The following is a 189829-nucleotide window of genomic DNA, read 5'->3' as shown; positions in this document are numbered from 1 at the left end:
GATTATCCTCTGCCCCGCCCTGACGCACAAACATGCAGCGTAACGACAGCTTGGTGGCGGTATCGCACGAGTAGCCGCGGAAGGCGACCAGATTCTTCTCTTTCGCCAGCTCTGGCGTGGTGTTGCGGCTATAGCCGAGGATGCCCATATGATCCCAGCGGGTGGTTTCGCCAATGATAAACACCACGTAGGTGTCATCGAGCCCTTCCGGGGCGACGTAGGTAAATTTCTTCGCCGGGTTAATCAGCGATTTGTTGTCTGAGGATTCATCCACCTGCGCCCAGGCGTACAGCCCCAGCGCCGACAGCCAGTTCGATGGCAGGTAGGAGTTGGCGATCACCCCGCCGTAGCTCGGCATATCCACTTCAGAATGGCGCTCTACATCGTGTTGGCGCAGCTCAAGCAGGCGGATGGGGCCCCAGACGATGAGGCCGGCCAGCACCACGATCAGCACGTTTTTAACCCGCTGACCCGGGGTACGCAGTTGGCGCAGCAGCGTATGACGGCAACGGTTGCTCCAGATAAACAGCAGCGGCGGCGCGCTCACCGCCGCCAGCCAGAGGATCAGATGCCAGCCGATGACCTCTTTCGACAGGTCGATATCGGTGGTCATCACCGAGGCGATAATCCCGTAGCCAATCACCACGTTGAGGAACGTCATGTAATAACTGGCGGCGGCGGAAAACAGAACAATCAGCGTCGCCAGAATGCGCCAGATACGGCGGCCGAACAGCGACAGAAGACGTAACAGGAAGAAGGTGACAAAGACCGTGGCCACCAGTTCAACGACACCGGAAAGCCCTTTCCAGAAAGTGAACTCTTGAGCATAACCATCGAAACGCCGAAAAAAAACGGCGACGTTCATAAACCAGCCGATGTACAGCGCCAGCCAAAAACTAAGCTTCTGCTGCGTCATCGTTCTAATATATTTCATGCAAGCAAACCTGGAAAAAGAAGAATAAAACACCGCCTGACGCTGTGGCATGAGTCAGTAGGCTAATAGGGTGCGTTAGGGTTGGTTATCAGAAACCTCTACAAAGCGCGATAAGTAGACCACAGGGAACGGGAAAAGTATCAGGAGGGAATGTGATCCAGCCAAACATTTACAAAACATTTGGCTGGATTGGCACTATTTGCTTAGGGTATTAATCAGGGGCACGTTTCACGCTGCAGGTTTCAGGCGTGCGCCTCGCTATAGACACTGCCTTTTGGCTGACGAATGGTAGTGGAAAGCGCCAGCGAAATAATCAGCAGAGCGAAGATCACGCAGAAGGTGACGTAGAAGCCCCCGAACAGCGAAGCGATGAGGGAGCCGCAGATGCTGCCGATACCAAAGCCCAGATAAATGACGCCATAGTTTTTCGCCAGGTTGTTCAGACCGAAGAATTCACTGACCAGCGACGGGAAGACGGTGATGGTTCCGCCGAAGTTAAAGGCGACGCAGGCAATCGCGGCGAAAAAGGTCATGGCATTCAGCGGAGCGAACAGCAGCGCGGCCATCCCCACCAGCGACACCACCTGACCGAGGGTGATCACGCGAATGCGGGAGATTTTATCGGACAGGATACCTAACACCAGGCGACCGCTAAGGTTAGCGATTGAGATAACCGTTACCGCATTGGCCGCCGTGGCGACATCCAGATGGACCATCCCCTGCGCGATATCTTTCGCCACGCCAATCACATACAGACCGCTCATGCAGGCCGTCAGGAACATCACCGCCAGCATCCAGTACTGCGGTTTACGCATCGATTCGGCGAGAGTAAAGTCATTTTCCACGACGCCGTTGGCCGCGGTGGTCGCCGTATGATTTGGCGCATCTTTCATCAGGGTCGCGCCAAAGACGATCATCACCAGCACGATAGCGCCCCAGATGACGAAGGTTTTTTCCAGACCGACGGTGGCCAGCAGATGAGTATCAATGAATTTGAACCCCAGGCTGCCGAGGCCATAGGAACCGATGGAGAAGGCGGAAATCAGCCCTTTGCGTTCCGGGAACCACTTCACGCAGTTCGACAGGGTCAGCAGATAACCGGCGCCGTCCGCCAGCCCCACCAGCACGCCCGCGCTCAGCCACAGCATCATCAGGCTGTTGGAGTGCGCGGTCAGGAAGAAGCCCAGTCCGAGCAGGATCCCGGAGGCCATGGTGACGCGCTTCACGCCGAAACGCTCCTGCAGCTTGCCGGCGACCGACGAGGAGAGCGCCAGCCCGAGGCTCAGCAGGCCAAAGGAGAACGCGACCTGGCTGACCGGTTCGCCCAGTTTGTCAGACAGTGAACTGTTAAACAGGCTCCAGGTATAAACCGAACCGAGAGCGAATTGGGTGATGATGGTGCCGATAAGCGTAAGCCAGCGGGTCGATTGACGGTTTGCAGCGTTCATAGCAGTTGTCCTGATAAATTAACTGCCGCCACAATAGCGAAGGCCCCTCATCCAGTGGGGGAAAAAGGCATGAACTGCCATCAGCAGGGAATGAAATGCATTAATGGCGGAATGAATGGCATTGCATGACATTCATTCCGCGAATATCAGCAAAAAAGTTAGTGTGCGCTATCTCACAGAAATGCGCCATTACTGAGATTTAACAATAACCGCATCGTTTCAAACGCGTAACAATCCCCGCTCAAAAGTTGGCGCTGACCCCCATCAGATAGAGCGTATTTTCCCCCGACGGGACATTATCCGCCTGCGACAGCGTGGCCCATGCCGCCACATGCGATCCCAGCGGCATATCGGCGCCCAGGGTGACATCACTCCAGCCGCCCTCTCTGGCGCGAGTGGTCGGCGACCAGGCATCGCTGGCGAGCGACTGGTTATAGCTCACCTGAGCCCAGGGGTGCACGCCCCACAGCGACTGATAATCCATACGCCAGCCGAGCGTGTTGACATATCCCGTCTCGCCAACGCTTTTCGTCGCCGGCGCGCTGTAGTCGCTGCGCAGGCTGGCCACCGGCCCGGAGGTCATGCCGTTTGCCAGCAGATAATTCCAGCCGACGCTTATCCCCCGGCTGCTGTCCGGCGGCGCCAGCCCCTGGTTTAACGCCAGTCCGCCCGGCGTTTCAGACGACTTCATCCGCTCGGCGAGGATATCTTCATAGCGTGGTTGGTGATCGCTATCCCATGTATAACGTTCCGACGTATTACTTTTTGTATCGATAGCGATATATTCCTGTTGCCAGGCATTCGCTCCAGAGACACACGATACCCAGACGGATACGCACACCGGGAACAAGAACCCCCGGAGGCCATTGCATTTCTTTATTATCATTAATGCGACTCCAGAAAAGAGCCGAATCGGCATTATTGCTGTGTTTTTTTGGGGATACGATTTCCCTGTATTAACTATTATCTTTATCTTTCAGTCGTCAAGCCGGGGCGTCCACTTTTTTAGCGCAGAGGGAGAAATAGCTATGCAGCGTTGCGGATGGGTGAGTCAGGATCCGTTATACATCGAGTATCACGATACCGAATGGGGTGTCGCGCAAAAAGCGTCCCAGCGGCTGTTTGAAATGATCTGCCTTGAAGGCCAGCAGGCCGGGTTGTCGTGGATCACGGTGTTAAAAAAACGGCAGAACTATCGCCAGGCTTTTCACCAGTTCGATCCGGTGCGCGTGGCGGCGATGGGGGACGATGATGTCGAGCGGCTGCTGCAGGATGCCGGGATTATCCGCCATCGGGGAAAAATCCAGGCCATTATCGGCAACGCCCGGGCGTATCTGGCGATGGAGGAAAATGGCGAGTCGTTCACTGATTTTGTCTGGTCTTTCGTCGACAATGCGCCGCAGGTCACCCGCGCGGCGACACTGGCGGAGATCCCGACCACGACGCCGGCCTCTGATGCGCTTTCTAAAGCGTTGAAAAAACGCGGCTTTAAGTTTGTCGGTTCGACAATCTGTTACTCTTTTATGCAGGCCTGCGGGCTGGTCAACGACCATGTCACCGGCTGCTTCTGTCACCCGGGAGGTCAGGATGATCCGCAAGTGGGTCGCTAAAGATAATACACCGCTGCTGGCCCTGTGGCTGGATAGTACGATCCATGCCCATCCCTTTATCAGCGAAAGCTACTGGCGCGACAGCGTCGCGGTGGTACGGGACGTCTATCTTCCCGCCGCCAGCACCTGGGTCTGGGAGCGCGACGGAGAGCTAAAAGGCTTTGTCAGCGTGCTGGAGTCCCGCTTCGTCGGCGCGCTGTTCGTCGCGCCGGACGCCATCCGCCAAGGCATTGGCCAGGCGCTGCTGGATGAAGTCAAGCAGCACTACGCCTGGCTTAGCCTTGAGGTTTACCAGAAAAACGAATCAGCGGTCAGTTTCTACCATGCGCAAGGCTTCCGCATTGAAGATTGCGCATGGCAGGATGATACTCAGCACCCCACCTGGATTATGCGCTGGCCGGCGGATCAAATGCCGTAAGCGGCAGCGCCGGGCCGGTATATTTCTCCAGCCACGCCAGGGCGGTGTTCCCGGCACAGCCGTTGCCCAAGCGGGATGTTGGGATATCTTTAGTTAAGACGTTCACCGCCCCGTTTTTGCAGATGCCCGCCACCGGATCCAGGTCGGGCCACGCCCCTTCATGCAGGCATATCACCCCCGGGCGGATCCCCTCCGTTACCACCGCGCCGGCCAGCACCTGACCGCGGGCGTTCCACACCCGCACCAGATCGCCATCGGCAATCCCCCGCGCCCGGGCATCCTGCGGATGAATAGTCAACGGTTCGCGTCCGGCGACGGCATAACGTTCGCGCAGCGCGGAATAGTTCAGTTGACTGTGCAGACGGTGTGCCGGATGGGCCGACAGCAGCTGCAGCTGCCCCGCCTCGGCGTTGCCATGCCACTCGTCGGGCTCCAGCCACATCGGGTGCGGCGGGCAGTCGGCGTAGCCAAAGGCGGCGATGGTCGGCGAGTGGATCTCAATTTTACCGCTCGCCGTTTTCAGCGGGTTGGCCAGGGGATCGTCGCGGAAGGCGGCGAAGCGGATGAAACGGGCATTCTCCGGCGCTTCCGGCATCTCAATCAGCTGGTTAGCCTGCCAGAATTCGGCAAACGGCGGCAGCGTCACCTGCTGCTGGGCGCCGCGCCGGGCGGCCATCTGATAGAAGGTCTCCAGCCACTGCAGATCGCTCTTCCCTTCGGTAAAGCGCTCGCGGCCGCCCGCCTCCCAACGTTCGCTGAGGTCGGCAAAGACCGCGAAATCATCGCGCGCTTCACCCCGCGGGGCGACCACCTGCTTCATCGGCACCAGATGCTGATTGCTGTAGTCCCCGGTCATCGTCAGATCGTTGCGCTCAAACGAGGTGGTCGCCGGCAGAACGATATCGGCATGACGCGCGGCGGCGGTCCAGAAGCATTCGGAGATGACGATAAGCTCTGGCTTCTGCCAGGCCTGAATCAGGCGGTTGGTATCCTGGTGATGGGTAAAGTTGGCGCCGCCGGCCCACCAGATAAAGCGAATATCGGGGAAGCGCCGCGCCATGCCGTTGTGCTGATACTCCGCCCCCGGATGCTCCAGCGCCTCGACAATCCGCGCGACCGGGATCTTCTCCACGGCGTCCACGCCTCCGGCTACGCTCCCCTGCATCGAGCCCAGCACCGCCGCGCGGCGGGTCGGGTTGCCGCCGTTGGCGAAATGGTAGGAAAGTCCAAACCCGCCCCCTGGGGTGCCAATCTGCCCCAGCATCGCGGCCAGGGTGACCAACATCCAGTGTTTCTGCTCGCCATACTGCTGGCGCTGCATGCCCCAGCCAGACATCAACATGGTGGTGTTTTCGTGGAAAAGTTTCGCCAGTTCGCGGATCTTATCCGCTGAGACGCCGCAAATAGCCGCCGCCCAGTCGGCGGTTTTCGCCACGCCGTCGCTTTCGCCGATCAGGTAGCGGGCAAAAATCTCGTAGCCGCTGGCGCAGCGGGCAAGAAACTCGTCGTCCTGCCAGCCATTCTCCACCAGCGTATGGGCGATACCCAGCATCAACGCGACGTCGGTGCCCATATGCGGCGCGATCCACTCCATCGAATCGCCAAAGAAATCGACCGTTTCCGATCGCATCGGATCGATGCAGATCAAGCGCTTTCCGCTCTGGCGCAGCCGGTCGAACCACGGTATACCCTGCTCGTCGGAGGCGTTCCAGGCAATTTTCAGCGTGTTCAGCGGGTTGGCGCTCCACAGCACCACTACCTCGCTGTGCTCCAGCACCAGCGGCCAGCTGGTCTGCTGCTGATACACCTCATTGCCGCCCACGACGTAAGGCATGATCGCCTGCGCCGCGCCGGTGGAGTAATCCCCGAGATGGCCGGTGTAGCCGCCCGCCAGGCTCATATAGCGCTGCAGCAGGGTGGCCGCCTTATGCAGGACGCCGTTAGAACGCCAGCCGTAGGAGCCGGCAAAAATGGAGGCCGGTCCATAGCTTTCGCGGATCCGACGATGCTGGGCATCGATCAGATCCAGCGCCTGCTCCCAGCTCACCCGCACAAATTCATCCTGACCGCGGACCCCCTGGGGCTTGTCCGGAGAGGCGAGAAAGCCTTTGCGCACCATCGGGTAGCGCACGCGGGTTTTGCTGTGCACCTGGTCGCGCACCGCCGTTTGCAGCGAATTGGCAAACGGCGTCGCCAGCGCGCCGCGGGAGGAGAGGACGTTTTCCCCGTCCGTTTCCACCAGCATCGGTCCCCAGTGGGCGGCGGTTAAAATGGTTTTGGTTGCAGATGAGGTTGGCAAAGGCGGCTCCTGGTCAGCGAAGGCAGGTGTGGTGACGGCGCGAATCGGCGCCGTTCAATGTTATTTACAAAATGAGATGGTATGCGGGGAATTTTCTACGTATTCGCGCGTCATAATCAACCGTCACGTTCGCTGTGGCAAAGAATAAAAAGGATTAAGGACATTAAATGAAAAAACGCGTACTTATGATTGCGGCTCTGGTCAGCGGCACCCTGGCCGTTTCCGGCTGCACCACCAACCCCTATACCGGTGAGCGTGAAGCTGGCAAATCCGGTATTGGCGCAGGTATTGGCTCCTTAGTGGGCGCTGGCGTCGGCGCGCTTTCCTCCTCCAAACACGACCGCGGCAAAGGCGCGCTGATTGGCGCAGCGGCAGGCGCGGCGCTGGGCGGCGGCATTGGCTACTACATGGACGTGCAGGAAGCGAAGCTGCGCGAAAAAATGCAGGGAACCGGGGTCAGCGTGACGCGAAATGGTGACAACATCGTGCTGAACATGCCGAATAACGTCACTTTCGACAGCAACAGCGCCAACCTGAAACCGGCCGGCGCCAACACCCTGACCGGCGTGGCCATGGTGCTGAAAGAGTATGAGAAAACCGCCGTTAACGTCGTCGGCTACACCGACAGCACCGGCAGTAAGGACCTGAATATGCGTCTGTCGCAGCAGCGTGCTGACAGCGTCGCCAGCGCGCTGATCACCCAGGGCGTGGCGGCCAACCGCATTCGCACCACCGGCATGGGCCCGGCGAACCCCATCGCCAGCAACAGCACGGCGGAAGGCAAGGCGCAGAACCGTCGCGTGGAAATCACCCTCAGCCCGCTGCAATAAGCGCATCCTCATGTTGCCCGGCCGCGCCTCTGCCGGGCAAAATGCTTGATATCGCTATTTTTCGCGCTAAGGTGTTGGCAGATTTTCAGCAAAGGAAGCCACCATGGCGAAAGCGGCGCGTGCAACCATTAGCGATGTGGCGAAAGCCGCAAAGACCGGCAAAACCAGTATTTCACGGTATCTTAACGGCGAGAAGCATCTGCTTTCCGACGATCTGTTATCACGTATTGAACAAGCCATTGCCGAACTCGACTACCGCCCTAGCCTGATGGCCCGCGGCCTCAAGCACGGCCGAACCCGCCTCATCGGCCTGATCATCGCCGATATCACCAATCCCTATTCGGTCAACGTCATGAGCGGCATTGAAGCAGCCTGCCGGGAAAAGGGCTTCACTCTGCTGGTGTGTAACACCAATAACGAGCTGGATCAGGAGCTGCACTACCTCGACCTGCTGCGCAGCTACCAGGTGGAAGGCATCGTCGTCAACGCGGTCGGCATGCGGGAGGATGGCCTGAACCGCCTGCAGCAGTCGGCCCTTCCGATGGTGCTGATTGACCGTAAAATCCCCGATTTCGCCTGCGATGTGGTCGGGCTTGATAACGCCCAGGCCGCCACCACCGCCACCGAACACCTGGTGGAGAAAGGCTTTGAGGCCATCCTGTTTCTTAGCGAACCGCTGGGGTCGGTTAATACCCGCCGCGAGCGCCTGAGCGCCTTCCGCGCCACGCTCACCCGCCACCACGGCGTGGTGGCCGAAAACGCCGAAGTGCAGCTCAACGACGGCGCGATGATGGACAACGTCCTGCGCCAGTTCCACGCCCGCCATCGCGGGATGCGCAAAGCGGTGATCTCCGCCAACGGCGCGCTGACGCTGCAGGTAGCCCGCGCCCTGAAGCGCGTCGGCCTGATCTGGGGCAGCGATATCGGCCTGCTGGGCTTCGACGAACTGGAGTGGGCGGAGCTGGCTGGCGTCGGCATCACCACCCTCAAACAGCCAACGTGGCAGATCGGCTACGCGGCGGTGGAACAGGTGATTCGGCGCATTGCTGGCAGTAACGACCCCATCTGCGAGCGGGTCTTCTCCGGCGAGCTTATCGTCCGCGGATCAACTTCCCGTTAACGATCCTTCGTGATGCCGATCATAAATTAAACATCTCGCCCTTTCTTATGGAACCGATACCATCTAGCGTAATAAGGAGATTAAGCAACAAACGCCGGGAGTAAGAGCGCGATGGCCAGAAAAATTATTGTCGTTACCGCTGCGTATGGTAATGACCATGTTAAATCCTTAGGCGGCCAGGCCGCCGTCCTGCCGTTTATCGCCGACGCCGGCGCGGACGGCGTCGAAATCCGCCGCGAGCTGTTCAGCGCCGAAGAGCTCAACGCCCTGCCGACGCTGGCCGCCACCATTGAGCGCCACGGCCTGCTGGCCTGCTACTCCGCGCCCCAGGCGCTGTTCGCCGACAACGGCGAGCTTAACCCGCATCTCCCGACGCTGCTCGCGGAAGCGCAGACCCTTAACGCCCTGTGGCTGAAGCTCTCCCTTGGCCATTTCCGCCACAACCAGCAGCTCGACGAACTGCGCGATATCCTCAGCGACAGCGGCATGGCGCTGGTGGTGGAGAATGACCAGACCGACTGCGGCCAGTTGGCGCCGATGCAACGCTTCAAAGCCGCCTGTCGGGTCCATCAGCTGCCGATCACCTTAACGTTTGATATGGGCAACTGGCTGTGGGTCGGCGATTCGCCGGAAGAGGCCGCCCGCCATCTTGCGCCGGCGGTCAGCTATATTCATGTAAAAGCGGCGGAGCCTCATCAGGAGAAATTCCGCGCTGTGCCGCCGGATCAGGCCGCCGACCGCTGGCTGGCCCTGCTCGATAATCTTCCCGCCGACGCGCCGCGTGGAATCGAGTTTCCGCTGACTGGCCATGACCTGACGGCCGTGACCCGCCGCTACGTCAACCTGTTACGCGAGGAATAAGCCGTGGAAAATTTAGATGTCATCACCATCGGCGAAGCTATGGCCATGTTTGTCGCCACCGAAACCGGCGATCTGGCCGAGGTGGAGCATTTTATGAAACGTGTCGCCGGCGCTGAGCTGAACGTCGCCACCGGCCTGGCGCGCCTGGGTCTGAAGGTCGGCTGGGTCAGCCGCGTCGGCAACGACAGCTTTGGCCGCTTCGTACTGCAATCGCTGGCGAAAGAGGGGATCGATAGCCACGCAGTCGCCATCGACAACCGCTTCGCTACCGGTTTCCAGATGAAATCGAAAGTCGAAAATGGAACCGATCCCATTGTGGAATATTTCCGCAAAGGTTCTGCCGCCAGCCATCTGTCGCCGGACGATTTTCGCGCCGACTACTTCACCAGCGCCCGTCATCTGCACCTGAGCGGCGTGGCCGCCGCGCTCTCTGAAAGCTCATATGCGCTGCTGGAGCATGCGGCGAAGGTCATGAAAGCCGAGGGCAAAACCCTCTCTTTCGACCCCAATCTGCGACCGGTGCTATGGAAAAGCGAAGCCGAGATGGTGGAGAAACTCAACCGTCTCGCCTTCCAGGCTGACTGGGTTTTGCCAGGCTTAAAAGAGGGCGTCATCCTCACCGGCCAGCAGACCCCGGAGGGGATCGCCGATTTCTATCTCTCGCGCGGCGTCAAGGCGGTGGTCATTAAAACCGGCTGCGACGGCGCCTGGTTCAAGAGCGCCAGCGGCGAACAGGGAACGGTTGATGCCATCAAAGTCGAAAACGTCGTCGATACCGTCGGCGCCGGCGACGGCTTTGCCGTCGGGGTGATTAGCGCCCTGCTGGAAGGCAAAACCCTGCTTCAGGCGGTGAACCGCGGCAATAAAATCGGTTCGCTGGCCATTCAGGTCCAGGGCGACAGCGAGGGGCTGCCCACCCGCGACGCGCTGGGCGAATAACATTTATACGCAACCATAACAGCCGTCCTGTACCCTACCTGCAGCGCGGCACAGCAGCGTCCGTTTCGACGGACGTATGTCACCTCATTGACAGAGGCAAGCCTATGAATAGCTCAACAAATGCAACGAAACGCTGGTGGTACATCATGCCTATCGTGTTTATCACGTATAGCCTGGCGTACCTCGACCGCGCCAACTTCAGCTTCGCCTCCGCGGCAGGCATTACCGAAGACCTGGGCATCACCAAGGGGATCTCCTCCCTGCTGGGGGCCCTGTTCTTCCTCGGCTACTTCTTCTTCCAGATCCCCGGCGCTATCTATGCGGAGCGCCGCAGCGTTCGAAAACTGATCTTTATCTGCCTGATCCTGTGGGGCGGCTGCGCCTCCCTGACCGGGATTGTGCATAATATCCCGGCGCTGGCGGCCATTCGCTTTATCCTCGGCGTCGTCGAAGCGGCGGTGATGCCGGCGATGCTGATCTATATCAGCAACTGGTTCACCAAATCCGAGCGCTCGCGGGCCAATACCTTCCTGATCCTCGGCAACCCGGTGACGGTCCTGTGGATGTCGGTGGTCTCCGGCTACCTGATTCAGGCCTTCGGCTGGCGGGAAATGTTCATCATCGAAGGGGTGCCGGCGGTGATCTGGGCCTTCTGCTGGTGGGTGCTGGTGAAAGATAAACCGTCGCAGGTATCCTGGCTGGCGGAGAGTGAAAAAGCCGCGCTGCAGGAACAACTGGATCGTGAACAGCAGGGCATCAAAGCGGTGCGTAACTATGGCGAGGCCTTCCGCTCCCGCAACGTGATCCTGCTCTGCGCTCAGTACTTTGCCTGGAGCATCGGCGTGTACGGTTTTGTACTGTGGCTGCCGTCGATTATCCGCAGCGGCGGCGAAAATATGGGGATGGTGGAAGTGGGCTGGCTCTCTTCGGTTCCGTACCTGGCGGCGACTATCGCCATGATCGTGGTCTCCTGGGCCTCCGATAAAATGCAGAACCGTAAACTGTTCGTCTGGCCGCTGCTGCTGATTGGCGGACTGGCCTTCATCGGCTCCTGGGCGGTCGGCGCCAACCACTTCTGGGTCTCTTACACCCTGCTGGTGGTGGCTGGTGCGGCAATGTATGCGCCTTACGGCCCCTTCTTCGCCATTATTCCGGAAATGCTGCCACGCAACGTCGCCGGCGGCGCGATGGCGCTGATCAACAGCATGGGCGCCCTGGGCTCCTTCTGCGGCTCGTGGTTTGTCGGCTACCTGAACGGCGCCACCGGCAGCCCCGCAGCTTCCTATATTTTTATGGGGGTGGCGCTTTTCGCCTCAGTATGGCTGACTTTGATTGTTAAGCCTGCTAATAATCAAAACCTTCCACTTGGCGCTCATCACGCCTGAACGACTCACACTACGGAGATTCGCATGAAGCCGTCTGTCATTCTCTATAAAACGCTTCCCGACGACCTGCTACAGCGTCTGGAGGAGCACTTTTCCGTCACTCAGGTGAAAAACCTGCGGCCGGAGACCGTTTCGCAGCACGCTGAGGCCTTCGCCCAGGCTGAGGGCCTGCTGGGCTCCAGCGAAAAGGTTGACGCCGCGCTGCTGGAGAAAATGCCGAAGCTGCGTGCGACCTCCACCGTGTCCGTTGGCTATGACAACTTCGACGTCGAGGCGCTGAACGCCCGCCGGGTGCTGCTGATGCATACCCCGACCGTGCTGACCGAGACCGTCGCCGACACGATCATGGCGCTGGTGCTGAGCACCGCCCGCCGGGTGGTGGAAGTGGCGGAGCGCGTCAAAGCGGGCGAGTGGACGAAGAGCATTGGGCCAGACTGGTTCGGCACCGACGTACACCATAAAACCTTAGGTATCGTCGGCATGGGCCGCATCGGCATGGCGCTGGCGCAGCGCGCCCACTTCGGGTTCGGCATGCCGATCCTGTACAACGCGCGCCGCCAGCATCCGCAGGCAGAAGAGCGCTTCAACGCCCGCTATTGCGATCTCGATACCCTGCTGCAGGAAGCCGATTTTGTCTGCCTGATCCTGCCCCTGAGCGAAGAGACCCACCATCTGTTCGGTCAGGCGCAGTTCGCCAAAATGAAATCTTCCGCCATCTTTATTAACGCCGGGCGCGGCCCGGTGGTCGATGAGCAGGCGCTGATCGCCGCCCTGCAGGCGGGGGAGATTCACGCTGCCGGCCTTGATGTCTTCGAGCACGAGCCGCTGGCTAAAGATTCGCCGCTGCTGAGCCTGCCGAACGTCGTCGCGCTGCCGCATATCGGCTCCGCCACCCATGAGACGCGCTACAACATGGCGGCCTGCGCGGTGGATAACCTGATCGATGCCCTGAACGGCAAGGTCGAGAAAAACTGCGTCAATCCGCAGGTAAAATAAGCCATAAAAAAACCCGGGTAGCGGCGGCCATCGCCCTCCCCGGGTTCTTTTTGCATTCTGTCCGTCATCCAGCCCGTTCGCCGCAGCTCACGTCAGCCAGACGGGGCATTAGCGGGTGGCGTTCACCGCCGCCGTCCATGCCTGATTAAACGCCTGATGCTGCGCCGCCAGCGGCCCAATCAGCACATTATACTGGCTGGCCTGCTGCGAGGTCGGGAACTGAATGCCGTTGGCCACAAAGCTCACCTGGGTCCCCTGCTGAGCGACAAAATCCCCCACCTGAACCAGCTGCTGGGTAAAGATCTGCGCGGCCGGGATCAGCGGCTGCAGCGCGTCGGCTGGCGCGGTGACGACCTTGGCGTATACCTGATCGAAGACCGGCTTGAGATCGTCAGCCTGCTTCAGAGCGCCATGCGCGGCATCAGCCTGCATTTTGGCATTCTGCAGCTGCTGGCTGAGCACGCCCAGCGCGCCGTTCGCCTGACGCAGCGGCTCGCGCTGGGTCATATAGTCCTGCGGAACGCGGATCGCATTGACGCTATCCACCACCGGGCGCAGACCAGCGTCCATCGCCTGGCTCACCTGCTGCGAGTAGCCGTAGATCACCGCGTAGTCAGAGACAAATGGCCCAAACTGTTTTTTCTGATCGGCGGTCAGCGTCGGCAGTCGTTCACCGCTACGCATCGCCGTATTCTGCAGGAAGTCGATAAACGCTTTGCGCTGATCGCCCTCTTTATCAAAACACCCACTCAGGCTAACCACCATTAATAAGGCCGCCATAGCCGCAAACCAGCGAGAGCAGGACTTTCCTGTCGCCATTTTTTTACTCCTTTCAGCCAAAAAAAGCGCACAAAGACACACACGTGCCAGACGCTGACAAGGATAGTCCAGCTCGGCCTCGCAGGATACCCTTTACTGCTAATCTTACGCAGGAAAAACGCCATTCCATACGCCGCTATCGCCGCCTGGCGCGTCTGTTATGCGCATCACAAATATGCGCTTTAAATCAGGCCGACGCATATCACGTAACTTATTGATATTCTTTAAACAAAAAATCCATCAACCGGCGCCTCGCCCGGAAGCGGACGATAATCGCACGCTTTGGCGCGCGCCCGGATTGCCTGGTCAGCGCTTCAATGATTTGATGAATGAGCGATTAACGGCGATGCGTTCGATTATCGCACAAATCAAACTCAATGACGCGAAGGCGACGATAATAACAAACCTCTGTCCCTCGCTCAGTCTGCCAGGAAAGCCGTATGACTAAGACAACCATCGACATTCAGGCCTTTATCAACGAGCACCCCTTCACCCGCTACCAGTGGATGATCCTCGCGCTCTGCTTCATCACCGTCGCGATGGACGGGTTCGATACCGCGATCATCGGATTCATCGCCTCCGACCTGGTCCAGGAATGGGGCGTGGAAAAATCCGCCCTCGGCCCGGTGATGAGCGCCGCGCTGGTGGGCCTGGCCGTCGGCGCGTTAACCGCGGGACCGCTGGCTGATCGTATCGGCCGCAAGAAAGTGCTGATTATGTCGATCGTGGTGTTCGGCGGATTCAGCCTGCTCACCGCCTTTGCCACCAGCCTTAACCACCTGACGCTGCTGCGCTTTCTGACCGGACTGGGCCTTGGCGCAGCGATGCCCAATGCCGCCACGTTAATGAGCGAATATGCGCCGGAGCGCCGTCGGGCGCTGCTGGTGAACCTGATGTTCGTCGGCTTTCCGATGGGATCGTCGCTGGGCGGCTTTTTATCCGCCTGGATGATCCCGCACTATGGCTGGCAGAGCGTGCTGGTGCTGGGCGGCGTGATGCCTCTCCTGCTGGCGGTGGCTTTAATTTTCCTGCTGCCGGAGTCCGCCCGCTATCTGGTGGTGAAGCGTCAGCCGGCGCAGCGCATTGCCGCCATCCTGCGGCGTATCGCGCCGCTGCCGGAGGCGGTGGAATTTGAGCTGCGCGAAGCAGGCCAGGTGAAAGAGAAGTCGGCTATCGGCGTCATTTTCTCCCCGCGCTACGCAGTGGGTACCGTGATGCTGTGCCTGACCTACTTCATGGGTCTGCTGATCTTCTATCTCCTTACCAGCTGGCTGCCGCTGCTGATCCGTGAAACCGGCGCATCGATGAGTCAGGCCTCAATTATCACCGCTCTGTTCCCGCTCGGCGGCGGAATTGGCGTGCTGATCCTCGGCGCCCTGATGGACAAGATCAACCCCAATAAGGTAGTGGCCGTCGGCTGGCTGCTGACCGGCGTTTTCGTCTGTCTGGTCGGCTTCTCCACCAGCAGCCTGGCGCTGATGGGAGTGATGGTGTTTATCGCCGGCAGTATTATGAACGGCGCGCAGTCGTCGATGCCGGCGCTGGCGGCAGGCTTCTACCCGACGCAAGGGCGCGCCACCGGCGTCGCCTGGATGCTGGGTATCGGCCGCTTCGGCGGGATCCTCGGTGCGTTCAGCGGCGCCTTCCTGATGCAGGCCCAGCTCTCTTTTGAGACCATTTTCACTCTGCTGGCCATCCCGGCGTTCCTGTCAGCCATCGCGCTGCTGATTAAATACCGGGTCAGTAAATCAGCGCCCGTAGCGACAGAGGACGCGAGAGGTCTGCAGAAAGCCTGATCGATAAGCCGGCGGCCCGCGCCGGCTTTGCCGCTTTTTTCTTATCCGTTTACAAAAATTTTCGAAGCCACGCCATCGCGTTAGTAATCATTCTCTTAGGCCCCGTTGCCGTTTGGCTGACGGGGCCGATTCGATAACCTGCTGGCAAATAATCACGGACGTTACCATCCTTTACGCCTTTTTCTGACTATTCTTAAAGAGCTTTAGAAAAATCTCTTCCGCTGTGTGATAAAAGGAGTTCTCAATGGAATATAAAGATCCCGTGTTTGAACTGCTGAGCAGCCTGGAACACATCGTTTTTAAGGACGATAATCAGACACTTACCTCAAACCGTAAGTCCACTGTGTTTAGTGAATTTGAACAGCTGCGTAAAGGCACTGGACTTAAGATTGACGACTTCGCCAACGCCATGGGCGTGAGCGTCGCCATGGTAAGAGAGTGGGAGTCGAGACGGGTAAGACCGTCCCCCACAGAGCTGAAATTAATGCGCCTGATTCAGGCCAATCCGCAGCTTTCAAGACAGTTACTCGATTAATCCAGCGCGCAGCGGCAAGGGCCAGTAAGGGAGCTTTTGCCGCTGCGCCGTAAAAAAAAGTTTGCTATCAGGTGCTGAACGTGCGTTAATGCTCGCAGGTTTGATGTACAGACCACAGAGCAGTCGAATAGAGCAGTCCTTCTAAGGTTATCCAAAGATACCCCCGTAGTGAACTTTCCCTTTATCGCTTTAAATCTGTAGTCCAGACCGCTACGCCGCAAGGCTCACTTATTTTTTTAAAGGTAATTCACTATGTCCGGTAAAATGACTGGTATCGTAAAATGGTTCAACGCTGACAAAGGCTTCGGCTTCATCACTCCTGACGATGGCTCTAAAGACGTGTTCGTACACTTCTCTGCTATCCAGAACGATGGCTACAAATCCCTGGACGAAGGTCAGAAAGTCTCCTTCACCATCGAAAGCGGCGCTAAAGGCCCGGCAGCTGGCAACGTAACTTCTCTGTAAGTTCAAGCCGCTAAGAATCGAGAATCCCTGCCTGATGGCGGGGATTTTTTTTATCTGTCGCCAGCCGCCGCCAGCATACGATGGCGGCTGCCGGGCATTCAGAGTCGGGTATCGTGCCAGCCCGTTTCCCCCCACGTCAGGCTGTGGGTGAGTTTCAACCCCTGCAGAAACGCCTCGTCATGCGACACCACCACCAACGCGCCGGGAAACGTCGCCAGCGCACACTCAATGGCCTGTGTCGACGCTAAATCGAGATGGTTGGTCGGCTCATCGAGCAACAGCAGCTGGGCCGGATCGCGTCGCCAGAGCACGCAGGCCAGGGCCGCTTTCAGGCGTTCGCCGCCGCTGAGCGCCGCCAGCGGCAGGTTGACCTTATCGGCGCCCAGCTGCAGCTGCGCCAGACGGGTCCGCAGCAGCCCCTCATCCAGCGGAGTATCTTCCAGGCTCAGATGCGTTATCACCGATAACGACAGATCCAGCTGCGTCAGATGTTGATCCAGATAAGCGGCGCTCACCGACAGCCGGACATCGCCTGAGGCGGCCTGCTCCAGCCCCAGCAGCGTTTTCAGCAAGGTAGTTTTGCCGCAGCCGTTCGGCCCTCGCAGCGCAACGCGCATCGGACCATCCACGCGCCAGTCCAGCGGCGCAGCGGGGGAATGGGCGAGCTGCAATGCTTCCACGACCAGCACCTGCTTGCCCGCCGCCACTTCGCTGCCTGGCAGGGTGAACATCACCGGCGTATCCTCTTCCACCCGCTCTCGCGCCTGCTGCACAGCGCCATTCAGACTGCTGTTCTGTTCACGATGCTGACGGCGCAGCGTTCCCGGACGCTCTTTTGCCGCGCCTTTGTACTTCACGCGTTCGAAAGAGGCGATATTCAGGGTATCAACGGTACGCAGTGTCTGCGCCGAGCGCCGCTGGGCAGCATCATGCTCTTTTTGCATTCGCGCGCGGGTGCGTCGCCGCTCGGTCGTCGCATGGTCCAGCGCCGCGCGCGCCGCCTGCTGCTCCGCCTCGCGCTGCCGCTGATATTCGTCATAGTTGCCGCCGTAGCTGCGCAGCGCCGTCGGCGTCAGCTCGATGATCCTCGGCATCCGCGCCAGCAGTTGACGATCGTGGCTGGCGATCAAAGCTCCGCCGTGCCAGTTTTCCAGTTGCTGATAGAGCCACTCTCGCCCCTCACTGTCCAGATGGTTGGTGGGCTCATCCAGCAGCAGATAATCGGCGCTCGAAACAAAGGCGCCGCAAAGCAGGGCCTTCATCCGCTCGCCGCCGCTGAGTGAAAAAGCGGGACGATCGGCAGAGAACGGCGGGAGACCGGCATCACGGAAAGCTAAACTCAGCCGATCGGGGAGATCCCAGTGGCCATCCAATAGCTCGAAATCGTCGGCCAGTCCATGACCCTGTTCAAGGCGGTACAAGGCGTCAAAGACCGGCGCATAGCCCAGCAGCGTAGCGAGGGTGGTCTCCGGCGTAAGCGTCGGCTGCTGCGCCACCCAGGCAATGGAAGCCGCGCGCTCGATATGGCCACCGGCAGGAGAATCTAGGCCCGCCAGCAGGCGCAACAGACGCGACTTACCGACGCCGTTCCGGCCGACCAGACCGCAAAGGGACGGTTCCAGCGAGACGTTGAGAGGACCAAACAGGGTCTGCCCCGTCGCAAACTGACAGGTGACCTGATGTAAAACAAAAGCGGGGATGTGGGCGCAATGAGCCATAAGCACTCCTGAATGAAATCAATACTCCCCTACCCGCAACGTCTGCGAGGTAAGGCGTGAAGTTCATCAGTCGTGTTTGTTCATTTGTAGGGCGCGCTCCAGTGAGACGAGGGATTCGTCGGGGCATAGGATAGCCACACTCCGCTATGAATTTCAAGCCCGTTTAATTCAACAATCGTTTAAAAATAAAAAGGCCTCCTGATATCAGGAGGCAAATGATTTATTTGGTGAACAATGAAAGGGTGCATTGAGAATGCCTGACACTGCAAGCATAGTGGGGATAGATCCCCACCAGATGCTCTTACTGTTTACTATCACAGGCTAAGAATGCCACCAGCTCACTATTTCCCTGCCTGAGCTGTAATTCACATAGCGAATCACGAACCATCCAGGTCAATAATAAAACAGTGAAGCAAATCACTATTAAACCAAACAACAGATAGTTTCGCGGCAATCCTCGCCTACCGTGTTGATTTTCAACAAGTAAGAGGCTACGCTTATGGTGTTCATGCATTAGGGGAGCCTCACTTTGATGACTATCAGGTGGTGCTTTTCTCTGTCTGTCTCCCGCTGAATACCTGAGACACACAGTCTCAAGCACCCGCCGCCATTCTAGCGTAAATAACTTGCAGAATTATGTTTATATATTCTTAAAATATTTTTTATTGATCAATGCAAATAATTAAAATATCAATGACTGAATTATTAGCGGTTCGACTACTTATATTTCAGGTATAAAAAAACCTGCCCTGAGGCAGGTTTTTTATTATTACCGCTACGCTTACTGCAGCAGAGAAATATCCGCCACCTGCAGGAACAGTTCACGCAGTTTGGACAGCAGCGTCAGACGGTTGATGCGGACATCTTTGTCTTCGGCGTTGACCATCACGTTTTCGAAGAACTCATCCACCGGCTCGCGCAGAGCGGCCAGCTCAATCAGCGCATCCTGATAGCGGCCTGCGGCGAAGTACGGCTGCAGCTTGTCGCGCAGCACCACCAGATTGCCCGCCAGCTTAATTTCCGCCGCTTCTTTCAACACGGAAGCGTGAACGATGTCGTTCAGCGTCTCGTCGGATTTCGCGAGGATGTTGGAGACACGTTTGTTCGCCGCCGCCAGCGCGGAGGACTCTTCCAGGGTACGGAAGTGCGATACGGCTTTCATGCGCGCATCGAAATCCGCCGGGCGGGTTGGACGACGCGCCAGTACCGCCTGGATTGTGTCGACGCCGTAGCCTTCGTCCTGATACCAGGCGCGGAAGCGGCCCAGCATAAAGTCGATCACGTCATCAACCACGTTGGCGTTGGTCAGCTTCTCACCGTACAGACGCACCGCTTCTTCGGTCAGCGTTTGCAGATCGAGGTTCAGGTTCTTCTCGACGATGATACGCAGGACGCCCAGCGCGGCGCGGCGCAGCGCAAACGGGTCTTTATCACCTTTCGGGTGCTGGCCGATACCGAAGATACCCGCGAGGGTGTCCATCTTATCGGCAATCGCCACCGCGCAGGCCACCGGGTTAGACGGCAGCGCGTCGCCGGCAAAGCGCGGCTGATACTGTTCGTTCAGCGCCACGGCCACATCTTCCGCTTCGCCATCGTGGCGCGCGTAGTGCATCCCCATCACGCCCTGGGTGTCGGTGAACTCGAAGACCATGTTGGTCATCAGGTCGCACTTGGACAGCAGGCCCGCGCGGGTCGCGTGGTTCACGTCAGCGCCAATCTGCTCGGCAATCCAGCCCGCCAGCGCCTGAATGCGATCGGTCTTGTCGCGCAGCGTACCCAGCTGCTGCTGGAACAGCACGGTTTCCAGACGCGGCAGGTTGTCTTCCAGACGTTTTTTACGGTCGGTGTTGAAGAAGAACTCGGCGTCGGCCAGACGCGGACGGACCACCTTCTCGTTACCGGAGATGATCTGCTGCGGATCTTTCGACTCGATGTTGGCGACGAAGATGAAGTTCGGCAGCAGCTTACCGGCGTTGTCGTAAACCGGGAAGTACTTCTGGTCGCCCTTCATGGTGTAAACCAGCGCTTCAGACGGCACCGCGAGGAATTTTTCTTCGAACTTCGCCGTCAGTACCACCGGCCATTCCACCAGCGAGGTGACTTCTTCCAGCAGGCTTTCGCTCAGATCGGCTTGACCGCCAATCTTACGCGCCGCCTCTTCCGCATCGGCTTTGATTTTGGCTTTACGCTGTTCGTAATCGGCGATGACTTTACCGCGCTCCAGCAGGATCTGCGGGTACTGGTCGGCATGGTCGATGGTGAATTCCGGCTCGCCCATAAAGCGATGGCCGCGGATCACGCGATCGGACGGGATACCGAGGATAGTAGCCGGGATCACCTTGTCGCCCAGCAGCAGCGTGACGGTGTGAACCGGGCGCACGAAGTGGACGTCAGACGCGCCCCAGCGCATCAGTTTCGGGATCGGCAGCTTCGCCAGCGAGCTGGCAATCATGTTCGGCAGCAGCGCTTCGGTGCTTTCGCCCTTCACATGGGCGCGATACAGCAGCCACTCGCCTTTGTCCGTAGTCAGACGTTCGGCCTGATCGACGGTAATACCGCAGCCGCGCGCCCAGCCTTCGGCCGCTTTGCTTGGCTTGCCTTCGGCATCGAACGCCTGGGCAACGGCCGGGCCGCGTTTTTCCACTTCGCGATCGGCTTGCGCCGCCGCCAGGTTGGCCACCTTCAGCGCCAGACGACGCGGGGCGGCAAACCATTCCACTTTACCGTGCGCGAGGCCGGCGTTATCCAGCTCCGCGGTCACGTTCGCAGCAAAAGATTCCGCCAGGCTGCGCAGCGCTTTTGGTGGCAGCTCTTCAGTGCCGATTTCCACCAGAAAAGTATTCTCAGACATGGCCGCCTCTTATTTATTCTTGTTGCACATCGGGAAGCCGAGCGCTTCACGGGAAGCGTAGTACGCTTCCGCCACTGCTTTCGTCAGGGTGCGAATGCGCAGGATATAGCGCTGACGCTCGGTGACGGAGATGGCTTTACGCGCATCCAGCAGGTTGAAGCTGTGAGCCGCTTTCAGAATACGCTCGTAGGCCGGCAGCGGCAGCGGGGTCTCCAGCGCCAGCAGATGCTGGGCCTCTTTCTCATACTGCTCGAAGCAGGAGAAGAGGAAATCGACGTCGGCGTATTCGAAGTTATAGGTGGACTGCTCCACTTCGTTCTGGTGGAACACGTCGCCGTAAGTGGTTTTACCCAGCGGGCCATCGCTCCAGACCAGGTCGTAGACGCTGTCGACGCCCTGGATGTACATCGCCAGACGCTCCAGGCCGTAGGTGATCTCGCCGGTCACCGGCTTACACTCCAGGCCGCCCACCTGCTGGAAGTAGGTGAACTGCGTCACTTCCATGCCGTTGAGCCACACTTCCCAACCCAGACCCCAGGCCCCCAGCGTCGGGTTTTCCCAGTTGTCTTCGACGAAGCGAATGTCGTGAATGGTCGGGTCCATACCCAGCTCTTTCAGCGACCCGAGGTACAGCTCCTGGATGTTGTCCGGAGAAGGCTTAATCACCACCTGGAACTGATAGTAATGCTGTAAACGGTTCGGGTTTTCGCCATAGCGGCCATCGGTTGGACGACGGGAAGGCTGTACGTAGGCGGTCGCCATCGGCTCCGGCCCTAACGCGCGCAGGCAGGTCATCGGGTGAGAGGTGCCGGCGCCGACTTCCATGTCCAGTGGTTGAACAATGGTGCAGCCCTGACGAGCCCAGTAATCCTGTAAGGTCAGGATCAGGCCCTGGAAGGTCCTGGTATCAAACTTTTGCATATGATTTCGTGCTGGATACGTGTGGATTTAAAGGAAGGAGTCAGTATACCCGCTGGCTGCGAGATATACAGTACGAAACGGCGTAGTTTCAGGAAAACGGACGAAATTTACGCCAGGCGGGGTCGATTCAGCGCATCGAAAGATGCATAAACTGGCCGTCGGGGTCAAAGGAACAGATGAAACGTTCATTCTTGCCGGTACGACCCGACAGCTCATAGCTCGCCTGGAATTGTTCAAGATGGTTCACGTCAACTAACTGCGTTTGCGTGTTATAGCGGATAGCGGCCTGATCCTTGCAAAGCTGCGCCATATTGAGCGTAGTTTGCGGTGTAATATGCGCGCGCTGCGCCTTTTGCGCCGGCGGGGAAACGGTCTCGCTGCAGCCCGCAAGGAGCAGCGCCAGCATTATGGAAACAACACCTTTAACCACGTTCTCCTCCACCGCCTTGTCAGCAAGTTGTTATCGCAAAGATCCAGTATTACAGGTATTTTGCGAATATCATGAAACAGCGACAAGTCTGTGATCAAAAACTCAGACTAATCTCGTGCGACACCGGGGCATAAGGCGGGTCAGACCTTATATCGCCAGTAGACTTTGAGGGACTGATGCAAGAAAAGATACACTGGATCACCAACCTGCGCGGCATTGCCTGCATGATGGTGGTGATGATCCACAGTACCAGCTGGTATATCACTCATCCGCATACGATTACCCTGCTGCAATGGGATATCGCCAATCTGCTCAATTCCGCCTCCCGCGTCAGCGTGCCGCTGTTTTTTATGATCTCGGGGTATCTGTTTTTTGGGGAACGCAGCGCCCAGCCGCGCCATTTCTGGCGGATTGGCCTGTGCATTGCGTTCTATAGCGCGCTGTCTCTGCTGTATATCGCGCTGTTTACCCATATCAACGTCGAGCTGTCGTTAAAGAATTTGCTGCAGAAGCCCGTCTTCTACCACCTGTGGTTTTTCTTTGCTATCGCCGTTATCTATCTGCTCTCGCCGCTTATTCAGGTTAAATCCGTCAACGGCAAAATGCTGCTGGCGCTGATGGCGATCCTCGGCATTCTGGCCAACCCCAACATGGTTGGCGTCAAAGCCGCCGGGATTGAGTGGCTGCCGGTCAACCTCTATATCAATGGCGACACCTTTTATTACGTGCTCTACGGCGTGCTGGGCAGGGCCATTGGCACCCTGGATACCGATAAAAAATGGCTGACCCCGCTCTGCGCCGCGCTGTTCCTCGCCGCCGTGTGGGTCATCTCCCGCGGCACGCTGCATGAGCTACGCTGGCGCGGGGACTTCGGCGACACCTGGTATCTCTACTGCGGGCCGGCGGTGTTCGTTTGCGCGGTCGCCCTGCTGACGCTCGCCAAAAACTGGCTGAACGCGCGTCCCCTGCCCGGTATCGAATGTATTGCACGTCATTCTCTGGGAATTTACGGCTTCCATGCCCTGATTGTGCATGCGCTGCGCGCCAGCCATCTGGAACTGAGCCGCTGGCCGCTGCTGGATATTGTGTGGATTTTCAGCGCCGCCCTGCTCGGCAGCCTGCTGCTGTCCGGCCTGGTGCAGCGGGTTGATAGCCGGCGGCTGGTCAGTTAACGACCTGCCGCCGAGAGCGGGCCCGACTCACAGTTCAGGCCCCTCTTCCGGCACGCTGAGAGGCTCTCTTGCACGGGTCGGGTCCCAGGCATCACGCACGTTTTTCTGCACTGCAACGGCGCCAAACAGGCTCAAAAAGTACGCCAGTCCATAGAACCCTTTCTCGCTAAGCAGCAGACTGGCATTCCACAACCCGATAACCAGCAGGCCAACGGCAATGACAAAGGCCACCAGACAGGTGGTGTAGTACAGCGCGGTGGTCGGAATGGCTTCATATTTATCGCGCACCGTCTTCTGATAAGACGCTGCGGCAAACAGCCCCAGCACCAGGACAGCAAAATAATAACCTTTTTCATTCAACTGCATGTCCGCATTCCACAGGCCGACCAGATAGGTGGCGATGCCGCCGATCAGGGCAATCCAGGAGATTAAATGAAAGGCCGGAGAATACGTCGCGTGCTTGTTTTCCATTACTTTTACCTCTTACGCGCCCACGGGTGGCGCTTATTCCGTTTTTTGCATCGCGCAGGCGACGCGGATCCGTTCGGGGTTTGCCGATGCGCCATATAAGCAGACAAACCATGCCGCGATATAGACGGCTTTTTCATGCCAGTCTGCCGGCACATACCAGGCGCCTACCAGCAGCAGGCCGACCGATAGCAGCAGCACCAGCCGGCATAAGGCAATAAAACCGTCGTCCTGTTCCTGCCACCGTCTGGCGCGCTGATGGGCGAGGACGGCAAACATCCCCATCACCAGTACGCCGAGAAAATAACCTTTACCGCTAAACAACGGGCAGGTTCGCCAGATACCGAGCAGATAAACCAGCGATCCTGCTGCCATCATCACCCTGGCAATATTGCGTTTTGTGTTCATCTCACCTCCCTGGTCGACAGGGGCTGATTATGACCGACTCCCCCGGCGATGCCTCAGGTTACGCACGGCCAAACGGAGATTTCGGAATAAACAAATACGCTTTTTTGGATGGATGTAGCCGGGACATTCAGGGAAGTAATCCGCCCGGCGTTGCCGGACGGACTGAGGCTATGACATCAGCGGTTTCAGCTGCTGATAAATCTGGCGGAAGGTTTCCCGCTGTGGCGCATAGTGGGCCACTCGGCGATCGTCCGGGCGATGCGCTTGCTCAAGCGGCAGCGGCGTCAACAGCCCGGCGCGGTCGGCTTCGCCGTGCACCGCCAGCTGCGCCAGCCTGGCCGCCCCCAGCGCCGGGCCGACGTCGCCCCCGGTACGGTAATCGAGCTGCTGGCCGCTGATATCCGCCAGCATTTGTCGCCAGTAAGCGCTACGCGCCCCGCCGCCGATAAGGGTGATGCTCTGCGGCTTGATGCCGCAGGCGTGAACCACGTCCATGCCGTCCGCCAGCGCATAGCCCACCCCCTCCAGCACCGCCCGCGCCAGCTCTGCCGGCCCATGCTGATGCGTCAGGCCGAAGAAGACGCCCTTGGCCTGCGGGTTGTTGTGCGGCGTGCGTTCGCCCGACAGATAGGGCAGGAACCACACCGGACCAGCGCTCTCGTCGGCTGACTGCGCCGCCGCAATCAGCGCCGGCACGCTGGCGAGACCGGTTAATTTCGCCGCCCAGTCCAGACAGGAGGCCGCGCTGAGCATCACCGACATCAGATGCCAGCGGCCCGGCAGCGCATGGCAAAAGCTATGCACTGCGCTTTCAGGCTTGCTGAGGAACCCTTCGCTGACCGCGAAATACACACCTGAAGTGCCCAGCGACAGCATCGCCTGACCGGCATCGGCCATGCCGACCCCGACCGCGCCGGCGGCGTTGTCGCCGCCGCCCCCCACCACCAGCGCCTGTGGCATATTCCACGCCTGCGCCACCTCCGGACGCAGCTGCCCGGTGACGTCGCTGCCTTCAAACAGCGCCGGCATCGCGTCCCGGCTGAGATCGCAGGCGGCGAGCATCTCATCGCTCCAGTCGCGTCGGGCGACGTCCATCCACAGGGTACCGGCGGCGTCAGACATATCGCTGGCAAGCTCGCCGGTCATCCGCAGACGCAGATAATCCTTCGGCAACAGCACTTTATCGACCTGGCTGAACACCGCCGCCTCGTGGCGCTGCACCCACAAGAGCTTCGGCGCCGTAAAGCCCGGCATCATCAGGTTGCCGGTGATCTGCCGGGAAGCGCTGACTTTTTCCTCCAGCAGCTGGCACTCTTCGCCGCAGCGGCCGTCATTCCATAAAATGGCAGGACGCAGCACCTGTAGCGATTTATCCAGCAGGGTGGCGCCGTGCATCTGCCCGGCGATCCCCAGCGCCTTCACGTCGTGCAGGCTATGCTGCGCGCCCAGGGCTTTCATCGCCGTGTCCGTAGCCTGCCACCACTGCTCGGGATCTTGTTCCGACCACAGCGGATGCGGACGCGAGACGGTGAGTTTTTCGGTATGCGATGCCACCACATCACCCTGCTCATTGAGCAGAATGGCTTTGACGCCCGATGTCCCCAGATCGATGCCGATATACATACTACCTCTCCTTAAACGCGCGCCACGGCTGAGCGTGGCGCGAACAGAGCATCCTGGTGGCGGTCCCGGTCACGCCGGGCGCCGCCGCATGATTACTTGTCAAACAGATAATGGTTGACCAGGTTTTCCAGTTGTTCCTGCTGGCCGCTGCGATGCTGCGGCGCCAGCTGATGCTGAGCGGCGTACTGGGCAATGTCGCTGAGGGTCATCTGCCCGTTAAGGATCTGCTGCCCCAGCTCGCCGTTCCAGCCGGCGTAGCGTTTGGCCACGCGTTTATCCAGCTCACCGTCTTCGATCATCCGCGCCGCGACCTTCAGCGACAGCGCCATGGTATCCATCGCGCCGATATGGCCGTAGAACAGATCGTATTTGTCGGTGCTCTGACGGCGCACTTTCGCATCAAAATTGAGGCCGCCGGTGGTGAAGCCGCCCGCTTTGAGAATTTCATACATCACCAGCGCATTCTCTTCGACGCTGTTCGGGAACTGGTCGGTATCCCAGCCCAGCTGCGGATCGCCGCGGTTGGCGTCGACGGAACCGAACAGCCCCAGCGCGATGGCCGTCGCGATCTCATGATGGAACGAGTGGCCGGCAAGGGTCGCATGGTTGGCTTCAATGTTCAGTTTAATCTCTTTTTCCAGACCAAACTGCTTGAGGAAGCCGTACACGGTAGAGGCGTCATAATCATACTGATGCTTGGTAGGCTCCTGCGGTTTGGGCTCGATCAGCAGCGTGCCTTTAAAGCCGATTTTGTGCTTATGCTCCACCACCAGCTGCATAAAGCGGCCAATCTGTTCACGCTCCTGGCGCAGGTCGGTATTCAGCAGGGTTTCATAGCCCTCGCGACCGCCCCACAGGACATAGTTTTCGCCGCCCAGTTGATGGGTGGCATTCATGGCGGTAACCACCTGGGTGGCCGCCCAGCTAAACACTTCCGGGTCCGGGTTGGTGGCCGCGCCGGCGCCGTAGCGCGGGTTGGTGAAGCAGTTTGCGGTCCCCCACAGGAGCTTGACGCCGCTCTGCTGCTGCTTCTCCGCCAGCACCTCGACCATCCGGGCGAAGTTATTGCTGTACTCCTTGAGCGAACTCCCTTCCGGCGAGACGTCAACGTCGTGGAAGCAGTAGTAAGGCACGTTGAGTTTATGGAAAAATTCGAACGCCACATCGGCTTTGCGTTTGGCCATCTCCAGGGCGTCGCCAGGCTGCTGCCATGGGCGGTCGAAGGAGCCCACGCCAAACATATCGGCGCCATTCCAGCAGAAGGTGTGCCAGTAACAGGCCGCAAAACGCAGATGATCTTCCATCCGTTTGCCCAGCACCAGTTCATCCGGGTTGTAATGACGGAAAGCCAGCGGGTTAGCGGATTTCGGGCCTTCGTAACGAACGCGATCGAGTTGATCGAAATAGGTCTGCATAGAGAACTCCATATTCAGAGATGCGGCGAATAACCAATCAGGTACCCTAAATAATTCGAGTTGCAGGAAGGCGGCAGGAGCGCGAGTCCCCGATAACCAGGGGGCGAAGCAACGAATGTCACCAACACACCTACAACTTGAAGTATGACGGGTTTAAGCCAATATAGAATTTCGCTTTCATTTTCCTCAATTACGTTATTTCACACCGCCATTGAGAGAATCCACAAACGTGCGCCAGCTCGCAAAAAATAATATCGGCGCGTTCTTCTGCCGTCCTGTCAGAGAGGTCCAGTGCAATAATAAGAGTGTGCATGAATAAAATACGATCGCCGTCATAATTTGCGCATTAAACGAAATTTCATAACTGCAAAATAAGAACCGGTAATTGCCAGCCCTGCTTTCCGCGTTAAGAATCTGTAACGTATCCGCAACCTCATGTATCAAACATTATTTTTCCGTTCGTCTTACCTACCCTTACAAAAAAGGTATCGTTATTATGAAGATAAAGAACCTTTGCCTTACGCTTTGCGCCAGCTCCCTCCTGCTCGCCAGCATGGCGGGGATGGCGAAAGAAGTGAAGATTGGCATGGCCATCGACGATCTGCGTCTGGAACGCTGGCAGAAAGACCGCGATATTTTCGTCAATAAAGCGGAATCCTTAGGCGCCAAAGTTTTTGTCCAGTCCGCCAATGGCAATGAAGAAACGCAGATGTCGCAAATTGAAAACATGATCAACCGCGGCGTCGATGTCTTAGTCATTATTCCTTATAACGGTCAGGTGCTCAGTAACGTTATTAAAGAGGCTAAGCAGGAAGGTATTAAAGTGCTGGCCTATGATCGCATGATTAATAATGCCGATATTGATTTCTATATTTCTTTCGACAATGAAAAAGTCGGCGAAATGCAGGCGCAAAGCCTGGTCGACAAAGTGCCGCAGGGTAATTATTTTCTGATGGGCGGCTCGCCGGTGGATAATAACGCCAAGCTGTTCCGCGCCGGCCAGATGAAGATCCTCAAGCCGTATGTCGATGAGGGCAAAATTAAGATTGTCGGCGATCAATGGGTTGACGGCTGGCTGCCGGAAAACGCGCTGAAAATAATGGAAAACGCGCTGACGGCGAATAATAACAAAATCGATGCCGTGGTGGCCTCCAATGACGCAACCGCCGGCGGCGCCATCCAGGCCTTAACCGCCCAGGGGCTGGCAGGCAAAGTGGCGATCTCCGGTCAGGATGCTGACCTGGCGGGCGTGAAGCGCATTATTTCCGGTACCCAGACGATGACCGTCTATAAACCGATTACCACCCTGGCCACCAACGCCGCCGAAATCGCCGTTGAGCTGGGCAACGATAAGCAGCCGAAGTCTGACACCACGCTGAATAACGGCTTAAAAGATGTCCCTTCGCGCCTGTTAACGCCAATTGAAGTGAATAAAGAGAATATCGACGCCACGGTGATTAAAGACGGTTTCCATAAAAAGAGTGAACTGTAATGGCTGACGCCCCGCTACGGGGCGTCATTTTCATCCCGCCGGATATCACTTTTGCGGAGTCTTTATGGCCTGGCTACTCGAAATGAAGAACATCACCAAAACCTTCGGCGCCGTTAAGGCCGTGGATAATGTCAGCCTGCGCCTGAACGCTGGCGAGGTGGTCTCGTTATGCGGTGAAAATGGTTCGGGAAAATCGACGCTGATGAAGGTGCTGTGCGGTATCTATCCGCACGGAAGCTATGAGGGCGAGATTATTTTTGCTGGCGAAACGCTGCAGGCAAACCATATTCGCGATACCGAACGCAAAGGCATCGCCATTATTCATCAGGAGCTGGCGCTGGTGAAACATCTCACCGTGCTGGAGAACATTTTCCTCGGCGCCGAAATATCCCGCCACGGCCTGCTGGATTATGAAACCATGACGCTGCGCTGCCAGAAGCTGCTGGCGCAGGTCAATCTGCCCATTTCGCCCGACACCCGCGTCGGCGACCTCGGCCTCGGTCAGCAGCAGCTGGTGGAGATCGCCAAGGCGCTGAATAAACAGGTGCGCCTGCTGATCCTCGACGAACCAACCGCCTCCTTAACCGAACAAGAGACCGCGACGCTGCTGGCGATCGTTCGCGATCTGCAAAACCACGATATCGCCTGCATCTATATTTCGCACAAGCTCAATGAGGTCAAAGCGATCTCCGATACGATCTGCGTGATCCGCGACGGCCAGCATATCGGCACCCGCGACGCCAGCGGCATGAGCGAAGACGACATCATCACCATGATGGTTGGCCGGGAGCTCACCGCGCTCTATCCCAGCGAACCGCACGCCCACGGCGAAGAGATCCTGCGGGTCGAACATTTAACCGCCTGGCACCCGGTAAACCGTCATATTAAACGGGTCAACGACGTCTCGTTTTCCCTTCATCGCGGGGAGATCCTCGGCATCGCCGGGCTGGTCGGCGCCGGACGGACCGAGGCGGTGCAGTGCCTCTTCGGCGTCTGGCCGGGGCGCTGGCAGGGGGAGATCTTCATTGATGGCCAGCCGGTCAGCATCACTAACTGTCAGCAGGCCATTGGCCACGGCATCGCCATGGTGCCGGAAGACCGCAAAAAAGACGGCATCGTGCCGGTGATGGCGGTGGGTAAGAACATTACCCTGGCGGCGCTCAGCCAGTTCACCGGCGCGATGAGCAGCCTGGACGACGCCGCCGAGCAGCACTGTATTGAGCAGTCCATTCAGCGATTGAAAATTAAAACCTCCTCGCCGGAGCTGGCGATTGGCCGCCTGAGCGGCGGCAACCAGCAAAAGGCGATTCTGGCCCGCTGTCTGCTGCTGAATCCACGCATTCTGATCCTCGACGAACCCACCCGCGGCATCGATATCGGGGCGAAGTATGAAATTTATAAACTGATTAACCAGCTGGTGCAGCAGGGCATCGCGGTCATTGTCATTTCATCCGAACTGCCCGAGGTGCTTGGTCTTAGCGATCGGGTGCTGGTCATGCACGAAGGCAGGCTAAAAGCCAATTTGGTTAATCAACATCTGACCCAGGAACAGGTGATGGAAGCCGCGCTGAGGAGCGAACGCCATGTCGAAGAACACGTCGTCTGAAATCAAACTTACCCCAACCGCCCCCACCGCCCTGCCGGCGCTGAAGGGGCTGAACCTCCAGGTCTTCGTGATGATCGCCGCGATCGTCGTCATTATGCTGTTTTTCACCTGGGTTACCGATGGCGCCTACCTGAGCGCGCGCAATATCTCCAACCTGCTGCGCCAGACGGCCATCACCGGCATCCTCGCCGTCGGCATGGTGTTTGTGATTATTTCGGCAGAAATCGACCTCTCCGTCGGCTCGATGATGGGGCTGTTGGGCGGCGCCGCGGCGATCTTTGACGTCTGGCTCGGCTGGCCGCTGCCGCTCACCATTCTGGTGACGCTGGTGATGGGGCTGCTGCTCGGCGCATGGAACGGATGGTGGGTAGCCTATCGCAAGGTCCCCTCGTTTATCGTCACCCTCGCCGGGATGCTGGCGTTTCGCGGCATTCTGATCGGCATCACCAACGGGACCACCGTCTCGCCCACCAGCCCGGCGATGGCGCAGATCGGCCAAAGCTACCTGCCCGATGGCATTGGCTTTGGCATCGGCGTTGTCGGCATGGCGGCGTTCATTATCTGGCAGTGGCGCGGACGGATGCGTCGGCAGGCGTTAGGTCTGGCGACCGCGTCCTCCACCGCGGCCGTTGGCCGCCAGGCCATTACCGCGGTGATTGTGCTGGGCGCAATCTGGCTGCTCAATGACTATCGCGGCGTGCCGACGCCGGTACTGATCCTCGCCGCCCTGCTGCTGGCAGGCCTGTTCATGGCCACTCGCACCGCCTTTGGCCGCCGCATCTACGCCATCGGCGGCAACCTGGAGGCGGCACGTCTGTCCGGGATTAACGTCGAGCGTACCAAGCTGGCGGTGTTTGCCATTAACGGCCTGATGGTCGCCATTGCCGGACTGATCCTCAGCTCGCGCCTTGGCGCGGGCTCCCCCTCGGCGGGCAACATCGCCGAACTGGACGCCATCGCCGCCTGCGTCATCGGCGGTACCAGCCTGGCGGGCGGTATCGGCAGTGTCGCCGGGGCGGTAATGGGGGCGTTTATTATGTCGGCCCTGGATAACGGCATGAGCATGATGGACGTCGCCACCTTCTGGCAATATATCGTCAAAGGCGCCATTTTGCTGCTGGCGGTGTGGATGGACTCCGCCACCAAGCGGCGTGCGTAAGGAAGCGCTCTCTGAAGAATGTCTGAATTCTTTGCGCTACCACCAAACTTCGCCATAAGGCGCTTGAAATATCTCGGGCATTAGCCGGTAGTGTATACCCAACAGCATTCGGGTTGCAGACGGCGCATCCCAGCCGCGTATCGCGTACGTGGCTGGGGTGAATGAGAAAGCCAGGCCATCGGCAACATCATGAATGAAGGGGTATGACCGGGGTTAGAGCAGGAACATCATCTATGTTTGAAAAGCGTCACCGTATTACGCTGTTATTTAACGCCAACAAAGCTTATGACCGCCAGGTGGTTGAGGGTGTCGGCGAGTATCTGCAGGCCTCTCAGCTGGAGTGGGATATCTTTATTGAAGAGGATTTTCGGGCACGAATCGAAAACATCAAAGAGTGGTTAGGCGATGGCGTTATCGCCGACTATGACGATCCCGAAATCGAAAAGCTACTGGCCGATGTCAACGTCCCCATCGTCGGCGTCGGCGGCTCTTATCATCAGCCAGAGCAGTACCCGCCGGTCCACTATATCGCCACGGACAACACCGCGCTGGTGGAAAGCGCCTTTCTTCATCTGAAGGAAAAAGGGGTACACCGCTTCGCGTTTTACGGACTGCCCACCTCCAGCGGTAAACGCTGGGCGGTAGAGCGCGAGTATGCCTTCTGCCAGCTGGTGGCGAAGGAGAAGTACCGCGGCGTGGTCTACCAGGGGCTGGAGACGGCGCCGGAAAACTGGCAGCACGCGCAAAACCGGCTCGCCGACTGGCTGCAAACGCTGCCGCCGCAAACCGGCATTATCGCCGTCACCGACGCGCGCGCCCGCCACGTCCTGCAGGCCTGCGAGCTGCTGCATATCCCGGTGCCAGAGAAACTGTGTGTTATTGGCATCGATAATGAGGAGCTGACCCGCTACCTCTCGCGCGTCGCCCTCTCCTCCGTCGCCCAGGGCACCCGCCAGATGGGTTATCAGGCGGCAAAATTGCTCCACCGGCTGCTGAATAACGAGGCGCTCCCGCTGCAGCGCCAGCTGATCCCGCCGATGCGCGTCGTTGAACGACGTTCCACCGACTACCGGTCGTTAAACGATCCCTCCGTGATTCAGGCGATGCATTACATTCGCAACAACGCCTGCAAAGGCATCAAGGTGGAGCAGGTGCTCGACGCCGTCGGCATTTCACGCTCCAACCTGGAGAAACGCTTTAAAGAGGAGGTCGGGGAGACCATCCACACGGTGATCCACAGCGAGAAACTGGAAAAGGCGCGCAGCCTGCTGGTGTCCACCAGCCTGTCGATCAATGAAATTTCACAGATGTGCGGCTACCCGTCGCTGCAATATTTCTATTCGGTGTTTAAGAAAGAGTACGACGTGACGCCGAAGGAGTACCGTGACCGGCACAGTGAAGTCATGATGTAGAGAGCAAAGAAAAATGCCCGGGCTTGCGCGCCGGGCATGAATAATCACGTAGATAAGCACATTACATGTGCGCGGCAATTAACCGCTGGTTATCCTGATACATCGCGAAGAGATAGTTGTTGTAGCTCGACCCTCTGGTCGAATAGCCCTTCAGCTTATGAATCATGGTGCTGGCCGTTACTTCCTGATCCGCCTTGCGCAGCTGCAGGCGCGATTTGCGGAAAGAGGAATAGGCCGGGTGAGTGTTCAGGTTTGTGACGTAAGCCTGCACCGACTGCTCCACCGACTCAAACTGCGAGTAGCCTTTCATCGCGCCGCGGCAGCGACCAGCGCCGCACTTCATGCCGAACAGATTGTTGTTCTCACGCGCCAGCTTGGAAGTACCCCAGCCACTTTCCGCCGCCGCCATGGTCGCGACCATGCTGTTCGGAATAATGTCGACACGCTCAAGCAGCGCGTTCCAGGGCACATGACGCGTATTGCCTGACCACTTCACCTTATAACGTGTCGCGATGTCTTTCAGGCGCGCCTTTTCGCTCGGCGACCAGCGAGCATCGTACTGCTTGGAAACAAGCCAGTTACGATCCGCAGTAATCGCCTGATTCTGCTTGGTAATATAAGGCATGACCGTCCGGAGAAACGCTTTTTTCCTTGGTGTTCCGGAAGGGTATTTTCGCAAGTCAGGAAGTGAACTGCTCTTTACACTATTGCGAGAATACTCTTGTTTACTGCTTACCTTAGTACTACTTATCTTCTTAACCGTTGGGGCTTTATGACTCTTTGTTGCTGTGTGCGTTGTTGCCAACACACTACCTGAAAAGACGCAGGTTAGTAACATAAGTATGGCGGCCCCATATCGTCGTATGGGATTCGATATCATCAGGTCTCCTGGTCGGATATATGCATTCCAACACCTTGTTTTTCACAAAAAAACGATAGCTGAATCGCTAATAGTATCAAAAATACGCACTGAGAGCATCAACAGAAATAGTCCAATTCCGAATTGCTGTCATCTGAAATCGGTTTCTGCGCCGCATCGCTAGCGCGAAAATGCTAGCTTCGTCTCATTTTTAGCCTATTTTTTGAGCGGTGTCACTCACCCCTTTTCATCCTCCTGGTAAAACGTCCGCCGGGAGGAGTTCACTCGCGCGGCAACAAGGCACACTAGCTAAAAACCGCTCAAGGATCCCGCAATGAAACTCGCTGCGCTTGCCACGTTATTCGTGCCTGGGATGGCCTTTGCCGCCTGGACTACCGCCGACTTCCCTGCTTTTACCGAAGAGGGGACGGGTCGCTTCATCAGCCAGAAAGTGGTTGAGAAGGGTACACGTCCCCTGCAGCTAAATTTTGACCAACAGTGCTGGCAGCCTTCCGGCGGCATTAAGCTCAACCAGATGCTCTCCATGGAACCCTGTCGCGGCACGCCGCCGCAATGGCGCGTCTTCCGCCAGGGTCTGTATACCCTGGAAGTGGATACCCGCTCCGGCACGCCGACGATGATGATTTCGCTGGAAGAAAAAGAGGCCAGCGCCGCGGCGCCGCAGATCCGCCAGTGTCCGAAGTGGGATGGAAAACCTCTCACCCTCGACGTCAGTAAAACCTTCCCGGAGGGCAGCAAGGTTCGCGATTTCTACAGCGGCAATGTCGCGACCGTCAGCGGCGGCAAAATCACGCTGCAGCCCGCCTTCGGCAGCAATGGTCTGCTGCTGCTCGAGCGCGCCGAGACGGCCGCGCCGGCGCCGTTCGACTGGCACAACGCCACCGTCTACTTCGTCCTGACTGACCGCTTCGTGAACGGTAATCCGGCCAACGACAATAGCTACGGCCGACATAAAGACGGCATGCAGGAGATCGGCACCTTCCACGGCGGCGACCTGCAGGGATTAACCAGCAAGCTGGATTATCTGCAGCAGATGGGGGTCAATGCCCTGTGGATCAGCTCCCCGCTCGAGCAGATCCACGGCTGGGTCGGCGGCGGGACGAAAGGCGATTTCCCTCACTACGCTTACCACGGCTATTACACTCAGGACTGGTCGAAACTGGACGCCAATATGGGGACCGAAGCCGATCTCCGTCGGCTGGTGGATGAAGCGCATAAGCGCGGAATACGTATTCTGTTCGACGTGGTGATGAACCATACCGGTTACGCCACCCTGGCCGACATGCAGGAGTTCCAGTTCGGCTCCCTGTATCTGCAAGGGGATGAGCTGAAAAAAACCCTCGGCGAGCGCTGGACGGACTGGAAGCCCGGCGCGGGCCAGACCTGGCACAGCTTTAACGACTATATCAACTTCAGCGATAAAGCCGGGTGGGAGAAATGGTGGGGCAAGAAGTGGATCCGCACCGATATCGGCGATTACGACAACCCGGGCTATGACGATCTCACCATGTCGCTGGCCTTCCTGCCGGATCTGAAAACCGAATCGAAGGAGGCGTCGGGCCTGCCGAACTTCTACAGCCATAAACCGGACACTGCGGCGAAAGCGATCCCGGGCTATACGCCGCGCGACTACCTGACGCACTGGCTGAGTCAGTGGGTGCGCGACTACGGTATCGACGGCTTCCGCGTCGATACCGCTAAACATGTGGAGATGGACGCCTGGCAGCAGTTAAAAACCCAGGCCACCGCCGCGCTGGCGGAGTGGAAGAAAGCCAATCCGGATAAAGCGCTGGATGCGGCGCCGTTCTGGATGACCGGCGAAGCCTGGGGACACGGGGTGATGGAGAGCGATTACTATCGCCACGGTTTTGATGCGATGATCAATTTCGACTACCAGGACCAGGCGGCGAAAGCGGCTAACTGCATGGCCAACATTGACCTCACCTGGCAGCAAATGGCGGACAAGCTGCAGAGCTTTAACGTCCTGAGCTACCTCTCCTCGCACGATACGCGCCTGTTCCGCGAAGGCGGCACCACGGCGGCAGAGCTGCTGCTGCTGGCCCCTGGCGCCGTGCAGATCTTCTATGGTGACGAGTCGTCGCGCCCGTTCGGCCCCACCGGCTCGGACCCGCTGCAGGGCACCCGTTCAGAGATGAACTGGCAGGATGTCAACGGTAAAGCGGCCCGCAGCGTTACCCACTGGCAGAAGATCGGCCAGTTCCGCGCGCGCCACCCGGCGATCGGCATGGGCAAACAGACAACGCTGTCGATGCCGCGGGGTTACGGATTCGTGCGCGAGAGCGGTGAAGACAAAGTGATGGTCATCTGGGCCGGACAACAGCAGTAAAGCAGGAGTGGCTCCCTGCCCGGCGGGGAGCCAGTCAGAACAATACGCTGATAAAATATCGATTCACAGGATAAAAACAAAAACACTCCCCTTCCCTTCGATTTGCACCACGCTGGCGCTGGCGTTATGGTTAGCCACTTTCCAGAACCACCGACAGACGATTCGCGATGACATTTTCCCTTTTCGGCGACAAATTCACCCGTCATTCAGGCATCACCCGCCTGATGGAAGACCTTAATGACGGTCTGCGCACGCCGGGCGCTATTATGCTGGGCGGCGGCAACCCCGCTCAGATCCCGGAGATGAATGACTACTTCCAGCAGCTGCTCTCCGACATGCTGGATAATGGCAAAGCCCTTGATGCGCTTTGTAATTATGATGGTCCGCAGGGCAAAAGCGAGCTGCTGAGCCTGCTGGCGAAGATGCTGCGCGACGAGCTGGGCTGGGAGATCGAACCACAGAATATTGCGCTAACAAACGGCAGTCAGAGCGCATTTTTCTACTTGTTTAATCTGTTCGCAGGCCGTCGGGCAGATGGCACCACCCGTAAGGTGCTGTTCCCGCTGACGCCGGAATATATCGGCTATGCCGATGCCGGCCTGGAAGAGGATCTGTTCGTTGCCACCCGGCCGAATATCGAACTGCTGCCGGAAGGCCAGTTCAAGTACCACGTTGATTTTGAGCATCTGCAGGTGACGGAAGAGACCGGGATGATCTGCGTCTCGCGTCCCACCAACCCGACCGGCAACGTCATCACTGATGAAGAGCTGATCAAACTGGATGCGCTGGCGAATCAGCATGGGGTCCCGCTGGTGATTGATAACGCCTACGGCGTGCCGTTCCCGGGCATTATTTTCAGCGACGCCCGACCGCTGTGGAATCCGAACATCGTGCTGTGTATGAGCCTGTCCAAGCTGGGCCTGCCGGGCAGCCGCTGCGGGATTATCATCGCCAACGAGAAAATCATCACCGCCATCAGCAACATGAACGGCATTATCAGCCTCGCGCCCGGCGGTATCGGGCCGGCAATGATGTGTGAAATGATTAAACGTCAGGATCTGCTGCGCCTGTCAGAGACAGTGATCAAACCCTTCTATTACCAGCGGGTGCAGGAGACCATCGCCATTATTCGCCGCTATCTGCCGGAAGAGCGCTGCCTTATTCACAAACCGGAGGGGGCGATCTTCCTCTGGCTGTGGTTTAAGGATCTGCCGATCTCCACCGAGCTGCTGTATCAGCGGCTGAAAAAGCGCGGCGTGCTGATGGTGCCGGGGGATTTCTTCTTCCCGGGACTCGATAAACCGTGGCCGCATACCCACCAGTGCATGCGCATGAACTATGTGCCGGACCCGCAAAAAATCGAGGCCGGGGTGAAAATTCTCGCCGAAGAAGTTGAATTCGCCTGGCGCGAACAGGAAGCCTAATCCCTGACGCCGCTGACGGGAAACGCCCGTTAGCGGACCCGCTCACGCCAGCGCCAGCCGCTGGCGTTTTTGCGCGCATAGCGCCTCCAGCTCCGCGGGAGCCATCACCCGCAGCGCCTGCGTCGGGCAGGCGGCTACGCAGGCCGGCCCCTCGGCGCGGTGGTGGCATAAATCGCATTTCAGCGCCTGCGCCTGCTGGTTCACCACCGTGACGGTCATTGCGCCGTACGGGCAGGCCACCATGCAGCTTTTACAGCCGATGCAGCGGCGCTGATCGACCCACCAGACGTCCTCCTCCCGACGAATCGCCCCCTGCGGGCAGACGCTGGCGCAAGGCGCATCCTCGCACTGCCGACAGGCCGTCGCCGTTGATATCTCGCCGCTTTTCACCACCCGGATACGCGGCGTGAAATGGCCTGTCGACAGCATGGAGACATCCTGCGCCTGCTGGTGCGCCACCGCGCAGGCCACTTCACAGGTACGACAGCCAATACACTGCTGGGCATTGGCAATAAGAAACCGGTTCATCCTCTGCTCCCTGGGGATAAAACCGCAGGGTGCCAGAATAATCCCTGCCCGCGCTTTGATCCTGAATGGAATCAGCGCTGTTTTTAGTCAGATGGCATGCAGGATGTGGTCATTTGCCTGACGCTTCACGCACCGGGAAACCCAGCTCACGCGAGATCGCCTCCGCGGTTTCACGCAGCGGCACGTTCTTTTCGCCTGCTCTCCGGCACGAAGCCCGCCGGGGAGCAGGCGTTAATGATTAGAGAAACAATGCTTTATCGCGCAGGATATGATCGTTGCCGCGACGACGGGTGTAGCCAATCCGATCGAAATACTCGAGGATCTGGATCGCCAGCTTCCGCCCTACGTTTAAGGTATCGCGAAAATCCGCCGCGCAGGTTGAGCCGCGCAGCTGATCCAGCTCGCGCACCCGCTGGGCGAACTGCACAATGCGATCGTTGCGGTAGTAACGATCTTTGACGATCGCGGTAATCATCCCCTGCTGCGCCGCCTGGCGCAGCACCGCGCGCATCAGGGACTCTTCAACATGGACTTCGCGCGCGAGATCGCGCACCCACCAGGGATCATCGCCGAACAGGGTCTCCACCTTCCGCCAGACCGCCTGCTGCTCGTCGGTAAACCCGGCTTTATGCTCGGGCAGATGCAGCCAGCCGTGATGGCTGTGGACTAATCCGCTCTCGCGCATCTGCTCAATCAGCAGCAGCACCAGCGCTTCCTCTTCCATCGGCAGCGCGATGCGGCGCAGGCGCTCCCGGCCAGGGCCCGGCTCGTCGCGATGCTGCTCATGGTAGCGCGCCAGGGCATCCAGCAATTTTCGCTGCCAGCGGGCGGCAAGCGGCGCACTAAGCAGGCGCTGTCCGGCCTGCAGATAGTCCGGTCGCTGGATCAAGGCCGCCATTCCGGCTTCACTCAGCTGCCGCGCCCAGGCGAAGCGCTCAAGCCGGACGGCGTCCCGCTGCAGATGCAGCTCCAGGGCCTGCGCATCGTCAGCGCCGACCGCCGCCAGGGCGTGCAGCCACTGCAGATACTCCGGTTTACGCTTGCCGCGGCGCGGGGGATCCAGCGTCACCACCCGTGCGCCGGCCAGCGTCAAGCGAGCGGAGATATCGCGGAGCACCAGCCGGTCGTTATCCGCCAGCCACAGCGGAGTATCCAGCACCAGCTCCGCCAGGCCGCCCTCCAGGAGCGACACCCGGCCGGTGATGTGGCTGGCAGCGTGGTGAATATGCAGCGGCTGCCACTGGCTGAGCGGCGTATGGCACTGCAGTTCGACAATCACCCGCTCTGCAGGCTCCGGCGGCGGTGAGGAGAGCAGCCAGTCGCCGCGGTGCAATGCCTCTTTCTGCGCATCGCCGACAATATTCAGCGCAATGCGCTGCCCGGCGTGCGCCTGCTCAACCGCTTGATTCTGGGCATGCAGGCCGCGGACGCGCATCGGCGTGTTGACGCCGGTGAGCCACAAAGTATCCCCGACCCGAACTTCGCCGGAGAGCGCCGTCCCGGTGACCACCAGCCCCGCCCCTTTGACGGTAAAGGCGCGATCCAGCGCCAGGCGAAAACGCCGCTGCTGTGGATGGGGGCGCTCCGCAAGCTGAAGCAGATGGCTGCGCAGTTCGGCAATACCGATGTTTTCCACCGCCGCGGTGGGGAAGAAAGCGGCGGCGTCAAAGCCCAGTTCGCGCAGGGTCTGCTCGACCTCCGCCTGAACCTCCGCCACCCTGGCGGCCGCCACGCGGTCCGTCTTGGTGAGGGCCACCGTCAGCGTCGGCTTTCCGGTCAGCTGCAGGATCGCCAGGTGTTCGCGGGTTTGCGCCATCACGCCGTCATCGCAGGCCACCACCAGCAGCGCATGGTCGATCCCTCCCACCCCCGCCAGCATGTTGGACAAAAACTTTTCGTGCCCGGGCACGTCAATAAACCCCAGCACCCGCCCGTCCGGCTGCGGCCAGTAGGCATAGCCGAGATCGATCGTCATTCCCCGCGCTTTCTCTTCCGGCAGACGATCGGCATTTACGCCGGTTATCGCCTGCAGCAGCGTCGTTTTGCCGTGGTCAACATGTCCAGCGGTGGCAATAATCATCGTAACAACATCTCCATAAACCGGGTTTCATCTTCCAGACAGCGCAGGTCCAGCCAGAGCCGACCGTCATAAATGCGGCCAATCACCGGGCACGGCAGCGCGCGCCAGCGGGCCGCCAGCGCCTCCAGCCGGCTGCCGCGGCCGTCATGCGGGGTAAAGGTCAACGCCGCGCCAGGCAGACGGTCGACAGGTAACGAGCCGCTGCCAATCTGCGACTGGCAGGCTGCCACGTTGACGGCAAAATCAGCATAGTGTGCCGCCAGGGCAGGCTGCAGACGTTCGGCCTGCCGGCGGATTTCGTCCGCCGGGCGGGTGAGCAGGCGCAGCGTCGGTAAGGTGTCCCGCAGCGCTTCCGGATGCTGATAGAGGCGCAGCGTGGCTTCCAGCGCCGCGAGGGTCATTTTATCCGCGCGCAGGGCCCGCTTCAGCGGATGGCTTTGCAGGCGGGCAATCAGCGCGCGTTTGCCGACGATAATTCCAGCCTGCGGGCCGCCAAGCAGTTTGTCGCCGGAGAAACTGACCAGGCTCACCCCGGCGGCGATCATCTCCTGCGGCATCGGCTCCTTCGGCAGGCCATACTGACTGAGATCCACCAGCGACCCGCTGCCCAGGTCGGCCACCACCGGGACGTCCAGCTCGCGGCCGATGACCGCCAGCTCCGCTTCGTCGACGGCTTTGGTAAAGCCTTCAATGCTGTAGTTGCTGGTGTGGACCTTCATCAGCAGGGCGGTATTGTCATTCACCGCCTGGCGATAGTCTTTGGCATGGGTGCGGTTGGTGGTGCCCACTTCGTGCAGCTGACAACCTGCCTGACGCATTACGTCGGGGATGCGGAACGCCCCGCCGATCTCCACCAGCTCGCCGCGGGAGACCACCACCTCCCTGTCGCTGGCGGTGGCCGCCAGCATCAGCAGAACGGCTGCCGCGTTGTTGTTCACGATACAGGCATCTTCCGCGCCGGTGATCTGGCACAGCAGATCGGCAATGGCGCGATCGCGATGGCCGCGCCCGGCGTCGTCGAGATCATATTCGAGCGTCACCGGTGCGCGCATCGCGCTGGCGACCGCCTCCACCGCCGCCTCAGCCTGGATGGCACGCCCGAGATTGGTGTGCAGCACCGTACCGGTGAGATTAAACACCGGACGCAGGGCGCTCTGCCTTCTGGCGGTCAGCCGCTGCGCGCAGGCGCTCAGCCAGTCATGGCTCCAGTCAGGCAGTGTCTGACACTGGCGGATCTGTTCCCGCGCCTCGTCCAGCATCTGGCGCAGCTGCGTCACCACCTGCGAATGGCCGTGCTGCGCCAGCAGGGAGGAAAAAGCGGGGTCGCGGAGTAAGCGGTCAATGGCCGGAAGCCGGGTATAAAGCGCACGAATTTCGGTAGTCATCAATGGGCCTGGCGGTAAGTTATTTTCCCCCCTCCCGACGGGAGAGGGAGTCAACAATCAGCGGCGATTGTAACGCCTCCTTGCGCAAACTGTTACCTGCCTGGGTCAAGTCCGCGGCGGTTCGGTGCGCGCAAAGCTGGCGCGCTGGAACAGCGCATCCACCAGCTTCACCAGCTGCGGCCGGGTGGCGCACCAGCCCGGCGCCACCCGGCGAAAGTTCAGGTAGGCGATGGCGCAGGCCGTGGAGATGGTCGCCAGATTGACCTCGTCGCCGCGCAGCGTCCCGTCCGCCGCGCAGGCTTCCAGCCTGTCGAGGCCGCGCGCCACTTTCTCCCGCTGGCGGAGCAGCTCTTGCTCTGACTGTTGGGCCGCGGGGCGAGCCTTTTCGCGCACCAGCGCCTGGGCGGCCTCCATCACCCCATCCGCCAGCGCCTCTAGCTGGCGCATCCTGAGAGCGGCTCTGGGATCGGCGGGGATCATCGGCGGCGCCACACCCAGCAGCTCGAGATACTGGGCGATAACCGGGGAGTCAAACCAGCATTCGCCGTCATCCGTCACCAGCGCCGGCACTTTGCCCAGCGGGTTATAGCGCGCCACGCCGTTGCTTTCGCTGTAGGGGGATTCGTTGACAAACTCAAAAGGGATGCGCTTTTCCAGCAGGATCACTGATATTTTGCGCACAAAGGGACTGGTGTAGCTGCCGATCAGTTTCATAGCCTGCTCCTTATCGCCAACAAAGATATGAGTATGGCTCAGGGCGAGGTAAAAGGCAGGTGAGCCTCCCGCTCAACCTGCCGCCGATCGCATTAATGGTCGAGATAGAGGTAGTGCATCCAGCTGGTCATGCGCAGCAGCACTTTACGCATCACCGAAACGTGGGCGAAATGGTCGGAGTAGACCGCCACCTGAGCGTAGATGCCATCGGGTAGCGCATCAATTTCGGCATTCGGATCGAGCTCGATGGTCGCCAGTACGCCATCGCTGCCCGGCGTCACGGTCAGCGACTGCAACGCCCCCTGCGCCTGATAGGTCCCCCCGGGCACCACCGGTAAAATGCTCACCAGTTTACCGTGGAACACCTGTCCGGGCAGGGCATTAAACACCGCTTCCGCGTCGTCGCCCTTCTCCAGCCTTAACAGCGAATTTTGCCTGAACTGGGCGACGATCAGCCGTTTTTGCTCGGGGATAAACACCATCACCGGCCGCAGCGGCAGCGAGGCGGCGTAGGTCCCCGGACGGATCAACACCTGAGTGATATACCCATCGCTGGGCGCCCGCACGGTGGTCTGATCGAGATTATATTTCGCCTCCGCCAGCTGGGCGCGCAGGCTGGCCACTTGCGACTGTTCGCCGTTGATCATGCTATCCAGCTGGCTCTGGATCTGCGCCTGCTCCGCCACCGACGCCTTGACCAGCGCGTCCTGGGCCAGATAATTCTGCCTGGCGTTATCGATGTCGCTTTCCGAGAACGGATTCACCCGCGCCTGGCTCCCTTTCAGGTAGCGCTGATAGTCCTTGTATAAGCGATCGCGTTCCGCCGACACGCGGGTGGTGTTGGCCTGGGCTTCTGAGAGTTGCGCCTTGAGGGTGTTAATACTGTGCAGCGCTGTCACCAGGTCGGCCTGCAGGCGATCGACCCGCGCCTGGTAGCGCGCCGGGTCAATGGTAAATAACACCTCGCCCTTTTCGACGCGCTGATTCGCTTTGTCGGTGACGCTGCTGACGACCCCGGTCACCTGCGGCGTAATAGGAATAGATATTACCGCCTTTTGCGCCAGAAAGGTGTAAGGGTGGTTATAGTTCATTAATAAAATAAGCGCGCTAACAATAAATATGCCCCCCAGCGCTGCGGTGGGAACCGTCCATTTATTAACCGGTATTTTGAAGATTTTAAATATCGACCAGGCGATGGCCACGTAGGTCAAAATGATCAACAAATCCATAGTTTATTTCTCCGCCGCAGCGGTGGACTGTGGCCGCTGGATGGCCGCCACCTGATGTTCAAGGTCGCTCAGTCGTTGGCGAAGCTGTTGTATATCCATCTCTTTTTCAGGTTCGTCGGGGTCCGTATTCGCCTTATGCTGCATGCCCCAACCGCGCTCAGGCCGGTACAGCGTGGCCCATATCCATAAAAACGGCCAGATGACGTGGAGAGTAAAAAGACTGACCCATCCGGCGACATGAATAGCATCGGAATGGGGGTGGTTGCGTTTTTTGGCAATTAAATAAGGAATATCGTGAATAATGATAATCCCATAAAAAATGACCAGAAAAACGAAGATCAGAACGCCCAGCGCAAAATAATTGAGAAACATAATTCCCTCGGCTTTACGCTAATAATTTATATGAATTTTAATCACGGCCCACTGATATCCGGACCGCTGATTTGAGCATAATTCACCCCTTTCATTTTTGCCATCCGGCGGAAAAAAGTTATTTAACAAACATGGTTGCTTAGTTACAGCGCCGCCTCGCCCTGGCCGCAAAACCGGGCCGAGATCACAGCGGCAAAAATCCACCGTGAAATTCTTTGTGATCAAAATCACAAACAAACAACAAAAACACGAAACAAAATTGTGACAAATATCACACAAAAACACAGATTAGTGGCAAAAACGACGGTCTGTTGTTTTTTTACACAGCTATTATGTGATCGCAATCACTACAAAACCCTCTCCGCCCCCTATATTCGTGTGATCTGACTCACACTTAAGGGCGCTGGCTGGACAGCTAAACGATTCAGTGCCAGATTTCGCACTATCAATCAGGGCCCGGCTACCTCTGCCGCCACATTAACAACAAACCTCGGGCTTTTAGCCTGCGCGATACGCAAAACAGAAGAAGGGGTGTTTTATGTCATCCGATATCAAGATCAAAGTGCAAAGCTTTGGTCGTTTTCTCAGCAATATGGTGATGCCGAATATCGGCGCGTTTATCGCGTGGGGTATCATCACCGCGCTTTTCATTCCGACAGGGTGGTTGCCAAACGAAACGCTGGCGAAGCTGGTCGGTCCGATGATCACCTACCTGCTGCCGCTGCTGATCGGTTACACCGGCGGTAAATTAGTCGGCGGCGAACGTGGCGGCGTGGTCGGGGCGATCACCACCATGGGCGTTATCGTCGGCGCGGATATGCCGATGTTCCTCGGCTCCATGATCGCCGGCCCGCTGGGCGGCTACTGCATCAAGAAATTCGATAACTGGGTAGACGGTAAGATCAAATCCGGTTTTGAAATGCTGGTGAATAACTTCTCCGCCGGCATCATCGGGATGATCCTCGCCATTCTCGCCTTCCTCGGCATCGGCCCGGCGGTAGAAGTTCTGTCGAAAATTCTGGCGGCTGGCGTTAACTTCATGGTGGCGCACGACATGCTGCCGCTGGCGTCTATCTTCGTCGAACCGGCAAAAATCCTGTTCCTCAATAACGCCATCAACCACGGTATCTTCTCGCCGCTGGGTATTCAGCAGTCCCACGAGCTGGGTAAATCCATCTTCTTCCTGATTGAAGCTAACCCGGGTCCGGGGATGGGCGTTCTGCTGGCGTACATGTTCTTTGGCCGCGGCAGCGCTAAACAGTCTGCAGGCGGGGCGGCTATCATCCACTTCCTGGGGGGTATCCATGAAATCTACTTCCCGTACGTGCTGATGAACCCACGTCTGATCCTGGCCGTTATCCTCGGCGGGATGACCGGTGTCTTCACCCTGACCATCCTCAACGGCGGTCTGGTCTCTCCGGCTTCCCCGGGCTCTATCCTGGCGGTGCTGGCGATGACGCCGAAAGGGGCCTACTTCGCGAACATCGCAGCCATTATCGCCGCGATGGCGGTCTCCTTCGTCGTCTCTGCGGTTCTGCTCAAGACCAGCAAAGTTAAAGAAGAAGACGATATCGAAGCCGCGACCCGTCGTATGCATGACATGAAAGCGGAATCCAAAGGCGCCAACCCGCTGGCGGCTGGCAATGTCACCAACGACCTGAGCCATGTGCGTAAAATCATCGTCGCCTGCGACGCCGGGATGGGCTCCAGCGCCATGGGCGCCGGGGTACTGCGCAAGAAAGTGCAGGATGCCGGCCTGAGCAACATCTCGGTCACCAACAGCGCCATCAATAACCTGCCGCCGGATGTTGACCTGGTGATCACCCACCGCGACCTGACCGAGCGCGCCATGCGCCAGGTACCGCAGGCGCAGCATATTTCGCTGACCAACTTCCTCGACAGCGGTCTGTACACCAGCCTGACCGAGCGTCTGGTGGCGGCCCAGCGCCACATCGACAACGAAGTCAAAGTCACCGATAGCCTGAAAGACAGCTTTGATGATACGGACAAAAACCTGTTCAAGCTGGGTGCGGATAACATCTTCCTCGGTCGCAAAGCGGCCACCAAAGAAGAAGCCATTCGCTTCGCCGGCGAGCAGCTGGTGAAAGGCGGCTACGTCGAACCGGAATATGTGCAGGCGATGCTGGACCGCGAAAAACTGACCTCGACCTATCTCGGCGAGTCCATCGCGGTGCCGCACGGCACCATCGAAGCGAAAGACCGCGTGCTGAAAACCGGCGTCGTCTTCTGCCAGTACCCGGAAGGGGTGCGCTTTGGGGAAGATGAAGACGATGTTGCCCGCCTGGTGATCGGCATCGCCGCCCGCAACAACGAGCACATTCAGGTGATTACCAGCCTGACCAATGCGCTGGATGACGAAACGGTGATTGAGCGCCTGGCGAAAACTACCAGCGTCGACGACGTGCTGGCGTTGCTGAATAAATAATCAGCGCTATCCAACCCTCTCCTTTGGGAGAGGGTTGGGGTGAGGGAAAAAGCCTCACCCCAGCCCTCTCAGGTAAAAACATTAATTGAAGGTTAATACTATGAAAGCATTACATTTTGGCGCAGGTAATATCGGACGTGGCTTTATCGGTAAACTGCTGGCCGACGCGGGCATCGACCTGACGTTTGCCGATGTCAATCAGACCGTACTTGATGCCCTGAATGCCCGTCATAGCTACCAGGTTCACGTCGTTGGCGAAAATGAGCAGGTGGATACCGTCTCCGGCGTGAATGCCGTCAGCAGCATTGGCGACGAGGTAGTGGAGTTGATCGCCAGCGTCGACCTGGTGACCACCGCCGTCGGTCCCGTCGTTCTTGAGCGCATCGCCCCGGCCATCGCCAAAGGGCTGGCGAAGCGCAAGGCGCAGGGCACCGAACGCCCGCTGAACATTATCGCCTGCGAAAACATGGTGCGCGGCACCACGCAGTTAAAAGGCCACGTATTTAACGCCCTGGCGGAGGAAGATAAGGGCTGGGTGGAAACCCATATCGGCTTCGTCGACTCCGCCGTTGACCGTATTGTGCCGCCATCGGCGTCCGCTACCCATGACCCGCTGGAAGTCACCGTGGAAACCTTCAGCGAATGGATCGTCGATAAAACCCAGTTCAAGGGCGAACTGCCGACCATCCCGGGAATGGAATTAACTGATAACCTGATGGCATTTGTCGAACGCAAGCTCTTCACCTTGAACACCGGGCATGCTATAACCGCCTACCTCGGAAAACTGGCGGGCCACCAGACGATTCGCGACGCGATACTCGACGAGAAAATTCGGGCCGTCGTGCAGGGCGCGATGGAGGAGAGCGGCGCGGTGCTGATCAAACGCTACGCCTTTGACCCGCAGAAGCACGCGGCTTATATCCAGAAAATTCTTGGCCGTTTCGAGAACCCGTACCTGAAAGACGATGTCGAGCGCGTTGGCCGTCAGCCGCTGCGCAAACTGAGCGCCGGCGACCGTTTAATTAAGCCGCTGCTGGGTACGCTGGAATACGGCCTGCCGCACCGCAATCTGGTGAAAGGGATTGCGGCGGCGATGCATTTCCGTAGCGAAGACGATCCGCAGGCGCAGGAGCTGGCGACACTGATCGCCGACAAAGGGCCGCAGGCCGCGCTGGCGCAGATTTCCGGCCTTGACGCGGCAAGCGATGTCGTCGCGGAGGCCGTTAACGACTACAACGCGGTAAAATGATGCACAACCTGGCGCGGCCGACGTCGCGCCCATTACGACTCCTGTCAGATATGCAGGCAATGATGGAAGAAACACAAGCATTTGAAAACCGTGTGCTTGAGCGTCTGAATGCTGGCAAAACCGTACGAAGCTTCCTGATCGCCACCGTCGAGCTGTTAACGGAAGCGGTCAATATTCTGGTGCTTCAGGTGTTCCGTAAAGACGACTACGCGGTGAAATACGCCGTCGAGCCCTTGCTGGAGGGCAGCGGGCCGCTCGGCGATCTCTCAGTACGCCTGAAGCTGATTTATGGCCTTGGGGTGATAAGTCGTGCCGAATATGAAGACGCCGAGCTGCTGATGGCCCTGCGCGAAGAGCTTAATCACGACGGCAATGAGTACAGCTTTACCGACGACGAAATTATCGGTCCGTTCGGCGAACTGCACTGCGTCGCCGCCCTGCCGCCAACGCCGCAGTTTGATGACAGCGACGCCGAACTGCTGGCAATGCAGAAACTGCGTTACCAGCAGATGGTGCGTTCAACGATGGTGTTGTCCCTGACTGAGCTGATTTCACGAATCAGCTTAAAAAAAGCCTTCCAGAAATCAACGCTCTGATTCCGGCTCCGTCTGGTCGCAGGTCGGCCGGTAAAGCTGACGATAATATTCCAGACGCTGCAGAAACAACGCTTCCTTATCCTGAGGGATATCTCGCGGTACATGCTGCAGCCGCGGAGACTTTTTCAAATACTCCATAAACGCCTGACTGGAAGCCATAAAATCAACCGCTTTGTCGATTAAACGTGGTACGCCGTCGCCGATCTTTGCCATCACGTCCTCCTTTTGGGAATAATCTGATTAAGCATTAGCCAATTCACCGGCGTGGGTTAAGGAAAACGTGCTTATCTGCCGACAGGCTTCACAGAAATGAAATTAGCGCGGGTATCGGAAGGAATAATTATAAAATTCAAATTATTAGCAGATTAAGGTATCGTATTCTGACGGCGATAAACGGCGAATTTTTGATAAATAGCTATCAACAATAGCGGTCACGGCACATACTATAGGCGAATGAAGCCCCTTTATTAACAGATCAAATCACCATGAAAGAAGTCGAAAAGAATGAAATCAAACGTCTGAGCGATCGTCTCGACGCCATCCGCCACCAGCAGGCCGAGCTGTCGCTGGTGGAAGCCGCCGATAAATACGCGGAGCTGGAGAAAGAAAAAGCCACTCTGGAAACGGAGATTGAACGTCTGCGTTCCGTCCAGAGCCAGAAGTTGAGCAAAGAGGCGCAGAAGCTGATGAGCCTGCCGTTCCGCCGCGCGATTACCAAAAAAGAGCAGGCCGATATGGGCAAGCTGAAGAAAAGCGTCCGCGGCCTGGTGGTCGTCCATCCGATGACCGCCCTGGGCCGGGAAATGGGCCTGAAAGAGATGACCGGTTTCGCCCGCAGCGAATTCTGATCCCCAGCCCTCTCCGTTCGGAGAGGGTTATTCTGTCCTCCCCCCTCTTTTTCGTTCCCTCTCCGGCCGATTGGTCCAACCAATAATTTTATCTACCCCCGGCAGTTCACAAATCCATCAAAATACATCACAAACCCGTTGCCTAAGAGTAACATCTGGTTAACCATTCGTTGTCATCAACCCTGCTATCCCTAATTGGCCGGGCCAATTTTACCTACGACGGGTCGGCAAAGAGCGCAGACTCAGCCCACCCGTCCTGGCGGCCCGATGGAGACCCTGCATGAATCTCTGGCAACAAAACTACGATCCCGCCGGTAATATCTGGTTATCCAGTCTTATCGCATCGCTACCGATTCTGTTTTTCTTTTTTGCGCTGATAAAGCTCAAACTGAAAGGCTATCTCGCCGCTACCTGGACCGTTGCGATCGCCCTGGCCGTCGCATTGCTGTTCTATAAAATGCCGGTGGACCGCGCCCTGGCCTCGGTGGTGTATGGCTTCTTCTACGGACTGTGGCCCATCGCCTGGATTATTATTGCCGCAGTCTTCGTCTATAAAATCTCGGTGAAGACCGGACAGTTCGACATTATCCGCTCGTCGATCCTGTCGATTACGCCTGACCAGCGCCTGCAGATGCTGATCGTCGGCTTCTCGTTCGGCGCCTTTCTCGAAGGGGCGGCGGGATTTGGCGCGCCGGTGGCGATTACCGCGGCGCTGCTGGTCGGCCTCGGGTTTAACCCGCTGTATGCCGCAGGCCTGTGCCTGATCGTCAACACCGCGCCGGTGGCCTTCGGCGCGATGGGCATCCCGATCCTGGTGGCCGGTCAGGTGACCGGTATCGACAGCTTCGCCATCGGCCAGATGGTGGGCCGCCAGCTGCCGTTCCTGACCATTATCGTGCTGTTCTGGATCATGGCGATTATGGACGGCTGGCGGGGCATCAAAGAGACGTGGCCGGCGGTGATGGTCGCAGGCGGCTCGTTTGCTATCGCCCAGTACCTCAGCTCTAACTTCCTTGGCCCGGAGCTGCCGGACATCATCTCATCGCTGGTCTCCCTGGTCTGCCTGACCCTGTTCCTCAAACGCTGGCAGCCGGTGCGCATCTTCCGCTTTGGCGATATCGGCGCCTCGCAGGTGGATATGACGCTGGCCCGCACGCGCTACACCGCGGGACAAGTGATCCGCGCCTGGTCGCCGTTCCTGTTCCTGACCGCCACCGTGACCCTGTGGAGCGTGCCGCCGTTCAAAGCGCTGTTCGCACCGGGCGGCGCGATGTATGACTTCGTCATCAATATTTCGGTGCCGTTCCTCGACAAAATGGTCGCCCGCATGCCGCCGGTGGTCAGCGCCGCGACGCCTTACGCCGCCATCTATAAGTTTGACTGGCTGTCGGCAACCGGCACCGCCATTCTGTTCGCCGCCCTGCTGTCCATCGTCTGGCTGCGCATGAAGCCGAAAGACGCGCTGACCACCTTCGCCGGAACGCTGAAGGACCTGGCGCTGCCGATCTACTCTATCGGCATGGTGCTGGCGTTCGCCTTTATCTCCAACTACTCCGGGCTGTCGTCGACCCTGGCCCTGGCGCTGGCCCATACCGGCCACGCGTTTACCTTCTTCTCGCCGTTCCTGGGCTGGCTGGGGGTATTCCTGACCGGTTCGGACACCTCGTCTAACGCCCTGTTCGCCGCGCTGCAGGCAACGGCGGCGCAGCAGATTGGCGTCTCCGATATCCTGCTGGTCGCGGCCAATACCACCGGCGGCGTCACCGGCAAGATGATTTCCCCGCAGTCGATCGCCATCGCCTGCGCCGCGGTAGGCCTGGTGGGTAAAGAGTCGGATCTGTTCCGCTTTACCGTCAAACACAGCCTGATCTTCACCTGCATGGTGGGCCTGATCACTACGCTGCAGGCCTACGTTTTAACCTGGATGATACCGTGATAGTGATGCCTAAACGCCTGGCCGACGACGTGGCGCGTCGCGTCCGGGCGCTGATTGAAGAACAACAGCTGGAGGCGGGCATGCGACTGCCCGCCGAGCGCCAGCTCGCCGCTCAGCTCGGCGTCTCGCGCAATTCCCTGCGCGAAGCGCTGGCGATGCTGGTCAATGAAGGGGTGCTGCTGAGCCGTCGCGGCGGCGGCACTTTCGTCCGCTTTCAGCATGAGCCGTGGTCGGAGCAAAACATCGTCCAGCCGCTGAAGACGCTGCTGGCCGATGACCCTGACTACAGCTTCGACATCCTCGAGGCCCGCCACGCCATCGAAGCCAGCACCGCGTGGCACGCGGCGATGCGGGCCACCGACGCCGATAAAGAAAAAATTCGCCTGTGCTTTGAAGCGACCCAGAGCGAAGACCCGGATATCGCCTCGCAGGCGGACGTCCGCTTTCATCTGGCCATCGCCGAAGCCTCGCATAACGTGGTGCTCCTGCAAACCATGCGCGGCTTTTTCGACCTGCTGCACTCCTCCGTCAAGCAGAGCCGTCAGCGGATGTATCTGGTGCCGCCGGTTTTTGCCCGCCTGACCGAACAGCACCAGGCCGTCATGGAGGCGATTGTCGCCGGCGACGCCGAGGCGGCGCGCCAGGCGATGATGGCCCACTTAGGTTTTGTCCACGCCACCATTAAACGTTTTGATGAAGACCAGGCCCGCCAGGCGCGAATTACCCGCCTGCCCGGCGATGCTATTGATAATTCCAGGGAGAATTCGTGATGATTATTTCCGCCGCCAGCGACTATCGCGCCGCCGCCCAGCGTATCCTGCCGCCGTTCCTGTTCCACTATATCGACGGCGGGGCTTACGCCGAACATACCCTGCGCCGCAACGTCGAGGACCTTTCCGACGTGGCGCTGCGCCAGCGTATTCTGCGCAATATGTCGGACCTGAGCCTCGAGACCACCCTCTTCAACGAGAAGCTGGCGATGCCGACGGCGCTGGCGCCGGTGGGGCTGTGCGGAATGTACGCCCGCCGCGGCGAAGTGCAGGCCGCCGGCGCAGCGGATGACAAAGGCATTCCGTTTACCCTCTCCACCGTTTCCGTCTGTCCGATCGAAGAGGTCGCCCCGACCATCATGCGGCCGATGTGGTTCCAGCTGTATGTTCTGCGCGACCGCGGCTTTATGCGTAATGCGCTAGAGCGCGCGAAGGCGGCGGGTTGTTCAACGCTGGTCTTTACCGTCGATATGCCGACTCCCGGCGCCCGCTACCGCGACGCCCATTCCGGCATGAGCGGCCCGAACGCCGCCCTGCGCCGCTACTGGCAGGCGGTCACCCATCCGCAGTGGGCATGGGACGTTGGCCTCAACGGCCGTCCGCACGATCTGGGGAATATCTCCGCCTATCTCGGCCAGCCGACCGGCCTGGAGGATTACATCGGCTGGCTGGCGAATAACTTCGATCCGTCGATTTCATGGAAAGACCTCGAGTGGATCCGTGATTTCTGGGACGGACCGATGGTGATCAAAGGGATCCTCGACCCGGAGGACGCCCGCGACGCGGTGCGCTTCGGCGCCGACGGCATTGTGGTCTCCAACCACGGCGGCCGCCAGCTTGACGGCGTGCTCTCCTCCGCCCGCGCCCTGCCGGCGATTGCCGACGCGGTGAAAGGTGACATTACCATTCTTGCCGACAGCGGCATCCGCAACGGTCTCGACGTCGTGCGAATGATCGCCCTGGGCGCCGACAGCGTACTGCTGGGCCGCGCTTACCTGTACGCCCTGGCGACCCATGGCAAGCAGGGGGTGGCGAATCTGCTGAATCTGATCGAGAAAGAGATGAAGGTGGCGATGACCCTGACCGGCGCAAAAACCATCGCGGACATTAGCCGTGATTCGCTGGTGCAGAACGCGGAGGCGCTGCAGACCTTCGATGCGCTGAAGCAGCATAACGCGGCATAAGCTGCGCCGTTATGCTCTCCCCCCTCACCCTCAGGGAGAGGGCCGGGTGAGGGTTGACCAAATATCTGCTATTCTGCCCCCCGCAATTAAGGGGGCAGTATGCTGAACATCGTGTTATTCGAACCAGAGATCCCGCCGAACACCGGGAATATTATCCGCCTGTGCGCCAACACGGGCTTCAGTCTGCATATCATTGAGCCCATGGGCTTCACCTGGGACGATAAGCGCCTGAGACGCGCCGGACTGGACTATCACGAGTTCACCGCCGTGCAGCGCCACGCCGATTACGCGGCGTTTATCGCCAGCGCGCAGCCGCAGCGTCTGTTCGCCCTGACCACCAAAGGTACGCCGGCGCACAGCGCGGTGAGCTATCAGGATGGCGATTTCTTGATGTTTGGTCCGGAAACCCGCGGTCTGCCGGCCAGCATCCTTGATGCCCTGCCGCCGGAGCAGAAAATTCGGATTCCGATGATGCCGGACAGCCGCAGCATGAACCTGTCAAACGCGGTGTCGGTGGTGGTGTACGAGGCCTGGCGGCAGCTGGGGTATCCAGGCGCCGTGCTGCGCAGCTAACTGACCCCTTCCCGGATGGCGGCGCACCGCGCCTTATCCGGGCGACATGCTGGCGGGCAGAGATCGTAGGCCCGGTAAGCGCAGCGCCACCGGGCAAGACGTTAAATCCCGTCGCCGTACTCGAAAGTGTGGTGGATGCCGTTGAAATGCTGATCCATATCCATCGCCGGCTTGTCGCTCTCCGGCTTGCCGACGATACGCGCCGGCACGCCTGCGGCGGTGGTGTGCGGCGGAACCGGCTGCAATACCACCGAACCGGCGCCAATCTTCGCCCCACGCCCGACTTCGATATTGCCGAGGATTTTCGCCCCGGCGCCAATCATCACGCCTTCGCGAATTTTCGGGTGACGGTCGCCGCTGGTTTTACCGGTACCGCCGAGGGTGACCGACTGCAGAATAGAGACGTCATCCTCAATCACCGCCGTTTCACCAACCACAATACCGGTGGCGTGGTCGAGCATAATCCCGCGGCCGATTTTCGCCGCCGGGTGGATATCCACCTGGAAAGAGACGGACACCTGGTTTTGCAGGAAAATCGCCAGCGCACGCCGGCCCTGAGTCCACAGCCAGTGACCGATACGATAGGCCTGCAGGGCATGGAAACCCTTCAGATAGAGCAACGGCGTCGAGTATTTATCCACCGCCGGGTCACGCGTGCGCACCGCCTGAATATCGCAGGCCGCCGAGGCGATCATTTCCGGGTCGGCGGCGTAGGCTTCTTCCACCACTTCGCGAATGGCGATAGCCGGCATAATCGGGGAAGCCAGCTTGTTGGCCAGCATATAGCTCAGCGCGCTGCCCAGATTTTCATGCTTGAGTAGCGTTGCGTGGTAAAAACTGGCGAGCATTGGCTCACAGTCCGCCAGAGCCCGGGCTTCGGCTTTAATATTATTCCAGACGATATCCAGTTCTTCACACGGCATTGCATACTCCAGGCGATATGGTAATGACCTGCCAGTTCTGCGCTGGCAGGGTCATTCAGGTGACAAAGGAAAGCTAATTGCTGCTGCGCTCGTCCTTGCGGGCGCGACCCAATAAGGTCAATGCTGCCTCGCGCGCAATTTTTCCGCAATACAATACCTGATAAATTTCCTCGGTTATTGGCATTTCGACACCTAAACGCTGTGCCAGAACGCGAACTTCCTTGGTATTGCGGTAGCCTTCAACCACCTGGCCAATCTTTTCCTGGGCGCTTTGCACGTCCATCCCCTGGCCAAGCATCATGCCGAAGCGACGGTTACGGGACTGGTTGTCGGTGCAGGTGAGCACCAGGTCACCGAGGCCGGCCATGCCCATAAAGGTTTCCGGGTCGGCGCCCAGCGCCGCGCCAAGGCGAGACATTTCCACCAGGCCACGGGTAATCAGCGCCGTCCGCGCATTGGCGCCGAAGCCGATGCCGTCCGACATCCCCGCCCCGATGGCGATGACGTTTTTCACCGCGCCGCCGAGCTGGACGCCGATAAAGTCCGGATTGATGTAGACGCGGAAGCTCTTGCCGCAGTGCAGCAGGTGCTGGAGATCCTCGGCAAACTGCGGATCCGTCGCCGCCAGCGAAATCGCCGTCGGCAGGCCGGCGGCCAGCTCTTTGGCAAAGGTTGGCCCGGAGATCACCGCCAGCGGGATATCATCGCCCAGCGCTTCACGCGCCACGTCCTGCAGCAGACGACCGGTTTCAGCCTCGAGACCTTTGGTCGCCCATACCAGACGCGCGTCAGGACGCATCAGCGGTTTAATCTGGCGTAACACCTGACCAAACACATGGCTTGGCACCACCACCAAAATATCGCGGCTGGCGGCCAGGGCGGTGGCCAGGTCGCTTTCAAGATGCAGCGTATCCGGGAAAGGCACATCGGGAAGGAACGCGGCGTTGCAGCGATCGTGTTGCAGCGTCGCGATATGTTTCGGGTCATGGCCCCAGAGCACAACGTGGTGGCCATTTCTTGCCAGGGTGATGGCAAGAGCGGTGCCGTAAGAGCCGGCACCGATCACAGTCATTGCAGCATTAAGTGCGTTCATCAGGCATCCTGATGTTGTTCTGCACCTTCGCCAGCCTGCTGCTGCAGATAGTTCATAAACAGCGCATCGAAGTTCACTGGCGCAAGGTTAAGTTGCGGGAAGGTACCGCGGGAAACCAGGCTGGTGATGCACTCGCGCGCGTACGGGAACAGAATGTTCGGGCAGTATGCGCCAAGGCAGTGCGCCATCTGGGTGCCTTCGATGCCGTCGATGGAGAAAATACCGCCCTGCTGTACTTCGCAGAGGAACGCGGTCTCTTCGCCCAGCGCAGCGGTCACGGTTACACGCAGCACCACTTCATAAACGCCTTCAGCCAGCTGGGTGGAGGCGGTATCCAGATCAAGTTTAACTTCCGGCTGCCAGTCTTTCTGGAAAACTTGCGGCGCGTTCGGCGCTTCAAAAGAGATATCTTTGGTATAGATACGCTGGATCTGGAAGGTCATTTCGGTGCTGTTTTGTTCTGACATAGTAAAACCCTTTCGTGTTGTCCTTAAATACGCGCTTCCGGCAGGGAAAGCGCGCAAAAATTAGCGCAAGAGGGGATCAAGTCCACCACGTGAATCAAGCGCATACAAGTCGTCACAGCCGCCAATGTGCTGCGCATCAATAAAAATCTGCGGAACCGTCGTCCGTCCGCTGCGCTGGATCATCTCCTCACGCTTCGCGGCATCGCCATCGATCGGCAACTCATGGAACGTTACGCCTTTGCTATTCAGCAGCGCTTTCGCGCGGATGCAGAACGGGCAGGTCGCTTTGGTGTAGATCTCAATATTGGCCATGACTTCACTCCTGTTATTACCCTGAGGGTTTTACGCCGCAGCCCGTGTTCCCCTCACGTCAGGCGCGAAGGGGAAAACGCGGCGGCATCACCACGCGAGGTAAGTTATTTGCCGCGTACCAGAGGGAGGTTTTCGCCGCTCCAGCCAGCAATGCCCTCTTTCAGTACAAAGACTTTTTCAAACCCGGCTTTGTTCAGCGCGCTGGCTGGCTCTTGCGCCTGCATGCCGGAACCGTCTACCACAATAATGGGTTGCGATTTGTGTTTTTCCAACTCGCCGACGTTATTCGCTTTGATATCGCTGGGCAGCAGGTTGATGGCGCCGGCAATATGGCCTTTACGGAAATCGTCACGCTGACGCAGGTCGACCACCACCGCGTCTTCTTTATTGATAAGACGCGTCGCTTCACCACGGGTGATGACTTTAACTTTCGACATCAGGCCCTTGAAGGTGGTGAACAGCACCGCCCCCAGCAGCGCGATCCACGCGATGCTCAGAACAGGGTGACGGCCGATGAATTGCATAATTTCTTGCATGGGGGGTTACAACTCCCGACTAAGTGAGAAAAAAACCAGGAAAGGAGTATACCTGTGCCTTGCGGCAATTACAGCCAGTGAGCGCGATGTAATGTATTTTCTGCGGGCGGCGGCGAAAAAAAGCCGTTCTCGCTGACGCGCCGCGGCCCGGCCGCTCCCTTTCTTTGATCTTTCACGGGGATTTAAACGATTCAGCTGTAGTAAAATTACGCAAAATTTCTGTCTTTGAGTATGAGGTTGTCGCAATGTCGGTTACTAAAAAACCTATGGTACTGGTGATTCTGGATGGCTACGGCTATCGCGAAGACCAACAGGATAACGCCATTTACAGCGCTAAAACGCCGGTAATGGACGCCCTTTGGGCCAAACGTCCGCATACCCTGATCGATGCATCCGGCCTGGAAGTTGGCCTGCCGGACCGTCAGATGGGGAACTCCGAAGTGGGCCACGTCAACCTGGGCGCCGGTCGTATCGTCTATCAGGACCTGACCCGTCTCGATGTGGAAATTAAAGAACGCACCTTCTTCGCCAATCCGGTACTGACCGCCGCGGTCGATAAAGCGGTTGCCGCGTGTAAAGCGGTACATATCATGGGTCTGATGTCGCCGGGCGGCGTTCACAGCCATGAAGATCACATCATGGCGATGGTGGAGCTGGCGGCAGAGCGCGGCGCAGAGAAGATCTACCTGCACGCTTTCCTCGACGGTCGTGACACCCCACCGCGCAGCGCGGAAAAAACGCTGGCAAAATTCGAAGCCAAATTTGCCGCGCTGGGCAAGGGCCGCATCGCGTCGCTCATTGGCCGCTACTACGCCATGGACCGCGACAACCGCTGGGATCGCGTTGAGCAGGCTTACGATCTGATGACGCTGGCGAAAGGCGAATTCCAGGCCGATACCGCCGTCGCCGGCCTGCAGGCTGCCTACGCCCGTGACGAAAACGACGAGTTCGTGAAAGCGACCGTGATCCGCGCCGCCGGCCAGGCCGATGCCGCGATGGAAGATGGCGATGCGCTGATCTTCATGAACTTCCGTGCTGACCGCGCACGCGAAATCACCCGCGCCTTCGTCAACGCCGACTTCGACGGCTTTGCGCGTAAGAAAGTGGTTAACCTCGACTTCGTGATGCTCACCGAATATGCCGCCGACATCAAAGTGGCCTGCGCCTACCCGCCCGCCTCGCTGGCCAATACCTTCGGCGAGTGGATGGCGAAGCACGATAAAACCCAGCTGCGCATCTCCGAAACCGAGAAATACGCCCACGTCACCTTCTTCTTCAACGGCGGCGTAGAAGAGCCGTTCAAAGGCGAAGAGCGGATTCTGATTAACTCGCCGAAAGTGGCGACCTACGATCTGCAGCCGGAAATGAGCTCCGCCGAGCTGACCGAAAAACTGGTCGCGGCCATCAAAGGCGGCCAGTACGACACCATCATCTGTAACTACCCGAACGGCGATATGGTTGGCCATACCGGCGTGATGGAAGCGGCAGTGAAAGCCGTTGAAGCGCTGGATCACTGTATCGATCAGGTGGCTCAGGCGGTGGAATCCGTTGGCGGCCAGCTGCTGATCACCGCCGACCACGGTAACGCCGAACAGATGCGCGACCCGGCCACCGGCCAGGCGCACACCGCCCACACCAACCTGCCGGTTCCGCTGATCTACGTCGGTAACAAAGCGGTTAAAGCGGTCAATGGCGGCAAACTTTCCGACATCGCCCCGACCATGCTGTCGCTGATGGGAATGGAAATCCCGCAAGAGATGACTGGCAAGCCGCTGTTCATCGTGGAATAATCCTTCCCCATGAGGGGAAAGGCGACGTATTCAACTACATGGATCGCAACGGCAGTTCGATCCGTCCTTTACGCCAGCGCGCTCAGCGCTGGCGTATTACTGTGCGCGTCATCTGCGCACGCCGACGATCGCGATCAGCTAAAGTCCATCCAGGCCGACATCGCCGCCAGGCAGCGGGCGATTAAGCAACAGCAGCAGCAGCGCGCAAGCCTGCTCGCCCAGCTCAAAGCGCAGGAAGAGGCGATCGCCGCCGCGGCCCGCAAACTTCGCGAAACCCAGGACAGCCTGAACCAGCTCAATAAGCAGATTGACGAGATGAACGCTTCTCTCGCGAAGCTGGAGCGCCAGCGCGCGTCTCAGGAGCGTAACCTCGCCGCGCAGCTTGACGCGGCGTTCCGCCAGGGGCCGCATACCGGCATCCAGATGGTGCTGAGCGGTGAAGAGGGTCAGCGCAATCAGCGGATGCAGGTCTATTTCAGCTATTTCAACCAGGCCCGCCAGGAAACCATCGCGGAACTGAAGAAAACGCGCGAAGAGATGGCGGTGCAAAAGTCGATGCTCGAAGAGAAGCAGAGCCAGCAGCAGACGCTGGTCTACGAGCAAAAAGCCCAGCAGGCGAAGCTGGAGCAGGCGCGTAACGAACGGAAAAAGACCCTTTCCGGCCTGGAGTCCTCCATTCAGCGGGGTCAGCAACAGTTAAGTGAATTGCGGGCTAACGAATCGCGCCTACGCGGTCGTATCGCCCAGGCGGAGGCTGCCGCCAAAGCCCGTGCCGATCGGGAAGCTCGCGATGCGCAGGCGGTGCGCGACCGCCAGCAGGAAGCATCGCGCAAAGGCACCACCTATAAACCAACGGAAAGCGAGCGTTCGCTGATGTCACGCACCGGTGGGCTGGGCTCGCCGCGCGGTCAGGCGTTCTGGCCGGTTCGCGGTCCGCTCCTTCATCGATATGGCGAACAGCTGCAAGGTGAACTACGTTGGAAAGGGATGGTTATCGCCGCGTCTGAAGGCACCGAAGTCAGAGCGATTGCCGATGGTCGGGTCATTCTGGCCGACTGGCTGCAGGGCTATGGTCTGGTGGTGGTGGTCGAGCATGGCAAAGGCGACATGAGCCTGTATGGCTATAACCAAAGCGCGCTGGTCAGCGTCGGTACGCAGGTGCGTGCCGGTCAGCCTATCGCGCTCGTAGGCAGCAGCGGCGGTCAGGGCCGTCCGTCGCTCTATTTCGAAATTCGCCGCCAGGGTCAGGCGGTCAATCCACAGCCGTGGTTGGGAAGATAAGTTTTGCTTCAATTTCGCGCAATTGCTCTTGCCGTAGCCGGTTCGCTGGCTCTGGCGGCGCCAGCGTTCGCTGGCAAACTCTCCATCGTTATTGACGATTTTGGCTACCGCCCGCAGACCGAAAATCAGGTGCTGGCGCTGCCGTCCACTATCTCCGTCGCCGTGCTGCCGAACGCGCCGCACGCCCGGGAAATGGCCACGAAAGCGCATAATCTGGGCCATGAAGTGCTCATCCACCTGCCGATGGCGCCGCTCAGCAAACAGCCGCTGGAAAAAGACACCCTGCGTCCCGAAATGAGCAGCGAGGAGATCGAGCGCATCATCCGCGAGGCCTATGGCAAAGTCCCCTACGCCGTCGGGCTGAATAACCATATGGGCAGCGCGATGACCTCCAACCTGTTTGGCATGCAGAAGGTGATGCAGGCCCTGGAGCGCTACAATCTCTATTTTCTCGACAGCGTGACCATCGGCAATACCCAGGCCATGCGCGCCGCGCAGGGCACCGGGGTGAAGGTGATTAAGCGTAAGGTGTTTCTGGACGATACGCAGAATGAAGCCGATATCCGCACTCAGTTCAACCGCGCCATCGCCCTGGCGCGGCGTAACGGTTCGGCGATAGCCATTGGCCATCCCCATCCGACGACGGTGCGGGTGCTGCAGCAGATGGTCTATAACCTGCCGCCGGATATCACGCTGGTGCGCCCGAGCAGCCTGCTCAACGAGCCGCAGGTCGACAACTCGACGCCAAACTACGCTCAGCCGCCTGCGCAACAAACGCCGCAGCAGCAGAAGCCGCGTAATCCGTTCCACGGCGTGAAGTATTGCAAGCCGAAGCGCCCGCTGGAGCCCGTGAACGCCAGCCGCTTCTTCACTATCCTCAGCGACAGCATCAGCCAGAGCGCGCTGGTCCAGTACTATCGCCTCAAATGGCAGGGCTGGGACAATCCCGGCAGCTAGACCACTCAGGGGTCCGTTCGCTTTTGCGCGACGGGCGCCTGGCTATCTTCGTGGGCGTACCACGCCTTAAAATATTTGAGAAAGCTGTAAAACGTGGCGTACAGGCCGGTGACCACGCCGACTTTGCCATAGCGCCACGCCCCGCTGAACAGATACCACTTAAAGAAAGCGCCAATGGCGCTGACGATCCCCCGCGTCAGCGAAGGTGTGATCTGCTGGTGCTTCACCAGCCGGGTGGTATAGCTGTTCAGCTTATTAAACACTTCATGCAGCGAATAAAAGGTGTCATGGCGTACAAAGCCCGGCAGCCTGACGGAGCGCGCGTGTCCGACCACCTGGTCATCCACCGGCCGGTCGTTAAACCGCGCCTGCTGGCGGTTAAAGAGGCGCACCGGGTAATCCGGCGAGGAAATAGGGTAGATCGTCCGCACCTGCGTGCCGAGGACAAACCAGTAGCGCGGCAAACGCCAGGCGCAGGCTGGGTCAGGTTCCTCCCCCGCTTTTAGCGCCTGAATGGCCGCCACGACGTCGTTATCAAGAATTTCATCGCTGTCCATGCACAGCACCCAGTCATGGCTGGCCAGCCCGATGGCATAGTTCATCTGCGCGCCGTGGGCTTTATAGGCATGATGATGGACGGTGAGACCAAACTGCTGACAAATATAGACCGTTTCGTCGGTGCTACCGGAGTCGACGACAATACACTCATCAGCCACCTTCAGCAGCGGGGGCAGCACCTCCATGAGCAGACGTGCAGAGTTACAGGTCAGTAAGCATACGGAGAGTTTAAGCATGATCGTTTCGAAGTTAAACCGCGACTAAACACACTGTATAAGCGAATAACCGTAAAATCGATGTAGAAATTGTGCGCTTGATATTAAGCAGGCTAAAAATGTTATCCAAATCTAAATTAAGGCGCCCGCAGGCGCCTTTTTTGCTGATGTTTACAACAGACCGGAGGCGTTATTCCCAGCTCAGAACCACTTTGCCGGACTGACCAGAGCGCATGGCGTCAAAGCCCTTCTGGAAGTCGTCAATGCCGAAGCGGTGGGTGATGATCGGCGAAAGATCCAGGCCAGACTGGATCAACGCCGCCATCTTGTACCAGGTTTCGAACATTTCGCGACCATAGATCCCTTTGATAAACAGCCCCTTGAAGATGACCTTGGTCCAGTCGATGGACATATCCGACGGCGGGATACCCAGCATCGCGATACGGCCGCCGTGGTTCATGGTATCCAGCATGCTGCGGAACGCCGGCGGCGCGCCGGACATCTCCAGACCCACGTCGAAACCTTCGGTCATCCCCAGCTCGGCCATCACGTCGTTGAGGTTCTCTTTCGCCACGTTCACCGCGCGGGTGACGCCCATTTTGCGCGCCAGCTCGAGACGGTACTCGTTAACGTCAGTGATCACCACGTTACGCGCGCCGACGTGTTTCGCCACCGCCGCCGCCATCACGCCGATCGGACCGGCGCCGGAGACCAGCACGTCTTCCCCTACCAGATCGAAGGAGAGCGCGGTGTGCACGGCGTTGCCGAATGGGTCGAAGATGGACGCCAGGTCATCAGAGATATTGTCGGGAATTTTAAAGGCGTTAAAGGCCGGGATCACCAGATACTCGGCAAAGCAGCCCGGGCGGTTGACGCCCACGCCGATGGTGTTGCGGCACAGGTGGGTACGGCCCGCGCGGCAGTTACGGCAGTGACCGCAGGTGATATGCCCTTCGCCGGAGACGCGGTCGCCAATCTTAAAGCCGCGCACTTCCTGGCCAATCCCCACCACTTCGCCGACATATTCGTGCCCGACCACCATCGGCACCGGAATGGTCTTCTGCGACCACTCATCCCAGTTGTAGATGTGCACGTCGGTCCCGCAAATGGCGGTCTTGCGGATTTTAATCAGCAGATCGTTATGGCCGACTTCCGGTTCCGGTACGTCGGTCATCCAGATGCCTTCTTCCGCTTTCAGTTTGGATAACGCTTTCATCTCACACCCTTATTAGGCGATGACGCCCAGTTGTTTGCCGATGCGGGTAAAGGCTTCCACCGCACGCTCAATTTGTTCAGGGGTATGCGCCGCCGACATCTGGGTGCGAATACGCGCCTGGCCTTTCGGTACCACCGGATAGAAGAAGCCGGTGACATAGATCCCTTCTTTCTGCAGTTCGCGGGCAAAGTTCTGCGCCACCACCGCTTCACCCAGCATCACCGGAATGATGGCGTGGTCGGCACCCGCCAGGGTGAAGCCTGCCGCAGTCATTTTTTCACGGAACAGACGCGCGTTGGCCCACAGGCGATCGCGCAGGTCTGCGCCCTCTTCGACCATCTCCAGCACTTTGATGGAGGCGGCCACGATGGCCGGCGCCAGAGAGTTGGAGAACAGATACGGACGGGAACGCTGGCGCAGCCACTCGACCACCTCTTTGCGTGCGGCGGTGTAGCCGCCGGAGGCGCCGCCCAGCGCTTTACCCAGCGTGCCGGTGATGATGTCGACGCGCCCCATCACATCGCAGTATTCGTGGGAGCCGCGACCGTTTTCGCCGACGAAGCCGACGGCGTGGGAGTCATCGACCATCACCAGCGCATCGTATTTATCCGCCAGGTCGCAAACGCCTTTCAGGTTGGCGATCACACCGTCCATCGAGAAGACGCCGTCGGTGGCGATCAGCACGTGACGCGCGCCAGCGTCGCGGGCTTCTTTCAGACGCGCTTCCAGTTCCTGCATATCGTTGTTGGCATAGCGGAAGCGCTTTGCTTTACACAGGCGCACGCCGTCGATGATCGAGGCATGGTTCAGGGCGTCGGAGATAATGGCGTCTTCCGGGCCGAGCAGCGTTTCAAACAGGCCGCCGTTGGCGTCAAAGCAGGAGGAGTAGAGGATCGCGTCTTCCATACCGAGGAAATCCGCCAGCTTCTTCTCCAGCTGCTTGTGCGTATCCTGGGTGCCGCAGATGAAGCGTACCGAGGCCATCCCGAAGCCGTGGCTGTCCATACCGGCCTTCGCCGCGTCGATCAGCGCCGGGTGGTTGGCCAGACCCAGGTAGTTATTGGCGCAGAAGTTAATCACGTGGCTGTCGCCGACGGTAATGTCCGCCTGCTGCGCCGAGGTGATGATGCGCTCTTCTTTAAACAAGCCTTCGGCCCGAGCGGTCTCCAGATTGCTAGTTAACTGTTTGTAGAAATCACCACGCATTGCAACTCTCCAGATTCGGCAAAATTTGGCACATATTACCCAAAGCTATACGCTGATACGAGATGATGCATGCCTGAATGAATTATTTGCAGCATAAATCACGTCAGCCCAGCACCTTATTCTGCGAATGGCTGTAGGCTTGCTCATGTGGTGATATGATATGAGCATTCATGTCCGGATTGTCTCCGGGCTCTCAACTTCAAAGGTACAGTTATGATCATCGTAACCGGCGGCGCAGGCTTTATCGGCAGCAACATCGTTAAAGCGCTGAATGACAAGGGCATTACCGACATTCTGGTTGTCGACAATCTGAAAGACGGCACCAAGTTTGTGAACCTGGTTGACCTGAACATCGCTGACTACATGGATAAAGAAGACTTTCTGATCCAGATTATGGCAGGCGAAGAGTTCGGCGACATTGACGCTATCTTCCACGAAGGCGCGTGCTCTTCCACCACGGAGTGGGACGGCAAGTACATGATGGACAACAACTATCAGTACTCCAAAGAGCTGCTGCACTACTGCCTGGAGCGCGAAATTCCGTTCCTGTACGCCTCTTCGGCGGCCACCTACGGTGGACGCACCAGCGATTTCATCGAGTCTCGCGAGTATGAGCAGCCGCTAAACGTCTACGGCTACTCCAAATTCCTGTTCGATGAATACGTTCGTCAGATCCTGCCGGAAGCCAATTCGCAGATCGTCGGCTTCCGCTACTTCAACGTCTACGGGCCGCGCGAAGGCCACAAAGGCAGCATGGCGAGCGTCGCTTTCCACCTCAACACCCAGCTGAATAATGGCGAAAGTCCGAAACTGTTCGAAGGCAGCGACGGCTTCAAGCGCGACTTCGTCTACGTCGGCGACGTGGCTGACGTCAACCTGTGGTTCTGGGAAAACGGCGTTTCCGGCATCTTCAACCTCGGCACTGGCCGCGCGGAATCCTTCCAGGCCGTCGCCGACGCGACCCTGGCGTACCACAAAAAAGGCAGCATCGAGTACATCCCATTCCCGGACAAACTGAAAGGCCGCTACCAGGCGTTCACCCAGGCGGATCTGACTAACCTGCGTAAAGCGGGCTATGACAAACCGTTCAAAACCGTTGCCGAAGGCGTAACGGAGTATATGGCCTGGCTGAATCGGGATGCGTAAGAGATAACATGAAAATTCTGGTGGTAGGCCCGTCTTGGGTGGGCGACATGATGATGTCGCAAAGTCTTTATCGTACGCTCAGGGCGCGCTATCCCCAGGCGATTATCGACGTGATGGCGCCAGCCTGGTGTCGTCCGTTGTTATCGCGCATGCCGGAAGTGAACGAAGCGATCCCGATGCCGCTGGGCCACGGCGCGCTGGCTATCGGCGAACGCCGCAAGCTCGGCCACAGCCTGCGCGAGCGTCGCTACGATCGCGCTTACGTGCTGCCAAACTCGTTTAAATCGGCATTAGTCCCCTTCTTTGCCAACATCCCGCTACGCACCGGCTGGCGCGGCGAGATGCGCTACGGCCTGCTCAACGACGCCCGGGTGCTGGACAAAGACGCCTGGCCGCTGATGGTGGAACGCTACGTGGCGCTGGCCTACGACAACGGCGTGATGCGCTGCGCCAAAGATCTGCCGCAGCCGCTGCTATGGCCGCAGCTGCAGGTCAACGAAGGGGAAAAGTCGCAGGCCTGCAGCGCCTTTAACCTGTCCAACGATCGGCCGATCATCGGCTTTTGCCCCGGCGCGGAGTTCGGCCCGGCAAAACGCTGGCCGCACTATCACTATGCTGCGCTGGCGAAAAAGCTCATCGACGATGGTTATCAGATTGCGCTATTTGGCTCGGCAAAAGATAACGAGGCCGGCAAAGAGATCATCGCCGCCCTCAGCAGCGAGCAGCAGGCCTGGTGCCGGAATCTGGCGGGTGAAACCCAGCTGGAGCAGGCGGTGATCCTGATTGCCGCCTGTAAAGCGGTGGTGACTAACGATTCGGGGCTGATGCACGTCGCCGCGGCGCTGGACCGCCCGCTGGTGGCGCTGTATGGCCCGAGCAGTCCGGACTTTACCCCGCCGCTGTCGCATAAAGCGCGCGTGATCCGTCTGATTACCGGCTACCACAAGGTGCGCAAAGGCGATGCCGCGGAAGGTTATCATCAGAGCCTGATCGACATTACGCCAGAGCGCGTCCTGCAAGAGCTGAACGAATTGCTGACGGAAAAAACCGGGCACGAGGAAGCGTAGCGGATGCGGGTATTGATTGTAAAAACCTCATCGATGGGCGACGTGCTGCACACGCTGCCCGCGCTGACCGACGCCGCGCAGGCCATCCCCGGCATCCGCTTCGACTGGGTTGTGGAAGAAGGCTTCGCGCAGATCCCCTCCTGGCATGACAGCGTCGAGCGGGTGATCCCGGTGGCGATCCGCCGCTGGCGTAAAGCCTGGTTCTCCGCGCCGATCAAAGCGGAGCGTAAAGCCTTTCGCGAGGCCGTCCAGGCGGTCAAGTATGACGCCATTATCGACGCCCAGGGGCTGGTGAAAAGCGCTGCGCTGGTCACCCGTCTGGCGCACGGCGTCAAGCATGGTATGGACTGGCAAACGGCCCGCGAGCCGCTGGCCAGCCTGTTTTACAACCGCCGCCACCACATTGCGAAACAGCAGCACGCGGTGGAGCGTACCCGCGAGCTGTTCGCCAAAAGCCTCGGCTACGCGAAACCCCAAACCCAGGGGGATTACGCCATTGCGCGCCATTTCCTGCAGCACGAGGCTAGCGCTGCCGCCCCCTATCTGGTGTTTCTGCACGCCACCACACGCGACGATAAGCACTGGCCGGAAAACCGCTGGCAGGAACTGCTCGATCTGCTGGCCGACAGCGGCGTCCGCATTAAGCTGCCGTGGGGCGCCCCGCACGAAGAGGCGCGGGCGAAGCGGCTGGCGGAAGGCCGGGAATATGTTGAAGTGCTGCCGCGCATGAGCCTTGAGCAGGTGGCGCAGGTTCTGGCCAGCGCCCGGGCCGTCGTCTCGGTCGATACCGGCCTGAGTCATCTGACCGCCGCGCTGGATAAACCGAACTTCACGCTCTACGGCCCGACCGATCCGGGGCTGATTGGCGGATACGGTAAAAACCAGCACATCGTGCGGCCGGAAAACAGCGCCAGCACCGGCGATATTACCGCCAGCCGGGTTCATCTTCTTCTGCAAAATCAGGGGCTGCTCTGATGGGATCCCTGTTTAAGCAGATCTATCGCTACACCCGCCCTCGCGCTTATCGTCACAATGAAAATCTGTGGCCTTTTACCCGCATCACCCGCGCGCCGAGCGGCGAAATCAGCGCGTTGCGCTATAAAGGGAAAACGGTGCCGCTGGTCAGCCTGAGCGCGCTGAAAAACAGCATGCAGGGCGAAGTCCTGCTGACCGCCACTGGCCCTTCGACCCGCAATATCGATTTTTCCCTGTTGTCGAAAACGATCCCGGTGATGGGCGTCAATGGCGCCTGGCATCTTGCCGACCGCCTGCACTTTTCGCTCTATACCATCGTCGACATGGAGTTTTTCGATAAGAAGCCGGACATTATCCGCGCCATCGTCAGTCAGCCGGACATTCTGCTGTTCACCACCATGCATGGGATCGCCAAAATCGTCGATCGCCATGCGGACGCGCTGCGCTGCCGTTTGGCGTTGATTGAGGACGGTTGCTATAAGATTTACCAGCCGAAAGTCGCCAGCGAAGCGATAAAGCGCACTTACCAGCAGAATCCGGCGATGTGCTTTCATCCCCAGCGCCCGGATATCTGTTTTAGCACCGATATTCGCCAGGGCGTCTTTGATGCCGGCACGGTGGTCTACTGGGCGCTGCAGATCCTCGCCTGGCTGGGCTTCAGCACTATCCTGGTGAGCGGTCTGGATATGACTAACTTCAACCAGCCGCGATTCTACGAAACACAACAAGAAAAATTGCCTTCGTACCTGGCAACAAAAGTGGATAACCTCGTCATGCCCTCCTTTGCGCATGCCGCGCAGGTACTGCAGCAACGCCAGATCCGGGTCATTAATTTTTCACCAGAAAGCGCTGTGCCGGACACTATTTTCGAAAAGGTTGCGTTTAATGAGTACTTTAAAAATGAGTAACTACGCCAGACAGGGTTACTCGATTGTTTTTCCTTTGTTTTTATTTTTCAGCGCGATTTTTTGCATGTCCACCCGGACCAATAACCTGCTGCATTTATCGATCCTGCTGCTCTTGCTCTCGCTGGTACGCCCGGAAAACCGCCAGGCGCTGGCCGGCGTGTTACGCGAACAGTGGCAGACCTGGGCGCTGCTGGCGGTCTTCTTTATCTATTACGCCCTCAGTAACCTGTGGGGCCATACGCCGCAGCATATCGACTCGCCGATCACCCACGGCGTGTACCTGACGGGCTATCTGTTGCTGATGGCGATGCTGCTCAGCGACGAACGAACCCGCCGCCTGGCCATGCTGGCGGTGGTTGGCGGGATCACCGTGCTCTCGCTGTGGACGCTGATGTTCGACCACACCCTGGTCCTCACCGAGCGGGCGGTCTCCCCCGAGAACCCCGGGCCAACAAACGTTATCGACCTTGCCGGATACTGCGGCATCGGCATCTTAATCTGCGGCATGCTGCTGAAAGAAAAAGCCAGCCACTGGCTCTATCTGCCAGTGGCCATCATGCTGGTGATGATGCTGCTGACCCAAAGCCGCGGGCCGATCATCGCCCTGGTGCTGGCGGTCGGCTGTACGCTGCACCTGCACGTCTTCACCCGCCGCAACCTGCTGATCGCCGCGGCGCTGGCCGTGCTGGTGGCTCTGCTTTTGGTCATGACGCCGGTGGGCGACATGCTGCTCGCCCGTTTCGAAGAGTTGGGCACCCAAAGCGGGCTGCGCCTGAGCATCTGGCACCATACGCTGTCGGAGATAGCCAGCCAGCCCTGGCTGGGACGCGGTTTCAGCTATGAACTGGATTTCATCAACTACAGCGGCGAACACATCACCACCACCCACAGCGTATATATGGGCGCCCTGCTGAAAGGCGGCATCGTGGGTTTACTGCTGTTGCTGGCGGTCATTGCCTGCGGACTGTGGCAGGCGTGGCGCAAGCGCCGCTCCGACAGCCGCTACAGTCTGGCGATCCTGTTTTACGCGCTGGTATTTATGGCCTCGCAGGGGATGTTTATCATCAGCAACCCCCGGGAAACCTGGGTGCTGTTCTGGCTGCCGCTGGGCATTGCGCTCAGCAAAGGGCTGGCGGAAAAGCGTTAACAAGAAAGGGCCGCTGACGGCCCTTTTTTATATTCACTTTTCTATTAACTGCGGGCGGCGACCAGCCGGTCGGCCTGCTCTTTAATCACCGGCCATACCGACTCAATCGCCACATCGGCGACATTCGCTTCTTCACAAACGATCTGCCTCGCTTTGTCATAGCCCGGCGCCCAGATATGATAGCCGGGCAGCCCGGTATCCTTGAGTTTGCGTTTGTTATAGACCGCCACCATCGGTTTATCGAAAGCGCGGGCGATATGCACGATCGAGGTGTCCGGCGTAATGACTAAATCACAGCTGCGAATCACCTCCACGGCGGAGTTGATGGTGCTGTCGGCGACGTACAGCGCCATATCCAGCCCCAGCTGCTGAATTTTCTCGCTGCGACCCACCATCACGATACAGACCCGGTAAGGCAGAGCATGTAGCCGCTCGACCAGGGTCGCCACCTGATGACGACAGAAGTCTTTATCCTCGGAGGCGGTAAAAGGGTTAATGGCGATGCGCAGTGCGACCTCTCCGGCCTGGGAAAGCAAGCGCGCCACTTTCTCCCGCTCATGGCGACAGCCGGGGAGATGATAGTCGTATGGCTGGTCGTCAACGACGCCAAAAAGCTTCACCACCTGTTGATAGCGCAGGGAAATATGGCTGTTGCTGTCAAAAAAAGCGATCGAATGATCGTAAAGTTTATAGGGCTCTTTATTAAAGCCAATCACGCTGGTCGCCCGTAAATCGGCGAGTAATTTAAAGCGTTCATAGCTGGTCACGTCATCAAAATCGATAACCGCATCAAAACCCGCCGCCCGTAACGTATTTAAGGACATGCGTGGTCGATATAAATATACTTGCTCAATGAATTCTGAGCCGGCTAATATTTCGCAGCATATTGGTCCGGTTAACACCGAAACCTGATATCCCCGTTCGGCCAGTATTCTGGCGCAGCCGGTGGTCACCACCATATCGCCGACTTTATCGTCCAGGCGCAATAGCAGCACGCGGCGTACGGGGGCCGGGTCGAAGGGTTTGCGCGCAGGCTTATTTCTGTATCGATAGTTAATTAAATTAAATTTAATACCGCGGAAAAAAGCGTTCTTTTTCCGCGTCAATTGTTTAAGGATACGCATACGGTACCTTGAGCTGTGTTAGCGCTGTGTGATTTTCCGCTGGTAATATTCTGCCAACGTCATGCCCTTCACCTGCGGCGCCAGCCAGCTAAAAAAGGCTTCAAGGTCAGCGTATAAACGCTCAATATCCCGTTCATTCTGGAACGTGGGGCTGCCGCCGGGCATATATTCTGAAGAGTGGAGCATATATTCCACGTAGTCATTGCCCTGCGTCAACGTTTGTTCGACGACTTTTTTCATCGTCTCCACGTTGCCGCCCATCGGACGCAGCCAGTGCACGGAGGGGGAACGCACTTTGCCGCGCAGGCGGTCGTAGCCCTGCTTCACGCTGTTCATCCACGCGGAGTGCTTGTACTGAATGCTCATCGGCACTTCCAGCAGCGGCGAGTGGCCCTCGCGGCTGATGTCATTTTCATCGAGAAAATAGGCATGCTGCGGGAAGCGACGATAATCGGTCCCGCCATCGCCCTGCGGCGCCCCCTTGGCGGTCTTCCAGTTCACCCGCGGCGTCACCGAGCAATCCACCTGATACCCGTACTCCACCAGCAGACGCGCATAGCGCTCGTCAAAGGCCCAGCGCCCGGCGCGATGACTAACCATTTTGGTCTGGAAGGTGTCCTCCAGCAGACGCGTCATATAGTCGACCTTCTCACGCATCATGGCATCGCTGTATTCAATGAGATAAGGCTTATGCCGCCAGTCATCGGCGGTCAGCGGCTCGGTCGGCGGGCTGTTCCAGGCATGCAGATGCATACCGACTTCCGCGGTGCCGCGGGCAATCACGTCTCTGGCGAATTCGATATAAAAGGGGTCGATGGCCATTTCATAATTGGTCAAATAGACCGGTTTAAAGCCATACTTTTCGCAAAGCTGCTGAAAACGCGGGAGATAACGCGCATTCTCGGTGGTGATGCTGTCATGTTTTTGCCAGAGGTTATCGCCCTCTGTATCAATCGTGATGAGAAATGCGGGATTGTGCACGAAAACGTCCTCAGGCCATACGTATCGGGTCATGGTAGAGCAATACAACGCTTCTCTCAATCTGTCTGATCCCCTAGAATCGGAACCCTTATCCTGGATGAAGAACAGAGTATGACGCCTGAAACCCTCTCCCGCAGCCCCTTGAACCCGGCGCGGATCCTGGTCATTAAGCTGCGCCATCATGGCGACATGCTGCTGATCACCCCGCTTATTCACGCGCTGAAACAGCAGTATCCCGCCGCCAGCGTGGATGTCCTGCTGTATGAAGAGACCCGGGATATGCTCGCCGCCAACCCCGATATCCACCAAATTTATGGTCTCGACCGCCGCTGGAAAAAGCAGGGGAAAAAGCATCAGCTGAAGATGCAATGGCAGCTCATTCAGACGCTGCGCCAGCAGCGATACGATATGGTGCTCAACCTTGCCGACCAGTGGCCGAGCGCGATTATCAGCAAACTGACCGGCGCCGCGACGCGGATCGGCTTTGATTTTCCGAAGCGTCGCCACCCGTTCTGGCGCTATTGCCACACCGCGCTGGCCGCCACCCAACAGCATAATCAGCTGCATACGGTACAGCAGAATCTCTCTATCCTCGCTCCACTCGGTATCCAGTTGAACGACGCCCCGGCGCGGATGGGCTACAGCGAAGCAGACTGGGCCACCAGCCGCGCCCTGCTGCCGGAGGACTTCCGGGATAACTACATCGTCATCCAGCCAACGTCGCGTTGGTTCTTTAAATGCTGGCGCGAAGACAGGATGAGCGCGCTGATCAACGCGCTGTCCGCCGAAGGGTACGCGGTGGTACTCACCTCCGGCCCCGACGATAGAGAGAAGAAGATGGTGGAGACCATCATCGCCGGCTGCCCGCAGGCGCGGCTGCACTCTTTAGCCGGCCAGTTAACGCTGCGCCAGCTGGCGGCGGTGATCGATCACGCCCGGCTGTTTATCGGCGTCGACTCGGTGCCGATGCATATGGCTGCGGCTCTCGGCACTCCGCTGGTCGCCCTGTTCGGCCCCTCGAAGCTGACCTTCTGGCGTCCGTGGCAGGCGAAAGGCGAGGTGATCTGGGCAGGCGACTTCGGTCCGCTGCCCGACCCGGACGCCATCAACACCAACACCGACGAACGTTATCTCGATTTAATTCCTACCGACGCCGTGATCGCGGCGGCGAAAAAGGTACTGGCATGAGTAAATTCAGGCTGGCTCTGGTGCGGCAGAAGTACCGCCCGGACGGCGGCGCAGAACGGTTTGTCTCCCGCGCGCTGGAAGCCCTCGACAGCAGTCATCTGCAGCTGAACGTCATCACCCGCGAATGGCAGGGGCCGGTGAAACCGGACTGGCAGATCCATATCTGTAATCCGCGCAAATGGGGGCGCATCAGCCGCGAGCGCGGTTTTGCCAACGCCGCGCGGGCGCTCTGGCAGCGCGAATCTTTCGACCTGGTGCAGAGCCATGAGCGTATTCCCGGCTGCGATCTCTACCGCGCCGGCGACGGCGTTCATCGCCGCTGGCTGCAACAGCGCTCGCGCATTTTACCGGCCTGGAAAAGCCGCCTGCTGTTCGCCGACCGCTACCACCGTTATGTGATGCAAGCGGAACGCGAGATGTACGAAGACCCGCATCTGCGTGGGGTGATCTGCAACGCCGAGATGATCAAACGCGAGATCATCGAAGACTTTGGCCTGCCGGCGGACAAGATCCACGTTATCTATAACGCCATTGATAACCAGCGTTTCCTGCCGCCGGGCGAAGAAACCTTTGCCGCCTTACGCGCCAAATGGCAGTTGCCGCTGCAGGCAACGTGCCTGATTTACGTCGGCTCCGGCTTTGAGCGTAAAGGGCTGGCGGCGGCGATCCGCGCCATCGCCCCGACCGATCGCTATCTGCTGGTGGTTGGCAAAGATAAAGATCAGCCGCGCTATCAGGCGCTGGCGAAGAGTCTCGGCTGCGAAGCGCGGGTGCGCTTCTTCGGCATGCAGTCGGAGACGCTGCCGTTCTATCAGATGGCCGATGGCCTGCTGCTGCCGACCCTCTACGATCCGTTCCCCAACGTCATCCTTGAGGCAATGGCCTGCGGTCTGCCAGTGATCACCACCACCGGCTGCGGCGGGGCAGAGTTTGTCGTCAACGGCCACAACGGTTACGTCTGCGACGCCCTGGATATCCCGGCGCTGCAGCAGGCGGTGATGGCCCTGCCTGCCCGCGCGCTGGGCTCCGCGGAAGGCGACCGCGCCCGCGAGCGCATCATGGCCTGCACCAGCGAGCGCCTCTCAACCCAGCTGCTTTCCCTTTATCAGGATCTGGTGAAATAACGATGCGCATCTTATTTGTGATTGACGGATTGCCCGGCGGCGGCGCGGAGAAAGTCGTTCTCACCCTGGCGGCGCAGTTCCTGCGCGACGGCGATCGGGTCTCGCTCATTTCGCTACGCGACGTCTGCGAGTACCCATTGCCCGAGGGGCTCGACTACCAGGTGGTGGCCGATCGCTGCCGCAAACCGTGGCGCAAGCTGACCGAGCTGTCCCGCCGCGCCCGCCAGCTGGACGCCGCGGTCATCCGGGCCGAGCAGCAGGGACAATTTGACCTTGTGCTCTCCAACCTGCACAAAACAGACCGCATCGTCGCCCGCAGCCGGGCGCTGCGCGAGCGCAACGTCTGGTTCTGCCTGCACGGCGTCTTCTCGGCCTCTTATCTTGGTCACCGTACCGGCTTTGACCGCTGGATGAAGCAGCAGAAAATTAAGCGGATTTACCAGGGGCGCAACGTGGTAGCGGTTTCCGACGCCGTGGGGCGCGATCTGGTGGACGCCTTCGCCCTGCGCCCGGCGCAGCTGAAAACCATCTATAACCCCTTCGATATCGCGGCCCTGCGCGCCGGGGCGGAAGCCGACAGCGAGCGCCCGGACGGCGACTACCTGATTCACGTCGGCCGCTTCCATCCCGGCAAACGCCACGACCGCCTGCTCGAAGCCTACGCGCAAAGCGGCATCGACGCGCCGCTGGTGCTGTTAGGCCAGGGGAAACCGGAGCAAGAGCAGCGCCTGCGCCAGCTGGCCAAAACGCTGCAGATTGACGACCGGGTGTGGTTCAAAGGTTTTCAGGAAAACCCCTTACCGTGGATCAAAGGCGCGCGGATGCTGGTTTTGAGCTCGGATAGCGAAGGATTCGGCAATGTGGTGGTGGAGGCGCTGCTGTTGCATACCCCGGTCGCCAGCACCCGCTGCCCCGGCGGCGTCACCGAGATCCTCACCGGCGAACTTGCCCGCGGTCTGGCGGATCTCACCAGTCCGGCGCTGGCTCAGACGATGCAAAGCATTTACCATAACCCGCCGGCCATCGACGATGCCGCGCTGGAAAAATTCAGCGTCGTGTCCATTTGTCAGCAGTACCGTCAGCTGCAGCGCATCTGACGCCGTTAGTTAACCAGGATCGAAGATTTATGAGTCAAACGCCTTTACTGAGCATCGTGGCTGCCGTCTACAACGGTGAGAAATTTCTTGCGCAATTCTTTGAGTGCATTGAACAGCAGCAGCTGGACAGCTATGAACTGATCCTGGTGAACGATGGGTCGACGGACAACAGCCTGGCGGTGATCGCCGAATGGCGGGATCGGCTGCAGAACGTCCAGGTGCTGGAGCAGGAAAACCAGGGCGTCTCGGTCGCGCGCAATACCGGCCTGGCGGTTGCCAGCGGCAAGTACCTCGCGTTTCCGGACATCGACGATAAACTCTATCCGGGCATGTATCGCACGCTGCTGGAGATGGCGGAGAAAGCACATCTCGATGTCGCCACCTGCAACGGCACCTACGTGTACGAAAAGCGCCGCGAGAGCCACCCGATCTTTCCGCTGGATCGCTTGCCCTCGACCGGTGTGCTGCCGGGCCATGTCTGGCTCAAGCAGGCCCTGGACTCGCGGAAATTTCTGCACGTCACCTGGCTCAATATCTATCGCCACGATTTTATCCGCCAGCATCACTTCCATTTCGAGCCCGGCCTGCGCCATCAGGATATCCCGTGGACCACAGAGGCGCTGCTGGCCGCGGAGCGCGTGCAGTACACCAGTCAGCAATTCTATGATTACTACATCCACTCTGAGTCGGTGTCGCATAAGCCGGACAACGACGACACGCTGATGCGTTCGGCGCGCCATTACATGAAAATTCTGGAGATGCTGGAGGCGATCAACCAGCGTTACCCGGACAAAGTGCGCCATATCGCCGCCTGTCGCTGGCAGATCGCCAAAGAAGGCCTGGGGATCATCCACACCTTCGACAGTATGAAAGATGAGTCGAAAAAGCATGTTATCATTAAAGAATTCTTCGACCGCGGTATCTGGCGGTTAATCTGGAAAAACGCCTGTACTTTCCGTTTACGCTGGCGCCTGGGACGCCGTTATCTGCGTATTAAGCGTTATCGCCACGCGGGATAGACCAAAAACCCGCTGTTTCCGCCAAAGAGATAGCTTTACGCGGGCTAAATGCTTAGAATTTGCCCGCCAAAACAGAGAACGGATAAATAGTTTGGAATTGCTTTATACCACCCTACTTTACCTTATTCAGCCGCTGGTGTGGCTGCGGCTGCTGCTGCGCAGTCGTAAGGCTCCTGCCTACCGTAAACGCTGGGCGGAACGCTATGGCTTCTGTCAGAACAAGGTAGAGCCGGATGGCATTCTGCTGCACTCCGTTTCCGTCGGCGAGACCTTAGCCGCCATCCCGCTGGTTCGCGCCCTGCGCCACCGCTACCCTTCTCTGCCGATCACCGTCACCACCATGACGCCGACCGGCTCCGAGCGCGCCATGTCGGCCTTCGGCAAAGATGTCCATCACGTCTATCTGCCCTACGATCTGCCCGGCGCCATGAACCGCTTCCTGGACACCGTTCAGCCGAAGCTGGTGATCGTCATGGAGACCGAACTGTGGCCGAATATGGTAGCCGCGCTGCATAAGCGTAAGATCCCGCTGGTGATTGCCAACGCCCGCCTGTCCGAACGTTCCGCCAAAGGCTATGCCAAACTGGGCGGCTTTATGCGCCGCCTGTTGAGCCGTATTACGCTTATCGCCGCGCAGAATGAAGAAGATGGCAACCGCTTCCTCGCGCTGGGACTGAAGCGCAACCAGCTGGCGGTCACCGGCAGCCTGAAATTCGATATCTCCGTCACGCCAGAGCTGGCGGCCCGCGCGGTGACGCTGCGCCGGCAATGGGCGCCGCACCGCAAAGTCTGGATTGCCACCAGCACCCACGATGGCGAAGAGCAAATTATCCTCCAGGCGCATAAAAAGCTGCTGGAGACCTTTCCGAACCTGCTGCTGATCCTTGTTCCTCGCCATCCGGAGCGCTTCCCTGACGCCCGCGACATGGTGCAAAAAGCCGGAATGAGCTTCACTCTGCGCAGCACCGGCGAGATCCCCTCCTCCAGTACCCAGGTGGTCATTGGCGATACCATGGGCGAACTGATGCTGCTCTACGGCATTGCCGACCTCGCTTTCGTCGGCGGCAGCCTGGTGGAGCGCGGCGGCCATAACCCGCTCGAGCCGGCGGCGCACGCCATTCCGGTGCTAATGGGGCCGCATACCTTCAATTTCAAAGATATCTGCGCCAAGCTGCAGCAGGACGATGGCCTGATCACCGTCACCGACGCTAACTCGCTGGTCAAAGAGGTTTCCACGCTGCTGACCGATGAAGACTACCGCCTGTGGTATGGCCGTCACGCGGTGGAAGTGCTGCACCAAAACCAGGGCGCGCTGTCGCGTCTGCTACAGTTACTGCAACCTTACCTGCCGCAGCGGAGTCATTAATGTCGAACCGGCTTTCCGTGGTGATGATCGCCAAAAACGCAGCGGACCTGCTGCCGGATTGTCTGGACTCCGTTAGCTGGGCGGATGAAATTATCGTCCTCGACTCCGGCAGTACCGATGGCACCGTCGAGCTGGCTCGCCGCCTCGGGGCGCAGATCTATACCCATACCGACTGGCGAGGCTATGGCATTCAGCGCCAGCGCGCGCAGGACTACGCCACCGGCGACTGGGTGTTGATGATCGATACCGATGAGCGCGTCACGCCGGAACTCAGGCAGGCTATTCTTACGGTACTGGCAGCCCCGCAGCGCGGCGCCATCTACAGCATCGCCCGCCGTAACTATTTTCTCGGACGCTTTATGCGCCACAGCGGTTGGTACCCCGATCGCGTCCTGCGCCTGTACGAACGCGCCCGTTACCGCTATAACGATAATCTGGTCCATGAATCGCTGGATAGCCTGGGCGCCGAGGTCATTCCGTTGACCGGCGATCTCCTGCATCTGACGTGCCGCGACTTCGCTGGCTTTCAGCAAAAACAGCTGGCGTATGCCGCCGCATGGGCGCTAGAACGCCACCAGAAGGGCAAGAAGACCTCGATGGCGGGGATATTCAGCCACACGCTGGGCGCGTTCCTGAAAACGCTGCTGCTGCGCGGTGGGGTGCTGGACGGTAAGCAGGGCTGGTTACTGGCGATGGTCAACGCGCAGTATACGTTTACGAAATATACCGAGCTGTGGGCGCTGAGCCACGGCTACTCGGAGAAAGAGTCATCATGAGCACAAAAGCGATCTATCCGGGTACCTTCGATCCCATCACCAATGGCCATATCGATATCGTCACCCGCGCGGCGAGTATGTTCGATAAAGTGGTGCTGGCTATCGCCGCCAGCCCGAGTAAAAAGCCGATGTTCAGCCTTGATGAACGTATTGCGCTGGCGGAGCAGGCGACGGCCCACCTGGTGAATGTTCAGGTGGTCGGCTTCAGCGACCTGATGGCCAGCTTCGCGCGCGCGCAGCAGGCCAATATCCTGATCCGCGGCCTGCGGGCGGTGGCGGATTTCGAATATGAGATGCAGCTGGCCCATATGAACCGCCATTTGATGCCCACCCTTGAGAGCGTGTTCCTGATGCCGTGCAAAGAGTGGTCGTTTATCTCCTCTTCGCTGGTCAAAGAAGTCGCGCGCCACCAGGGCGATGTCTCTCACTTCCTGCCAGCCAACGTCCACCAGGCGCTGTTGAATAAGCTGAAGTAACGCATCTGCTGGGCATGAGCCAGGCTGGCGCTGCGCTTACCTGGCCTACAAACGTCCCCGTCCCACCAGATGCGCACCCGCAGGTCCGCTGACCTGGCCGACAATCATTCCTGTTCCGGTGACTATTTCTGACACTGGCGGCAATAAAAGGTCGCCCGCTGGGCATGCTTGGTCCCGACAACCGGCGTGCCGCAGATCCGGCAGGGTTCGCCCTTGCGGCCATAGACCTGTAGCTCCTGGGCAAAATAGCCGGGCTTGCCATCGCTTTGCAGGAAGTCCTTCAGCGTGGTGCCGCCCTGCTCTATCGAACGCAGCAGGACCAGCTTAATCACCTTCACCAGCTGCTCGCACTCGTCCCGCGACAGTGAGGACGCCAGCCTGTCAGGGTGGATCCCGGCGGAGAACAGCGATTCACTGGCGTAGATATTGCCGACGCCCACCACCAGCTTGTTATCCATCAGCCAGGGTTTGATCGCGGTTTTCTTCTTCGCGCATTTCTGCTGGAGATAATCGGCGTTGAAGGCGTCGCTCAGCGGCTCCGGCCCCAGATGCGCCAGCACCGGGTGGCCTTCCAGCTCTTTGGTCCACAGCCAGGCGCCAAAGCGGCGCGGATCGGTATAGCGCAGGACTTTACCGTTACTCATAACCAGATCAACGTGATCGTGTTTTTCCGCAGGCAGCTCTTCGCTCAGGATGCGCAGGCTTCCCGACATCCCAAGATGGACAATGATCCAGCCGTTCGGGAGTTCCAGAAGCAGGTATTTGGCGCGACGACGCACGCTGAGCACCGGAACGTCGCTCAGGCGATAAATCTCTTCAGAAACCGGCCAGCGCAGCCGTCCGTTGCGCACGACGGCGTGCAGAATGGTTGCGCCAACCAGGTGCGGCTCAATGCCGCGGCGGCTGGTTTCAACCTCTGGTAATTCAGGCATGATTTTCCTCCATTAACCCGGCGTATTGTGCTTCACGGACAGGTGGCTGAAAAGGGAGTGTGTGAAAGCAATATGGGGGAGTTTTAAAAACAAAAAACCCCGCCGGAGCGGGGTTTTTATACAAGGAGGCTAAAATTATTTGATTTTAGCTTCTTTGTAGATAACGTGCTGACGTACAACCGGATCGTACTTTTTCAGTTCCATTTTTTCCGGTTTGGTACGTTTGTTCTTCGTGGTGGTGTAGAAGTGACCAGTACCAGCGGAAGAAACCAGCTTGATTTTCTCACGAATACCTTTAGCCATGATTTATTTCCTCTAAGTACTTAGTACTTTTCGCCACGGGCACGCAGTTCAGCCAGAACTGTATCGATGCCTTTCTTATCGATTACACGCATACCTTTAGCAGATACGCGCAGGGTGACAAAACGCTTCTCGCTCTCAACCCAGAAACGGTGAGAGTGCAGGTTCGGCAGGAAACGGCGTTTAGTCGCGTTCAGTGCGTGGGAACGGTTGTTACCGGTCACCGGACGCTTGCCAGTAACTTGGCAGACTCGGGACATGTCTATTCTCCAAAAATCAAATTAGCTCGAGCTTCGTATGGGGTATTGGCGCCTCGTCAGGCTTTACAGCCTGGTCATCGCAGTTCAATGTGAACTCTCGACTGCCAGGCCCAAATGCCAAACCCGAGATTCTCAAAGGTGGCGTAGTATACGCTGACTCGGCGATGTGCTCAAGTCCCGAACAGACAAAGATCCCGAAGGATCGCCAGTTCGGGGCTAAATCCAGCCACGTTCGGCAAAAGATACATACGCACCGCGGCCGATAACCAGATGGTCAAGCACACGTATCTCCATGAATCGACAACACTTTACCACCCTTTCGGTAATCAGCCTGTCAGCCTGACTCGGCTCCGGACTACCGGAGGGATGATTATGCGCAAGGATCACGGCGGCGGCGTTCACTTTGATGGCTTCGCGTACAATTTCTCGCGGATGCACCTCAACGTGGCTAAGAGTACCAGAAAAAAGGCGGCTATGTTTCAACACGCGGTTCTGATTATCTAAAAAGATCACCATAAAGATCTCGCGCTCCTCTTCCGTCAGCTGGCTTTGCAAAAATTCCCGCGTCATCGAGGGGGTGACCAGCGCGGCCTCCTCAACCAGTTGCGAGCTAAAATAGCGCCGCGCCAGCTCGGCAATCCCCTTCAGTTGCGCATATTTCGCCAGCCCCAGTCCGTCAACGGCAACCAGTTGCGCTTTATCAGCGGAAAGCAGAGCGTAGAGCGAACCAAAACGCTGCAATAACGCCTGGGCGTAGCTCAGCACATCCTGACGGCGTGTGCCAATGCGCAGAAACAGCGCCAGTAGCTCAACGTCCGTCAGCGCCTCGATGCCGAATTGCAGCATCTTCTCCCGTGGCATCAGATTTTCCGTTCCGTCCATGCGCCCTCCTGCGTGAATCAGCCTATCCTGGCACAACCTGACGACGCTGCCGACCCGCCGCTTTTCACCCTGCGTAGCCGCTCGCAAAGTGAATGCCCGTCAGAGGCACGACGGCGGCAGGATTGTGATAAGATGCGCGGATTCTGGTCTACGGCAACAGGAATACATCATGATGACTCTGGCGGGTAAAAAAATCGTCCTGGGCGTCAGCGGCGGTATCGCGGCGTATAAAACCCCGGAACTGGTACGGCGACTACGTGAACGCGGCGCGGAAGTGCGTGTCGCAATGACGGAGGCGGCAAAAGCGTTCATCACCCCACTCAGCCTGCAGGCGGTATCCGGCTATCCGGTTTCCGACAGCCTGCTCGATCCGGCGGCGGAAGCGGCCATGGGCCATATTGAGCTCGGAAAATGGGCCGACCTGGTGATCCTCGCCCCGGCGACCGCCGATTTGATCGCCCGCGTGGCGGCAGGCATGGCCAATGATTTGGTGTCGACGATCTGTCTCGCCACCCCTTCCCCGGTTGCCGTCTTGCCCGCCATGAACCAGCAGATGTATCGCGCGCAGGCCACCCAGCATAATCTGCAGACGCTCGCTTCCCGCGGCCTGCTGCTGTGGGGACCGGACAGCGGTAGCCAGGCCTGCGGCGACGTCGGCCCGGGGCGAATGCTCGATCCGTTAACCATCGTGGAGATGGTCGCACAGCATTTCGCCTCCCCTGTCAAAGATTTGCAACATCTCAACCTCATGATTACCGCGGGCCCGACCCGTGAGCCGTTGGATCCGGTACGTTACATCTCAAACCACAGCTCCGGTAAGATGGGCTTCGCGATTGCCGCCGCCGCCGCGCAGCGCGGCGCGAACGTGACCCTGGTCAGCGGACCGGTATCGCTACCGACACCGCCCTTTGTGCAGCGCATTGATGTCACTACCGCGCTGGAAATGGAAGCGGCCGTCCAGGCCAGCGCTCAGCAGCAGCACATTTTTATTGGCTGCGCCGCGGTGGCGGATTACCGCGCCGCCGCCATCGCCGAAGATAAAATAAAAAAACAAGGTGATGAATTAACAATAAAAATGGTTAAAAACCCGGATATCGTCGCCGGGGTTGCAGCGCTAAAATCGCATCGCCCCTACGTCGTTGGGTTTGCCGCCGAAACGAATAATGTGGAAGAATATGCGCGGCAAAAACGTGCCCGCAAAAACCTCGACCTGATTTGCGCCAACGATGTTTCCAAGCCTAATCAGGGATTTAACAGCGATAGCAACGCATTACACCTTTTCTGGCAGGATGGGGAAAAGCGCTTACCACTTGAGCGCAAGGAACTCCTGGGCCAATTATTACTCGACGAGATCGTGACCCGTTATGATGAAAAAAATCGACGTTAAGATTCTGGACCCGCGTGTCGGCCAGCAATTTCCGCTGCCGACCTATGCCACCTCCGGCTCCGCCGGACTTGACCTGCGAGCCTGTCTCGACGACGCCGTAGAGCTGGCGCCGGGCGCAACCACGCTGTTGCCGACCGGCCTTGCGATTCATATCGCCGATCCCTCTCTGGCGGCGGTGATCCTGCCGCGCTCGGGCCTGGGTCATAAGCACGGCGTGGTGCTGGGCAACCTGGTGGGCCTTATCGACTCCGATTACCAGGGGCAGCTGATGGTGTCCGTCTGGAACCGCGGTCAGCAGAGCTTTATTATCGAGCCGGGCGAACGTATCGCGCAGATGGTCTTTGTGCCGGTCGTGCAGGCGGAATTTAACCTGGTGGAATCTTTCGATGCCACCGACCGCGGCGAAGGCGGCTTCGGTCACTCAGGGCGTAAATAAGCCCAGCAACACGGAATCTGCATCCCAACGCGCATAATGCAATAACATCACCGCAAACTCTGGTTTGCGGTCGCGTTGTGGATGTCTGCCTGACAAGTGCTTATTTTCAGGGGTATTTTAAAACATGGCAGAAAAGCAAACTGCGAAACGGAATCGTCGCGAAGAAATACTTCAATCTCTGGCGCTAATGCTGGAATCCAGCGATGGTAGCCAACGTATTACCACCGCGAAACTGGCGGCTTCCGTCGGCGTTTCTGAAGCCGCGCTGTATCGCCATTTTCCCAGCAAAACCCGCATGTTTGACAGCCTGATCGAGTTCATTGAAGACAGTCTGATTACGCGCATCAATTTGATTCTGAAAGATGAGAAGGACACATCCGCGCGCCTGCGCCTGATTGTTCTGTTGATTCTTGGGTTTGGCGAGCGTAATCCTGGGCTGACGCGCATCCTCACCGGACACGCGCTGATGTTCGAACAGGATCGGCTGCAGGGCCGTATCAACCAGCTTTTTGAACGCATCGAAGTGCAGCTGCGTCAGGTGATGCGCGAGAAAAAAATGCGCGAAGGCGAAGGCTATACTCTCGACGAAACGCTGCTGGCCAGCCAGCTGCTGGCCTTCTGCGAGGGCATGCTGTCGCGCTTTGTGCGCAGCGAGTTCAAATACCGTCCGACGGATGATTTCGACGCCCGCTGGCCGCTGGTCGCCGCACAGCTGCAGTAGTTTTTTTGCATTGCCCGGTAGCGCTCTGCTTACCGGGCTTTTTCGTTACACGCCGTAGGCTTCGCGATAAGCGCGAACTGCCGCCAGGTGTTCCGCCATCTCCGGTTTCTCTTCCAGGTAAGCGATCAGCTCTTTCAGGGTGACGATCGAGATAACCTGGCAGCCGTAATCCCGCTCCACTTCCTGAATGGCGGAGATTTCGCCGCGGCCGCGCTCCTGACGATCCAGGGAGATCAGCACACCCGCCAGCTGCGCGCCGTTGGCCTGGATGATCTCCATGGATTCGCGAATCGCCGTACCGGCGGTGATCACATCATCTACCAGCATGACCCGGCCCTGCAGTGGACTACCGACCAGATTGCCGCCTTCGCCGTGAGTCTTTGCCTCTTTACGGTTAAAGCAGTAAGGCAGGTCGCGGTCATGGTGTTCGGCTAACGCCACCGCGGTGGTGGTGGCAATCGGGATCCCTTTGTAGGCCGGGCCAAACAGCAGGTCGAACTCAATCCCGGAATCCACCAGCGCCTCGGCATAAAAACGGCCCAGCAGAGCCAGATCGCGCCCGGTGTTAAACAGGCCGGCGTTAAAGAAATAGGGGCTCTTACGCCCGGATTTCAGCGTGAACTCGCCAAACTTAAGAACCTGCTTGCTAAGCGCAAACTCAATAAACTGGCGCTGATACGGCTTCATGGATTCGCTCCTCATCTTACTTTTTTACGGTCAAAAAAAAGGCGACTTCTCAGTCGCCTTAAAAACTAATCTACTAACGCCGCCTTCTGCGTCGTAATAATGGATTCGATCCCCCCTCGGGCTAACGCCAGGAGAGTGAGGAGCTCTTCATGGGTGAACGGCTCGCCTTCTGCCGTACCCTGCACCTCGATGATGCGACCATCTTCGGTCATCACCACGTTCATATCGGTTTCCGCGGCAGAGTCTTCAATGTACTCCAGATCGCAGATGGCTTCGCCATTAACGATCCCAACAGAGACCGCCGCCACCATCCCTTTCATCGGGTTAGTTTTCAGCTTGCCGGCCGCCACCAACTTATTCAGCGCGTCGGCCAGCGCCACGCAGGCACCGGTAATAGACGCGGTGCGGGTGCCGCCGTCGGCCTGCAGCACATCGCAGTCGAGGGTGATGGTAAACTCGCCCAGCGCTTTCAGATCAACCGCCGCGCGCAGCGCACGGGCGATCAGGCGCTGAATTTCCATCGTCCGGCCGCCCTGTTTGCCTTTTGCCGCTTCACGCGCGTTACGCGTGTGCGTTGAACGCGGCAGCATGCCATATTCAGCGGTGATCCACCCCTGTCCCTGTCCTTTCAGGAAACGCGGTACGCCTTCGTCAATGGAGGCGGTGCACAGCACTTTGGTATCACCGAATTCAACCAGCACAGAGCCTTCAGCGTGTTTTGTGTAATTACGGGTCAGGGTAACGGGGCGCACCTGGTTGGCGCTACGACCTGCTGGACGCATGATAGAAATCTCCGGCTTGAAACGAATGTAAGGCCGCATTATACGAATTTCATGGCGAAAAGCCTATGCCAACACCTGCCGGGCGCGCACATAATGTCAGTCCAGCGTTTTCCGATAAGATTTCAACCCTACGCCGATCACTATCACCGCCAGGCCAATCAGCGGCAATAGATCGGGTAATAATGCCGTCGCAGAATACCCTTTCAGCATAATGCCCTTTACCAACCGGATGAAGTAGGTCAGCGGCAAACAGGAGCCAATGGCTTTCGCCCAGTCGGGCATACTAATAAAAGGACTGATAAAGCCAGAAAGCATAATGGAAGGGATAAAATAAAATGACGACATTTGCAGCGCCTGCAGTTGGTTTTGCGCTATGCCAGAAATACCAATGCCGATTGACAGGCAGAGGAAGACATAAATCAACAACACTAAAAAAAGCAGGAAAACGCTGCCATGAAGAGGAATATCAAATAACAGAACGGCGGCAATCAGAATTAACGTCGCCTGAAACAGGCCAATGATAACAAAAGGTGTTATCTTACCAACAATGACCTCAAGCCCGGTCAAAGGAGAAACCAGTAAATTTTCTAACGCACCGTTTTCTCTCTCACGAGTAATCGACAGAGCGGTCATCAGGATCAAGGTTGTACTGAGTATCGACCCCATAATACCGGGAATCGTATTAAACTGGGTGATCCCCTCCGGGTTAAACATGCGATGGATAATAAGTTCAAAATCATCCTCTTTTTGCTCTACACGCATTTCACCCGGCAAGTCTTGCTGAAACATCGATTTCGCAACCTGCACCAGAGCACTTAACGCATTTCCCGTGGTCATCGGATCGATAGCATCCCCCTGAATGAGCAGCTGAGGTTTTTCTCCACGCAGCATCTTGCGCGTAAACCCCTCAGGGATCGTTACGATAAAAGTGACATCACCTCGAACAAATGCTTTCTGAGCTGCCTCTTCAGAATCGACAGGTATCATCGAAAAATATCCGGTATTTTGCGCGCCTGTCACAAAAACCTGACTCATGCGTTCGCTATCGTAATTCAGTAATGCGGTAGGAAGATGATGCGGGTCCATATTTATCGCATAGCCAAGAATGATCAGCTGAAAAATAGGGGTAAGGAGTACCATGCTGATACTGACTTTATCACGACGTAATTCGTGGATCTCCTTAATAACCACACCTAACCAGCGGGTTAGAGAGAAGTTTAAATTAATTTTTTTCACAATTGTTTTTCATCAGATAGGTAAATGCGTCTTCCAGATTGGTATCGACCTGGCAGAACTCATAACCCTGTTGTTTAAACGCAAATAGCGCGGATGCTAACTTCGCTTCATCTCTGGAAGTAACGTAAAGCTGATTGCCAAAAATGACCGTTTGTTCAATATCCGGCAAGCGCTGGAGCTGGCTTTCAAGCACCGTTAGCCCAGCGCCGCTGGTTCTCACGGTAATAAGATTCTGCGAAGCGATAATCGATGCAATAGTGCCATTCGCCAGTAGCCGGCCATAAGAGAGGTAAGCAACTTTATGGCAGCGCTCAGCCTCGTCCATATAATGCGTACTCACCAGTATTGAGATCCCTTTGTCAGAGAGCTGATGCAGCATTTGCCAGAACTCCCGTCGCGCTTTTGGATCCACGCCAGCGGTCGGTTCATCCAGAAACAGCAAAACAGGTTCATGCAACATGCAGGCGGCGAGGGCCATTCTTTGCTTCCAGCCGCCAGAAAGTTCCTTAGCCAGCTGGTGCTGTCGGGAAGTAAGACCTAATTCTGTAAGCGCATCCTCAACCCGGGCCTTACGCTGGTCGAGGCCATATAATCGTGCAATAAAAAATAAGTTTTCCCGAATAGTTAAATTTCCCCACATCGAGAAATACTGAGTCATGTAGCCTATCTTTTGTTTTATTTTTTCCCGCTGAGTGAAGATGTCCATACCCAGACAAAAACCTTCACCTGAATCGGGCGTAATCAAACCGCACATCATCCGTATCGATGTCGTTTTTCCGCTACCGTTCGGACCAAGAAAACCATAAATCTCGCCTTTTGCCACCTGTAATGAGAAATCCTTTACGACATGAAGTTCGCCAAAATGTTTATTGAGATTTTTCACATCAATACAAAGATTATTCATTGCCAATAATCTCCACATCAAACGGCTGGCCGATTTTCATCCGTTCAGCCTGCTCCAGGATAGGGATCGCCTCGGCCATAAAAATAAGTTTTTCACGGCGTTTCGTACTGTAAATAACCGGGGGCGTAAACTCTGCTTCAGGACTGATATAATTAATAACGCCAGAAATAGGTTCGGCACAACCGTCGCATAAAAGTCTTACCTTCGTCCCGATATTAAATTTACCAAGCATCGCCTCGGGTATAAAGAAGCGTACTTTTATATTCTCAGGTGGTAACAGACTGATTATTGGTCTGCCGGCTGAAGGACGCTCCCCAACACGATATATAATATCAAAAACTTTGGCATTTATTGGAGATACAATCGTCGTTTGCTGAACATCCCGAAGCGCTTTATCACGTTCGAGTTTTGCCGCGGCCACCATCGAGAGCTGTTGGCTAATCTCATCCTGACGGGCCGGTAGTTGCCGTGCCTTGAGTTGATTAATTAACTCTTCAACCTGTGCGCCTTTTTGCGTTAACTCATCCCTGATATCCTCCCATTCCGCCCGCGATATGGCATGGTTGGCATAAAGATGACGATATCGCCCAAGCTGCCGCTTTACCTGTGATTCTGCCGATTGGGCTTTTTTTAGCTGTGACCGTATAATATCCAGCTCTTCTGGCCGCTCTCCCGATTTCAGATTTCGTAACACTGCGCTCTCAGCTGAAAGTTTTTCTTCAGCACGCAGGAAAATATTTTGTGCATCGAAGGAGTCAATCTTCACTAACTCCTGTCCTGGAATGACATTATCGCCCTTATTAATGAAGATTCGTTCTATTTTTTCATTACCAGAATAAGAAAGGTATACAAATTCACCATGTGAATAACCGGATAGCATGTTATCCGGTTTGTTATCACATCCCGAGAGTACTAGCATCGAAATCATGACAAAGCATTTAGTTACTGACTTTTGCATTAAAACGTATCCATACGCATATCATTTCCCTTATTACTGACGGCTGGATTAAAGCATTATTACTCCAGTACCCGTTAGTCATCGTCAACTCAGTCTTTTAAATAATGTTTAACGTATACTTCATTCAATTTATCAATAGCGCTCAGATTTAACCCAGCTATCGAGTTAAAAGCCTCATCTTTAGTAAATGAAATAATCGACGATCCACCTGGTGAGAACCATTTAGCAGTCTGTTTAAAAGGCCAGGGCAGCTTATAACCTTTTTCTCTCAGAAGATGATTTAACATACTCCAGTCTTCGCTAAAATCGTTTCCGCTAAAAGGACTATCGCTTTGTGTAGTTTCTACCGTGAACAGGGCTATTGGTGTACAAAAATCAGTCGTGGTGGGAAAGTACATATTATAAAAACTCACAATCAGTTTCTGTACCTCTTCAGGAAAAGATCCTGGGATAGTCAACACACCTAATAAATATTTATAGTTGGGGTATCTTTTTATAAAATCGAATATACCTTGCCATAAATAATCAAGAACATTACCTTTTTGATAAGGTTTCTGGATAAAGCCACGACCTATTTCTACACACTGCTCTAAGCACAAATAGGCGCTATCATGATATTTAAATAAGTTATTACTATAGAGGCCAGCTATTCCATGGCGGGCGAGTTGCTCGCCAACAGGAACGAGACGGTACGCCCCCAGAATTTCTGTTTCAGCAGGATCCCACAATATAATGTGATAATAACTTTCATCAAAAATATCATTATCTCTATCTTTACCGGACCCTGAACCAATATCGCGATAACAGCGTTCGCGTAAGCGTCCTAACTCATCAATAATTGGTGAGAAACGGCCAGTTTTGCAGCGATAAATCAATAATTTTCTTCCATCATCAAACTGTCTTAATATTTCGCACTCATCTATCGCACTTATTAAATCCTCTCTATCTTCTTTTAGTCCTTGTGGCGAAATCGTATCGACAAGAGCTGCTCCATTCTTCCCTATGCTCTGGAGGTGCATCAAACATACATTAGCTGCTGCAGAAAGATCTTTATTGTATTTTTGCAATGAAGATAAGGTTATTTGCTGTCCGATATTGATTCCCATGGTCTTTCCACGATGGCGGAGAGCTTCACGAATAACCATTATATTCGACAGTTGCCGCCAGATCGTTGCAGTAAGATAATAAACGTTACTGTTTTTACCCGTAATATGAATAGGCACCAGCGCCGCATTATTTCTCATCGCCAGCTGTAAAAAACCGGGGTTCCACTTATGCTCCTGTAAACCTGAAAGAGACCAGTTAGCCAGTTTACCCGCTGGACATATAATTAATACACCTCCCTCTCGCAGATGATTGTTCATCTCTCTAAATTTTTTATGGCTCATCTTACCGGCCATATTTTCAATACCAATGGTCAGTTCTGCCACCTGTGGAAATATAATTGGCAAAATGTGGTTGGCAATTATTTTTATATCTTTCCTCACCCGGGAGACCGTATGTATTAAAGCAAGACCATCGATGACTGTTGGATGATTTGAAATAACAACCGCTGCCCCATTTTCGGGTATGTTATTAAATTGATGTTGTTCGGTTGCACATTGCAATTCAAGGAGATCGACGACCGAATTAACCCATTCGACTCCACTTTGATTAACTAACCGATCGTTATATATTATACGAGTAAATTTCTTATTGCCGAAAGCGGACCTGAAAAGCCATTTTTTCCAAAAGGGTATATTTGTATTTGGGAAAAATTCTCTAATGACTTTATCGAAGATAGTGTCCATATTAAAATCCTTTTTATAGAACTCATCTAAAATGACTATACTCGCGATCTTGCTGCCGGACAATACTACATAAAGTTAAATCATTGCCATTACAAAACAAATAAATATAATTAAATTGATTATATTCATGAAGAGAATGCACCCAACAGAGATATTAATACTTTTGTCATATTGAATTCAGAAAAAACATACATAATAGTTAAAGGTAATACCCCATAACATTTTTGGCGGTTATACTTTGTAAAAAATACCACGATATAGCTTTAAGACGATACAAAAACATGTGGATGATCATACTCACATTCAATAATAAAAATAGGCCTACGGTTTTTCACTCTTTTTTATTCTGCCTGAAAGCAGGGAGAGATAGCTTTACTGCGAATAGACAGAATTCATTTGATAAAAATTAACAGCATAATGATGCTTAAGCCGCGAAAGAATCAAAGCTTATTTCCTATCCGCTATAAAAGGATAGATTTCACTAAGCAAAGTAATCGCATTAAATACACCGAAGCTATGTCCCTTAAAAAATCAGTCTTGAAGTATTTCATCACTATTCCTGTTAAGTCACCGCTGGCATAGCTATAATCCTTGCATTCATTATTACGAAAACAGGAACGTCTATGATCCGCAGTATGACCGCCTATGCCCGCCGTGAAATCAAGGGTGACTGGGGTAGCGCCGCATGGGAGCTGCGCTCGGTAAACCAGCGCTATCTGGAAACGTACTTCCGCCTGCCGGAGCAGTTCCGTAGCCTGGAGCCCGTGGTACGCGAGCGCATTCGCGCCCGCCTGACTCGCGGTAAAGTCGAGTGCACCCTGCGTTTTGAACAAGACCCCAGCGCTCAGGGCGAACTGATTCTCAACGAAAAGCTGGCTAAACAGCTGGTTAATGCCGCCAACTGGGTAAAAATGCAGAGCGATGAAGGGGAAATCAATCCGGTTGATATCCTGCGCTGGCCGGGCGTGATGGCCGCCAAAGAACAGGATCTTGACGCCATCGCCGCCGACATTCTGGCAGCCCTTGACGGCGCGCTGGATGACTTCATCGTCGCTCGCGAAACGGAAGGCCAGGCGCTGAAAGCGCTTATCGAGCAGCGTCTTGAAGGCGTGAGCGGCGAAGTGGCGAAAGTTCGCGCCCATATGCCGGAAATTCTTCAGTGGCAGCGCGAGCGTCTGGTCGCCAAGCTGGAAGATGCGGAAGTGCAGCTGGAGAATAACCGTCTCGAGCAAGAGCTGGTGCTGATGGCGCAGCGTATCGACGTTGCCGAAGAGCTGGACCGCCTCGAAGCCCACGTAAAAGAGACCTACAACATTCTGAAAAAGAAAGAGGCTGTGGGTCGCCGTCTCGACTTTATGATGCAGGAGTTCAACCGTGAGTCGAACACCCTGGCGTCAAAATCGATCAATGCCGAGGTCACCAACTCTGCGATTGAGCTGAAAGTGCTGATCGAGCAAATGCGCGAGCAGATCCAGAATATCGAGTAATCTCAGATACCTTTCTGAAGGCCGGATTACCGGCCTTTTTTCATTCATTTCAAAAGCAATGTCTTTTATCCAGTACCCGGCAGGTCAAAAACGCCCCTGCCGCGCACAGCAGCGTCGGGGCCAGATAGCTGTGATCCATGTGGGTGAACTCCATCACCAGCACCACCGCCGTCAGCGGCATCTGCATGGAGGCGGCGAGAAAAGCGGCTGCCCCCACCAGGGCGAAACTGCTTTCATCTCCGCCAGGGAACCCTGATTGCCAGAGCGCGCAGAGCTGCAGGCTGACCAACCCGCCCACCGCCAGCCCCGGGGTTAACAACCCGCCTTCCGCGCCGCCGCGCAACACCGCCAGGATCACCACCAGCTTCAGCCCTAACAGGATCGCGACCATGGAGTGAGACAGCCCGTCGCTGAGCGCCAGCTGCATCGGCCCCTTGCCATTGCCCGGTAGCGCAGGGAACCAGAGGCTAAGGACGGCCAGAAGCGAAAACGCCAGCAGACAGAACACCGGCATCTGCCAGTTACTTCGCACGCGTGAACGCGCTGCGCTGGTCGCTTTGCGAAAGAGCCAGGCGCCGGCGCCAAGAATCGGGCCCGCCAGAATCGCCCACCAGAGAAAGGTGTGCGGAAGCGCGCTGGAAACAAAATGGTATTGCGATTCATCCCCTAACCCGAGGGTGGCCGTCCAGGCGGCAATCGCCGAGGTCATTATCGCCGCCAGCGTTTTTTCCCAGCTAAACGACAGCAGCATGACCTCGAGGGTGAACAACGCCCCTGCCAGCGGGACGTTATACACCGCCGCCAGGCCCGCGCCCGCCCCACAGGCAATCAGCGTACGGGTTTCATCCTCCAGCAGGCGCAGCTTACGCGCCACCATCCCCGCTCCCAGCGCGCCCATTTCCCGAGGAGCCACTTCGCGGCCAAGCGGGGACCCCAGCGCTACGGTGACGATCTGCAGCAGAGCGTGGATCGTCGTGGTGCCCGCGGGCATGGGGACGGAAGGGTTAGCCACCGCCGCGGCAATGGAAACCCGCTTCTGCCCATAGCGACCAAGCAGCCACCAGCCAAATCCGGCGACGATGCCGCCGGCCACGATTGCCGCGATGCGACGTGGCCAGGGCGACGCCGTGACGCCCTGTAAAAATGATACCGAACCGACGATATGCGCTGGACTGTAGCCAAAAGCCAGGTGCTGAATGGCATGTAAAATCAGCGCCAGCGCCATACCGGACAGACCGGCCAGAATCCCGGTTAATACCACGGCCATCAGGCGAGTCAGATAATGTTTGTTCCCGGCGGCGACACGCATTTTCTCATCTCCTCGAGAAAGAAAATAAAAGGATAAAGGTCGGGACTTAAACATTAGGTATTCTTAGCGTTTTCAATATAGATAACCGATCGGGAATAAGTCATTACTTTTTCTAATCTGTAAAAATTCAAAAAATAATACTTAACCGCCAAATAAAGCCAATGTAAGCCATGTTGTCATTACTTTTTCCTGGCCTAATGACTTCACTTTAGAAAATATCAATCGTGATCCTGCGCACAAATCGTTAACCTGCCGGCCACTGTCTGGGGGGATCTATGCTGCTTCATGTTCTGTATTTAATCGGTATCACCGCGGAAGCCATGACCGGAGCGCTGGCTGCCGGTCGTCGGCGGATGGATACGTTTGGGGTCATTATTATCGCCACCGCGACCGCGCTGGGCGGGGGTTCTGTTCGCGATATCCTGCTGGGACACTATCCTCTCGGCTGGGTGAAGCACCCGGAATACGTCATCATTGTCGCCGTCGCCGCCGTCCTTACCACAATTGCCGCCCCGGTAATGCCGCACCTTCGCCGGCTTTTCCTGGTGCTGGATGCGCTGGGGCTGATCGTGTTTTCCATCATCGGCGCGCAGATCGCCCTGGATATGGGCGAAGGCCCGGTTATCGCCTCTATTGCTGCGGTCATCACCGGCGTTTTCGGCGGCGTACTGCGCGATATGTTCTGCAAGCGCATTCCGCTGGTCTTCCAGAAAGAGCTGTATGCCGGGATCTCGTTTGCCGCAGCGGTACTCTATATAGCGCTGCAACACTACGTCAGCAGCCACGATGTGGTGGTCCTGGCCACGCTGCTGTTCGGCTTTACCGCCCGCATGCTGGCGCTGCGCTGGAAGCTCGGGCTACCGGTCTTCCACTACACCCACGACGCCCACTAACCGCCTCAAAACCCGGGGATGCGCTGCCCGCTAAGCCATTGCGCCAGCGCCGCCACGTCAGGGTCATGCAGGAAAGCCACTAACTGTCGGGCTCTGATCGCCCCCACGCCCGGCAGCGTGCGCCATTGCGCTTCACTCTTTGCCGTGAGGAGGCGCCAGTTTTCACTGCCAGGCCGCGCCAGCGCCCCCTGGGGCACCGGGATCCCCATCGCCAGCACCCAGCGTATAAAAGGCCGTTTACGAATAAGATCAAACTGATGCCAGAGGTGCTGCCCACGGGCAGCCGAGATCCCCGGCATCGCCTGCAGCTGCTCCGGCGTGAGCGCCAGCCAGGAAAAAAGATGCTCCATCGGGTGCTGCTGCTGAATAACGCGCCATACGCTTTCCCCTACGCCATCGATATCCAGCGCCGACTTTGATGACAACCAGACCAGCCGGGAAAGAAACTGTTCGCTGCACTCGGGGGTGGCGAAATAGCAGGTTAGCGCATTGAATTTCGCCGCCGGCGGCGTCGGTTTACGGCGCTCGACCGTCCGCCAGACAACAGCGTCGATCCGTGGAATACCCTGGCCTGCCAGACTGATCTGCAGCTGATCGCCAACCCCAATATCCAGCGCCTGCCAGCGGCTCACAGAGCCAACGTTAACCCGCTGCACGCGTTTGTCATCCAGCCGCTGGGGCTCAAGCTCAGCCACTACGTTGAGTCTGCCGCTGCGGCCAGTACTGAAATGGATCGCCCGTACCTCCATCACCCGCGATGCCGGAGGATATTTCCAGGCTGCCAGCCACTCGCCCCTTCCCGGTGACCAGATGCGCCCCGACGGTTCGCGTCCTTCACGCACAATCACGCCATCGCTGACGAAGGGGAGCGGCGAGCGATACCAGCGCTGGCGCCACTCCGCCACCTGCTCAACGCGCGTTACCGAATGGGTGTATTGTCCGCTGTAGCCAAACCCCGCCTGCGCCAGCAGCTGCTGTCGACGGCGCATATCCGAGGGACCGTCTGGCCAGGCCCAGATAAAAACGTCCAGCTGGCTGAGCGCCGCCGCCGCCGCGTCAGCCCGCATCATCAACCCGGCGACTTTCGCCCGCGCGTTCATTCCGCCAGCCTGCTGCTGAATATGCCCCTCCCGACGCAGAAATAGCTCCCCCTGCAGCACGCTGTTGGCCAGTTCGCCGGTCGTCAGCTTCGCCAGCGCCGGGATCTGCCGCGCTCGGGCGGTCCACAACTCACCGCGCAGGCCATCCCCGCGGCTGATAGCCTGAACCAGATGCCCCTGGCGATAGACCAGGGTGACCGCCACGCCGTCCACTTTAGGCTGTACCCACAGGTCGGCTTTATTTTTCATCCAGCGGGCCACGCTGGCCTCATCCGCCAGCTTGCGCACGCCGGTATGGGCGACCGGATGACGCGTATCGCCAGTCGGCGGAGGCAGATCGTCATCCTCCGGCGTCGCGCCCGGAAAGCATTGCCGCCACTGCGCCAGGCGCAGGGTGAGCTGGTCGTAAACGTCATCGCTCACCTCGCTGGCGCCCTGTCGCCAGTAAGCCTCGTTCCAGGCGTCAATCTGCTGATGTAGACGTGCGATCTCCTGTCTGCCTTTGGCCGGCGGCCAGTCCGGACACGTCGCCAGCGCGCTGGCGGAGAACATCCCTATCGCCAGCCACCCTCCTCCTTTACGCATTGCTGTCCCCTCCTTCATCACCTGGCGGAGAGTCTGCGGCAGAATGCCGGAAACCGCGACGGCCGCTTTTTCACCCTGCGAAGCGCCTTCCAGGATTTACACCTCGTTGCAGCAACGGCTGGCGAATTCAGGAAAACGGCAGGCAAAATGAAAGAAACAGCGGCAAAAAGTGTGACAAGGACTGCGTCACGCCGCGGCGACGTGTATAATAGGCTCGTATGTAGGACCTCTTTCGATAACCACATACAAAAGACACTCATGGCTCAAGGCACGCTTTATATTGTTTCCGCCCCTAGCGGCGCGGGTAAATCCAGCCTGATTCAGGCTTTATTAAAAACCCAACCGTTGTATGACACCCAGGTATCGGTTTCCCATACCACGCGGGCGCCGCGTCCGGGTGAAGTGCACGGCGAACATTATTTCTTCGTGAATCACGACGAATTCCGCTCGATGATTGGCGAAAACGCGTTTCTGGAACATGCAGAGGTCTTTGGCAACTATTACGGCACGTCGCGTAAAGCGATCGAGCAGGTGCTGGCGACCGGCGTTGATGTCTTCCTCGATATCGACTGGCAGGGCGCGCAGCAGATCCGTAAAAGCATGCCTGGCGCACGCAGCATTTTTATTCTGCCGCCGTCAAAAGATGAACTGGACCGTCGCCTGCGCGGCCGCGGCCAGGACAGCGAAGAGGTGATCGCGAAGCGAATGGCCCAGGCCGTTGCGGAAATGAGCCATTACGCCGAATATGATTACCTGATTGTGAACGATGATTTTGACACCGCCCTGAGCGACCTGAAAAATATCATCCGCGCTGAACGTCTGCGCATGAGCCGCCAAAAGCAGCGACATGGCGCTTTAATCACCAAACTATTGGCAGACTGAACCCACATTCAGTATCATGCCCAGTCATTTCTTCACCTGTGGAGCATTTTAAGTATGGCACGCGTAACTGTTCAGGACGCTGTAGAGAAAATTGGTAACCGTTTTGACCTGGTACTGGTCGCCGCGCGTCGCGCTCGTCAGATGCAGGTAGGCGGAAAGGATCCGCTGGTACCGGAAGAAAACGATAAAACCACCGTAATCGCACTGCGCGAAATCGAAGAAGGTCTGATCAACAACCAGATCCTCGACGTACGTGAGCGCCAGGAACAGCAAGAGCAGGAAGCCGCTGAATTACAAGCCGTTACCGCGATTGCTGAAGGTCGTCGTTAATCACACAGCGGGTCGCCCTTGTATCTGTTTGAAAGCCTGAATCAGCTGATTCAAAACTACCTGCCGGAAGACCAGATCAAACGTCTGCGGCAGGCGTATCTCGTTGCACGTGACGCTCACGAGGGTCAGACACGTTCAAGCGGTGAACCTTATATCACGCACCCGGTCGCGGTAGCCTGTATTCTGGCCGAGATGAAGCTCGACTACGAAACGCTGATGGCCGCGCTGCTGCATGATGTGATTGAAGATACTCCCGCCACCTACCAGGACATGGAACAGCTTTTTGGTAAAAGCGTCGCCGAACTGGTAGAGGGGGTATCGAAACTTGATAAGCTCAAGTTCCGAGATAAGAAAGAGGCACAGGCCGAAAACTTTCGCAAAATGATCATGGCGATGGTGCAGGACATCCGCGTCATCCTCATCAAGCTTGCCGACCGCACCCACAACATGCGTACCCTGGGCTCGCTACGCCCGGATAAACGCCGCCGCATCGCCCGCGAAACGCTGGAAATCTACAGCCCGCTGGCGCACCGTTTAGGTATCCATCACATCAAAACCGAGCTCGAAGAGCTGGGCTTTGAGGCGCTGTACCCGAACCGCTACCGCGTCATTAAAGAGGTGGTCAAAGCGGCGCGCGGCAACCGTAAAGAGATGATCCAAAAGATTCTCTCGGAAATCGAAGGGCGTTTGCAGGAAGCGGGGATCCCCTGCCGCGTCAGCGGTCGCGAAAAGCATCTGTACTCGATCTACTGCAAAATGGTGCTTAAAGAGCAGCGTTTTCACTCGATCATGGATATCTACGCCTTCCGCGTTATCGTCCATGATGCCGATGTCTGCTACCGCGTGCTTGGCCAGATGCACAGCCTCTATAAACCGCGTCCAGGTCGTTTCAAAGATTACATCGCTATTCCGAAAGCGAACGGCTATCAGTCTTTGCACACCTCGATGATCGGCCCCCACGGCGTCCCGGTCGAGGTACAAATTCGTACCGAAGACATGGACCAGATGGCGGAGATGGGGGTCGCGGCGCACTGGGCTTATAAAGAGCACGGCGGCGAAAGCAGCACCACCGCGCAAATCCGCGCCCAGCGCTGGATGCAAAGCCTGCTGGAGCTGCAGCAGAGCGCCGGCAGCTCGTTTGAATTTATCGAGAGCGTTAAATCCGATCTGTTCCCCGATGAGATTTACGTTTTCACCCCGGAAGGGCGCATTGTCGAACTGCCCGCTGGCGCCACGCCGGTGGACTTCGCCTATGCGGTGCATACCGATATCGGCCATGCCTGCGTCGGCGCGCGCGTCGACCGCCAGCCCTATCCGCTGTCGCAGCCGCTCTCCAGCGGTCAGACTGTCGAAATTATTACCGCGCCGGGCGCACGTCCGAATGCCGCCTGGCTGAACTTTGTCGTCAGCTCGAAGGCGCGCGCCAAGATCCGTCAGCTGCTGAAAAACCTCAAGCGCGATGACTCGGTCAGCCTTGGCCGCCGTCTGCTCAACCACGCGCTGGGCGGTAGCCGCAAACTCGCCGAGATCCCGCCGGAGAATATCCAGCGCGAGCTCGACCGGATGAAGCTGGCCTCGCTTGACGACCTGCTGGCGGAGATCGGTCTGGGCAACGCCATGAGCGTGGTGGTGGCGAAAAACCTGCAGCAGGGCGAAGCTGCTGCGGCGCCGGTGCCGGCCAATGCCTCAAACCACGGCCATCTGCCGATCAAAGGCGCCGATGGCGTGCTGATCACTTTCGCCAAGTGCTGTCGCCCGATCCCCGGTGACCCGATTATCGCCCACGTCAGTCCCGGCAAAGGGCTGGTTATCCATCATGAATCCTGTCGTAACATCCGCGGCTACCAGAAAGAGCCGGAGAAATTTATGGCGGTTGAGTGGGATAAAGAGACCGCTCAGGAGTTCATTACGGAGATCAAGGTGGATATGTTTAACCACCAGGGCGCACTGGCTAACCTGACGGCGGCGATCAACACTGCCTCTTCCAATATCCAGAGCCTGAATACGGAAGAGAAAGATGGCCGCGTATACAGCGCCTTTATCCGCCTGACCGCCCGCGACCGCGTGCATCTGGCGAATATCATGCGCAAAATACGCGTCATGCCGGACGTGATTAAAGTCACCCGTAACCGAAATTAGCTTTTAGACAAAACATTCGAATTGCATCAAGGCGGCAAGCGAATGACAAATCTGCCGGGAGCAGATTTGAACGCTGCCTGCAGCGCCCCCGTCAGGGGCGAGGCCCAGGGATGGGCCGCGTGATCCGCAGCGGCTAAAGAGGTAATTCGAAGGATTAAGAGTAATGAATTCAAAGCGTTATGCGCGTATCTGCGAGATGCTCGCCAGGCGTCAGCCTGACCTGACGGTCTGCATGGAGCAGGTCCATAAGCCCCATAACGTCTCTGCGGTCATCCGGACCGCAGACGCCGTTGGCGTACACGAGGTGCACGCGGTCTGGCCGAGCAGCCGGATGCGCACCATGGCCTCCGCCGCCGCGGGCAGCAACAGCTGGGTGCAGGTGAAAACCCACCGTACCATCGCAGATGCCGTCGGCCACCTCAAAGGCCAGGGTATGCAAATCCTCGCCACCCATCTTTCCGACAAAGCCATCGATTTCCGTGAAATTGACTATACGCGCCCAACCTGCATCCTGATGGGTCAGGAGAAAACCGGCATCACTCAGGAAGCGCTGGCCCTGGCGGATCAGGACATTATTATCCCGATGATCGGCATGGTGCAGTCGCTGAACGTCTCCGTCGCCTCGGCGCTGATCCTGTATGAAGCCCAGCGGCAGCGACAGAATGCCGGGATGTACCAACGCGCCAACAGCATGCTGCCGCCGGAAGAGCAACAGCGCCTGCTGTTTGAAGGCGGCTATCCGGTGCTGGCCCGCGTCGCGAGACAAAAAGGGCTGCCTTACCCCCACGTTAACGAGCAGGGCGAAGTGGAAGCCGATGCCGCGTGGTGGGCCACCATGCAGGCTGCGAGGTAAACCCGATGTCAGGCCGCCTGTTAGATGCCGTTCCGCTCAGTTCACTCACCGGTGTCGGGGCTGCGCAGAGCAGCAAGCTGGCGAAGATCGGCCTGCATACGGTACAGGATCTGCTGCTGCACCTGCCTTTGCGCTACGAAGATCGCACCCATCTTTACCCGATAGCCGATCTGCTTCCCGGCGTTTATGCCACCGTGGAAGGCGAAGTGCTCAACAGCAATATCACCTTCGGCGGTCGCCGAATGATGACCTGCCAGATCAGCGACGGCACCGGCATCCTCACCATGCGCTTTTTCAACTTCAACGCGGCGATGAAAAACAGCCTCGCGACCGGTCGACGCGTGCTGGCCTACGGTGAAGCCAAACGCGGGAAGTACGGCGCCGAAATGATCCACCCGGAATATCGCGTCCAGGGCGATATGAGCACCCCGGAGCTGCAGGAGACCCTAACGCCGGTCTATCCGACTACCGAGGGCATTAAGCAGGCGACCCTGCGCAAGCTCACCGATCAGGCGCTCGAGCTGCTGGAGACCTGCGCTATCGGCGAACTCCTGCCGCCGGAGCTGGCGCAGGGGATGATGAGCCTGCCGGAGGCGCTGCGCACCCTGCATCGTCCGCCGCCATCGTTATTGCTTAGCGAGCTGGAAAGCGGCAAGCACCCGGCGCAGCAGCGCCTGATTCTGGAAGAGCTGCTGGCGCACAACCTCAGCATGCTGGCGCTGCGGGCAGGCGCCCAGCGCTATCACGCCCTGCCGCTCGGCGCCAACGATACCCTGAAAAATCAGCTGCTGGCCTCCCTGCCCTTTAAGCCCACCGGCGCGCAGGCGCGGGTCACCGCCGAGATCGAGCGCGATATGGCGCTGGACGTGCCAATGATGCGCCTGGTGCAGGGCGACGTCGGCTCCGGTAAAACGCTGGTCGCCGCCCTGGCCGCGTTGCGCGCTATCGCCCACGGCAAACAGGTGGCGCTGATGGCGCCCACCGAACTGCTCGCCGAGCAGCACGCCAATAACTTCCGCAGCTGGTTTGCACCGCTGGGCATTGAAGTCGGCTGGCTGGCGGGCAAACAGAAAGGCAAAGCCCGCCAGGCGCAGCAGGACGCGATCGCCAGCGGCGAGGTGCAGATGATTGTCGGCACCCACGCCATCTTCCAGGAACAGGTGCAGTTTAATGGCCTGGCGCTGGTGATTATCGACGAACAGCACCGCTTCGGCGTACACCAGCGGCTGGCGCTGTGGGAGAAAGGTCAGCAGCAGGGTTTTCATCCGCATCAGCTGATCATGACCGCCACGCCGATCCCGCGCACCCTGGCGATGACCGCCTACGCCGACCTCGATACCTCGGTTATCGACGAGCTGCCGCCGGGCCGAACCCCAGTGACCACCGTCGCCATCCCGGACACCCGGCGCAGCGATATTATCGACCGCGTGCGCAACGCATGCACCCACGAAGGCCGCCAGGCCTATTGGGTCTGTACCCTCATCGAAGAGTCCGATCTGCTGGAGGCCCAGGCGGCGGAAGCCACCTGGGAGGAGCTCAAGCTGGCGCTGCCGGAGCTGAATATCGGTCTGGTGCACGGGCGGATGAAACCGGCGGAAAAGCAGGCGGTGATGCAGGCTTTCAAGCAGGGCGAAATGCACCTGCTGGTAGCCACGACGGTCATTGAAGTCGGTGTCGACGTGCCGAACTCGAGCCTGATGATTATCGAAAACCCGGAACGTCTGGGCCTGGCGCAGCTGCACCAGCTCAGAGGGCGCGTCGGGCGCGGCGCGGTCGCTTCCCACTGCGTGCTACTCTATAAATCGCCGCTCTCTAAAACGGCGCAGAAGCGTCTGCAGGTGCTGCGCGACAGCAACGACGGTTTCGTCATCGCCCAGAAAGACCTTGAAATTCGCGGTCCCGGCGAGCTGCTCGGCACACGCCAGACCGGCAACGCCGAGTTTAAAGTGGCGGATTTACTGCGCGATCAGGCGATGATCCCCGACGTTCAGCGCATTGCGCGCCACATTCATGAACGCTATCCGCTGCAGGCCCAGGCGCTGATCGAGCGCTGGATGCCGGAAACCGAACGCTATTCCAACGCGTAGCGCGCTTTTGCCGCGCTGCGGGCAATTTTTCTACACAATGAGTGGATTATGAAACGAGAACTGGCCATCGAATTTTCGCGTGTCACCGAAGCCGCCGCGCTGGCGGGCTATAAATGGCTGGGCCGCGGCGATAAAAACTCCGCCGACGGCGCCGCGGTGAACGCCATGCGCATTATGCTTAACCTCGTCAATATCGACGGCACCATCGTCATTGGCGAGGGCGAAATCGATGAAGCGCCGATGCTCTATATCGGCGAAAAAGTGGGCACCGGCAAGGGCGATGCGGTGGATATCGCCGTCGATCCCATCGAAGGCACCCGGATGACGGCGATGGGCCAGGCTAACGCCCTGGCGGTGATGGCGGTCGGCGATAAAGGCTGCTTCCTCAACGCGCCGGATATGTATATGGAAAAGCTGATTGTCGGCCCGGGCGCTAAAGGCGCTATCGACCTCAGTCTGCCGCTGGAAGAGAACCTGCGCAATATCGCCCGCGCGCTGAACAAGCCGCTGGGCGAGCTGACCGTCACCGTGCTGGCGAAACCGCGCCACGACGCGGTGATTGCTCAGCTGCAGCAGCTGGGCGTGCGCGTGTTCGCCATTCCCGATGGCGACGTCGCGGCCTCCATTCTCACCTGCATGCCGGATAGCGAAGTCGACGTGCTGTACGGCATCGGCGGCGCGCCGGAAGGGGTGGTTTCCGCCGCGGTGATCCGCGCGCTCGACGGCGATATGCAGGGCCGCCTGCTGGCTCGTCACCACGTGAAGGGCGACAGCGAAGAGAATCGTCGCATCGGTGAAAACGAGCTGGCACGCTGCAAAACCATGGGCATCGAAGCGGGTAAAGTGCTGCGCCTTGATGAAATGGCGCGCAGCGATAACGTCGTCTTCTCCGCCACCGGCATCACCAAAGGCGATCTGCTGGACGGCATCACCCGTAAGGGCAATATGGCCACCACCGAGACGCTGCTGATCCGCGGCAAGTCGCGCACCATCCGTCGGATCCAGTCGATTCATTACCTCGACCGTAAAGATCCGGACGTCCAGCAGCACATCCTGTAATACCGCTTTCTCTCCTCCAGGCAACCGTCCGCGGGCGGTTGTCCTGTTCTTCGTTTATATTTGATCAATAGAGCTTTCTTGCGCCTGCGGGGTGGAAATCTTGCCCGTCTGGGCCGAAGATAAAGCATCGCTTGGCAACAGGAGAAGACGATGGCGGACTGGGTTAGCGGCAAAGTGACAAAAGTGGAGTACTGGACGGACGCCTTGTTCAGTTTATACGTGCGGGCGCCGGTTCAGCCGTTTACCGCCGGGCAATTTACCAAGCTCGGGCTGGAAATCGACGGCGAACGCGTGCAGCGCGCCTACTCCTACGTCAACGCTCCCGGCAATCCCGATCTCGAGTTCTATCTGGTCACCGTCCCGGAAGGTAAACTGAGCCCGCGTCTGGCGGCACTGAAGCCGGGCGATGAGGTCCAGGTGGTGAGCGAAGCGGCTGGCTTCTTCGTCCTCGAGGAAGTACCGGATTGCGATACCCTGTGGATGCTGGCGACCGGCACCGCGCTTGGGCCTTACCTGTCGATTCTCCAGGAAGGCAAAGATCTTGAGCGCTTTAACCATCTGGTGCTGGTCCATGCCGTGCGCTACGCCGCGGACCTGAGCTATCTGCCGCTGATGCGCGAGCTTGAGCAGCGCTACGCCGGCAAATTACGCATCCAGACGGTGGTCAGCCGCGAAACCGTGGCAGGCTCGCTGACTGGCCGGGTGCCGTTCCTGATTGAAACCGGGGCGCTGGAGGAGGCGGTCGGCCTGCCGATGACCAACGACACCAGCCATGTGATGCTGTGCGGCAACCCGCAGATGGTGCGCGATACCCAACAGCTGTTAAAAGAGACCCGGCAGATGACCAAACATCTGCGTCGCCGGCCGGGCCACATGACGGCGGAGCATTACTGGTAATCAGGCGTCCGCTTTCCAGCGCACGTCCTGGGTCTCCTTGCCGAACTTATTCTCGCCCTGGGTGCCGACAAACGCCCCCAGGTCGATCAGCATCATGACGATAATCAGCGTCGGCACAAAGCGCCCGACGCCCCACTGCCAGACCTGCGGCAGCATCGCCCAGTTCCCCGCCAGCAGCATCCACGCCAAAATCATCAGCAGCGCCCACAGTCCGGATTTGCCGCGATCGTGCAGTCGCTTCACCACCACCGCCGCCGTCGGCCACAGCAGGCAGACGATAATAAACGCCGCCGTCTGCAGATTAAGCAGATTGCTCCCTGCCAGGGTGAACAGAGCGCTCATGGTCACCAGCCAGATGGCAATCCAGATCCAGAAATCGCGGCGGCCAATGCGCCCTTTAATTGAGAATAACCACTGCTGTAGGGTCATGCGTTTTTCCTTATCATCATCGTCTGCGTAGTTTACCCTGGCGTCGTGACTTTTTGACAAGCGCCGCGCTTCCCGATTTAATCGTCAGCAGGCAAAAAAAGGAACGACGGGCATGAAGAAGTGGACAATCTTGTGTTTCAGTGGGCTGATGGGCCTTGCCGTCGGCCCGCACGCGTTGTCCGCAGAAAGCGAATCGACGACCGCTGCCCCCTACCTGCTCGCCGGCGCGCCGAGCTTTGACCTGTCGATCAGCCAGTTCCGGGAAAAATTTAACGCCGATAACCCGAAGCTGCCTCTGAATGAATTCCGTTCCATATCAACCAGCCGCGATCGGGCTAACCTGACCCGCGCCGCCAGCAAGATAAACGAAAATCTCTATGCCTCCACCGCGCTGGAGCGCGGCACGCTGAAGATCAAATCCATGCAGATCACCTGGCTACCGATCCAGGGGCCGGAGCAAAAAGCGGCGAAGGCCAAAGCGCTGGAGTATATGAGCGCCATGATCCGCGCCTTCGTGCCCACCCTTAGCCCGGCGCAGAGCCAGCAAAAACTGCAGAAACTCCTGACCGCCGGCAAAGGCAAACGCTACTTCGCCGACACCGAGGGCGCCGTGCGCTATGTGGTGGCAGATCATGGCGAAAAGGGTCTGACCTTCGCTATTGAACCGATTAAGCTGGCGCTATCTGAAACGCTGGAAGGTAACAATAAATGACAAAAAGCAAAGCCTTTCCAGTGACGAGTCTCTATACTGTTTCACAGACCATGCTGCCCTCTGGGGCGGCTATATTCCTTAATTCGCTTAAGTAGCGTGGAGAATTAAAATGCGACATCCTTTAGTGATGGGTAACTGGAAACTGAACGGCAGCCGCCACATGGTAAACGAACTGGTTGCGAACCTGCGTACCGAGCTGGCTGGCGTAAGCGGCTGTGCAGTTGCCATCGCCCCGCCGGAAATGTATCTGGACCTGGCTAAGCGTGCGGCAGAAGGCAGCCACATCCACCTGGGCGCGCAGAACGTTGACGTGAACCTGTCCGGCGCTTTCACCGGTGAAACCTCCGCCGAAATGCTGAAAGATATCGGCGCGCAGTACATCATCATCGGCCACTCCGAGCGTCGTACCTACCACAAAGAATCCGACGAGCTGATCGCGAAGAAATTCGCCGTGCTGAAAGAGCAGGGTCTGACTCCGGTACTGTGCATCGGTGAAACCGAAGCGGAAAACGAAGCGGGCAAAACGGAAGAAGTTTGCGCGCGTCAGATCGACGCGGTACTGAAAACGCAGGGCGCTGCCGCTTTCGAAGGCGTGGTTATCGCTTACGAACCCGTATGGGCTATCGGTACCGGCAAATCCGCGACCCCGGCTCAGGCTCAGGCGGTGCACAAATTCATCCGTGACCACATTGCTAAAGCTGACGCCAAAATCGCTGAGCAAGTGATCATCCAGTACGGCGGTTCCGTTAACGCTGGCAACGCAGCAGAGCTGTTCACCCAGCCGGACATCGACGGCGCGCTGGTTGGCGGCGCTTCCCTGAAAGCAGACGCTTTCGCGGTGATCGTTAAAGCTGCAGAAGCGGCGAAAAAAGCCTAATCCGCTTTTCCCGGCGGCGACACGCGACCGGGATGACTGATAACTCTCTGAAGCCCGGCTTCGCACAGCGCAAGCCGGGCTTTTTTTGCCGCTACAGTTTCCCCAACAGCTGATACCAGGCGTAGTCCAGCGGCAGCAAAATCAAATAGCTCACCGCCGCCAGCGCCAGACACAGCAGCATCCCCGCCCTCGCTGGGACCTTGCCTAACCCCATCGCGACCACGATCGGCGACGCCTGATACGGCAGCAGCGGCGTGGAATAGCCCAGTACCTGAATCATAATTACGCTCAGCAACGGGAAGCCGGTGGCGTCGGCAAAGCTCTGGGCAAAGGTGGTGTAGAGCGCCGGCACGCCGTTGGCGGTCATAATAAAGTTCAGCGCGCTGGTTATCCCGGTCAGAGCGAGAAAGCTGGTGAAAGGATTGTCTTTATCCAGGGGCATCACTTCCAGCAGCGCATTGCCCATCACGCCGCCAATCCCGGTTTGGGTGACGGTGATCGCCAGCCCCAGAATCCCGGCGACGTAGATGCAGGTGCGCATATTCACGCCGCTGGCAAACTCCTCGCCGCTGATAAAGCCCACCCGCGGCAGCAGCGTTACCACCGCCGCCGCCAGGCCGGTCCACGCCGGGCCGACGCCGTGCCAGCTCTCGGTCACCCACAGCGTGAGGACCACCGCCAGCAGCCACGCCAGACGCTTCTCGTCGCGGCTCATCGCCGGCAGCGGCGCCAGGTCGCGCGGCGGATGCGGCTTACCAGGAAACAGCCAGCAGATTAGCGCCACCAGCGCCGCCCCTTTCAGCCAGCCAAGCACCGGCGTATGCAGCAGTAAATAGGGGACATAATTCAGGTGGATACCGTACGAGCCTTCCGCCGTGCCGCTCATCACCAGATTCGGCACGTTGGCGGGCAGAATGGTCGCCGACAGCTGAAAGGTGCCGAACCCCACCGCCAGCGCCAGGCCGAACCAGCCGCGGCTACCGTCGGCAATGCCCGCCCGGCGGGCCATCGCCGCCACGATCGGCATCAGCAGCGCGATGCGCCCCATGTTGGAAGGCATCACGAACGCCAGGGCGTAGCTCAGGAGTACCACGCTGGCGACCATCCGCGGCCAGGAGTCGGTTAGCCGCGCCGACAACGCCTGCGCCGCCCGGTCCGCCAGCCCGGTTTTACGGATCGCGATGCCGAGCACAAAGCCGCTGAACACCAGCCAGAAGGCCGAGGAGGCAAAGCCGCCAAAGATCACCTCCGGCGGGGCGATTTTCGCCATCATCGCCGCAGCGAAAAACAGCAGCGCGGTGATAAACTCCGGCAGCAGCGATGTCGCCCAGAGCACAATGGTGACGCCGACAATCAGTGAAGGGAGGAACAGCGGGTGGGTAAGCCAGAGCGACATGCCTGTCTCCTGTCGTTTTTTTCAGCAAGAATACGACGACAGGTAAGACAGGTAAACGCCAGAACTAGTGGTTTGCGTTAAGGATGGCGCAGCGATGATCCTGAATCTCTTCCGCCGAGGCCCGGTTCAGGGAGAGCAGGTTACGCTCCGTCGCCAGCAGCACCAGCGAGCCGTCGCTCTGCTGGGCCATCGCCAGCGCGAAGCGTCCCATATGCTGACGCGCCTCCGGCACCTCTTCCGCCAGCATCAGGAATGGGCTGCGCTGGGCCAGCTCCGCCTCCGTCACCCGGCGCGCCAGGTATTCATGGCCCTCAAGCCCACCCGGTAGCGGCAGCCAGCGGCTGCTGATCGCCGCCGCATCCTTATCTAACTGCGCGCGCACATCGGGGCGCAGGCAAGAGATATGAATATGGAAATGGTTTTGCGTGCGTCCGCTGCGCGAGTTGATTGCCAGCGATACCGCGTTATCCGGAACCGGCGCGCCGTGGCGCTGGCTCATGATTTCACGCCCCTGCCAGGCCTGCCAGAAGAAGTTGGGCGTCAGCGGATCCAACAGCAGCGGGCTTTCGGTGCCGTTAATGCGGTAGGTCGGCATCAGCAAATACTGCAGCGGGCCGTTACGGTCTTTAAACAGCACATAGCCGCCCTTGAGGTTCACTTCGGCGCACGGCGACGGGTTTTGCTGCTGTTGCTGATGGGGAACGCACTGCTGCAGAACAATCTTGCGCAACGCGTCCGGGTTGCCAGAGTGCAGCCAGTAGTAGCCGCCGGCCAGCGCCGCGAGGATCGCCACCAGCAGCGCCAGCAAAAAGTATCTTACTCTTCTCATTTTCATTCCCTGTTAAGCCTGAAGCGGAAGAGTAACGTAATTTGATGACTAAATGAAAACAGATGACGGGCGGGGCGCTTTTCCGGATGGCGTCTGGCGCGTTGCCCGGGCTACGCTGGCGGCCTGAAGGCCCGCGCAAGCACAGCCGCTGCAGGGCGTTGGCAGCAAGCCCCGCCGGAGCGGGGCTGGAGAGGTTTAACGCTGGCTAATCTGGTCGAAGGTGCCGCCGTTGGAGAAGTGCGCTTTCTGCGCTTTCGTCCAGCCGCCGAACTCCTGATCGATGGTGAACAGCTTCAGTTTCGGGAATTCATTAGCATATTTCTTCGCCACGTTCGGATCGCGCGGACGGTAGAAGTTCTTCGCCGCAATCTCCTGGCCTTCCGGCGAGTAGAGATACTTCAGGTACGCTTCCGCCACCTGGCGGGTGCCTTTCTTATCCACGACTTTATCGACCACCGAAACGGTCGGCTCAGCCAGAATCGACTCACTCGGGGTCACGATTTCAAACTTGTCTTTGCCCAGTTCGTTGGTCGCCAGCAGCGCTTCGTTTTCCCAGGCGATCAGCACATCGCCGATCCCGCGTTCTACGAAGGTATTGGTCGAACCGCGCGCGCCGGAGTCCAGCACTTCCACGTTTTTATACAGCGCCTTGACGAACTCCTGGGCTTTCGCCTGGTCGCCATGGTTCTGATGCAGGGCATAGCCCCAGGCCGCCAGGTAGTTCCAGCGAGCGCCGCCGGAGCTTTTCGGGTTCGGGGTAATGACCGACACGCCCGGTTTGATCAGGTCGTTCCAGTCATGGATCTGTTTCGGATTGCCCTTACGGACGAGGAACACGATGGTGGAAGTATAGGGCGCGGAGTTATCCGGCAGGCGCTTCAGCCAGTTTTTATCGATACGGCCGCGCTCGGCGATCGCGTCGACGTCGTAGGCCAGCGCCAGCGTAACCACATCCGCTTCAATACCGTTAATCACCGAGGTCGCCTGCTTGCCGGAGCCGCCGTGCGACTGGCGGATCACCACGTTGTCGCCGGTCTCCTGCTTCCAGTGCGCGCTGAACGCTTTGTTGTACTGTTCGTACAGCTCGCGCGTTGGATCATAAGATACGTTTAAAAGCTGAAAATCTTTTGCCAGAACGCTGGCGGATGCCAGCAACAGAGTTAACCCTACGCCCCACTTATTCATCGCACCGCTCTCTTTATGTCGTGTTGTGATGGGCTAAGCGTGCCAGAAAGCGATTCAATGATTAAAGAATAAAAAAAGATTGGCTATAACTTGTGAGTATAAAGGAAGGGATAAGGATCACCCCCTCCCTGGCGGGAGAGGGCGCGAAGCGATTAGACTTCTTCCATGCGGCCCAGCAGCGCCTGCAGACGCTCCTGCCAGCCCTGCTGCTGCTCTTTCAGCTGGCTGTTTTCGCGCTCCAGCTCTTCACGACCATGCTGCGCGCTCTGAACTTCCTGCGCCAGGGTGTTGTTCTTTTCTTTCAGCTCTTCGATTTCCATCTGCAACAGAGTGATGGTATCAATCGCCTGCTGAACCTTAGATTCTAATTTCTCAAACACTTCTAATGACATCGTCATACCTCTCCTGAACTTGCAAGGCGTTGATAGAAACTGGTGTTTCGTATACGCGGTCCCGCCTTAACGAAAATTAGCGCACATAGCGGTGTTATCGTCGATTGTATGAATCCCCGCCTCCCCTGTCCAGCGGCAAGCCGCGCAGATTGCGGTTTGCAACACTTTTCAGTCTTTACCTGGTACTTTCAGCGCAGTTCGCTCGTACTTCATGAGCCATTGTTAATTTTATGGTTAACAAAATGCGAGGTGAAACGCTCCGGCAGCGCGCTCAATGCGCGCGAATGGCGCGAAAACGCTCATTTTCTTGACGTGGTACACACATTTGAAGTTCGATATTTCTCGTTTTTGCTCGTTAACGATAAATTAACACTATGCCTACATGGCAATATGGTCGTCTGTGACCGCCCTACATACAATAATCATCACCACGCTTCAGGATTCGATTATGAGCCAAACATCAACCTTAAAAGGCCAGTGCATCGCAGAGTTCCTCGGTACCGGGTTGTTGATCTTTTTCGGCGTTGGGTGCGTGGCTGCGCTCAAGGTCGCGGGAGCCAGCTTCGGACAATGGGAAATCAGCATCATCTGGGGTCTGGGCGTCGCCATGGCGATCTACCTGACCGCCGGGGTATCCGGTGCGCACCTTAACCCTGCGGTGACCATCGCGCTCTGGCTGTTCGCCTGCTTCGATGGCCGCAAAGTGGTTCCTTTTATTATTTCGCAATTCGCTGGCGCCTTTTGCGCTGCGGCATTAGTTTACGGGCTTTATTACAATCTTTTCCTCGATTATGAAACCACCCACCATATGGTACGCGGCAGCGTGGAAAGCCTTGATCTGGCTGGCATCTTCTCCACTTACCCGAACCCGCATATCAATTTTGTGCAGGCCTTCGCGGTAGAGATGGTGATTACCGCTATCCTGATGGGCGTCATCCTGGCGCTGACCGACGATGGCAACGGCGTGCCGCGCGGCCCGCTGGCGCCGCTGCTGATCGGCCTGCTGATCGCGGTGATTGGCGCCTCCATGGGCCCGCTGACCGGCTTCGCCATGAACCCGGCGCGTGATATCGGCCCGAAAGCCTTCGCCTGGCTGGCCGGCTGGGGTGATGTCGCCTTCACCGGCGGCAAAGATATTCCTTATTTCCTGGTGCCGCTGTGCGCACCGGTGGTCGGCGCGGCGCTGGGCGCGTTCAGCTATCGTAAGCTGATTGGCCGCCACCTGCCTTGCGACACCTGCGTGGACGAAGAGCAACAGAGCCCCTCCTCTTCCACCACTCAACATAAAGCTTCGCTGTAATCTGACTACGGGACACCGACTATGACCGACAAAAAATATATCGTTGCGCTTGACCAGGGCACTACCAGCTCCCGGGCCGTTGTGATGGATCATGATGCCAATATCGTCAGCGTCTCCCAGCGAGAATTCGAACAAATTTATCCTAAGCCAGGCTGGGTCGAACACGACCCGATGGAAATCTGGGCGTCCCAAAGCTCGACGCTGGTCGAAGCGCTGGCCAAAGCGGATATCAACTCCGATCAGATCGCGGCCATCGGTATCACCAACCAGCGTGAGACCGTGGTGGTGTGGGAGCGTGAGACCGGCAAACCGATCTATAACGCCATCGTCTGGCAGTGCCGCCGCACCGCAGAGATCTGCGAGCAGCTCAAGCGTGACGGGATGGAGGAGTATATCCGCAAGGCCACTGGCCTGGTGGTGGACCCCTACTTCTCCGGCACCAAGGTGAAATGGATCCTCGACCATGTCGAAGGTTCCCGTGAGCGTGCGAAGCGCGGTGAGCTGCTGTTTGGCACCGTGGACACCTGGCTTATCTGGAAGATGACCCAGGGTCGCGTGCACGTCACCGACTACACCAACGCCTCGCGCACCATGCTGTTCAACATCCACGACCTGGACTGGGACGACAAGATGCTCGACGCGCTGGATATTCCGCGCGCCATGCTGCCGGAAGTGCGCAAGTCGTCCGAAGTGTACGGCCAGACTAACATCGGTGGTAAAGGCGGGACCCGTATTCCTATCGCCGGGATCGCCGGTGACCAGCAGGCGGCCCTGTTCGGCCAGCTGTGCGTCAAGGAAGGGATGGCGAAAAATACCTATGGCACCGGCTGCTTTATGCTGATGAACACCGGCGAAAAAGCAGTGACCTCCACTCACGGTTTGCTGACCACCATCGCCTGCGGTCCGCGCGGCGAGGTGAACTACGCTCTGGAAGGGGCGGTGTTTATGGCTGGCGCCTCCATTCAGTGGCTGCGCGACGAGATGAAGCTCATCAGCGATGCGTTCGACTCCGAGTACTTCGCCACCAAAGTGAAGGACACCAACGGCGTGTATGTCGTGCCCGCGTTCACCGGTCTTGGCGCGCCCTACTGGGACCCGTATGCCCGCGGCGCGATTTTCGGCCTCACCCGCGGCGTGAACTCGAACCACATTATCCGTGCGACGCTGGAGTCCATCGCCTATCAGACCCGCGACGTGCTGGAAGCAATGCAGGCTGACTCCGGTATCCGTCTGCACGCCCTGCGCGTGGACGGCGGCGCGGTGGCCAACAACTTCCTGATGCAGTTCCAGTCCGATATCCTCGGCACCCGTGTGGAGCGTCCGGAAGTGCGCGAAGTCACAGCCCTGGGCGCCGCCTATCTGGCCGGGCTGGCGGTCGGCTTCTGGCAGAACCTTGATGAGCTGCAGGAGAAAGCGGTGATTGAGCGCGAATTCCGCCCGGGCATTGAAACCACCGAGCGCAACTATCGCTACAGCGGCTGGAAGAAAGCGGTGAAACGCGCCCTGGCGTGGGAAGAGCACGACGAAGCGTAAGATTGTTGAGGTATTCCCGGCTGGCGGCGTAAACGCCTTGGCCGGGATACAACCAGCAGGCCGCACACCCCGTAGCCCGGCTAAGCGTAGCGCGAGCCGGGGAGAAGCCGCGCCAACGCATAAATCCCGGGGTATCCCCGGGTTGCGGCGTAAACGCCTTACCCGGGCTACACAGCCCGCAGACCGCATAATCAGGTAGCGCACCGCCTCCGGGTTTTTATCAGCCAAACACCGGCAGCAGCAGAAACAGCTTAATCACCAGCGCGTTGACGATATCGATAAAGAACGCCCCCACCATCGGCACCACCAGGAAGGCCATGTGCGACGGGCCAAAACGGTCGGTAATCGCCTGCATATTGGCAATCGCCGTCGGCGTTGCCCCCAGACCAAACCCACAGTGGCCCGCCGCCAGCACCGCGGCATCGTAGTTTTTGCCCATCATCCGGTAGGTGACGAATACCGCATACAGCGCCATCGCCAACGCCTGGACCGCCAGGATAATAATCATCGGCAGCGCCAGGGAGGCCAACTCCCACAGTTTGAGGCTCATCAGCGCCATGGCGAGGAACAGCGACAGGCTGACGTTGCCCAGCACCGACACCGCGCGATCGAACACCCGATACAACCCCGCCAGCGCCAGGCTGTTGCTAAGGATCACGCCGATAAACAGCACGCAGACGAAGGTCGGCAGCTCAAAGACGCTGCCCGCCAGCAGTTGCGCAACCACCTTGCCCAGCGTCAGACAGATGGCGATCAGGGCGATACTCTCGATCAGCACCAGCGACGTGATCACCCGCCCTACGTCCGGCTTTTCAAAGGCGGTCGGCGCTACCTGATCGTCCGGCGTCCCGTCAGGAGAGGAAGAGTGCTTCACCAGGTAACGCGCCACCGGGCCGCCGATCAGACCGCCGAGCACCAGGCCGAAGGTCGCGCAGGCCATCGCCACCTCCGTGGCATTGGCAAAACCATAGCGCTCAATGAACAGCTTGCTCCACGCCGCGCCGGTGCCGTGGCCGCCGGAAAGGGTGATAGTGCCGGCCAGCAGACCCATCAGCGGATCCAGCCCCAGCAGCTTCGCCATGCCGATACCGAGGGCGTTCTGCAGCAGCAGCAGACCAACCACCACAATCAGAAAGGTACCCAGCACCTTGCCGCCCGCCCGCAGGCTGGCGAGGTTGGCGTTAAGCCCGATGGTGGCGAAGAACGCCAGCATCAGCGGATCTTTGAGGCTCATATCGAAATCAATTTCGATATCCATACTTTTTTTCAGCACCAGCAGCGCCAGCGCCACCAGCAGACCGCCGGCAACAGGTTCAGGAATGGTGTATTGCTTGAGGAGGGGAACGGTTTGGACGAGTTTTCTGCCGAGTAACAGCACAAGCGTTGCGGCAACGAGCGTCGATAAGGTATCGAGATGAAACATAAAAAGCTCCTTATGGCGCATGATCCATTCACACGCGACGATATTCCTGGTGTCTTTAGCTTCTCATCATGAGGAGTCAGAGGGGGATTTTACGCAGAACGGCGGAAAAAATGACAGAAAAACATATTTTGTATCCTGAATGATGCGATTTAGCATACAAAATGTTAATTATCTCGTTGCGCATATTCACGGCATAAATTTTTATGGGCAAACGCTGGCAAACGTTTGCTTTTGGTCTACAGTCCGATAAAATTCCCGCTTTGCCACCTTGGGATTGCTTGTGATGTCCGTTAACACCGCAGAGTCAGAAAATGCGCAACCGGTTGCGCATAAACCAGCCAGCGAATTAATCTACCGCCTCGAAGATCGCCCACCGCTACCGCAAACCCTGTTCGCCGCCTTCCAGCACCTGCTGGCGATGTTTGTCGCGGTGATCACCCCGGCGCTGTTAATCTGCCAGGCTCTCGGTCTCCCGGCGCAAGATACCCAACATATCATCAGCATGTCGCTGTTCGCCTCGGGCGTGGCCTCCATTATTCAGATCAAAGCCTGGGGCCCGGTCGGTTCCGGACTGCTCTCCATTCAGGGCACCAGCTTCAACTTTGTCGCCCCACTCATCATGGGCGGCACCGCGCTGAAAACCGGCGGCGCCGACGTCCCGACAATGATGGCCGCCCTGTTCGGCACCCTGATGCTGGCCAGCTGCACGGAAATGGTTCTCTCCCGCGTCCTGCATCTGGCGCGCCGCATCATTACCCCGCTGGTCTCCGGCGTGGTGGTGATGATTATCGGCCTGTCGCTGATTCAGGTCGGATTGACCTCCATCGGCGGCGGCTACGCGGCGATGGCCGACCACACCTTCGGCGCGCCGAAGAACCTGCTGCTGGCGGGCATCGTGCTGGCGCTGATCATCATTCTCAACCGCCAGCGTAATCCCTATTTGCGCATCGCTTCGCTGGTGATTGCCATGGCGGCGGGCTATCTGGCGGCGTGGTTCCTCGATATGCTGCCGGCCAACACCGCCCCGACCAACAGCAGCCTCATCACCGTTCCGACGCCGCTGTACTATGGCCTCGGCATCGACTGGAGCCTGCTGCTGCCGCTGATGCTGGTGTTTATGATCACCTCCCTGGAAACCATCGGCGATATCACCGCCACCTCCGATGTCTCCGAGCAGCCGGTCTCCGGTCCGCTGTATATGAAACGCCTGAAAGGCGGCGTGTTGGCTAACGGCCTCAACTCCTTTGTTTCCGCGGTCTTCAACACCTTCCCGAACTCCTGCTTCGGCCAGAACAACGGCGTGATCCAGCTGACCGGCGTCGCCAGCCGCTACGTCGGCTTTGTGGTAGCGCTGATGCTGATCGTCCTCGGGCTGTTCCCGGCGGTGAGCGGTTTCGTACAGCATATCCCTGAGCCGGTGCTCGGCGGCGCCACGCTGGTGATGTTCGGCACCATCGCCGCGTCCGGCGTGCGCATCGTCTCCCGCGAGCCGCTGAATCGCCGGGCGATCCTGATTATCGCCCTGTCGCTGGCGGTGGGCCTCGGCGTGTCGCAACAGCCGTTGATCCTGCAGTTCGCGCCGGACTGGCTGAAGAATCTGCTTTCCTCCGGCATCGCCGCCGGCGGTATCACGGCGATTGTTCTGAATTTAATTTTCCCGCCGGAAAAAGCCTGATTTAACGCGCCCCCGGTCGTGCCATCGGCCGGGACGCCCCCCTGTTGTCCTCCACCGCCTGCTCCGTCACGGAAATAAACCACGCCTGCCTTGAGAAGTGCGCCTAAATCGGGCATAACACGGTTATGTGCATCTCACAGAGTGGAAGACCATGAAATTTCTTGGAAAGCTGATTCTCTGGCTGCTAGTCGCTCTGCTGCTCGTCATGGTTGGCGCGTGGTTCCTGCTGCAAACCCACTGGGGCGCCCGCCAGGCCAGCGCCTGGCTCAGCAATGGCACCGGCTGGCAGGTCTCCTTCGATGCGATGGATCATGATTTCTCCTCCCCTCTGCATGTGCAGTTGCAAAACGTCACCTTTGGCCGGGAAGGCAAGCCGGCAACCCTGGTGGCGAAAACGGTCGATATTGGTTTCAGCACCCGCCAGTTTAGCGACCCGCTGCATGCGGATGAGATTGTCCTTAACGACGGCACCCTGAATCTGTCCCCCCACTCTGCCGACCTGCCGTTCGCTGCCGACCGGCTGATGTTGCGCAATATGGCTTTCAATAGTCCGGAAACCGGCTGGGCGCTCAGCGCGCAGCGCGTCACCGGCGGCGTCAGCCCATGGGCGCCGGAGGCAGGCAATGTGCTGGGGAAAACGGCACAGATCCAGATGAGCGCGGGTTCAATGACGCTCAACGGCGTCGAAGCCAGCAACGTCCTGATTCAGGGCAAGATTGATCAGGGCGAGGTCACCCTCTCCACCCTCGGCGCCGATGTCGCCCGCGGCACCTTAACCGGCAATGCGAAACGCAGCGCCGACGGCAGCTGGCTGGTGGATAACCTTCAGCTAAATGAGATCCGACTGCAGAGCGCCGCCTCGCTGGCCGACTTTTTCGCGCCGTTAGCCACGGTCCCCTCTCTGCAGATTGGCCGCCTGGATATCACCGACGCCCGCCTGCAGGGACCGGACTGGGCGGTAACCGACCTCGACCTGAACCTGCGCAACCTGACGCTCAGTCACGGCGGCTGGCAGAGCCAGGACGGCACGCTGTCGATGAATGCCAGCGAATTTATCTACGGCTCGCTGCACTTTTTCGACCCGATCGTGAATGCCGAATTTTCACCCCAGGGTATTGCCCTGCGCCAGTTCTCCTCGCGCTGGGAGGGCGGCATGGTGCGAACCTCCGGCAACTGGCTGCGCGCCGGTAACGCGCTGGTGCTCGACGACACCGCCTTCGCCGGGCTGGAATACACGCTGCCGGCGAACTGGAAGCCGCTGTGGATGACGCCGATGCCGGCCTGGCTGCAAAGCCTGACGCTGAAAAAATTCAGCGCCAGCCGCAACCTGATCATCGATGTGGACCCTGCCTTCCCATGGCAAATTACCGCTCTCGATGGCTATGGCGGCGAGCTTCAGCTGGTGAAAAACGGCAGCTGGGGGGTGTGGAACGGTAGTGCGACGCTGAACGCCGCGGCGGCGACTTTTAACCGAATTGACGTGCGCCGCCCTTCACTCAAGCTGAGCGCCACGGCGTCGACGCTCAATATCACTGAGCTCAGCGCGTTCACCGAGCGCGGTATTCTGCAGGCCACCGCCGCGGTATCCCAGCTGCCGCAGCGCCAGGTCAATTTGAGCTTGAACGGCCGCGGCGTGCCGCTGAATATTCTGCAGGCCTGGGGCTGGCCTTCGCTCCCCATCAGCGGGGATGGCAATCTCCAGCTGACCGCCAGCGGCAGCGTGCAGGCCGATGCCCCGCTCAAGCCGACGGTCAACGCACAGCTTAGCGCCGTGAACATGGAGAAACAGCAGGTGGCGCAAACGATGCGCAACGGCGAGGTCAATACCGCCCCCGCCGCGCCAGCGCCCGCTCCCGTCACGCCATAGCGATATCCCATCCCCCTCTCCCCCACGGAAGAGGGAAGGCTTCTCAGCAAAAACGCCGCTCTGGCTACGCCCTCTCCCTGTCAGGGAGAGGGTCTGCAGGCATTCTGAAACCTGTGTGCAATAAGCGGCTATCTGTGCCTATTTACCGCTACTGGTTCCCTTCAAATATCAGAGTTGCTATAACCAAAATACTGGAAGTCGATAAAAAACCGCTCCCTGTCCCTACAAAAATATAAAAGGATCAATCATGCCTGAAATACGTCAGCGTATTCTGGAGAATATGCAAAAATTCTCCCGGGCCATGATCGGCGCCGTATTGTTCTTGCCGGTCATTGGCTTAATTCTGGCCCTCAGTTCAGTATTAACTAATCCGACATTAATTGCTGAAACCAGTTTCCTGCACCAGCTTGGGCAGATGCTCGGCGACACCTTTTGGCCTTTATTTGGCAACCTCGGCTTATTATTTTGCGTCGGCATTAGCTATGGTCTGGCAAAAGATAAAAAAACCGAAGTCGCGCTGGTTGCGGTGATGTGCTTCATTATGTTTCTTGGCGCCAACCACTCCTGGCTGGAACACACTCACGGACTCGCCGAAAAAATTAACGGTGAATATTATGGCACCGGGCAAACCCAGCTGCTGGGCTTTGTGGTGGTGGATATGGGCGTTTTCCTTGGCATTATTCTCGGCTGCACCATCGCGTGGGTGCACAATAAAGTCTCTACCATTGACCTGCCCGGCGCGCTGTCGATGTACGGCGGCGCCAAGCTGACGCTGGTGGCGATGACGCCGGTGGTTATCTTCTACGCCATCGCCTTTACCTGGATTTGGCCGTTTATGACCCACGGCATCTCCGCCCTCACCGGCTTTATGAAAAATGCCGGGGTCGCCGGGGTCTTCGTCTATGGTTTCTTTGAAAAATTTCTTATCCCGACCGGCCTGCACCATTTTGTCTGGTCCCCCTTCCAGCTCACCCAGATTGGCGGCACCCTGAACGTGGACGGCCAGGTGGTCTCCGGTACCCAGGCCATTTTCCTCGCCTATATGCGCCACCCGGATCTGACCCCGGTGATGAATGAGGCCCTACGCTTCTCACAGCAAGGGATGACCACCATCTTCGGCCTCGCCGGCGCCTCGCTGGCGTTCTACCACACCGCGAAGCCGGAGAAAAAAGTAATGGCTAAGGCGATTCTGCTGCCGGCGATTATCACCTCCATGCTGACCGGCATCACCGAGCCGATTGAGTTCACCTTTTTGTTTGTCTCGCCGCTGCTGTGGGTGATCCATGCGACGTTAACCGCCGCCTCGCAGGCCATTTGCGACCTCTTCACCGTACGCCCCTGGGGCGCATCGGGCCTGATCGAATTTCTGATCTATAACCTGCCGCTGCCGGTCTCCTTAACGCGCTGGCCGGGATATGTCCTTATCGGGATCGGCCAGTTCGCCGTCTACTACGTGATTTTCCGCACCCTGGTGGTGAGGCTGAATCTGAAAACACCGGGCCGGGAAGATGACGAGAGCGTGAAGCTCTACAGCAAAGCGGAGTACCGCCAGAAAGTCGCGCAGCCGCAGTCGGTTACCGATGACATTATCCGCGGCCTCGGGGGCAAGGAGAATATTCTCTCCGTCGATAATTGTTTTACTCGTCTGCGCGTAGCCGTGCGCGATATGGCGCAAGTTGATGACGCGCAATTAAAAAATACCGGCGCCAACGGCGTGGTGCGCAATCGTAATGAAGTTCAGGTTATTTATGGCGTAAAAGTGGGACAGGTACGTTCCCGGGTTGATAACTGGTTAGCAGAAAATTAATGAGGAGTTTGTATGAAATTAACCGTATTAGGCGGGGGCGGCGTTCGCTCTGCATTTTTAGCGAAATCTCTGGCATATAATGCTCACCGCATTGGTTTAACGGAGGTGGTTTTTCTCGATAACTCTGCGGATAATCTGGCGATATTCGGCGAAATCGCCCGCTATGTATTTACGACCATTCGCCCGGATATTCATTTCACGACCACCACCGACCCGGTCGCGGCGCTGCAAAACGCCAATTATATTATTACCACCCTGCGGGTCGGCGGCGATGAAAGCCGCATTCGCGACGAGCGCATTGCGCTGCAACATAACACCCTCGGCCAGGAGACCACCGGCGCCGGCGGCTTCGCGATGGCCATGCGCTCGATCCCGGCGATCCTCGACTATTGCCGGCTGATCGAGGCCCATGCCGCCGAAGACGCCATTCTGTTTAACTTTACCAACCCGTCAGGCCTGGTGACGGAAGCGATCGTCAAGTCCGGCTTTAAGCGTCGGGTCTATGGGATCTGCGATGCGCCTTCCGAGCTGATTCGTGAACTGCCGGCGATCCTCGGCTGTGAGGAGCGCGACCTGAGCGTGGAATGCTATGGGCTGAACCATTTCTCCTGGTTTACCCACTTCACCGTGCGCGGGGAAGCGGTGACCGAGCGGCTGATCGCCAGCCCGGCGCTGTACCAGAAGACCGCGATGCAGTACTTCTCACCCGAGCTGGTGCGGCTGTGCGATAACCAGTTACTCAACGAATATCTCTATTATTACTACTATCGCGACGAGGCGCTGAAGGCGATTCAGGGGGCAGGCGAAACGCGCGGGGAGCAAATCGCCCGTATCAATCAGGAGATGCGCCAGGCGCTGCGCACCGTGGATGCCAGAACGCAGCCGGAAGCCGCCTTCAATATCTGGATGCAGCACTACCTGCGCCGGGAAAACAGCTATATGCAGAACGAATCCCGGCAGGAGAAATTTCATACCCGCGAGCCGCTGACGCTGCGGCAGTTTATCGAAGAGCCGGACACCGGCGGCTATGCCGGGGTGGCGCTGGATATTCTGGAAGCGGTGAACAGCACCACCACCAAGCGGATCGTGGTGTCGATCCAGAATAATGGCACGCTCGACTTTTTGCGCCCTGACGACGTGATTGAGATCAGCTGCGACCTGAGCCGGGAGGGCCTCAAGCCGGTCACGCCGACGAAGGTGCCGACGGCGCAGAAGAATATGATTTCCTGCGTGAAAGAGTATGAGCGGCTGGCGGTAGCGGCGATCCTGCAGCAGGATAAGTCGCTGGCGGTGCGGGCGCTGATGGCGCACCCGCTGATCGGTTCCTGGTCGCTGGCGAAAACCCTGGTCGAAGCTTATCTCGACGATAAGCAGTTCGCCGCCTGGCGGTAAATCACTGACCGGACCTGGAGGCGTAGGCCGGGTAAGGCGCAGCCGCCACCCGGCAACATGGTGGCGCGGCGCCTGATATATTGCCCGGCGGCACTGCGCTTAGCGGAGCTACCTGTTGCCAGGTGCGCGGGTAAACCACATCTTCAGTAGCCGCTCAAAGCCTAGGATGCAGTAGCCGAAAAACGGGTTGCTCCAGTAAATATCATCGTCGAACTTCTGCGGATCGTGAATGATAAACGCCGTATCCGCAGCCTGCGCCAGCGGGCTCTGATAATCGCCGGTAAAGCAGACCAGGTTGATCTCCTTCCCCTCCATGGCCTTCACCCAGTTGAGCGCCGAGCTGCTGCGCCCGGATTTAGAAATGATCCAGATGGAGTCGAAGCGAGCGGCGTTTTTCTGCTCAAGGATTTCGTAATCCGGCCACAGCGCCAGGCTGGCATTCACCCCAGTGACGAGGAACTTGTTATAAATATACTGGGCAATCAACTGCGAAAAACCGCTGCCGTGGATCAGGACGCGCTGCTGCGCGAGGCTTGCCAGCAGCGGCGTCAGCGCCTCCGCCGGCTGAATGCTCATATAGTCGATATCGTTGGTGACATCGAGCTTCGGCATGGTGATATTGAACTTGATGAAATAGACCAGCTCCAGCCAGCCGCTGAACTTAAGCTTTTTCGCCAACCGCACCAGCGAGGAGGGGTTACTGTAGCACTGCTCCGCCACGGCGCGGATCCCCTGGCGGATACACAGCTCCGGGTCGTTCTGGATAAAGCGCAGCACGGTCATTTCCGTTTTGCTTAGCTTCACGTCACGAAAGATATTTTCTAAGTCCATGGCGGGCTCCTCTCAGCGGCAGCATACGCTATCACCGTTCAGGAATAGCGTCTGCGGCCTGAGTCACCAGACTGAAATGAATGTTACTTTTTGTACAAAAATGGAATAAAAAAACCCTCTCCGCCGGAACGAGGGTGAACAAGGCGAGAATAATGGTGAGGGTGGCGCCGTCGCCCATGCCGTAGCCAATTTTCTCTTTGACGGACAAAACAGGATCTTTCATATGGGCACAATTCCCTTGGCGGCACCACAGATGGGTACCGGTTACATTTTTTATCAGCCTTTGCCGCAGGAAGATGAATTAGGTCATTATCAGAATATGTTTCATGTATTCTGCGATCGCGTTAGCCTGAAAGAGCATGAAAAAGTGTAACTCATGGATTTTGAACGGATTTGTCTCAGACTGTTCTGCAAAGTCCAGTTTTAACAGTAAAAAAGTGCGTTCAGGTATGTGGTAAACGGCTGAAAGTAGCTATAATGCGCCCCGCCTCCATGTAGCAATCGAGGCGCGGAAGATCGTCATCTCCGGTGAGGTGGCTGGACTTCAAATCCAGTTGGGGCCGCCAGCGGTCCCGGGCAGGTTCAACTCCTGTGATCTTCCGCCAGTTTGCCTCTGCTCGCCCACAGCCACGCCCAACCAAACTGAGTCGCAAAACCCATCATCTCAGCCAATCATTTTCATCCAAACCCTGCGTTATTTTGTCTCCTGCAAACCCGTTACACTGGCGCAAAGGCCGCGTGCCGTTGCCAACCGAAACAGGAGAGCCATGATGACCCCCGAACTGAGACACTGTTTTTCCATTACCATCCAGGTTGATAAACCGGTGATTGTCTCCCGCAGTCCGCAGACCGGCAAGCGCCAGCTGATCCCGATTCTCGGCGGCAGCGTCTCGGGTCAACTGCGCGGCCACGTGCTGCCCGGCGGCGTCGATAGCCAGATTATCGGGCCCGACGGCACATGCAGGCTATCCGCCCGCTATGCCCTGCAGGTGGAGGAAGGGACGGTGTACGTGGAAAACAACGGTATCCGCCGGGTGCCGGCCCACTATCATGACCAACTGTTCGCCGACGATATGCGCTTTTTTAGCACTATTCCGCCGGAAGATATCTATTTTCGCACTGTCCCCACCTTCGAGGTGGATACCCCCGCGCTCAGCTGGCTAACCACCTCGCTGTTTATCTGCGCCGGCGGGCGTACTCAGGATGGGGTGATGCTCGATTTCTATCAGGTGGGCTGATTTTCACTTTCTGCATATAACTGTTATTGCCGTTAACCCGTTTTTCCCCTCCCGGCACCGGTCTACTATCGCGTCATCGCTTTATTCACCCGATTCACAGACCGGAGCAGTTATGAAAGCTATCGCCATTACTCAAGCCGCCGCTGACGGCGACAATATCCCTTTTTTAACCGAGATCGACCTGCCGGTCCCCTCCGCCCACGGGCGTGACCTGCTGGTTGCCGTGAAGGCGGTATCGGTCAATCCGGTAGACACTAAAGTGCGCGCCGGCTTCCGGGGCGACACGCCGCGGGTGCTGGGCTGGGACGCCGTTGGCGTGGTGCAGTCCGTCGGTGAGGAAGTGACGCTGTTCGCGCCAGGCGATGAGGTCTGGTACGCCGGCGCCCTGGGCCGGGCCGGTAGCAACAGTGAATATCAGCTGGTGGATGAGCGCCTGGTGGCGCACAAACCGCGCACCCTCGATAATGCCTCCGCCGCCGCGCTGCCGCTGACGGCGATCACCGCCTGGGAGCTGCTGTTTCACCGTCTCGGCGTCACGGAAGGCGGTAACGCGGGCGACACGCTGCTGATCGTCGGCGCGGCGGGCGGCGTGGGCTCGATCCTGACCCAGCTGGCCAGCAAACTGACCGCCATGACGGTGATCGGCACCGCTTCGCGTCCGGAGAGTCAACGGTGGGTCCGCGAGGGGGGCGCGCACCATGTTATCGATCACAGCAAGCCGCTCGCCGACGAGCTGGCGCGTATCGGCATCAACGCGGTGACCCATGTCGCCAGCCTGACCAACACCGACCAGCACTTCAATGCGCTGATTGACGCCCTCGCCCCGCAGGGCAAGCTGGCGCTGATTGATGATCCGGAGACCCTGGACGTGGTGCCGCTGAAAGCCAAAAGCCTCTCCCTGCACTGGGAATTTATGTTCACCCGCTCAATGTTTGAGACGGATGACATGATCGCCCAGCATCAGCTGCTGACCCGCGTGGCGGCCCTGATCGACAACCACACGATCAAAACCACCCTCGGCGAACACTATGGCGCCATCACTGCCGACAATCTGCAGAAAGTGCATCGCCAGCTGGAAACCGGACGCGCGGTGGGCAAGATTGTGCTGGAGGGATTTTAAGATGATAACCCTGCTCGCCGTGCTCAAGGCGAAACCAGGCCAAACGGACGCGCTGCGCCAGGCCCTGCAGAAGCTGCTCCTGCCGACGAGACAGGAGCCGGGTAATCTCGACTACGCGCTGTTCCAGCTGCGTGACGCGCCGGACACTTTCTACATGCGCGAAGCGTGGCGTGGGCAGGACGCCCTTGATGCGCATGTAGAGATGCCCTATTTTCAGGCGTTTGTTATGCAGATGGAGCGTCTGCTGGCTGAGCCGCTGCGGCTGGACTACCTGACGGCGATTGAGCCCTAAGCGGACCAGCAGGTGGGGGGCGACAAATCACGCCCTTCGCCTGCCAGGCTCAAAAATTGGCGGGAAGCGGTTGGGCGATAGTCATCAACACCCCGCGGTGGATAATAATATAACCGCCTTTGCGCAGCTCCGACAGAATCGACATAATGCGGCTACGCGACAGGTTGGTACGCCGCTGGATAAACCTTAATACATTGATCTGTCTACGATACGTCTCCGAATAGACCGCCAGCTCCATTAACAGGATGCGCACCATCTGGTAAGAGTCCACCCCCAGCAGCTCCTGCTCGCGCATGCTCAACACCATCAACCGCTGCGTCAGGATATGGGCCATCTCCTGCCACAGGTTTTTCTCATTCAGGATATTGACCGCGGCCTGATGCGCTATCCAGCGCCCGCTTAAATCCGTCTCAGCAAACAGAGAACAGTGGCGTTTATCCGGGAGCCCGTTAAACACGCCATAATTATCAATTAATCCCAATATAGCCGGGGCGAGGACCGTCGATATCACCAGTTGATTTTCCGCAAAGCAAACTGAAGCCACGCCTTCTTCGAGGAGAATGAAGCCGGATTCGCTTTGGGCCAAGGGAAAATGGTAATAGTTTGACTGCGCCAGTTCAAAAGGGGTGCTGACAGGCCGGAACGCGGATAATAAGGATTCCACCGCAGGTAACGGTTTTGTTCGTCGTCCATAAAAAAAAGAGGGTAATGACCGGGAATTCTGGCCGTTGGCGTCAGGTTTCGACATCGTGTTGTGTCATTAAGTCAGGTTGAAGGACATGATTTTCAGCGGTAATAGTATCAACACGCGCAATCATGAATAAAAACCAAGTCGTTTCCATAATAAAAAGAGTGTAAGCATTATTATCGGCATAAGCGGTTTACCTCGATTTTACATCACTAAAAAACAATAATTTTCGTAAATATTTATACGGCTTAGCCGCTTAAATGATAAACCTGTCTTATAAATTGCGACTCCGGCGACTCGCTCGCTTACGCCGTGCCTGATGCCGCTTTCCCCCTCGCATCTCTCCCAGTCCAGGCTACCCTTATCGATGCCACTGACCACCCGCATCCATCTCCCGCTCTATTCGATCAAGAGGTTTCGCTATGCTGATCAACGCTATAGGTACCTACTCCGCCAGCCAGCCGCTGGAATCAATGGCCATCACCCGCCGCGAACCGGGGCCGCAGGATGTGCAGATCGCCATCGCCTACTGCGGCGTCTGCCACTCCGATCTCCACCAGGCGCGATCGGAATGGGCGGGAACGCTCTATCCCTGCGTGCCGGGGCATGAAATTGTGGGCCGGGTCACCGCGGTCGGCGACGCTGTCTCGCGCTACGCCGTCGGCGATCTGGTGGGCGTCGGCTGCATGGTCGATAGCTGTCAACAGTGCGAGGAGTGCGCTGAGGGGCTGGAGAACTACTGCGACCATATGGTGCTGACCTACAACGGACCGACCCAGGACGCGCCGGGCCACACCCTGGGCGGCTATTCACAGCAGATCGTGGTTAAAGAACACTACGTGCTGCGGATAACCCATCCCGAAGCGCAGCTGGCCGCCGTCGCGCCGCTGCTGTGCGCCGGGATCACGACCTACTCGCCGCTGCGCCACTGGCACGCCGGGCCGGGTAAAAAAGTCGGCGTGGTCGGCATCGGCGGCCTTGGGCATATGGGAATCAAGTTGGCCCACGCCATGGGGGCTCACGTGGTGGCCTTTACCACCTCCGAATCCAAGCGTAATGCGGCCAGAGCGCTGGGCGCCGATGAGGTGGTGGTGTCGCGTAACGAAGACGAAATGGCGGCCCACGTCAAAAGCTTCGATTTCATCCTCAACACCGTGGCGGCGCCGCATAATCTCGATGCCTTCACCACGCTGCTGAAGCGCGATGGCACCATGACGCTGGTGGGCGCTCCGGCCACGCCGCATCCGTCGCCGGAAGTGTTCAATCTGATCATCCGCCGCCGGTCGATTGCCGGGTCGATGATTGGCGGGATCGCGGAAACTCAGGAGATGCTCGACTTCTGCGCTGAACACGGCATCGTCGCCGATATCGAACTGATCCGCGGCGATGAGATCAACGAAGCCTGGGAAAGAATGGTCAAGGGCGACGTGAAATACCGCTTCGTGATCGACAGCGCGACCCTCGCCGGCTAAGCGCCGCGGCGAAAGGTGCGCCGCCATTCGGTCGGACTGACGCCAAAGCGCGCTTTAAACTGCTGACGCCAGGTGACGGCAGAGAGATAACCCACCGCCTCCGCCACCTGCTCAACCGGCAGATCGCCCGCCTCAAGCAGGCTCTGGCTGCGGCGCAGGCGTTCGGCGGTCAGCCAGTCGGTAATGCTCATCCCGGTCGCCCGGGCGAAGTGGCGGGTCAGGCTGCGGCGGCTCATCGCCACCACCCGCGCCAGCGAATCGAGATTATGCGGCTCGGCAATATGCTGCTGCAGATAATCCAGCAGGCAGTTGATTCGCGCATCGCGGGTGTTTTTCGGCACCGGCTGGGCGATGAACTGCGCCTGGCCGCCCTCGCGGTGCGGTGAAACAATCAGCCGCCGGGCGATCTGGTTGGCCGCGAGGCTGCCGAAACGCTGGCGGATGATGTAGAGGCAACAGTCCAGCGCCGCCGCGGTGCCCGCCGAAGTAATGATCCGCTGGTCGTCGACATACAGGGCGTTGATATCCAGCCGCACCTGCGGAAACCGGCGCTGAAAATCCTGCTCAAACTCCCAGTGGGTCGCCGCGCGTTTCCCGTCCAGCAGCCCGGCGTAGCCCAGGACGAACGCGCCGAGGCACAGACCGACGATTTCCGCGCCGTTATTCCGGGCCCGCACCAGGCTATCAAGCAGCGCCTGCGGCGGGCGGCGGTCAACCTCGCCCCAGTAAGGCACCACCACGATATCCGCCTGTTCCAGCACGGCGTAATCGCCGCTGGCGTACAGCGCAAAGCCGTCGCGGGCGCGCAGTAGCCCCGGCCGCTCGGCGCAAATGTGCAGGTTAAAGCGTTTGCTTTCAGAGACCGAATCGCCAAACAGCATGCAGGGAACGGCGTAATGAAACGGGCTAAAGCCCTCTACGGCAACAATCGCCACGTCGGTGAGTTTCATCGTTCCTTCCCCTTGCGCACGTTAATAAAACACGGTTTCCCCATCCTGCGGGATACACACTACCTCGGCTATCTGATTATCCAGCGCATACTGGCGCATCTCTTCCCGGCTCACCAGGCAGTGGTTGACCGCTTCCAGGTGAATCGCCATGATTTTCGCTTCCGGCAGGGTGAAGTGTACGTTCAGGAGATCCTCTTTGCCCATGATAATCGGGCCAAAGCCGATGACGTGGGCGTAGCCGGCGTTGAGGACCACCACGTCCGGGCGCAGCTTCAGCAGGTCGGCTGCAATTTCATCACGCCAGATGGTATCTCCCACCAGCCACAGCGTCTTCTCCTGCGGATGGCGAAACAGCACGCCGCAGGCCTCGCCCAGGCGTTCGGCCATCGCCGGCACCGCGTAGGTGCGATCGCTGCCGTGCTGGCCGGAGGTGGTTTTCAGCAGGCGCACGCCGGCAAATTCGCTGTCTGCCGTCAGCAGGCAGATATCCTGGAAACCCTGGCTGCGCAGCAATGCGCCGTCGGCTTCGTGCTGGACGAACACCGGCAGGGTTTTCGGGATCGCGGCGATCGCCGCCTCGTCCCAGTGATCGTCATGGGTATGGGTGACGATCACCGCGTCAACGTCGATGATTTTATCGCGGGAAAAAGGCAGCGCTACCAGCGGGTTGCGCAGCTCGCTGCGCGCGGTGCCCGGAAAACCCGGCCAGGCGCCCTTGTCCGCCAGCATCGGATCGATCAGAAACTTTTTCCCGGCGTATTCAATAATCTGGGTCGCGTTACGGATATGGGTGATGTTCATGTTGGCGTTCCTCAGGGGGTGATTTGACGAACATCGTACTGAGTACCAGCCTGGCGCAATAGGGGCATTTGGGCAAGGATCGATGAAATCGGGCCAACCTGCGGCGATTGCTATCCGCCTCCGGCTATGTTGTTCTGAAGGCTCCATTTTTGACAGGAGTGGCAGGATGAAGAAAAAACTGACCGCCGCCGATATGCACGACCCGCAGATCATCGCCGAGACGCCGTGGTTCAGCATGCGCAAGGTGGGTATTGATATCGCCCCCGGCGAGCGCCGCGACTTTTACGCCATTCACTATCCGCGCCCGGCGGTGGGGATTGTGGCTATCCAGGATGACAAAGTGCTGCTGATTCGCCACTACCGCTACCTGATCGACAAGGTGGTGTGGGCCATTCCGTCAGGCGGCGTTGACGAAGGGGAAGATCCGGCGGCGGCCGCGCTGCGCGAGCTGCGGGAAGAGACCGGCTGGCAGGCGCAACGCGTCGAGGAGATCATGCGCTTCAACCCCTCCTACGGCAGCAGCGACCAGCTGTTTATCACCTGGCTGGCCACCGGTTTACGCTGGGTGGGGATGGATGCGGATCAGGATGAAGTGATGGAAACCGGCTGGTTTACCTTTGAGGAGATAAACCAGCTGATCGCCCGCGGCGAAATGCCGGACGGGCTGTCGCTGGTGCCGCTGCTGCAATTGATGGCGCAGCCGCGCACCGGGCAGGCTACGGCTTAAGCATCCGCCAGCGGAACCACAGCTGGGCAACCAGGATCAGCACGCCGCCGATAATCTTCTGCAGCGGCAGCTGTTCGCCATACCACAGCGCGGCGGCAATGACCGTCAGCAGCGGTTCGAGCACCATAATGATCGCCGCGCTGGCCACCGCCGCGTACTTCTGCCCCTTCATCTGCAGACCGAAGCGCAGGCTGGTGGCGATGACAATGCTGGCCACCAGCCAGCCGAAGGTCGGCAGGGTCATCGGCTGGTCCCAGCGTTCAACGGCAGCGGAGAGGGTCAACCCGACAATACCAGTGATCGCCAGCTGCACGGTGGTCAGGGGGATCAGCGGTACTTCACGCGCGCAGCGGCTGGTGTAACAGAACCAGATGGACTGCACCAGCGCCGTCAGCAAAAACCAGCCCTGGCTGGGATGGAAGACTATCGGCATGTGCAGGCTGAGCAGGCCCAGGCCCACCACCGCGATCGGCAGGCACTCCCACCAGGCCCGCGGCGGACGCACCTTCATCATCACCCACGCGGTCAGCGGGACGAACATCATCGACAGGCTCATGATAAACGCCCCTTCGCCGAGCGACGCCGTCGTGGAGACCGAGTAGATCCACAGGCAGAGGTTGAGCGCAAACCATAGCCCGCTGATGATGAGCTTTGGCCAGTGCTGCTTTTGCGGGCGAAACCCGCGGCAAAACGGCAGCAGCAGCAGCGCGGCGAAGAAAAAGCGCAGCCCAAGGAACGCGAATACCGGCATGCCGGCGATCGCCTCGCGGGAAAAAATCCAGCCGCAGGCGGCAATCACCGTCGCGGCAATCAGCAGCAGATCGGCCTGCCGTTGGCGTACCATACGCGCCTCTCCCTGTAAGTTGGCTTACCAGCCCGGCACCGCGCCGCCGTTGAAGATAGTCTCTGCCGCCTTCGCCACCTCCGGCGACTGGTACGACTGCATAAACTCTTTCACGTTTTCCGCGTCTTTATTGTCTTCACGGGTCACGATGATGTTCACGTAGGGCGAGTTTTTATCTTCGATAAAGATGCCATCGCGAACCGGCGACAGCCCGGTTTGCTGCAGGTAGGTGGTGCTGATGATGGCCACGTCGACTTTAGGATCGTCGAGTACGCGCGGCAGTTGCGCCCCTTCCAGCTCCATAATTTTCAGATGATGCGGGTTGTCGGTGATATCCACCGCCGTCGGCAGCAGGCCGGTACCGGCTTTGAGGGTAATCAGCTTCTCTTTTTGCAGCAGCAGCAGCGCCCGCCCGAGGTTGGTCGGATCGTTGGGGATAGCGATCGTCGCGCCGTCTTTCAGTTCGGCGACTGACTTTATCTTGCGCGAATAGCCGGCCATCGGGAAGACGAAGGTATTGCCTACCGCCACCAGATGGTAGTTATGCGCTTTGTTGTCCTGCTCAAGGAAAGGCCGATGCTGGAAGACGTTGGCGTCCAGATCCCCGGCGTTGGTCGATTCGTTAGGCAACAGCGAGCCGCTGAACCCCACCAGCTCAACCTCCAGACCATACTTCTCTTTGGCCACTTTCTTCGCCACTTCCGCCACATCCTGTTCAGCGCCGTTAATCACGCCGACCTTAATGTGCTTCGCTTCATTACCCTTTTGGTCGCAGCCGACCAGCGCCAGACCCGCCAGCATTACCGCGGCGGCGGCACGTAAACGTAATCTCATCCTCTTCACCCTGTCCGTCCTGACTGTCGTTGTTTTTTTCGTGCAAAACTATAGCGACTTTCGGGTGGGGTAATAAACAGCAAACCACGCAACCGGAAATAAAATCATCTTCGTCAGGCGCGAAGCGCTAGCCCCGTCGCCACTCGCCCGGCGTCACGCCATAGCGCATTTTGAAGCGCTTCGAGAAGGACGCCAGCGACTGAAAGCCGCAGCGTTCGGCAATGACCTCGAGGTTGGTCTGACGCTCCAGGCGCAGCAGCCGGGCGGCCAGCGCCATTCGCAGCTGCGACAGCCACGCCTGCGGCGTCAGGTGATAAACGCGGGCAAAATGGCGGGCAAAGGTGGCCCGCGACAGAAAGGCGCGGGCGGCCATGGTTTCCAGCGTCCACGGCTGCTCCGGGGTCGCCATCACCGCCAGCACCGCCGGCATCAGGCGCTCATCGCTCATCAGACGCAGCAGCCCGCCTGGCGGCTGCTGCTCGCCAAGCAGCATGCGCAGCAGCAGCACCAGCAGCGTATCGCCGAGGCTGCGCACGATAGCGCTGCCGCCGGGACGCTGCGCCAGACTTTCGCGGACCAGTATGTTAAGCAATGGCTGCAGCTCCGGGCAGTCTTCGCGCGCATCGGTATGGAGATGGATCAGCGTCGACGCCTCAGTGAACAGCCAGCTGACGTGCGGACCAAAATAGAATTCGCCGCACAGCATCTCCAGCGCCCCCTCCGCCGGGCCGGCGCGCATTTCCGTCACCGTGCCGTTAAAGCGATGCGCCACCGGCAGCACCTGGCCCCACTCCACCAGGCTCTCCATCAGGTGCGGCGAACCGTGCGGCAGGAGGACCACATCTCCCGCGCGCAGGTGATGGGTCTGGCCGCCGACGTTGAGCCGCCCCTCGCCGCGCAGCACCACGTGCCATGGCACCACGCCGCTGCGCATTTGCTGGTGCCCGGCCTGCCAGCGGCCGCCGAAGCGACAGTGCAGGTTCACTTCGCAGCGCGGCGCCAGCAGCGCCAGCAGATGACTGAGACTGTCCATGCTTCTCCTGAGACGATAAGACAAAAAGGTGAGACGAAGACCGCCAGTCTAGCATGCGGCAACCGCCTAAGATGACCCCAATGCCAACACACACCCTCGAAAACAACAGGAGTTAACCATGAGCCGTTTAGCTGATATCCGTGAACAAGACGCCACCGGCAAAGCCGCCGATATTTTCGCCGGGATCAAAAAAGCAATGGGCAAAGTGCCGAATGCCTACCTGGCCATCGGCGGCCACTCGCCGGCCGCGCTGCAGCAGGCGCTGGCGCACAATGCGATGCTACATAAAGGCAGCCTCAGCGCCCAACAGCTGGAAGCCATTAACCTGTCGGTCAGCGAAGCCACCGGCTGTGACTACTGCCTGGCCGCACATACGCTGATGGCGAAAAAAGCCGGCTTCAGCAGCGAACAGATCCACGCCCTGCGCCGCGGGGAGTATGCGGAAGAGGCACAGCTTGATGCGCTGGTGAAATTTGCGCAGACGCTGGTGACCACCACCGGCACGCTGCCGGAAGCCGACGTCGCCGCGCTGCGCAACGCCGGTTTTAGCGACCAGCAGGTGATTGAGATTATCAGCGCCATCAGCGCAATCTTGTTCACCAATATGGTGAACCGGGTTAACGACACGGTGGTCGACTTCCCGAAAGCCGATTAATCCGTCGCGCAGCACCGGTTTTACAGCCCCAGGTCGCTGAGCCCCGGATGATCGTCCGGGCGACGCCCCTGGGGCCAGTGGAACAGGCGCTCGCTTTCGGCGATCGGCAGATCGTTGATGCAGGCGTAGCGCGTCTGCATCAGCCCGTGCTGATCAAACTCCCAGTTTTCATTGCCGTACGAGCGAAACCAGTTGCCGCTGTCGTCGCACCACTCATAGGCGAAGCGCACGGCGATGCGATTTTCCTGCCATGCCCACAGCTCCTTAATCAGCCGATATTGTTGCTCTTTACGCCATTTTCGCTGCAGGAATTCGACAATTTGCCCCCTGCCGTGGACAAACTCGCTGCGGTTGCGCCATTCGCTGTCCACGGTGTAGGCCAGAGCGACCTTTTCGGCATCGCGGCTGTTCCAGCCATCTTCCGCGGCGCGGACCTTCTGGATAGCGCTGTCGCGGGTAAACGGCGGTAACGGGGGACGTTGTTCGGTCATGCTGACTCTCCTCTGCGGGCTAATTGCTGCTGCAGGCGCAGATTCTCCTGCTCCAGGTCATGAATACGTTGCTGCAGGTTCTGGCTGTACTCCGCCACCTGCTGCGCGCTGTAGCGCGGCGTAATGTGCTGCGGGCAGTTCCAGTCAAACGCCTGCAGATGAAAAAGAAACAGGCGCTCGATGCGGGCGCGATAGTTGGCCGGCGCCACCTGCGCCAGCAGCTGCGGGTGGTTCTCTGCCGCCACGACCTCGACGGTGGCGTAGATTTTCAGCCTGGCACGGCGCGGATAATCCATCAAAAACAGGCAGGCCCGGTCGCTGCCGCGCAGGTTGCCGGTGGTAATGTACTGACGGTTGCCGCCGAAATCCGCCATCGCCAGGGTGGTATCGTCCAGCAGATGCAGAAACCCCGGCGGGCCGCCGCGATGCTGAATGTAGGGCCAGCCGCTCTGCGACACCGTCGCCAGATAAAAGCTGTCGCGGGTGGCGATCATCCCCGCTTCGCTGTCGCCGAAGCGGTCGGCCTGGCGGCGACTATGCGGCGTTTGCCACAGCTGGTCGCTGCCCATTTCATGCTGCACATCCATCACGTCCGGGGTGATGGCGATATCGAGAAAGGTTGCTGCCATAGCGCCTCCTGTTGTCTGGCGCCATCATGGACTGTACTGTAAAAAATGATAATACTGGTTTCGTGGCAATCATCTTTCCAAAAATCGGGAGAATAATGGATCGATTAAGCGCGATGGCGCTGCTGGTGAAAGTGACCGAGCTGGGGAGTATGTCGGCGGCGGCGCGGGCGCTGAATATGCCGTTGACCACCGTCAGCCGCCATATCGGCGAGCTGGAGAACGCGCTGGGGGTGCGCCTGCTGGCGCGGACCACCCGCAAACTGACGCTCACCGACGCCGGGGTCGATTATGTCGCTGCCGCGCGGCGGATCCTTGAGGAGGTGGAAAACGCCGAACGCCAGGCGACGGGCGAGTATCAGGAACCGAAAGGCGAGCTGGTGATCTCTGCGCCGACAATGTTTGGGCGCCAGCACGTTCTCCCGGTGATCGCTGAATTCATCGCCCGTTACCCGCAGATTCACGTCCGTTTGCTGCTCAGCGATCGTAACGCCGACCTGGTGGGCGACCATATCGATCTGGCGGTGCGGATAGGCGACCTGGCGGACAGCAGCATGGTGGCCACCCGCCTTGGCAGGATGCGCATTGTGGCCTGCGCCCATCCGGCGCTGCTGGCGAAATACGGCGAGCCGCAGCGGCCGCGCGATCTGGCGGCGCTGCCGATCATCCGCATTGAATCGCCGATGCCCTATCGCGGCTGGCGCTTTCGCGCCGCTGAGCGCGAGGACCAGTTGATTAACCTGCCGCCGGCGTTATCGGTCACCACGCCGGAGAGCGCTGCCGATGCCGCGCGGCTGGGGGTGGGCGTAGCTCGCTTACTGCACTATCAGGCGCTGGACGGCCTGCGACAGGGTGAGCTCCGTCTGCTGCTGGAGCGCGTCGAGCCGGAGCCGGCGCCGGTCCATTTGCTGTATACCGCCCGGGACCTGGCGCCGCTTAAGCTGCGAAAATTTATCGATTTTGCCGCGCCGGCGCTGCGTCAGGCGCTGCTGCGCATTGCCGGGGCCGCTTAGTGCGTCGCGGTCTTCAGCGGCGCCTCCTTTAACAGCCAGGAGAGGACAAACGCCACCGCCATAATGCAGGCCGCCATGAGGAACGCCGCGTGGATCGCCGCGCCGAAGGCGTCGAGATAGTCGAGGCGGATATCCGCGGGCAGGTGCTGCACCGCCACCGGATTCATTCCCGGCGGCAGTACCGCGCCTTCCGGCAACAGCTTTTGCAGGTTGCTCTGCAGCACGTGCGTGAACACCGCGCCAAACAGCGCCACGCCGATGGAGCCGCCGATCGAGCGGAACAGGGTCACGCCGGAGGTGGCGACGCCGTAAAGCTTCGCCGGCATCGCGTTCTGTACCGCCAGGACCAGCACCTGCATCACCAGCCCCAGACCCGCCCCCAGCACGCCGGTAAACAGGTACAGCTGCCACAGCGGTGAGTGAATGGTGATCCGGGTCAGCAGCACCATGCCGGTCACGCCAAGCAGGGTACCGAGGATCGGAAACAGGCGATATTTACCGGTACGGCTGATAATCCGCCCGCTGATAATCGAGGTCAGCAGCAGGCCGCCCATCAGGGGGATCAGCTGCAGCCCGGCCTCGGTGGGGGTCGCCTCCTTCACCACCTGCAGATAGAGCGGCAGGAAGGTGACTGATCCAAACAGCGACATGCCGATGACGAAGCCGATCAGACTGCACAGCAGGAAGCTGCGGTTGCGGAACAGCGACAGCGGAATAATCGGCTCGGCGGCCATTCGCTCTTCGTAGATAAAACCGATGACCCCCACGATGCCGAAGGCCAGAATGCACCACAGCTGCGGGTCATTCCACGCATGAACGCTGCCCCCTTCCGAGGTAAACAGGATGATGCACAGCAGCGCCATGCTGAGGTAAATCGCCCCCAGCCAGTCAATCTCATGCTGGCTGCGTTTATTGCTGCTGTGGAATACCGCGCCGATCACCAGCAGCGCGAAGAGGCCCAGCGGCAGGTTGATGTAGAAGATCCAGCGCCAGGAGGCGTGCTGCACCAAAAAGCCGCCGATCAGCGGGCCGATCACCGTCGCCAGGCCAAAAACGCCGCCGAACAGCCCCTGATAGCGGCCACGACTGGCGGGCGGGATGACGTCGGCCACCGCCGCCATGCTGATGACCATCAGGCCGCCGCCGCCGAGCCCCTGCAGGCCGCGCATCAGCACCAGCTGGGTCATGTTCTGCGCCAGCCCGCAGAGGGCGGAGCCGACAAGAAACAGCCCAATCGCCACCTGCAGCACGATTTTGCGGCCGAACAGATCGCCGAATTTACCGTACAGCGGCACCGCGATGGTGGAGCTGAGGATATAGGCGGTAACCACCCAGGAAAGCTTGTCCAGCCCGCCCAGTTCGCCGACAATCGTCGGCAGCGCGGTGGAGACAATGGTCTGATCCAGCGCGGAGAGGAGCATCACCAGCAGCAAGGCGCTAAACAGCAGGCGTATCGACTGCACCGGTGGGTTCGCGACTTGAGAAGTCATCACAACACTCGCTTGATATTAATTAAATGCATAATTAATATTTAGTGAAAGAATGAGTCGGGTCAAGAGATCGCCATATCATGACAGCACAAAAGGATCAGGATACCCCCCGCCGCCCGGGGCGGCCGCGCGGTAAAAAACCGGGTACCGCCAACCGCGAACAGCTGATGGACATCGCCCTGACGCTGTTTGCCCGCGACGGCGCGGCCCGCGTGTCGTTGAACGCCATCGCCAAAGAGGCCGGGGTGACGCCGGCGATGCTGCATTACTATTTCAGTTCGCGGGATGCGCTGGTGACGCAGCTGATCGAAGAGCGCTTTATGCCGCTGCGCAACCACATCAGCCGCATCTTTGTCGACCATCCGCAGGACCCGGTGCTGGCGCTGACGATGATGGTCGAGACGCTGGCGCACATGGCGGAGAAAAACGCCTGGTTCGCGCCGCTGTGGATGCAGGAGATCATCGGCGAGATGCCGATCCTGCGTCAGCATATGGACGCCCGCTTCGGCGAGGAGCGTTTTCAGGTGATGCTGGAGGCGGTGCGCCGCTGGCAGCGGGAGGGCAAGATTAACCCGGCGCTGTCGCCGGAGCTGCTGTTTACCACGGTGATTAGCCTGGTGCTGGTGCCGTTTTCGCGCATCCACAGCGATCCGCGTTTACAGGCGGTTGACCGCCAGACCATCGTCAGCCACGCGCTGGCGTTAATGGGCCATGGCGTCGGGGGTTAAGGCGTGGTTTTGACGCTTTTGTAGCCCGGATAAGGCGCCACGCGCCGCCATCCGGGATTTTCCCTGCTCGCGCTACGCTTAGCAGGGCTACAACTTCTATGTTATGTCCGGGCAGATTGCGCTCCCGATATTTCTTCTGCGTTATGCCTGGCATGGCGCAGGGAGCGCACAGGGGGCGGCCAGTCGCCGCCGCCCCCTGTACCCCCGGGCTCCGGCCAGCAAAATCGCCGCTACGCGGTACCTTCGACTTATCCCTGCAGGCTTCGGGTCGGGCCGAGGCAGCGTCCATGCAAAACACGGCCCTCAGCCCGCATCCATGCGGGCTGCCCCGGCCTTCCGGGAACGTCTCAGCGATTTTGAGGCCGCCAGCACCGGCAGTTTCAGTCGCGCAAGTGGGTATATCAACAACAGGCCGCTCGGCATCATGGCGGGCACAGCACGAACCGTAGGCCGGGTAAGGCGCAGCCGCCACCCGGCAAGAATACAGGTGCCGTGCCTGATATCCTGCCCGGCGGCGCTGCGCTTGCCGGTCCTGGGTGGGGCGAAACTACGGGAGAACTGTGTAGGCCGGATAAGGCATTTATGCCGCCATCCGGCACAATCACAGGTACGGTACCTGACCGCCCGGCGATATCAGGACCGTTACAGCGCCTTCGACAAATAGTGACGCTGCATTCCCGCATGCGGGAAGTCGGGCAGCGACATCTGCAGCTGATAGCCTAATTTCTGATAAAACGGCAGCGCCTGGAAGCTAAAGGTATCCACCAGCAGATGGCTGCAGCCCTGCGCCTGCGCCTGCCGCTCCGCCTCCTGCATCAGCTCGCTCCCCAGTCCGCGTCCGCGCGTCGCTTCGCTGACCCACAGATACTCAATGCACAGCCAGTTGCCCTTGCGTTTGGCAATCAACCCGCCCTGCATCACCCCTTGCGCATCGCGGGAGTAAACGCCCAGATCGCCAAACTGCGCCGCATCGAGATACTGCTGATTATAGTGCCGCAGACCGGCAAACAATTCTTGTTGGTCGTCGGGATTAATGCTTTTTGTAATAATTAACGCCATTAACTATCTCCAGTATCGCTGTGCCGAAAGGTTATTTTTCCTCTCCACTTTCACAAAAAATTCTTATTTTCTCCATGATTATTTGCCTTAATTTTTTGCGTTCTAAAAGTAAGCAAAAAAACCTTTCCATTATCGCGGCGGATCGTATAATGGGAAAAAATGAGAATGATCATTCTCACCACAAAACCAGAGGAGATGCGCTTTTCACCTCCTGAAGGCCGAAAAGGTTGGCTTCAGCGGAGACACAATAACAATCACGTTCAGGAACATCTGTGTTCCTTTTTTGTCATTTTCGCTTAGCCGAAAATGCCTCAGCGCCCAACCTATTCCCTCGTTTTTAAATAAACGGGGCGGACGTCTTATATCTTGAGAAAATATAATGAAATACATCATAGCTCCCATCGCGACAGCATTATTTCTCCTCAGCGGATGCGATAATGCGCAGACATCTGCCCCGCAGCAACCCACGCCGGAAGTGGGCGTGGTCACTCTGCAAAGCCAGCCGGTTCCGGTAGTCAGCCAGCTCACCGGCCGCACCACCGCCTCGCTCAGCGCCGAAGTACGCCCGCAGGTGGGCGGCATCATCCAGAAGCGCCTGTTTACCGAAGGCGATATGGTGAAGGCCGGGCAGGCCCTTTACCAGATCGATCCCTCCAGCTATCGCGCGACCTGGAATGAAGCGGCGGCGGCGCTGAAACAGGCCCAGGCGCTGGTGGTCTCCGATTGCCAGAAGGCTCAGCGCTACGCGTCGCTGGTCCGGGATAACGGCGTCTCCCGCCAGGATGCCGACGACGCCGCCTCCACCTGCGCCCAGGACAAGGCCAGCGTGGCATCGAAGAAAGCGGCGCTGGAGAGCGCGCGCATCAACCTGAACTGGACCACCGTCACCGCGCCGATTACCGGGCGCATCGGCATCTCGTCGGTCACGCCGGGGGCGCTGGTCTCCGCCGATCAGGATACCGCGCTGGCGACGATCCGCGGGCTCGACACCATGTATGTCGATCTGACGCGATCCAGCGTCGATCTCCTGCGTTTACGCAAACAAAGCCTGGCCAGCAACAGCGATACCCTCAGCGTGACGTTAATCCTTGAAGATGGCAGCACCTACAGCGAAAAAGGGCGTCTGGCGCTCACCGAAGTCGCCGTCGATGAATCCACCGGCTCGGTAACCCTGCGCGCCATCTTCCCCAACCCGCAGCACGTCCTGCTGCCGGGGATGTTTGTCCGCGCGCGCATCGATGAAGGCATCATGAACGACGCGATCCTCGCCCCGCAGCAGGGGATTACCCGCGATGCCAAAGGCGACGCCACGGCGCTGGTGGTCGATGCCGACAACAAAGTTGCGCAGCGCGCCGTGGAAACCGGCGACACCTACGGCGATAAATGGCTGGTGCTGAGCGGCCTGAAAGCGGGCGACAAGCTGATCGTCGAAGGCACGGGTAAAGTGGCCCCAGGCCAGACGGTGAAGGCCGTTGCCGTCAACAATAACGGAGTCAACGCCTGATGTTCTCCCGTTTCTTCGTGCGTCGCCCGGTCTTTGCCTGGGTGATCGCCATTCTGATTATGCTCGCCGGCGTGCTGGCGATCCGCACTCTGCCGGTGGGCCAGTACCCGGACGTCGCCCCGCCGGCGGTGAAAATCTCCGCCACCTACACCGGCGCCTCCGCCGAAACCCTGGAGAACAGCGTCACCCAGGTGATCGAGCAGCAGCTTACCGGCCTCGACCATCTGCTCTACTTCAGCTCCACCAGCAGCTCCGACGGCTCGGTCAGCATCACCGTCACCTTTGAGCAGGGGACCGACCCGGACACCGCCCAGGTGCAGGTGCAGAACAAAGTCCAGCAGGCGGAATCGCGGCTGCCGAGCGAAGTCCAGCAGTCCGGCGTGACGGTGGAAAAATCGCAGAGCAGCTTCCTGCTGATCCTCGCGGTGTATGACAAAACCGACCGCGCCACCAGCTCCGATATCTCCGACTGGCTGGTCAGCAACCTGCAGGACCCGCTGGCGCGCGTAGAGGGCGTCGGTAGCCTGCAGGTGTTCGGCGCCGAATACGCGATGCGCGTCTGGATGGACCCGACTAAACTCGCCTCCTACTCGCTGATGCCTTCCGACGTCCAGTCGGCGATTGAGGCGCAGAACGTGCAGGTCTCCGCCGGTAAAATCGGCGCCCTGCCATCGTCCAGCGCCCAGCAGCTGACCGCCACCGTGCGCGCGCAGTCGCGGCTGCAAACCCCTGACCAGTTCAAAGCGATCATCGTGAAAAGCCAGGCCGACGGCTCGGTGGTGCGCCTGAGCGATGTCGCGCGGGTGGAGATGGGCAGCGAGGATTACACCGCTACCGCCAATCTCAACGGCCACCCGGCCGCCGGGATCGCGGTGATGATGGCCCCCGGCGCCAACGCGCTGGACACCGCGACCCTGGTGAAAAGCAAAATCGCCGAATTCCAGCGTCAGATGCCGCAGGGCTACGATATCGCCTATCCAAAGGACAGCACCGAGTTCATCAAAATCTCGGTCGAAGACGTGATTCAGACCCTTTTCGAAGCGATTATCCTCGTGGTCTGCGTGATGTATCTGTTCCTGCAGAACTTCCGCGCCACGCTGATCCCGGCGGTAGCGGTCCCGGTGGTGCTGCTCGGCACCTTCGGCGTGCTGGCGCTGTTCGGCTACTCGATTAACACCCTGACGCTGTTCGCCATGGTGCTGGCGATCGGCCTGCTGGTGGACGACGCCATCGTGGTGGTGGAGAACGTTGAGCGCATTATGCGCGACGAAGGGCTGCCCGCCCGGGAAGCCACCGAAAAATCGATGGGCGAAATCTCCGGCGCGCTGGTGGCGATCGCCCTGGTGCTGTCAGCGGTCTTTCTGCCGATGGCCTTCTTCGGCGGCTCGACCGGGGTCATTTATCGCCAGTTCTCGGTGACCATTATCTCGGCGATGATGCTGTCGGTGGTGGTGGCCCTGACCCTCACCCCGGCGCTGTGCGGCGCGCTGCTCAGCCACTCCAGGCCTCATACCAAAGGGTTCTTCGGCGCGTTTAACCGCCTGTGGGGGCGCACGGAAGCGGGCTACCAGCGCCGCGTGCTCGGCGGCCTGCGCCGTGGCGCGGTGATGATGGGCGCTTACGTCCTGATTTGCGGGGCGATGGCGCTGGCGATGTGGAAACTGCCGGGCAGCTTTCTGCCGGTGGAGGACCAGGGGGAGATCATGGTCCAGTACACCCTGCCCGCCGGGGCCACCGCGGTGCGTACCGCCGAGGTGCGTCGCCAGGTCACCGACTGGTTCCTGACCAAAGAGAAAGCCAATACCAACGTCATTTTCACCGTCGACGGCTTCAGCTTTAGCGGCAGCGGTCAGAACGCCGGGATGGCCTTCGTGTCGCTGAACAACTGGTCGCAGCGCAAAGGCGACGACAATACCGCCCAGGCCATCGCCCTGCGCGCCAATAAAGAGCTGGGGACGATCCGCGACGCCACCCTGTTCGCCATGACCCCGCCGTCGGTGGACGGTCTCGGACAGAGCAACGGCTTCACCTTCGAGCTGATGGCCAGCGGCGGTACCGACCGCGACAGCCTGATGAAGCTGCGCAGTCAGCTGCTGGCGGCAGCCAACCAGAGCGGCGAGCTGCAGTCGGTGCGCGCCAACGACCTGCCGCAGATGCCGCAGCTGCAGGTGGATATCGATAACAACAAAGCGGTCTCGCTGGGGCTGTCGCTGAGCGACGTGACCGATACGCTCTCCAGCGCCTGGGGCGGTACCTACGTGAATGACTTTATCGACCGCGGCCGGGTGAAGAAGGTCTATATCCAGGGCGAGAGCGACGCGCGCGCCGTGCCCTCCGACCTCGGCAAATGGTTCGTTCGCGGCAGCGATAACAGCATGACGCCCTTCTCCGCCTTCGCCACCACCCACTGGCAATACGGCCCGGAAAGCCTGGTGCGCTACAACGGCTCCGCCGCCTTTGAGATCCAGGGCGAAAACGCCGCCGGCTTCAGCTCCGGCGCGGCGATGGACAAGATGGAAAAGCTGGCCGACAGCCTGCCGGCGGGCTCCACCTGGGCGTGGAGCGGCATTTCGCTGCAGGAAAAGCTGGCCAGCGGCCAGGCGATGAGCCTGTACGCCATCTCGATTCTGGTGGTGTTCCTGTGCCTGGCGGCGCTGTATGAGAGCTGGTCGGTGCCGTTCTCGGTGATCATGGTCATCCCGCTCGGCCTGCTCGGCGCGGCGCTGGCGGCGACGCTGCGCGGCTTAAGCAACGACGTCTACTTCCAGGTGGCGCTGCTGACCACCATCGGCCTGTCGTCGAAGAACGCCATCCTGATCGTGGAGTTCGCTGAATCCGCAGTGGATGAGGGTTATTCGCTCTCCCGGGCGGCGATCCGCGCCGCGCAGACCCGTCTGCGCCCAATTGTCATGACCTCGCTGGCGTTTATCGCCGGGGTGCTGCCGCTGGCCATCGCCACCGGCGCCGGGGCCAACAGCCGCGTGGCGATCGGCACCGGCATCATCGGCGGCACCCTGACGGCCACCCTGCTGGCGGTGTTCTTCGTACCGCTGTTCTTCGTGCTGGTGAAACGCTTCTTCACCCGCCAACGTCCTTCTCAGGAGTAAGGTATGTTTCGTTTGAGTTTTATGTTTATCGCGCTCCTGACCGCGGGCTGCGTCTCGCTTGATCCGCATTATGATCGCCCGGCCGCGCCGGTGCCGGCTACCCTGCCCGGGGCGCACGGCGAATCGACGGCGGTGGTCGGCGACTGGCAGAAAGTGGTCAATGACGCGCGGCTGAAAAAAGTGGTCAGTATCGCGCTGAACAGCAACCGCGATGTGCAAAAGGCGCTGGCCGATATCGAGGCCGCGCGCGCCCAGTACGGCGAGACGCGGGCGTCGCTGTTCCCCACCGTCGATGCCGAGCTGAGCCATACCCGCAGCAAAACGGTGGCCAGCGGCCTGAGCTCCGCTTCGCAGGCCGACGGGGCGGTCTCCAGCTTCGAGCTGGATCTGTTTGGCAAGAACCAGAGCCTGTCGCGCGCGGCGCGCGAAACCTGGCTTGCCAGCGAATTCACCGCGCAGAATACCCGGCTGACGATGATTGCCGATTTGACCACCGCCTGGGTGACGCTGGCGACGGATAACAGCAATCTGGCGCTGGCGCAGCAGACCATGGACAGCGCAGCAAACTCGCGCAACATCGTCGCCCGTCAGATGGCGGTGGGCACCGCCTCCGCCGGCGATTTAAGCTCGGCGGAAAGCGTCTATCAGCAGGCGCGCGCCAGCGTCGCCAGCTACCGCACGCTGGTGGCGCAGGATAAAAACGCTATTAACCTGCTGGCGGGGGAAACCGTGCCGGAGAGCCTGCTGCCCGGCACCCTCGACAGTCTCGGGGATAACTGCATCGCCCTGGTGCCGGCGGGGGTGTCATCGTCGGTGCTGCTGCGCCGGCCGGATATTCAGGAAGCGGAGCATAATCTGAAGAGCGCCAATGCCGATATCGGCGCGGCGCGGGCGAACTTCTTCCCGTCGATTTCCCTGACCGCCAGCGCCGGCGTCGGCAGCGACTCGCTGTCGTCGCTGTTCAGCCACGGGATGCAGGTGTGGTCGTTCGCCCCCTCCATCAGCCTGCCGCTGTTTACCGGCGGCAGCAACCTGGCGCAGTTGCGCTATGCGGAAGCGGAGAAGAAGGGGCTGATCGCCACCTACGAGAAATCGATTCAGAGCGCCTTTAAGGACGTTGCCGATGCGCTGGCGCGCCGGGAAACGCTAAATGAAGAGCTCGATGCCCAGCAACAGTATGTCGCCGCCGAGCAGACCTCGCTGGATATCGCTATGAAGAGCTATCAGGCTGGGGTCGGCGATTATCTGTCGGTGCTCACCGCCCAGCGCACGCTGTGGTCGGCGAAGACGACGCTGCTGTCCCTGCAGCAGACCGACCTCAATAACCGGATCACCCTCTGGCAGTCGCTGGGCGGCGGCGCCAGTTAATTTCACCCGCCGGGCGACCGCGCCCGGCTTCTGTAAGGAATCGTTATGCCACGTGTTTCCCTCTCCTGGGCGCTGATCCTCGGCCTGCTGTCGGGCATTGGGCCGCTGTGCACGGATTTTTATCTGCCGGCGCTGCCGGAGATCACTCAGCAGCTGCAGGCCACCAGCACCCAGACCCAGCTGTCGCTGACCGCCGCGCTGATTGGCCTCGGCCTGGGTCAGCTGTTTTTCGGCCCGCTGAGCGACCGGATTGGCCGCCTGAAACCGCTGGCGCTGTCCCTGCTGTTGTTTATCTTCTCTTCGGCGATGTGCGCCCTGACCCGGGATATCAACATGCTGATTGTCTGGCGCTTTTTACAGGGCTTCGCCGGCGCCGGCGGCTCGGTGCTGTCGCGCTCCATCGCCCGCGATAAATACCAGGGCACCCTGCTGACCCAGTTTTTCGCCCTGCTGATGACGGTGAACGGCATTGCGCCGGTCCTGTCCCCGGTGCTGGGCGGCTACGTGATCACCGCCTTCGACTGGCGAATTCTCTTCTGGACGATGGCCGCCATTGGCGGCGCGCTGCTGGTCATGAGCCTGACTATCCTGCGGGAAACGCGCCCGGCCGCGGCGCCCCATGCCGCCCACCAGCGGCCCGGCCAGCCGGTGCTGAAGAATCGTCGTTTTCTGCGCTTCTGCCTGATTCAGGCGTTTATGATGGCCGGGCTGTTCTCCTACATCGGCTCCTCTTCCTTCGTAATGCAGAGCGAATACGGCATGAGCGCCATGCAGTTCAGCCTGCTGTTTGGTCTGAACGGTATCGGGCTGATTATCGCGGCGATGATCTTTTCCCGTCTGGCGCGCCGCTTCAGCGCCGAAGGCCTGCTGCGCGGCGGCCTGACGCTGGCAGTGGGCTGCGCGGCGATCATGCTGCTGTTTGCCTGGCTGCAGCTGCCGGTTCTGGCGCTGGTCGGCCTGTTTTTTACCGTGTCGCTGATGAGCGGCATCAGTACCGTCGCCGGCGCGGAAGCGATGAGCGCCGTCGACGCCGCCCAGTCCGGGACCGCGTCCGCGCTGATGGGCACCCTGATGTTTGTTTTCGGCGGCATCGCCGCGCCGTTGGCGGGCCTCGGCGGCGAAACGATGCTGAAGATGAGCCTCGCGATGGCGATCTGCTACCTGCTGGCGCTGCTGATGGGCCTCAGCCAGCCGCGCGGCGCGCGCTAAACGCAGGTGCGGTAATAAAATATTCCACCTTGATTACCGCACTATTTCCCGCCATCTCTACAACTCTCATATTATTCTCCTCGAACTAATCGTGATACTCTTCACAGGCAAGGAATAAATAATTCCTTATACTGCGCACGACTGAGAATAACGAGGTTTCTATGAGTATTGACCTGAGCAAACTGCTGACCGAGCGACGCAACGCCAACAGCGCCAACATTGACACCCTTTCCACCCTCGAGATGCTGACGGTGATAAACCAGGAAGACCAGCAGGTGGCCCAGGCGATTACGCCCTATCTGCCGCAGATTGCCGAGGTGGTGGATAAGGTCGCGACGGCGCTGCAGGCCGGTGGCCGCTTGATTTATATCGGCGCTGGCACCTCAGGGCGTCTGGGGATCCTCGATGCCAGCGAATGCCCGCCGACTTTTGGCACCCGCCCGGAGCAGGTGGTGGGGATCATCGCCGGCGGACATAAAGCGATTCTCAGCGCCGTGGAAAACGTGGAAGACAACAAAGCGCAGGGGGCGATGGATCTGCAGAACCTGAACTTCAGCAACCGCGATGTACTGGTGGGGCTGGCGGCCAGCGGACGCACGCCGTACGTCATTGGCGCCATGGAGTATGCCCATCGTCAGAATGCCTTTGTCGCCATCGTCAGCTGTAACCCGCATGGCGAAATGGCTCAGCTGGCGGACGTCGCCATCACCCCGGTGGTCGGCCCGGAGGTAGTGACCGGCTCGACCCGCCTGAAAGCCGGTACCGCGCAGAAGCTGGTGCTGAACATGATCTCCACCGGGGCGATGATTCGCGTCGGCAAGGTCTACAGCAACCTGATGGTCGACGTCGAAGCGACCAACGCCAAGCTGATTGAGCGCCAGGTTTCCATCGTGATGGAGGCGACCGACTGCGATCGTCCCACTGCCCAGAAGGCGCTGGAGGCCTGCGGCCGCCACTGTAAAACGGCGATCGTGATGGTGCTGGCGGACTTAAGCGCCGAAGAGGCGCAGTCGCTGCTGGCGAAAAACAACGGCTACATCCGCAAGGCGCTCAGCAACACCTGAGCGCCGACAGACAGGTAACGGGCAATGGCAAAAATAACGAAAGAGATGATAGCGCGGATCCTCGCCCACGCAGGCGGCGCCGCTAACGTCGCGCAGGCAGGCAACTGCATGACGCGCCTGCGCTTGACCCTGCGCGATGAAGGCCTGGCCGACACCGCCGCCATCCGCCAGATTGACGGCGTGATGGGGGTGATCGTCAGCGACGAGCAGTTCCAGGTGGTGCTCGGCCCCGGCAAGGCGCAAACCGCCGCCGAGATGATGAACGGCCTGCTGGAGGAGGCGCCCGCCGCGCCGACGCTGGCCGACGTCGCGGCGGAGAAAAAACAGGCGCTGAAGGGCAAGCAGACCAGCGCGGTGCAGAAGTTTCTCGCCAAATTCGCCACCATTTTTACGCCGCTGATCCCCGGCTTTATCGCCGTCGGGCTGCTGCTGGGCTTCGCCACCCTGGCGGAACAGGTTTTCGTGCTGGAGAACGCCCATCCGAACGCCAGCCTGGTGGCGCTGATTGGCTATATGAAGGTATTCAGCAAAGGGATGTTCACCTTCCTGAGTATCCTGATTGGCTATAACGCCCAGAAGGCGTTCGGCGGCTCCGGCGTGAACGGCGCGATTATCGCCTCACTGTTCGTGCTGGGCTACAACCCGGAGGCGACCAGCGGCGTCTACGCCGGGATCTCCACCTTCTTCGGCCACGGTATCGATCCGCGCGGCAATATCATCGGCGTATTGATCGCCGCCATCCTTGGGGCGTGGGTTGAACGCCAGGTGCGGCGGGTCATGCCGGCCAACCTCGATATGATCCTCACCTCGGCGGTGACGCTGCTGATCATGGGCGCGGTGACCTTTACGGTGATCATGCCGATTGGCGGCTGGTTGTTTACCGGCATGTCGTGGCTGTTCCTGCATCTTAACGGCAATCCGTTTGGCTCGGCGGTGCTGGCCGGTCTGTTCCTACTGGCGGTGATGTTCGGCGTCCATCAGGGGTTTGTCCCGGTCTATTTTGCGCTGGTGGATGCCCAGGGCTTTAACTCGCTGTTCCCAATCCTGGCGATGGCCGGGGCCGGGCAGGTGGGGGCGGCGCTGGCGCTGTTCTGGCGGGCGAAGCGCGATTCGCTGCTGCGAACCCAGATTAAGGGGGCAATTATTCCGGGCTTCCTCGGGATTGGCGAGCCGCTAATCTACGGCGTCACCCTGCCGCGGATGAAGCCGTTTGTCACCGCCTGCCTCGGCGGCGCCTGCGGCGGCTTCTTCGTCGGGCTGATCGCCTGGCTGGGGCTGCCGGTCGGCCTGAACACGGTGTTTGGTCCGTCCGGCCTGGTGGCGCTGCCGCTGATGACCTCCGGCAGCGGGATTTACGCCGGGATGGCGGTCTACGCCGGCGGACTGGCGGTCTCCTACCTGTGCGGCTTTGCGCTCACCTGGCTGTTCGGCAGTAAAAATGTCGATTTAAGTTAGAACGCGATTGTCGGTTAATGCCCGGCGGCGGCTTCGCCTTACCGGGCCTGCAAAATAGTTGTACCGCCGCGCCCGACTACCATTTCCTGCCCCGCCGCCCCGGGCGGGCGCATGCTATGATTCACCTTTGTCATATTTCGCCAGAGGAAAAGATGGGCTCCAGCAAAAAAGGGATGCTGAACGTACTGATTGCCGCCGTGCTGTGGGGCAGTTCCGGGGTGTGCGCGCAGTTTATTATGCAGGAAAGCCAGATGTCGTCGCCGTTTCTGACCATGACGCGTCTGCTGTTCGCCGGGCTGATCCTGTTGATGCTCGGCTTTGTTCACGGCGACCGCATTTTCCGCGTGCTGCAAAACCGCCGCGACGCTGTCAGCCTGCTGTTTTTCTCGCTGTTTGGCGCGTTAACCGTGCAGTTCACCTTTCTGATGACCATTGAGAAATCGAATGCCGCCACGGCCACGGTGCTGCAGTTCCTGTCCCCGACGATCATCGTCGCCTGGTTCGCCCTCGCCCGTAAAGCGCGCCCCACTCCGCTGGTGCTGGGGGCTATCTGCACCTCGCTGGCAGGCACCTTTCTGCTGGTGACCCACGGCAACCCGACGACGCTGTCGATTTCGCCGGCGGCGCTGTTCTGGGGGATCGCCTCGGCGTTTGCCGCCGCGTTTTATACCACCTATCCCTCGACGCTGATTGCCCGCTACGGGACGCTGCCGATCGTGGGATGGAGCATGCTGTTCGGCGGCGCGATGCTGCTGCCGTTTTACGGCGGCCAGGGCACCGATTTTGTGGTTAACGGCAGCCTGCTGTTAGCCTTTTTCTACCTGGTGGTGATCGGTACTTCGCTGACCTTCAGCCTTTATCTTAACGGCGCGCAGAAGATTGGCGGCGCCAAAGCCGGGATCCTCAGCTGTGCCGAACCGCTGAGCAGCGCCCTGCTGTCGCTTCTGCTGCTGGGGATCACCTTCACGCTGCCGGACTGGCTGGGCACTCTGCTGATCCTGGCCTCGGTGGTGCTGATCGCCATCGACTCGCGGCGGCGGGTGAGAGCCGCCTGAGGCGATGATAACAAACGCCTTTTCAACAAGTTAAATTAACCGCTATTTGCGTGTTTGCCCGCCTGCGCATATAGTTGACGGAAGCGATTACGGAAGGAGAAGCCTGATGAAAGCATGTTGGATGGTATGCCTGGTCACCGCCCTGAGCGCCACGTCGGCGTGGGCTGAATCACCGCTGCAAAGCCTGCAGTTCGAACAGCAAAAGCAGCAGGTGCTTAAAGCGGTGAAGGAAAAATGCGCGCCAGCAAGCCACCTCAGCGACAACGATTTTGCCAATAACGTGCTGGCGACCGACGGCAACAAGAACGCGGTCCGCGAAGCGACGCTGGCGAAAGAGCGCAATAACCAGAAAAGCTACCAGGCCGCGATCGACAAAATCGTCTGTCCGGCCAAATAGCCATCTCGGCATGACCGCCGTCCTGTCGTGGACAGACGGCGGGAGATCTCGGTGAGTGCTGCGTTTAGTGCTTCGGAATAATTAAATCGCCGCGCAGCGGGCTGCCGCCCGGGTTGTCCGTTTTCGCGGTCAACCAGTTGACGATCCGCGACGCCATCGCGTCCATGGAATATTCAATCGCCGGGATAGTCGGGATACCGGGCAGCTGTAACGATCCGGCGAGGCTAAACACCATCACATTTTGCGGAACGGCGCGGTTAAACGCCTGCAGCTGCGGCACCACGCGCTGCGCCTGCTGTTCATCGCTCACCAGCAGCGCATTAAAGTTCAGCGTCGTGGCGTTATTGACCAGCTCCTGCACCGCCACCGACGGCGAGGTGTTATCCAAAAACACCAGATTGCGATTAAACGGCAAAAAGTTTTTTTCCAGCGCGTGCTTGTAGCCCAGCAGCACCTGATCGGCGAAGCCGCTGCTCTGGGGATGGATCAGCGCAATCTGCCTTCTGCCCTGGCTTATCAGATAGTGACAGGCGGTTTCGGCGGCGAAGGCGTGATCGAACTGAATGCTGTTTTCGCCCTCGCTGTCGAGGCAGTCCACCAGCACCACGTCCGGGCGGTTAATATTCAGAGGAAAACGCGCGCCGATGATCAGCACGTTATCGCACAGCCCGCAGGTCAACTCCTCCAGCGAGTTCATCACGCCGCTGCTGGTGTTGGCGAAGCGCAGCAGCAGGTGCTTCTGGTGCTGGCTGAGCTGTTTTTCCAGGGCGTAGAGATAGCTGGTGGTTTGATTGATATTGTCCTGGGCGCAGATGACACCGATGCAGCCGGTGGACTGGCTAAGCAACGACTGGGCTATCATGTTTGGCCGGTAATTGAGCGTTTCCGCCGCCTGCAGCACCGCCTGACGACTGGCCTCCTTCACGCCACGTGAGCCGCTCAACACTCGCGACACCGTGGCTTTGGAAACCCCGGCAAGTCGTGAAACATCATTGATTGTCGACATCATTTTCCCCTGCGCGGGCGCCGCGCCCCGCTAAAATCCCGTAAACCTGAATCGCTTCAATTATGACCAGCGCAGTATATCCATTTCGCCATTTGTTTGGAAACCGATTTTCCATTTCAGCGCAAAACATCGCCAAATCGACAGAATAATGTGAGCCAAATCCAATAAATCCGCCCCATAAGCAGGAGATCTTGACCACTATCACAGTTCTGCTTTTTATAAATGGAAACCGGTTTCCGTCTGATATCAAATCATCCACGCAATAACTTTTTACATTTTGAGGATGGTCGTCGATGTACAAGATTATGCTGTGCTGTTCTGCCGGAATGTCCACCAGTCTGCTGGTCAGAAAGATGGTGGAGGTGGCGAATGAACGTGATCTGCCGGTGCAGATTGACGCCTATGGCGTTTCCGAATTTGACATCCAGTTTCCGCAGTATCAGGTGGTGTTGCTTGGCCCCCAGGTGAAATACATGTTGAAAACCCTGTCTGACAAAGCGGCTTCCCTGAACATTCCGGTTCAGCCCATCGATACGATGGACTACGGTATGCAGCGGGGAGACAACGTCCTGAATTATGCTCTGTCGCTGATCCCAGCGGCGCACTGAGAGGTGTTGAAATGAGTTCTCTGTATCAGTCCATGATTGCCGTGATCGAGCAATCTATTACTCCGCTGGCAGGACGCCTTGGGCAGCAGAAATATGTTATCGCTATCCGCGATGGCTTCACTGCCGCATTGCCGTTTATGATCATCGGCTCTTTCATGCTGGTATTTATCTTTCCGCCGTTTTCACCCGATACCACCAACGGCTTTGCCCGCGGCTGGCTCGATTTCTCCCAGCACTACCGCGAACAGCTGATGCTGCCGTTTAACCTCAGCATGGGCGTAATGACCTTCTTTATCTCGGTCGGCATTGGCGCCAGCCTCGGTCGTCAGTTTCAGCTCGATCCGGTGATGTCCGGTCTGCTGGCGTTTATGGCCTTCCTGCTGGTCGCCGCGCCCTATGCCGATGGTAAAATTTCCACTCAGTATCTGTCCGGCCAGGGCATTTTTACCGCCCTGATCACCGCCATCTACTCCACCCGCGTCTACGCGTGGCTGAAGCAAAACAACATCACCATCCGTCTGCCGAAAGAGGTGCCGACCGGCGTCGCCCGTTCATTTGAAATCCTGATCCCGGTGCTGGTGGTGATTGGTACTTTGCATCCGCTGAACCTGTTTATCGAAGCGCAGACCGGGATGATCCTGCCGCAGGCGATCATGCATCTGCTGGAGCCGCTGGTGTCCGCCTCCGACTCGCTGCCGGCGATTTTGCTCTCCGTTCTGATGTGCCAGATTTTCTGGTTCGCCGGGATCCACGGCTCGCTGATTGTCACCGGCATTATGAACCCGTTCTGGATGGCCAACCTGTCGGCAAACCAGGCGGCGCTGGCGGCCGGCACGGTGCTGCCGCACGTCTATCTGCAGGGTTTCTGGGATCACTATCTGCTGATTGGCGGCGTCGGTTCGACCCTGCCGCTGGCCTTCCTGCTGCTGCGTAGCCGGGCCACACATCTGCGCACCATCGGCAAGATGGGCATCGTGCCGAGCTTCTTTAATATCAACGAGCCGATCCTGTTCGGGGCGCCGATCATCATGAACCCGATGATGTTTATCCCCTTCGTCTGCGTACCGATGGTCAACGCGGTGCTGGCTTACGGCGCGACGCGTCTTGGCTGGCTGAGCCAGGTGGTGTCCCTCACTCCGTGGACCACGCCGGCACCGATTGGCGCCTCGTGGGCGGCCAACTGGACGCTGAGCCCGGTAGTGATGTGCCTTATCTGCATGGTGATGTCGGCGGTGATTTACCTGCCGTTCCTGCGCGCCTATGAACGTTCCTTAATGAAAACCGAAGTTGAGAAAACCAAAAATAGCGTTCCGGTGGCAGAAACCGTTAGCTAATTCCTCTCCGCCCCGGAGAGATAATATGATGACAGCGTCATAATGCAGAAAAAGGACTTTCACTGCATTATTAAATAATAAAGACCTCAGGAATACACATGATTGAATTAGAAGATGCGGTAATGGAAATTATCGTCAATGCGGGACAGTCACGCTCATTATGTTTTGAAGCGCTGCATGCGGCCCGAACCGGAAATATCGACGAAGCGCGTTTACTCTTAAATGAGGCCGACGGTTACGCCCGCCGGGCGCATCAGATGCAGACCCAGCTCATCGAGCAGGATGCCGGTGAAGCGCGTCAGCCTATGACGCTTATTATGGTACATGCCCAGGATCATCTGATGAATTCGCTGCTGGCCCGCGAGTTCTCAGAAGAATTAATCCATCTGTACCAGCGTTAATTAATATGGAATAACGTCAGCGAGAATATTTCTCTCCGGCGTCGCTGTACCCTAAAAAAACAAATCAGCTTATTTTGGTTATTTATTTTAGCCAGAATGGGATGGTTATTATCTGAAATATATTAATTATTAAAGCGAGATAACCATGAATACTGTGAAAAAACTGCCTTTAGCCATGGCGGTTGTCGCCGCGCTGTGCCCAATTTCCGTAATGGCGCAAGAATTTACTCAGGAACAGATCGACGCCATCGTCGCCAAAGCCGTTGATAAAGCGCTGGCCGACCGCCAGGCGAAAATTGACGCCGCGGCCGACAAAAAGGTCGACGTGATTACCAACCCGCAGACCACCGCCGCCTCGCCGGATGTGGCGATTCCGTTCGGCCTCAAGTTCAGCGGCTATGCCCGCTATGGCGCCCATTTCCAGACCGGCGACCAGAAATATGTCGGCGTCGACGGCTCCTATAACGGCGCCTCGGCGATCGGTCGTCTGGGCAACGAAAGCAACGGCGGCGAATTCCAGATCAGCAAAGCCTTCAAAAGCGCGCAGGGGGCTATCTGGGATCTCAACGTCATGTTCGACCACTGGAGCGACGAGGTTAACCTGAAGAAGGCCTACGTCGGCGTCACCAACGTGCTGGAATCCAATCCCAACGCCTATATCTGGGCCGGCCGCGACTTCCACCAGCGTCCGCAACAGGGGATCAACGACTACTTCTGGATGAACCACGACGGCCAGGGCGCCGGGGTGAAGAACTTTGATATCGGCGGCGTGCAGTTCGACGTGGCGACGGTCTCGCAGGTGAAATCCTGTAGCCCGGAAGTGATGGCCGACGAGACCAACCCGTCGCGTATCACCTGTACCGGCAGCTCCGACACCGGGGACAACGGCCACTACGCGCTGACCACCAAAACCCACAACATCAAGGCCGGGCCGATCGACGTCGAGGTGTACGCCAACTACGGCTTTGACTCGAAGGCGGTGGACAGCGACGCGCGTCTCGAAGCCTGGCAGGGCGGCCTGGTGCTGAGCCACACCAACGACAGCGGAGTGAACAAGGTGATCCTGCGCTACTCCGACAACTCGGATAACAGCGTCTACAACAAAACCGACGACCTGACCACGGTCTACGCCAGCTTCGAGGGCAGCCATAAGTTCACCCAGCAGGCACAGGTGGAATATCTGCTGGCCTTCCACGACTACGACAACGGCAGGGACAACACCGACAACCGCAAGAACTACGGCGCCATCGTGCGGCCGATGTACTTCTGGAACGACGTGCACTCCACCTGGCTGGAAGCGGGCTACCAGCGCGTGGACTACGACCAGGGCGGGGATAACCACGGCTGGAAGCTGACGCTGTCGCAGAACATCGCCATCGGCATGGGGCCGGAGTTCCGTCCGATGCTGCGCTTCTACGTGACCGGCGGTCAGGTGGACAACGAGCATACCGCGAAGGTCAACGGCACCAAAGACCAGCAGCTGGATTCGCTGAACGTCGGCGGGATGTTTGAGGCGTGGTTCTGATGCGATAGCGTTGTCGAAGGAGCGTTCCCGGCTGGCGCTACGCTTAGCCGGGCTACGACTGGTGCGCTCCATTTATGCCGGATGGCGGCATACATGCCTTATCCGGCCTACGTTCCTTCCTGCGGGCTCCCCCTGTAGGCCCGGCAAGCGCAGCGCCGCCGGGCAGGACACTTCAAGCTCCATACCCGCGGTAGTGCCGGATGGCGGCATAAATGCCTTATCCGGCCTACGTTTCTGAAGCGGACTAAGGGATATCTCCCCCAGGCCCGGCAAGCGCAGCGCCGCCGGTCAGTCTGCCGCCAGCCCCGCATGACGACATCCACTCTTTATCTCTGACACAAACGACGGGCGATGCGCTCCAGCTTCATCATCAACAGCAGCGTGACGCCCACCAGCACGATGGTCAGCGCCGAGCCATCGGCGATATTACCGCGATCGGTCAGGCTGAAAATGGTCACCGGCAGGGTGGTCCAGCCCGGCGGATAGATCATCACCGTCGCTCCCAACTCCCCCATCGACAGCGATAAACTCAGCGCCAACGCCGAGATCATCCATGGCGTCATCAGCGGCAGCGTCACATGGCGCAGGCGGTACCACGGGGAAGCGCCCAGGCTGGAGGCGACGTTTTCAATATCAGCGGAAATTCGCGCCAGCCCGGTGGTCACGTTGCTGAAGGTAAAGGCCGAGATCAGCACGAAATGCGCCGCCAGGACGATAAAGAAGGTGCCATTCATCTGCAGCGGCCCCTGGCTGAAGGCCACCAGAATGCCCAGTCCCACGGAAACCGAGGGGATGGCGCTGGGCAGATAAAACATCAACCCAAGATATTTCTGCAGCTTCGCGCCCGTCTGGCGCAGCGCCAGCGCCGCCCACATCCCGCACAGCAGCGCCAGCAGGTTGGCGCAGAAGCCCACCATCAGGCTGGAAAACAGCGAATCCCACGCCGCGCCGCGAAAAGCGTTAACAAAGTGGGCGAAGGTAAAGCCGGTGGGCAGCAGGCCGTTCCACTGCTGGCTCAGGCTGGAGAGCAAAATCACCGCCAGCGGCAGCAGGAAGATGCCGGCAAAGAGCGTCACCGCCAGCGCGCCCGCCGCCGCGCGGCCTTTACGCGACCAAATCAACATCGTTAACTCCTTACGCCAGTGCGCGCCGCCGCCAGCCGATAGAGCATAAACAGCCCCAGCGACAGCAGAATATTCATCAGCGCGATCATGCAGGCCACGCTGTAATCCGACTCCAGAATCGCCTTGCTGTAGACCATCATCGGCAGGGTATTGACCCCTTTGGCGCCGATAAACAGCACGATACCGAACTCGTTAGTGGTCAACAGCAGGCACAGGCTGCCCCCCGCCATCAGCGCCGGCAGCGCCGCCGGGAAGATAACCTGGGTCATCACCCGCAGCGGGTGAGCGCCAAGAATACTCGCCGCTTCCAGCTGACTCTTATCGATCTGCCGCAGTCCGGCCATCAACGGGCGCATCACCAGCGGCGTAAAGACGGTGATCTCCGCCAGGATCACGCCGTTAATCGAATAGAGGAAGTCCACCGGCGGCAGTTCAAAGGCGAATAGCGCCATCAGGGCGCCGTTGAGCAGCCCCGCCGAGCCGTAAATAAAGGTGAACGCAAGAGTGATAAGGAAGGTCGGCAGCGCAATAAAAGTATCGATCACCCGGCAAATCAGCTGGCTGCCGGGGAACGGAATAAAAACCAGAATCAGCGCCAAAACGCTGCCGAGCACCAGGCAGCCAAGGGTAGCGAACACCGCAATCTGTAAGGTATTGAGCAGCGCGCCAATAAAGCGTTTTGAGTGAATCACCTGCCAGAAGGTTTCGAGGCTCAGGTTACCGCTGGCGTCGCGCAGCGCCTGTTCGGCGATCAGCAACAGCGGATAGAAAAACAGCGTCGCCAGCACCAATAGCGGCAACGCCAGCCACAGGTAAGGGCGCAGGTTTCGCGCCGGGCGCGTAAGGATTAAGGTTTGCGCCATCATTGCTCCTCGATCAGAACCGCATCGCCAGGTTCGAAGTAGAGCCCCAGCTTGTCGCCCGCGCGCGGCAGGGGGTTGACGTGAGTCATGACGATCCGCACCGCTTCGCCCGCGACGTCGCACAGCAGATGCGTCAGATCGCCCTGCCAGTGTACCGAAGTCAGGGTGGCGTTGAGGCGATTACTGGTTGCCGATCGCGGCGCCAGGCTCATATGCTGCGGGCGAATGCATAACAGCTTGTTGTTGCCATGCAGCCCGCCCCGGCTGAAGGCGTTAACCAGGCCGCCGCCGCAGCTCACGTTAACCAGACCCGGCTGAAGACTATCGGTCAGCGCCGTCGCCTGCAGGATATTGGCGCGGCCGAGGAATTCGGCGCTAAAGCGGTTCGGCGGATAGTGGTACAGCTCGTGCGTTTCGCCATGGGCGATCAGCGACCCGTCTTTCATAATGCCGATTTTATCCGCCAGAGTGAGCGCTTCGGTCTGATCGTGGGTGACGTAGAGGATGGTCAGCTCCGGCAGTTCGCGGTGCAGACGGGCAATCTCTTCCACCATGTTATGACGAATTTGCGCATCCAGCGCCGACAGCGGTTCATCAAGCAACAACACCCGAGGACGCACGGCAATGGCGCGGGCTATCGCGACGCGCTGCTGCTGGCCGCCGGAAAGCTGATGCGGATAGCGGGTGGCGTAGTCCGCCATACCAACGATTTTTAAGGCTTCAGTCACCCGCCCGGCGATCAGCGCCCTGGGCTGCTTTTGCGCCCGCAGGCCGAAGGCGACGTTGTCTTCCACCTTCATATGGGGAAACAGCGCGTAGTTCTGCACCACCATCGCCAGCCCGCGCTGGTAAGGCGGCAGGTGGGTGACGTCCGTGTCGCCGATCAGGATCCGCCCGCCAGCCGGTTGCACAAATCCGGCAATCGCCCGCAGCACGGTGGTTTTCCCGGAACCGGAAGGGCCAATCAGCGCCAGCACCTCACCGGGTTCAATGGTCAATGACAGCGGTTTTAAGACCACGTTGCCGTGGTAGGAAACGCGCAGCGAGTCCAGGGTGATCCCGGAAGTCCCCGCCAGCGATGGGGAAGGCGTGACGGTCGTTTTCATTAACATCAGGCTTACTCGCTATCGGTCACTTTATGCCAGCGGGCGATATCCGCCGAGAGAGAAAGCGCAACGTCGTCCCAGTTGGGTTCCCAGCGCTTCACGCCGTCGAGCGCCGCCTGCGCCGCCTTAAAGTTAGCGTCATCCGGCGCCACGTCGTTGCGTACCGGTAAGCCCCAGGAGCGCGCGCTGACGCTGGATTGCGCCGGTTTATCCAGCAGGAAATTAATCAGCTTTTTGCCGTTTTCGCTGTTCGGCCCGTTCTGCACCAGCCCGATGGTGTAGGGCAGCGCCAGCGCGCTGCGCTCGCCGTTATCATCCGCCGGCCAGAAAATTTTCACGTTCGGGTTACGCGCCATCTGCGACAGGTTCATCTGCAGATCGCCGTTGGCGACGTACAGCTCGCCTTTGTTGACCAGCGCCGTCAGCTTGCCGGTGGAGGCCGATGGGCCGACGTTATTGGCCTGGAGCTTGCCAAGATAGGCAAAGCCAGCGTCTTTACCGCCAAGGCTGTGGAAGGCCTGCAGCATCACCGCGGTGCCGTCCCCCGCCTGGCCCGGCGTGGAATACTGGAGCTTATTCTTAAAGCGGCTATCCAGCAGATCCTGCCAGCTGGCCGGCGCGGTTTTCAGCAACTGACCGTTATAGATGAAGGTCAGATAGTTGTTCACCAGCGGCGAATAGCGGTCGTTGGCGCCAGGGATCTGCGCGCTGCCCTGTGGAGTAAAGGTGGCCAGCAGCTGCTCTTTCGCGGCGCGCTGGATAAACGGCGGCACCGTGACCAGTACGTCGGCCTGCGGATTGGTGCGCTCCTTCGCCAGACGCTCGACAATCGCGCCGGAGCCGCCTTCCACATACTGCACTTTGATGCCCGTCGCTTTGGTGAAGGCGTCGAACTGGCTCTGATACCAGCTGTTATCGCCGTCATGCAGGCCGTCGGCGGAGTAAACCGTGACGACGCCGTCCGCCCAAACCGGGGAGCTGGTCAGCGCGAACAGGGACAGCAGGGCAAGTCGGGAGAGTTTCATCGTGTTAGCCTCATCGCAGTTAGTTATTCTGGTGTAGACCAGATTTACCTTCACGCTACCGGGGGTTTATGACAAAACGATGAAAGAAGTGTGTCGAAAGAGTTAAAACGAGGGGGAGGCATAGCCCCGGTTAACGCTGACGCCACCGGGGACACGGGAAGGATTAATGCAATAAAATCAATGGGTATCGACTTCGATTCGCAGGCTGTCATGCCGCCAGTATTCGATATCGTAATCAAGAATACGCCCGTGCTGATCGTAATTCAGCCTGCGCAGCAGCAGCGCCGGGCGCCCCTCCATCACCCCCAACGCCGCTGCGGCCTGCGGCGGCATGGAGGTGGGATAAAACGACAAATGCATACTGGTATAGATCAGGTCGTACTGGCTCTGATAAATCTCGGTCAGACTGCCGTTGAGATCGTGGCGCAGCAGCTCCGGCACCCGGGCCGGCAGGCAGTGGTTTTCGCAATAGCACACCGGACGCCCGTCGGCATAGCGCAGGCGGGTCAGCAGGTAGACCTGATCGAAGGGCTGCAGCGCCAGCGGCGCCATCACATCCAGCGGCACGGCGGATAACCGGCCATCAAGCAGCACCGTTTTCGGCTCACGTCCCTGCTCGAGACACAGCTTGTGGAAGTTGGTGTTCTGTGTCGGATCCAGCCACAGCCGCTCCGGCGTCACAAACCAGCCGCGGCGGTCGGCGCGGTAGATCACGCCGCTGGCCTCCAGCTGCGCCAGGCTCTCGCGCACGGTGATACGGGTCGTGTTGAACAACGCGCACAGCTCGCGCTCGGAAGGCAATTTATCGCCGCTTTTGAGGGCGCCGTTTTGAATACGTGCCTGCAGCTGCGCCTTAATCATCAGGTATTGCGGCATCTCGCCAGAGGGTGATTTCATGTTTACTCGCTGCCACTTTTGGTGCGCTCATTATACATAGCCAGATGAATTTTTTGTTGCAGCGCCACATTTCCTTTGACCCTGCCCCGGCTTTGTCTCCATGATAAATACCAATCTGGTATAGACCAAATGGTGAGACAAATGACTTCTCGGAACTACCTGCTGCTGACCCCCGGCCCGCTAACCACCTCCCGCACGGTGAAAGAGGCGATGTTATTCGATAGCTGCACCTGGGATGATGATTACAACCTCGGCGTGGTACAGACCATTCGTCAGCAGCTGGTGCAGCTGGCCACCCCGGCCGCCGGGTATACGGCGGTGCTGCTGCAGGGCAGCGGCAGCTACGCGGTCGAAGCGGTGCTCGGCAGCGTCATCGGCGAACAGGGCAAAGTGCTGATCGTCAGCAATGGCGCCTATGGCGCGCGCATGATTGAGATGGCGCAGCGGATGGGTATCGCCTTCCACCCTTACGACTGCGGCGAAGTCGCCCGCCCGGACGCCGCGGCGATCGCGCGGATCCTGCAGGATGACCCGGCGATCACCCATATCGCGATGGTACATAGCGAAACCACCACCGGGATGCTCAACCCGATTGAAGAGGTGGCCGCGCTGGCGAAAGAGTATGGCAAACGCTATATCGTCGATGCGATGAGCAGCTTCGGCGGCATTCCGCTGGATATCGCCGCGCTGAATATTGACTACCTGATAAGCTCTGCCAACAAGTGCATTCAGGGCGTGCCGGGCTTCGCCTTCGTCATCGCCCGCGAATCGGAGCTGGCCGCCTGCAAAGGCCGCTCGCGCTCGCTGTCGCTGGATCTTTACGCCCAGTGGCGCTGTATGGAGGATAACCACGGCAAGTGGCGCTTCACCTCGCCGACCCATACCGTGCTGGCCTTCGCCCAGGCGCTGAAAGAGCTGGCCCAGGAGGGCGGCGTCAGCGCCCGCCATCAGCGCTATACCCGCAATCAGCGCCGACTGGTAGCCGGAATGCGCGCGCTCGGCTTCCGGCCGCTGCTCGACGACAGCCTGCACTCGCCGATCATTACCGCCTTTTATTCACCGGATGCGCCGCAGTATCGCTTTCACACCTTCTACCAGAAGCTGAAAGATCAGGGCTTCGTGATCTATCCGGGCAAAGTGTCGCAAAGCGACTGCTTCCGCATCGGCAACATCGGCGAAGTCTACGACGCCGACATCACCGCCCTGCTGGCGGCCATCGACAACGCCATGTACTGGAAACAATAAGGAACCGCCATGAACCGTATCACCGCACTCATTCTCGACTGGGCCGGCACCACCGTGGACTTCGGCTCCTTCGCGCCGACGCAAATTTTCGTCGAGGCCTTCCGCCAGGCCTTCGATATGGAGATCACCCTTGAAGAGGCCCGCGTGCCGATGGGGCTTGGCAAATGGCAGCACATTGAGGCGCTGGGCAAACTGCCGTCGGTCGACAGCCGCTGGCAGGCGAAATTTGGTCGGGCGATGACGGCCGCTGATATCGATGCGATCTACGCCGCGTTTATGCCGCTGCAAATCGCTAAGGTTGTCGATTTTTCCGCTCCGATCGCCGGCGTGGTCGACACCCTCGCCGCGCTGCGCGCCGACGGACTGAAGATCGGCTCCTGCTCGGGCTATCCGCGCCCGGTGATGGAAAAACTGGTTCCAGCCGCTGCCGCCCAGGGCTATGCCCCGGACCACTGGGTCGCCACCGATGACCTTGCCGCCGGCGGGCGTCCCGGGCCGTGGATGGCGCTGCAGAACGTGATTGCCCTGGGCATAGACGATGTGGCCCACTGCGTGAAGGTCGACGACGCCGCGCCGGGCATCAGCGAAGGGTTACATGCCGGGATGTGGAGCGTCGGCCTGGCGGTGTCGGGAAATGAATTTGGCGCCACCTGGGAGGCGTATCAGGCGATGTCGAAAGAGGAAATCGCCACCCGTCGCGAGCGGGCGGCAGGCAAGCTGTATGCCGCCGGGGCGCATTATGTGGTTGATACCCTGGCGGACCTGCCGGGGGTGATTGCGGATATCAACGCCCGGCTGGCAAAAGGCGAGCGGCCTTAAGCGGGTGAATTCACCTTCACTTTGGTCGCCACCAGCAGGCCGGTAAACAGCATCAATACCCCGGACAACACCAGCGGCGACAGCAGGCCTAAATGGTCAAGCGCAATGCCGCCGACAGCGGCCCCGCAGGTGTTGGCCAGCTGGATCACCGCCACCTGAATCGACCCGGCTTTTTCCGCCTGATCGGAGAGGGAACGGGTGATCCACGTTGACCACCCCACCGGGATCAAGGCGAACGCGAAGCCCCAGATGATCGCCACCGTCGAGGCGACGATTTTGCTTTCACCCCACAGCACCAGCGCCGCCGCGCAGGCGGTCAGCACCAGCGGCGCAATCGCCAGCGCCGCTTTCACCGAGCGTTTGAGCAGCACCGAGGAGAGCGACGTGCCGATGAAGCTGGCGATACCAAAGCTCAGCAGCACCAGCGTCAGGCCATCGACATCAAACCCGGCGAGGGTCATGTACACCGGGCGAATATAGGTAAAGAAGGCGAACTGTCCGGCAAAAGCCATGAAAATGGCGCACATGCCGGCCATCACCCCCGGCCGCTTCAGCAGGCCAAACATTTTTTGCTGCTGAGCCGCCGATTCACCCGGCAGCGACGGCAGCGCTTTCAGCACCCAGATCGTACACAGCACGCCCATCACCGCCGCGCCGTTAAACACGTTGCGCCAGCCGATAAGCCCGCCAAGAAAACTGCCCAACGGGGCGGCGATCACCAGCGCGATGGATACCGCGCCGAAGATAATCGACAGCGCTTTCGGCACCACGCGCATCGGCACCAGACGCATGGTCAGCGAGGCTGACATCGCCCAGAAACCGCCGAGCGCCAGCCCCAGACAGGCGCGTCCCAGCAGCAGCAGGGTGAAGCTATCGGCAAAGGACACCAACAGGCAGGAAAGGGTCAGCAGCAGCGAAAAGAGGATCACCACGTAGCGGCGATCGGTTTTGCCAATAACGGAGGTGATAAACAGGCTGGAAAACATCGCGACGAACGCCGTCGTCGTCACCGACTGCCCGGCCATCCCTTCGGAGATGCCTAAATCCAGCGCCATCGGCGTCAGCAGACTGACCGGTAGAAATTCGACGGTAATCAGGCAGGCGACGCAGAAAGCAACCGCGAAAACTGCCGACCAGTTTGGTCGCGCGAGCTCGCGTGCGTGGGTTTTGGCTTCATTTGAATGACTCATGAGTGACCTGCGAAGAAAGTGGCGGAAAGCTGCGCAGTGTAACATTTTGTTTGTGACGCATTTAACGTTTTCGCAACTCTTCTCGCTTTTCATAAGAGGATGCGTAGCTGCTCGCATGTTTAAAAAAACGATGCTTGCTATCGCCTTAACAAATCTCAGGAGAATTTAATGTAGCACTATGTGCTATACTTTTAACGACAGGATGTCAGCAATGCGTATCTTTAAAACCAAATGGTTCGCCAGAGAGGCTAGCTCTCATGGCATTTCCGACGACGAGCTCTATCAGGCAATTCAATCTGCGCTTCAGGGCAAAGTGGTTGATTTAGGAGGAGGGGTTTATAAAAGGCGACTCAACAAGAATCGCGATCGCGCAATCATCCTTACCAAAAGCGCAGGGTATTGGTTTTATACCTTTCTATATGCCAAACAGGATATGGCCAATATCAACCATCGCGAATTAATGGGGTTTCGTGAGTTAGCAAAACACTATGCCAATCTCTCTGAAGAGAAAACGACGGCCTTAGTTAAAAGTAAAGAATTGGTGGAGATTTGCGATGACAGCAAAAAATAAATACAAAAGCCCGGCTTTCGAAGCGATCCATAGCGCTGCGTCGGGGCTATTCAGCGTTGGCGCAATCCCACAGGAAACAATGCGCCATTTTGATGAATCATGTCTCGGTAGCGTAGCCGCACTTCAACCCATTGAAATTAAAGCGCTACGTGAAAAACTCAATGTTAGCCAACCCGTGTTCGCTCGTTATCTGAATACCAGTGTGTCTACCGTGCAAAAATGGGAGACTGGCGCTAAACGACCGAGCGGAATGTCATTAAAATTGCTTAGCGTCGTACAAAAACACGGCCTGAAAATCCTACTGTAGTTATTCTGCCGGATGGCGCTTACGCTTATCCGGCCTACAAGGAACGTAAGGGAGATATGGTTTTGAACCACAGGCCGGATAACAATGATATCAGTGCAACCAGTGCACGCCGTCTTCCGGGAGAAACAGGTCGTTATAGCGCTGCTGAAGGTTATGCAAATCGCTCACATCCGGATCCAGCTCGCGCAGAAACCCTTGCGCCAGACGGATTTGCGCGTCGGTGATCGGCGCCGCTAAACGCGCTTTTTGCATCAGGCGATACCAGTAATGCAGGTTTTTTTCGCTGGCGTCGACAATCGCAACCTGCCAGATCAGCAGCACCTGCGCGGCGTTCTGCAGATGCGCTTCATTCGGCCGTTCCAGGTAACGCAAATACTCATTGCCGGCGGTTTTACCCAGCTGATCGATCATCGATTCCAGCGGGACGGGCGTAATGCCAAGGCGTTCGCTCAGGCGGCGGATCGCGCGGCGTGAATCAGAGGTAAGCACCCGAAATCCCACAACAAACACCACTACCAGGGTGGCCAGTCCTATCCAGATCATGCATCCTCTCATCCAATCGCGGCCTGACTATCATAATGGGAATTTGCCTGCTGTCGACTGCCGGACCTGGCATAATGCGCAAGAAATAAAAAAGCCCGGCGCGAAGGCCGGGCAAGGTTACCCAATACCTGGTGAATCAGGCGGTCTGCAAAATACGGTTCTTTTTCTCGCGGCGAATTTTACGCTCTTCGAAGATAGCCACGATGGCCATCAGGCAGATACAGCCGATGGCGGCGGCGTCCAGCGCCGCAAAGGTGCCGGCCCAGCCGGTGAGACCGAAGACCGGCGTGCCGTCGGCGATCATCCCGAGGCCCAGCTTGGCGAAGCTATCGCCGATCAGATAGGCGAAAGTACCCTTGATCCCATCGGCGGCGCCGATCGCTTTTTTCGGTACGAAACCGACGGCGGCGACGCCGATCAGCAGCTGCGGACCAAACACCAGGAAGCCCAGCGCAAACAGCGAGGTCAGATAGACGTACTGGTTGCTGGCATGTTGATAAACGCCGAGGGTGGCGATAATCAGCGCCAGCGCGATGCAGGCCACCAGCGCGCGGCGGCCGTTGGCCAGGTCCGACAACCAGCCCCACAGCAGCGTGCCAACCAGGGCGCCGACTTCAAACAGGGTAAAGCCCTGAATCGCCACCTCTTTAGACAGCTTCAGCTCCTGGAAGGCATACACGGTGGACCACTGATCGATACCAATACGCACCACATAGAGGAAGATGTTGGAGAAGCACAGCAGCCAGATCACTTTGTTTTTCAGCACGTACTCAACAAAGATCTGCCACTTGGTCATCGCGTTTTCTTCGGTCTCTTTATCCTCTTCGCTGATCGCTTCGCCAAACAGCTCTTCCGCCGTGCCGAGGCCATAGGATTCCGGGGAGTCGCTACCATAGCGCAGGCCAATAAAGCCGACGATTAACGCAATAATCGACGGGAAGATAAACATGCCGATCACGTGGCCGTCGAACAGATAGTTGGCGCCAAACAGCGCCACGCCCGCCGCGCCGGCGCCGCCGAGGTTGTGAGAGATATTCCAGAAGCCGAGGAAGGTGCCGCGCTTACGACGAGGCGTCCACTTGGTGATGGTGGAATAACTGCACGAGCCGCCGGTGCTCTGGAAAAAGCCGCTCAGCGCATAGAAGGCGATCATCAGGAACAGGCTGGTGGAACCCGCGCCCATGCTGGCGCTAAAGCCCAGCATGCAGATGGCGGAGAGGATCAGCATAAACGGCAGGAACTGCTTGGTGTTTTTGCCATCGGCATAGTAGGAAACCAGGGTTTTCCCTACGCCGTAGGTAATGGAGAAGCCCAGGCCAATCATCCCCAGCTGCGTCATGCTCAACCCGTAGGTGGAGATCATGTCGTTCTGCGCAATATTAAAGTTCTTGCGGATCAGGTACATGGTCAGGTAGCCGATGAAGACCACCAGATAGGACTGCATGAAAGGTTTGAACCACATTTTGCGCCGCACGTCGAGCGGCAGATCCAGGGTCGGCTTACGAACCTGATTCAGAAAGGCCAGCATGGGTATCTCCTGAGCTGATTTTTTATGCCTGCGTCATAGCCAGGCATTGTAAAAATCAGCGCGCCGTCTGGCCTGAGACGGCGTCCAGGTGAAACCGGGAAAATTTCTTAGTTTTGCCCCATTCGCGGCGAAAGAGTGAGATGCATCACGCTTCACTGGCCGCGCGCGGCGCCTGGGCGTTTAAGAACGGCAGCAGCAGCAGCGCGGAAATGCCGGCGGCAATCGCGATCGCCACGAAGAATCCGGTCCAGTGCCAGATATCCATTACCTGCGCCAGCGGCCAGCCGGAAAGCGACGCGCCAAGATACGCGAACAGGCCGACAAACCCGGTGGCCGCCCCGGCGGCCTCTTTATGCGAACACTCCGCCGCCGCCATGCCGATCAGCATCTGCGGGCCGAAGACGAAGAAACCGGTGGTGAAGAAGCAGGCCGCCTGCATCACGTAGCTGGCGAACGGCATCAGCCACAGGCCGCCAACCGACAGCAAAATTCCGGCGGCGAAGATCAGGTTCATCGGCCCGCGATTGCCGTTAAACAGCTTATCCGAGCCCCACCCCGCCACCAGCGCGCCGATAAATCCGCCCAGCTCGAACATGGTTACCGCTGAGTTAGCGGTCACCAGATCAACGCCAAGCGTCTCCGACATATACAGATTGCCCCAGTCGTTAATCGCCGCCCGCACCACGTACACCAGTACATAGCACAGCGACAGCAGCCAGATATAGGGGTTGGCCAGCACGTAGCGGGTGAGGATCTCTTTACGCGTCAGTCCGGCGCCCTCCTGCTGCTGGGCAATCTCCAGCGCATCGTGACGCCAGTCGCCGACGGCGGGTAGCCCCACCGCCTGCGGACGATCCCGCAGTCGCCAGCACAGGTATAATCCGGCGAGGATCGCCAGGCCCCCGGCGATGATCATCCCCGCGCGCCAGCCGTAATGTAGCGCCGCCGCCCCCACCACCATCGGGATCAGCGCGCCGCCAACGTTATGCGCCGTATTCCACAGCGCCCACCAGCCGCCGCGCTCGGTGCGTGAATACCAGGCCGTCAGCAGCCGGGCGCAGACCGGCGAGCCCCACCCCTGGAAGAAGGCGTTCAGCGCCCACAGCAGGGCGAAGGCCCACAGTGAGGAAGAAAAACCGAACAGAATATTCACCACCCCGGTGGCGATAAGCCCCAGCCCCATAAAATAGCGGGCGTCGGAGCGGTCGCTGACGATACCGGAGAAAAATTTCGACAGTCCGTAGGTGATGTAGAACAGCGTGGCCAGCAGCCCGATATCGCTGCGGGTCAGCACGTTGCTGGCGAGAATATCAGGAACCGCGGCGTTAAAGCTTTTGCGGGTGAAATAGAACAGCGCGTAGCCCAGCCAGATGGTCAACAGGATATGGCGACGCCAGTAGCGATAACGCGCATCAAGCTCGCGTTTATCGCTAATCGACGCGGCGTCCGGCGGGGCTTTTAAAAAGGCGAACATCGGCGATCCTCTCAGGCGTAACGCAGCGGTAGATTGACGCACACCCGGGTACCGTGGGTGCAGGAGATCGTCAGCGTGCCCCCCAGGGCGGTCACGCGCTCGCGCATGCCGGTCAGACCGAACCCCTGCGCGCTGGAGCCCGGCGGCAGGCCGCAGCCGTCATCCTCCAGCACCAGCATCAGTCGCTCCTCCTGCTGCCAGCCCTGCAGGGTAACGGCGCTGGCGCTGGCATGCTTGACGATATTGTTCAGTCCCTCCTGGCAGACGCGGAACAGGGTCACGCGCTGGTTTTCGCTCAGCCCCGCCTCGTTAATCCGCCAGTCGAGATGGCTGACGATGCCGCGGTCCTCCAGCTCCATTTCGCGCATCAGAGAACGTACCGCCTGCTCCAGCGGCAGGTCGTCAAGCTGGCGCGGACGAAGACGGCCCAGCAGGCGACGCACCGAGTCATACACCCCCAGCGACAGGTGTTCAATCAGTTGGCCGCTCTGGCGAACGCTGGCGTTGTCCGGCGCCAGCCGCTGGACGATCCCCGCCTGGGTGCGTATTGCCGTGATGGTCTGCCCGATATCATCGTGGAGCTCGCGGGCAACGTCGCGGCGCACGCTCTCTTCAGTCTCCAGCAGACGATCCGCCAGCCGCCGATTGCGCGCCAGCTCGCTCTGTAGCGACTGGTTCAGCTCGCGCAATCGCTGGATCCCCGCCCCCAGCAGCAGCCCGGTGAGGCTCTGCGCCAGCAGCGAAAGCAGGAGATCGACGGGGTGATCGTGCCAGGTCTGGCTGGCAATCAGGGCGATCGCGTTCATCAGCGTAGCGATCAGCGCTCCCTGCCAGCCGTAGTGCCAGGCCAGAGCGATAATCGGCAGCGCGAGGCAAAACGGGGTAAAGCGGGAGAGCTCGGCGGGCAGCCCAAGCTGCAGCCACAGGCTTATGGTGAATAACAGCAGATACCAGATCAGATGCCGCCCGCGCCAGTTTACCGGCTGCGCCACCAGCGACGGCCCCAGCGGCCGCCAGACGGTGCTGGTGAGGTAGTGCCAGAACACCAGACAGGTCGGCGCCAGGGTCAGGCCGCCGGTGAGCGTCAACAGCAGGGCGTTAAGCCCCTCGTCCCCCTCCGCCAGCCAGGGCAGCGATTGCAGCAGCGCGGCGGCCATTAACGCCCCGCCCTGACGCAGAAGCGTCAGCCAGTCGCGCTGCTGGCGATATCGCGAGATCAGCGCCACCGGCAGGAGGGTCAGCAGACTTCCGGTCATCAATATTATCGGATGCGCCAGCGCCACTTCCTGCGTCAGCCAGAAGATCAGCAGCCACTCGCTTCCCAGCAGCACCGGCCAGTAGCCGCGCGGGCACTGGAGCATCAGCCCCAGCCGCAGGCCGAAGGGGAACAGCAGCACCGCCAGATCGGCGCGCTCCACCAGATGCAGGCTGATGCTCCACAGACAAAACCAGGCGGCGGCGAAGATAAAGGCGCAGCCGATCACCGACAGCAGGCGCGGGAGTAAGGTCTTCATTGCCAGCTGTCAAACATGCGGCGCGCCAGCTCGACGTCATTGCTGACGCCCAGCTTTTCCAGCAGGTTGGCGCGGTGAACGTGGACGGTTTTCGGCGACAGCCCGAGCTCAGCGGCGATCTCTTTTACCGCCATGCCCTGCGCCAGCTTTTCCGCCACCTGACGTTCGCGTTTGGTGAGCGGATCCTGACGCCCGGCGGCCAGCTTCATGGCGATATCCGGCGTGAGATAGCAGCCGCCCGCCGCCACCGTGCGCACCGCGGCGATAAGTTCGTCCGGGCTGCAGCGTTTCGACAGAAAGCCATGCGCGCCGGCGTTGAGCGCCTGCTCGACCAGCGCCGGGCTGTCGTGCACCGACAGCATGATGGTCGCCATCCCCTTCGGCAGCTGGCTGAGCAGCTCCAGCCCGGAAATATCCGGCATCGAGATATCGCAGATACAGACCTGAACGCCGCGCCCCGGCAACCCCGCCAGCGCCTCGCGGCCGCTGCCAAATTCGGCGACAACCTGAAAATCAGTTTCCAGCCCCAGCAGCTGAGCAAAGCCGGAGCGGACAATCAAATGATCGTCAATAAGGGCGATGGTGGTCATGGTGTTTCCTGGTGCCTGAAAGCGCCGGATGGCGGCGTAAACGCCTTATCCGGCCTACGGATTCACTCCCTGTAGGCCGGATTAGCGCAGCGCCATCCGGCAAAGGCGCTTACCTTAGCGGTAAGCGCCTAGCTGTTCAAGCCTTGAGCGTTACTCGAAGAACACCGCAATTTTGTTAAACATGGTGGGATCGGACTGGTTACGCGCCACTTTGGTGACATCTTCCAGCTTTTCAATCTGGCTAATCATCTGCCCGAGACGCTGATCGTCGTTCACCAGCAGCCAGATGCGGCTGTGTTCGCTGCCCTGAATCGGTAGACAGAGAATACCTTCGACGTTAAACGCGCGGCGGGCAAAAAGCCCGCAGACGTGGGTCATGACGCCGGGGTGGTTGCGGACGGTGAGTTCCAGGATGACGTTATCACAGTGTTTTTGCATGGCTTATTCCCCCACCATTTCAGTATTAGCCGCACCCGGCGGTACCATCGGATACACTTTCTGCTGCGCGTCGATGCGCACGTGGATCAGCGCCGGCCCCGGACGGTCAATGATCGCCTGCAGCGCTGCCTGCGGATCGGCTTCGTTATTTAAATCACAGGTTTGCAGGCCAAAACCGGCGGCAATCTGCATAAAGTTAATCATCCCCGGATAGGTGGCGGCAAAAACCCCCTGCTGATAGAACAGGCTCTGCTGCTGATGCACCAGCCCCAGCGCTTCGTTGTTCAGCAGGATAATTTTTACATCCAGCTGATTTTCAGCGGCGGTGGCCATCTCCTGAATATTCATCATCAGGCTGCCGTCGCCGGAGAAGCAGATAACCTTGCGCTGCGGATTCGCCAGCGCCGCGCCGATCGCCGCCGGCAGGCCGAAGCCCATGGTGCCAAGACCGCCGGAGGTCAGCCACTGCCGCGGACGGTTGAGCGGGTAGGCCTGCGCCGTCCACATCTGGTGCTGGCCTACGTCGGTGGTGATGATCGCTTCATCATCCACGCAGGCGGCCACGGCGTTAATCAGGCCATAATGGGAGAGCGGGTCGCTTTCCTGCGGGATGGCGCAGGGGAATTCGCGCTGCAAGTCGGCCACCAGCTGGCGCCACTCCTCGCGCGGCTGCGCCTCAACCTGCGGGTTCAGCTGGGCTAAGACTTCCGCCACATCGCCCTGAATCGCCACGTGCGGTTGCTTAATTTTGCCCAGCTCGGCGCGGTCGATATCGACGTGGATAATCTTCGCGTTCGGGCAGAACTGCTCGGTCTTGCCAATCGCCCGGTCATCAAAACGCGCCCCTAAAACAATCAGTAAATCCGCTTCCTGCAGAATGAAGTTGGTGCTGCGCGCGCCATGCATGCCCAGCATCCCCAGCGACAGCGGGTGCGCCTTCGGCAGCATGCCCAGCGCCATCAGGGTCATGGTGGTCGGCAGGTTGGCTTTTTCCGCCAGCTCACGGATCTCTTGCGGCGCGTTAATCACCCCGCCGCCCAGATAGAGCACCGGACGCTTCGCCGCGTTGATCATCGCCGCCGCTTCGCGCACGCTTTCGGGGGCGAATGCCGGCGCTGCGGCGCGCTCGCCCGGCTCCGGCAGCGTTTCCAGCTCAATGGTCGCCGACTGTACGTCCTTAGGAATGTCTATCCACACCGGTCCGGGACGCCCGGACTGAGCAATACGGAAGGCGTCGCTGATCACCTGCGGCAGCTCGGCGATGTCGCGCACCAGATAGTTATGTTTGGTGATGGGGATAGAGATGCCGTAGGTGTCCACTTCCTGGAAGGCGTCGGTGCCGATCATCGATGCCGGCACCTGGCCGGTGATGCAGACCAGCGGAATCGAATCCAGGCGGGCATCGGCGATCGCCGTCACCAGGTTCGTCGCCCCCGGGCCGCTGCAGGCCATACAGACCGCCGGTTTGCCTTCGGTACGCGCCATCCCCTGGGCGATAAAGCCCGCGCCCTGCTCGTGGCGCGCCAGGATGTGGCGGATCTTCGTGCTCTGGCTTAAGGCATCGTAGATAGGCAGGATGGAGCCGCCCGGAATGCCGCTAACCATAGTGATACCCTGGCGTTCCAGTAAATGAACAACCAGCTGCGCGCCGGTAAAGCGCATTGTGTTTGATGTGGTGCCCGAACTTGCCATGCTCCAGTCCTTTTCTTCTGGGCCGACTTTACCGGGGGGCTCGCCAACAAAAAACCCCGCTCGGTTTGTGCCGGCGGGGTTTGGAATTCGTGTTGTTCCGGACCCTACGGCGCATTGCCGACGACGACCACCACAGACACGACGACCACCGCGGCAGGCGCGGTTTTTAGTAGGGTCGAAGCGATCAGGGTTGCGTTCATTAGGGACCTGTTGTGTCGAAAAATAAGCTGAATTTATACAAACACAGGTTTTACGTTTTCACAATGGATTTATTTTCATCCACGAAAATTTGCGCGAAAGATCACAGTTCGGCGCAAAAGGGCAGAAAACAAAAAACCCCGCCGGAGCGAGGTTTTTATCAGCATGGTTACAGGTGGTAGCCGCAAGCACACTGTATTACGTCAACGCCAAAAGTATACGCGATCGCTGCAGTTCGCGCAATTTAAGGTCGGTTTTTCTCTGTCATAGAGTATGGGATAGCGCGGCGGATTTGTCCAAAAAATACTGTTCATCCATACAGTATTTATCTATACTGGGTGTGTTCACGGTGTGCCATTCGGGGGCCGCAAGTTTGACCGGCGCAACGAAGTCCTGGCTGAAACGGGTGGTGCCGTCAGTGCCTTAACCCCGAGAGAGCACACTGTGTTACGTCAACAACGTGCAGTTACTGGCCCGCGCGGCAACGCGTGGTTCAGCGCTGCGCACCCCTGTCGTTGCAGGCGGCGGGCCGGGAAGCCGTCCACGGAAGGAGCCACCACAGGCCAGGGCGACGCCGCCGGCGACAGGCAGGGATAAGCTGACAACGGGCAGCGGAAAGGTACGTCAGCTTATTGTGCTCCTTAACCACAGGAGACGCGCGTATGGGCGGAATGGATATTATTATTTTAATCCTGAAACTCATGGTTGCTGTGTTGCAACTACTTGATGCAGTCCTGAAACAGTTCCGCTGATTCAGGTTCAAGTCGCACCTGAGGGGGGCGGGAAACCGCCCCCCTGCAGGCGCCCGCCGGGCGTCCCGGGATGACTTGATGGAGGAAGCTATGCCACCCCTGTTAATTGCCGCCACGACGCCGGATGCCCCGGGGTTCGCGGCGCTGCGCACCGAAAGCCTTGAACAGCATTTCAATATGCTGCGCCGCCTGGCGGAAAACTGGCAGAGCGGCAAAAACCGCTTTACCGCGCCGGGCGAAACGCTGCTGGGCGCCTTCGTGAATCACCAGCTGGTTGGGGTATGCGGCATCAATAGCGATCCCTTCAGCCCCCAGCCGCGGGCCGGGCGTATTCGCCACCTCTACATCAGCGAGCGCTACCGCCGCCGGGGGATCGGCCAGCAGCTGCTGGTCTCGGTTATCACCCACTCCAGCGCCTGGTTCGATTTTCTCAACACCCACGCTCCGGCGCAGGCCTGGCCCTTTTATGAAAGACTTGGCTTTCGCCCGGTGTACGATGAATCGCGGGTGACGCATCGCCTGTTTTGTTCGCTGTAGCCCCGCTGGCTGGCAGCGCGGGCGCGTGTTACAGTCCGGTGACCTTCACTGTTGAACCTGTCTGCGATGACCCTCACCGTATTCTGCATTTTGCTGTTCGCCGCCCTGCTGCACGCCAGCTGGAACGCTATTGTCAAAGCCAGCGGCGATAAAATGTACGCGGCGATCGGCGTCAGCGGCTCGGCCGCGCTGATCGCCCTGGTGATGCTGCCCTTTGCCCCGCAGCCCACGCTGGCCAGCGCCCCCTATCTGCTGGCGTCGTGCGCGTTACAGGTGGTGTATACGGTGCTGGTGGCGAAGACCTATCAGGTGTCGGATATGAGCCAGACCTATCCGCTGATGCGGGGGACTGCCCCGTTGCTGGTGGCGGCGATAAGCGTGCTGTTTCTCGGCGATCGTTTGTCGCCGCTGGCCTGGCTGGGCATCGGCGTCATCTGCCTGGCCATTCTGGCGATGGCCTTTAACGGCCGCGCCAGCTCCCGCAAAGGCATCGTGCTGGCGCTGATCAACGCCTGCTTTATCGCCGGCTATACGCTGGTGGATGGCACCGGCGTCCGGCTGGCGGGCTCCGCGCTGGGCTACACCCTGTGGACCTTTTTTATGAACGGCTTCTGCCTGCTAAGCTGGGCAATGATGACCCGCCGCGCTGAAGCCAGCCGCTATCTACGCCTGCACTGGCGAATAGGTATCCTCGGCGGGATCGGCACCATGGGCTCCTACGGCCTGGCGCTGTGGGCGATGACTCAGGCGCCGCTGGCGGTGGTCGCCGCGCTGCGTGAAACCTCCATTTTGTTCGGCGCGCTGATCGCGTTTATCGTCCTGAAAGAGCAACTGATGCCGCTGCGCATCGTCGCCGCCTGCGGGATTGCCGCCGGGGCGATCCTCCTGCGCCTCGCGTAGCCTGAAATGGCAACATTAGTTGCCGTTCCTGTTTACATAATCTGCCTGGAATTCCCTCAACAATCGGCACTTTGCAGTTGTTATGTCATTTTTATATGGTAGATTCCTCCATCGTTTACGGTGTGTGCCAGTCACATATTCTTCATTTTTATTTACTCACAAAGTATTCATCGACATGAAACGGCATAAAAACTTCAATTTGTTGTTGATGCTGGTACTGCTGGTGGCCGTCGGCCAGATGGCGCAGACCATCTATATTCCGGCCATCGCCGACATGGCGGTCACGCTGAACGTCCGCGAAGGGGCGGTACAAAGCGTAATGGCGGCCTACCTGCTGACCTACGGTATTTCACAGCTGTTTTACGGCCCGCTCTCCGACCGCGTGGGTCGCCGCCCGGTGATCCTCGTCGGGATGTCGATTTTTATGCTGGCGACGCTGGTAGCCATTACCACCCATAGCCTGCCGGTGCTGATCGCCGCCAGCGCCATGCAGGGGATGGGCACCGGCGTCGGCGGCGTGATGGCGCGCACCCTGCCCCGCGATCTGTACGAAGGCGCCCAACTGCGTCATGCCAATAGCCTGTTAAATATGGGAATTCTGGTCAGCCCGCTGATTGCCCCGCTGCTCGGCGGCATCCTCGACACCCTGTGGAACTGGCGCGCCTGTTACGCCTTCCTGCTGGTGCTGTGCGCGGGGGTGACCTTTAGCATGGCGAAATGGATGCCGGAAACGCGCCCGGAGGGCGCGCCGCGCACCAAACTTCTGGCCAGCTACAAAACGCTGTTCGGCACCGGCGCCTTTAACTGTTACCTGCTCATGCTGATCGGCGGCCTGGCGGGGATTGCGGTATTCGAAGCCTGTTCCGGCGTACTGATGGGCGCGGTGCTCGGCCTGAGCAGCATGGCGGTGAGTATTTTGTTTATTCTGCCGATCCCGGCCGCCTTCTTCGGCGCCTGGTTTGCCGGCCGGCCGAACAAGCGTTTCCCGACCCTGATGTGGCAATCGGTTATCTGCTGCCTGCTGGCGGGTCTGATGATGTGGATCCCGGGGCTGCTGGGCGTTATGACCGTCTGGACCCTGCTGGTGCCGGCGGCGCTGTTCTTCTTTGGCGCCGGCATGCTGTTCCCGCTGGCCACCAGCGGCGCGATGGAGCCATTCCCGTTCCTCGCCGGTACCGCCGGGGCGCTGGTTGGCGGCTTGCAGAATATCGGTTCCGGCGTGCTGGCCTGGCTGTCAGCAATGATGCCGCAAACCGGTCAGAGCAGTCTCGGGCTGCTGATGATGCTGATGGGCCTGTTGATTCTGCTGTGCTGGCTGCCGCTGGCCTCGCGCTTTACCCATCATCAGCAGCCGGTATAAGCGCGGCGGCCGCTTCCCGGGAAGCGTCTCACGCCTTACCCGGCCTACCGTTCTGTCGTCTGTAGGCCCACGCAAGCGCAGCGCCGCCGGGCGGTTATCAGGCGCCGTACCGTTATGTTGCCGGGTGGCGGCTGACGCCTAACCCGGCCTGTCCAACATCACAGAGGGGTAGCCCGGCTCATTTTCAGGTCAGACTATGCAGCCACTCGATAAAGGCGTCGATTTTCGGCCACTGGCGACCCGGCAGGGTGGTCACATAGTAGTGCTGGTGGCATTTCAACGTCATATCGCCAAACGGGGCGATCAACTCCCCGCTCTCCAGCCGCTTCTGCACCAGCCGCTTACGCCCCATTGCCACCCCGAGGTGGTTCATCGCCGCGATCGCCGCTAAATCGGAACGATCGAAGCCAATGCCCGACGATGGCGGCAGGTCCACCGCAAACTGCTGCGCCCAGCTATACCACTCATCGGTGCCGGAATCGTTGCTCCATGCCTGGCGGTCGTGGAGCAAGGTACAGTGGCGCAGATTACCCGGATTCGACATTAACTGCCGCTGGTGCGCGTAATTCGGCGTACATACCGGCACGATCGCCTCATCCATCAGAAAATGGTGGCTCAGCTGCGACGACGGCGCATCATCAAAATAGATCGCCAGATCGATGCCCGTCCGCTGCAGGTTAACGTTCTCGTTGCCGGTCAGCACGGTGATGGAGATGGCCGGGTAACGGCGGGTAAAGTCTCCCAGAGCCGGCACCAGCCAGCACTGGGCGATAGAGGGCCGCGAGTAGACCGTCAGACTGCCGGAGAGCTCCTGGTTTTTGATGTCGAGGATCTCCTGATTGAGGCCATCCAGCGACGTCTTCAGCGCCCAGTAGACCCGCTTACCTTCACGCGTCAGCTCAACTTTGCGATGCGAGCGGACAAAGAGCAGGATCCCCAGCTCCGCTTCCAGCTGATTAATCCGGTGGCTGACGGCGCCAGGCGTGAGCGCCAGCTCGTCGGCGGCCAGGGCAAACGACTCGTGCCGCGCCGCTACTTCAAAGGTCGACAGCCTGGAGAGCTGCCAGCCGTTCAGCAGCCGGGTACCTATGTTTTTTAGCACATCCATCAAGCGCTCCTGGCAAATACAGTGGCTGTTGATGATAAAAAAATCATGCCGGTTTTGCCGCTAAAGGGTGAATTAATTTGACCCACAGCATGTTTAATGGTCTGTTTTTGAGCCAAATCACCCATTTGATTCAATTCTCCTCACCTTAAAGCCCATTTATATCGTTTGTCAGCCCATGAGGTTTCTCGCTTCAATAAGGCCAGATTATTCACAGGCGAGGTGGAATATGGGTTCGCAAGTCTGGGTTGTGAGCACGCTGCTGATCAGCATCGTGTTAATCGTCTTAACGATCGTCAAACTGAAGTTTCATCCTTTTCTGGCGCTGCTGCTGGCGAGCTTTTTCGTCGGCGCGATGATGGGAATGGGCCCGCTGGAGATGGTCAACGCCATTGAGAGCGGGATCGGCGGCACGCTGGGCTTCCTGGCGGCGGTGATCGGCCTCGGCACCATTCTCGGCAAGATGATGGAGGTCTCCGGCGCGGCGGAGCGCATCGGCCTGACGCTGCAGCGCTGCCGCTGGCTGTCGGCGGACGTGATTATGGTGCTGGTCGGCCTGATCTGCGGCATCACGCTGTTTGTCGAAGTCGGCGTGGTCCTGCTGATCCCGCTGGCCTTCTCCATCGCCAAAAAAACCAACACCTCGCTGCTGAAGCTGGCTATTCCGCTGTGTACCGCGCTGATGGCGGTGCACTGCGTGGTCCCTCCGCATCCGGCGGCCCTGTTTGTCGCTAACAAACTGGGCGCCGATATTGGCACAGTGATTGTCTATGGCCTGCTGGTCGGTCTGATCGCCTCGCTGGTTGGCGGCCCGCTGTTTCTCCGAGCGTTAGGCAACCGCCTGCCGTACAAACCGGTCCCGGCCGAATTTGCCAATCTTGAGGTCCGCGAGGCGTCGACGCTGCCGTCGCTCGGCGCCACGCTGTTTACCGTACTGCTGCCGATTGGCCTGATGCTGGTGAAAACCGTCGCCGAACTGAACATGGCGAAAGGCGGCACGCTGTATACGGTGCTGGAATTTATCGGCAACCCCATCACCGCGATGTTTATCGCCGTCTTTGTCGCGTATTACATGCTCGGCATTCGTCGGCAAATGGGGATGGGCGTCCTGCTAACCCATACTGAAAATGGCTTTGGGTCGATCGCCAACATCCTGCTGATTATCGGCGCAGGCGGCGCGTTCAACGCGATCTTAAAATCCAGCGGCCTGGCCGATAGCCTGGCGGTGATCCTGTCGAACCTCGATATGCACCCGATTCTGCTGGCCTGGCTGGTGGCGCTTATCCTGCACGCCGCCGTCGGCTCCGCCACCGTGGCGATGATGGGCGCCACCGCCATCGTCGCGCCGATGCTGCCGCTCTATCCCGGCGTCAGCCCGGAGATCATCGCTATTGCTATCGGTTCCGGCGCCATTGGCTGCACGATCGTCACCGATTCCCTCTTCTGGCTGGTCAAACAGTACTGCGGCGCAAGCCTCAGTGAAACGTTCAAGTACTACACGACGGCGACTTTTATCGCGTCGCTACTTGCACTGGCCGCCACCTTCCTGCTTTCTTTCATTATCTGAGCGCAAAGAGACGTATGATGAAACACGCTGAATTGACTACCTTGACCGCGACCTTCCCGCTTGTGCAGGATCTGATCGCCCTGAAAGAAACCACCTGGTTTAACCCCGCCACCACCCCTCTGGCGGAGGGATTGCCTTACGTCGGCCTGACCGCCGACGACGTGCAGGACGCCCATGCCCGCCTTCAGCGCTTCGCGCCCTATCTGGCGGAAGCCTTCCCGGAAACGGCCGTCAGCGGTGGGATCATCGAATCGGAAGTGGTCGCCATTCCGGCAATGAAGCACCGTCTCGAGCAAAAATTCGGCCAGCCGATTGGCGGCGAACTGCTGCTGAAAAAAGACAGCCATCTGCCGATCTCCGGCTCGATCAAAGCGCGCGGCGGCATTTATGAAGTGCTGACCCATGCGGAAAAGCTGGCGCTCGAGGCCGGGCTGCTGACTAGCGCAGATGATTATCGCAAATTGCTGACGCCGGTGTTTAAACAGTTCTTCCGCCAGTACAGCATCGCCGTCGGCTCAACCGGCAACCTCGGGATGTCGATCGGCATCATGAGCGCCCGCATCGGCTTTAAGGTTACCGTGCATATGTCCGCGGACGCCCGGGCGTGGAAAAAGGCCAAACTGCGCAGCCACGGCGTGACGGTGGTGGAGTATGAAGAGGACTACGGCGTGGCGGTCGAACAGGGACGCAAGGCGGCGGAATCCGACCCGAACTGCTTTTTCATCGACGATGAAAATTCGCGCACGCTGTTCCTCGGCTATGCCGTGGCCGGCGAGCGCCTGAAGGCGCAGTTCGCCAAAGCCGGACGGGTGGTCGATGCCGACCATCCGCTGTTCGTCTACCTGCCGTGCGGCGTCGGCGGCGGCCCCGGCGGCGTGGCGTTTGGCCTCAAGCTGGCCTTTGGCGACCACGTTCACTGCCTGTTCGCCGAACCGACCCACTCTCCCTGCATGCTGCTCGGCGTCTACACCGGGCTTCATGATCAGATAGCGGTGCAGGATTTAGGCATTGATAACCTGACCGCCGCCGACGGTCTGGCGGTCGGCCGGGCGTCCGGCTTCGTTGGCCGGGCAATGGAGCGCCTGCTCGACGGGTTCTATACCCTTGACGACCAGACGATGTATGACATGTTGGGCTGGCTGGCGACAGCGGAAAATATCCGCCTTGAGCCCTCCGCGCTGGCCGGGATGGCCGGACCGCAGCGCGTCTGCGCCAGCAAAGCGTACCATCAGCTGCAAGGACTGAGTGAGCAACAGCTGCAGCAGGCGACCCACCTGGTGTGGGCCACCGGCGGCGGAATGGTGCCGGAAGAGGAGATGGCGCAGTATCTGGCGAAGGGGCGCTAATCTTCAGCGCAGCAGCGGCATCAACGCCTCTGGCGGCCGCTGCTGTCGGCGCAGGTCCCGCATCACTCGCATATAGGGCCCGCTGAGATCGTAGAACTGCCGATAACCCGCGCACAGCGGGTCTTCCTGTTCGCCGCAGCGGCACAGGCGTAGCCACGGACAGCCGTAGCAGGCGCTGTTGGCCGCCGGCGCGCCCGCCTGCGTTATCAACTCGCCGCACCAGGCGCTCAGCGTCTCGCTAAACAGCAAAATATTGATACGGCCAATATCTTCCCGCACCCAGCGGTGAAAGACCGCGCAGAGAAACTCTCCCCACAGCGCGGCGTCGCCAGCCGCCAGCTGCGGAATAAAATGGATAGCCGTAAGCCCCTGTTGACGCAGCTGCGCATAGAACGCCTGCGGCTGGCGGCAATGCTCCGCCTCGACCACTACCGCCTGAAAGGGAGTGTCATGTTGCTGGCCGGGGGCATGAGTGAGAGGCAAATTCGCCGGACATCCTGTCATGACATATCCCTAATGAATGAAACGATCTGTTGAAGGTGAGTAACAGCAAACAGGAATGCCAGAGAAAGTACTGCGAGTGCGATCAAAAATTTGTCACGAACCGCCCGCGGCTTTAAAAAATCGCTGTCGTCGACGTCCATCAGATGACGACGGCGGGTATAGCCCCAAAGGATCCCCGCCACTATCGCCAGCACGCCGATCGACAGCCAGAACGGCAGTCCGGCGCGGTGCCAGCTGTGCTTAATCGCCAGCGCCATCAGCGCGCCATAGCCCAGCAGGGTGCGAAACCAGGCCAGGGAGGTGCGCTCTGGCTGTAGCCCCGGGTCGCTTTCCCGCCGCGCCCGGCGTTTATCCGCCATACAGCACCAGCAACATCACCGCGACCACCACCGCCAGCAGCAGGATGCTAATCACCAGCAGCGTCCGGGTATAGGGGAGATCCTGCTTCAGGCGCATCGCCTTCTCGTTGTTCAGCCAGCGCAGATAGCCATAGATGGCCATGCCGCCGGCAAACAGGCATAGCAGCAGGGCGAGAATTTCACGGATCAGCGGCGTGGCAAAGTCTGGCGCCAGCTGGTCAAGACCGACGCCAGCGGCAAGAAAACCGAGCGCCGTGCGGATCCACGCCAGAAAGGTGCGTTCGTTAGCCAGCGAAAAGCGGTAATCAGGCGCTTCGCCGAGGCGGGAGATTTTCATGACGGTTCCTTGTTCATCGCGCAGCAGGCTTCAGCATAGCGTAAATCAGGAACCGGGGAGAAGCATCGGCGCCCCGCAGGGCGCCGGTCAACGGCGGGGATTAATGCAGCTCCGGCCAGTAATCCTTATTGGCGGCAATCAGGTCGTCGAGGATCGCTTTCGCCACCGAGGCGCTCGGCACGGTTTTCGACAGGGTAATCGCCTGCCACAGCTTGTGGTAAGAGCGTTGTTCCCAGGCATCGACCACCAGTTTTTCCACCGCCACCTGCTGGCTCATCATCCCTTTCTGGAAGTGCGGGATGTCGCCGACCGTCAGCGGCTCCGGCCCGTTGTGGCCCACCAGGCAAGGAATTTCCACCATCGCGTCGGCGTCAAAGTTATGGATCGCGCCATTGTTCGGCACAATCAGCAGCATCCTTTCCTGCGTGTTAAAGGCGATGGCCGTCGCCAGATCGACGATATACGACGCGTGCTCGTCAATCTCCAGATCGCCTGCGGAGGATTTCCCGGCGGCAATAATCGCCCGGCAGGCGCTGAAGACGTTTTTCTCACGATGATCCATCACCTCATTGGCGCGGGTGCGTTCCGGGTTGGAGTGGGCCACCACGTAGTCCGGGAACAGGTAATATTTCAGGTAGGTATTCGGCATGGTCTGCGGATCCAGCGCCTGCACATCTTTCGCTTTGGCAAAGGTGTCGTTCCAGCTTGCCTCGGTGTGCGGGTCGTTAGATGGCGGCACATAGCCGTATTTCGCCACATATTCGCGCAGTTTTGGCATCAAATCGTTGCCGTCGAGATCCTCAATCGAAGTCCACCAGCCGAAGTGGTTGAGGCCGTAGTAGCGCACGCGCATCTGTTTACGGTCTTTGAGGCCGACAATCTGCGCCATCCGCCCTTCAATGCCGATCGGCATATCGCAGATGTTGAGGATTTTGGCGTTCGGCCGCAGACGACGGGTGGCTTCCGCCACAATCGCCGCCGGGTTGGAGTAGTTAAGCATCCAGGCGTTCGGCGAATATTTTTCCATATAATCCACCAGCTCCAGCACGCCGCCGATAGAGCGCATACCGTAGGCGATCCCGCCCGGTCCGCAGGTCTCCTGGCCCAGCACGCCGTGGCGCAGCGGGATTTTCTCATCCTGTTCACGCATCGGATATTTCCCGACGCGGATATGCGCCATGACGAAATCAACATCGGTAAATGCCGCCTGCGGATCGGTGGTATAGCTGAATTCAATCTCCGGCGCCTGCTCTTTGAGGATAACTTTGCACGCCTCGGCGATGGTCTCCTGCCGCGCCCCGTCGTTGTCGTAAAATTTCAGCGACCGCAGCGGAAAACGATCCTGGTTTGCCAGCAGCATCAGGACAATGCCCGGGGTGAAGGTGCTGCCGCCGCCTGCGATAACAACTGAGAATTTTTTCATGATACTGCCTCCGTCATGGTGGTATGTTCGGTCGAAAGAGAATCTTTCATCAGGTTTTCCAGCTGGTCGCGCACCTGGGGAACGTGCAGGCCGACGATGACCTGAATCCCGTTGCCGCGGCGAACTACCCCGTGGGCGCCCAGCGCTTTAAAGACGTCGTCACTTTGCGTTTTCGCCATATCGACCAGCGCGATGCGCAGTCGGGTGGCGCAGTTATTGATACTTTCAATGTTGCTGGCGCCGCCGAGGGCCTGCATGAAGCCAGCGGCCTGGCCCAGCCGGGTCTCTGGCGCGGCTGCCGCCGTGGTTTTACCGCGCGACGCCTGATAATCAGCCTTGCTGTAGAGCTTGATTTCGCTCTCTTCCCGGCCCGGCGTCTTCAGGTTCAGACGCAGGATCAGGGTGCGGAAGACCACGAAGTAGAGGGCGGTGAAACAGAGACCAATACCTATCTGAATGAACATCATCGAGGCGTGGTGATGGAACATCGGGATCCAGTTTTGCGGCAAGAACTGGTCGAGCAGGCCGCCACCGAAATTGCCCACCACCCCGCAGATGTACATCACCGTCGCCATGGACGCCGCCAGCACCGCGTGGACGGCGAACAGCAGCGGCGAGATGAACAGGAAGGTGAACTCCAGCGGCTCGGTGATCCCGACCAGCATCGCGGTCAACGTGGCGGGGATCAGCAGGCCGGCGACCTTGACGCGATTTTCCGGCGCGGCGGTGAAGTAAAGCGCCAGCGCAATGCCCACCGAACCAAACACTTTCGAGTTACCGTGCAGGGCAAAGCCGCCCTCCGGGAACAGCGTCTTCAGCGGTTCCGTACTCTGGCTGAACGCCTGCAGATGCTCTGCCCAGTAGACCTGCAGTCCGCCCTCCACTACCGCCGGGCCAAAGATGAACGGGCCATAGACGAAGTGATGCAGACCGGTGGGGATCAGAATGCGCTCAAGGAAGATGTAGACCCACACCCCGAGCGCGCCGGCAGAGCGCAGGAAGGCCTGTAGCGATTCAATACCCAGCTGGACTTTTGGCCAGCCGAGCAGCGTCAGCCAGGCGCAGGGGATCATCGCGAGGAAGGCGACAATGACCACAAACGATGAGCCCTGGAAGATGCCGAGGAATACCGGCAGGGGTTTATCGAAATAGCGATTATGCAGGGCCGTCACCAGGCCGGAGATGACGATCGCCCCGATAATGCTGGTGTCGAGGGTTTTAATCCCGGCAATCATCGTCAGGCCGCTGCCGGCCGTGGGTTCAACGGAAAAGTCGACGCCGAAGAAGTGGCCCCAGGTCATCCCCATGGCGTTAATAAAGTAGTTCCAGGTGAGAAAGCTCACCAGTACCGCCAGACAGGCCCGGCCCTGGGCCTGCTTCGCCAGGCCAATCGGCAAGCCGACGGCGAAAATCAGCGGCATATTACGAAAGACGGTCCAGCCGCCCTCTTCGATGATGTGAACGATCTGTGCAAACAGGCTGTCGGGTGCGGTCAGCGCTTCGCCGACGAACATCGGGTTGCGCAACATAATGGCGATACCGACCACGATCCCGGCGAAAGGAAACAATAAAACCGGGGTAAACATGGCGCCGCCAAAGCGTTGTATTTGACTGAGCATTGGGAAATCCTCATGTAACAACTCGTAGGGTGAATGGCCTTCTTTTTCTTGATTACCGGCCTCACTCGAGAATAGGAATTTGCCCGTCCAACAACATGCCGCGCCGTTGCGATTCGTGATCGCTTTCATGGTTTTAATTTGGCCAAAGTTGTCTACTTCGTTAACAAAAGTTAGACATCAATAAGTCAAAGGATGAAATCGATCTAATGAATGGATAATAACCTGCTGTCTTAAAACTTATTTTTTAATAACAGGTGAAGAAAATAACCTCGCTCTTTCCTGTACAAGAGGACTATTAGTGATCTACAAATCCATTGCTGACCGCCTGCGGCTGCGGCTGAATTCTGCCGACTTCTCTCCCGGCAGCCCGCTGCCGGGAGAGAAAAAACTGGCAGAGGAGTTCGGGGTAGCGCGCATGACCATCCGCAAAGCCATCGACCTGCTGGTGGACTGGGGGTTGGTGGTCCGTCGCCACGGCTCGGGGACCTACGTGGCGCGTAAAGACGTCCATCATGAAACCAGCAATCTCACCGGCCTGGCGGAAGTGCTGCGCAAGCAGGGTAAAGAGGTGGTAAGCCAGGTGCTGGCCTTCGAAGTGATGCCTGCTCCGCCGGCCATCGCCAGCCTGCTGCGAATTAAAATTGATGAACGGATCTACTTCTCGCGGCGGGTGCGCTTCGTCGACGGCAAGCCGCTGATGCTGGAGGATAGCTATATGCCGGTGAAGCTGTTCCGTAACCTGTCGCTGAGCCATCTGGAGGGATCGAAATTTGATTATATTGAGAAGGAGTGCGGGATCATCATCAGCGGGAACTATGAGACCCTGACGCCGGTGCTGGCGGACAGGCAGCTGGCGCGCTCAATGAACGTTCCGGAGCAGACGCCGCTGCTGCGGATTACCTCCCTTTCCTACAGCGACAGCGGCGAGTTTCTTAACTATTCGGTTATGTTCCGCAACGCCAGCGAGTATCAGGTGGACTACCATCTGCGTCGCGTCCAGGCGCACAGCCCGCTAGCTCAGCCCCCAGAACAGCACGGCGAGTAGCTGCGGGGTGATAATCCGCAGGAACATCACCAGCGGATAGACGGTAGCGTAAGAGAGCGCCGCCGCGCCGCTGGTGGCGTGCAGATTGTTGGCGAAGGCCAGCGCCGGCGGGTCGGTCATCGAGCCGGCCAGCATGCCGCACAGCGTCAGATAGTTCATTTTCGCCAGCATGCGCGCGAGAATGCCTACCGTCAGCAGCGGGATGGCGGTGATGAAAATGCCGTAAGCGATCCAGCTCAGGCCATCGCCCTGGGTAAGGGTCGCCACAAAGTCGCCCCCCGATTTCAGCCCGACCACCGCCAGAAACAGCACGATCCCCAGCTCGCGCAGCGCCAGGTTGGCGCTCGGCGGCATAAACCAGTACAGCTTGCCGATGCTCCCGATGCGCCCGAGAATCAGCGCCATAATCAGCGGCCCCCCGGCCAGCCCGAGCTTCAGGGCGGCGGGGAAGCCGGGAATAAACAACGGGATAGATCCCAGCAGTACCCCGAGACCGATGCCGATAAATACCGGCAGCATCTGAACCTGCTGCAGCTTCTGCTGGGCGTTACCTAGCTCGGCGGCCACGGCGTCAATCGCCTCCGGACGGCCGACCAGGTTGAGAATATCGCCAAACTGCAGGCTGGCGCTGCTGCTGGCCACCAGCTCGACGCCAGCGCGATTAAGCCGGGAGATCACGACGTCATAGCGCTGTTTGACGTGCAGATCGCGTATTTTCTTCCCCAGCACTTTCTCGTTAGTCACCACCACCCGCTCAACCTTCAGGTCGGTGCCGCGCGTCGACAGCGAGGTGGCCACCTCCTGGCCGATAACCAGTTGCGCATTGTGCAGATCCTCCGGCCGCCCCACCAGGTGCAGCAGATCGCCGGCCTGGATAAGGGTGCCCGGCGCAGGCACCATTAGCAGCTCACCGCGCTTCAGTCGCGAACAGACGATATTGTCGCTGTTGAGCATCGGCACATCCTGAATCGCCATCTGGTTGAGGTTGGGGTTCTCCACCCGCACATTGATGGTGTGCAAATGGGCATGGCCGTTGCCGCTGCTCTCCTCAAATTGCTGAGCCTCTTTCTCAACATTGATGCGAAAGAACAGGCGCACCAGCCACATGGTCAGCAGAATGCCGCAGATGCCGAACGGATACGCCATCGCATAGCTCATCCCCATCTGATCGACCACCTCGAACGGCACCCCGAGATCGCGCAGGATTTGCTGCCCGGCCCCCAGCGCCGGCGTGTTGGTCACCGCGCCGGAGAAGATGCCAAGCACCACCGGGAGAGGAATATTGAACAGTTTATGCAGCACCGCCGTGACCAGGCCGCCAAGAATCACGATCAGGATAGCGAAAAGATTGAGCCGCAGGCCTGAGACCCGCAGCGAGGCGAAAAAGCCCGGCCCCACCTGGATACCGATGGTGTAGACAAACAGGATCAAGCCGAATTCCTGAATAAAATGCAGCATCGGGCTGCTGAGGGCGACTCCCGCCTGATCGACAAAGTGGCCGACGATAATGCCGCCAAACAACACGCCGCCAATACCAAAGCCGACGCCGCGGATTTTGACATTGCCGATCCACAGCCCAATCACCGCCACCAGCGCCAGTACGCTGACCGTCAATGCTATCTCACTCATGGTATCGTCCCTGTGAATAACATTATTATTAACAGGGATTATGACCGCTGCCAGACGGGTTGTATGCAGCCTGGCGCACAATACCAGCAAACAGACCGGCACAAAAAAGCCCCGAAAATCGGGGCTTTATCAATAGGTTGCTTTATTAGCTATTTAACGCCGGTCGTTCGCTGATGGCGATGCGCTGCGGGGCGATCTGCTCAGGCTCATGGCGGGTCAGATCGATATGCAGCAGACCGTTGGTGAAGGTCGCGCCAGAGACCTCCATGTTGTCGGCGAGGGTGAAGCTCAGGCTGAAGGCCTGGCTCACCAGCCCCTGGTGCAGCCAGGTGGTCTCTTTTTCCGGCTGCTGCGGCGTGCCTTTTACCACCAGGCGGGTGCCTTCCAGCTGAATATCCAGATCTTCCTGACGGAAACCGGCCAGCGCAAGGGTGATGCGGTAGTGGTTATCGTCGCTTTTTTCGATGTTATAGGGCGGGAAGCTCTGGCTTTCACCGGCGGTTTGCAGGGCGCTGGCCAGTTTGTCAAAACCGATCCATTGACGCAGCAGGGGGGATAAATCGTAGTTACGCATACTGTTTTCTCCTTCTGTGAAGCGAGTGAATGTCTGCGAATTGCGCGAATTCGCATATGCTCCCTGACGGCGAGCAGGTTGTTACATCAGGCCGCCACGCGGCCTGAGAGGGACAATTAGTTGATTTCGATACGGCGCGGCTTGTTCGCTTCCGGGATCACCCGTTCCAGATCGATATACAGCAGACCGTTTACCAGGTTGGCGCCGCGGACATGAATGTTTTCCGCCAGCTGGAATTTGCGCTCGAAGTTACGCTCGGCGATCCCCTGATACAGGTAGGTACGCTCTTTCTGCTCGGCAGCGTGGGCGCCTTTGACGATCAGCAGATTGTCCTGGGCGGTGATCTCCAGCTCGCTTTCAGCAAAGCCAGCCACCGCGATAGCGATGCGATAGTGGTTTTCGTCTACCAGCTCGACGTTATACGGAGGGTAGCCGCCATTGCTCTGGCTTTGATTGTTTTCCAGCAGGTTAAACAGGCGGTCGAAACCAATGGCTGAACGATAAAGCGGGGAGAGATCGAAGTTACGCATAATAAATAGCTCCTGAAAATCAGCGAGAATCAAATGACCTTCCATCGTGGACAGGCCGCGGTAATCCGGAATACCCCTCAGGCGTATTCTCAGTGGGTTACACCTATAAAATGGGTTTCTCCCCGTGCTTTTCAAGGGATTGAGGGCGTTTTTTTTTGCAGTTTGCCGATGATTGCTTAGACTGGGGGGAGGAGCACAAAAAGCAAAGTGCGATGCCCGCCACAGTGCGGCGCAATAACGCTATGCATTCACGGGATGGCCCGATATAACCGCTAAAAGGTTATCTCAACGCCCGAAACGACGATGGAAGAACAATGAAAAGCAGACGACTGTTAAAGCTGGTCCTGTTCAGCGGGATAATAAGCCTGAGCGGTTGCTCCAGCGTAATGTCACATACCGGTGGCAAAGAGGGAACCTATCCGGGCACGCGATCCAGTGCGCAAACGCTGGGGGACAACAATACCAACTGGGGTGTGAAATCGCTGGTGGCGCTGGACATGCCGTTCACCGCCGTCATGGATACCCTGCTGCTGCCGTGGGATATGTTCCGCACCGACAGCTCAATCAAATCTCGGGTCGAAAAGAGCGAGAAGGCCACGCTGGCGACCAACTCGGTGATCCCGCCAGCGCCGATGCCTGCCCAGTAAGTTATCGCCCGGTCTGCGTGACCCACAGCTGGCGATAACCGTCCACCTCCTCCATCCAGGCAATCTGTTTACCGTCTGGCGAAAAGACGATCGCGTCCGCCGAGGGCGCATGAGCATGCGCCTCGGTTAAAAAGGTGATATCGCCTGTGCCGGCATGACAGCAGGCAATCCGCCCCTCCAGTACAAAGCCCAGCCACTCTCCCGACGGGTGCCAGTTAAACGCTGACTGGATACCCGACGTGTGATGCGTCAACTGCCGCGGCTCGCCCCCCTGTGGGGAAATCAGCCACAGCTGCACCACACCGGCGTCGTCGCGCATCAGGAAGGCGATGCTCGTAGCCTGTGGATTGGCGCGCACCCAGTGACGTGGAATATTCACCAGCCCCGGATAACGGTGATGGTGGGTGAAGGTCAAACGACGCTGACTGACGCCCGCCGGCGGCGCGGGCATCGTGGTTGCGGTACCGGCCAGCGGCTCCCCGCCGGGCTGCTTCCAGCTGGCTTCATCCTGCGGCAGCTCGACAATAAACAGCTCCGGGACTTTGTCGCCGTTTTCCGCCAGCGTATCGCCAATAAACGCCAGCGCATGGTTCCCGACCCAGCCCTCTTCATAGGCGCGATTAATCTCATCGCTGCCCGGCGCGGGAGTCGGCGTCGTGCGGCTCACCAGCACGCACCAGTGGCTGCCGCCATATTCGCGCGGATGGTGGCCCGGCGGCGTCACGGGTCCATACGGCGCGGCCACGCCGACGTTGCGCAGATCCAGCGCCGGGTCGCGCTCGTGCAGCACATGATCGTTGTAGGTAAAACTGACCAGCTGGCCGTTGGGGCTATAGACATGGACGTGGCTGCCGCCGCGCAGCGCCCCGGGGGTGTAAGGGGCAGTAATGTCCATGGCGTCCAGATTCTCGACGGTATCCTGAAAGGCCACCACCCCGCGGCGGTGATGAAAGTCATACTGCCATTGCGCATCCGGCCGCTCGGGGCCGTGAATGAACACGTAGCGCTCCTGGGTTGGATGCACGGTCACCACGCCCACGTGCGCGCCTTGCGTGGCACGATAAATGGTCTCCACCGCGCCGCTGGTTACGTTCACTCGCTCAATGGTCTCGCCGGTGAACGACGCACCGGACGGGCGGACGTCGAACACCAGCCACTGACTGTCGGGGGTCCAGGTACGGGTATTGGTGAGCTGGTGGTTACGAGGGGCAAAGGTAACTTGTTTCATGGTGTGCTGACCGGGCCGATATTAGAGTGGCCTTAGCATACCGCAATCCGCAGCGGGTTTAATGCCCGGCGACAAGCTTAAAACGCTTCGCCGACCTGGAAGTAAAAGCCGCTGCTGCCTTTGCCGATACCGTAGTCGAGGCGAACGTTAACGCGAGGTTTGAATTCAAAGCGGTAGCCGACGCCCGCCGAAGGCAGCCAGCGTCCGTCATTCAGGGAATCCATGGATGGCCCCATGGTTCCCGCCCCGGCCCAGGCCACAATCCCGTGTCGCCAGGTGAGCTGCCGGCGGTATTCCAGTTGGCTGCTAACGACGTTTTTGTCGCGATAACGCCCCTGATAGTAGCCGCGCATCCGCTCATCGCTGCCCAGCAGGGGCATCATGCTCCACGGCACATCGCCCTGGGTGAAAGCGCCATCGGCCTCCCAGGCGAGGACGCTCTTCTCGCTGAGGGCATGATAATGGCTATAGTGCAGCTGAAATTCGTCAAAGCGGGTATCGCTGCCTAAGCCGGGCGCATAGTGGGTGTAACGGAAGTTGGCATACTGACCCCGGCGCGGATTGGGGACGAAGTCGCGATCGTCCCAGTTGAGCGCGACGCTGGCGCCCGAGCTGAATACCGACGGCCCCTGCGGGGTATTTTCAATTTTCGGCAGATCGTTATGGTCCATCTCATCGGCATTCTGCGCCGCCAGCGACCATCCGGCGCCGAGATAAACATTGTCGATAAGCTGCCGGTAGACCGTCGGGCGCAGGGTCAGCACCTGGGCGGTATATTTCTCTTTTTCGTTGTCTTTATCGCCGGCATGAAAGCCTTGTCCCCAGAAATACGTCGGGGTGTTGGCCATCGATCCATCAACAAAAATTCTCCATCGGTCGTGGTCAAAAAAAGCGTAGTTTTTCACGCTAAGGCCGAAGGCGCCGGTGGAGCTGGCGTAGCCGCTGAGCGTCAGCGTGGAATTCTGGCTGGTGGTATCCTGCGGATCGGGACGGTAGAGACCGACGACGGCAGTGCCGATGCCCAGCCCCAGCTCCGGCGTATAGAACGGACCGGGCATCACGCCCCAGTCAATGCCTTTGCTGGCGTCGAATCTATCGCTGGCGCCGAGATGCTGCAGCCAGCCGTCGATTTGCTCGCGGCTGATGGCCTGCGCCTGGACCGGCGCGCATAGCGCCCATGTCAGAAGCAACAGAGCAGGGTTAAGCGGTCGGCTCAAAAGCGATACTCGCCGGAGATAAAGAAGCTGTTACGCTCGGCAAAACCAAACTCCGTGGTGATATTAAAATTCTGCGTCAGCTCATACTGCGCTCCCACCAGCACGTTCCACGGCGACTGCAGATGCTGTTTCACATCAAAGCGGCCATGATTGTCCTGGTTGGCCAGGTTGACCATGTTTTGCAGCATCGGCGACGGCATCGAGAGATCGTTAAGGCTACCCTTAAACTCTTGCTGCACGTCCTGATACATGCTGCCGACCCATAGATTCAGCTTTCCGGCCGGGAGATGTAGCGCATCGACCGATGGCGTATTGAAACGATAGCCTACGCGAGGCGAAAAGGTAAACGCATCGATGCTGCCGTCGAGGATATCAAAGCGCGTCTGGGTGTAGTTAGCGTCCAGTACGGTAAACCAGTTGCCGATGCCGCCCACCAGCGTGGTGCCCATCCCATAGGTGGTGCCTTTAAAATCGAGGCGAAAGTCGAGGTCCTGCATCCCCGGCATCGGCACCACTTTGCCGTTCGGCCCCTTCAGCCCGACGGCAATCTGCGAAATGGAGTGCCCCTCGGTGTGTCCGACGAGACCATAAACATTCATAAACGGCAGCAGCCAGGCATCCAGCTTGAGCGTCTCGGTTTTGCTGCTTTCCCGCGTATTACCGACGCCAATCTGGAAGGCGTTGTCCAGCGAGACCGGCCCATTTCCGAAAATGTGCTTCACGGCGCGTTTACAAACAGGATCCTTACC

The 189829-nt window shown here is 58.8% G+C and carries 188 protein-coding genes, 1 tRNA gene, 1 pseudogene and 1 other annotated feature (2 of these 191 only partly in view); of the genes and pseudogenes, 98 read left to right on the top strand and 92 right to left on the bottom strand.

The window, feature by feature from the left end:
• The 3 genes from eptB to ABLX76_RS10260 all read right to left on the bottom strand — a co-directional run.
• A protein-coding gene (gene eptB, locus ABLX76_RS10270; RefSeq protein ID WP_023291311.1) for a kdo(2)-lipid A phosphoethanolamine 7''-transferase crosses the window boundary here: on the bottom strand, positions 1 to 934 show its 5' portion. It extends 761 nt beyond the left edge of the window; the window shows 934 of its 1695 coding nt (coding positions 1-934); the start codon lies at positions 932 to 934; its stop codon lies beyond the left edge, outside the window.
• 242 nt (positions 935 to 1176) lie between these two features.
• Positions 1177 to 2382, bottom strand: a complete 1206-nt coding sequence (locus tag ABLX76_RS10265) for an MFS transporter (RefSeq protein WP_023291312.1) — start codon at positions 2380 to 2382, stop codon at positions 1177 to 1179.
• 241 nt (positions 2383 to 2623) lie between these two features.
• Positions 2624 to 3268, bottom strand: a complete 645-nt coding sequence (locus ABLX76_RS10260) for an autotransporter outer membrane beta-barrel domain-containing protein (protein ID WP_348874472.1) — start codon at positions 3266 to 3268, stop codon at positions 2624 to 2626.
• 142 nt (positions 3269 to 3410) lie between these two features.
• Here ABLX76_RS10260 and tag point away from each other — a divergent pair, with 142 nt between their 5' ends.
• Entirely contained in the window at positions 3411 to 3992 is a 582-nt protein-coding gene (gene tag / locus ABLX76_RS10255) for a DNA-3-methyladenine glycosylase I (protein ID WP_044525019.1), read from the top strand.
• Complete coding sequence (locus ABLX76_RS10250; protein WP_348874471.1) at positions 3970 to 4410, top strand: N-acetyltransferase; 441 nt, start codon at positions 3970 to 3972, stop codon at positions 4408 to 4410. Before tag ends, ABLX76_RS10250 begins: the two co-directional genes overlap by 23 nt.
• Here the strand turns inward: ABLX76_RS10250 and ABLX76_RS10245 are convergent.
• Complete coding sequence (locus ABLX76_RS10245; RefSeq protein WP_086076477.1) at positions 4379 to 6709, bottom strand: molybdopterin guanine dinucleotide-containing S/N-oxide reductase; 2331 nt, start codon at positions 6707 to 6709, stop codon at positions 4379 to 4381. The genes ABLX76_RS10250 and ABLX76_RS10245 overlap by 32 nt on opposite strands.
• A 167-nt stretch (positions 6710 to 6876) precedes the next feature.
• Between ABLX76_RS10245 and ABLX76_RS10240 the strand changes: the two genes are divergently transcribed.
• The 6 genes from ABLX76_RS10240 (at position 6877) to ghrB (ending at position 12840) form a co-directional block, all read left to right on the top strand.
• Positions 6877 to 7539, top strand: a complete 663-nt coding sequence (locus tag ABLX76_RS10240) for an OmpA family lipoprotein (RefSeq protein ID WP_087848690.1) — start codon at positions 6877 to 6879, stop codon at positions 7537 to 7539.
• Positions 7540 to 7642: 103 nt separating this feature from the next.
• Entirely contained in the window at positions 7643 to 8659 is a 1017-nt protein-coding gene (locus tag ABLX76_RS10235) for a LacI family DNA-binding transcriptional regulator (RefSeq protein WP_023291318.1), read from the top strand.
• A 111-nt stretch (positions 8660 to 8770) separates the two neighbouring features.
• On the top strand, positions 8771 to 9520 hold the full coding sequence (locus tag ABLX76_RS10230) for a xylose isomerase domain-containing protein (RefSeq protein ID WP_049013063.1): 750 nt from the start codon (positions 8771 to 8773) through the stop codon (positions 9518 to 9520).
• A gap of 3 nt (positions 9521 to 9523) precedes the next feature.
• Positions 9524 to 10459, top strand: coding sequence for a sugar kinase (locus tag ABLX76_RS10225; protein WP_008806889.1), 936 nt, complete (start codon positions 9524 to 9526; stop codon positions 10457 to 10459).
• Between the two features lie 104 nt (positions 10460 to 10563).
• The gene (locus ABLX76_RS10220) at positions 10564 to 11844 is read left to right on the top strand and encodes an MFS transporter (protein WP_004205006.1); all 1281 of its coding nucleotides are present in this window, start codon (positions 10564 to 10566) and stop codon (positions 11842 to 11844) included.
• A gap of 24 nt (positions 11845 to 11868) precedes the next feature.
• On the top strand, positions 11869 to 12840 hold the full coding sequence (gene ghrB, locus ABLX76_RS10215; protein ID WP_023291320.1) for a glyoxylate/hydroxypyruvate reductase GhrB: 972 nt from the start codon (positions 11869 to 11871) through the stop codon (positions 12838 to 12840).
• Between the two features lie 108 nt (positions 12841 to 12948).
• On the opposite strand, the gene ABLX76_RS10210 is transcribed toward ghrB, so the two are convergent.
• Positions 12949 to 13659, bottom strand: coding sequence for a DUF3053 domain-containing protein (locus tag ABLX76_RS10210; RefSeq protein WP_130950674.1), 711 nt, complete (start codon positions 13657 to 13659; stop codon positions 12949 to 12951).
• 160 nt (positions 13660 to 13819) lie between these two features.
• On the opposite strand from ABLX76_RS10210, the gene ABLX76_RS10205 reads away from it, so the two are divergent.
• The 4 genes from ABLX76_RS10205 (at position 13820) to cspA (ending at position 16455) form a co-directional block, all read left to right on the top strand.
• Complete coding sequence (locus ABLX76_RS10205; RefSeq protein WP_064158052.1) at positions 13820 to 14107, top strand: hypothetical protein; 288 nt, start codon at positions 13820 to 13822, stop codon at positions 14105 to 14107.
• On the top strand, positions 14100 to 15455 hold the full coding sequence (locus ABLX76_RS10200) for an MFS transporter (protein WP_348874470.1): 1356 nt from the start codon (positions 14100 to 14102) through the stop codon (positions 15453 to 15455). Before ABLX76_RS10205 ends, ABLX76_RS10200 begins: the two co-directional genes overlap by 8 nt.
• Positions 15456 to 15699: 244 nt before the next feature.
• Positions 15700 to 15990, top strand: a complete 291-nt coding sequence (locus tag ABLX76_RS10195; protein WP_004205010.1) for an HTH-type transcriptional regulator — start codon at positions 15700 to 15702, stop codon at positions 15988 to 15990.
• 252 nt (positions 15991 to 16242) lie between these two features.
• Positions 16243 to 16455, top strand: a complete 213-nt coding sequence (cspA, locus tag ABLX76_RS10190; protein WP_000014594.1) for an RNA chaperone/antiterminator CspA — start codon at positions 16243 to 16245, stop codon at positions 16453 to 16455.
• A 98-nt stretch (positions 16456 to 16553) separates the two neighbouring features.
• On the opposite strand, the gene ABLX76_RS10185 is transcribed toward cspA, so the two are convergent.
• From ABLX76_RS10185 to ABLX76_RS10165, 5 genes are all read right to left on the bottom strand, one after another.
• A complete protein-coding gene (locus ABLX76_RS10185; RefSeq protein WP_348874469.1) occupies positions 16554 to 18173 on the bottom strand; it encodes an ATP-binding cassette domain-containing protein in 1620 nt (539 codons plus the stop codon).
• 301 nt (positions 18174 to 18474) lie between these two features.
• Positions 18475 to 18627, bottom strand: a complete 153-nt coding sequence (gene hokA, locus ABLX76_RS10180; protein WP_049013068.1) for a type I toxin-antitoxin system toxin HokA — start codon at positions 18625 to 18627, stop codon at positions 18475 to 18477.
• Positions 18628 to 18954: 327 nt separating this feature from the next.
• Positions 18955 to 21024 carry a glycine--tRNA ligase subunit beta gene (gene glyS / locus ABLX76_RS10175; RefSeq protein WP_023291325.1) on the bottom strand — a complete coding sequence of 690 codons (2070 nt, stop codon included), beginning with the start codon at positions 21022 to 21024 and terminating at the stop codon, positions 18955 to 18957.
• 9 nt (positions 21025 to 21033) lie between these two features.
• Positions 21034 to 21945, bottom strand: coding sequence for a glycine--tRNA ligase subunit alpha (glyQ, locus tag ABLX76_RS10170; RefSeq protein WP_023291326.1), 912 nt, complete (start codon positions 21943 to 21945; stop codon positions 21034 to 21036).
• A 127-nt stretch (positions 21946 to 22072) separates the two neighbouring features.
• A complete protein-coding gene (locus tag ABLX76_RS10165; RefSeq protein ID WP_032429016.1) occupies positions 22073 to 22351 on the bottom strand; it encodes a YsaB family lipoprotein in 279 nt (92 codons plus the stop codon).
• Positions 22352 to 22551: 200 nt separating this feature from the next.
• Here ABLX76_RS10165 and ABLX76_RS10160 point away from each other — a divergent pair, with 200 nt between their 5' ends.
• Positions 22552 to 23547: an acyltransferase gene (locus tag ABLX76_RS10160; protein WP_023291328.1), complete on the top strand. Its 996-nt coding sequence runs from the start codon at positions 22552 to 22554 to the stop codon at positions 23545 to 23547.
• A 27-nt stretch (positions 23548 to 23574) separates the two neighbouring features.
• Here the strand turns inward: ABLX76_RS10160 and yiaA are convergent, their stop codons facing one another.
• The 4 genes from yiaA to xylA form a co-directional block, all read right to left on the bottom strand.
• The gene (gene yiaA, locus ABLX76_RS10155; protein ID WP_085551483.1) at positions 23575 to 24018 is read right to left on the bottom strand and encodes an inner membrane protein YiaA; all 444 of its coding nucleotides are present in this window, start codon (positions 24016 to 24018) and stop codon (positions 23575 to 23577) included.
• A 33-nt stretch (positions 24019 to 24051) separates the two neighbouring features.
• Positions 24052 to 24423: an inner membrane protein YiaB gene (yiaB, locus tag ABLX76_RS10150; protein WP_087848693.1), complete on the bottom strand. Its 372-nt coding sequence runs from the start codon at positions 24421 to 24423 to the stop codon at positions 24052 to 24054.
• 168 nt (positions 24424 to 24591) lie between these two features.
• Positions 24592 to 26046 (bottom strand): xylulokinase, encoded by a 1455-nt coding sequence (gene xylB, locus ABLX76_RS10145; RefSeq protein WP_348874468.1) that lies wholly within the window; start codon positions 26044 to 26046, stop codon positions 24592 to 24594.
• Between the two features lie 92 nt (positions 26047 to 26138).
• On the bottom strand, positions 26139 to 27461 hold the full coding sequence (gene xylA, locus ABLX76_RS10140; RefSeq protein WP_023291332.1) for a xylose isomerase: 1323 nt from the start codon (positions 27459 to 27461) through the stop codon (positions 26139 to 26141).
• 496 nt (positions 27462 to 27957) lie between these two features.
• Here xylA and xylF point away from each other — a divergent pair, with 496 nt between their 5' ends.
• The 4 genes from xylF to xylR all read left to right on the top strand — a co-directional run bounded on the left by xylF (position 27958) and on the right by xylR (position 33130).
• A complete protein-coding gene (gene xylF / locus ABLX76_RS10135; RefSeq protein WP_023291333.1) occupies positions 27958 to 28953 on the top strand; it encodes a D-xylose ABC transporter substrate-binding protein in 996 nt (331 codons plus the stop codon).
• Between the two features lie 64 nt (positions 28954 to 29017).
• A complete protein-coding gene (locus ABLX76_RS10130) occupies positions 29018 to 30559 on the top strand; it encodes a xylose ABC transporter ATP-binding protein (protein WP_044525029.1) in 1542 nt (513 codons plus the stop codon).
• Positions 30537 to 31718 carry a xylose ABC transporter permease XylH gene (gene xylH / locus ABLX76_RS10125; protein ID WP_017900029.1) on the top strand — a complete coding sequence of 394 codons (1182 nt, stop codon included), beginning with the start codon at positions 30537 to 30539 and terminating at the stop codon, positions 31716 to 31718. Before ABLX76_RS10130 ends, xylH begins: the two co-directional genes overlap by 23 nt.
• A gap of 233 nt (positions 31719 to 31951) precedes the next feature.
• Positions 31952 to 33130, top strand: a complete 1179-nt coding sequence (gene xylR, locus ABLX76_RS10120; RefSeq protein ID WP_023291336.1) for a D-xylose utilization transcriptional activator XylR — start codon at positions 31952 to 31954, stop codon at positions 33128 to 33130.
• A gap of 61 nt (positions 33131 to 33191) precedes the next feature.
• Here xylR and ABLX76_RS10115 read toward each other — a convergent pair whose 3' ends face one another.
• A complete protein-coding gene (locus tag ABLX76_RS10115) occupies positions 33192 to 34010 on the bottom strand; it encodes a protein bax (RefSeq protein WP_064757123.1) in 819 nt (272 codons plus the stop codon).
• Positions 34011 to 34323: 313 nt separating this feature from the next.
• On the opposite strand from ABLX76_RS10115, the gene ABLX76_RS10110 reads away from it, so the two are divergent.
• Positions 34324 to 36357: an alpha-amylase gene (locus ABLX76_RS10110; RefSeq protein ID WP_086076514.1), complete on the top strand. Its 2034-nt coding sequence runs from the start codon at positions 34324 to 34326 to the stop codon at positions 36355 to 36357.
• A gap of 167 nt (positions 36358 to 36524) precedes the next feature.
• Positions 36525 to 37781: a valine--pyruvate transaminase gene (gene avtA / locus ABLX76_RS10105; protein ID WP_023291339.1), complete on the top strand. Its 1257-nt coding sequence runs from the start codon at positions 36525 to 36527 to the stop codon at positions 37779 to 37781.
• A 42-nt stretch (positions 37782 to 37823) separates the two neighbouring features.
• On the opposite strand, the gene ABLX76_RS10100 is transcribed toward avtA, so the two are convergent.
• From ABLX76_RS10100 to ABLX76_RS10070, 7 genes and pseudogenes are all read right to left on the bottom strand, one after another.
• Positions 37824 to 38309: a 4Fe-4S dicluster domain-containing protein gene (locus ABLX76_RS10100; protein ID WP_032454347.1), complete on the bottom strand. Its 486-nt coding sequence runs from the start codon at positions 38307 to 38309 to the stop codon at positions 37824 to 37826.
• Between the two features lie 109 nt (positions 38310 to 38418).
• Positions 38419 to 38514 (bottom strand): annotated as a pseudogene (locus ABLX76_RS10095) (IclR family transcriptional regulator); the annotation flags it as partial.
• 33 nt (positions 38515 to 38547) lie between these two features.
• Positions 38548 to 40389, bottom strand: a complete 1842-nt coding sequence (selB, locus tag ABLX76_RS10090; RefSeq protein WP_086076517.1) for a selenocysteine-specific translation elongation factor — start codon at positions 40387 to 40389, stop codon at positions 38548 to 38550.
• Positions 40386 to 41774: an L-seryl-tRNA(Sec) selenium transferase gene (gene selA / locus ABLX76_RS10085; RefSeq protein WP_348874467.1), complete on the bottom strand. Its 1389-nt coding sequence runs from the start codon at positions 41772 to 41774 to the stop codon at positions 40386 to 40388. The genes selB and selA overlap by 4 nt, the downstream gene beginning before the upstream one ends.
• 105 nt (positions 41775 to 41879) lie before the next feature.
• Entirely contained in the window at positions 41880 to 42488 is a 609-nt protein-coding gene (locus ABLX76_RS10080) for a glutathione S-transferase (RefSeq protein ID WP_004152043.1), read from the bottom strand.
• A 92-nt stretch (positions 42489 to 42580) separates the two neighbouring features.
• Complete coding sequence (locus ABLX76_RS10075; RefSeq protein ID WP_348874466.1) at positions 42581 to 43717, bottom strand: HlyD family secretion protein; 1137 nt, start codon at positions 43715 to 43717, stop codon at positions 42581 to 42583.
• A 3-nt stretch (positions 43718 to 43720) separates the two neighbouring features.
• Positions 43721 to 44089 carry a DUF3302 domain-containing protein gene (locus tag ABLX76_RS10070; RefSeq protein WP_086075606.1) on the bottom strand — a complete coding sequence of 123 codons (369 nt, stop codon included), beginning with the start codon at positions 44087 to 44089 and terminating at the stop codon, positions 43721 to 43723.
• 538 nt (positions 44090 to 44627) lie between these two features.
• On the opposite strand from ABLX76_RS10070, the gene mtlA reads away from it, so the two are divergent.
• From mtlA to mtlR, 3 genes are all read left to right on the top strand, one after another.
• Entirely contained in the window at positions 44628 to 46535 is a 1908-nt protein-coding gene (gene mtlA, locus ABLX76_RS10065; RefSeq protein ID WP_023291345.1) for a PTS mannitol transporter subunit IICBA, read from the top strand.
• 100 nt (positions 46536 to 46635) lie between these two features.
• Positions 46636 to 47784: a mannitol-1-phosphate 5-dehydrogenase gene (gene mtlD, locus ABLX76_RS10060; RefSeq protein ID WP_087827807.1), complete on the top strand. Its 1149-nt coding sequence runs from the start codon at positions 46636 to 46638 to the stop codon at positions 47782 to 47784.
• A complete protein-coding gene (gene mtlR / locus ABLX76_RS10055; RefSeq protein WP_002922401.1) occupies positions 47784 to 48380 on the top strand; it encodes a mannitol operon repressor MtlR in 597 nt (198 codons plus the stop codon). The genes mtlD and mtlR overlap by 1 nt, the downstream gene beginning before the upstream one ends.
• On the opposite strand, the gene ABLX76_RS10050 is transcribed toward mtlR, so the two are convergent.
• Positions 48369 to 48593: a hypothetical protein gene (locus tag ABLX76_RS10050; RefSeq protein WP_002922402.1), complete on the bottom strand. Its 225-nt coding sequence runs from the start codon at positions 48591 to 48593 to the stop codon at positions 48369 to 48371. The two genes, mtlR and ABLX76_RS10050, sit on opposite strands and share 12 nt — an antisense overlap.
• A gap of 272 nt (positions 48594 to 48865) precedes the next feature.
• On the opposite strand from ABLX76_RS10050, the gene ABLX76_RS10045 reads away from it, so the two are divergent.
• From ABLX76_RS10045 to trmL, 5 genes are all read left to right on the top strand, one after another.
• Positions 48866 to 49228 (top strand): YibL family ribosome-associated protein, encoded by a 363-nt coding sequence (locus ABLX76_RS10045; protein WP_002922410.1) that lies wholly within the window; start codon positions 48866 to 48868, stop codon positions 49226 to 49228.
• Between the two features lie 280 nt (positions 49229 to 49508).
• Entirely contained in the window at positions 49509 to 51164 is a 1656-nt protein-coding gene (gene lldP, locus ABLX76_RS10040) for an L-lactate permease (protein ID WP_044525040.1), read from the top strand.
• A complete protein-coding gene (gene lldR, locus ABLX76_RS10035; RefSeq protein ID WP_004205041.1) occupies positions 51161 to 51934 on the top strand; it encodes a transcriptional regulator LldR in 774 nt (257 codons plus the stop codon). Before lldP ends, lldR begins: the two co-directional genes overlap by 4 nt.
• Positions 51934 to 53118 (top strand): FMN-dependent L-lactate dehydrogenase LldD, encoded by a 1185-nt coding sequence (gene lldD / locus ABLX76_RS10030; RefSeq protein WP_348874475.1) that lies wholly within the window; start codon positions 51934 to 51936, stop codon positions 53116 to 53118. Before lldR ends, lldD begins: the two co-directional genes overlap by 1 nt.
• 99 nt (positions 53119 to 53217) lie before the next feature.
• Complete coding sequence (trmL, locus tag ABLX76_RS10025) at positions 53218 to 53691, top strand: tRNA (uridine(34)/cytosine(34)/5-carboxymethylaminomethyluridine(34)-2'-O)-methyltransferase TrmL (protein WP_023291348.1); 474 nt, start codon at positions 53218 to 53220, stop codon at positions 53689 to 53691.
• A gap of 101 nt (positions 53692 to 53792) precedes the next feature.
• On the opposite strand, the gene cysE is transcribed toward trmL, so the two are convergent.
• From cysE to ABLX76_RS10000, 5 genes are all read right to left on the bottom strand, one after another.
• Entirely contained in the window at positions 53793 to 54614 is an 822-nt protein-coding gene (cysE, locus tag ABLX76_RS10020) for a serine O-acetyltransferase (RefSeq protein WP_002922426.1), read from the bottom strand.
• Between the two features lie 73 nt (positions 54615 to 54687).
• The gene (gene gpsA / locus ABLX76_RS10015) at positions 54688 to 55707 is read right to left on the bottom strand and encodes an NAD(P)H-dependent glycerol-3-phosphate dehydrogenase (protein ID WP_004205045.1); all 1020 of its coding nucleotides are present in this window, start codon (positions 55705 to 55707) and stop codon (positions 54688 to 54690) included.
• A complete protein-coding gene (secB, locus tag ABLX76_RS10010) occupies positions 55707 to 56174 on the bottom strand; it encodes a protein-export chaperone SecB (RefSeq protein WP_002922428.1) in 468 nt (155 codons plus the stop codon). The genes gpsA and secB overlap by 1 nt, the downstream gene beginning before the upstream one ends.
• A 60-nt stretch (positions 56175 to 56234) precedes the next feature.
• Positions 56235 to 56486 (bottom strand): glutaredoxin 3, encoded by a 252-nt coding sequence (gene grxC / locus ABLX76_RS10005; RefSeq protein ID WP_002922429.1) that lies wholly within the window; start codon positions 56484 to 56486, stop codon positions 56235 to 56237.
• Between the two features lie 104 nt (positions 56487 to 56590).
• On the bottom strand, positions 56591 to 57022 hold the full coding sequence (locus tag ABLX76_RS10000; RefSeq protein WP_023291350.1) for a rhodanese-like domain-containing protein: 432 nt from the start codon (positions 57020 to 57022) through the stop codon (positions 56591 to 56593).
• Between the two features lie 245 nt (positions 57023 to 57267).
• Here ABLX76_RS10000 and gpmM point away from each other — a divergent pair, with 245 nt between their 5' ends.
• Genes gpmM through ABLX76_RS09985 form a run of 3 tightly spaced genes read left to right on the top strand, consistent with a single transcriptional unit; the run spans position 57268 to position 61050 of the window.
• The gene (gene gpmM, locus ABLX76_RS09995) at positions 57268 to 58812 is read left to right on the top strand and encodes a 2,3-bisphosphoglycerate-independent phosphoglycerate mutase (RefSeq protein WP_065882885.1); all 1545 of its coding nucleotides are present in this window, start codon (positions 57268 to 57270) and stop codon (positions 58810 to 58812) included.
• 9 nt (positions 58813 to 58821) lie between these two features.
• Positions 58822 to 60093, top strand: coding sequence for a murein hydrolase activator EnvC (gene envC / locus ABLX76_RS09990; protein WP_023291352.1), 1272 nt, complete (start codon positions 58822 to 58824; stop codon positions 60091 to 60093).
• Positions 60094 to 60096: 3 nt separating this feature from the next.
• A complete protein-coding gene (locus tag ABLX76_RS09985) occupies positions 60097 to 61050 on the top strand; it encodes a divergent polysaccharide deacetylase family protein (protein WP_065882886.1) in 954 nt (317 codons plus the stop codon).
• Between the two features lie 5 nt (positions 61051 to 61055).
• Here the strand turns inward: ABLX76_RS09985 and ABLX76_RS09980 are convergent, their stop codons facing one another.
• The 3 genes from ABLX76_RS09980 to kbl form a co-directional block, all read right to left on the bottom strand.
• The gene (locus ABLX76_RS09980; RefSeq protein ID WP_348874465.1) at positions 61056 to 61844 is read right to left on the bottom strand and encodes a glycosyltransferase family 2 protein; all 789 of its coding nucleotides are present in this window, start codon (positions 61842 to 61844) and stop codon (positions 61056 to 61058) included.
• Between the two features lie 169 nt (positions 61845 to 62013).
• A complete protein-coding gene (gene tdh, locus ABLX76_RS09975) occupies positions 62014 to 63039 on the bottom strand; it encodes an L-threonine 3-dehydrogenase (RefSeq protein WP_004205051.1) in 1026 nt (341 codons plus the stop codon).
• 12 nt (positions 63040 to 63051) lie between these two features.
• The gene (gene kbl / locus ABLX76_RS09970) at positions 63052 to 64245 is read right to left on the bottom strand and encodes a glycine C-acetyltransferase (protein WP_086075611.1); all 1194 of its coding nucleotides are present in this window, start codon (positions 64243 to 64245) and stop codon (positions 63052 to 63054) included.
• 213 nt (positions 64246 to 64458) lie between these two features.
• Here kbl and rfaD point away from each other — a divergent pair, with 213 nt between their 5' ends.
• Genes rfaD through ABLX76_RS09945 form a run of 5 tightly spaced genes read left to right on the top strand, consistent with a single transcriptional unit; the run spans position 64459 to position 69488 of the window.
• On the top strand, positions 64459 to 65391 hold the full coding sequence (rfaD, locus tag ABLX76_RS09965) for an ADP-glyceromanno-heptose 6-epimerase (protein WP_023291355.1): 933 nt from the start codon (positions 64459 to 64461) through the stop codon (positions 65389 to 65391).
• A gap of 8 nt (positions 65392 to 65399) precedes the next feature.
• Complete coding sequence (gene rfaF, locus ABLX76_RS09960; RefSeq protein ID WP_044525043.1) at positions 65400 to 66458, top strand: ADP-heptose--LPS heptosyltransferase RfaF; 1059 nt, start codon at positions 65400 to 65402, stop codon at positions 66456 to 66458.
• Positions 66459 to 66461: 3 nt separating this feature from the next.
• A complete protein-coding gene (rfaC, locus tag ABLX76_RS09955; protein ID WP_065882887.1) occupies positions 66462 to 67433 on the top strand; it encodes a lipopolysaccharide heptosyltransferase RfaC in 972 nt (323 codons plus the stop codon).
• Entirely contained in the window at positions 67433 to 68341 is a 909-nt protein-coding gene (locus ABLX76_RS09950; protein WP_086075613.1) for a sugar glycosyltransferase, read from the top strand. Before rfaC ends, ABLX76_RS09950 begins: the two co-directional genes overlap by 1 nt.
• On the top strand, positions 68319 to 69488 hold the full coding sequence (locus ABLX76_RS09945; protein ID WP_165455274.1) for an O-antigen ligase family protein: 1170 nt from the start codon (positions 68319 to 68321) through the stop codon (positions 69486 to 69488). Before ABLX76_RS09950 ends, ABLX76_RS09945 begins: the two co-directional genes overlap by 23 nt.
• Before the next feature lie 44 nt (positions 69489 to 69532).
• On the opposite strand, the gene ABLX76_RS09940 is transcribed toward ABLX76_RS09945, so the two are convergent.
• Both ABLX76_RS09940 and ABLX76_RS09935 read right to left on the bottom strand, forming a co-directional pair.
• Positions 69533 to 70612 carry a glycosyltransferase family 9 protein gene (locus tag ABLX76_RS09940; protein ID WP_032454363.1) on the bottom strand — a complete coding sequence of 360 codons (1080 nt, stop codon included), beginning with the start codon at positions 70610 to 70612 and terminating at the stop codon, positions 69533 to 69535.
• Between the two features lie 18 nt (positions 70613 to 70630).
• Positions 70631 to 71593: a polysaccharide deacetylase family protein gene (locus ABLX76_RS09935; protein ID WP_002922494.1), complete on the bottom strand. Its 963-nt coding sequence runs from the start codon at positions 71591 to 71593 to the stop codon at positions 70631 to 70633.
• A gap of 111 nt (positions 71594 to 71704) precedes the next feature.
• Here ABLX76_RS09935 and rfaQ point away from each other — a divergent pair, with 111 nt between their 5' ends.
• The 7 genes from rfaQ to coaD all read left to right on the top strand — a co-directional run bounded on the left by rfaQ (position 71705) and on the right by coaD (position 78639).
• Positions 71705 to 72781: a putative lipopolysaccharide heptosyltransferase III gene (gene rfaQ / locus ABLX76_RS09930; RefSeq protein ID WP_050533484.1), complete on the top strand. Its 1077-nt coding sequence runs from the start codon at positions 71705 to 71707 to the stop codon at positions 72779 to 72781.
• Positions 72778 to 73905 carry a glycosyltransferase family 4 protein gene (locus ABLX76_RS09925; RefSeq protein ID WP_348874464.1) on the top strand — a complete coding sequence of 376 codons (1128 nt, stop codon included), beginning with the start codon at positions 72778 to 72780 and terminating at the stop codon, positions 73903 to 73905. Before rfaQ ends, ABLX76_RS09925 begins: the two co-directional genes overlap by 4 nt.
• 2 nt (positions 73906 to 73907) lie before the next feature.
• Positions 73908 to 75002 (top strand): glycosyltransferase, encoded by a 1095-nt coding sequence (locus ABLX76_RS09920; RefSeq protein WP_023291364.1) that lies wholly within the window; start codon positions 73908 to 73910, stop codon positions 75000 to 75002.
• 29 nt (positions 75003 to 75031) lie between these two features.
• A complete protein-coding gene (locus ABLX76_RS09915) occupies positions 75032 to 76021 on the top strand; it encodes a glycosyltransferase (RefSeq protein ID WP_023291365.1) in 990 nt (329 codons plus the stop codon).
• 91 nt (positions 76022 to 76112) lie between these two features.
• Positions 76113 to 77387, top strand: a complete 1275-nt coding sequence (gene waaA / locus ABLX76_RS09910) for a lipid IV(A) 3-deoxy-D-manno-octulosonic acid transferase (RefSeq protein WP_004205065.1) — start codon at positions 76113 to 76115, stop codon at positions 77385 to 77387.
• Positions 77387 to 78163, top strand: a complete 777-nt coding sequence (locus ABLX76_RS09905) for a glycosyltransferase family 2 protein (RefSeq protein ID WP_348874463.1) — start codon at positions 77387 to 77389, stop codon at positions 78161 to 78163. Before waaA ends, ABLX76_RS09905 begins: the two co-directional genes overlap by 1 nt.
• On the top strand, positions 78160 to 78639 hold the full coding sequence (gene coaD / locus ABLX76_RS09900) for a pantetheine-phosphate adenylyltransferase (RefSeq protein WP_004205067.1): 480 nt from the start codon (positions 78160 to 78162) through the stop codon (positions 78637 to 78639). The genes ABLX76_RS09905 and coaD overlap by 4 nt, the downstream gene beginning before the upstream one ends.
• A gap of 122 nt (positions 78640 to 78761) precedes the next feature.
• Here coaD and mutM read toward each other — a convergent pair whose 3' ends face one another.
• The 4 genes from mutM to radC all read right to left on the bottom strand — a co-directional run bounded on the left by mutM (position 78762) and on the right by radC (position 81013).
• Positions 78762 to 79571, bottom strand: a complete 810-nt coding sequence (mutM, locus tag ABLX76_RS09895) for a bifunctional DNA-formamidopyrimidine glycosylase/DNA-(apurinic or apyrimidinic site) lyase (protein ID WP_032454367.1) — start codon at positions 79569 to 79571, stop codon at positions 78762 to 78764.
• 135 nt (positions 79572 to 79706) lie between these two features.
• Complete coding sequence (gene rpmG / locus ABLX76_RS09890; RefSeq protein ID WP_002922510.1) at positions 79707 to 79874, bottom strand: 50S ribosomal protein L33; 168 nt, start codon at positions 79872 to 79874, stop codon at positions 79707 to 79709.
• Between the two features lie 20 nt (positions 79875 to 79894).
• Complete coding sequence (gene rpmB, locus ABLX76_RS09885) at positions 79895 to 80131, bottom strand: 50S ribosomal protein L28 (RefSeq protein ID WP_000091955.1); 237 nt, start codon at positions 80129 to 80131, stop codon at positions 79895 to 79897.
• 216 nt (positions 80132 to 80347) lie between these two features.
• Entirely contained in the window at positions 80348 to 81013 is a 666-nt protein-coding gene (gene radC, locus ABLX76_RS09880) for a DNA repair protein RadC (protein WP_017900054.1), read from the bottom strand.
• Between the two features lie 172 nt (positions 81014 to 81185).
• Here radC and coaBC point away from each other — a divergent pair, with 172 nt between their 5' ends.
• From coaBC to slmA, 3 genes are all read left to right on the top strand, one after another.
• A complete protein-coding gene (gene coaBC / locus ABLX76_RS09875) occupies positions 81186 to 82400 on the top strand; it encodes a bifunctional phosphopantothenoylcysteine decarboxylase/phosphopantothenate--cysteine ligase CoaBC (protein ID WP_348874474.1) in 1215 nt (404 codons plus the stop codon).
• Entirely contained in the window at positions 82378 to 82836 is a 459-nt protein-coding gene (gene dut / locus ABLX76_RS09870; RefSeq protein ID WP_004145270.1) for a dUTP diphosphatase, read from the top strand. The genes coaBC and dut overlap by 23 nt, the downstream gene beginning before the upstream one ends.
• Positions 82837 to 82960: 124 nt before the next feature.
• Positions 82961 to 83557 (top strand): nucleoid occlusion factor SlmA, encoded by a 597-nt coding sequence (slmA, locus tag ABLX76_RS09865; RefSeq protein ID WP_004205072.1) that lies wholly within the window; start codon positions 82961 to 82963, stop codon positions 83555 to 83557.
• 45 nt (positions 83558 to 83602) lie between these two features.
• Here slmA and pyrE read toward each other — a convergent pair whose 3' ends face one another.
• The 6 genes from pyrE to ABLX76_RS09835 form a co-directional block, all read right to left on the bottom strand.
• A complete protein-coding gene (pyrE, locus tag ABLX76_RS09860) occupies positions 83603 to 84244 on the bottom strand; it encodes an orotate phosphoribosyltransferase (protein WP_004205073.1) in 642 nt (213 codons plus the stop codon).
• A 65-nt stretch (positions 84245 to 84309) separates the two neighbouring features.
• Positions 84310 to 85026 carry a ribonuclease PH gene (gene rph / locus ABLX76_RS09855; RefSeq protein ID WP_004205074.1) on the bottom strand — a complete coding sequence of 239 codons (717 nt, stop codon included), beginning with the start codon at positions 85024 to 85026 and terminating at the stop codon, positions 84310 to 84312.
• Positions 85027 to 85122: 96 nt separating this feature from the next.
• Positions 85123 to 86262, bottom strand: a complete 1140-nt coding sequence (locus tag ABLX76_RS09850) for an ABC transporter permease (RefSeq protein WP_101978206.1) — start codon at positions 86260 to 86262, stop codon at positions 85123 to 85125.
• Positions 86249 to 87166, bottom strand: a complete 918-nt coding sequence (locus tag ABLX76_RS09845) for an ABC transporter ATP-binding protein (RefSeq protein ID WP_277476052.1) — start codon at positions 87164 to 87166, stop codon at positions 86249 to 86251. The genes ABLX76_RS09850 and ABLX76_RS09845 overlap by 14 nt, the downstream gene beginning before the upstream one ends.
• Positions 87159 to 88124 (bottom strand): HlyD family efflux transporter periplasmic adaptor subunit, encoded by a 966-nt coding sequence (locus ABLX76_RS09840; RefSeq protein WP_335892743.1) that lies wholly within the window; start codon positions 88122 to 88124, stop codon positions 87159 to 87161. The genes ABLX76_RS09845 and ABLX76_RS09840 overlap by 8 nt, the downstream gene beginning before the upstream one ends.
• Before the next feature lie 89 nt (positions 88125 to 88213).
• Positions 88214 to 89914, bottom strand: coding sequence for a lysophospholipid acyltransferase family protein (locus ABLX76_RS09835; RefSeq protein ID WP_348874462.1), 1701 nt, complete (start codon positions 89912 to 89914; stop codon positions 88214 to 88216).
• A gap of 623 nt (positions 89915 to 90537) precedes the next feature.
• Here ABLX76_RS09835 and ABLX76_RS09830 point away from each other — a divergent pair.
• Positions 90538 to 91401, top strand: coding sequence for a YicC/YloC family endoribonuclease (locus ABLX76_RS09830; RefSeq protein WP_002922636.1), 864 nt, complete (start codon positions 90538 to 90540; stop codon positions 91399 to 91401).
• 49 nt (positions 91402 to 91450) lie between these two features.
• On the opposite strand, the gene ABLX76_RS09825 is transcribed toward ABLX76_RS09830, so the two are convergent.
• Entirely contained in the window at positions 91451 to 92710 is a 1260-nt protein-coding gene (locus ABLX76_RS09825) for a chloride channel protein (RefSeq protein ID WP_241515915.1), read from the bottom strand.
• Positions 92711 to 92985: 275 nt separating this feature from the next.
• Here ABLX76_RS09825 and ABLX76_RS09820 point away from each other — a divergent pair, with 275 nt between their 5' ends.
• Positions 92986 to 93603: a trimeric intracellular cation channel family protein gene (locus ABLX76_RS09820; RefSeq protein ID WP_002922654.1), complete on the top strand. Its 618-nt coding sequence runs from the start codon at positions 92986 to 92988 to the stop codon at positions 93601 to 93603.
• A gap of 5 nt (positions 93604 to 93608) precedes the next feature.
• On the opposite strand, the gene ligB is transcribed toward ABLX76_RS09820, so the two are convergent.
• Entirely contained in the window at positions 93609 to 95288 is a 1680-nt protein-coding gene (gene ligB, locus ABLX76_RS09815; RefSeq protein WP_348874461.1) for an NAD-dependent DNA ligase LigB, read from the bottom strand.
• 258 nt (positions 95289 to 95546) lie between these two features.
• Here ligB and gmk point away from each other — a divergent pair, with 258 nt between their 5' ends.
• The 7 genes from gmk to fpr all read left to right on the top strand — a co-directional run bounded on the left by gmk (position 95547) and on the right by fpr (position 103535).
• Positions 95547 to 96170, top strand: coding sequence for a guanylate kinase (gene gmk / locus ABLX76_RS09810; protein WP_002922664.1), 624 nt, complete (start codon positions 95547 to 95549; stop codon positions 96168 to 96170).
• Positions 96171 to 96224: 54 nt separating this feature from the next.
• A complete protein-coding gene (rpoZ, locus tag ABLX76_RS09805; protein WP_000135058.1) occupies positions 96225 to 96500 on the top strand; it encodes a DNA-directed RNA polymerase subunit omega in 276 nt (91 codons plus the stop codon).
• Positions 96501 to 96518: 18 nt separating this feature from the next.
• Positions 96519 to 98639, top strand: coding sequence for a bifunctional GTP diphosphokinase/guanosine-3',5'-bis pyrophosphate 3'-pyrophosphohydrolase (gene spoT / locus ABLX76_RS09800; protein ID WP_004205080.1), 2121 nt, complete (start codon positions 96519 to 96521; stop codon positions 98637 to 98639).
• A 163-nt stretch (positions 98640 to 98802) separates the two neighbouring features.
• A complete protein-coding gene (trmH, locus tag ABLX76_RS09795; RefSeq protein WP_087848701.1) occupies positions 98803 to 99492 on the top strand; it encodes a tRNA (guanosine(18)-2'-O)-methyltransferase TrmH in 690 nt (229 codons plus the stop codon).
• Between the two features lie 5 nt (positions 99493 to 99497).
• Positions 99498 to 101579 carry an ATP-dependent DNA helicase RecG gene (gene recG, locus ABLX76_RS09790; RefSeq protein WP_023291375.1) on the top strand — a complete coding sequence of 694 codons (2082 nt, stop codon included), beginning with the start codon at positions 99498 to 99500 and terminating at the stop codon, positions 101577 to 101579.
• 48 nt (positions 101580 to 101627) lie between these two features.
• Positions 101628 to 102638, top strand: a complete 1011-nt coding sequence (gene glpX / locus ABLX76_RS09785) for a class II fructose-bisphosphatase (protein ID WP_023291376.1) — start codon at positions 101628 to 101630, stop codon at positions 102636 to 102638.
• Positions 102639 to 102788: 150 nt separating this feature from the next.
• Positions 102789 to 103535, top strand: coding sequence for a ferredoxin--NADP(+) reductase (fpr, locus tag ABLX76_RS09780; protein ID WP_048298571.1), 747 nt, complete (start codon positions 102789 to 102791; stop codon positions 103533 to 103535).
• On the opposite strand, the gene ABLX76_RS09775 is transcribed toward fpr, so the two are convergent.
• A complete protein-coding gene (locus ABLX76_RS09775; protein ID WP_004173894.1) occupies positions 103536 to 103964 on the bottom strand; it encodes a DUF805 domain-containing protein in 429 nt (142 codons plus the stop codon).
• A gap of 112 nt (positions 103965 to 104076) precedes the next feature.
• On the opposite strand from ABLX76_RS09775, the gene ABLX76_RS09770 reads away from it, so the two are divergent.
• Positions 104077 to 104676: a YiiQ family protein gene (locus ABLX76_RS09770; RefSeq protein WP_023291378.1), complete on the top strand. Its 600-nt coding sequence runs from the start codon at positions 104077 to 104079 to the stop codon at positions 104674 to 104676.
• Between the two features lie 109 nt (positions 104677 to 104785).
• Positions 104786 to 105553: a triose-phosphate isomerase gene (gene tpiA / locus ABLX76_RS09765; RefSeq protein WP_002922909.1), complete on the top strand. Its 768-nt coding sequence runs from the start codon at positions 104786 to 104788 to the stop codon at positions 105551 to 105553.
• Positions 105554 to 105644: 91 nt separating this feature from the next.
• On the opposite strand, the gene ABLX76_RS09760 is transcribed toward tpiA, so the two are convergent.
• The 4 genes from ABLX76_RS09760 to zapB all read right to left on the bottom strand — a co-directional run bounded on the left by ABLX76_RS09760 (position 105645) and on the right by zapB (position 109361).
• Positions 105645 to 106949 carry an SLC13 family permease gene (locus tag ABLX76_RS09760; RefSeq protein WP_348874460.1) on the bottom strand — a complete coding sequence of 435 codons (1305 nt, stop codon included), beginning with the start codon at positions 106947 to 106949 and terminating at the stop codon, positions 105645 to 105647.
• Positions 106950 to 107013: 64 nt separating this feature from the next.
• A complete protein-coding gene (locus tag ABLX76_RS09755; RefSeq protein WP_072199002.1) occupies positions 107014 to 107784 on the bottom strand; it encodes a CDP-diacylglycerol diphosphatase in 771 nt (256 codons plus the stop codon).
• 189 nt (positions 107785 to 107973) lie between these two features.
• Entirely contained in the window at positions 107974 to 108963 is a 990-nt protein-coding gene (locus tag ABLX76_RS09750) for a sulfate ABC transporter substrate-binding protein (protein ID WP_348874459.1), read from the bottom strand.
• A 152-nt stretch (positions 108964 to 109115) separates the two neighbouring features.
• Positions 109116 to 109361, bottom strand: coding sequence for a septal ring assembly protein ZapB (gene zapB / locus ABLX76_RS09745; RefSeq protein ID WP_086075620.1), 246 nt, complete (start codon positions 109359 to 109361; stop codon positions 109116 to 109118).
• 442 nt (positions 109362 to 109803) lie between these two features.
• On the opposite strand from zapB, the gene ABLX76_RS09740 reads away from it, so the two are divergent.
• Together ABLX76_RS09740 and glpK are read left to right on the top strand one after the other, a co-directional pair.
• The gene (locus tag ABLX76_RS09740; RefSeq protein WP_012967047.1) at positions 109804 to 110655 is read left to right on the top strand and encodes an MIP/aquaporin family protein; all 852 of its coding nucleotides are present in this window, start codon (positions 109804 to 109806) and stop codon (positions 110653 to 110655) included.
• 21 nt (positions 110656 to 110676) lie between these two features.
• Positions 110677 to 112188, top strand: a complete 1512-nt coding sequence (gene glpK / locus ABLX76_RS09735; protein ID WP_004873089.1) for a glycerol kinase GlpK — start codon at positions 110677 to 110679, stop codon at positions 112186 to 112188.
• Between the two features lie 220 nt (positions 112189 to 112408).
• Here the strand turns inward: glpK and gltS are convergent, their stop codons facing one another.
• On the bottom strand, positions 112409 to 113611 hold the full coding sequence (gene gltS, locus ABLX76_RS09730; protein WP_032454381.1) for a sodium/glutamate symporter: 1203 nt from the start codon (positions 113609 to 113611) through the stop codon (positions 112409 to 112411).
• Between the two features lie 283 nt (positions 113612 to 113894).
• On the opposite strand from gltS, the gene ABLX76_RS09725 reads away from it, so the two are divergent.
• From ABLX76_RS09725 to ABLX76_RS09710, 4 genes are all read left to right on the top strand, one after another.
• The gene (locus tag ABLX76_RS09725) at positions 113895 to 115286 is read left to right on the top strand and encodes a uracil-xanthine permease family protein (RefSeq protein WP_004150226.1); all 1392 of its coding nucleotides are present in this window, start codon (positions 113895 to 113897) and stop codon (positions 115284 to 115286) included.
• A gap of 151 nt (positions 115287 to 115437) precedes the next feature.
• On the top strand, positions 115438 to 117153 hold the full coding sequence (locus ABLX76_RS09720; RefSeq protein ID WP_048335585.1) for an AsmA family protein: 1716 nt from the start codon (positions 115438 to 115440) through the stop codon (positions 117151 to 117153).
• Between the two features lie 247 nt (positions 117154 to 117400).
• Positions 117401 to 118960, top strand: coding sequence for a PTS transporter subunit EIIC (locus tag ABLX76_RS09715; protein ID WP_048335589.1), 1560 nt, complete (start codon positions 117401 to 117403; stop codon positions 118958 to 118960).
• 12 nt (positions 118961 to 118972) lie between these two features.
• Positions 118973 to 120352, top strand: a complete 1380-nt coding sequence (locus ABLX76_RS09710) for a glycoside hydrolase (RefSeq protein WP_048335591.1) — start codon at positions 118973 to 118975, stop codon at positions 120350 to 120352.
• 108 nt (positions 120353 to 120460) lie between these two features.
• On the opposite strand, the gene ABLX76_RS09705 is transcribed toward ABLX76_RS09710, so the two are convergent.
• Both ABLX76_RS09705 and ABLX76_RS09700 read right to left on the bottom strand, forming a co-directional pair.
• Positions 120461 to 121183, bottom strand: coding sequence for an SIS domain-containing protein (locus ABLX76_RS09705; protein WP_023291388.1), 723 nt, complete (start codon positions 121181 to 121183; stop codon positions 120461 to 120463).
• A gap of 31 nt (positions 121184 to 121214) precedes the next feature.
• Positions 121215 to 121406 (bottom strand): hypothetical protein, encoded by a 192-nt coding sequence (locus tag ABLX76_RS09700; RefSeq protein WP_048335595.1) that lies wholly within the window; start codon positions 121404 to 121406, stop codon positions 121215 to 121217.
• On the opposite strand from ABLX76_RS09700, the gene ABLX76_RS09695 reads away from it, so the two are divergent.
• From ABLX76_RS09695 to ABLX76_RS09675, 5 genes are all read left to right on the top strand, one after another.
• Positions 121407 to 121556: a hypothetical protein gene (locus ABLX76_RS09695; RefSeq protein ID WP_158240154.1), complete on the top strand. Its 150-nt coding sequence runs from the start codon at positions 121407 to 121409 to the stop codon at positions 121554 to 121556.
• A gap of 137 nt (positions 121557 to 121693) precedes the next feature.
• Positions 121694 to 121788, top strand: a tRNA-Sec gene (locus tag ABLX76_RS09690).
• A gap of 165 nt (positions 121789 to 121953) precedes the next feature.
• Positions 121954 to 122421 (top strand): DUF3237 domain-containing protein, encoded by a 468-nt coding sequence (locus tag ABLX76_RS09685; protein WP_032454383.1) that lies wholly within the window; start codon positions 121954 to 121956, stop codon positions 122419 to 122421.
• Between the two features lie 112 nt (positions 122422 to 122533).
• A complete protein-coding gene (locus ABLX76_RS09680; RefSeq protein ID WP_348874458.1) occupies positions 122534 to 123541 on the top strand; it encodes a zinc-binding alcohol dehydrogenase family protein in 1008 nt (335 codons plus the stop codon).
• A gap of 1 nt (position 123542) precedes the next feature.
• Positions 123543 to 123833, top strand: coding sequence for a putative quinol monooxygenase (locus tag ABLX76_RS09675; protein ID WP_032454386.1), 291 nt, complete (start codon positions 123543 to 123545; stop codon positions 123831 to 123833).
• Positions 123834 to 123882: 49 nt separating this feature from the next.
• Here ABLX76_RS09675 and ABLX76_RS09670 read toward each other — a convergent pair whose 3' ends face one another.
• Positions 123883 to 124581, bottom strand: coding sequence for a winged helix-turn-helix transcriptional regulator (locus ABLX76_RS09670; protein ID WP_048335600.1), 699 nt, complete (start codon positions 124579 to 124581; stop codon positions 123883 to 123885).
• Between the two features lie 362 nt (positions 124582 to 124943).
• Here ABLX76_RS09670 and ABLX76_RS09665 point away from each other — a divergent pair, with 362 nt between their 5' ends.
• Positions 124944 to 125993 carry an NAD(P)-dependent alcohol dehydrogenase gene (locus tag ABLX76_RS09665; protein ID WP_044525064.1) on the top strand — a complete coding sequence of 350 codons (1050 nt, stop codon included), beginning with the start codon at positions 124944 to 124946 and terminating at the stop codon, positions 125991 to 125993.
• Here ABLX76_RS09665 and ABLX76_RS09660 read toward each other — a convergent pair.
• Together ABLX76_RS09660 and ABLX76_RS09655 are read right to left on the bottom strand one after the other, a co-directional pair.
• A complete protein-coding gene (locus ABLX76_RS09660; protein ID WP_023291396.1) occupies positions 125990 to 126943 on the bottom strand; it encodes a helix-turn-helix domain-containing protein in 954 nt (317 codons plus the stop codon). The two genes, ABLX76_RS09665 and ABLX76_RS09660, sit on opposite strands and share 4 nt — an antisense overlap.
• Before the next feature lie 21 nt (positions 126944 to 126964).
• Positions 126965 to 127744 (bottom strand): MBL fold metallo-hydrolase, encoded by a 780-nt coding sequence (locus ABLX76_RS09655; RefSeq protein ID WP_348874457.1) that lies wholly within the window; start codon positions 127742 to 127744, stop codon positions 126965 to 126967.
• Positions 127745 to 127910: 166 nt separating this feature from the next.
• Between ABLX76_RS09655 and ABLX76_RS09650 the strand changes: the two genes are divergently transcribed.
• Positions 127911 to 128471, top strand: coding sequence for an NUDIX hydrolase (locus ABLX76_RS09650; protein ID WP_348874456.1), 561 nt, complete (start codon positions 127911 to 127913; stop codon positions 128469 to 128471).
• On the opposite strand, the gene ABLX76_RS09645 is transcribed toward ABLX76_RS09650, so the two are convergent.
• The 3 genes from ABLX76_RS09645 to ABLX76_RS09635 form a co-directional block, all read right to left on the bottom strand.
• Positions 128461 to 129315, bottom strand: a complete 855-nt coding sequence (locus tag ABLX76_RS09645; RefSeq protein WP_023291399.1) for a DMT family transporter — start codon at positions 129313 to 129315, stop codon at positions 128461 to 128463. The two genes, ABLX76_RS09650 and ABLX76_RS09645, sit on opposite strands and share 11 nt — an antisense overlap.
• A gap of 24 nt (positions 129316 to 129339) precedes the next feature.
• Positions 129340 to 130149 carry a lipoprotein NlpA gene (gene nlpA / locus ABLX76_RS09640; protein WP_023291400.1) on the bottom strand — a complete coding sequence of 270 codons (810 nt, stop codon included), beginning with the start codon at positions 130147 to 130149 and terminating at the stop codon, positions 129340 to 129342.
• Between the two features lie 127 nt (positions 130150 to 130276).
• Positions 130277 to 131182 (bottom strand): AraC family transcriptional regulator, encoded by a 906-nt coding sequence (locus ABLX76_RS09635; RefSeq protein WP_023291401.1) that lies wholly within the window; start codon positions 131180 to 131182, stop codon positions 130277 to 130279.
• A 118-nt stretch (positions 131183 to 131300) separates the two neighbouring features.
• On the opposite strand from ABLX76_RS09635, the gene ABLX76_RS09630 reads away from it, so the two are divergent.
• Positions 131301 to 131837, top strand: a complete 537-nt coding sequence (locus tag ABLX76_RS09630; protein ID WP_032433699.1) for a peroxidase-related enzyme — start codon at positions 131301 to 131303, stop codon at positions 131835 to 131837.
• Positions 131838 to 131857: 20 nt separating this feature from the next.
• Here the strand turns inward: ABLX76_RS09630 and ABLX76_RS09625 are convergent, their stop codons facing one another.
• Both ABLX76_RS09625 and ABLX76_RS09620 read right to left on the bottom strand, forming a co-directional pair.
• Positions 131858 to 132328, bottom strand: coding sequence for a nuclear transport factor 2 family protein (locus ABLX76_RS09625; protein WP_086075627.1), 471 nt, complete (start codon positions 132326 to 132328; stop codon positions 131858 to 131860).
• Complete coding sequence (locus ABLX76_RS09620; RefSeq protein WP_348874455.1) at positions 132325 to 132957, bottom strand: pyridoxamine 5'-phosphate oxidase family protein; 633 nt, start codon at positions 132955 to 132957, stop codon at positions 132325 to 132327. Before ABLX76_RS09620 ends, ABLX76_RS09625 begins: the two co-directional genes overlap by 4 nt.
• 95 nt (positions 132958 to 133052) lie before the next feature.
• On the opposite strand from ABLX76_RS09620, the gene ABLX76_RS09615 reads away from it, so the two are divergent.
• Positions 133053 to 133967 (top strand): LysR substrate-binding domain-containing protein, encoded by a 915-nt coding sequence (locus ABLX76_RS09615; RefSeq protein WP_023291405.1) that lies wholly within the window; start codon positions 133053 to 133055, stop codon positions 133965 to 133967.
• Here the strand turns inward: ABLX76_RS09615 and ABLX76_RS09610 are convergent.
• Positions 133964 to 135457, bottom strand: coding sequence for an MDR family MFS transporter (locus ABLX76_RS09610; protein WP_032454395.1), 1494 nt, complete (start codon positions 135455 to 135457; stop codon positions 133964 to 133966). The genes ABLX76_RS09615 and ABLX76_RS09610 overlap by 4 nt on opposite strands.
• 80 nt (positions 135458 to 135537) lie before the next feature.
• Here ABLX76_RS09610 and ABLX76_RS09605 point away from each other — a divergent pair, with 80 nt between their 5' ends.
• Positions 135538 to 136185, top strand: coding sequence for a TetR/AcrR family transcriptional regulator (locus tag ABLX76_RS09605; RefSeq protein ID WP_023291407.1), 648 nt, complete (start codon positions 135538 to 135540; stop codon positions 136183 to 136185).
• Between the two features lie 642 nt (positions 136186 to 136827).
• On the opposite strand, the gene ABLX76_RS09600 is transcribed toward ABLX76_RS09605, so the two are convergent.
• Positions 136828 to 137244: a GNAT family N-acetyltransferase gene (locus tag ABLX76_RS09600; RefSeq protein ID WP_032454397.1), complete on the bottom strand. Its 417-nt coding sequence runs from the start codon at positions 137242 to 137244 to the stop codon at positions 136828 to 136830.
• On the opposite strand from ABLX76_RS09600, the gene ABLX76_RS09595 reads away from it, so the two are divergent.
• A complete protein-coding gene (locus tag ABLX76_RS09595) occupies positions 137219 to 137335 on the top strand; it encodes a hypothetical protein (RefSeq protein ID WP_065882911.1) in 117 nt (38 codons plus the stop codon). The genes ABLX76_RS09600 and ABLX76_RS09595 overlap by 26 nt on opposite strands.
• On the opposite strand, the gene ABLX76_RS09590 is transcribed toward ABLX76_RS09595, so the two are convergent.
• Positions 137295 to 137417 (bottom strand): hypothetical protein, encoded by a 123-nt coding sequence (locus ABLX76_RS09590; RefSeq protein ID WP_032454401.1) that lies wholly within the window; start codon positions 137415 to 137417, stop codon positions 137295 to 137297. The genes ABLX76_RS09595 and ABLX76_RS09590 overlap by 41 nt on opposite strands.
• A gap of 206 nt (positions 137418 to 137623) precedes the next feature.
• Here ABLX76_RS09590 and eefA point away from each other — a divergent pair, with 206 nt between their 5' ends.
• From eefA to ABLX76_RS09550, 8 genes are all read left to right on the top strand, one after another.
• The gene (gene eefA, locus ABLX76_RS09585; RefSeq protein ID WP_348874454.1) at positions 137624 to 138748 is read left to right on the top strand and encodes a multidrug efflux RND transporter periplasmic adaptor subunit EefA; all 1125 of its coding nucleotides are present in this window, start codon (positions 137624 to 137626) and stop codon (positions 138746 to 138748) included.
• On the top strand, positions 138748 to 141855 hold the full coding sequence (gene eefB, locus ABLX76_RS09580) for a multidrug efflux RND transporter permease subunit EefB (protein WP_060589905.1): 3108 nt from the start codon (positions 138748 to 138750) through the stop codon (positions 141853 to 141855). Before eefA ends, eefB begins: the two co-directional genes overlap by 1 nt.
• Before the next feature lie 3 nt (positions 141856 to 141858).
• Positions 141859 to 143223 carry a multidrug efflux RND transporter outer membrane subunit EefC gene (gene eefC, locus ABLX76_RS09575; RefSeq protein ID WP_032454402.1) on the top strand — a complete coding sequence of 455 codons (1365 nt, stop codon included), beginning with the start codon at positions 141859 to 141861 and terminating at the stop codon, positions 143221 to 143223.
• A gap of 45 nt (positions 143224 to 143268) precedes the next feature.
• On the top strand, positions 143269 to 144432 hold the full coding sequence (locus ABLX76_RS09570; RefSeq protein WP_241515907.1) for a multidrug effflux MFS transporter: 1164 nt from the start codon (positions 143269 to 143271) through the stop codon (positions 144430 to 144432).
• Positions 144433 to 144593: 161 nt separating this feature from the next.
• Entirely contained in the window at positions 144594 to 145496 is a 903-nt protein-coding gene (gene murQ / locus ABLX76_RS09565; protein WP_065882904.1) for an N-acetylmuramic acid 6-phosphate etherase, read from the top strand.
• 24 nt (positions 145497 to 145520) lie between these two features.
• Positions 145521 to 146951 (top strand): PTS N-acetylmuramic acid transporter subunit IIBC, encoded by a 1431-nt coding sequence (gene murP / locus ABLX76_RS09560; RefSeq protein ID WP_023291414.1) that lies wholly within the window; start codon positions 145521 to 145523, stop codon positions 146949 to 146951.
• Between the two features lie 152 nt (positions 146952 to 147103).
• Complete coding sequence (locus tag ABLX76_RS09555) at positions 147104 to 148006, top strand: DMT family transporter (protein ID WP_004205129.1); 903 nt, start codon at positions 147104 to 147106, stop codon at positions 148004 to 148006.
• Positions 148007 to 148112: 106 nt separating this feature from the next.
• Positions 148113 to 148403, top strand: coding sequence for a YicS family protein (locus ABLX76_RS09550; RefSeq protein ID WP_023291415.1), 291 nt, complete (start codon positions 148113 to 148115; stop codon positions 148401 to 148403).
• Between the two features lie 64 nt (positions 148404 to 148467).
• Here ABLX76_RS09550 and ABLX76_RS09545 read toward each other — a convergent pair whose 3' ends face one another.
• Entirely contained in the window at positions 148468 to 149409 is a 942-nt protein-coding gene (locus tag ABLX76_RS09545; protein ID WP_065882906.1) for a LacI family DNA-binding transcriptional regulator, read from the bottom strand.
• On the bottom strand, positions 149393 to 149710 hold the full coding sequence (locus tag ABLX76_RS09540; RefSeq protein WP_124070018.1) for a hypothetical protein: 318 nt from the start codon (positions 149708 to 149710) through the stop codon (positions 149393 to 149395). Before ABLX76_RS09540 ends, ABLX76_RS09545 begins: the two co-directional genes overlap by 17 nt.
• Between ABLX76_RS09540 and ABLX76_RS09535 the strand changes: the two genes are divergently transcribed.
• From ABLX76_RS09535 to ABLX76_RS09520, 4 genes are all read left to right on the top strand, one after another.
• Positions 149703 to 150017 (top strand): PTS sugar transporter subunit IIB, encoded by a 315-nt coding sequence (locus ABLX76_RS09535; RefSeq protein ID WP_348874453.1) that lies wholly within the window; start codon positions 149703 to 149705, stop codon positions 150015 to 150017. The genes ABLX76_RS09540 and ABLX76_RS09535 overlap by 8 nt on opposite strands.
• A gap of 11 nt (positions 150018 to 150028) precedes the next feature.
• Positions 150029 to 151351 (top strand): PTS sugar transporter subunit IIC, encoded by a 1323-nt coding sequence (locus tag ABLX76_RS09530; protein WP_023291424.1) that lies wholly within the window; start codon positions 150029 to 150031, stop codon positions 151349 to 151351.
• Between the two features lie 98 nt (positions 151352 to 151449).
• Positions 151450 to 151752, top strand: coding sequence for a PTS lactose/cellobiose transporter subunit IIA (locus tag ABLX76_RS09525; RefSeq protein ID WP_004205145.1), 303 nt, complete (start codon positions 151450 to 151452; stop codon positions 151750 to 151752).
• A gap of 145 nt (positions 151753 to 151897) precedes the next feature.
• The gene (locus ABLX76_RS09520) at positions 151898 to 153277 is read left to right on the top strand and encodes a carbohydrate porin (RefSeq protein WP_289552536.1); all 1380 of its coding nucleotides are present in this window, start codon (positions 151898 to 151900) and stop codon (positions 153275 to 153277) included.
• Positions 153278 to 153603: 326 nt separating this feature from the next.
• Here ABLX76_RS09520 and phnV read toward each other — a convergent pair whose 3' ends face one another.
• The 5 genes from phnV to phnR form a co-directional block, all read right to left on the bottom strand.
• Positions 153604 to 154401, bottom strand: a complete 798-nt coding sequence (phnV, locus tag ABLX76_RS09515) for a 2-aminoethylphosphonate ABC transport system, membrane component PhnV (RefSeq protein ID WP_348874452.1) — start codon at positions 154399 to 154401, stop codon at positions 153604 to 153606.
• Between the two features lie 2 nt (positions 154402 to 154403).
• Positions 154404 to 155264: a 2-aminoethylphosphonate ABC transporter permease subunit gene (phnU, locus tag ABLX76_RS09510; RefSeq protein WP_262963098.1), complete on the bottom strand. Its 861-nt coding sequence runs from the start codon at positions 155262 to 155264 to the stop codon at positions 154404 to 154406.
• The gene (gene phnT / locus ABLX76_RS09505; protein WP_262963097.1) at positions 155264 to 156376 is read right to left on the bottom strand and encodes a 2-aminoethylphosphonate ABC transport system ATP-binding subunit PhnT; all 1113 of its coding nucleotides are present in this window, start codon (positions 156374 to 156376) and stop codon (positions 155264 to 155266) included. Before phnT ends, phnU begins: the two co-directional genes overlap by 1 nt.
• Before the next feature lie 5 nt (positions 156377 to 156381).
• The gene (gene phnS, locus ABLX76_RS09500) at positions 156382 to 157395 is read right to left on the bottom strand and encodes a 2-aminoethylphosphonate ABC transporter substrate-binding protein (RefSeq protein ID WP_023291429.1); all 1014 of its coding nucleotides are present in this window, start codon (positions 157393 to 157395) and stop codon (positions 156382 to 156384) included.
• 177 nt (positions 157396 to 157572) lie between these two features.
• Positions 157573 to 158292, bottom strand: a complete 720-nt coding sequence (gene phnR / locus ABLX76_RS09495) for a phosphonate utilization transcriptional regulator PhnR (protein ID WP_023291430.1) — start codon at positions 158290 to 158292, stop codon at positions 157573 to 157575.
• Between the two features lie 141 nt (positions 158293 to 158433).
• On the opposite strand from phnR, the gene phnW reads away from it, so the two are divergent.
• On the top strand, positions 158434 to 159537 hold the full coding sequence (gene phnW / locus ABLX76_RS09490; protein ID WP_023291431.1) for a 2-aminoethylphosphonate--pyruvate transaminase: 1104 nt from the start codon (positions 158434 to 158436) through the stop codon (positions 159535 to 159537).
• A 9-nt stretch (positions 159538 to 159546) separates the two neighbouring features.
• On the top strand, positions 159547 to 160356 hold the full coding sequence (phnX, locus tag ABLX76_RS09485) for a phosphonoacetaldehyde hydrolase (protein ID WP_243806732.1): 810 nt from the start codon (positions 159547 to 159549) through the stop codon (positions 160354 to 160356).
• Here the strand turns inward: phnX and nepI are convergent.
• Positions 160353 to 161546 carry a purine ribonucleoside efflux pump NepI gene (gene nepI / locus ABLX76_RS09480; RefSeq protein ID WP_023291433.1) on the bottom strand — a complete coding sequence of 398 codons (1194 nt, stop codon included), beginning with the start codon at positions 161544 to 161546 and terminating at the stop codon, positions 160353 to 160355. The two genes, phnX and nepI, sit on opposite strands and share 4 nt — an antisense overlap.
• A gap of 211 nt (positions 161547 to 161757) precedes the next feature.
• On the opposite strand from nepI, the gene ABLX76_RS09475 reads away from it, so the two are divergent.
• A complete protein-coding gene (locus ABLX76_RS09475) occupies positions 161758 to 162117 on the top strand; it encodes a type II toxin-antitoxin system RelE/ParE family toxin (RefSeq protein ID WP_241515726.1) in 360 nt (119 codons plus the stop codon).
• A complete protein-coding gene (locus ABLX76_RS09470) occupies positions 162101 to 162424 on the top strand; it encodes a DNA-binding transcriptional regulator (protein WP_232609261.1) in 324 nt (107 codons plus the stop codon). The genes ABLX76_RS09475 and ABLX76_RS09470 overlap by 17 nt, the downstream gene beginning before the upstream one ends.
• Positions 162425 to 162514: 90 nt before the next feature.
• Here ABLX76_RS09470 and ABLX76_RS09465 read toward each other — a convergent pair whose 3' ends face one another.
• From ABLX76_RS09465 to ivbL, 8 genes are all read right to left on the bottom strand, one after another.
• Entirely contained in the window at positions 162515 to 162967 is a 453-nt protein-coding gene (locus ABLX76_RS09465; protein ID WP_004901545.1) for a DUF1198 family protein, read from the bottom strand.
• A 136-nt stretch (positions 162968 to 163103) separates the two neighbouring features.
• The gene (gene uhpT / locus ABLX76_RS09460) at positions 163104 to 164495 is read right to left on the bottom strand and encodes a hexose-6-phosphate:phosphate antiporter (protein WP_086076005.1); all 1392 of its coding nucleotides are present in this window, start codon (positions 164493 to 164495) and stop codon (positions 163104 to 163106) included.
• Between the two features lie 145 nt (positions 164496 to 164640).
• Positions 164641 to 165969, bottom strand: a complete 1329-nt coding sequence (locus tag ABLX76_RS09455; protein ID WP_348874451.1) for an MFS transporter — start codon at positions 165967 to 165969, stop codon at positions 164641 to 164643.
• 11 nt (positions 165970 to 165980) lie between these two features.
• On the bottom strand, positions 165981 to 167462 hold the full coding sequence (uhpB, locus tag ABLX76_RS09450) for a signal transduction histidine-protein kinase/phosphatase UhpB (RefSeq protein ID WP_072199062.1): 1482 nt from the start codon (positions 167460 to 167462) through the stop codon (positions 165981 to 165983).
• Positions 167463 to 167479: 17 nt separating this feature from the next.
• Entirely contained in the window at positions 167480 to 168073 is a 594-nt protein-coding gene (gene uhpA / locus ABLX76_RS09445) for a transcriptional regulator UhpA (protein ID WP_348874450.1), read from the bottom strand.
• Positions 168074 to 168223: 150 nt separating this feature from the next.
• On the bottom strand, positions 168224 to 168511 hold the full coding sequence (gene ilvN / locus ABLX76_RS09440) for an acetolactate synthase small subunit (protein WP_017899675.1): 288 nt from the start codon (positions 168509 to 168511) through the stop codon (positions 168224 to 168226).
• A 3-nt stretch (positions 168512 to 168514) separates the two neighbouring features.
• A complete protein-coding gene (ilvB, locus tag ABLX76_RS09435; RefSeq protein WP_065883511.1) occupies positions 168515 to 170203 on the bottom strand; it encodes an acetolactate synthase large subunit in 1689 nt (562 codons plus the stop codon).
• A 104-nt stretch (positions 170204 to 170307) separates the two neighbouring features.
• The gene (ivbL, locus tag ABLX76_RS09430; RefSeq protein WP_002923286.1) at positions 170308 to 170403 is read right to left on the bottom strand and encodes an ilvB operon leader peptide IvbL; all 96 of its coding nucleotides are present in this window, start codon (positions 170401 to 170403) and stop codon (positions 170308 to 170310) included.
• Positions 170404 to 170415: 12 nt separating this feature from the next.
• On the opposite strand from ivbL, the gene ABLX76_RS09425 reads away from it, so the two are divergent.
• The 5 genes from ABLX76_RS09425 to emrD all read left to right on the top strand — a co-directional run bounded on the left by ABLX76_RS09425 (position 170416) and on the right by emrD (position 173950).
• Entirely contained in the window at positions 170416 to 170583 is a 168-nt protein-coding gene (locus ABLX76_RS09425; RefSeq protein ID WP_014343455.1) for a hypothetical protein, read from the top strand.
• Positions 170584 to 171033: 450 nt separating this feature from the next.
• On the top strand, positions 171034 to 171153 hold the full coding sequence (gene tisB, locus ABLX76_RS09420) for a type I toxin-antitoxin system toxin TisB (protein WP_004145059.1): 120 nt from the start codon (positions 171034 to 171036) through the stop codon (positions 171151 to 171153).
• A gap of 90 nt (positions 171154 to 171243) precedes the next feature.
• The gene (locus ABLX76_RS09415; protein ID WP_348874449.1) at positions 171244 to 171690 is read left to right on the top strand and encodes a GNAT family N-acetyltransferase; all 447 of its coding nucleotides are present in this window, start codon (positions 171244 to 171246) and stop codon (positions 171688 to 171690) included.
• 66 nt (positions 171691 to 171756) lie between these two features.
• Positions 171757 to 172590 carry a DMT family transporter gene (locus ABLX76_RS09410; protein ID WP_023291440.1) on the top strand — a complete coding sequence of 278 codons (834 nt, stop codon included), beginning with the start codon at positions 171757 to 171759 and terminating at the stop codon, positions 172588 to 172590.
• Between the two features lie 175 nt (positions 172591 to 172765).
• Complete coding sequence (gene emrD / locus ABLX76_RS09405) at positions 172766 to 173950, top strand: multidrug efflux MFS transporter EmrD (protein WP_065883516.1); 1185 nt, start codon at positions 172766 to 172768, stop codon at positions 173948 to 173950.
• 184 nt (positions 173951 to 174134) lie between these two features.
• Here the strand turns inward: emrD and dsdC are convergent, their stop codons facing one another.
• The gene (gene dsdC, locus ABLX76_RS09400; protein ID WP_262963094.1) at positions 174135 to 175058 is read right to left on the bottom strand and encodes a DNA-binding transcriptional regulator DsdC; all 924 of its coding nucleotides are present in this window, start codon (positions 175056 to 175058) and stop codon (positions 174135 to 174137) included.
• Between the two features lie 226 nt (positions 175059 to 175284).
• On the opposite strand from dsdC, the gene dsdX reads away from it, so the two are divergent.
• Both dsdX and dsdA read left to right on the top strand, forming a co-directional pair.
• Positions 175285 to 176622 carry a D-serine transporter DsdX gene (gene dsdX, locus ABLX76_RS09395; protein WP_048335644.1) on the top strand — a complete coding sequence of 446 codons (1338 nt, stop codon included), beginning with the start codon at positions 175285 to 175287 and terminating at the stop codon, positions 176620 to 176622.
• A 17-nt stretch (positions 176623 to 176639) separates the two neighbouring features.
• On the top strand, positions 176640 to 177968 hold the full coding sequence (gene dsdA, locus ABLX76_RS09390) for a D-serine ammonia-lyase (protein WP_348874473.1): 1329 nt from the start codon (positions 176640 to 176642) through the stop codon (positions 177966 to 177968).
• A 3-nt stretch (positions 177969 to 177971) separates the two neighbouring features.
• Here dsdA and ABLX76_RS09385 read toward each other — a convergent pair whose 3' ends face one another.
• The 5 genes from ABLX76_RS09385 to ABLX76_RS09365 all read right to left on the bottom strand — a co-directional run bounded on the left by ABLX76_RS09385 (position 177972) and on the right by ABLX76_RS09365 (position 182210).
• Entirely contained in the window at positions 177972 to 178472 is a 501-nt protein-coding gene (locus tag ABLX76_RS09385; RefSeq protein WP_023291445.1) for a hypothetical protein, read from the bottom strand.
• A complete protein-coding gene (locus tag ABLX76_RS09380; protein WP_348874448.1) occupies positions 178469 to 178831 on the bottom strand; it encodes a DUF202 domain-containing protein in 363 nt (120 codons plus the stop codon). Before ABLX76_RS09380 ends, ABLX76_RS09385 begins: the two co-directional genes overlap by 4 nt.
• A complete protein-coding gene (locus ABLX76_RS09375) occupies positions 178821 to 179168 on the bottom strand; it encodes a DUF202 domain-containing protein (protein WP_004202264.1) in 348 nt (115 codons plus the stop codon). The genes ABLX76_RS09380 and ABLX76_RS09375 overlap by 11 nt, the downstream gene beginning before the upstream one ends.
• Positions 179169 to 179268: 100 nt before the next feature.
• The gene (locus ABLX76_RS09370; RefSeq protein WP_017899668.1) at positions 179269 to 180591 is read right to left on the bottom strand and encodes a 6-phospho-alpha-glucosidase; all 1323 of its coding nucleotides are present in this window, start codon (positions 180589 to 180591) and stop codon (positions 179269 to 179271) included.
• The gene (locus tag ABLX76_RS09365; RefSeq protein ID WP_348874447.1) at positions 180588 to 182210 is read right to left on the bottom strand and encodes an alpha-glucoside-specific PTS transporter subunit IIBC; all 1623 of its coding nucleotides are present in this window, start codon (positions 182208 to 182210) and stop codon (positions 180588 to 180590) included. Before ABLX76_RS09365 ends, ABLX76_RS09370 begins: the two co-directional genes overlap by 4 nt.
• Before the next feature lie 298 nt (positions 182211 to 182508).
• Between ABLX76_RS09365 and ABLX76_RS09360 the strand changes: the two genes are divergently transcribed.
• The gene (locus ABLX76_RS09360) at positions 182509 to 183255 is read left to right on the top strand and encodes a GntR family transcriptional regulator (RefSeq protein ID WP_086075997.1); all 747 of its coding nucleotides are present in this window, start codon (positions 182509 to 182511) and stop codon (positions 183253 to 183255) included.
• On the opposite strand, the gene ABLX76_RS09355 is transcribed toward ABLX76_RS09360, so the two are convergent.
• From ABLX76_RS09355 to ibpA, 3 genes are all read right to left on the bottom strand, one after another.
• A complete protein-coding gene (locus tag ABLX76_RS09355; RefSeq protein ID WP_032454425.1) occupies positions 183223 to 184884 on the bottom strand; it encodes a putative transporter in 1662 nt (553 codons plus the stop codon). The genes ABLX76_RS09360 and ABLX76_RS09355 overlap by 33 nt on opposite strands.
• Before the next feature lie 145 nt (positions 184885 to 185029).
• Entirely contained in the window at positions 185030 to 185458 is a 429-nt protein-coding gene (gene ibpB / locus ABLX76_RS09350) for a small heat shock chaperone IbpB (protein ID WP_023291450.1), read from the bottom strand.
• Between the two features lie 116 nt (positions 185459 to 185574).
• A complete protein-coding gene (gene ibpA, locus ABLX76_RS09345) occupies positions 185575 to 185988 on the bottom strand; it encodes a small heat shock chaperone IbpA (RefSeq protein WP_004151523.1) in 414 nt (137 codons plus the stop codon).
• Positions 185982 to 186057: a sequence feature (ROSE (Repression Of Heat Shock gene Expression) occurs in the 5'-region of heat shock genes and acts as an RNA thermometer to modulate expression.), on the bottom strand. It overlaps the preceding gene by 7 nt.
• Before the next feature lie 245 nt (positions 186058 to 186302).
• Between ibpA and ABLX76_RS09340 the strand changes: the two genes are divergently transcribed.
• Positions 186303 to 186635, top strand: a complete 333-nt coding sequence (locus ABLX76_RS09340; RefSeq protein ID WP_023291451.1) for a YceK/YidQ family lipoprotein — start codon at positions 186303 to 186305, stop codon at positions 186633 to 186635.
• 1 nt (position 186636) lies between these two features.
• Here the strand turns inward: ABLX76_RS09340 and ABLX76_RS09335 are convergent, their stop codons facing one another.
• The 3 genes from ABLX76_RS09335 to ABLX76_RS09325 form a co-directional block, all read right to left on the bottom strand.
• Positions 186637 to 187863 carry a DUF3748 domain-containing protein gene (locus tag ABLX76_RS09335; protein WP_289552551.1) on the bottom strand — a complete coding sequence of 409 codons (1227 nt, stop codon included), beginning with the start codon at positions 187861 to 187863 and terminating at the stop codon, positions 186637 to 186639.
• A gap of 77 nt (positions 187864 to 187940) precedes the next feature.
• Positions 187941 to 189056, bottom strand: coding sequence for a BamA/TamA family outer membrane protein (locus ABLX76_RS09330; RefSeq protein ID WP_165476275.1), 1116 nt, complete (start codon positions 189054 to 189056; stop codon positions 187941 to 187943).
• A 20-nt stretch (positions 189057 to 189076) separates the two neighbouring features.
• Positions 189077 to 189829, bottom strand: partial view of a hypothetical protein gene (locus tag ABLX76_RS09325; protein ID WP_023291454.1) — the 3' portion only. Its footprint extends 330 nt past the window's final position; 753 of the gene's 1083 nt are visible here — the last part of the coding sequence; its start codon lies beyond the right edge, outside the window — the gene reads right to left on this strand; the stop codon is at positions 189077 to 189079.

The organism is Klebsiella sp. JB_Kp004, from assembly GCF_040065795.1.
Taxonomy (GTDB): Bacteria; Pseudomonadota; Gammaproteobacteria; order Enterobacterales; family Enterobacteriaceae; genus Klebsiella; species Klebsiella quasipneumoniae.
The sequence above is the reverse complement of the archived record's forward strand: the minus strand, read 5'-3'. Positions and strand labels throughout refer to the sequence as shown.

What these genes read in the sequence shown, in the direction of transcription:
- ABLX76_RS10110 (WP_086076514.1), top strand. Translation starts at nt 34,324, where the DNA reads ATGAAACTCGCTGCGCTTGCCACGTTATTCGTGCCTGGGATGGCCTTT.
- ABLX76_RS09470 (WP_232609261.1), top strand. Translation starts at nt 162,101, where the DNA reads ATGACAGCAAAAAATAAATACAAAAGCCCGGCTTTCGAAGCGATCCAT.
- ABLX76_RS09335 (WP_289552551.1), bottom strand. Translation starts at nt 187,863, where the DNA reads ATGAAACAAGTTACCTTTGCCCCTCGTAACCACCAGCTCACCAATACC.
- ABLX76_RS09645 (WP_023291399.1), bottom strand. Translation starts at nt 129,315, where the DNA reads ATGGTACGCCAACGGCAGGCCGATCTGCTGCTGATTGCCGCGACGGTG.
- dsdX (WP_048335644.1), top strand. Translation starts at nt 175,285, where the DNA reads ATGGGTTCGCAAGTCTGGGTTGTGAGCACGCTGCTGATCAGCATCGTG.
- ilvN (WP_017899675.1), bottom strand. Translation starts at nt 168,511, where the DNA reads ATGCAAAAACACTGTGATAACGTCATCCTGGAACTCACCGTCCGCAAC.
- zapB (WP_086075620.1), bottom strand. Translation starts at nt 109,361, where the DNA reads ATGACGATGTCATTAGAAGTGTTTGAGAAATTAGAATCTAAGGTTCAG.
- glyS (WP_023291325.1), bottom strand. Translation starts at nt 21,024, where the DNA reads ATGTCTGAGAATACTTTTCTGGTGGAAATCGGCACTGAAGAGCTGCCA.
- glpK (WP_004873089.1), top strand. Translation starts at nt 110,677, where the DNA reads ATGACCGACAAAAAATATATCGTTGCGCTTGACCAGGGCACTACCAGC.
- ABLX76_RS09695 (WP_158240154.1), top strand. Translation starts at nt 121,407, where the DNA reads ATGGGCACAATTCCCTTGGCGGCACCACAGATGGGTACCGGTTACATT.
- ABLX76_RS09385 (WP_023291445.1), bottom strand. Translation starts at nt 178,472, where the DNA reads ATGACAGGATGTCCGGCGAATTTGCCTCTCACTCATGCCCCCGGCCAG.
- ABLX76_RS09740 (WP_012967047.1), top strand. Translation starts at nt 109,804, where the DNA reads ATGAGCCAAACATCAACCTTAAAAGGCCAGTGCATCGCAGAGTTCCTC.
- ABLX76_RS09825 (WP_241515915.1), bottom strand. Translation starts at nt 92,710, where the DNA reads ATGCGTGTCGCCGCCGGGAACAAACATTATCTGACTCGCCTGATGGCC.
- ABLX76_RS09940 (WP_032454363.1), bottom strand. Translation starts at nt 70,612, where the DNA reads ATGCGTATCCTTAAACAATTGACGCGGAAAAAGAACGCTTTTTTCCGC.
- rpmG (WP_002922510.1), bottom strand. Translation starts at nt 79,874, where the DNA reads ATGGCTAAAGGTATTCGTGAGAAAATCAAGCTGGTTTCTTCCGCTGGT.
- ABLX76_RS09530 (WP_023291424.1), top strand. Translation starts at nt 150,029, where the DNA reads ATGAGTTCTCTGTATCAGTCCATGATTGCCGTGATCGAGCAATCTATT.
- ligB (WP_348874461.1), bottom strand. Translation starts at nt 95,288, where the DNA reads ATGCGTAAAGGAGGAGGGTGGCTGGCGATAGGGATGTTCTCCGCCAGC.
- rpmB (WP_000091955.1), bottom strand. Translation starts at nt 80,131, where the DNA reads ATGTCCCGAGTCTGCCAAGTTACTGGCAAGCGTCCGGTGACCGGTAAC.
- rfaF (WP_044525043.1), top strand. Translation starts at nt 65,400, where the DNA reads ATGAAAATTCTGGTGGTAGGCCCGTCTTGGGTGGGCGACATGATGATG.
- gmk (WP_002922664.1), top strand. Translation starts at nt 95,547, where the DNA reads ATGGCTCAAGGCACGCTTTATATTGTTTCCGCCCCTAGCGGCGCGGGT.
- rph (WP_004205074.1), bottom strand. Translation starts at nt 85,026, where the DNA reads ATGCGTCCAGCAGGTCGTAGCGCCAACCAGGTGCGCCCCGTTACCCTG.
- fpr (WP_048298571.1), top strand. Translation starts at nt 102,789, where the DNA reads ATGGCGGACTGGGTTAGCGGCAAAGTGACAAAAGTGGAGTACTGGACG.
- ABLX76_RS09845 (WP_277476052.1), bottom strand. Translation starts at nt 87,166, where the DNA reads ATGAATAATCTTTGTATTGATGTGAAAAATCTCAATAAACATTTTGGC.
- ABLX76_RS10160 (WP_023291328.1), top strand. Translation starts at nt 22,552, where the DNA reads ATGCAAGAAAAGATACACTGGATCACCAACCTGCGCGGCATTGCCTGC.
- ABLX76_RS10240 (WP_087848690.1), top strand. Translation starts at nt 6,877, where the DNA reads ATGAAAAAACGCGTACTTATGATTGCGGCTCTGGTCAGCGGCACCCTG.
- eefB (WP_060589905.1), top strand. Translation starts at nt 138,748, where the DNA reads ATGTTCTCCCGTTTCTTCGTGCGTCGCCCGGTCTTTGCCTGGGTGATC.
- avtA (WP_023291339.1), top strand. Translation starts at nt 36,525, where the DNA reads ATGACATTTTCCCTTTTCGGCGACAAATTCACCCGTCATTCAGGCATC.
- ABLX76_RS10195 (WP_004205010.1), top strand. Translation starts at nt 15,700, where the DNA reads ATGGAATATAAAGATCCCGTGTTTGAACTGCTGAGCAGCCTGGAACAC.
- xylB (WP_348874468.1), bottom strand. Translation starts at nt 26,046, where the DNA reads ATGTATATCGGCATCGATCTGGGGACATCGGGCGTCAAAGCCATTCTG.
- ABLX76_RS09600 (WP_032454397.1), bottom strand. Translation starts at nt 137,244, where the DNA reads ATGGCGTTAATTATTACAAAAAGCATTAATCCCGACGACCAACAAGAA.
- yiaA (WP_085551483.1), bottom strand. Translation starts at nt 24,018, where the DNA reads ATGGAAAACAAGCACGCGACGTATTCTCCGGCCTTTCATTTAATCTCC.
- ABLX76_RS10130 (WP_044525029.1), top strand. Translation starts at nt 29,018, where the DNA reads ATGGCCTGGCTACTCGAAATGAAGAACATCACCAAAACCTTCGGCGCC.
- ABLX76_RS09700 (WP_048335595.1), bottom strand. Translation starts at nt 121,406, where the DNA reads ATGAAAGATCCTGTTTTGTCCGTCAAAGAGAAAATTGGCTACGGCATG.
- murP (WP_023291414.1), top strand. Translation starts at nt 145,521, where the DNA reads ATGGCAAAAATAACGAAAGAGATGATAGCGCGGATCCTCGCCCACGCA.
- xylH (WP_017900029.1), top strand. Translation starts at nt 30,537, where the DNA reads ATGTCGAAGAACACGTCGTCTGAAATCAAACTTACCCCAACCGCCCCC.
- ABLX76_RS09840 (WP_335892743.1), bottom strand. Translation starts at nt 88,124, where the DNA reads ATGCAAAAGTCAGTAACTAAATGCTTTGTCATGATTTCGATGCTAGTA.
- selB (WP_086076517.1), bottom strand. Translation starts at nt 40,389, where the DNA reads ATGATTATTGCCACCGCTGGACATGTTGACCACGGCAAAACGACGCTG.
- ABLX76_RS09535 (WP_348874453.1), top strand. Translation starts at nt 149,703, where the DNA reads ATGTACAAGATTATGCTGTGCTGTTCTGCCGGAATGTCCACCAGTCTG.
- selA (WP_348874467.1), bottom strand. Translation starts at nt 41,774, where the DNA reads ATGACTACCGAAATTCGTGCGCTTTATACCCGGCTTCCGGCCATTGAC.
- ABLX76_RS09620 (WP_348874455.1), bottom strand. Translation starts at nt 132,957, where the DNA reads ATGGCAGCAACCTTTCTCGATATCGCCATCACCCCGGACGTGATGGAT.
- phnV (WP_348874452.1), bottom strand. Translation starts at nt 154,401, where the DNA reads ATGTTGATTTGGTCGCGTAAAGGCCGCGCGGCGGCGGGCGCGCTGGCG.
- ABLX76_RS10050 (WP_002922402.1), bottom strand. Translation starts at nt 48,593, where the DNA reads ATGGCAAAGATCGGCGACGGCGTACCACGTTTAATCGACAAAGCGGTT.
- recG (WP_023291375.1), top strand. Translation starts at nt 99,498, where the DNA reads ATGTCAGGCCGCCTGTTAGATGCCGTTCCGCTCAGTTCACTCACCGGT.
- ABLX76_RS09750 (WP_348874459.1), bottom strand. Translation starts at nt 108,963, where the DNA reads ATGAATAAGTGGGGCGTAGGGTTAACTCTGTTGCTGGCATCCGCCAGC.
- mutM (WP_032454367.1), bottom strand. Translation starts at nt 79,571, where the DNA reads ATGCCTGAATTACCAGAGGTTGAAACCAGCCGCCGCGGCATTGAGCCG.
- ABLX76_RS09545 (WP_065882906.1), bottom strand. Translation starts at nt 149,409, where the DNA reads ATGTCGACAATCAATGATGTTTCACGACTTGCCGGGGTTTCCAAAGCC.
- ABLX76_RS09770 (WP_023291378.1), top strand. Translation starts at nt 104,077, where the DNA reads ATGAAGAAGTGGACAATCTTGTGTTTCAGTGGGCTGATGGGCCTTGCC.
- ABLX76_RS09605 (WP_023291407.1), top strand. Translation starts at nt 135,538, where the DNA reads ATGACAGCACAAAAGGATCAGGATACCCCCCGCCGCCCGGGGCGGCCG.
- cysE (WP_002922426.1), bottom strand. Translation starts at nt 54,614, where the DNA reads ATGCCGTGTGAAGAACTGGATATCGTCTGGAATAATATTAAAGCCGAA.
- ABLX76_RS09415 (WP_348874449.1), top strand. Translation starts at nt 171,244, where the DNA reads ATGCCACCCCTGTTAATTGCCGCCACGACGCCGGATGCCCCGGGGTTC.
- ABLX76_RS09715 (WP_048335589.1), top strand. Translation starts at nt 117,401, where the DNA reads ATGCCTGAAATACGTCAGCGTATTCTGGAGAATATGCAAAAATTCTCC.
- ABLX76_RS09625 (WP_086075627.1), bottom strand. Translation starts at nt 132,328, where the DNA reads ATGACCGAACAACGTCCCCCGTTACCGCCGTTTACCCGCGACAGCGCT.
- mtlR (WP_002922401.1), top strand. Translation starts at nt 47,784, where the DNA reads ATGCACAACCTGGCGCGGCCGACGTCGCGCCCATTACGACTCCTGTCA.
- phnU (WP_262963098.1), bottom strand. Translation starts at nt 155,264, where the DNA reads ATGGCGCAAACCTTAATCCTTACGCGCCCGGCGCGAAACCTGCGCCCT.
- slmA (WP_004205072.1), top strand. Translation starts at nt 82,961, where the DNA reads ATGGCAGAAAAGCAAACTGCGAAACGGAATCGTCGCGAAGAAATACTT.
- ABLX76_RS10205 (WP_064158052.1), top strand. Translation starts at nt 13,820, where the DNA reads ATGCGCATCACAAATATGCGCTTTAAATCAGGCCGACGCATATCACGT.
- ABLX76_RS09725 (WP_004150226.1), top strand. Translation starts at nt 113,895, where the DNA reads ATGTCCGTTAACACCGCAGAGTCAGAAAATGCGCAACCGGTTGCGCAT.
- murQ (WP_065882904.1), top strand. Translation starts at nt 144,594, where the DNA reads ATGAGTATTGACCTGAGCAAACTGCTGACCGAGCGACGCAACGCCAAC.
- ABLX76_RS09635 (WP_023291401.1), bottom strand. Translation starts at nt 131,182, where the DNA reads ATGGACAGTCTCAGTCATCTGCTGGCGCTGCTGGCGCCGCGCTGCGAA.
- emrD (WP_065883516.1), top strand. Translation starts at nt 172,766, where the DNA reads ATGAAACGGCATAAAAACTTCAATTTGTTGTTGATGCTGGTACTGCTG.
- xylR (WP_023291336.1), top strand. Translation starts at nt 31,952, where the DNA reads ATGTTTGAAAAGCGTCACCGTATTACGCTGTTATTTAACGCCAACAAA.
- trmL (WP_023291348.1), top strand. Translation starts at nt 53,218, where the DNA reads ATGCTGAACATCGTGTTATTCGAACCAGAGATCCCGCCGAACACCGGG.
- ABLX76_RS09610 (WP_032454395.1), bottom strand. Translation starts at nt 135,457, where the DNA reads ATGACTTCTCAAGTCGCGAACCCACCGGTGCAGTCGATACGCCTGCTG.
- ABLX76_RS10000 (WP_023291350.1), bottom strand. Translation starts at nt 57,022, where the DNA reads ATGCAAGAAATTATGCAATTCATCGGCCGTCACCCTGTTCTGAGCATC.
- phnX (WP_243806732.1), top strand. Translation starts at nt 159,547, where the DNA reads ATGAACCGTATCACCGCACTCATTCTCGACTGGGCCGGCACCACCGTG.
- ABLX76_RS09410 (WP_023291440.1), top strand. Translation starts at nt 171,757, where the DNA reads ATGACCCTCACCGTATTCTGCATTTTGCTGTTCGCCGCCCTGCTGCAC.
- ABLX76_RS09835 (WP_348874462.1), bottom strand. Translation starts at nt 89,914, where the DNA reads ATGGACACTATCTTCGATAAAGTCATTAGAGAATTTTTCCCAAATACA.
- xylA (WP_023291332.1), bottom strand. Translation starts at nt 27,461, where the DNA reads ATGCAGACCTATTTCGATCAACTCGATCGCGTTCGTTACGAAGGCCCG.
- ABLX76_RS09340 (WP_023291451.1), top strand. Translation starts at nt 186,303, where the DNA reads ATGAAAAGCAGACGACTGTTAAAGCTGGTCCTGTTCAGCGGGATAATA.
- ABLX76_RS09590 (WP_032454401.1), bottom strand. Translation starts at nt 137,417, where the DNA reads ATGATCATTCTCATTTTTTCCCATTATACGATCCGCCGCGATAATGGA.
- ABLX76_RS09920 (WP_023291364.1), top strand. Translation starts at nt 73,908, where the DNA reads ATGCGCATCTTATTTGTGATTGACGGATTGCCCGGCGGCGGCGCGGAG.
- ABLX76_RS09665 (WP_044525064.1), top strand. Translation starts at nt 124,944, where the DNA reads ATGCTGATCAACGCTATAGGTACCTACTCCGCCAGCCAGCCGCTGGAA.
- ivbL (WP_002923286.1), bottom strand. Translation starts at nt 170,403, where the DNA reads ATGAACGCAACCCTGATCGCTTCGACCCTACTAAAAACCGCGCCTGCC.
- ABLX76_RS09380 (WP_348874448.1), bottom strand. Translation starts at nt 178,831, where the DNA reads ATGGCGGATAAACGCCGGGCGCGGCGGGAAAGCGACCCGGGGCTACAG.
- ABLX76_RS09680 (WP_348874458.1), top strand. Translation starts at nt 122,534, where the DNA reads ATGAAAGCTATCGCCATTACTCAAGCCGCCGCTGACGGCGACAATATC.
- ABLX76_RS09570 (WP_241515907.1), top strand. Translation starts at nt 143,269, where the DNA reads ATGCCACGTGTTTCCCTCTCCTGGGCGCTGATCCTCGGCCTGCTGTCG.
- ABLX76_RS09550 (WP_023291415.1), top strand. Translation starts at nt 148,113, where the DNA reads ATGAAAGCATGTTGGATGGTATGCCTGGTCACCGCCCTGAGCGCCACG.
- ABLX76_RS10165 (WP_032429016.1), bottom strand. Translation starts at nt 22,351, where the DNA reads ATGCTGGCGCTGCTCCTTGCGGGCTGCAGCGAGACCGTTTCCCCGCCG.
- ABLX76_RS10260 (WP_348874472.1), bottom strand. Translation starts at nt 3,268, where the DNA reads ATGATAATAAAGAAATGCAATGGCCTCCGGGGGTTCTTGTTCCCGGTG.
- mtlD (WP_087827807.1), top strand. Translation starts at nt 46,636, where the DNA reads ATGAAAGCATTACATTTTGGCGCAGGTAATATCGGACGTGGCTTTATC.
- ABLX76_RS10265 (WP_023291312.1), bottom strand. Translation starts at nt 2,382, where the DNA reads ATGAACGCTGCAAACCGTCAATCGACCCGCTGGCTTACGCTTATCGGC.
- ABLX76_RS09520 (WP_289552536.1), top strand. Translation starts at nt 151,898, where the DNA reads ATGAATACTGTGAAAAAACTGCCTTTAGCCATGGCGGTTGTCGCCGCG.
- ghrB (WP_023291320.1), top strand. Translation starts at nt 11,869, where the DNA reads ATGAAGCCGTCTGTCATTCTCTATAAAACGCTTCCCGACGACCTGCTA.
- nepI (WP_023291433.1), bottom strand. Translation starts at nt 161,546, where the DNA reads ATGAGTCATTCAAATGAAGCCAAAACCCACGCACGCGAGCTCGCGCGA.
- ABLX76_RS09595 (WP_065882911.1), top strand. Translation starts at nt 137,219, where the DNA reads ATGCTTTTTGTAATAATTAACGCCATTAACTATCTCCAGTATCGCTGT.
- ABLX76_RS09650 (WP_348874456.1), top strand. Translation starts at nt 127,911, where the DNA reads ATGAAGAAAAAACTGACCGCCGCCGATATGCACGACCCGCAGATCATC.
- ABLX76_RS09525 (WP_004205145.1), top strand. Translation starts at nt 151,450, where the DNA reads ATGATTGAATTAGAAGATGCGGTAATGGAAATTATCGTCAATGCGGGA.
- dut (WP_004145270.1), top strand. Translation starts at nt 82,378, where the DNA reads ATGATGAAAAAAATCGACGTTAAGATTCTGGACCCGCGTGTCGGCCAG.
- ABLX76_RS10200 (WP_348874470.1), top strand. Translation starts at nt 14,100, where the DNA reads ATGACTAAGACAACCATCGACATTCAGGCCTTTATCAACGAGCACCCC.
- phnR (WP_023291430.1), bottom strand. Translation starts at nt 158,292, where the DNA reads ATGAAATCACCCTCTGGCGAGATGCCGCAATACCTGATGATTAAGGCG.
- ABLX76_RS10220 (WP_004205006.1), top strand. Translation starts at nt 10,564, where the DNA reads ATGAATAGCTCAACAAATGCAACGAAACGCTGGTGGTACATCATGCCT.
- ABLX76_RS10185 (WP_348874469.1), bottom strand. Translation starts at nt 18,173, where the DNA reads ATGGCTCATTGCGCCCACATCCCCGCTTTTGTTTTACATCAGGTCACC.
- radC (WP_017900054.1), bottom strand. Translation starts at nt 81,013, where the DNA reads ATGGACGGAACGGAAAATCTGATGCCACGGGAGAAGATGCTGCAATTC.
- ABLX76_RS09660 (WP_023291396.1), bottom strand. Translation starts at nt 126,943, where the DNA reads ATGAAACTCACCGACGTGGCGATTGTTGCCGTAGAGGGCTTTAGCCCG.
- ABLX76_RS09615 (WP_023291405.1), top strand. Translation starts at nt 133,053, where the DNA reads ATGGATCGATTAAGCGCGATGGCGCTGCTGGTGAAAGTGACCGAGCTG.
- ABLX76_RS09465 (WP_004901545.1), bottom strand. Translation starts at nt 162,967, where the DNA reads ATGATCTGGATAGGACTGGCCACCCTGGTAGTGGTGTTTGTTGTGGGA.
- uhpT (WP_086076005.1), bottom strand. Translation starts at nt 164,495, where the DNA reads ATGCTGGCCTTTCTGAATCAGGTTCGTAAGCCGACCCTGGATCTGCCG.
- ABLX76_RS09675 (WP_032454386.1), top strand. Translation starts at nt 123,543, where the DNA reads ATGATAACCCTGCTCGCCGTGCTCAAGGCGAAACCAGGCCAAACGGAC.
- yiaB (WP_087848693.1), bottom strand. Translation starts at nt 24,423, where the DNA reads ATGAACACAAAACGCAATATTGCCAGGGTGATGATGGCAGCAGGATCG.
- ABLX76_RS09355 (WP_032454425.1), bottom strand. Translation starts at nt 184,884, where the DNA reads ATGAGTGAGATAGCATTGACGGTCAGCGTACTGGCGCTGGTGGCGGTG.
- ABLX76_RS10075 (WP_348874466.1), bottom strand. Translation starts at nt 43,717, where the DNA reads ATGGATTTGTTGATCATTTTGACCTACGTGGCCATCGCCTGGTCGATA.
- tdh (WP_004205051.1), bottom strand. Translation starts at nt 63,039, where the DNA reads ATGAAAGCGTTATCCAAACTGAAAGCGGAAGAAGGCATCTGGATGACC.
- ABLX76_RS09705 (WP_023291388.1), bottom strand. Translation starts at nt 121,183, where the DNA reads ATGGACTTAGAAAATATCTTTCGTGACGTGAAGCTAAGCAAAACGGAA.
- ABLX76_RS09915 (WP_023291365.1), top strand. Translation starts at nt 75,032, where the DNA reads ATGAGTCAAACGCCTTTACTGAGCATCGTGGCTGCCGTCTACAACGGT.
- ABLX76_RS09905 (WP_348874463.1), top strand. Translation starts at nt 77,387, where the DNA reads ATGTCGAACCGGCTTTCCGTGGTGATGATCGCCAAAAACGCAGCGGAC.
- ABLX76_RS09830 (WP_002922636.1), top strand. Translation starts at nt 90,538, where the DNA reads ATGATCCGCAGTATGACCGCCTATGCCCGCCGTGAAATCAAGGGTGAC.
- rfaC (WP_065882887.1), top strand. Translation starts at nt 66,462, where the DNA reads ATGCGGGTATTGATTGTAAAAACCTCATCGATGGGCGACGTGCTGCAC.
- ABLX76_RS09760 (WP_348874460.1), bottom strand. Translation starts at nt 106,949, where the DNA reads ATGTCGCTCTGGCTTACCCACCCGCTGTTCCTCCCTTCACTGATTGTC.
- trmH (WP_087848701.1), top strand. Translation starts at nt 98,803, where the DNA reads ATGAATTCAAAGCGTTATGCGCGTATCTGCGAGATGCTCGCCAGGCGT.
- ABLX76_RS10070 (WP_086075606.1), bottom strand. Translation starts at nt 44,089, where the DNA reads ATGTTTCTCAATTATTTTGCGCTGGGCGTTCTGATCTTCGTTTTTCTG.
- tag (WP_044525019.1), top strand. Translation starts at nt 3,411, where the DNA reads ATGCAGCGTTGCGGATGGGTGAGTCAGGATCCGTTATACATCGAGTAT.
- tpiA (WP_002922909.1), top strand. Translation starts at nt 104,786, where the DNA reads ATGCGACATCCTTTAGTGATGGGTAACTGGAAACTGAACGGCAGCCGC.
- gltS (WP_032454381.1), bottom strand. Translation starts at nt 113,611, where the DNA reads ATGTTTCATCTCGATACCTTATCGACGCTCGTTGCCGCAACGCTTGTG.
- ABLX76_RS09720 (WP_048335585.1), top strand. Translation starts at nt 115,438, where the DNA reads ATGAAATTTCTTGGAAAGCTGATTCTCTGGCTGCTAGTCGCTCTGCTG.
- nlpA (WP_023291400.1), bottom strand. Translation starts at nt 130,149, where the DNA reads ATGAGATTACGTTTACGTGCCGCCGCCGCGGTAATGCTGGCGGGTCTG.
- coaD (WP_004205067.1), top strand. Translation starts at nt 78,160, where the DNA reads ATGAGCACAAAAGCGATCTATCCGGGTACCTTCGATCCCATCACCAAT.
- ABLX76_RS10100 (WP_032454347.1), bottom strand. Translation starts at nt 38,309, where the DNA reads ATGAACCGGTTTCTTATTGCCAATGCCCAGCAGTGTATTGGCTGTCGT.
- ABLX76_RS09775 (WP_004173894.1), bottom strand. Translation starts at nt 103,964, where the DNA reads ATGACCCTACAGCAGTGGTTATTCTCAATTAAAGGGCGCATTGGCCGC.
- ABLX76_RS09365 (WP_348874447.1), bottom strand. Translation starts at nt 182,210, where the DNA reads ATGCTCAGTCAAATACAACGCTTTGGCGGCGCCATGTTTACCCCGGTT.
- kbl (WP_086075611.1), bottom strand. Translation starts at nt 64,245, where the DNA reads ATGCGTGGTGATTTCTACAAACAGTTAACTAGCAATCTGGAGACCGCT.
- ABLX76_RS09820 (WP_002922654.1), top strand. Translation starts at nt 92,986, where the DNA reads ATGCTGCTTCATGTTCTGTATTTAATCGGTATCACCGCGGAAGCCATG.
- ibpB (WP_023291450.1), bottom strand. Translation starts at nt 185,458, where the DNA reads ATGCGTAACTACGATTTATCCCCCCTGCTGCGTCAATGGATCGGTTTT.
- ABLX76_RS09950 (WP_086075613.1), top strand. Translation starts at nt 67,433, where the DNA reads ATGGGATCCCTGTTTAAGCAGATCTATCGCTACACCCGCCCTCGCGCT.
- ABLX76_RS09375 (WP_004202264.1), bottom strand. Translation starts at nt 179,168, where the DNA reads ATGAAAATCTCCCGCCTCGGCGAAGCGCCTGATTACCGCTTTTCGCTG.
- ABLX76_RS09945 (WP_165455274.1), top strand. Translation starts at nt 68,319, where the DNA reads ATGAGTACTTTAAAAATGAGTAACTACGCCAGACAGGGTTACTCGATT.
- eefC (WP_032454402.1), top strand. Translation starts at nt 141,859, where the DNA reads ATGTTTCGTTTGAGTTTTATGTTTATCGCGCTCCTGACCGCGGGCTGC.
- uhpA (WP_348874450.1), bottom strand. Translation starts at nt 168,073, where the DNA reads ATGACCACCATCGCCCTTATTGACGATCATTTGATTGTCCGCTCCGGC.
- ABLX76_RS09755 (WP_072199002.1), bottom strand. Translation starts at nt 107,784, where the DNA reads ATGAAAATGAGAAGAGTAAGATACTTTTTGCTGGCGCTGCTGGTGGCG.
- coaBC (WP_348874474.1), top strand. Translation starts at nt 81,186, where the DNA reads ATGACTCTGGCGGGTAAAAAAATCGTCCTGGGCGTCAGCGGCGGTATC.
- ABLX76_RS09980 (WP_348874465.1), bottom strand. Translation starts at nt 61,844, where the DNA reads ATGCTTAAACTCTCCGTATGCTTACTGACCTGTAACTCTGCACGTCTG.
- ABLX76_RS09925 (WP_348874464.1), top strand. Translation starts at nt 72,778, where the DNA reads ATGAGTAAATTCAGGCTGGCTCTGGTGCGGCAGAAGTACCGCCCGGAC.
- eefA (WP_348874454.1), top strand. Translation starts at nt 137,624, where the DNA reads ATGAAATACATCATAGCTCCCATCGCGACAGCATTATTTCTCCTCAGC.
- ABLX76_RS10250 (WP_348874471.1), top strand. Translation starts at nt 3,970, where the DNA reads ATGATCCGCAAGTGGGTCGCTAAAGATAATACACCGCTGCTGGCCCTG.
- ABLX76_RS10210 (WP_130950674.1), bottom strand. Translation starts at nt 13,659, where the DNA reads ATGGCGACAGGAAAGTCCTGCTCTCGCTGGTTTGCGGCTATGGCGGCC.
- gpmM (WP_065882885.1), top strand. Translation starts at nt 57,268, where the DNA reads ATGTCGGTTACTAAAAAACCTATGGTACTGGTGATTCTGGATGGCTAC.
- ABLX76_RS09655 (WP_348874457.1), bottom strand. Translation starts at nt 127,744, where the DNA reads ATGAACATCACCCATATCCGTAACGCGACCCAGATTATTGAATACGCC.
- ABLX76_RS10230 (WP_049013063.1), top strand. Translation starts at nt 8,771, where the DNA reads ATGGCCAGAAAAATTATTGTCGTTACCGCTGCGTATGGTAATGACCAT.
- mtlA (WP_023291345.1), top strand. Translation starts at nt 44,628, where the DNA reads ATGTCATCCGATATCAAGATCAAAGTGCAAAGCTTTGGTCGTTTTCTC.
- pyrE (WP_004205073.1), bottom strand. Translation starts at nt 84,244, where the DNA reads ATGAAGCCGTATCAGCGCCAGTTTATTGAGTTTGCGCTTAGCAAGCAG.
- grxC (WP_002922429.1), bottom strand. Translation starts at nt 56,486, where the DNA reads ATGGCCAATATTGAGATCTACACCAAAGCGACCTGCCCGTTCTGCATC.
- xylF (WP_023291333.1), top strand. Translation starts at nt 27,958, where the DNA reads ATGAAGATAAAGAACCTTTGCCTTACGCTTTGCGCCAGCTCCCTCCTG.
- ABLX76_RS10045 (WP_002922410.1), top strand. Translation starts at nt 48,866, where the DNA reads ATGAAAGAAGTCGAAAAGAATGAAATCAAACGTCTGAGCGATCGTCTC.
- rfaD (WP_023291355.1), top strand. Translation starts at nt 64,459, where the DNA reads ATGATCATCGTAACCGGCGGCGCAGGCTTTATCGGCAGCAACATCGTT.
- phnS (WP_023291429.1), bottom strand. Translation starts at nt 157,395, where the DNA reads ATGAAACTCTCCCGACTTGCCCTGCTGTCCCTGTTCGCGCTGACCAGC.
- rfaQ (WP_050533484.1), top strand. Translation starts at nt 71,705, where the DNA reads ATGACGCCTGAAACCCTCTCCCGCAGCCCCTTGAACCCGGCGCGGATC.
- ABLX76_RS09370 (WP_017899668.1), bottom strand. Translation starts at nt 180,591, where the DNA reads ATGAAAAAATTCTCAGTTGTTATCGCAGGCGGCGGCAGCACCTTCACC.
- ABLX76_RS09670 (WP_048335600.1), bottom strand. Translation starts at nt 124,581, where the DNA reads ATGTCGAAACCTGACGCCAACGGCCAGAATTCCCGGTCATTACCCTCT.
- ABLX76_RS09475 (WP_241515726.1), top strand. Translation starts at nt 161,758, where the DNA reads ATGCGTATCTTTAAAACCAAATGGTTCGCCAGAGAGGCTAGCTCTCAT.
- ilvB (WP_065883511.1), bottom strand. Translation starts at nt 170,203, where the DNA reads ATGGCAAGTTCGGGCACCACATCAAACACAATGCGCTTTACCGGCGCG.
- phnT (WP_262963097.1), bottom strand. Translation starts at nt 156,376, where the DNA reads ATGTTAATGAAAACGACCGTCACGCCTTCCCCATCGCTGGCGGGGACT.
- ABLX76_RS09685 (WP_032454383.1), top strand. Translation starts at nt 121,954, where the DNA reads ATGACCCCCGAACTGAGACACTGTTTTTCCATTACCATCCAGGTTGAT.
- ibpA (WP_004151523.1), bottom strand. Translation starts at nt 185,988, where the DNA reads ATGCGTAACTTCGATCTCTCCCCGCTTTATCGTTCAGCCATTGGTTTC.
- phnW (WP_023291431.1), top strand. Translation starts at nt 158,434, where the DNA reads ATGACTTCTCGGAACTACCTGCTGCTGACCCCCGGCCCGCTAACCACC.
- cspA (WP_000014594.1), top strand. Translation starts at nt 16,243, where the DNA reads ATGTCCGGTAAAATGACTGGTATCGTAAAATGGTTCAACGCTGACAAA.
- gpsA (WP_004205045.1), bottom strand. Translation starts at nt 55,707, where the DNA reads ATGAACGCACTTAATGCTGCAATGACTGTGATCGGTGCCGGCTCTTAC.
- ABLX76_RS09710 (WP_048335591.1), top strand. Translation starts at nt 118,973, where the DNA reads ATGAAATTAACCGTATTAGGCGGGGGCGGCGTTCGCTCTGCATTTTTA.
- lldP (WP_044525040.1), top strand. Translation starts at nt 49,509, where the DNA reads ATGAATCTCTGGCAACAAAACTACGATCCCGCCGGTAATATCTGGTTA.
- ABLX76_RS10115 (WP_064757123.1), bottom strand. Translation starts at nt 34,010, where the DNA reads ATGATATCGAATCCCATACGACGATATGGGGCCGCCATACTTATGTTA.
- glpX (WP_023291376.1), top strand. Translation starts at nt 101,628, where the DNA reads ATGAAACGAGAACTGGCCATCGAATTTTCGCGTGTCACCGAAGCCGCC.
- dsdA (WP_348874473.1), top strand. Translation starts at nt 176,640, where the DNA reads ATGAAACACGCTGAATTGACTACCTTGACCGCGACCTTCCCGCTTGTG.
- glyQ (WP_023291326.1), bottom strand. Translation starts at nt 21,945, where the DNA reads ATGCAAAAGTTTGATACCAGGACCTTCCAGGGCCTGATCCTGACCTTA.
- ABLX76_RS09555 (WP_004205129.1), top strand. Translation starts at nt 147,104, where the DNA reads ATGGGCTCCAGCAAAAAAGGGATGCTGAACGTACTGATTGCCGCCGTG.
- lldD (WP_348874475.1), top strand. Translation starts at nt 51,934, where the DNA reads ATGATTATTTCCGCCGCCAGCGACTATCGCGCCGCCGCCCAGCGTATC.
- ABLX76_RS10235 (WP_023291318.1), top strand. Translation starts at nt 7,643, where the DNA reads ATGGCGAAAGCGGCGCGTGCAACCATTAGCGATGTGGCGAAAGCCGCA.
- ABLX76_RS10080 (WP_004152043.1), bottom strand. Translation starts at nt 42,488, where the DNA reads ATGAAACTGATCGGCAGCTACACCAGTCCCTTTGTGCGCAAAATATCA.
- dsdC (WP_262963094.1), bottom strand. Translation starts at nt 175,058, where the DNA reads ATGGATGTGCTAAAAAACATAGGTACCCGGCTGCTGAACGGCTGGCAG.
- secB (WP_002922428.1), bottom strand. Translation starts at nt 56,174, where the DNA reads ATGTCAGAACAAAACAGCACCGAAATGACCTTCCAGATCCAGCGTATC.
- rpoZ (WP_000135058.1), top strand. Translation starts at nt 96,225, where the DNA reads ATGGCACGCGTAACTGTTCAGGACGCTGTAGAGAAAATTGGTAACCGT.
- ABLX76_RS09455 (WP_348874451.1), bottom strand. Translation starts at nt 165,969, where the DNA reads ATGTTCGCCTTTTTAAAAGCCCCGCCGGACGCCGCGTCGATTAGCGAT.
- ABLX76_RS09630 (WP_032433699.1), top strand. Translation starts at nt 131,301, where the DNA reads ATGAGCCGTTTAGCTGATATCCGTGAACAAGACGCCACCGGCAAAGCC.
- envC (WP_023291352.1), top strand. Translation starts at nt 58,822, where the DNA reads ATGAGGGGAAAGGCGACGTATTCAACTACATGGATCGCAACGGCAGTT.